Here is a 230686-nt window from a genome sequence, read left to right as displayed (position 1 = left end):
AAAATTATCAAAAAATACAAAACAGAGTAATACCAAATTCTGTAATTATTACTGCTATAGATGAGGAAGTAACCAATACCATAGATTTAGAGTATAGGAATATGGAGTTTAATAGAAGCCTTAATTTTCCATATAAAATACCAAAAGGTTTTGATGAGATTGTACTAAAGAATAATGGGAAATAATTTCTTTTTTAAACTAATTTTAGTTGTTATAATAACTGTTAGTTCAGTTACCATAACCTATGGGCAAACAAATGAGCAAAAATCTTTAGAAGCCAAAAGAGAAAAATTACAAAAAGAGATATTAGATATAAATAGATTGCTTTTTGCTGAAAAAAAAGAAAAAGGAAATGTGTTGGATCAGATGGAAGCTTTGGATAAGAAGATTAGCGTTCGTCAGCAATTAATACGAGTTACAAATCAGCAATCTAATTTACTAAATCGCAAGATTAATGCTAATATTAGAAGCATTTCTAAACTAAATAAAGAATTAAAAGAGGTTAAGGATGCTTATGCTTCCATGATTCAAAAATCCTATCAAAATAAATCCCAACAAAGTAGATTGCTATTTTTATTGTCTTCTACTAACTTTTATCAAGCTTTTAAGCGTTTACAGTATATGCAACAGTATACAGAATACCGTAAAGAACAAGGGTTACAAATAGCTGCTAAAACAGAAGAATTAGCATTACTTAATAAAGACCTAAATGAAGAGCGAAAGGTAAAGGAAGTTTTAATTGCCCAAAACAGAAAAGCTAAAAACAAACTTTTTGGAGAAATAAAAGCGCAGAAAGAGCTTCTTAGTAGTATTAGAAAAAATGAAAGCAAATATACTAGTGTCATAAATAAGAAGAAAAAGGAAGCTCGTAAAATAGATAAACAAATAGAAAATCTAATACGTAAAGCCATTGTTGCGTCTAATAAAAAAATAGGAAAAAAGGCAAAGAGCTCTTCTGCTAAGTTTATACTAACACCTGAAGCAACTACGGTTGCAAATAATTTTTCTGCAAATAAAGGAAAACTAATTTGGCCTGTAGAGAAAGGTATTAAAAGTCAAGGATTTGGAATTTATAAAGATGCAGTTTACCCTGGAATAAAACACCAGAGTAATGGTGTAATTATAGCTACAGATGAAGGCGCTAAAGCAAGGTCTATTTTTGAAGGAGAAGTTATTGCAATACTTGCAGTTCCTGGTGGTAATAAAGGGGTACAAATAAAACACGGTAATTTTATAAGTACGTATTATAATTTATCGGAATTATATGTAAAAAAGGGCGATAAGGTAACTGCAAAACAAGAGCTTGGCACCATTTATACCAATCGGTCTAACGGACAAACACGCCTTAAATTTTATCTATACCAAGATACAGCTAGGTTAAACCCAGAGGAATGGGTGTATCAGCTGTAGTTTTCCTGCTTTAGTAATTTTTATTTTCTTTTTACGACTACTTAATTCCTAAGCAAAGCATGGAAAATTATGAAAAGCATTAAACTAAAGATTATAAATAATAAAGGATTTAAACTTCAGGCACACTTAGAATTACCTGCCAATCAGAAGCCTAATGACTACGCAATTTTTGCACATTGTTTTTCTTGTAATAGTACATTAAGTGCGGTAAAGAATATTAGTAGGGCTTTAACCAATCATGGTTTTGGAGTTATTCGGTTCGATTTTACGGGCTTGGGTAGAAGCGAGGGGGAATTTGCAGATAGTCATTTTTCAGGAAATGTAGAAGACTTATTAGCGGTAAATACATTTATAACCAAAGAGTATAAAGCTCCGAGTTTATTGATTGGGCATTCTTTGGGAGGAGCGGCAGCTATTGTTGCTTCTTATAAACTAGATAATATTAAGGCTGTTGCCACTATTGGTGCGCCTGCAACTGTAGAACATGTAACCCATTTATTTTCTCATGATCCTGAAGAAATTAAAGAAAAGGGAGAGGTAAAAGTACATATAGGAGGAAGGCCTTTTAGAATAAATCAGGAGTTTGTAGATAACTTTAAAAAAACCAATTTACCAGAAATAACTAAAAAATTACGTAAGCCTATTTTAGTAATGCATTCGCCTATAGATACTATTGTAGGTGTTGATAATGCACAGCAAATTTATCATAATGCGCACCACCCTAAGAGTTTTGTTAGTTTAGATGATGCAGACCATTTATTAACTAATGCTAAAGATAGTTTGTATGTTGGTAGTTTAATTGGCTCTTGGGCACAACGTTATTTTCGGCAAGAAGAAAATGAAATGATTTCTACAGAAGGAGAACAGCTTGTTGGGCATTTAAATTTACTAGAAGATAATTTTGCAACATCTATCCAAACCAAAAAACACTCTTTTATTGCAGATGAACCAGAGAGTGTTGGCGGTGATGATTTTGGCCCTTCTCCTTATGATTTTTTAAGTGCAGGTTTAGCAGCATGTACCGTAATGACATTAAAAATGTATGCAGAGCGTAAAAAGTGGGATTTACAAGAAGTATTTGTATACATAACGTATTCTAAAAAACATAGTGATGATTTAGGTTTAGCTGTAGATAAGCCAACACGATTTGATTATTTAGAAAAGAAACTAAAGTTTGTTGGCAATTTAGACGATAAACAGATTATTAGACTAAAAGAAATTGCAAGCAAATGTCCCGTTCACAAAACATTACAAAGTGAAGTTATTATTAATACTACAGTTTTGTAATTACTAAAATTTATTTTGTTTGCTACTGCTCCATAAACAACGCACGTAGCTCTGTGGCGTCTTTAGGCTTCATTTTGCCCGCCAATACAAGACTAAGTTGTTTTCTTCGCAAAGCGCCGTTAAAACGCTCCTTTTCAAGTTCTGTTTCTGGTTTTAGTTCGGGTACTTTCGTTGGTTTTCCTGTTTCATCAACAGCAACAAAAGTGTAAATAGCCTCATTGGCTTTTGTGCGTTCGCCACTAAACCTATCTTCCATCCAAACATCTATATATACTTCCATTGAGCTATTAAACGCTCTAGATACGGCAGCATCTACAGTTACAACACTTCCAACAGGAACAGCTTGGTTAAACGCAACATGATTTACAGATGCAGTAACAGTAATTCTTCTACTGTGTCTCCTTGCAGCAATACTTGCAGCTCTATCCATACGTGCTAATAATTCTCCGCCAAAAAGATTGTTTAAAGGGTTGGTTTCACTTGGTAAAACCATATCTGTCATTTGTGTTCTAGAGTCACTAGGTTTTTTAGATTGCATGCAATGTATTTTTTACAAAGATACATTCTTATACTGAGCTTATATATAAAGTATTATAACCAAAATGCTTTATATAGAATAGTATTTGTTTAAAATAGGAAAGAATTAGTTACTATCTAGCAGAAAATAACCAAGCATCTTTAGAGTGGTTATGCTTTACTTGTTTTAATGTTTCTAAAGCTTTTTCTGTATCCGTAAAATGGTCATAAGATACCATGTGTAGACCATGTGCATTTGTACCAAAATAAGAAGCATTATACCCACGTCTTTTAAGCTGTCTAATTTTTTTCTCTGCATTAGTTTTGTATCTAAATGCACCAGCAACTATATAATGTACCGTTTGGTTTTTATCCAAATCATCATGTATAACATTCTTAATAGCAGTAGTTGCATCTAATGTGATAGAAGGTAGCTCTAGCGGAGAAGATTCAAAAAACGTAGCTTCTTGTATGTGTTTAGAAACTCTGTTTTGTGCTTCTTGTTGTACTAATTGTTTTGTAGTTTCAGATTGCTTATATCCTCTATAAACGGTTAAACCTGTAGATAAAGCAAGTAAAAATATTGCAGCATATTTTAAATATGGTCTAAAAGAAGTTGTTTCTCTTTTTTCAGGAGTAATAATAAAAGGAATGGTCTCTTCTAACTGCGCAACTTCTTCTTTTAAAACTTCTCTTGTTACAGCTGCAGAATTAAAAGATGTAAGACCAAAAGAACTAGTTAAATAATTTACTTTCTCTAATGGTTTAAATATAATTTTTTCTTCAGCGTTTAAAGTTAGTTCCCCAATATTTTCAAGGAAAAGTGTCTTGTTATTAGTAAGTTCTTCTGTCCAATCTGTAACTGCAGCTTCAATTTTAGTAAGAATAGCTTCGTAAGTAGATTTTTCTGCCTCAGCAATGTAAGAAACCAATAAACCATCATTAGTGGTTAACTGTCTGTTAAAAGAAATCTCTTTAGCTGGCGGATAAAAAGTATTACTTTCCTCTACCAATTTGGCATTTCTTTTTTGAGTTAAAAAAGCTCCAAAATTTGGAACTGCCACACAGTTATATCTGTATAGTAAATCGCTTATATAGTGTTCTAATACCATCCCTACAAAGATTGTAAAAAAATAGATTCTTGGAAACTCTTCTCATAACTTTTTATTAACATTATATTTTCGGTATTTTGTGAATAACTAACCATTAATTATAAATGACTACAACTGAATTAATTGCAATCTTAAGATTACAAAGTATACCCAATATTGGAGACATAACAGCCAAAAAATTAATTGCACATTGCGAGAGTCCAGAGGCTATTTTTGAAGAAAAACTGCAAAATTTATTAAAAATTGATGGTGTTGGCACACACACTTTAAGAGGTTTGTTTGATACAGAACATTTAGAAGCTGCAGAAGACGAAATGGCGTATATAAAACGTAATAATCTGGAATACAGCTATTTTATGAATGCCGAGTATCCATCGTATTTAAAACACTGTATAGATAGTCCAATTCTTTTGTTTAAAAGAGGAAAAATAGACCTTGAAAATAGAAAAATTATTAGTGTAGTTGGTACAAGAAACATTACGAGTTATGGTACCGCTTTCTGCGAAGAGTTTATTGAAAAAATAGCACCATTAGACCCTATAATTGTTAGCGGATTTGCTTATGGAGTAGATATTTGTGTACAAAAAGCAGCAGTAAAACATGGATTGCAGACTATTGGTTGTTTGGCACATGGACTAAATCAAATTTACCCAAAAAAGCACGCTAGTTTTGCTCCTGAGGTAGAAAAAAATGGCGGATTTTTAACTGAATTCTGGAGTAATAGCAATCCTGAAAGAGAAAATTTTTTAAAAAGAAATAGAATAATTGCCGGTATGACAGAGGCTACAGTTGTTATAGAATCTGCAGATAAAGGAGGTAGTTTAGTTACTGCAGATATTGCTCATAGTTATAGTAGAGATGTTTTTGCTGTTCCAGGAAGAGCAAAAGATAAATATAGTTTGGGTTGTAATAACCTTATAAAACAACAAAAGGCACATATGTTAACTTCTGCCGAAGATTTAATTTATTTATTAGATTGGGAGGTAGAGCAAAAACCTATCCCAATGGTGCAAAAACAGCTTTTTGTAGAATTAGAGGATAAAGAACAAGCTATTTATAACTACTTGCAAAAGGAAGGAAAACAACTTTTAGACACTATTGCATTACAATGTAATATTCCTGTATATAAAGTATCATCTACATTATTAAATATGGAAATGAAAGGGGTTATTAGGCCGCTTCCAGGAAAATTGTTTGAAGCTATTTAGTTTTTTTACAAACTAAGTGGTCTTTTATGTCTAAATCAATTGGTGTTCTAATGCTCATAGGTGCATTATATGGATAAAAAACAACAGAAAATCTAGTGTCTTTTTTAAAAGGGTATTCTAATCACTTTTTAAAACAAACTATTGGGTTTGTTTCTCTATTTTGTAAAATGTATGATATTAGTGTTTTCTCTTTTTTAATTTTAACTATTTTCGCATCAAAATATACTATAAAAATGAAGAATTTTATCCTTGTTGCTATATTACTACTTGTGGGTGGTAATAGTTATGCACAAAAGAAGAAAGATTTAATTGCTGAAGTTGCAAAATTAAAGTCAGAAGCAACTGAAATGAAAGCGCAATTACATAAAATTAAAAAATCTAAAACAGTAAACTTAGAAGATAGCCTGCAAAAATTTAGCTATGCTTTTGGAGTAGAAATAGGAACTAATTTAAAGGCATTAGGAATAGATTCTTTAGCGTATCCTATTTTTGCGGTTGCATTAGAAGATGCACTTAACGGAAATGAAAAATTATCTTCACAAGAAGCCCGTTCTGAAGTACAAAATACTATTCAGAAAATTCAAGAAAAGAAAGCAAAAGAGTTAAGTAAGGCAGGAGATCTTTTTTTAGCTGAAAACGCTAAAAGAAAAGGGATAGTTACTACAGAAAGTGGTTTACAATATGAAGTTATTAAAGAAGGCAATGGAGCAAAACCTGTAGCTACAGATAAGGTTAAGGTACATTACGAAGGAAAATTAATAGACGAAAAAGTTTTTGACAGCTCTATAGAAAGAGGGGAGCCTGTTGTTTTTGGAGTGTCGCAAGTTATTCCAGGTTGGACAGAGGCTTTACAATTAATGCCTGTTGGTTCTAAATGGAAAGTGTTTATACCACAAGATATTGCATACGGGCAAAGAGGAGCAGGAGGGTCTATACCTCCTTATTCTGCTTTAATTTTTGATATAGAGTTAATATCTATTGAAAAGTAAAAAACGTTTTAAGAGTAAGAACAAGTCTAATATCCTAGCTTTGTTCTTACTCTTTTTAATACATCATCTACAATTTTAACTGCTGTTATAAATTTTTAATTATTTATAACATTAAAGTTATAAGTACTATTAACAACTCTTCCATCAGTAGTTATACCTTCTACTTTTATTAAATATTCTCCCAAATTATCTCCCGTATAAAAATTAACAACAGAATTGTCTTTTCCTTTCAATTTTATATTAGGTTCCCAATGTAAGGTAGTCCTATAATCTTGTTTTTTGTGTTCTGGTTTAGGAGAGTTATAATTAGGAACATAAAACTCTCTGATTTTAGAGAATCCTTTAATTTCAAAATTAGTAACACCAGGGTAACGTTCTACATTTGTGTTAAAACCTAAAGCACCATTTGTACTTGTATATAGAGCAATTACACCATTAGAACCTCTTGAACCATACATTGCAGTAGCAGCACCTTTTAAAACATCTATAAACATAACTTCATTAGCAAGCATACCTTGTATAGCATTTCCTGGGACTTCATTCCCATCAATTAGAAAAAGAGGGTCTGTAGTTAGCGAAAGACTAGATGCTCCTCTAATTTGAATCGTTTGATTTGGAAAACTTCCTAAAATTCTTACACCAGACACACGCCTAAGCAGGTCAAATATAGAGGCAGATTCAGTTCCAGGAATGGAGTCAACAAACAATCTATTATCGGGAGAACCATATATAGTAAGAGAATTTATTTTTTCATTTATAATTTCTTTTTTTGTTTTTTTCTTGGCTTCAATTGTTACCTCCTCTAGCATTGTTACTTGCGGATCGTACTTAAAGTCATTTACTTTTTTACGGTATGTTTCTTTTAAATATTCTTGAGCATAACTAATTGGATATTGTTCAGGTTTTTTCCAAGGATAGTTAGTTGTAATTTTAGGAAGGTTGTTTTTTATGTAAATTGAAATCTCTTTTTCTTTTTCCTTATCTAAAGTCGATACTTGTATTACTCCTTTTACACTATCTTGAAAAATAAAAGGGCCAAAAGAAAATTTGCCTTGTAAATTTGTGGTCTTTTTTTCTTGGTATATTCCTTTTTCTAATATACTAATAGTTACATCTGTTTTTTTGGGCTGATGTCTATTTTTAAATGCGGTTGTTTGTCCGTTAATCATAATACCCTTTTCTGGTATAAATGGTTGTTTTTTGATAATAGAATCATTCAATAAATTTTTCCAAACAAACCTGCGCCAACCATGAGTTAGCATTAATGCATCTAATAAATATTTTGTAGCATTTGTATTGTCTTTAAAAAAATAATTTGCATTAGAAATAGTACCACCTATATCTGAATTTAATAATAACCAGCTTTTAATAGTTTTACTTTCTTTTTTTAAATTATTACTAGTTACAACACTCATAGAAAAATCGCCATCTAAAAAATTTCCTTTTGCGTCTGTAAGTTCCATTTCTATTGCCACTTTGTCTCTAGTGTTATACTCTTTTTTAGTAGTATTTATAGAAAGTTTTGTATCATTATCTGGATGGTCAATAAAAACAAGACGTTCGCAAACAGGTTCTCCATTTGATGTGAATAAGGTAAATTGTGCTACACCATCTTCAATATCTTTTGACATTAACTTTATTGAAAAAGATTTTTTCTGGTTAGATTTTTCAATATGTTTCAAAAAAGTAATTCCTCTAAGGTGTCCGAGTAACAAAGTACCATTTAAACCATTTGGTATATTTGTTTTGGCTTGTATATTAATATAATCTCCTTTGTTTTCTATAGTTAAAACATATCCTTTTGAAATAGGGTTTGGAAGAGGAAACCTTTTTTCTATATTATTTACTATAGTACTTGCATAATATTTTTTAGTTGCTTCTGGTGTAAAACTAGTACTCCCTAATCCAAAAGAATAGCTTCTAAAAGGTACAACCATATTATTATCTTGATCTACTATTTTTCCTTGTAATGCTATGCCAGACCCTATAGAATCGGTTACTTTTATCCCTATTACACTTTTAATTCCATAAACTAAATCGCCACCTTCAGGAAAAAATTGAAAATTAGGCTCTATAGTCTTTTGTTCTATTAATATATTTTCTTTTTGTGTAGGTATGTTTTTAGAAAGTTCATTTGAAAAAATGTTTTGTGTCCAAATTGGAATTTCTTTTTGAAAGAATACGGGCTCCTTTTTATTTAGCATATACTTTGTATAGGAGCGTAACAAATAAGTACCTTGTTTTATTTTATTATTTATTTTTATGTCTCCTGCTGCAAAATCATCAACATAAATTTTTTTGTGCGTAATTATACTATCTTTTTTATCTACAAGTTCTACATAAATAACTTTACTTTTAGAGCTTTTGTAATGTGTAATACCATCTAGTAAATATGCTTTAAACCAGATAGTTTCTCCATTTGTATAAAAATCTTTATCTGTTTGAAGGTAAACTTTTTCTGGACCACCATTAAAAATATAAGTGGCTAGTTTAGAAAAGATGTGTTCAAATGCTGAATTTTCTATACTAGATTTTTGAAAAGCACTGAATAAAAAAATGATAACTAAAGAGGATATATAAATAGAAGTTCTTTTCATCTAAAAAAATGTTGCTTAGTTGTACTAATTATACTACAATAACAACTATTTTTTTACTTTATAAGATATCTTTTATTCAATAAAGCATTACAGATGGTTATTAAAAGCTTTTTTATACATGGATATTATTATTCCTAATACCCTAGCTTTGTTCTTACTCTTTTTAATACACCATCTGCAACCTTGCCAGCTTTTTCTGCTCCAATTGCAAGTGCATCATCTATCTCATTAAGGTTGTTCATGTAGTAGTCGAACTTTTCACGAGCTGCCCCAAATTTATCTATTATAACTTCAAATAAGGCTTGCTTTGCATGTCCGTAGCCATAATTTCCGTTTAGGTAATTAGCGCGCATTTCAGCAATTTGTTCCTCATTTGCCAAGATTTTATAAAGTGCAAAAACATTATCGGTATCAGGATCCTTTGGGTCTTCCATAGGAGTACTATCTGTTTGGATGCCCATAATTTGTTTGCGTAACTTTTTATCTGTCTGGAATAAGTTAATTAAGTTGCCTTTACTTTTGCTCATTTTAGCACCATCTGTTCCAGGAATATACATGGTTTCTTCTTGTACTTTGGCATCGGGTAAAACAAAAGTTTCCCCAAATTTTGCATGGAATCTAGAAGCAACATCACGTGTCATTTCAATATGTTGTAACTGGTCTTTTCCTACGGGAACAATCTCAGCATCATACAAAAGAATATCTGCAGCCATTAGCATTGGGTATGTAAATAATCCTGCGTTTACATCATCTAAACGGTCTGCTTTGTCTTTAAAAGAATGTGCCAGAGTTAACCTTTGGTATGGAAAAAAACAACTTAAATACCAAGAAAGTTCTGAAACTTGAGGAACATCACTTTGTCTATAAAAAACCGTATTACTAACATCTAACCCAAATGCTAACCAAGTGGCAGCAACTGCATAAGTGTTGTTACGTAACTCTTCTCCATTTTTTATTTGCGTAAGAGAATGCATATCTGCAATAAAAAATAAAGACTCATTTTTAGAATCGTTTGCCATTTTAATTGCAGGCATAATAGCGCCTAAAATGTTTCCTAAATGTGGTGTTCCTGTACTTTGTATTCCTGTTAAAATTCTAGACATAGCATTATCTGCAAAAGCAGGGCATATTATTAATAAGTTAAACGAAAGACAAAGGTAATTTTTTTAATAGAATAGCTCATTACAATTATGTATTTTTGGTTTTATATGATTGTTTTTAAATATATATTCTGGCTTCTATATCGTATTTGGTTTTATGTTTTAGTAGCCATACCAATATTTTTATTTTTTCCTTTCTTACTTTTATTTTCTCTTAAAGAAAAGTGGTATCCTCAGTTTTTTTGGTTGGCAAGAAATTTATGGGCAACACCTATTTTGTATGGTATGGGTTGCCCTCCAAGAATAAAGAAAGAACAAAAGATAATAAAAGGAAAAAGTTATATGCTGGTTGCAAACCATACTAGTATGTTAGATATAATGCTTATGCTTTATGTTAGTAAAAACCCCTTTGTTTTTGTTGGAAAAAAGGAATTGGTTAAAATTCCTGTATTTGGTTTTTTCTATAAACGTGTGTGTATTTTGGTAGATCGTGAAAGCACAAAAAGTAGAACAGGAGTGTATAGAAGAGCGCAAAGAAGATTGGAGCAAGGACTAAGTATTTGTATTTTTCCTGAAGGTGGTGTACCAGAAGAACATATTGTATTAGATAGTTTTAAAGACGGAGCTTTTAAAATGGCAATTGCGCATAAAATTCCTATTATTCCTATGACGTTTTACGATAATAAAAAAAGATTCTCTTTTACTTTTTTTAGTGGTTTTCCAGGGATTACTAAGGCAAAGATTCATTCTTTCTTTGAAACCGGAATATTGGCCGAAGAAGATAAAATTACTTTACGAGAAGAGGTTAGAGATGTAATTTATAAAGAGTTGATAAATGCTGAAATTAGCTAAATAATACTGCTTTAGTTAAGAATAGTTGGGTTATGTTAAGTTAAGCCTTTGGATTAAAATGGATAAAACACATTTTTTACATAGCATTTTTAAAAAGGAGAATTATAGCTCGGAGGAGTTAGAGTTAATAGTGGCGCAATTTGAAGAAGTAGATTTTAATAAGAATGCTTATTTAATTGAAAAGGGGAAAGTAGCCAGTTATTATTATTTTTTAGAATCAGGGTTTTTACGTTCCTATACTATAGATACAGAGGGGAATGATATTACAACTAAATTCTTTTCTGTAAATGACATTGTAATAGATTGGCACTCTTATTTCTTAAAAAAGCTATGTAAAGAATCTATTAAAGCTATAACAGAAGGAAGATGTTGGAAAATTAGTTTTTCTAATTTTATGAAGTTGTTTCATATAGAATCTTTTAGAGAGGTGGGTAGAACAAGATTAATAAATAATTATTTTGAGTTAAAGAATCATTCTATATCTGTAATTGCAGATCAAGCAAAGGATAGGTATTTAAATTTATTAAAAGAAAAACCCTTAATAATTCAAAATGTTCCTTTAAAACATATTGCTACGTATTTAGGAATTACGGATACATCTTTAAGTAGAATCAGAAAAGAAATTACTTTATAATATAAGCCCATGCTATCTAACCAAGTTCCAATAATTTTCTCTATTATTTTTTTATTTGCTTTTTTGTTTCCTATAGTAATGGTGGCTCGTTTAGCAAAAAGGGTAATATAAAAAACGGATATTGGGCAGTACTTGTATTTTATTTTCTTTACTTAATTGTAGTTGCTATAGCTAGTATTAATGGCTTTTTTGATACTGTTATGTTGCCTCCTAAAATTGTATTAACTACAACACTTCCTTTAGCAATATTTGTTACAATACTATATAACACCAAAACATGTAAAAAGGCAAATGTAATTTTAAAATTAGAGGACTTAGTTAAGATTCACATATTTCGTTTAATAGGGGGTACTTTTATCATTCTATATCTTTATGATTTATTGCCACCAGCTTTTGCTTTATTTGCAGGTATAGGAGATTTAATTACTGCAATCTCAAGTATTTTTGTTGCAAATGCTATTAAGTACAATAAAAGGTATGCCAATACGCTTACTTTAATTTGGAATACGTTTGGTCTGGTAGATATTTTAATTACCTCTGCAATGGCTATTATTTTTACTAAAATTAGTATTGATAATAATGTCCAAGGGGTAGAGTTTTTGGTAGAATTTCCATTTTGTTTTATTCCAGCCTTTGCACCACCAACTATTATTTTTCTTCATCTTTTGGTTTTTCGCAAATTATCTTGGCTTAAAAAAGCCTAATTTTTATTTCTTGTCATAGGCAAAGTTTTTTGTCTTTTTCCTCTTCTACTTTTGGAGTGTTGTTTAACACTTAAAAATAAAAGACATGAAAGCAGAGAAAAAATTTATGATGTTATTTAGGTATACTCCTAATCCTGAATATAAGCCAACACTACAAGAAATGGAGCAAATGAGTCAAGATTGGGGTAGTTTCATTGGTAATATTGCAATGAAGGAAAAATTAGATAGTACCAATCAATTGGGCTTTGAAGGAAAACAAATAGCTGCTAATTCATCTGTCTTAGATGGAATTCTTATTTCCGAAAATAAAACAGTTAGTGGAAATATGATTGTTAAAGCAAATTCTTTAGAGGAAGCGGTAGAGATTGCTAAAGACAGTCCAATTTTAAAAATGGGAGGCTCTGTTGAGGTTCGTAATATTATACCAATGACAAATTAATATATACTATTATAAAAATGAAAAACATGATACTAGTAATCGTCGCTATAGTACTAATCCTATTTTTAGGGATTGGATTATATAATGCAAACAAACTACAGCATATTCATATTCAAAAAACCGTACATATTCAATCTGATTTACAAACCACTTTTGATAATGTAGTTTACTTGAAGAATTTTACAAAATGGTCGCCATTCTATGAAGCAGACCCAACACAAAAAGTAAGTATTAAAGGTACAGACGGACAAGTTGGTGCTCAGTTTCATTGGGAAGGAAATAATGGAAAAGATTTAGGCTTTCAGGAAACAAAGGAAATTAGACTTTTAAAGTATATAAAAATGGAATGTGATATTCAAAAACCATTTAAAGCAAAACCTACTTTTGAGTATTCTTTTTTAAAAACAGGAACTCTTATTAAGGTAACACAAGATTTTAAGTTAAAATCTGGCTTGGTAGATGCCTTTTTTATGTGGCTTTTTGGGGCAAAAAAAGATATGGAAAAAATGAATGCAAGAGGGATGGAGCTATTAAAAATAGCTTCAGAAAAGTAATAATATGTAACAACAAAGCGACTTTAGTATTACTATCAAAGTCGCTTTGTTTTAAAATTTAAAAATTAACCCACTATAAACACCAATAGAGTAAGGGTTAAATGTCCCTTGTGTATTAGAAAATGTATTTAATTGGTATTTAAACATCGGTTCTACGTTAATTTTTACTTTTGGAGAAAACTTATAATTTAGACCAACACCTATATTGGTGCTAAAGTTTACCGAGTTAATATTGTTTGCCTCTCCTAGCTCCGTAGTTATATCTTGAGAAGATAAAAGAATAGAATTATCTATTAAGAATAAAGAACTTAACCCTCCGATAAAGTTTACGCCAAACTTAGTGTCCAATATAGTATAATTAAGCTCCAAAGGTACTTCTATGTAGCCAAATTGTTGTGACATAGAACCTTCTTTAGCTGGGCTTTTGGCAGAAGCATCTAAAGCAAAATTTTCTTTAGGAGAACTTTTAGGAGTACTATTTGTGTCTGTACTTAATACCTCTAAACTTGACGAACTATTATTATAATTAATAGTATTAATTTTACTTATTGCACTGTTAAAGTTTGAAGAAAAAAGCACATTGTTTGTGTTATAAGAATAATCAACTTTATGAACCCCAGAACGTATACTTAGTTTTTTACTTACTTCATAAGCTACCGATAATCCATAACTTAAGTTAGTATTTCCAGATTTGGAGTTAGACACAAATATGGCATCTACAGGAGAACCGTCTCCAAGAGCATCAAAATAAACAGGAGCTATATTAGGTCCTGCAGACCACCTTTTAGTCGGAGTTTTATTTGCTAATGCTTCTTTTTCTTCTTCTTGTTCTTTAATTTCATCAAAAATAGATTTTTTGGTTTCCTTTTCTTCAGAAGCCAATTCTTCCTCTATAGTCTCTTCCGTTATAATAGCTTTTTGACGGTTATTTTTAGAAGTGTTCAAATCTTTTTTGGCAGTAGTAGCGTCTGTAAGATTGTTAATAGTCTTTGTTTCTATGGTAGATGAAGCTTCTTTTTGCTTCTTCTTTTCTGCAATTAAATTGTCTTTAGAGGTGTTTTTCTTTCTATTTACTAAAGCATTGGTAATATTCTTATTTCTACTTTTAGTACCATTGTTTTTAAGAATATTATTTTTTGAAACTGTAGTTATGCCGGTTTCTTCTTCAGAAGTAATATTACTAGGCGTTTCTGCAATTTTTGTTGAGGCATTAATTTCTTCTTTTAAGATTAAATTATTCTCCTCTTCTTGGACACTATTTTTGTTTTTATTAGAATTTGATTTTTCTGTCACAACAGAAGAAGGTATGGTTTGGCTGTTACTAAAAGGATTAATTAAGAATAAACCCAATGCAATTATTGCTGCTACACCACCTAATTTCCACCAAAGCGGAATTACTCTACGTTTCTTCTCCTTTTCATTTAAAGATGCCTCTATAGATTGCCAGACTTTTTCGTCTGGCAGCTCTTGGAAGCCTTTAAACTTTTCCTGGAAAAGTTTGTCTAATTTTATTTTACTCATCTTTATACTATCTTATGTCTTATTGTGTGCTGGTTTAGGCAAACAATAAACGTTTTATGCGTTTTCCAATCCAAATATTAAGATTCCTACTATTATAGATTGGACGGTTTTGGTTTCTATTTTTTCTTTTAAAATTAATCTTGCTCTAGCTAGGTTAGATTTTGAGGTACCTACAGTAGTACCTAAAAGCTCACTTATTTCTTTATGAGAATGCCCATCTAGAACATATAAATTAAAAGTTATTCTATATTTTGATGGTAGTTCTTGAATATAACCAAGTAGTGTTTGTAAACTAATTTCGTTTTCTTCCTGTTCTACCTCTATAATATCTTCCGTATTTTCTGTAACAGCATTTAGGAATTCTTTTTTTCTGTATTTCTGTAATACTGTATTAACTGTAATTCTTTTTAACCAACCTTCAAAAGAGCCTTTAGATTTATATTGCCCTATTTTTTCATAAATAGTCATAAAACTATCATGCAAGCTATCTTCTGCCTCCGTTTTATTGCGGGAGTATTTAAGGCAAATGCTAAAAAGTACAGGAGAAAACATACTATACAATTGAGCTTGGGCCTTTCTATCGTTTTTTTTGCATTTATGTATGAGTTCTTCTAGACTCAATTTAACGTTTGTTTAGTTGTTACTACTCGTTTACTGGCACATCAATTTCTAAATACTCATCTTCTCCAGATGCAGTTTCCCCGAGCCAGAACTTAAAGGTATAAGTTTCGTTGTAAAGTACAACAAAATTAAATTCTGCTGTTTGTTCAACCGCTTGTTCTGTACAATCATCAATATCTATACGTTCAGAGCCAACAACAACAACATTACGTGTAGTTTGGGCTTCTTTAGTAACATCAAAGCCTTCGTAAGAAGTACAACCGTTTGGTTTTATAAAGGAAACTTTAATTTGATAGGTTTCCTCTAAATTAAAAGATTCTGGTAATTCGGCACTTATAATTTGTAGAGGGACAAATTGAAAATTTGGACTATCATCTTCTACACTACAGCTACTTAGTATAGTTCCGAGAAAAAGTATAGCAATAAGGGGAACAAGCCTTTTCATAAGCAAACATTTTATTTTAAGATGTTTGCTTATGCTAAAGGTTGCGTTTTTGCTTTAATATATGGGGAAAAGACTTGTTTTTACTCGATAATCGAGATTTATATGCTCTAATCTATTTACTTTACAGCATTTATTGCTTCACGAATTTTAGATTCTAATTCTTCGAACAATTCTGGGTTATCTAGTATTAATGCTTTTACAGCATCTCTACCTTGGCCAAGTTTAGTATCGCCATAGCTAAACCAAGAACCACTTTTCTTTACTATTTCATACTCAACACCAAGGTCAATTAATTCTCCTACTTTAGAGATCCCTTCACCATACATAATATCAAACTCAGTAGTTCTAAACGGTGGGGCTACTTTGTTTTTAACCACTTTTACTCTAGTTTTATTTCCTAGAACATTACCATCGGTATTTTTAATTTGTGTAGACCTTCTAATGTCTAAACGTACAGAAGCATAGAATTTTAATGCATTACCACCTGTTGTAGTTTCTGGGTTTCCGAACATTACACCAATTTTTTCACGCAATTGGTTAATAAATATAACAGTACAATTAGTTTTACTAATAGATCCTGTTAGTTTACGTAATGCTTGAGACATAAGCCTAGCATGAAGTCCCATTTTAGAATCTCCCATTTCCCCTTCAATCTCACTTTTTGGAGTTAAGGCAGCAACAGAATCAATTACAACAATATCAATAGCACCAGAACGTATAAGATTATCCGCAATTTCTAAAGCTTGTTCTCCATTGTCTGGTTGCGAAATAATTAAGTTATCAATATCTATCCCTAGTTTTTCTGCATAAAAACGGTCAAAGGCATGTTCTGCATCAATAAAAGCCGCAATACCACCATTTTTTTGAGCACCAGCAATAGCATGTAGCGTTAAGGTTGTTTTACCAGAAGATTCTGGACCATATATTTCTACAATACGTCCTCTAGGGTAACCTCCAACGCCTAAAGCAATATCAAGACCAAGTGAACCAGACGGAATTACCTCAACATCTTCTATAACACTATCTCCTAATTTCATTACGGAACCTTTACCGTAAGTTTTGTCTAATTTATCTAGGGTTAGCTTAAGGGCTTTTAATTTCGCATCTTTTTCAGAACTCATTATCTATTTTTTTAGGCTAGCTAAATTACCAATTCTTTTATCAAAATAACAATCAGGAATTTAATTTTATTAACAGATTTTATGGTTTTAAATATATTTTTTTTGAAGGTTACGCAACCTTTTTAAAAAAAACACATCTTATAAAAAATTGTATATACTAACTCAATATATAATCTACTGTTTTTAGTGGCAGTGGGCAATGATGACCATCTCCTTTTAGCTCTACTCAAAGAATGCTATGAAAAAGAATAATCGGAATGGTCGATAAAGAGTCTTGAAAAATCAAGACTCTTTTTTGTTTCCCTTTATTTAATGTTTAGTTTTGTAGCTTCAAAAATCTTTTTAACTTAAAAATTAGTATAGCATGCAACTGTACAATACATTAAGTGCAAAAGAAAGAGCTGCTCTTATAGAGGAGGCAGGTAAAGAACGCCTTACCATTTCTTTCTACAAATATGCACACATAGAAAATACTTCTGTTTTTAGAAATCACTTATTTATTACTTGGAATGACCTTGATGTCCTAGGGCGCATTTATGTTGCTAATGAAGGAATAAATGCACAGTTATCTGTTCCTGCAGAAAATTTTGAAGCTTTTAAAAAACATTTAGATAGCATTTCTTTTTTAGAAAACGTGCGTTTAAATATAGCTGTGGAGCAAGACAACAAATCGTTCTTAAAGCTAAAAGTTAAAGTGCGTAATAAAATTGTAGCAGATGGTCTTGTAGACGAAACTTTTGATGTTACCAACAAAGGAGTTCATGTTGGGGCAGAGAAATTTAATGAACTTATAGATGACCCAGATACGGTTTTAGTAGATATGCGTAACCATTACGAAAGTGAGATTGGCCATTTTAAAAATGCAATAACACCAGACGTAGACACTTTTAGAGATTCTTTAGATATTATAGAGGAAGATTTAAAAGACCATAAGGAAGACAAAAAATTGGTTATGTATTGTACCGGAGGTATTCGTTGCGAAAAAGCAAGTGCATACTATAAGCACAAAGGTTTTAAAAATGTGTACCAGTTAGAAGGCGGAATAATAGAATATACTAGGCAAGTAAAGGACCAAGAGTTAGAAAATAAATTTGTTGGGAAAAATTTTGTTTTTGACCACCGCAGAGGAGAACGTATTTCGGAAGATGTAATTGCTAATTGCCACCAGTGCGGGGAGCCTTGTGATACACATGTAAACTGTGCAAATGAAGCTTGCCACTTATTATTTATTCAGTGCCCTAAATGTGCAGAAAAAATGAATAATTGCTGTTCAGATGATTGTAAAACAGTACATGAACTTCCGTTTGAAGAACAAAAAGAATTACGTAAAGGAAAAACGGTAAGCAACAAAATTTTTAAAAAAGGAAGGTCTCCAGTTTTAAAATTTAAAAAATAGTATCTTTACGTTTAAGATTAATATGAACCTTTTTTAAAAAGAGATTTCTTTCTTTTTAAATCTAGATATAAAATATGGGTTGCAGTAGTTGTTCAACCGGAAAGGACGGACAACCAGGCGGATGCAAGAACAATGGTACTTGCGGAACAGATGGTTGTAATAAATTAACGGTTTTTGATTGGCTTTCCAACATGTCACTCCCAAGTGGGGAAAAACCTTTTGACTTTGTTGAAGTACGTTTTAAAAATAGCCGAAAAGATTTTTATAAAAACACAGAAGGTTTAACGCTTTCTATAGGCGATATTGTTGCAACACAGGCGCAATCTGGCCATGATATTGGTATGGTAACTCTTACAGGAGAACTGGTAAGAGTACAAATGAAGAAAAAGAAAGCTCCTTTTTCTGGTGAAGAAGTTTGTAAAGTATACCGTAAAGCATCTCAAAAAGATATTGATATTTGGCAAAAATGTAGAGACCGCGAAGAAGAAATTAAAAAACGAGCTCGTGAGATTGCTATTGTTTTAAAACTACAAATGAAAATCTCTGATGTAGAATTTCAGGGAGATGGATCAAAAGCTACTTTTTATTATACCGCAGAAGAACGTGTAGATTTTCGTCAGCTTATAAAAGACATGGCAAAAGCTTTTGGTATTCGTATAGAAATGCGTCAAATAGGATATAGACAAGAAGCACAACGTTTAGGAGGTGTAGGTTCTTGTGGTAGAGAATTATGTTGCTCTACTTGGTTAACAGATTTTAGATCCGTAAGTACTTCCGCAGCACGTTACCAACAATTATCTTTAAACCCGCAAAAGCTAGCTGGGCAATGTGGCAAGCTTAAATGTTGTCTTAATTATGAATTAGACACGTATTTAGATGCTTTAAAAGGTTTTCCGGGACAAGACACAAAATTGTATACAGAAAAAGGTCTTGCATACTGTCAAAAAACTGATATTTTTAAAGGTTTATTATGGTTTACTTATAAAGATGAACCATCTAACTGGCATGTACTTTCTAAAGACCAAGTAAAAGAGGTTTTAGAAAAAAACAAGAAAAAAGAAAAAGTTGCTAGTTTAGAAGAATATGCAGCAGATAATATAATTGAAGAAAAAGTTGTTTTTGAAAATGTAGTTGGGCAAGATAGTCTTACACGTTTTGATCAACCAAAACGTAAAAACAACAAAAATAGAAACAGAAATAAGAAAAGAAGAAACAATAAAAATAGAAAACCCAAAAATGCTTAGGTCTTTTACCCTTTCCATTATATTACTTTTACTTCTTGTGTCTTGTAGTGGCACTACTATAAAATCTGAATACCAAAGCTTAAAAGGTGCTAGTTGGCATAAAAAGGATACTATCACTTTTAATTTTTCAGAGTTAGATACTATAGAAAAACATAACATTTTTATTAATGTAAGAAACGATCAAAACTATCCATATAGTAACCTTTTTTTAATAACAGAGTTAAATTATCCTAATGGTGATGTTGTAAAAGATACCCTAGAATATACTATGGCCTTACCAGATGGTACATGGTTAGGAAAAGGAAAAGGAAGTTTAAAAGAAAGCAAATTATGGTTTAGAGAAAACATCGTTTTTCCTTCTTCTGGCGTATATACTTTACAAATAGTACATGCAATGCGCAAAAACGGCTCTATTCCTGGCGTTGTAGATTTAGAGGGCATAACCGATGTTGGTTTTCAAATAGAAAAAAACAAACAGTAAACTAATGGCAAAAAAAGCTGTAAAGAAAAAGCAAACAACAAGTTTTTTTAAATTTATTAAGTGGTTTTGGATAGTATTTATAACAGGAATTCTTTCTGTTGCATTATTATTTGTTTTAGCTGCTAATGAGGTTTTTGGAGAAATGCCAACCTTTGAAATTTTAGAAAATCCGCAAACTAATTTAGCCACAGAGATACTTTCATCCGATAGTAAAACATTAGGTAAATTCTATTTAGACGATAATAGAACACCAGTAAAATTTGAAGACCTTCCTAAAAATTTGGTAGACGCATTAGTTGCAACAGAAGATGCTCGTTTTTATGAGCACTCTGGTATAGATGCTAGAGGAACGGTAAGAGCTTTTGCTTTTTTAGGTAAAAAAGGAGGAGCAAGTACTATTTCGCAGCAATTAGCAAAACAGTTATTTACAGGTTTAGCCGCCAGAGGCTGGAAAAGATATACTCAGAAAATAAAAGAATGGGTTATTGCAACACGTTTAGAACGTAATTACACCAAAGAAGAAATTATGACCATGTATTTTAATATATATGACTTTGGTAATAATGCAGATGGTATTCGTTCTGCTTCTAAAATTTACTTTGGCAAAGAACCTAAAAATTTAAAAATAGAAGAATCTGCCATGTTAGTAGGGATGTTTAAAAATTCATCTTTATACAATCCTAGACCACATAGGAACCCGGTGGGAACTAAAAATAGGCGAGATGTAGTATTGGCTCAAATGGCAAAGTATGACTATATAACAGAGCAAGAAAAAGATTCATTACAGGACTTAAAAATGAAACTTAATTATAGCCCAGAATCTCACAGAGAAGGCTTGGCTACTTATTTTAGAATGTATTTGCAAGGTTTTATGAATGATTGGATTAAGAAAAATCCAAAACCAGCCTTAGAAGGAGAGAGAGATAGGTATAATTTATATTTAGACGGACTTAAAATATATACTACCATAGATTCTCGTATGCAAGCTAATGCAGAGAATGCAGTTTCACAGCATATGACAAAATTACAAGCCGAATTTTTTCATCAAAATACGCCAGAACGTAATAAAACAGCACCATTTTTAGATTTAGAAAAAAGTGAAGTAAATGCTATTATGGAGCGTGCAATGAAAACTTCGGACCGTTGGAGAGAAATGAAAAAAGAAGGAAAATCGGAAAAAGTAATACGTGCTTCTTTTACTAAGAAAAAAGACATGACGGTTTTTGATTGGAAAAGTGAAACCAAAGAGAAAGATACAGTAATGACACCTCTAGATTCTATTAGGTATTACAAATCTTTCTTAAGAACAGCTATGATGTCTATGGAGCCACAAACAGGGCATGTAAAAGCTTGGGTAGGAGGTATAAACTACAAACATTTTCAGTATGATAATGTGATACAAGGAGCAAGACAAGCAGGCTCTACTTTTAAGCCTTTAGTTTATGCTGCAGCTATAGATCAACTACGTTATTCTCCATGTGATTCATTACCGGATACACAGTATTGTATAGAGGCAGAAAAACATGGAAACCCAGAACCTTGGTGTCCAAAAAACTCTAACGGTAAATATTCTGGAAAAAATTATACTCTTAAAAAAGCCTTAGCAAACTCAGTAAATACAGTTACAGCACAATTAATAGATAAAGTAGGACCAAAGTCTGTTGCTATAATTGGTAAAAATTTAGGAATAACTAGAGAAATAGCAGAAGTACCTTCTATTGCATTAGGAGTTTCTGAAATGAACGTGTATGAAATGGTGGGAGCTTATGGGACTTTTGCTAACCAAGGGGTATATGTTAAACCTGTTATGGTAACCCGCATAGAAGATAAAAATGGTACAGTGTTGTATGAGTATGTTCCAGAAACAAAAGATGTTCTTAGTAAAGATGTTGCTTATGCGATGTTAAATTTAATGGAAGGAGTAACGCAAGGAGGTTCAGGAACACGCTTACGTACCCAAGGAGTAAATAAATGGAAAAAAGAATATGATGAAGTAATCACTGGTTATCCTTACGGCTTTAAAAATCCTATTGCAGGTAAAACGGGTACCACGCAAAATAATAGTGATGGTTGGTTTATGGGCATGGTTCCTAATTTGGTTACTGGTGTTTGGGTAGGTGGTGAAGAACGTGCAACCCACTTTAAAAGTATTACTTACGGGCAAGGAGCAACTATGGCATTACCAATTTGGGGTCTTTATATGAAAGAAAATTATAAAAATGAAGATTTAGGTATTTCTGATAAAAGTTTTACTAAACCTAAAGATTTATCTATAAATGTAGACTGTACTAAAGTTGCGGAAGAAGCTCAGGAGAATAAGGATACAGAAGATGATTTAGATGATTTAGATTTCTAAGCCTTAAAAAAGTTATTTACTCGATAATCGAGATTTAAATGCTCCGAGGCTTGCCTCGTATTCAAAATTAGTTTCCAAATAAATGCCTCGTGGGCTTACCCCGAGGTAGTTTACTTTAAAAAGCACCTCTATTTTTTAATGGAGGTGCTTTTTTTATATTAATATTGTATTTTTAGTAAGAATTATTTAAAATGATAAGAAATATTTAATCTAAATATGAGAAATCAATAATGATAAAGAAAAAAGTTAATACTATTCAAGAAGCATTAAAAGGGGTACAAGATGGGATGACTTTTATGCTAGGAGGTTTTGGTCTTTGTGGAATTCCTGAAAATGCAATTGCTGAATTAGTTAAGTTAGAAGTAAAGGATATTACTTGTATTTCTAATAACGCAGGTGTAGATAATTTTGGATTGGGGCTATTGTTGCAAAAGCATCAAATAAAAAAAATGATATCTTCTTATGTAGGAGAAAACGATGAGTTTGAAAGACAAATGCTGAGTGGAGAGTTAGAGGTAGAACTTACACCACAAGGAACTCTTGCAGAAAAATGTAGAGCAGCACAATCTGGATTTCCAGCATTTTATACACCAGCTGGTTATGGAACAGAAGTAGCAGAAGGGAAAGAAACAAGAGAATTTAATGGCAAAATGTATGTATTGGAAGAAGCCTATAAAGCAGACTTTTCTTTTGTAAAAGCATGGAAAGGAGACGAAGCTGGAAATCTTATTTTTAAAGGTACTGCTCGTAATTTTAACCCAGCAATGTGTGGCGCAGCAAAAATCACAGTTGCTGAGGTAGAAAAATTAGTGCCTGCAGGAACATTAGACCCTAATGAAATTCATGTACCTGGAATTTTTGTAAAGCGAATTTTTCAAGGGAAAGATTATGAAAAACGTATAGAACAAAGAACGGTTAGAAAGAAATAATTAAGCGATTTGAAAATTATTTAATTTGGAAATGAGAAACGATAAAGAAAATCTAATTGTAAAGTTAACTTTTGAATTGGCTCTTGAAGTTGTTTCATTTTCCGAAAAGATTAGAGCTACAAATAGATTTGAAATGGCTTCTCAGATTTTTAGAAGTGGAACTTCAATTGGAGCTAATATTAGAGAAGCACAAAATGCAGAGAGTAAAAGAGATTTTATACATAAGTTTAAAATTTCTGCAAAAGAAGCGGATGAGTTAATGTATTGGTTAGAAATATGTAATTCCACAGAGTTCTATCCGAGCCCAGAAGAAGCTTTGCTTAAAAAATTAAAGTCGGTAATTTTAATTATATCTAAAATTATCTCTACAAGTAAAAAATCTTAATTAATCAATTTTCAAATCGACACATTTTCAAATTAAATAGTATGTTAGATAAAAACGGAATAGCAAAAAGAATAGCTAAAGAGGTACAAGATGGCTATTATGTAAATCTTGGAATAGGAATACCAACTTTAGTTGCTAATTTTGTACAAGAAGATATAAATGTAGAATTCCAGAGTGAGAATGGAGTTTTAGGAATGGGGCCTTTTCCTTTTGAAGGAGAAGAAGATGCCGATATTATTAACGCAGGGAAACAAACCATTACAACCATGCCTGGAGCCTCTTTTTTTGATTCTGTAACCAGTTTTGGAATGATTAGGGGGCAACATGTGGATCTTACTATTTTAGGAGCTATGGAGGTGTCTGAAACTGGAGATATAGCAAATTGGAAAATTCCAGGTAAAATGGTTAAGGGAATGGGAGGTGCCATGGACTTGGTAGCATCAGCAGAAAATATTATTGTTGCTATGATGCATACGAATAGAGCAGGAGCACCTAAATTATTAAAAAAATGTAGTTTACCATTAACAGGAGTAGCGTGTGTTAAAAAAATAGTTACAAATCTTGCTGTTTTAGAAGTTGTTAAAGAAGGTTTTAAACTACTAGAAAGAGCTCCAGGAATATCTGTAGATGAAATTATAAAAGCTACCGAAGGAAATCTTATAATTGATGGCGAAATACCAGAAATGGTATTATAAGCTTATAAAAGTGTGTAGTTTATCTAATAAATTGGAACTTCATTTTATTCACAACAAATAAAGTGTGTTTCACAACAATAATTACTTAAATACTTACGTTAGGAAGTACATTTGTATAAAACAGCAACAACCCAAATCTAAAAAAGTATATAATGGACGCCCAAATTAGTAACATGTCAGCACCAAAAGAAATTCAAGTTTATAGAAATGATTTTTTTAGTGGTGTTGTACATTTAATGCGAAAGCTATTCATGTTGTAGAAACAACAGGAAACTTAAAAAAGCAGCAATCTTATTAAAGGTTGCTGCTTTTTTATGGAATAGATTTTAGTTTTAGATATAACTATATTTATCAGAATTTAAAGTAGACGATGTTCCTAATTTTGTGAAATAGGAAGTATTATAATTTATTTAATATTTCAGAGGCTTTTAATAAAATGTCTTCTGTTTTAGCAAAACAAAAACGGAGCACTTTATCATCTCTATTATTTTCGTTAAAAACAGAAATAGGAATACTAGCTATTTTATGTTCTTTAATAAGTCGTTCAGCAAAAGAAACATCTTGTTCTTGTGTAATGTTAGAATAATCTAAAAGTTGAAAATAAGTGCCTTTACAGGGCAGAATTTTAAATTTAGAGCCTTCAAGTTCTTTTACAAAAAAGTCCCTTTTCTTTTGATAAAATGTAGGCAGACTATTGTATGTTTCCTCATTTTGTAAATAAGATGTCAAGGCTATTTGTGATGGGTGATGTGTAGAGAACACATTAAATTGATGTGTTTTTCTAAATTCGTTCATTAACTCTTTTGGGCCTACGCAATATCCAATTTTCCAGCCTGTAATATGAAAAGTTTTACCAAAAGAAGAACAGATAATACTACGATTTGCTAAGTTGTTGAATCTTGCAACACTTTGGTGAATTTCATTATCAAAAATAATATGCTCATAGACTTCATCACTTAGCACAATAATATTTGTATTGAAGAGAATTTTTTCTAAGGATTGCATGTCCTCTTTTGTTAGTATAGTTCCGGTTGGGTTATGCGGGGTATTTATAATTACCATTTTAGTTTTGCTGGTAATTTTACTTTTAAAAACATCCCAATCTATTTTATATGTTTTAGCAGATAAACTTACATGCACAGGGATTCCCCCATTGGCTATTATAGAAGGTTCATAAGAATCATACGCTGGCTTTATAACAATTACTTCGTCTCCCAGGGAAACAAAGGCTGTAATAGCAGTAAAAATTGCTTGGGTTGCTCCTGCGGTAATTGTTATCTCTGTTTCAGGATTATAATTTTGGTTATATAGCGTTTGTATTTTATGAGAAATAGTCTCTCTTAAATTTATATCACCAGCCATTGGAGCGTATTGGTTATATCCATTCTGCATTGCTTTAGTAACCTTATCTAATAGTACAAAATCTGGATTAAAGTTTGGAAATCCTTGAGAAAGGTTTATAGCATTATACTTTTTTGCTAATTGCCCAATAGAAGTAAAAATTGTTGTTTTTACACTTGGTAATTTAGAGGTAATAGAAAGTTTTTTTGAAGACATTTTTAAAGATACTAGAAACTCTCTTTAAAACTATTCTTTTTTTAATATAGACTTAAATTCATCTATTAAAACAACATTTATGAATAGTAAATTAAATGCATATACGGTATCCTCAATAGGAATTGTAAAAAGCCTAATTCCTAAATTTTCATTATTGTTATACCAAACAATGGGCTCTTCTATAAAGGAGCCAGTTAAAATACCATTTACTATAAAAAAAGGGATTAAAATAATAAGAAAAGAAATGTAGAATTTTTGAAGTTTTTTTATTCTTAAATAACCAATTATTAATAGTATAACTGCAATACTAAAGTTAACAGATGTATATACCTTTTCTAAATTATTTAAGATTGTTATGGATAAAATAATAATTATTAAAACGCTTATTATTTGAGTTACTCTTTTTGATAGTTTTATAGTAGGAAAGTAATAATCAAAAGCGTAATGTATAAAAACCGAAGCATATGGTATACATATAAAAAAAAGCCACTCTTCAAGTGGAAGACCTAGTAGTTTATAGGGTAAATGATATTTAGTGTTAAAACCCCATACACCATCTAATGTAAAAATAGCATCCCATAAAATAAATGCTAATCCTACCAATAAGATAGAACTAAAAATAGCTTTCCAATACTTTATAAAATTCATTTTCTTATGAAATGAATAGGCAAATGGAATGGAGATGGATACAATATTTAGTATTAAATATAAATACATTATACCATTTGGTTTTTAAAATATTTATAAGGAACGTATAGCATTCCAAAGCATTCTCCGTCTTCTTTATTTAAATGTTTATGATGAATTTTATGTGCTTTTCTAAGTCCAATTAAGTATTTATTTTTGGTTTTTTTAAACCACTTAAATCTTTGATGTATTAGAACATCATGAATTAAAAAATAAGTTAATCCATAACATAATATTCCAAACCCTATAAAAAATAAATAATTAATATTTGGTAAAACTCCATACCAAAACAATAATATACTTGGTATAGCAAATATTACAAAGAACCAATCGTTTTTTTCAAAAACACCCTGGTATTTTGGTTGGTGATGGTCTTCATGTAAATACCATAAAAACCCATGCATTATATATTTGTGAGTACACCAAGTTATAACTTCCATACTTAAAAAAGTAAGGATAGTAATTACAGGATATAGTAATAGTTGCATATTACAAGATATTAAGTTTATATCTAATAAAGGATTTAGCTAGTAAATTAAATTTCATTAAATCGGATACGCGTATTCTAGTATCCATAATTTGGCTAGAAGGTGTACTTTCTAACTTTCTTAAAAGTTTTAAGTAATATTTGTAAGCAGTATATACCCCAAACCTAGATTCTAAAGGTAATTTTACAATTCCTTTATAGGCTTCTTTAAAATCTTCTTTTATTTCCTCTATAATGTTTAATTTATCTTCTGGACTTAATTGTTTTAGATTAACATTTGGAAAATAGGATCGGTTAAGTACTTCATAATCTTCTTTAATATCTCTTAGAAAATTTACCTTTTGAAAAGCAGAACCTAAACGCATAGCAGGCGCTTTTAAAGCATCGTACTTATCTGTATCTCCATTGGTAAAAATTTTTAAGCACATAAGACCTACTACATCGGCAGAGCCATATATGTACTCTTCATAATCTTTTTTGTTATCATAGATTGTTTTATGCAAATCTGCACGCATACTCTTTAAAAATGCTTGTATTAAACTATCTTCTATATTGTATTTTTTTACAGTTCTTTGGAAAGAATGTAAAATAGGATTTAAACTTATATCGTTTTTATGTGCTTCATAATAGTTGTCTTCAAAGTCTTTAAGTAAATTATGTTGATTGTGTTCATGAAAACTATCTACAATTTCATCTGCAAAACGAACAAAACCATAGACACTATATATAGCATTTCTAATTTTAGGAGATAACATTCTAACAGCCGAAGAAAATGAAGTGCTGTATTTTTTAGTAACTAATTTGCTACAAGAAAAAGAAAGCTCTGTAAATAATTGTTTCATAATTAGTTGTTTTTTAATATTAAATCTGCAGCTATTTTTCCTGATATTAATGCAGGCGGTACACCAGGTCCTGGAACTGTAAGCTGGCCTGTAAAGAATAAATTCTTTACTTTTTTACTTTTAATTTTTGGTCTTAAGAATGCAGTTTGCATAAGAGTATTTGCAAGTCCGTATGCATTTCCTTGATAAGAGTTGTATTCCTCTTTAAAATCATTTACACAAAAGGACTCTTTAAATATTATATTTTCTTTAATAGTTTGATTGGTTACTTTTTCTAATCTTTCTATTATTTTTTTAAAATATGTTTCTCTAATTTCATTAGTGTCTTTTATACCTGGAGCAAGCGGAATTAAAAAAGTTGCAGCTTCTTTTCCTTCTGGAGCTACAGAAACATCTGTTTTACTAGGAAAACTAACATAGAATAAAGGATTTTCTGGCCATTTTGGAATATCGTAAATAGATTCGGCATGTACTTCAAAATCACAATCAAAAAATAATGTATGGTGCGATACATTTTTTACAGGTTTACTTAGGCCAACGTAAAACAATAGGGCAGAAGGAGCAAAAGTTTTGTTGGACCAATATTTTTCTGAATACTGTCTGTTTTTTTCGGGTAATAAAGTTTCTGTGTGATGATAATCTGCGCCACTTAGTATTATGTCAGATTTTTTAAACTCTCCGTTTACAATAAGCCCCTCTACTTTGTTGTTAGCTCTTACTTTTATCTGCTCAACATTAGCTTCGGTAATAAATTCTACACCTAGAGATTTGGCTAAGGTTACCATACCATTAACAACAGTATACATTCCTCCATCTGGATGCCAGGTTCCAAGTCCAAAATCTGCATAATTCATGAAATTATAAAAGGTAGGAGTATTACTAGGCTTTGCTCCAAGAAACAAAACTGGGAATTCTAATATTTTTATTAGTTTTTCATTTTTAATATTTTTCCGAATTGTTTTTCTAATAGTGGAAAAAAACTGATTTGCTCTTTTTATTGTTACTGGCGTAATAAGTTCTGTGATAGATTCTCCGGGCTTATAAACTAAATCTTTTATAGCTGTATTATAATTGTTTCTTGCAGAGGTTAAGAATTCTCTTAGGTGCTTAGAACTACCTTTTTCTTCCGCTTCAAACATAGAATGTATTTCTTCTAAATTACCAGAAACTATTTTTGAATCTTCTTTTGCAAAATATACTTGATATGCAGGATCTAATTTATTAAGATGGTAATACTCTGAAGGGTTTTTTTTAAAATCTGAAAAGAATTTTTCAAAAACATCAGGCATCCAATACCATGTAGGACCAATATCAAACGTAAAACCTTCTTTTTTTAATTGTCTTGCACGACCTCCAATAGTACTGTTTTTTTCCAGTACAATTACCCTATAACCTGCCTGAGCTAAGTAGCAAGAAGCAGATAAAGAAGAAAAACCTGAACCAATTATATGTATTGTTTTTTTCATATTGTTTAACAAATCTATTAAAAAGTTAAACAATATGAAAATATTTTTTTATAAACTCTCTAAAAGACTAAGTGTGGAGGTAAATGTTTTAATGTTATTATTTGTAATTTCTAAGTTTTGAGTTCTTTGTCCTACTGCCCAAAATGTGCTATTAGTATTTTTAATTATCGTATTAATTTCTTTAAAATATGGTACTAGTTTGTTTTCTTGAGGCTCAACGGTAAAATAAGAAATAAAACATATATCATTAAATACGTTTTGTACATCTATAAGGTTATCAATTGGTACACTTTGTCCAAGATATATTGTTTTATTACCTCTTAAAGTTAGTTCATAATTTAAGTATAGCAAACCAAGCTCATGTATTTCATTTTCAGGAAGATAAAGCACATATACTTTTGTGTTATTATTTTGTTTAAATGGAATACGTTCTGTATTAATCTGTATTTTTTGAGATATTAAGTTAGATATAAAATGTTCATGAGCAGGAGTTAAAGTCTTAGTTTGCCATAAAAGGCCTATAAAGTTTAAAAGGGGAATAAAGGTTTCTTTAAATATTTCTGGAAAAGATTTTTGAACCAAAAGTTTAGCATACACTTGATTAAAAAGATTTTGATCAAAATTATACATTGCTATCTTTAATGAGTTTATAGCATCATCTTTAATATCTGTCTTTAGAGCTAATTCTCTTGTGTTAAGAATTATTTCGTTATCAGACATAGCAGCTATTTTAGATATTTTATAGTTGTTATTATTTAATAAAACTACATTTAATAGCTTTTGTAGGCTATCTTGATCATAAAATCTAGAATTACCAGAGGTTCTTTCTGGACTAAATAGATTGTATCTTTTTTCCCAAATACGTATCGTATGTGCTTTTATACCAGAAATATTTTCTAGGTCTTTAATACTAAATCTTGTTTTTATATTGTTCAATTAAAAATGAATTTTAGTTAGACAAACTTAATAAAAAAATTGCACTTAATTAAAAACAAAAAAACCTTAAGCAATTAAGCTTAAGGTTTTTTATAGGTAAGTTATTTATTGTTTAGCTTTTAAATGTAGCTTTTAATAATTCTCTATTCATTCTAGCAATGTTTTCTAGAGATATTCCTTTAGGACATTCTATTTCACAAGCACCTGTATTACTACAGTTACCAAAACCTTCTAAATCCATTTGTGCAACCATGTTTTTAACACGATCTGTAGCTTCTACTTGTCCTTGTGGTAATAATGCATACTGAGACACTTTTGCACCAACAAATAGCATTGCAGAAGAGTTTTTACAAGTTGCTACACATGCGCCACAACCAATACATGTTGCAGCATCCATAGCTTCATCTGCGTCATGTTTAGATATAGGTGTTGCATTAGCATCTTGTGTGTTACCAGAGGTATTTACAGATATGTAACCACCAGCATGTTGTATACGATCAAAAGAACTGCGATCTACAACTAAATCTTTAAGAACAGGAAATGCTTTTGCTCTAAATGGTTCTATTGTAATAGTATCACCATCTTTAAACATACGCATGTGTAATTGGCATGTAGTTACCCCTCTATCTGGCCCGTGAGCTTCACCGTTAATATACATAGAGCACATACCACAAATACCTTCTCTACAATCATGATCAAAAGCTACTGGCTCTTCTCCAGAATTTACTAGTTGTTCGTTAAGAACATCCATCATTTCTAAGAAAGACATATGTTCTGAGATATCGGTAACCTTGTAGTCTACCATTTGACCCTTAGTTTTCGAGTCTTTTTGTCTCCAAATTTTAAGCGTTAAATTCATAGTCTTTTCTTATTTGTATGAACGTTGTTTAAGTTCAATATCGTTAAATTCTAACTCTTCTTTATGTAGTACTGCATCTGCAGGTTCTCCTTTATATTCCCAGGCAGAAACAAATGCAAAATCTTTATCATTACGTTTTGCTTCTCCTTTTTGTTCGCCATCTAATTCTACAGATTCTTCTCTAAAGTGACCACCACAAGATTCTTCTCTTACTAAAGCATCTTTAGCAAACAATTCTCCAAGTTCTAGGAAATCGGCTACTCTACCTGCTTTTTCTAACTCAGGATTCATTTCGTTAGCATCTCCTGGTACTTTTACGTCTTTCCAAAAATCTTCGCGTAATGCTTTAATTTCTGTCATAGCTTCTTTTAATCCTTCTGCATTACGTGACATTCCACATTTTTCCCACATGATTACCCCTAATTTTTTATGGTAATAATCTACAGAGTTCTTTCCTTTGTTATTAATAAAGAAATCTATTTTGTCTTTTACAGCTTTTTCCGCTTCATCAAATTCTGCAGTGTCTGTTGGTATTTTTCCAGTTCTAATATCATTAGATAAATAACTGCCTATGGTATATGGTAAAACAAAATAACCGTCGGCTAAACCTTGCATAAGTGCAGATGCCCCTAGTCTGTTAGCACCGTGGTCAGAGAAGTTTGCCTCTCCAATACAATATAAACCTTCTACGGTAGTCATTAAGTTGTAATCTACCCATACACCACCCATTGTATAGTGGGTTGCAGGATAGATCATCATTGGTGTTTTGTATGGATTTTCATCTACAATTTTCTCATACATTTGAAAAAGGTTACCGTATTTTGCTTCTACGATGTCTCTACCTAAATCATATATTTTTTGAGCAGATGCGTTTGTTATACCATGTATTTTAGCTTGTTCTTTACCATAACGCTCTATAGCAGATTTAAAATCTAAATACACAGCTTCCCCAGTTGCATTTACACCGTAACCAGCATCACAACGTTCTTTTGCTGCTCTAGAGGCAACATCACGAGGTACTAAGTTACCAAATGCAGGGTATCTACGCTCTAAGTAATAATCTCTTTCATCTTCAGACAAATCGGTTGGCTTTTTCTTGCCTTCACGAATTGCTAAAACATCTTCCATATTTTTTGGAACCCAAATACGACCATCGTTACGTAAAGACTCAGACATCAATGTTAGTTTAGATTGATAGTCTCCTGAACGAGGAATACAAGTAGGGTGTATTTGTGTATAACAAGGGTTTGCAAAGAACGCTCCTTTTTGGTGTATTTTCCAAGCAGCAGTTGCATTAGACCCCATTGCATTGGTAGATAAAAAATATACATTACCATAACCACCAGAGGCAATAACAACTGCATGAGCAGAGTGGCGTTCTATTTCTCCAGTAATAAGGTTACGTGCAATAATTCCACGTGCTTTCCCATCAACTTTAACAACATCAAGCATTTCATGACGGTTGTGCATTTCAATCTTACCACGAGCAATTTGTCTGTTCATTGCAGAATATGCTCCTAATAATAATTGCTGCCCTGTTTGTCCTTTAGCATAGAATGTTCTAGAAACTAATACACCTCCAAAAGAACGGTTATCTAATAATCCACCATAATCACGTGCAAAAGGAACCCCCTGTGCAACACATTGATCAATAATATTGGCAGATACTTCTGCTAAACGGTATACGTTTGCTTCTCTAGAACGGTAATCACCGCCCTTTACAGTATCATAAAATAATCTATAGGTAGAATCTCCATCTCCTTGATAGTTTTTGGCAGCGTTAATACCACCTTGTGCAGCAATAGAGTGTGCTCTTCTTGGAGAATCTTGGTAAGCAAATGCTTTTACGTTATATCCTAATTCTGCTAATGTAGCACAAGCAGAACCACCAGCTAAACCTGTACCAACAACAATAACATCTATGTTACGTTTGTTTGCAGGGTTAACTAAATCGATATGGTTTTTATAATCAGTCCACTTATTTTTAAGTGGTCCTTTAGGTACTTTAGAATCTAATACAGACATAGAATTGTATTATTAATGATTAAAATGATGAAAAAGAGCAATTAGTATAAAACCTAAAGGAATTATAATAGCATAAGCTTTTCCAAATGCTTGAAGTTTTTCTTTTCTCATAGAGCTAACTCCAGAAGATTGAAACGCAGAACTAAATCCGTGCATTAGGTGTAAGGATAGAAACACAAATGCTAAGATATAAGCACCAACTCTTAGTGGATTAACAAACTTATGTGTTAATTCTTCGTAATAACGGTATCCTTCACCATCTGCTAGTAATCCAGACATATCACCTTGAATGTATTTGGTATTAATTTCTGGCAACCAAAAATCAATAAAGTGAAGAACTAAGAAACCTAAAATAGCTAATCCGCTATAAATCATGTTTCTACTCATCCAACTAGAATTAGCCGAACCATTATTTTTTGCATACTTTACAACTCTAGCATTTCTATTTTTAATCTCTAGAATAAAACCCATTATAAAATGGTACATTACTCCAAAAATTAAAATTGGTTGCATTACATACTGTATAGCCCAAAAAGTTCCCATAAAATGAGAAGCTTCATTAAAAGCATTAGGACTAAAAACGGATAATATGTTTATTGCAAAATGTTGTAAAAGAAAAAACATTAAAAATAAAGCAGAAAGTGCCATTGCATATTTTCTGCCTATTGAAGATGTGAAAAATTTACTCATTGGTTAATTAATTTTAGACAAATTTAACGCACAAACGTTTGATTAACAAACTTTGTTTTCTTTGACTCAGTATTTATACTTAGTAAAAATAAGGGGCTTATGAGCCTGTAAAATACATAAACATAAGTTTTATAGTCTATTACAGAGAAAACGTTTTCGTAAGGAGTATAATTTTCACCGCTAAAAACTAATTTTTTTTCAATTTAATTTTGTTTTTTTACCTAATAAACTAAGAAGAGTTTAAATAATTAGTATGGATATTGGATTATTATCTGTAAGTGTAAATGTGTATTCTACAAGAAGAATTGTAGAAGAAGCCCAAAAATTAGGGCATTATATAGAACAAATTGATCATACAAAATGTGCTGTTAAACTAGGGAAAGGTAAGCCTCAAATTTTTTATCAAGGACAAAACATAACCAATGTTTTTCAGGCTATAATACCAAGAATAGGAACTACAGTTACTAAACATGGCGCTGCTATTGTAAAACAGTTTCAAATGAATGGGGTGTATAGTGTGGCAAAAGCACAAAGTATTACAACTGCGAGAAATAAAGTGCAAACCCTACAAATTATGGCAAGAAAAGGAATTGCTATTCCGGATACCCTTTTCTCTATAAATCCCGATAATATTGAAGAGCAAATAGATATTTTAGGTGGAATGCCAATTATTATAAAATTACAGGAAGGTACCCAAGGTTTGGGTGTAATATTGGCAGAGACCAAAAAATCGGCAAAATCTATAATAGACACTTTTTATAAAATGAATACCAGTATTCTTATTCAAAAATATATAGAAGAGTCTAAAGGAGAAGATATTAGATTATTTGTTATTGGTAATAGGGTTGTTGCAAGCATGAAAAGAACAAGCGCTCCAGGAGATTTTAGATCTAACGTACACCGTGGAGGAGCTACAGAAATAATAGAACCTACAAAAACTGAAAAGTTTATGGCCATTAATGCTACAAAACATGTAGGTTTAGATATTGCTGGGGTAGATTTGCTGCGTTCTGAAAATGGACCGCTGTTAATAGAAGTAAACGCATCGCCTGGACTTCAAGGAATAGAAGCATCTACAGGACTTAATATTGCAAGAGAAATTGTATTGTATGTTGAAAAAAATGGAGGGCTTAAAAAATAAAACTATTGTTATAGGAGGGGAAACAGTTTCTCCAGGTAAAAATAAGTTGGTAAGTATTAGTATAGGCAGGTTACCTACGGGTACTTTAATAGATATTCCTGTACATGTTTTTAATGCAAAAGAGCCAGGCCCAATACTTTTAGTGCAGGCAGGTTTACATGGAGATGAAATTAATGGCGTGGAAATTGTACGACGCATGTTATACGAAAAAAAGTTTGCCATAAAAAAAGGAGCAGTTATTGCGGTTCCAATATTAAATATTTTTGGTTTTATACATTATTCTAGAGATGTTCCAGATGGTAAAGATGTAAACAGAAGTTTTCCTGGTTCTAAAACTGGTTCTTTAGCAGGTAGAATGGCATACCGTTATGTTTCTGAAATATTACCACAAATAGATTTTGGTATAGATTTACATACTGGTGGAGCACAACGTAGTAATTATCCGCAAATACGATACACTGTTGGCGATGAACTAAGTAAAGACCTGGCTACTGCTTTTAATGCGCCATTTACTTTTTCTTCTAAATTAATAAAAGGCTCTTTTAGAAATATTTCTCACAAAATGGGAAAACCCACTGTAGTTTTTGAAGGAGGTGAAAGTATGCGTTTTGATACCCATTCCATATCTGAAGGAATACAAGGGGTGTTAAATGTTTTACAACATTTTAGTATGATAGAGAAAGGTGCTATAGGTTTAAATAAAAAGGCTTCTATTTTACTTACAGATAGAAGATGGTTAAGAGCACCAACTGCTGGTATGTTTATTCCAGAAGAAATAAATGGAGCATCTATTAAAAAAAATGCAGTTTTAGGCATTATAACAGATACTTTTACACTTAAAATAAAAACAATAAAAGCGCCTTATGATGGTTTTATTTGTGCTATTAATAACCAAGCGGTAGTTAACCAAGGAGACGCTCTTTTTCATGTTGGGAAGAGGGAATTTTAGTGTAGAAGCGTTCTTTTTTCAATGTTTTTATTTTGTATTAACAAACTAGTTAGTTTCTATGTTATATTTTATGGTTGTTATAAAACAGCCCTTTTGTAGTTTGTCGATAAAAAATAAAGAAAAATCTATAATTTAAAAGCTCTTTGAGGATATGTAAAAATCAAAAACCAACTAGCTAGTTGGTTTTTGATTTTTGTTGTAATTAATTTACTTTATGAAAAGGTCTACTACTTGTTTCGTCTTTTTTAGGAAAATCTTTAGGAATTTTTTGGGTAACTTTTCCTGTAGCGGCCCATTCTGCGCCACGTAAAAAAGTGGTAATAAAACCAACACATTGTATAGAGTAATCTACGTGCCCCATAATACTATGAAAAATACGTCCCTTGCCGTATTCTAATGTCATTAAAGCTGGCTCATGACGCCCAGACCCTTTGTTTTCTTTCTCGGAATAAGCAGTAGCTAAAACCGACATATTTTCTGCAGGACCTCTTAAACTATTATATAATTCGTCTTTTGTATGTAGCCATATTTTAGGCATTCCTTTAGTAATAGGATGTTTTTTATCTCGTATTTGAATTTGATATTCGCTCTGTGGTCCGTGAGCGCCAGCACTTCCTGGAGAGGTGTCTTTAATTAATTTCCCTTTTTCATTATAATATACATAAGGACCATCTTTTTCGTTACGGTTTCCCCAACCCCCTAAGCCAATCATTTTGTTGTATGCTAGCCATTCTGGAAAAGAGTTGTCTGCTGCATGAAAAACCACTAAACCACCACCATTTTCAATATATTTTTCAAATGCTTTTTGTGTTTTTTCTGGCCAAGAAGCAGCTCTCCAGCCAAAATTGCATATAACTAAATCATAATCAGAAAAATTAGGAGCATAGTTAGGGTCTGCTTTAGGGTCTTTTAGAGCCTCTGTGGTTTTTTTATTTAGAGCGTATTCTTGAATATATTTCTCTCCTTTCCATGTATATGCGGTTCTACTTAAATCTACAGAAAACAGTTTAGTGTCTACCATATATTTTTTTAGCATATAGCTTATTTTTGGCCATTGGTCATGGTTGTTTTGACCATCAATAATTAGGGTTTTTATTTTGGCCTGTTCTGTATTTTGGCCAATAACTGTTGCTGAAACTAAAAGAAGTAAGAAAAATATTTTTTTAAGAAAGTGCATTGGTGTTTTTTTTAGAAAGATACTATAAAATTTGTAACAATTTAATCTGTAGCTATTCCAAAGTAGTTCCAATGAACATCTACTTTAAAAGGATTGCTTTGCGCATGTAATTCTCCAGGTTCAATAGTAATACAATCTCCTTCTGATAAAATTATAGTTTTGTTATTTACTATAAATTGCGCTTTACCATTTACTATCTGAAAAACTTCAAACATGGTGTCGTGTTTATGAAGTTCTACTTTCTGTCCAGGTTTAAAAACAGCAGAGCCAAACATCATTAATTGCGGAATTTCTCCTCGTTCTATATAAACCTTTTTTTTAATTTCAGCATTATGAGAAACCCCTACTTCTGGCAATTCTTTAGTTTTTACAAGTTTCATAGTTAAGATACATTAGAGTTTTATTCAATTGTAAAAGTAGTTTCTTTTTTAACAGTTTCACTTTCTAATAAAACTGTGTAAATGCCTTTAGGAAGATATGTTTTTCCGTTTTTGGCGGTTTCTAATTTGTTAGTATTGTTTTTTTCGTAATTCAATTTTGCTTCCATAGAAAAAGCAACATCAAAAGAAAGTATATTAAACCCTTTATCCGATTCTATTTCGGTTTGGCTTACCATAGTTTTATCTTCAGAAAAAATCTTTGCAGCGTATAAGTTTGATCTGTTGGTATAAAATATAATATCTATACCCGGCGTTTCTGGTTTGCTCCATGAGCTCCATGCATTTCCCCAGTTTTTAGAATACCTAATGGGTTTAACCTTATAAATATGTAGGTCTTGTTCTAAAATATCTTCTGTAGTTTCTTGTAATGGTTTAATGTTTGCTTTATAAATACTTCTTCCATGTGTGCCAACTAACAAATGTTTGGCTTCTTCTTGTATAACTAAATCATGTACAGCTACATTAGGTAAACCGTTTTGCATAACTTCCCAGGTGTTTCCTTGGTTAAATGAGGTGTATAAACCATTGTCTGTCCCAACAAATAATAAATTCTCATTCTCAGGGTCTTCTAAAATTACATTTACTGGAGAATTAGGCATATTATTAACAATGCTTTTCCAAGTATTTCCGTAATCATTACTACAATACACATAAGATGTAAAATCATCATTTCTATACCCATTTAGAGTAAGGTAAACTCTTTCTTTTTTATGCCTAGACGCTAGAACTCTGCTTACCCATAAGTTTTTTGGTAAACTGTCTGATACTATTTTCCAGCTACTTCCGCCGTCTTTAGAGATTTGAACAAGGCCATCATCACTACCTGTATATAGTAAACCAAATTTAAAAGGAGATTCAGAAATTGTTGTAAGTGTGCCATAAGCTACATTCCCTTTTTTACTTCCTAAGGTTAAATCCTTAGAAATAGTTTCCCATGTGGAACCTTGATTTAAAGATCTATGTAATTTATTACTACCTAAATAAAGTATGTCTTGGTTATGTTTAGATAGTAAAATAGGGGTTTGCCAATTAAATCTATATGGTTTTTCTCCTAATTCATGTTTTGGTTGTATATATGTTTTTTTACCGGAACTTTTATTTATTCTATAGTAGTTTCCAAATTGATATCCAGTATAAACTATATTGTGGTTTCTAGAATCTATTTCTATTTGCATACCATCGCCTCCCATAATTGATTTCCAAGGGTATTCTCCTGTTTGATGCCATTTTGTATTTATAGGAGCATTATGTGGCCCGTGCCAAACACCATTATCTTGTAACCCACCATACACATGATAAGGTTCTTGGTTATCTACATTTATAGCATAAAATTGTCCTACATTGTTGGTATTTAACTTTATCCAGCTTTTACCATTATCATAAGACATATTTAAACCACCATCATTACCACTTATAATATGCCCTTTTAAGTTTGGGTTTATCCATAATGCTTGGTGGTCTGCATGCACATTTTTTCCTTGTATGTTAGAAAACGTTTCTCCATTATTTTCAGAAAATAGTAAAGGAACACCAGTAATATAAATTTGTTCTTTATTAGATGGGTTTACCCTAATTTCTCCAAAATAATACCCGTAACTATAGTATAAATCATCAATAAAATCTTCATTTTTTTTAACCCATGTTTTTCCTCCATTTTCAGTAAAATATACTTCCGCACCAATTACAGGAGTGTTAAAAAGTAAAGAATTAGCATTTTCTAAATAGGTTGTAATATCAGCAGGTTTTGTAAGACCGCTTCGGACCATTTGCTTTACGTTTTCTGCTCTATATTTTTCTTGAAACCCATTTGTTTTAAGAAAAGTGTTTAGTTTTTTATCATCAAGACTTAAAAACTCTTCATTAGTCATGTTTTTAAAAACCTCTTTGTCTAATTTGTTTGTTTTTTTAATGGTATTACTTTCTGTTTTTCTTCTATATTGATTATCAAGAACCGCATAAACAATACTGTCATTAAAAGCAGCAAGTCCTATTCTACCAACACCGTTCCCCGTTGGAAATCCATTTTCTAATGAAGTAATTTTTTCCCAAGTTTCTCCAGCGTTTATACTTTTGTAAATAGCAGAACCTTTGCCACTACTAGTAAAATTCCAACCTTTTCTATCTTTTTGCCATGCAGAAACATATAGTATATTAAAGTTATTTGGAGCGTAAGCCACATCAATAATTCCAGTATTAGCGTTTATGTAGAGTGTTTTTTTCCAAGTTTCTCCTCCGTCTATAGTTTTGTAAATTCCTCTTTCCTCATTAGAAGTATATAAATGACCAGTTGCTCCAACAAGTACTTCATTAGGGTTATTAGGGTTAATTAGTATTCTACCAATGTGGTGCGTATTATTTAAGCCAGTATTTATCCAGGTTTTTCCCTGATTTGTAGATTTTAATATGCCAATACCTGCATAAGAAGACCTAGAAGAGTTATTCTCTCCAGTACCAACCCAAATAGTACCGGTTTTCCAGTCTACAGCAATATCACCAATGTTTTGTGTATTAGAATTGTCCATTAATGGTGTAAAAGACGTGCCATTATTATTGGTATACCAAAGACCACCAGAGGCATATGCTACATAAAATTCTGTTGGATTTTTTTCATTAACTTCAATATCTACAACACGACCGCTCATTATAGAAGGGCCTATATTTTTAAGTGCTATATTTTTTACTAATGAGGTGTTTTTTAGCTCATTTTTCTTTAATAAATCTTTATTAATTTTTTCTGATGCGTTATTTGTGTTTTGAGCAAAAGAATAAAACGAAAAACTAAAGATTAAAATGTGAAGGTATATTTTCATTTAAGTATAAGCTGCTATGTTTTTAAAAAGGGAAGTTAGGAATATCTTTTGTAGTGGTAAAATTCAAGATTTCGTCATATATTTTCATATATAACTGTAAATCAGCATTTAATAGCTTATTTAATTGTTGTTTTGATAATTTTTTTGTTAATTTATTGCTATATAACAAACAAAATACATTATTATGGAAGAGTATTTACCATTAATTATTCAACTAGTAACAGGTGCTATTGGAGGCAATGTTGCAGGAAAATTGTTTAAAAATTTATCTTTAGGTACCGCAGGAAATAGCATTGCTGGTATTTTGGGAGGAGGTTTAGGAGGACAATTATTAGGAATGTTGGGATTAGGAGCTGGAGCTGCTTCTGGAGTAGATACATCTGCAGTAGCTGATGCAGCTGGAGGGATGGATTTATCTAGTATTTTAGGAAGTGTAGCTGGCGGAGGTGTTGGTGGAGGAGTAATCATGGCAATATTTGGAGTTATAAAAAATATGATGTCAAAATAATAAACACAACCAATATTTAAACTGGAAGGAGCTTATGTTTGTAAGCTCCTTTTTTTGTTTTGTATACATAGGTTACCAAATAGATTTGTTAATTTTACTCGATAATCGAGATGTAAATAATCCGAGGTTTACCTCTAATTTTGAAAGTTTAAAGCATGAAATACGAGCAAATATCTAATAAACTATTTATAAAAAACCGCAAAAAATTCATGGCAAAGATGAAACCTAAGAGTATTGCTGTTTTTAACTCTAATGACGTTTATCCTATAAGTGCAGATAGTACTTTACCGTTTGAACAACATAGAGATATTTTCTATTTATCTGGAGCAGATCAAGAAGAAACAATATTAGTGTTGTTTCCTGATGCTTTAAATAAATTGCATAGAGAAGTATTATTTGTTCGTGAAACCAACGCACATATTGCGGTTTGGGAAGGCGAGAAATTAACTAAAGAAAAAGCAACAGAAGTTTCAGGAATACAAACAGTTTATTGGCTTTCAGATTTTGACAAGGTGTTTTTCGATTTAATGACCGAAGCAGATATAATCTATTTTAATACCAACGAACATTATCGTCAAGCGGTAGAAACCCAAACTAGGGAAGATAGGTTCATCCAAAAATGTAAACAACAATTTCCAGCACACTTATATGCAAAAAGTAACCCTATATTACAAGAAATAAGAGGAGTAAAAGAGCCAGAGGAAATTGCTTTAATGCAAACGGCGTGCAATATAACAGAAAAAGGATTTCGTCGTTTATTAGATTTTATTAAGCCAGGTGTTTGGGAATATGAGATAGAAGCAGAGTTGCTACATGAGTTTGTTCGTAACCGTTCTAAAGGATTTGCATATACACCTATTATAGCTGGAGGTAATAATGCCAATGTTTTACATTATATAGAAAACAATCAGCAATGTAAAGATGGCGATTTAATCCTAATGGATGTTGCTGCGGAATACGCCAATTATTCATCAGATTTAACACGTACAATTCCTATAAATGGAAAATTTACTACAAGGCAAAAAGCAGTGTATGAAGCTGTTTTAAGAGTTAAAAATGAAGCAACTGCAATGTTGGTTCCTGGAACTATTTGGGCAGAATACCATAAAGAATGTGGTAAAATAATGACATCTGAGTTATTAGGATTAGGTTTGTTAGATAAGGCCGATGTTCAGAGTCAAGATGTAAACTGGCCAGCATATAAAAAGTATTTTATGCATGGAACCAGTCATCATATAGGGTTAAATACTCACGATTATGGGGCGTTAAAAACCCCTATGAAAGCTAATATGGTATTTACGGTAGAGCCAGGTATTTATATTCCGGAAGAAAAAATGGGTATTCGTATTGAGGATGATGTGGTTATTCAAGAAAAAGGAGCGCCTTTTAATCTTATGGCAAATATTCCTATAGAGGTTAATGAGATAGAGACTTTAATGAATAGTTAATTCGTTACAATAAACTCATTTAGATTAGAAAACAGTTTTAAAGTTATAATTATGCTTGGTTTAAAATTAGCAACAGACCCACGTTGGGCAAACTTAGTGGAAAGTAATATTGAAGAAATATTAACAGACCATGCGTGGTGCGAGCAAAAAGCAGCAACCAATGCAATTACTATTATTTCTTTAAATTCTGAACACGAAGATTTAGTAACAGACTTATTAGCGTTGGCGCAAGAAGAATTAGAGCATTTTCAGATGGTTCATGAAATTATAAAAAAGCGCGGTTATAAATTAGGAAGAGAAAGGAAAGATAGTTACGTAAATGAGCTTTTTAAAGTGCAAATGAAAGGAGGAAGCAGGCAACAAGCTCTTGTAAACAGATTATTGTTTTCTGCTATGATAGAAGCACGTAGTTGTGAACGTTTTAAAGTTCTTTCCGATAATATTAAAGATGAAGAATTATCTACCTTTTATCGTGAGTTAATGATTAGCGAAGCTGGTCATTACAAAACGTTTTTAGGATTTGCCCGCAAATATGGAGAAGGTATTGATGTGGATAAGCAATGGAAAAACCTTTTAGAAAAAGAAGGAGAAATAATTAAAAACTATGGCAAATCAGAATCTATTCATGGGTAGGTTTTGCTAACCAATTAGAAATAATAAAAACAACTAAAGCAGGCAGCACCCAGCCCATACTATATTTTTGTAAGGGTATCCAAGAAAAAATAGTTGGTTTGAGACTAATGAATGGAATGCTATTTATAAAATCTGGAATGCTAAAAAGAATAGTAGCTATAACTACACTTTTAAAAACTATGTTTGAAGCGTATTTTTCTGGAAGATTATTAAGTAAAATTAACACAATAGTAATAGGATAAATAAACATAAGAGCTGGCAAAGCTATTGCTATAATATACCCTACATTAAATTGCCCTATTACTATTCCTAAAAGACATCCTATAATTGCTGTAATAATATATGCTTGACTAGAATTATTGCATCTAGATTTTATAAAATCTGCCGTTCCAGTTACTATTCCTACTGCAGTAGTAAAGCAAGCTAAACTAACTAAAATACTTAAAAATAAGTTCCCAATATTCCCTAAGCTTAGGCTAGATAATCCTGTTAAAAGGGCTGTTCTGCTTATTTCAGAATCAAAAAAATTATGAACCAGCGCCCCAGAAACAGCTAATCCCGTATATATTAAAAATAGAGCTAGCCCTGCTACCCATCCAGCTTTTCTAATTAAAGTTTTTTTAGTTTCATAGCTATCCTCTTTATTTTTTATTTGGATAGAAACTATAATAACACCACCAACAACTACAGCACCAATAGCATCAAAAGTTTGGTAACCTTCTAATATACCATCGGTAAAAGGACTGGTAAAAAGTGTGTTGCCAAAAGAAAAATCAAAAGAAAAAGTTAGTATTCCTATAATTAAAAGTAAAATTAGGATAATAGCAGGAGTTAAAATTTTACCTATTACATTTAAAATTTTAGATCTATTTAGTACAAAAATAAATACCAAGGAAAAATAAATAATACTCGTAGTAAGTGATGTTGAATTAAAGAAAGGCGTAATTGCCATTTCGTGGGTTACCGATGCTGTTCTGGGAGAAGGTAAACTTATAGATATTGCATACACAATAAAAGAATATACTAAGCTAAAGGTAGGAGAAACTTTTTTGCCAAAATCAAAGATAGTGCCTTGTAGTTTTGCATGGGCAAGTATGCCTAATATTGGTATTACTACTGCGGAAATGCAAAAACCAATAGTAACTAAACCCCAAAGATTACCAGATTTAAAACCTAATAAAGGAGGTAAAATTAAATTACCAGCACCAAAGAATAGAGAAAACAGAGCAAAGGCTGTAATTAAAATATCTTTGGTTGTATTCATATAATTTGTAATCTAGGGTAAGATAGTAAAATATGGAGTAAAAAATAGAAAGCAGCTCAACACGTAATCCTTTTCTTTCAACTAGTTAGATATTTGTTTGTTTTTTAGTTAGTTATAATTTTGTGTCTTTTATCGATATAAAAATACAGTTTATCGAATTATTGGTTATTCATCGAAAAAACGAGAATTTTATTTGTTTTTGCCAATAAAAAACAGATATACGCCGTTATCTCTTCACAGTGTTTTAAAAAGTATTATTAACACCATAACCAAAATTAAGAACTTTGTATTTATAGGTCCCCAAATCGCATAAATACACCTAAAAAAAACCTACATTATGAAGAAATACATATGCAGTATTTTTGGACATCACTACGCTGTGTCTAAAAAAGTTACTTCGCACATTAAAGAATACAAATGCATTCATTGCGCTAGAGAGGTTACAACAGATGTTAGTGGAAACTTATCTGCTTTAACTCCAGAATTACAAGACATAAATAACACCTTAGAGGATATTTATCAGAAAAGACACAGAGCTGCTGCACAGCAAGTAGCTTAATCTATGCTTTGGCGAGCGAATTCCAGCCCTGAGCGGTTATTGGAATTTTAGAATTATTCCTGGAGATTAAGAAAGCACCTTCATTCTCTTCTGTCGTATGCCCCACAACAGAAAAGTTAGGATTGCCCTTAATTTTTGGGAATTCTTTTTGGTCTATAGTGAACAATAATTCATAATCTTCTCCACCACTTAAAGCAACCGTAGTACTATCTAAATTAAACTCTTCACAAGTAGAAATTACGGTTGGATCTAACGGAATTTTATCTTCATATAAATTAATACCAACCTTACTGTTTTCGCATAAATGCAAAATTTCAGAGGAAAGGCCGTCACTTATATCTATCATAGAAGTTGGGTGTACACCTAATTCTTTAAGTAATTCCGGAATATCTTTACGAGCTTCAGGTTTTAATTGCCTTTCAACAATATAAGAGTAAGGTTCTAAATCTGGTTGGTTATTAGGGTTTACTTTAAAAACTTCTTTTTCTCTTTCTAAAATTTGTAATCCCATGTAAGCACCACCTAAATCGCCAGTAACAACTAGTAAATCTTTTGGTTTAGCACCGGTACGGTATACTATATCTTCTTCATTAGCTTCGCCAATAGCAGTAATACTAATTAACATGCCTTTGGTAGACGAGGTGGTGTCTCCACCAATTAAATCTACTTTGTATTTATCCGTAGCAGTTTTTATTCCGGCGTATAATTCTTCTAATGCTTCTAAAGGAAATCTATTAGAAACAGCAATAGAAACAGTAATTTGAGTTGCTTTAGCATTCATGGCATAAATATCCGATAGATTTACCATCACAGCTTTGTACCCCAAATGTTTAAGAGGCATGTAACTAAGGTCAAAATGTACATTTTCTACCAATAAATCTGTAGATACAACCACTTTTTTATCTTTAAAATCTAATACAGCGGCATCGTCGCCAATACCTTTTATAGTTGAGGTTTTAGTTATCTTAAAGTTCTTTGTTAAATGGTTTATAAGTCCAAATTCTCCTAAACTTTCTAAAGATGTTCTTTCCTGATTTTTGTCTTCTAACATAATGCAAAAATAAGGATCCTAGAATTAAGAACCATAGTTTCTATGGGGTTAGATGTTGTTGTATAAAGAAAACTTATGTCTATTTGCGTTATATTAATGTAAGTTTATAGCAAAAAATCCTACTTATAACATATATTTGTAAACTATTTAGATTTAATCCAGTTAACTATGATTCAAGTATCGGAAACAGCAAAAAAGAGAGTTGTAGACTTAATGACCGAAGGAGGTTTTGATGCTACCACGGATTATGTACGTGTTGGTGTTAAAAGTGGTGGTTGTAGCGGGTTGTCCTATGAGTTAGATTTTGATAAAAATATAGGAGAATCTGATAAGGTTTTTGAAGACAATGCAGTGCGTATTGTTGTTGATAAAAAAAGTTTTTTATACCTAGTTGGCACCACTTTAGAATATTCTGGTGGTCTCAATGGTAAAGGATTTGTGTTTAACAATCCCAATGCCCAAAGAACATGTGGTTGCGGAGAGAGTTTTTCATTATAAAATAAGAAGATGGCATATACAGAAGAGGAATTAAAGAAAGAATTAGAAACCAAAGAATATGAATATGGTTTCTATACAGATATAGAATCAGATACTTTCCCTAAAGGGCTGAATGAAGATATTGTTCGTGCTATTTCTAAAAAGAAAAACGAACCACAATGGATGACCGATTGGCGTTTGGATGCTTTTCGTGTTTGGGAAAGCATGGAAGAGCCAGAATGGGCAAACGTAAATTATGAGAAACCAGATTTTCAGGCAATAAGTTATTATTCTGCTCCAAAAAAAGCAGACCCTAACAAGACGCTAGACGATGTGGATCCAGAGTTATTAGAAATGTATAAAAAACTGGGTATTTCTGTAGATGAACAAAAGAAATTGCAAAATGTTGCGGTAGATATTGTTGTAGATTCTGTTTCTGTAGCAACTACTTTTAAAAAGACATTAGCAGAAAAGGGTATAATTTTTATGCCAATTTCTGAAGCAATACAAGAACATCCAGAATTAGTTAAAAAATATATGGGAACTGTAGTTCCTAAAACAGATAATTTTTATGCAGCTTTAAATTCAGCGGTATTTACAGACGGTTCTTTCTGTTATATTCCAAAAGGTGTAAAATGCCCAATGGAATTATCTACTTATTTCAGAATTAATGAAGGTGGTACAGGGCAATTTGAAAGAACTTTGGTAATTGCCGATGAAAGTAGTTATGTAAGTTATTTAGAAGGTTGTACAGCGCCATCCAGAGATGAAAATCAATTACACGCAGCAGTGGTAGAGCTTATTGCTTTGGACGATGCGGAGATAAAATACTCAACGGTACAAAACTGGTTTCCTGGTAATGCAGAAGGTAAAGGTGGGGTTTATAATTTTGTAACTAAAAGAGCTATTTGCGAAAAGAATGCAAAAGTATCTTGGACACAAGTAGAAACTGGTTCTGCTGTAACATGGAAATATCCTTCTTGTATCTTAAAAGGAGACAATTCTATCGGAGAGTTTTATTCAATTGCTGTTACAAATAATTACCAGCAAGCCGATACTGGAACAAAAATGATTCACCTTGGAAAAAACACCAAGAGTACTATTATTTCTAAAGGTATTTCTGCAGGAAAATCTCAGAATAGTTACCGTGGATTAGTACAAGTAGGTTCTAGAGCAGAAAATGCTAGAAACTTCTCACAGTGCGATTCTTTACTAATGGGTAATGAGTGTGGCGCACATACTTTTCCTTACATAGAAGCAAAAAATAAGAGCGCTCAAATAGAACATGAGGCAACAACTAGTAAAATAGGAGAAGACCAAATTTTCTATTGTAACCAAAGAGGGATTGATACTGAGAAGGCTATTGCACTTATTGTTAATGGTTTTAGTAAAGAGGTGTTGAATAAATTACCAATGGAATTTGCAGTAGAAGCTCAAAAATTATTAGAGATTAGTTTAGAAGGTTCTGTAGGATAATTCTATAAGTAGGTTGAAAATGAAAAAGATACTAACAGTTGTATTTACTATTTCACTTTTTGTTGCTTGTAAAGAAGCCCCTAAAAAAGTAGAAGAAAGCGTAGCTGAAGAGGTAAAAAAACCTGAGGTTAAACTTTATACTTTTAATGGCGGAACAGTGCTGGTAAATAATTTAGAGATATTTTCCCAGGATACTACCTATCACGGACAATCTAAAGAATTTGCGGATGCTTTTTATGTAATACAACACCCTAAAGGAAATTTAATTTGGGATACAGGTTTACCAGAAGGTTTGGTAGGTTCAGCAGAACCATTTACTTCTCCAGATGGTAATTTTACAGTTTCTAGGAAAGATTCTATAGCTAACCAATTAAAAAGTATTGGATTAACCCCAGCTGATTTTAAATACATTGCTTTATCACATACACATTTTGATCATACTGGGAATGCCAATGTTTTTAAAGATGCAACATGGTTAGTACAAGAAGTAGAACATAGTTTTATTACAAGTGAGGAATCACAAAAAACAGATAATTTTAAAGCAATAAAAGAGCTAACAAACGTTAAAAAGTTGAATGGAGATTTTGATGTTTTTAATGATGGAAGCGTAGTTATAAAATCTATGCCAGGTCATACACCAGGACATCAAGTTTTGTTTATAGATTTAGCAGAACATGGGCCAGTATTATTATCTGGAGATTTATATCATTTATACGAAAATAGAATACATAAAAGAGTACCAAGTTTTAATTTTGATGTAGAGCAAACACTAGCAAGTATGGAAGCTTTTGAAGCTTTTGTAAAAGAAAAAAATGCAAAAGTTTATATTCAGCATCAAAAAGACGATTATAATAAAATGCCTAAGGCACCAGAATATTTAAAGTAGAAGACAATGTTAAAAATTAATAATCTACATGCACAAGTAGAAGACAAGGAGATTTTAAAAGGAATTAATTTGGAGATGAAAGCGGGTGAGGTTCATGCAATAATGGGCCCTAATGGTTCTGGAAAAAGCACCTTGGCATCTGTAATAGCTGGAAAAGAAAATTTTGAAGTTACCGATGGTTCTGTGGAATTAGAAGGAGAAGATTTAGAAGATATTTCTCCGGAAGAAAGAGCACACAAAGGAGTATTTTTGTCTTTTCAATATCCTGTAGAAATTCCTGGAGTTTCTGTAACTAACTTTATGAAAACGGCAATTAACGAGTCTAGAAAAGCAAAGGGATTAGAAGAAATGCCTGCAAAAGACATGTTAAAGCTAATTAGAGAAAAGTCGGAGCTTTTAGAAATAGACCGTAAATTCTTATCACGTTCTTTAAACGAAGGTTTTTCAGGTGGTGAGAAAAAGCGTAATGAGATTTTCCAGATGGCAATGTTAGAACCAAAACTTGCTATTTTAGATGAAACTGATTCTGGATTAGATATCGATGCTTTACGTATTGTAGCTAACGGAGTTAATAAACTTAAGAGTAAAGACAACGCTGTATTGGTAATTACACACTACCAACGTTTGTTAGATTATATAGTGCCAGATTTTGTACACGTTTTACATAATGGAAAAATAGTAAAATCTGGAGGAAAAGAACTCGCTCTAGAGTTAGAAGAAAAAGGATACGATTGGCTTAAAAATGAAGCTACAGTTTAATTAGTACAGAGTAAAAAGTAATTAGTATAAAGAGCTAATTACTTAATACTAATTACTTAATACTTAAAAAATGGAATTAAAAGATAAACTAGTTTCTTCCTTTATGGCATTTGAGAATAATGTGGATGTAGAGCATTCAGTTCACGATATTCGTACCGAAGCTATTAAGAATTTTGAAACCAAAGGTTTTCCAACTAAAAAAGAAGAAGCGTGGAAATACACTTCTTTAAATAGTTTACGTAAAATAGATTTTAGTCTTTTTCCAAAGACAGAAAATACGATAGAGTATAAAGATGTAAAAAAATACTTTTTACATGAGATAGATACGTATAAAATTGTTTTTGTTGATGGGGTTTATAGCTCTTATTTATCAGAGACTACGCATGATGGTGTAGATATTTGTTTAATGAGTGCAGCTTTAACTAAAGAAATGTATAAGCCAGTTATAGATGTTTACTTTAATAAAGTAGCATCTAAGGACGAGTCTTTAACTACATTAAACACAGCATTTAGTAGAGAAGGAGCATATATTTATATTCCTAAAAATAAAATGCCTAAAAAGCCTATTGAGATTTTACATTTTGCTACAGGCAATGAGGCTTCTTTAATGTTGCAACCAAGAAATTTAGTGGTTGTAGAGGAAAATGCTGAAGTACAAATTATAGAAAGGCACCAGAGTTTAACAAGCAATAATGTATTAACAAATGCAGTAACTGAAGTTTTTGCAGCAGATAATGCTATTGTAGATATATATAAAGTGCAAAATGATTCTGCTAGCGCATCATTAATAGATAATACATATATAGATCAAAAAAATAAGAGTGTTGTTAAGGTGCATACCTTTTCTTTTGGTGGTAAATTAACGCGTAATAACCTTAACTTTTATCAGAATGGAGAATATATAGACTCTATTATGAAAGGAGTAACAATTTTAGGGGAAAAGCAGCACGTAGATCACCATACTTTGGTACACCATATAGAGCCAAATTGTGAAAGTCACCAAGACTATAAGGGTATTTATGGAGAGAGTTCTACAGGAGTATTCAATGGAAAAATTATAGTAGATAAAATTGCACAGAAAACAAACGCTTTTCAGCAAAATAATAATATTCTTATTAGTGATAAAGCAACTATAAATACCAAGCCACAATTAGAGATTTTTGCAGATGATGTAAAATGTTCTCACGGATGTACTATTGGTCAGTTAGATGAAGATGCTTTGTTCTATTTACAATCTAGAGGTATTCCATTAAAAGAAGCTAGAGCTTTGTTAATGTATGCCTTTGCTAATAATGTTTTAGAAAGTGTACGCATACCTGAACTTAAAGTAAGGATTAATAAATTAATAGCCAATAAGTTAGGTGTTAATTTAGGGTTTGATTTGTAGAAGGCTAAAGATTTCTTTTTAACAAGAAATTATCTTAAAAGCATAAAAATATTTAACGACACTTTAATAGTGTCGTTTTTTATATAAAATTGCGTACAGAATCTTTATATATATTTTTAAATTATTAGCAGCGTATGCTATTTTTTAAGGTTTATATTAGAATGTACTTTTCTTTATAGACTAGTGATTATCTTTGCAACTTAGCAGAAGTATTATGATAGATATTACCAAAATTCGCAAAGACTTTCCAATACTAAACCGAGAGGTTAACGGAAAACCATTAGTATATTTTGATAATGCAGCAACATCCCAAACACCTCAACAGGTTATAGATGTTATTGTAGATTATTATAGCTCTTACAATGCTAATATTCATCGTGGTGTACATGCTCTATCGCAAGAAGCTACAGATAAGTATGAGCAAGCTCGTATAACTATTCAAAAACATTTTAATATAGCAAAATCACACGAAGTAATTTTTACTTCAGGTACTACGCATAGTATTAATATGGTGGCCAATGGTTTTGGTGCCTTTTTATCTGCTGGCGATGAAATTATTGTATCCGCCTTAGAGCATCATTCTAATATAGTTCCATGGCAAATGCTTTGTGAACGTACAGGAGCAGTTCTTAAAGTTATTCCAATGAACTTGGAGGGTGAGTTGGTAATTGACACCTATAAAGAGTTATTATCAAACAAAACAAAATTAGTTTTCTGTAACCATGTATCTAATGCATTAGGAACAGTAAACCCTGTTGAAATAATAATAAAAGAAGCGCATAAAGTAGGTGCTGCTGTTTTAATAGATGGCGCACAGGCTGCACCACATATAAAAGCAGATATGCAAGCTTTAGATGTAGATTTTTATACCGTTTCTGCGCATAAAGTTTGTGGCCCAACAGGAGCAGGTATGCTTTATGGTAAAGAGGAGTGGTTAAAAAAATTACCACCATACCAAGGAGGTGGAGAAATGATTGCAGAGGTTACTTTTGAAAAAACTACCTACGCAAATTTACCTCATAAGTTTGAGGCCGGTACACCTAATATTTGTGGCGGTATTGCTTTTGCTGCAGCATTAGACTATATGAATGCTATAGGCTTTAAAGATATTGCTACATACGAGGAAGAACTTCTGGAATATGCAACAGAAAAATTGTTAACTATAGACGGACTTAAAATTTACGGGACATCAACAAATAAAACGGCAGTAATTTCTTTTAATATAGAAGGCTTGCACCCGTATGATATTGGTTCTATTCTAGATAAATTAGGAATTGCTGTGCGTACAGGACACCATTGTGCACAACCAATCATGGATTTTTATAAAATTCCAGGAACCGTAAGAGCTAGCTTTAGTTTTTATAACACAAAAGAAGAAATAGATGTAATGGTTGCAGGTGTAGAAAGAGCACGTAATATGCTAATGTAAAAGAAGGAATAGTTATCATTTTCCTAAAGGTTTGAATCCCAAAGAATCCTATCGTACTTTTGTAAAAAATAGTAGGTATGACAATTGATAAAATCCAAGAAGAAATTATAGACGAGTTCTCCATGTTTGATGATTGGATGCAACGCTATGAATATATGATAGACTTGGGAAAATCTTTGCCTTTAATTGAAGAGGAATTTAAGACTAATGATTATATAATTAAAGGTTGTCAAAGTAAAGTATGGGTACATGCTAAGCTACAAGAAGATAAATTGGTTTTTACAGCAGATAGTGATGCCATTATTACCAAAGGAATAATTGCAATATTAATACGTGCATTTAGCAATCAAAAACCACAAGATATTATAGATGCAAACACCAATTTTATTGATGAAATTGGATTAAAAGAACATTTGTCTCCTACCAGAGCAAATGGATTAGTTAGTATGATTAAACAGATAAAACTATACGCTGTAGCATACCAAACACAACTAAAATAGAATATTATGAGCGAAACGGCAGACAATATAGAAACAAAGGACTTAGGAGAAAAAATAGTTAATGTATTAAAAACTATATATGACCCAGAAATTCCTGTAGACATTTATGAATTAGGGTTAATTTATGATGTTTTTGTAAATGAAGATAATGAGGTTAAAATTTTAATGACTTTAACATCACCAAATTGCCCTGTGGCAGAATCTTTACCAGTAGAAATAGAAGAAAAAGTGAAATCTATAGATGAAGTTAAAGGAGCTATTGTAGAAATTACTTTTGATCCACCTTGGACACAAGATCTAATGAGCGAAGAGGCAAAATTAGAAATCGGATTACTTTAATTTTCTGAAAATGGAAAATGAAATAGTAAATAGAGTATCTCAAAGTAAACTAATGACACTAGACCTAGAGGAGTATTATCCAGAAGGTAAAAGAGAAGTGTTAGATGTGAGTTCTTGGCTTTACAAAGGCTTAATCCTTAAAGAAAAAGAGTTTAGAGCAAGCTTAGACACTTATAATTGGGAAAACTATAAAGATGCTTATGTAGCTGTTACTTGTAGTACAGATGCAATAATACCCGGTTGGGCATATATGTTAATTGCAACAAAATTAGAACCATATGTTAAAATGGTTTTTAATGGAAATTTAAATGAGTTAGATACGGTTTTGTATAAAACAATTATCTCTAATTTAGATGTAACCCCTTATAAAGATGCACCTGTTATTATAAAGGGGTGCAGTAATAAACCTGTACCTACAAATGCCTATTTGTGGGCAACTTTAAAACTACAAAAAGTTGCTAAAAGTGTTATGTATGGCGAAGCTTGTTCTTCGGTTCCTCTTTTTAAGAAGAAATAATTTGTTATTAAATAAGTGACATTTGTTACTTTTGCGTTTCTAAATTAAAAAACACTAAACATTACAATTATGAAAAAACTAGTTTTTACTTTGGTAGCAGTATTTGCATTAACTGCAAGTTACGCCCAAACGATTGATGAGTTAAAGGCAGAACAAGCTTTAAAAAAAGATTCAGTTGCAGCTATCCAAGGTAGAGTAGATGCTTTACAAGGGAAAATAGATGCTTTTCCAGGTTGGAAAAAAGGAGCTTTTGGAACTATAGGAGCTAACTTATCTGGATTTAGTAACTGGTACTCACAAGCTTTACCAGATAACTCTTCTGGAAATATAGGTGTTACTGTTAATGGTTTTGCAAACTTAGATCGTGAAAAATTCTTCTGGAGAAATAATGGAAACATTAATCTAGGATGGGTAAAATTAGATGATCAAAATTTACCAGAAGACCAACAAGATGGTTTTAAAGAAGCAACTGATGTTTTTACAATTTCGTCATTATATGGTCGTAAATTAAGTGACAAATTTGCTATCTCTGCATTAGGAGAGTATAGAACAACAATTTTAAATAATTTTAATGACCCAGGATACTTAGATTTAGGTGTTGGTGCTACTTGGACTCCAATAGAGAATATGGTAGTAGTTATACACCCATTAAACTATAACTTTGTGTTTGCAAAGAACGATGCGGTTTTTGAATCTTCTTTAGGTGCTAAAATTGTAGTAGATTATACAAGACAATTAGGAGCAGTAAACTTTAAAACTAACTTTTCTACATTCCAAAGCTATAAGAGTAGTGACTTGTCTAACTGGACATGGATTAACTCTTTTGGTTACACATTATGGAAAGGTATTGGTTTAGGATTTGAATTTGGATTAAGAGGAAACAAACAAGAAGCTGTAAATTATGCTCTTGCTTCAACTCCAACTGCTAATTTTGACAATATAGATAACAAAACACAATCGTATTGGTTATTTGGTCTTAATTATGCTTTCTAAGACAAATAGTATTATATAATATATAGAAAAGCCCTCTTAAATGAGGGCTTTTTTTGTTAAGTAGGGTTGCTTAATTTTTAACACAGTCTACAATATAACATGTGTTTATAGTAATCGGCTTTATTTAAGTATCAAAAAAATAAAGCATTTATTTAGGACTTTTATTCTAATACAAAACCAATGTAAATAGTAAGGCTAGTTTTTTAAAAGTTTTGTTGTAAATAATTCGAATCTTGTTGTAAAACCTGTTAAAATGAATGTTTTAAGCTTAAGAAGCTTTTTGTAAAAATAAAAAGCCCTTTTGGTAAAGGGCCAGTTCTTTAGTTAAGTAGGTATTCTGTAAAATTTGGGTCCAATTTACATTGGTAATTTTTTTAGGTTAAGTATCATTTTTTGGGGAAAAGACACTTTAACATTTTTGGTTAAGCTCTGGTGTTTATTTGGGGTAAACACTATTTCTTACACTTCAAAGATACTACAGCTCTTAAGATTTAGAACAATTTATGTTGTGAAGTGGCTCTAAAATGTTGTGAAAAATATGAGTGGTATTCTTTCTTCGATGAACTGCATAATAGTTAGTAAAAAGTAAAATATCCCTTTTATAGATTATTGTAATTATAAGAAATAAAAAAAGCCCTTTTGGGAAAGGGCTTTGTTTTTTAGTAAGTAGGTATTCTGTAAAATTTGGGTCCGATTTGCATCGGTAATTTTTTTAGGTTAAGTATCATTTTTTGGGGAAAAGACACTTTAACATTTTTGGTTAAGCTCTGGTGTTTATTTGGGGTAAACACTATTTCTTACACTTCAAAGATACTACAGCTCTTAAGATTTAGAACAATTTATGTTGTGAAGGGGCTCTATATTGTTGTGAAAAATATGAGTGGTATTCTTTCTTCGATGAACTACATAATAGTGCCCAAAAACACATAAGCTAATGTGTATACTATTGTATTTATAGGGCATAAAAAAGACCTTTAGAAAAAGGTCTTTTTATTAATACTCATCTAAATGTTCTGGATATAAAAAGTTGTTATAAGGAAAACGAGTTACATGAATGTCTCTAACTTCATCATAAACACGTTTTCTAAACTCGTCCAGATTTTCCTTATTTAAGGCAGATATAAAAAGCGCTCTATCGCCTACTTTTTGCATCCAAGTTTGTTTCCACTCTGTAATGGTAAAGTGTTTAGAGGTCTTTTCTGTAATTAAATCATCTTCATCAATAGTTTCATGTTCATATTGGTCTATTTTATTAAAGACCATTATGGTTTTCTTGTCGGAACTTTTAATTTCAGATAGTATTTTCTGTACAGAGTCTATATGTTCTTCAAAGTTAGCATGGCTAATATCTACGACATGTAATAACAAATCGGCCTCACGAACTTCATCTAAAGTACTTTTAAAGCTTTCTACTAGTTGTGTTGGTAATTTTCTAATAAAACCAACAGTATCACTCAAAAGAAAGGGTAAGTTTCCTAAAACAACTTTACGTACCGTTGTATCTAGGGTTGCAAAAAGTTTATTCTCTGCAAAAACAGCACTCTTACTTATAACATTCATTAAGGTAGATTTACCCACATTGGTATACCCAACCAAAGCAACACGAACTAAAGCACCACGGTTACCACGTTGGGTTTCCATTTGCTTATCAATCTTTAATAGTTTCTTCTTAAGAAGTGTAATACGATCACGAACAATACGCCTATCCGTTTCAATTTCTGTTTCACCAGGACCACGCATACCAATTCCACCCTTTTGTCTTTCTAAGTGTGTCCAGAGACCTGTTAATCTAGGTAATAAATATTGGTATTGCGCTAACTCTACTTGGGTTCTTGCATAACTAGTTTGTGCGCGTTGAGCAAAAATGTCTAAGATTAAACTAGTACGGTCTATAATTTTACAACGCAATTGTTTTTCTATATTTCGTTGTTGTCCAGGGGTAAGTTCATCATCAAAAATAACAGAACCTATTTTATTTTCTTCTACATATGCTTCTACCTCTTCCATTTTACCACTACCAATAAGCGTTTTAGGATTAGGAACGTCTACTTTTTGCACAAAACGTTTATAAACTTCACCACCAGCAGTATAGGTAAGAAACTCTAGTTCATCTAGATATTCTTTTACCTTTTCTTCATTCTGTTCTTTATTAATTACGCCTATTAGAACAGCCTTTTCGTAGGCAGTAGTCTTCTTTTCTATCATAAATTCTATAAAGTGTAAAATTAAACAAATCTAAGGTAGCTATTTTGTAAATTTATCGTCCTTAATATTAAAACCACACATTTTTCCTTAAAATATGAAAGATAAAAACCAAGAACTGTATACAATTGCATTTTATAATGTAGAAAATTTATTTGATACAGTAGATGGAGAACATACGTTAGATGATGATTTTACCCCAAAAGGTTTTAAGAAATGGACAAACAAAAGGTATACTAAAAAACTATCTAAGTTAGCAACTGTAATTTCTAAAATAGGATATGATACTATAAATAAACCACCAGTATTAGTTGGTATTGCAGAAGTTGAAAATGAAGAGGTAGTTAAAGAGTTGCTACATACAGAACCTTTAAAAGATATAGGATATGATTTTGTACACTATGATTCTCCAGATGAACGTGGTATAGATACAGGCTTATTATTTTTAAAAGATAATTTTGAAGTATTACATTCAGAGGCTATTCCTTTACTTATAGATAGTTTAAAAGGCGTTAGAGACACCACTAGAGATATTCTTTATGTAAAAGGAAAATTAAATGGCGAAATAGTGCATATTTTTGTAAACCATTGGCCTTCTAGAAGAGACGGGAGTACATCAACCGATTATAAGAGAATAGAAGCTGCCAATACAATACGGAAATTTATGGGTACAATAGAAGAGGAAGAGCTGGACCCAAATTATATTATTATGGGCGATTTTAATGATAACCCAACCTCAGAAAGTATACAAACCTTAGTAAAAGATTCTACACTTTATAATCCTATGGAAAAATTACATGCTCCAAACCATAGAGGAAGCACTAGTTATAGGAAAAATTGGAGTTTGTTTGACCAAATTATAATCTCTCACAATTTCTTTAATTATAAAAAAGACACCCATAGTTTTGCAGATGCAGACATTTTTGATGATACTTTTTTAACCGAGTATAAAGGTAAGTTTAAAGGAAGTCCTTATAGAACTTACGCAGGCAAAAAGTATATTGGTGGGTATAGTGATCACTTTCCTGTTTACATCCAATTAAAATTCAACTCTTAATTTCGTATAAGATTATTCCTACGCATCATTTTTTTACACTTTCACAACATAAGCTTAAAAACATATAGGTAGTTCATCGAAAAGAGGTTGATTTTTAATTTTCTTTTTGTTTATAAAATATATTTGTAGTCCAAATCTTACAATATACTTATGAGCAATAAGCAACCTACTTGTCTATGGCTTTTTAAATTAGCCATGTTTTTTTCTTTTATTCTTTGTACAGTTACTTTATCGGCTCAGAATAAAACGCAAAAAAATAAGATTGCTAAGGCTAATAATAGTGCCCAATTAAGAAAAACTGTCTCAAAGTTAGAAAACCAATATGCTAAGAAGCAACAAAGAATAAAGACCTTAGCAAAACAGAATGGTTGGAAATTAAAGGAAGAGTTAACAGATGGTACGTTTACAGAATTGTTAGATTTAGGGGACGATGGCTCTCCAATATATTATACCACTTTTTCGGATCATGTAAGTGTTACATCTAGGGCAAACTCTCTATATGAAGATGGTTTATTGCAATTAGGAATAACTGGGAAAGGAATGCAAGTAGGAGTGTGGGATGCAGGTGTGGCTCGTAAAACACACACTGAATTTGATTCTAGAGTTACTATTGCCGATGCTGCAACAGAAATAGGGAAACACCCAACTATGGTAATGGGTACTTTATTAGCTTCTGGAAAAAAAACAAATGCAAAAGGAGTTGCCTATGAAGCAACAGGAATAACCAGTGATTGGAGTAGGGATAAAATAGAAGTTGCAGAGGCTGCTGCAAACGGACTTTTATTATCTAACCATTCCTACGGTATAAAAACAGACCGCGTACCCGATTGGTATTTTGGTTCTTACCTAAGAGTAACTAAAGATTGGGATAATATAATGTATAATGCCCCTTATTACTTAATGGTTACTGCAGCCGGTAACGCTCAAAAGTCTGGAAATAATAAACAACCAATTTCTGGTGCTGTAGGCGCAGGTTATGATATGCTTTTAGGTTTTGCTACTTGTAAAAATGGAATTACAGTTGCTGCTGCAGAGGCTAAAATTAAAAGTAATGGCGATTTAACAAAAGCATCAGTAGCATCGTATAGTAGTTTTGGGCCTATAGATGATGGCCGAGTAAAACCAGATATAGCAGGCAGTGGCACTAATGTTTTTGCAGCATATTCTACTAACGATACTAGCTATAATTCCTCTACAGGGACGTCTATGGCAACACCAGGAATAACTGGCTCTATGCTTTTATTACAGCAGTATCATGAAAAATTATATGGTTCTTTTATGAAAGCTGCAACTTTAAAAGGATTGGTTTTACATACTGCAGATGATGTAAATGAAGCTGGCCCAGATTACCAAATGGGTTGGGGAATAATGAATACAAAGAGAGCGGCAGAGGTATTAGCGAATAAAGAATTTAAAAGCCTTATAAAAGAGGAAAGTTTATCTCAAGGAGAAACGTATTCTATTACGGTTACTATACCTGAAGGAGAAGAACTAAAAGGAGAAGAACTAATAGCATCAGTTTCTTGGACAGACCCAGCTTCAAGTTTTATAAATAGAGATATTGTAAATAATAGCCAAGCTGCCTTGGTAAACGATTTAGATATTAGAATTTCTCAAAACTCCGGAGTTTACTACCCATGGAAACTTAGTGCTGCAAATGCAACACAAGCAGCAAAAAAAGGAGATAATAAAGTAGATACTTTTGAACGAATTAATATTGATAATGCTAGTGGAGAATATACCATAACAATTACACATAAAGGAGAATTAACCAATGCTTCACAAAATTTTTCTTTAATAGTTTCTGGTGTTGCAGTTACAGAATGTAGTGTTATAGCTCCTTCAAATTTAAAAATAGAGGCAAATGAAGATAAAGCATCTTTACATTGGGATGCTATTCCAGATGGGTTATATGAAATACAATATAAAGAGGTTAAAGAATCTAGTTGGAATACTAAATATACCAATGAGAATATTTTTGAGTTGTCTGATTTAGAGATAGGTGCCTCATATGAAATGCGTTTGCGCACTTTTTGTAATGAAAATATAGCATCAGACTATAGTTTGGTCTATTCCTTTACATTTAATGAAGAAACTACCGTTTTAGATGAAATATTAGAAACAAATAGTGTGCATGATTTACATATTTCTATTTACCCCAACCCGTCTACAGATATTATTCAGTTACATGGGGATAAGGAAATAGATAGTCACTTTCAAATTATATCTACAGCAGGCTTAGAGGTAGAACATGGGAATGTGCCAGAAGAGGGCATACCAGTTTCTAACTTATCTTCGGGAATGTATATTTTAGTGATTGATACTTCTAAAGGAATGTCTACTACTAAATTTTACAAGGATTAAATTCGCTTAATTTCAGAATCTACTAAAAGGTCATCGTTGCGTAAACGTAGAAAAACTTGCGCTGTGGTAATAACATCTAATTCGCAATAGGTACAAATACGGTCTATATCTTTGTCTTTATAAAATACCTCACGAACCATACTACCATCAATGTCTTCTTTGGGCGAAGGAATACCAAGAACGTTTGCCATAAGTTTAAGAGATGTAAAGTGTTTGTAGTCTCCAAATTTCCAAAGTTCCATGGTATCTAAATGCGGAATTTCCCAAGGTTTTTTGCCAAACATATTTAGTTTGTAAGGTAAATCTATACCATGTATTATCATTCTACGAGCTATATATGGAAAATCAAATTCCTTGCCATTATGGCCACAAAGCATATGTTTTGGCCCACTAAAATGAGAATTTAATAGATTTTTAAATTCTTTTAAAAGGGTATCTTCTTCTCCATGAAAAGTAGTAACTCTAAAGGTTCTTATATCGCCTTTAAAATTAAAATAGCCGACAGATATACAAACAATTTTACCAAATTCGGCCCAAATTCCGGCACGCTCATAAAACTCCTCTGCTGTAAACTCATCTTTACGTTGGTATCTGGATTTTTGCTCCCAAAGTTCTTTTTTATCATCGTCTAAATTACCAAAATGCTCTTGTTCTGGTACGGTTTCAATATCTAAGAAAAGTATATAGTCTAGGTTTAATTTTTGTAGCATAAGTTAATTTTCTTTTATAAAAATAAAGGCGCTAAAATTGTTAATAACAATACTTTTATCGTATTTAACCCTATAATTTAATTCAGATAAATGCATTTTTATATCTAACGTTTTGGTCTTTAATTCTATAGTAAAATTATCATCGTCTAAATTTCTTAAATCAGGGTCTCCAGCTGAAAGTGAAACTAATTTTTCACGTAATGGTATTTCTATTTTATTTGTTGCATCTTTTTTTGATGAAATACTCATTTGTATAGTATCCATGTCTAATGCTATCTCATATTCTCCAGCATCAATAGTTTTTGATGTGTTAAAATATTTTAGATATGTGAAATAATCATATGCGCTAACAGATTCAGAAAATTTATAGTTGTTATATTGATGACGACTATAATATACATCATTCTTTTGCTTATCTGTAATTGTAGTTGGGTCAACTTTTATATCTAACTTTTCCCAGATTTTATTCTTGTTTAAATACCCAGGTTGTAAACTATCAACAGGTTTCTCTCTATAGTCCTCTAAGTTTAATTGCGTAATTGTATTTAGGTTTGTAACTTTTTTATGTTCTTCTAGAAATTTTAAGATTGATTTTAATTGTGATAATTGGGAGCCAGTAGCAGTGTTATTTTTTTCTTTTACTGCAGTAAATATTTTTTCAAAACGTTTTGTTTGACTTCTATTAGAGACACTATACGCTCCCCAAAAACCAAAGGAAGATAAGATTGCAATTGCAAATAGTGATATTGGTATAACTTTTAGCGCTTTATTTTTGCTAAAAAGTAAGTAAATAATCATTGCTACATTCCATAGTGCAATTGCCAATACAAAATATCTATTTTCTGTAATGCCGTAATCATTTATTCTTCTGAAAATAGCAACAAATAAAAGTATATTTAATGGAATTAGTACGATATAGAACCAAGGGAAAAACCTATTAATTGTCCAAGATTTTATATTTTTTTGTACTGGGTTTATAATTATCTGAATTATATAGCCTAAAATAGAAAGTGCAATTACCAAATAAGATACCCAGCCTTTAGGTAATTTCCATTCTAAAACAATTTTACCGCTATATGCATAAAGAATTAGTAAGTATATAATAACTAATGGAATTAGAATGTACTTTACAAGAACTTCAATGGGCTTATTAAAATGGATTTCTGTGTTTTTTAAAATATTTTTAGGAAAATCGGCAAGGTAAATCCATGTATTAATTATACCTAGACAAAAAATAAATAACTGTCCATATCTTCTTCCTTTAATAGTTACATCAAAAAGAGCCTCAATAGCTACTAATGCTAAAACTAAACCTAAATAAAGAATCCCAGAAAAAAACAAACTCCTAGTAATAGCTGTTCCTGTAAGATTTAGGTAATTCCAATAGGCATTTTTATTCCATTTAACTATAAATGGAGCAAAAAACACAAATAAATGTCCGGCAATAATGTATAGAAAAAAGCGAGTTAAATAAATAGGGTTTTGGTCGTAATGATATGCACTAGGGTAATACCAATAAAACAGCCCTAATAAGGCAAGTACAAGTAATTTTAACCATTGCCACTTGTTCTTATTTTTAAATTGTTCTATTAAAAATTGAGTACCTATTAACCAACTTATACCTAAACTTAGAGTAAGTAGTACATTTTCTTTATCCTCAAATAATTCTCCTGTGTCTTCTAGTAAACCAATACAATATAAAGTTCCTAAAATGGACCATATAATTGTAATTGGAAAGCGTTTTGCTGCACTTTCGGCCTTAGCGGTAATTTCAACTAACGATGGTATTTTCATTGTTTTTTATTAGGATAGGTTTAGCACCAAATATAGCAAGTATTTTTATGGTTAAACACCCTGTTTATAGTGGTTTTTAAATCTGTGTTAGCTTTAATTTGTAATGGAATAAAAAGGACTAACTAGTTTGTTTTAGTTTTTAAGTTATGAAATACTATGTATCAAAACTTCTTTTTTAGGTGTTTTAGTATCGATAAAAAGCAAAAATGCATTTCTGTTGGGAAGAATACTGGTTTTAAACAAACTAATTGGTTTGTAAATTTTAAAATAAAGAAGTTTGTTTTGCAGGACTTTCTAATTCTAAAAGCCATTTTTTACGATGTAATCCTCCAGCATAACCGGTTAAAGAACCATCACTGCCAATTACTCTATGGCAAGGAATAACAATCCATAAAGGATTTTTACCATTTGCAGCTGCAACAGCACGTATTGCTTTTGGGTCTCCTAAGGTTTTAGATAAATCTATATAGGAAACTGTTTTTCCATACGGAATCTCTTCTAAGGCTTTCCAAACACGTTTTTGAAAACTAGTTCCTTCTGGATTAAGAGTTAATGTAAAGTCTTTGCGTTCTTCTTTAAAATATTCCTTTAGTTGGTAAACGGCATCTTCTAAAACTTCTGGGATAACCTCCGTAAGTGGTGCATCAGAATTAAGAACAACAATAGAGGAAAGACCGTTTGCATCACCAGTTATTTTAGCAATGCCAAGTGGAGTCTTAATAAACGCCTCTTCCATGTTTATTCTAGCTTTGTATTTTCTTCTATAATACCAATTTCTTTAGCTCTGGTTTCCCATTTTTTTCTGGCTAATAATTGTAAATCTGCTACATTATCACTCTCATCCATAATCTCTAGACCTAAGAGGGTTTCAATTAAATCTTCTAAGGTTACTAGTCCGCTAACAGAGCCATATTCATCTACCACTAAAGCAATATGTTCCCTTTTTGCAATAATAATATCAAAAAGCTGTGGTATTGGTGTATCCCTTTTTGTAATTAAAATATCTCTTTTTATTTCGGATAAGGGAACGTCATCATTCTCATGTATTATTTCTTCAAGAATAGTATCTTTAAGAACAAAACCTGTAATATTATCTACCTTTTCACTGTATACAGGAATACGAGAGAATCTTAATTTAGGATTTTCTTCAAAAAAAGACCGAATGGTTTTTTGTTCCGAAGCAATTTTCATTACTGCTCTTGGCGTCATTATATCTTTTACTAGAACTTCATCAAAACGTAATAAATTCTTTATAATGGTAGATTCTGATTTTTGAAAAACACCTTCTTCATGCGCAATATCAGTCATGGCTGTAAAATCTTCTCTACTCAACACACTTCCATGATGTCCTTTACCACCAACTAGTCTTGTAAACAGTTGTAAAATCCACAATAGGCCTGTCCATTTTAGAAATAGGACCATTATTTTAAGAGATTTTGCAGAAAAGTTAGAAAGTTGTCTCCAATACGTTGCTCCAATTGTTTTTGGGATAATTTCCGAAGCAATTAATATAAGCAAGGTCATTATTGTAGAAACTACACCTACCATGAGTTCCTCTGAGAATTGTACGCCAAAAAAGGAGCGTTGCGTAGTACCATACAATTCTTGATATGCAACTTTAGCCTGTACACCAACCAAAATTGCTCCAACAGTATGGGCAATTGTATTTATTGTAAGAATTGCAATAAGTGGTTTGTCTACATCTTTCTTTAGCTCTTCTAATGTAACTGCAAAAGCTTTGCCTTCTTTCTTTTTTACATTAATAAACGTTGGGGTAATACTTAATAATACGGCTTCTAGTATAGAGCATAAAAAAGAAAAGAAAATAGATATTAGAGCATAAAATAATAAAAGTGCCATGTATAGTGTTTAGGGTATAAAAATACGGATAAATTGATAGAGTTTGTTTTCTTATTTAAAGTTGGTTATAAAAAATTAACACTCAAGTTTTTCATAAATACAGTTTTACTGGATAATCGAAATGTAACTTCTCTGAAGCCTCCCTAGAAATTAAAATTAGTTTCCTATACGTGCTTTGTGGACTTACTTCTAGGGAATTTATTTTAATTTACAAATACCAAAAATCATATACGATTTTTGGTAAAACAGATGTTTTATTGCTATTTTGGCGATTTTTAATCGGTAATGTAGTTAAAACATCTTAGTAAATTATACCAAAGACTAAGTGGTATTAAATTCTTAATTTATCCCAATAATTTAACAGCATCTTTTGCAAAATAACTTGCTATTATATTTGCTCCAGCTCTTTTAATTGCAATTAACTGTTCTAGCATAACTGCATCATGATCTAACCATCCTTTTTCTGCAGCAGCTTTAAGCATTGCATATTCACCAGACACTTGATAAACTGCAACAGGAACATCTACTTCATTTTTAATTTCGCGAACAATATCTAAATAGCATAATCCTGGTTTTACCATTACAATATCTGCTCCTTCATCAATATCCATTTGAGTTTCTCTAATAGCTTCAAATCTATTAGCATAATCCATTTGGTATGTTTTCTTGTCTTTTGGAATTTCTTTAGAATCTACGGGGGCGGAATCTAAGGCATCTCTAAAGGGGCCGTAGAAGGCACTTGCATATTTGGCACTGTAGCTCATAATCCCAGTATTAGTATACCCTTCATCTTCCAAAGCTTCTCTAATAGTAAGTATTCTACCATCCATCATATCACTTGGAGCAACAAAATCTGCACCAGCTTGTGCATGAGAAACGCTCATTTCTGCAAGTATTTCTGCAGATTCGTCATTTAATACTTGTCCGTTTTCTACAATACCGTCATGCCCATAAATAGAAAATGGATCTAAAGCAACATCCGTCATAACCAACATTTCTGGACAAGCATCTTTTACAGCTTTTACTGCACGCTGCATTAATCCGTCTGGATTTAAGGCTTCTGTACCTTTGTTGTCTTTTAAATTATCTGGAACTTTGGCAAAAAGGAGAACAGCGCAAAGTCCGATTTTCCATAGTTCTTTTACTTCTTTTTGTAAATTTTCTAAGCTTAAATGGTATTGGCCAGGCATGGACGGAATTTCTTTTTTTATTCCTTTTCCTTCCACAACAAATAGTGGCACTAGAAAATCATTTGGAGTTATTATGGTTTCACTAACTAATCTACGAATAGCAGCATTGCTTCGTAGTCTTCTATTTCTTATAAGTGGATACATAATTTATTTTGATATTAGTATGTTTTGTTTATACTACAAAGAAAAGAAAAACGAAATTACAATTATTGTTTGCGCCAATATTATTAGTAAGTAAAACGTTGTTAGTCTACATTTACGATGTAAAATCCTTTTTTTTGATTCCTAGTTTACAATCTTTATCTTTTAAATACCCATGGAGAACATACCAGGGTGCGTTTTTAGCACATTTTAATGAGCATATAAAAGATAATCACTTGCATGTTATTGCGCCTCCAGGTTCTGGAAAAACCCTTTTAGGCTTAGAAATTGTTAGACAGTTAGGCAAAAAAACATTGATTTTAGCACCAACTTTAACTATTCGCAACCAGTGGGAAAACAGATTGCAAGAGTTTTTTACTTTAGAAAATAGTTTTAAAGCATTCTCTTTTGCTATTTCTAAGCCGTCTGATGTAACTTTTAGTACCTATCAGGGATTACACTCGTTTTTCAAAAAACAGCAGTCTCAAGAGGCTTTTTTAAACTTTTTTAAGGAACAAGGAATACAAACTTTAGTTTTAGATGAAGCACATCATTTAAAAAACGAATGGTGGAAATGTTTAAATACCATAAAACAAGAGTTAAACCTAACAGTTGTTGCATTAACAGCTACACCTCCTTATGATAGTGGCAGCGCAGAAGTACAACGGTATTTTGATTTATGTGGCCCAATTGATGATGAAATTGCAGTGCCAGATTTGGTAAAAGAAGGCGATTTATGTGCGCACCAAGATTTTGTTCATCTATCGTTGCCAGACGATAGTACTATAAATTACATTTATGAGTTTCGACAAAAAGTAGCACAATTACTGGAAGAATTACAGCTAGATGTTGCTTTTAGAGAGCTAATTAAGAACCATCGTTTTCTAAACCAAACCGAGACATATTTAGAGGATATTTATCAGAATCCTACCTATTTTTCTGCTTTACTAATTTATTTACAAAGTATAAATTTTCCTGTTGCTACAGATAAATTGGAGGTTTTAGGTTTTAATGAAAAAGAATTGGTAGATTTTCCTGCACTTACAACCCATTGGTTACGCATACTTTTAAATTATTTGTTTTTTCAGGATAGAGAAAACTTAGAAGCGTATGAAGTAGAATTAAAAAAATGGGAAAAAAAACTTCGTAAACTTGGGGTTTTAAAAACCAAAAGAATTGATTTAATAGGTTCTGAATTATTTTACCAAACACTTTCTACAAGTGCTAGTAAGTTAAATAGTATTGTCGCAATTACAGAGGCTTCAGAAAAAGACTTAAGAGTAGAATTACGTGCGGTTGTTTTAACAGATTATATACGTAAGGAATATTTAAACCCTAAAAAGGAAGATGTATCTAAGATTAATAAAATAGGTGTGTTGCCTATATTTCATAGGCTTAAAGTGTCTAATGTTAATAAAAAAACAATTGGTATATTAACTGGAAGCTTAGTAATTATAAGTACAACTGCTAAGGATAAATTAGAGGAAAGACATCTCCACATAAAATTTAATTTTCAAGAATTAGAATCCGATTCTGATTTTGTTATTCTACAAAGTGCCAATTCTGGAGAAACCACTGTTGTAGAAATAATAACTGATTTATTTCAGGACGGAATAATTAACATACTAATTGGAACAAAGTCTCTTTTAGGCGAAGGTTGGGATGCTCCCGCTATAAACACTTTAATTTTAGCGTCTTTTGTTGGTTCTTTTGTTTCTTCTAACCAAATGCGTGGTAGGGCAATTCGTTCCCAGCAAGGGAATCCAAATAAAACAGCAGTTATTTGGCATTTGGCTTGTATAGACCCCACCGATGAGAATAATGGCAAAGACTTTGAAACTTTAACCAGACGTTTTGATGCTTTTATGGGAATTTCTAAGGAGAATCCTGTTTATATTGAAAGTGGATTAGATAGGTTGTCTATTTCAAAAATATATACGGGAGAAGAAGTTTCTAAAGCAAATAAAGAGACTTTGTTCGCAGCTTCTAATAGAGAAAAAATTAAAAGTAAATGGCAACAAGCTGTTTTAAAAGGAACAGGTTTACAACGAGAATTAAAAAAATACCATACGAGTAAAAAGCCTTTTGTAGAACAAAAGAAACTACTTTATAAAGATATGGTTACTTATGGTTTTATAGAAATAGTTGCAATGCTTACTTTTTTCTTACCAGAGTTTTTGCTTAAGAATATGACCGTTCTTTTAACTAGGGGCTGGCTACAATTTATTTACGCTTTATTATCTGCCTTTGTTTTTGGGTTTGGAATAAAAACCTATAAAGCAATAAAACTTTATGTAACCTATGGTAAAATACATAAGCATGTTGCTAAAATGGGTTGGGCAGTGGTGCATACTATGCAAGAATTAGGATATACGAGCACAGCAAAAAGCAAGTTGCAAGTAGAAACTAATTTAGATGCTTATGGCACTGTTTCTTGTGTGCTTTTAGGAGCGTCTAATTATGAAAGTTCTATTTTTATAACCGCTTTAGAAGAAATTATTGCGCCTATAGAAAATCCTAGATATTTACTACTTAATAAACATTGGTTTAAAAAGCGTTTTGGAATAGAAAACTTTTTTGTGGTACCCACTATTTTTGGAGATAAAAAGGAAAGAGCATTACTCTTTTTAAAGCATTGGGAAGAAAATATTGGGAATGCCCAACTAATTTACACTAGACAAAAAAAGGGGAGAGGAATATTACTTAGAGCAAGAATTTTACATATTACCAATGCCCAGGAGAAAGTTACTAAAAAAGCAGTAATCTGGAACTAATATTTAGTTGTTTTTAAGCATTTCTTTTTTACAATGTATCTGTTTTTCTAGAGCAATATCTAATTTATGTTTTTTCCAGGTTTTTAAATCTTTTCTAATTTTTATTGGGTTTTGGTCTTTGTCTATAAATTTTTTGATAGAAGTAATAATGGAATCCTCTATCCCAGATATTTTTAAGATAGATTTATTTCCAGGAATTGTATAATCCTCTTCATAATCATAGCAAGTAACTAAAACAGCATCTCCAATTTTTAAGTCTAAACCATTAAAACAGTCCGATTTAAAATAATTCTGATTGGTATATTTATTAGTGCCTAGGTCTTTTATTTTATATACCTGTTCTATTCTAATAATACCGTTTTGTGAAGTATATAAAGGCCCTGCTTCCTCTGTAGGTTCATCTAATTCTGTAACTATGCCTCTAAAAACCAAAGAAAGTTCCGTGCTACATTCTCCAATAAATGGCCCAGACTCTGGCCACCAATAGGTATAGCCAACATTTAGTGTGTCTGGTGTAAATATAACTTCTATATCACTTTTTCCTTTTTTTCTGGAGTTACATGCATTCAGCATTATAATGGCTGTGATTCCAAAAAAAGATAGTAGTGTTTTTTTCATTCTATTTTATTAATCTGCTAATCCCAAATATACCCAATGCCCGTTTTCTTTTACAAAGGCAGATTTTTCGTTTAGAATATTTACTTTCCCATTTTCATAATAATGGGCATTAAAAGTTACGGTTCCTTCGGTGTCTTCTTTTTTTCCTTTTGTAGTTTCTAAAACTTCAAGCTTAATCCAAGTTACAGATTCTGCCCAAGCAATAATTTCCTTCTTATCTTCTAAAACTCTTGTTTTAGAATGATGACTTTTCATTAAATAATCTCCATTGCCAGATGCAAATGCAGAATACCGAGAACGCATAAGCTGTTCTGCAGTTTCTGTTTTTAAAATGTTGTTATGTAGTATTTTACAACAAATTGTATACGATTTTTTATTTCCACAAAAGCAATTTTCCTCCATCAGTTATCTTTTGTGTTAACTTTGCTTGCATTAACAATAGCTTTAAGGCGTTCTTTTCTTGTCTCTTGTTCCTTTTTAAGTTTATTCTTTTTTCGGTTCATGAGTTTGGTGTGCTTTGCTTTGTTTAGCGTATTCTTTTCTTTTCCTTTTTTTGCCATTGTTGAGAAATTAAACTAAAACGTTTTATAGTTTAGTGATTATACCCAATCCTTTGGATTTGCTAAAACCTTTAATAATCTGTCCTCTTCGCTTCCTTTCTCTGGATGATGATTATAATGCCATTGCACATGAGGAGGTAAACTCATTAAAATACTTTCTATACGGCCATTAGTACGTAAACCAAACAAAGTTCCTTTATCATGTACTAAATTAAATTCTACATAACGACCACGTCTTACTTCTTGCCAATCTCTTTGTTCTTTGGTATAGGGCAATTCTTTTCTTCTTATAACAATTGGTATATAAGCTTCTAAGAAGCTGTTTCCTACCTCGGTTACAAAGTTATACCAATCTTGCATTGACATTTCTTCCGTTGCTTTGCAATAGTCAAAAAATAAACCTCCTAAACCACGAGCTTCATTACGATGTGCGTTCCAGAAATACGTATCGCATCGTTCTTTATATTTTTTATGAAAATCAGAATTGTGTTTGTCACATGCCTTTTTACATATAGAATGAAAATGAATAGCATCTTCATTAAACAAATAATAAGGAGTAAGGTCTTGTCCACCACCAAACCACTGGTCAACAATATTCCCTTCTTTATCATACATTTCAAAATAACGCCAATTTGCGTGTACCGTTGGAACCATTGGGTTCTTAGGATGTAGTACCAAACTTAATCCGCAAGCAAAAAAATCGGCATCCTCCACACCAAAATACTTTTGCATACTTTCTGGTAAAGCGCCATGAACTGCAGAAATGTTTACACCACCTTTTTCAAAAACAGCTCCATTTTCTATAACACGGGTTCTACCACCACCGCCTTCTGGTCTTTTCCAAAGATCTTCCTTAAATGTAGCTTTACCATCTACTTCTTCTAATTTGGCTGTAATGGTGTCTTGTAAGGTTTGTATATAAGCGTAAAATGTATCTTTCATAAATCGAGAATATTTATCGGAGTTTTTTAATTTGTGGCTTATAAAGTAATAATACTTCAATTAGAACTAAAAAACAATAATAGATTAGTCCAAAACAAATTGCTATGTGTGGTGTATCTATAAATACACCACCAGAGGTTTTTGCAGCGTTGTACCCAGATACTTCTAAAAACTCAGTATTTAATCCCAGTTCAGGAATATAATTCATAGAAAATACCACTACAAAGATTAAAATAAAATAGATTATCGCTGCCAATACAGAAGTTAGTATTGCTCTATTTTTTAAGCCAGGGCTAACATCAGAAAACGCAAAACGCATCCTATTAAAAATAATTAATAAATATGCTATTAAGATGGTATTACTCTCTGTCATAGTATTAAAGGCCAACGCAAATAAACCGTATACAGGGAATAGAACATATAAGGATATTTTCCTTGGCATAACTGCCATAAAAACACCGGAATGGACCATGATAAATTCAAAGGCCATTAGTATTGCTAGAGTAGAAACTATCCCTGCGTCATTTATACTAGGGTTGCTCCAAACCGCATAGAATTGATATGCTATTAGCAAATTAATTAATATGCTTGCGTATTCAAATTGACGGTCATATTTTTCTATAATATTCATTTTGATGTTGAGTTATAACGTTCGTACAACTCCATGTCTAACGGATTTTCATTTGGTGGGGTATGTTCTTTAGGCAATGTTTTTTGCCATGTAAAGTTACATTTTTGAGCTACTTTAATACTTGCAACATTAGTTTTGTGTACAATTATTTGGAGGGTTTTTAAAGAATGTTCTTTAAATGTCCAATCCGTTATATTTTGAACGGCTTTACTGGCTATACCTTTGCCTTCTTCTGTATAACCTATGCAATACGCCAATTCCCCTTGTTTGGTTTCCCAGTTTAGTTCTTTTAGATATACCATTCCAAGTATATTTTTTTCGGAATTACTTCGGATAATGAACAAAAACTCTTCTTTTGTATGGAATTCTTTTACCTTTTTATGTGTAAAAATAGTTGCTAGTTCAGGAGTTAGGTTTGCCGCTAAAGTTAAAGGGAAATACCGTTTTAATCTATCAGCATTAGAAGTAACAAAATCGCATAAACCCCAAGCGTGTTTTTCATGTATAGGTTCTAGGTAGTATGCATCAAAATTTAAGACCACTAGATTTGTTGTTTATGGTTTTCTAAAATGTCAACAGTTTGTTTAGATGCTGCCGTTACCGATAGAGGTAAAACTAGTATAATGCCTATAACTGGAATTAGAAGAAAGAGCATAAAAACGATACCATTACCTATGGCATAACCTTTATATTTTTTTACAAACTGAATGCTTTCCTTGTATTTATAATGACGTTCTAGTGTATAATCCATATTACCAAAACCTGCATAATACGCCTGGACAAGGAATATTAAAATAGTAGAAACAATACCAATTATTGGAATAAAACCTAAGAGTAAAAGAGGAATGGTAAAAAGAATCTCTTTCCAAAGGTTTCTAACGTTTATACGAATACCTCTCCATAACTGTTCTTTAAAAGAAGTTGTTCTATGATTATGATTTATTTCTCCTGTAAAATGAGCTTCAATTTTTTCAGAAACAGGACTCATGAACGGAGCCGAAAGAGCCATTATAATATGCTTATATAAGACTAAGCCTAATACTACAATCGTAGCACCACCTATAAAATTACTGATAGTGGTAAAGGTCTCTTTTCCCCAGTCCCAAATCCATATTTTAGCAATGAACACGCCAATATTATCAGAGAGACTATAGCTTATGAACCCTATTATTATTGCAGTCGCAACACTTATACCAATAGGTATAAAAAAATATTTCCACAGTTTAAGCTGACCTATTAGTTTAAAAGAATTGGTGTAAGACGTAATGCCTCTTAATATATTTTTTAGCATATCTAAATATAATAATATAAAAAATAGGTAAAGGCAAAATGTTTATGCCTTGTACTCTTTTACAGCATCAATGAAAGCCTTAGCATTTTCTAAAGGAATATTTGGTAAAATTCCATGACCAAGATTTACAATGTATTTGTCTTTTCCAAATTCATTAATCATTTGGTGTACCATCTTTTTTATTTCCGCCGGAGGGGATAATAAACGAGAAGGGTCAAAATTTCCTTGTAAGGTAATATTTCCTCCTGTTAAATAACGAGCATTACGAGCAGAGCAAGTCCAATCTACACCTAAAGCAGAGGCCCCAGATTTTGCCATATCGCCTAGGGCAAACCAACACCCTTTTCCAAATGCAATTACAGGAGCTTCATCTTTAAGAGCGTCAATAATTTGTTGGATATATTGCCAAGAAAATTCTTGGTAATCTGTTGGTGAAAGCATACCTCCCCAAGAATCGAATACTTGAACAGCGTTAACGCCAGCAGCAACTTTTGCTTTTAAATATGCAATAGTAGTATCTGTAATCTTTTGTAATAAAGAATGAGCAACCACAGGTTGTGTAAAACATAACTCTTTGGCTTTATCAAAGTTTTTACTTCCTTGCCCTTGTACACAGTAACATAGAATAGTCCACGGAGAACCTGCAAATCCTATTAATGGTACTTCATCGTTTAATTTCTCTTTAGTCATTTTTATGGCATCCATAACATAACCAAGCGTATCTTGAATGTCTGGAACAATAACACTATCTAAATCTTTCTGAGAGCGAATAGGATTCGGTAAATATGGGCCAAAATTAGGCTTCATTTCTACCTCAATATTCATTGCTTGAGGAATCACTAAAATATCAGAAAATAAAATAGCAGCATCCATCCCGTATCTAAGGATAGGTTGAATTGTAATTTCTGATGCTAACTCAGGTGTTTGGCAGCGTGTAAAGAAATCATATTTAGCCTTAATTTCCATAAACTCTGGAAGATAACGACCTGCTTGTCTCATCATCCAAACTGGTGGTCTTTCTACCGTTTCTCCTTTTAATGCTTTTAAAAATAAATCGTTTTTCATATCCAGCAGTTTGCTGTTTGCCTTTAGCTTTTAGCTCAGGTTTTCAGCTATTTTTAATTTTACTAATTAGACTGTTATTTTATTGAGCTAATAAAATTTTCGTTAGCTAATGCAATCACACTCTCCACGGTGCGCATTTTAGCGACTTTAACTTCCGTAAAATGTTTTCTTGCCTCATTTGCAGTGGTTTCCCCTATACAATAGGCAATTTTATTATTGTTGTTAATCTTTATAAAGCTTTGTACGCCAGAAGGACTAAAGAATAATACCGCTTTAGTGTCTTCTTCTACAGTTCTTGGCGCAAGTCTTGTTTGGTATGCTTCTATCTCTGTAACTTCAATATTATTTTCAGTTAAAAGATTTGGCAATTCATCTAGGCGAATATCGCCACAGAAATAAGTAACTTCTTTATCTTCTAGGTTTTCTGCTAAATGTTCTGCTAGTTTTTTAGCATTTGGAGCACTATAAGTTACCTCGCCAATTCGTCTTTCTATTAAACGTTTGGTTTTACGACCAACACAATAAATATTATCAAACTGTAATTCACTAGCTGTTGCATTTTGAATTAATGCTTCAATACCATTTTTACTAGTAAAGATTACGTTTTTATGTTGTGCTTTTAAAATAGGTCTTGGAATTCTAGTAAGCTTAATTTTTATAAAATCTTCCGAATCTACAATTACAGAGGTGTCAAATAATTGAAGCTGATCTTGGGTTAATTTTTTAGTAGAATATACATGAGGAGCAGCTAGGCCTTCATTAAGTTGCCCCATTAAACGTTTGCCGCCTTTTTCTAATATTTTATTTGCAGAATCTTCTCCTAAGGTTAAGTGTTTACCAAGTTTTACAGATTTTGCTACTTCAATCTTTTGTTTCCCATCTTTAGATAGTAAAACTCCTTTAAAAACAATTTCTTCTTCTTTGTTTATGTATGCAAAAGCACCTATAGGAGCAGTACAACCACCTTCTAGGGTTCTAAGAAATTCTCTTTCAATAGTTACGCAAGTATCTGTTGCTTCATGATTTAGTTCTGCTAAGATTTCTCTTAGTTCTTCATTTTCTTCTTTGGCAACTATCATAATTGCTCCTTGGGCGGGAGCAGGAATCATCCAGGTAAGGCCAATAGTATTTTCTGGCTGTAAATTTATTCGGTCTAGTCCTGCAGCAGCAAAAATAGCCCCATTCCAATTATTGTCTTCTAGTTTTTGTAATCTGCTATTTACATTACCTCTTAAATCTACCACCGTATGCGTTGGGTAACGATTAAGCCATTGTGCTTTTCTTCTAAGGCTACCTGTTGCAATAATTCCTTCTGGCGCACCTAAAAACTCTTCATTGTCTTTAAAAGCAAGGATATCCATGTAATTAGCACGCTTTAAAACAGCTGCTTTTACAATACCTTTTGGTAATGCTGTTGGTACATCTTTCATGGAATGTACAGCAATGTCTATATCGCCATTAAGCATAGCAATATCTAATGTTTTTGTGAAAATGCCAGTTATACCTAGCTCATAAAGAGGTTTATCTAAAATTAGGTCTCCGGTAGATTTTACAGCAACAATTTTTGTGTTATGCCCTAAGGCGTCTAATTGTCTTTTAACATAATTTGCTTGCCATAGTGCTAGTTCACTATCACGAGTACCTATTCTAATGGTGTTACTCATTTTTTGCTTACTTGAAGTTGAAATACCTTCTGAATTAATTCTAGACTTTCGTCTGCATCATTGCCGGTTTCTTTTAAGTGATTGGCAAATTGCTTTGTTATTTTTTGAATTATGCGGTTAGAAATTGCATCTGCGTGCTTGGAATTAAAATCAGTCAATTTTTTAGAATGATAATCTAATTCTTCTTCCTTCATTGTTTTAAGCTTTCTATTTAAAGCTTTAATAACAGGAGCAAATTTTCTGCTCTCTAACCATTGAATAAAGTCTTCTTTTACCTCTTCAATAATTTCTTCTGCTTGCGGAATAAATTCTTTTCTACGTTCTAAAGTTTCATCAGTCATTTGCGATAAATGATCTAAATGAATAACAGTCACATTTTCTAAATTTGCAACAGAGTTATCTACGTTTTTGGGAATAGATAAATCTAAGATTAGTAATGGTTTTTTTGTGTGGATTAAATCTTTAGAAATAGTTGGTTGGTTAGCGCCAGTTGCAACTACAAGAACATCTGTAGTTCTTATTTCAGTTTGCAAATCCCCATAATCCTTTACCATTAAATTAAATTTACCTGCCACTTTTTCGGCTTTATCTTTGGTTCTATTAATTAAGGTTATACTTGGATTTTTGGTATGTTTTATAAGATTCTCGCAAGTATTTCTTCCTATTTTACCAGTTCCAAATAGTAAAATCTTTTTTTGAGAAACATCTGGAATAGTCTTTAATATATATTGTACAGATGCAAAAGCAACCGAAGTAGCTCCAGAAGAAATTTGTGTTTCGTTTTTTATACGCTTACTTGCTTGTATAACCGAGTTACATAAACGTTCAATAAACGGATTTGCAATGTCTAGTTTTTTAGAACGATTAAAACTTTGCCTTAATTGACTAATTATTTCAAAATCGCCAAGGATTTGACTATCTAAACCAGTACCTACTTTAAAAAGATGAGAAATAGCATCGTTGTTTTTATACACATATGCTACTTGTTGAAACTCTTCTACAGTACCTTGTGTATTATCGCAAAGCATTTTAATTAACTGGAAAGGATGTTGCGCAAAACCATGCAATTCTGTTCTATTACAAGTTGATGTTGCAAGTAAACCATCTATACCTGCAGTTTTTGCTTCGGATAGTATTTTTTGCATTGCATTTTCGTCTAGACTAAATTTTCCACGCATTTCTGCATCAGCCTTTTTATAATTAAGACCAATGGTATAGAAAGAGTTGTGCTTAGAAATGTTATAATCCTTCATCTAAAATTGTGAATGCACGCAAATGTAATTTCATTGTTTGGATAAAAATAACGCTAGAGGAACTATAAATATCGATTCAAGGGTTTTGGACCCTTAATCGATAGATTTTGGATAAAAACCTGTATTTTAGCAGTAAATATTAAGGTTTTTTCACTATTTTATTTAGAAATATTCTAAATAAAGATAATTATAAATTGCAAGGAGTATGGAAGAAAATGTCGCTTTAGGTTCCTTTAACGAGGTGTTACTAGAACAAGGGTTTTATGTACTAAAAATACAAAATGACTCTTCTGATATTCAGAAAGTTACGCGAGATATAAATAGTTCTTATATTCAGTTTCATTTTTGTTTAAAGGGTAGGGCAAAGTTTGTTTTTAATGATGGTAGGTACGCTTTAGATGTTTCTGAAGAAAATTCCTTGTTGCTTTATAATACACAGATAGATTTGCCTATGAATCTAGAACTACAACCAAACTCCTGGTTAGTGTCTATTGTAATGACTATTAGAAAGTTTCATTCTTTATTCTCTACAGAAGCAAGTTATATTCCTTTTTTAAGTCAAGAATTTAAAGAAAAAAAATACTATTCTCAAGAGCCAGTTTCTCCAGCTATTGCAGTAGTTCTTAGCCAAATTATGGGTTATAATTTGCATCCGTCTATAAAAGCTTTATACACAAAAGGGAAAGTGTATGAGTTAATCTCTTTATACTTTAATAAAAGTACCGATGCAGATATAGAGCAATGCCCTTTTTTGGTAGATGAAGATAATGTAAAACGTATAAGAAAAGCCAAAGAAATAATGATAAGTCATATGGCAGAACCACCAAGTTTACCAGACTTAGCAAAACAAGTAGGTATAAGTCTAAAACGATTAAAAGAAGGTTTTAAACAAATTTATGGAGATTCGGTCTACAGTTTTTTGTTTGATTATAAGATGGAACATGCTCGTGGATTATTAGAATCTGGACAACATAATGTTAATGAAATAGGGTTGCGAATAGGGTATAGTACCTCTAGTCATTTTATTGCCGCTTTTAAAAAGAAATATGGAACTACACCAAAAAAATATGTAATGTCTCTTTCTAATTCTTAAGTTTATTGGGCTATAGTTACATATAAAACTTTTTGTTGTAGTAATACAATATTTTGTTATGGTCTCATTTTATAAAAGTCATTACTTTTAAAGATGTAAAATCTTATAAACCTAATAGAGAATGAAAATTATTATTAAAACTACACTTACCTTATTTTGTGTATTGCTTTTGGCAAATTGTGGAGAATCTAAAAAAGTAGTTGCTACTAAAAAAGATACTACTATAGTACCATCTGTAGAAAAAGTATTAGTTTTTACTAAAACCGCAGGTTGGCGCCATAAATCAATAGAAAAAGGAGTAGAAACCTTAAAAGAACTTGGCGCAGAAAATTTATTTCAAGTAGCACAAACAGAAGATTCCTTAGATTTTAATTCTGCAAACCTTAAAAAATATAAGTTAGTGGTTTTTTTAAATACAACATTAAATATACTAGACGAGAAGCAGCAAGAGACTTTTGAGAAGTATATTCAATCTGGAGGAAGTTTTATGGGGATCCACGCTGCCTGTGATACGGAATACGAATGGCCTTGGTATGGAAAGTTAGTAGGTGCTTATTTTAATGGGCACCCTAATAACCCAAATGTCAGAGAGGCTGCTATTAATGTAGTGAATAAAAAACATGTAGCTACTAGCCATTTAAAAGATACTTGGATAAGAAAAGATGAATGGTATAATTATAAAGAAATTAACCCAGATGTTACAGTTATTATGCAGTTAGATGAAAGCACTTATGAAGGTGGAACTAATGGCGATAATCATCCTATAGCATGGTATCATGAGTTTGATGGTGGACGTTCTTTTTACACTGGTGGAGGGCATACGAAAGAGGCTTTTGATGAGCCCAATTTTAGAAAACATTTACTTGGAGGTATAGAATATTGCTTAGGTAGATAAAAACAAGATAAAGTTTAAAACAAACTGTTTGGTTTGTAATACGTTTAAAAATAAAACGCCTCCATTATATTTTTGGCGGTGTTTTTAATTTATAACCCGACCAAAGGTATTTTTTAAGTAAATATGTAGCCTTTACATATTACGAACAAACTAATGAGTTTGTAAATGCAATTAATGTTTTAAGTATTTGGAGTAGTTATAAGGGTCTACAAACCATAATTCCAGTGTTGTTTTTTATCTTTTTTAGATACTCTACTAGTGGTTCTTGAGATATTTTAACTTCCCCAGAAGAAGAAGCGTGTAAAAGATGAATTCTTCCATCTTTTTCTCTTACAGCGATTCCTGTATGTGTAATGTCTAATCCCTTTATAGAAGTGGTAAGTGCAATTATATCTCCAGACTTTATTAAGTATTCGTTAGCTTTAATTTGGCCTTGTTCCAGAATACAAATAGCTTCATTGTTTAAGAACTCTTCAGAAGCTTTTATTTTAGTATAATTAGCGTCGTTATTTTTTAGAAAAGGATATAGTTCTCTGTGAGTACTCATGAAATCTATTTTTTTATGAATCTCTATACCGCCAATTTCTGAAGTAATATTTTTTAGTAATCCTTTTTTCTCATTATTAGCAATCCATTCCGAAAAGTAATGTAACCTAGATGCGTAACTATTACGCTTACCATCTTTATATCTAATGTTTTCTAGGATTTTTGTAAAATCTGTAAAATCTGTTTTTTCATTTTTCAACAAAAGACTAAAAGCTAAAACATTTTCTACATATGTGGTGCAATCTAAGCCCTGAAAGTTTATTACAAGAGGCTCACTCTCATTTACTTCTAGTGTCCTAGCAACGTAAGGTGTTCCCAAAAAGGTTTTGCCAACAGAAGTTATTGTTTTACCAAATTCCTTTTCTAGGAGCCCATCAATCTCTATTATTTTTGTTTCAAAAGCTTCTTTGTCCTTTAAAGAACAAACAAGTTCTTGAGAGAAAATAGATGTATTTATAAAAAATATAAAGAAAAGAAAATATATAATTTTCATAACTGTTTAGAATTTTGTCTCTATAATTTAAAACCCATGATACCCGTATCCACCATAACCATTAGGTCTATATATAACTGCTCTTTTATGCTTTTTTAATAAGAATTCTTCAGTTGCATACCTAACGGTATCATCGTCTGTATCTGTGTCTTCTATACGCATGCCACGGTTTTTATATATTAGATTGGTTTGTATTCCTTTTCCTTTTTCAAAAACAAACATATGCAGGGTATAGTTTTTATCATAATCCTGAGAGTTTCTTTTCTTAAAAAAGTAGGCAGAAACTTGTTCGCTATTATAATCTAAAGTTTCATTGCATAAGTATTGCAGTTGTATTTTATCTTTTTCATATAAAATATTTTGAAAAAGTAATGCTTCTGCGATATGTTTTTGAGTTTTATAGGTAGAAGGAAATAGATGTAATTTATTTACATTTTTTAATTTGTTAAATAATAGAATCCTAGATTGTACGTCAATAGCAAGTTCATTTAAAAGATTATTAGGTGTAGTTTCAGTATTACTTGCAAGTAAAGTTACATAGGTAGTTTTTATATCTGCATCTTTTACCATTAGTAATTGTGTGTAAAATTGTGCCACAGATTTTTCTTTTCTAAAAGGGAAAAGAAGTGTAACATAATCTTCTAAAATACTACTAGTTTTATTTTGAAGTGTTGCGTATCTATTTTGATTATATGTGGCATTATCTGCTCCTAATTGTCTTTTAAGAAGTATTTTGGCATCATTTAAAATTTGCTTTTTATACTTTTTATATATTTTAGGTTTAACAAACTTATTTGTTTTAAGTTTAGCTAAAAGTGAAAAAATAGGTAGTTTGTACTCCTCTATTGCGCTGTATTCTAGAATTTCTGGGAATAGTTTTTTTGCTAGATTTAGGCTATCATTATAAGGTCTAAAAATAGAGTTAATTTGATATTGATTAGAAATTAACGGAAGGTCTGTAGACATTAAACTTAACATTAGTGCTGTTGCATCTTCCTCTTCTTTATTCGCTAATGCTTTTAGAATTTTGGCTTGTGCGTTAGAGTTGCTATAAGATTGGGTATAAAACTCTGTATAAAATTCCTTAAGATTTGTGTTTTCTATTTTAGATAACTCTTTAATTAAATAGGGTTGTATTTCTTTTTGGTTATCTGTAAATGTATGCCTAGAAATATAATGTTTTAGTTCGCTAAGATGTTTCTTATTAAATTTTACAAATTTGTAACCTTCTGTTACAAGGCTGTCATTATTTTTTAGCGCATTAAAAAAAGCTGGTGTTTTGTCTTTTAAAATGTCTTTTCCAATATTTGTATCTAGCGGTGTAAAGTTGGTGTAAAAATTAGTTACAAAGCTAGTCGTTTTCACTAGTGTGTCTATTGGGGTTTTTAGTTCCCAAAGTAATCCGCCTTTTATTACGTTTTTAATTAAAACACCCCTAGTACTTGCAGTATCTGTTAGGGTTAATTGCAGTTCATAGGTGTTTTTGTCTATAATTTTTTGCGTAGCATTTTTAATTGTAAATGTGTTTTTAGCATATAAACGCTTACGAAGCGCCCAAACAGAGTCAATGTTTTGGAACATTAGCAAATCATGCGATTTATTTACTTCTACCCAAATAGCTTCCTGGTTTTTATTACTATAGATAGTTTTTTTATTAAAAGCATCGTACTCTTTTGGTTTTTTATCATTGTAGTAATCTTTACTGCTCTCTACAAATTTTGGCGCAGTAACATTAGATTTTGTACTAAAAAAAAGAGCAGTATCTATTACCGTTGTAAATGGCTTCTTATATTCTGTTTCTTGTAGTTTTAATGAGTTAAAGTAGTCTAAGGCCTCATCTTTATCCTTAGTTAATATACCTAATAAGTAATAATTGTTATTGGCAAGTACTGTTTTAATATAAAGTGTTTTATTGTTTTTAAGAAATGGAGCGCTAGAGCTTAGCGTTCTGTCTTTTACAGGGCTGTATTCTGGAGTTAATTTTAAATCTTGATAAAAACGTTTTTGTATTTGTTTAAGCTCAAAAGAATCTTGTTCTATAAAATTAAAATCGTTTAAACTTGCTTTTTTAAGAAAATAGTAGGAGTCTTTTATACTATCATACCCTTCAATAAACCTATTGCCTGCTCTAGATGTATTTGTAAAATTATATAAAGAAGGTATTTTTACTTTAAAGTCTTTAAAGCCAGAGGTAATAGTTACCTTTTTAGATTTCCTATTTTTGAAAGCAATACTGTTAAATATGGTATCTGAGAATTGAGAAACAAAATTACCTTCGCCACCCATTTTAAAAATTATAATTTCTAACGGAGTTTTATAAATTTGATAGCGTTGTAAGTCTCCATTTTTTAATTTGTTTTTAATATCCAGACCATTATATCCGTTTCGGTATATTTTTGTTTTTTCAATGATTTTTCCTGGGATATTTTCAAAAAGCAAATGGTCTATATCTTCTAAAGAATAGGTGTACTCTTGTTTTAAAAAAGAGTGTAGCGGTATTCTATTAATTACTACAAAGCTTCCGTTTGCCAAGTCAGGAGAAACATAGGTTGTTTTATTTACAGAACTAATAGGGTAAATTTTATTAGGTAAAAGAAGGCTAAAAAAGTGGTCTTCTACTTCATGAGTGTTATACGAGTTAATCTTTATTTTATCTTCAATTTTTGTTTTTAGTTGCTTCCCTTTATTACTTGCTTTAGATGTTAGTGGTTTTACGGTATACCCCTTTTTTTGTAAAATATCTATAACGCCATTTTTTCCAGGTAAATGTGCTGCTCCTATACCTGCAAAGACCTTACCTAACTGCATAACAGAATCTAGGCTTTTTGCCATGTTATAGTTTCTTATATGAAGCATATTCTCAATGTAGTAAGGTGTATACATGGCTCTATCTATTGAATCTAGTAAGCTTATGTTACGTTCTCTATAGGCATCTTGCAACATGAACATAGGGTCTTGTTGTTGCATTCTTTTTAATAACCATTCGTCTGGTTTTTGTTTTATTGGATTTTTACTTGCTCTAGCAACTAGCGTAGCAGACTCTTCCATGTCTTCTAGAGCTACAATTTTTTTATCAAACTTTTTTCCTGCTTGATAAATAAACATATCTAAATAGGTTTCCTCTTCAAAATTCTGGGAAAAAGAGCTAGTTCTGTATAAAATATTATTAATTATGCGGTCTTCTGCAGCTAGGTAAGATGCAATATTTTCTTTTCTAGGATTATTTATTAAAAACGGATAGGTGTAAAAACCTTTGGTCATAAGTCCGTTTCCTATACTACGAATAGCACTACCATTAATGTCATCATTATCTAGCCAAGTATTAGGATCAGACTCTAATGCAATTATCTCACTTTTATCTAAAGCATCATAAAAAACATCATCTAAACGAAAAGCAATTTTTTTACTAACATGCATGGTACCATATAAGTAAGAGCTTTTTTGTAAGCCGTTACCAGATATTTCCCATAACAAACTGTTTTTTTCTTGTGCATTTATACCAAGGCATATAAACAGCGTTACTAGCGTAATTTTTAAATGCATATTAAATAAATATTTTTACAAAGTATTTTAAATATTTGTAATATAATACAACAAAATGCTAATTAACTTTTTCTTGTAGGTATTACTAAACCTTATACTACTATTAATAATCTCTTAGAATATCCTAACGTATATTCAATACAAGTAGTATTTTTGTTTTTGATAAAAAGAACATATGAAAGGAGTATTGTTAGTTAATCTTGGGTCTCCAGATAGTCCAACCCCGAAAGATGTAAAGCCCTATTTAGATGAGTTTTTAATGGATGAAAGGGTCATAGATGTTTCTAAGTGGCTGCGTAATATTATTGTTCGAGGTATTATTTTACAAACAAGACCTAAAAAATCTGCCGAAGCCTATAGTAAAATTTGGTGGGAAGAAGGTTCTCCGTTAGTGGTTATATCTGAAAGGTTTGCAGAGAAAGTTAAGCAATTTGTAGATATGCCTGTAGCATTAGGTATGCGTTATGGAAGCATGACAATTAAAAATGCATTACAAGAATTAAAAGATAAAGGTGTAGATGATGTTTTATTAGTTCCTTTATATCCGCAATACGCTATGTCTTCTTTTGAAACTGTTGTTGTAAAGGCAATAGAAGATAAAGATGCTTTTTTCCCAGAAATGAAACTAACTACGTTACCTGCTTTTTATAAAAACCAAGAATATATAAAGGTACTTTCAGAGAGTATAGCAGACGGACTTAAAGATTTTGACTACGACCATATATTATTCTCTTATCATGGTATTCCAGAAAGACATATAAAAAAGAGCGACCCAACTAAGTTTCATTGTAAAATAGATGGTAACTGTTGTTCTACAAACTCGGTAGCACACCATAGTTGTTACCGTCATCAATGTTTTGATGTTACAGAAAAAGTAAAAGCCTATTTAGGGTTGCCAGAAGATAAAGTGAGCTTATCATTTCAATCTAGACTACCAAATGACCCTTGGTTAAAACCATATACCGATTTTGAGTTTGAGCGTTTTCCAAAAGAAGGAAAAAAGAAGTTAGCAGTTATAACCCCAGCTTTTGTTTCTGATTGTTTAGAAACATTAGAAGAAATTGCAATGGAAGGTAAGCATCAATTTCAAGAAGCAGGTGGAGAAGATTATAAACACATTCCTTGTTTAAATGATAGGGATGATTGGGTGCAAGTTATGGTAAATTGGCTTAAAGACTGGCAAGAAAACGAACTACTCCCAGCATAATGGAAAAAGTATCTTCAGAGCAATTAGGTTCTGAGCCTATAGGAAAACTGTTGGTAAAACAAGCTGTGCCAGCTGCTATAGGGATATTAGTAATGTCTTTAAATGTTTTAGTAGATTCTATTTTTGTTGGTAATTGGATTGGTTCAATTGCCATAGCCGCAATAAATGTAGTACTTCCAGTTTCTTTTTTTATAGCTGCCTTAGGAATGGCAATTGGTATTGGGGGATCTAGTATTATTTCTCGTGCATTGGGGAGTAATAATCTAGAGAAAGCACTTAAAACCTTTGGAAACCAGATTACACTAACCCTTATTATTTCTTTAGTATTTGTAGGTTTTGGATTGTTTTTTGTAGATGATTTAATTCCTGCTTTTGGTGGAAAAGGAGACATTTTTAATCCCGCTAAAATTTATTACGTAATTGTATTATATGGAGTACCTCTCTTAGGTTTTTCTATGTTGGGCAGTTCTGTTATTAGAGCAGAAGGGAAGCCCAAATTTGCAATGGTTGCACTTATAATTCCGTCTATAGGCAATCTATTTATGGATTATATATTTATTTATGTTCTAGATTGGGGTATGCATGGAGCAGCTTGGGCAACTACTATAGCCTATTTTTTAAGTTGTAGTTATGTGTTTTACTTTTTTGTTTCTAAAAATTCAGAACTAAAAATAAGTTGGAAACACCTTAAATTAGATGTTGAGGTATTAAAGCAAATTGCTTCTCTTGGTTTTGTAACACTCTCTAGGCAAGCCGCAATAAGTATTATTTATCTTTTAATGAATAACATACTCTTTAATCTGGGAGGAGAGGCAATGGTAGCTGTATATGCTATTATAGGTAGAATGTTAATGTTTGCTTTATTTCCTGTTTTTGGGATAACACAAGGTTTTTTGCCTATTGCAGGGTTTAATTATGGAGCAAATAAACTTTCTAGAGTTAGAGAATCTATTAATACAGCAATTAAATATGCAGCAGTTTTAGCAACCGTTGTGTTTTTAGGATTAATGTTATTTCCTCAAGAAATTGCTTCTTTATTCTTAAGTAGTAACCCTAACCTAACGGCAAAAGAACTTGCTACAAATGCTTTTGTTTTAGAGCATACTCCTTCTGCAATGCGCTGGGTTTTTGCGGCAACACCTATTATTGCAATACAATTAATAGGCGCAGCGTATTTTCAAGCAATAGGAAAAGCAATTCCAGCTTTATTACTAACATTAACCAGACAAGGATTCTTTTTTATACCTTTAATTTTAATACTCCCAAGCTATTTAGGAGAATTTGGAGTTTGGATTTCCTTCCCAATTTCCGATTTTTTAGCTACACTAGTAACTGGATATTATTTAAGAAAAGAAGTAAAAAAAAATTTAATAGTAAAAACTTAATTATTTGTATGAAACAAAGAAACTTAGTACTGATTCTATGTAGCTTAGTTCTATTCATTTCTTGTAAAGAGGAAAGTAGTAAGTTATTTGTTGGAACTTTTTCTGAAAATGGAAGTGAGGGCTTATACAGTTATTCTTTTAATTCAAAAACAGGAGAGCTAAACAATAAAAAATTAGAAGCAGAGATAAAAGACCCATCTTTTTTAACACTATCGGATAATAAAAAGTACTTGTATGTTATTAAAAGAACAGAAGAGTTTAAAGATTCTAAGGGAGCTATAATTGCATATAAAATAAAGGAAGATGGTATAGAAGAAATTAATACTGTTGGTACGGGTGGCGGATATCCTTGCCATGTAGGAGTTTCAAAAGAAGGAAATTTTTTAGCAGCTTCTTGTTATTCAGATGGTAGCTTGTCTATTTATAAAGTTGCAGAAGACGGCTCTTTAAAATCTAACCCCCAATATATTAACCATAAAATACTGGACAGTATAAAAAAGGCAAAAGCCCATGCATCTATTTTTACACCAGATGGGCTTTTTACGGCAGATTTAGGTTTAGATGCTGTTAAAAGATATACTTATAATGGAAAAAAATTTGTTCCTGGAAAACAAGCCTCTTTAAATTTTCCGGATGGTGCAGGACCTAGACATTTTAAATTTAGTAAAGACAAAAAGTTTTTATATGTAATTAACGAGTTAAATTCTACCATCACTGTTTTAAACAAAAATGAAGACGCAGAATATACAGCTATAGAAACAAAATCTACTTTAGATAAAGCTTTTAAAGACAAAAATTCTTGTGCAGATATTCACCTATCTAAAGATGGTAATTATTTATACGGTTCTAATCGTGGAGAAAATACTATAGTAATTTTTAAGATAGATAAAGAAACAGGAAAATTAACTTTAGTGGGTAGAGAAAGTGTTCATGGAGATTGGCCAAGAAATTTTGTTATAGACCCTAGTAATACTTTTTTGCTAGTGGCTAACCAAAAAACAAATAATATATCTGTATTTAAGAGAAATATTAAAAATGGAACATTAAGTTTCCTTCAAGAAATTAAAAATCCAAGTCCTGTTTGTTTAGAATTTTTAGAGTAAGTAGTATTAAAAAAAGAACTTCTCTCTAGTTTTTTGTGTTTAATTGTAACAAATTGCTGTTAATTGCTACTTATTCAATGAAATACGACTTTTTTTAGTTGGATTTTGTTAAATTGAAAACACTAACTAAACAACCAAATTATGATGAGATTACTTTTTGTTTTTCTTTGTATAAGTTCATTTTCTTTTGGACAAACCATACCAAGTACAGGATTATTATTTGATGACGAATCTTATGAAGAAACACCAATTAAAGCAAGGAATGTTGCTTTTCAGGATGTAGTAACAGAAACTCCAGCAACTTCATTAAGAAAATACACTCCAGAAATTAGAAATCAAGGTGGTTATGGCACTTGTGTTGGTTGGGCTAGTGCGTATTATGGAAGAACTATTTTAGATTCTAGATTGCAAAATACTACAGATAAAAAGCAAATTACAAAAAAAGCATTTTCACCAGCATTTGTATATTTAAATTCAAATATTGAAAATGATTATAATTGCCAAGGCGGAGCTTATATACATAGAGCAATGAAAACCATTACCGAGATAGGGGTGCCTTATCTGGAGGATTTTAATGTAATGTGCGATACAAAAATCCCTGATGGTATACTTGAGAAAGCGGCCAAAAATAAAATTAAGGACTTTACTAGATTGTTTGGGGCAGATGAACCTGCTGAGAAAAAAATTGATGAGGTTAAAAGGTCTCTATTAAACGGTAATCCAGTTGTTTTCGGATTTAAAGTAGAAAACTCCTTTTTTAGTGCAAAAACTGTTTATGAACCAGATAATCTTGGTACAGATGGTGGCCATGCTATGTGTGTAGTAGGTTATGATGATGATAAATATGGTGGTGCTTTTGAAATTATTAATAGTTGGGGCTCTGATTGGGGTAATAATGGTTTTATGTGGATACGTTATAAAGATTTTCCAAAATATACTCGTTATGCTTTTGAAATGATACCAGAAACTGTAGTCCCAAAACAAAAAACAGTTTTAGCGGGCGAATTAGAACTTAGATTAAGAGATAATTCGGTTATGAAAGTAAGTCAAGGTGCAGGAGATTATAATGGTTCTGTGTTTGGTTTTCAAGATGTAGTTATAGAAGAGGAAGAACAAAGTATTGGGGATTATACAACAGAAGTTAGTTACCCTATAGATACAAAATACCGTATGATTACAAAGGTTAATAAACCAGCTTATGTATATGTTTTAGGTTCTGATTCGGACAATGAAAATTCTTTGTTATTTCCATATAAAGACTCTATAAGCCCTTATATAAATGCAGAAAAAGCAGATGTAATTATACCGTATGCAGGACCTAGACAAAAGGCATACTTTAGACTTAATAAAGAGGTGGAAACAGATTATACTATAGTAGTATTTTCTTTAGAAAAAATTGACCTAAAGGCTGTTAAAAAACAACTAGATGAAATGGAAGGAAAACTTCTTGATAAACTTTATTTAATTTTTGAGGGAAAATTAATAAATAAAGAAGAAGTAAAACTCATGGAAGATAAAATAGGTTTTAAAGCAGAGTTTGATAAAGGGACTATGGCAATGATGATTCTAAATATAAAAAGGTCCTAGAGAAATGCGTATACTTCTACTATCTTTTATAGGTATAGTCTTTATGTTTTCTTGTAATAGTCAACAAAAAAAAGAAACAATAAAAAAAGAGACTTTAAAAAAGAGTAATAAGATTGAAGTTTTTTTAAAAGAAAAGAACTTTAAAATACTTAATAATTCCAATCAAATTATTGAATATATAATACAAAATACACTTATAGAAGGAACAGTAGACGAATATTCAAATAAGTTGTTTTTAAAAGATACTTTAGAACAAGCAACTGTTCAAAAGTTAGTTTCATATCTAATTTTAGATAGCTCTTATTCCTGGGATGATAATAGAAAAGAAGCAACTTTTACACCTAGCAGGCAATTTTTAATTAAAGGAGAGTCTAGCAGGTTAACACTTTTAGTAAATAAGGATGCTACTAAATTAGGTTTTATTAATCTGGAAGGGCAAAAAATAGTAATGCTTTCAGAAGCTCTTACAAACTATCTTAATAGTTTATAGGTAAAACAAGAGTTTATTTTATACTGCTCATTTTATATGAAAAAAGTTTTTGTTAAGTTGAATAAGGTTTTATTTAAAGAGGCATTTTTTTGTATGCTCTTTTCTTTTTTAATATTGGGAGTTATTGCTTTAATTGGTTTAAACATAAGTTTTTTTAGTCCTTTTGAGGATGCCTTTAAAGACTTTAGTTATTTAGATCTTTATTATACAGAGAAATTAGAGGAAAAGGAAGAACATGTTAATGAGAATATATTCTTAGTTAATGTTGATAAAATAAATAGGAAAGAAATTTCTTTACTTTTAAAAGCTGTAGCAGAACAAAAACCAAAGGTAATTGGTGTAGATGTTATTTTTAAAGAATTAAAAGACCCTGTTTTAGATAATTTTTTATCAGAAAGTCTGCAAAAGAAGAATGTAGTTACAACCTATGCTTTTACTAATTCTGGTATTGATTTGTCTAATGAGTTTATTAGAAATGAAAACGCTACAGAGGGTTATACAAATTTTAGTTTTACTTCTAAATCCTCAGTAATTAGAAGTTTTCAAGGAATAAAAAAAGAAAATGATACTACATACTTATCTTTTGGGCTAGCTGTAGCTAAAAAATTTTATGGTAATAATTGGAACTCTAGTATAGAAAAACAACTTTATACAGAAAGGACTATTAATTATGAGGCAAATAGAGACGGTTTTTTTGTTCTGGAATATAAAGATTTAATGAATCAAGAATCAATTTCAATTTTAAAAGACAAAATAGTATTGTTAGGTTATTTAGGAGATGCTAAAACTCATTTTTTAGATTTAGAAGACAAGCATTTTACACCAATGAATAAGAAGTTTGTAGGTAAGAGCAGTCCAGATACTTTTGGTATTGTTATTCATGCAAATATTATTAATATGCTAATAACAAATAACTTTATTAATGAAGTGCCAAATTGGGTTGTTATGTTGGTAACATTACTTTTAAGTTACTTAGCATTAAGTTATTTTATTTGGCTTAATAAAAAACAACTGGCCAGTTATATTCTAAGGTTAAATATTTTAAGGATAATATTTGTTATATTTTTTATTTGGTTTTCTTTATTACTATTTAAAAATCAAATTCTTTTAAAAACGGCACCAATTATTGCGGTAGTAGTCTTTAGTGTTAGCCTAATAGGTTATTATAAAAAGTTAGTTCATTATTTAAATAAAAAGTTTAAATGGAAAGGATATTTTTATCAAGATTAATAATTACTATTTTTCTTTTTATAAGTAGTAATATAATTTTTGGGCAGCATAATTATTATGTTTTCAAGAAAGAAGGAAACCCTTATTTTAAAGAAAATAAGAAGGTAGAACGTGGAGAGCCTTTTTTAAAAACTGATATTTTAATTGTAAAGAAAAAGGATACTGTGATTTTAGTAAATGAGTTAGGAGAAATTTTTAAAATTTCTGAACCTATGTCCTATAGTTTTTCCGAAATAAAATTATACAAGCATAAACTAGAAGAAGATTCTTTTACAAGAAAGTATTTTAAGTATGTTTGGAAGCAGTTTACAAATCAAAATAAGCGCAAACTAGAATCTGGGGTAGTTTATAGAGAAAAAAGAGATATAAAATTAAAATACCCTATAGACAGTGCTAAAGTTTATTCTCCAGAAGTACAGTTTTCTTGGAATAATAAAACAGAAAGTAAGGAAGTGTATTTCTTTTTAAAAGACCTAGAAGCTAATCGTACAATTAAGCTTAGGTTAAATGGTAATTCTATAATGCTATATTTAGATAATTATCTTTTAAATTCAAATACAGAATATCAATGGTGGGTAGATACTACGCCTTTCCCAGATTTAACCCAAATAGAATTTCATAATTTGAATATTTTAGACAAAAAAGAATATCAAAAATTAGAAGAAGAAACAGCTGTGTTAATCAAAACCTTTAAAATTTTAGGATTTACCGAGGAAGAAATAAAAGAAGCAATATGTGTTGATTATAAATTTTGTAGATAGCTACTATAATGTTTAGAAGGATTTGAAAAATAAAAAGAAAAATAAAAATTGGTTATTGTTTAGAGATGCGTTATTTAGTACACTACTCTCATTATTTACTTGCTATGTACTCTCGTTATTATTTTTAAACCTTTCCTTTTTTAATCCCATAGCCAAAGCGTTAAAAGATTTTAGTTTTTTAGATGTTTATTATGCAGAGAAACTATCCGAAACAAAAAAAATAGACTCAAGCATTGTTCTTATAAATGTAGAACATAAAGATAGAATGGCTATAGCTTTAGCTCTTGAAGAAGTTTTAAAAGCAGATCCAAAAGTTGTTGGTTTTGATATAATACTTAAGGAACCTAAAGGCATAAAAGCAGACACTATTTTGGCGGATTTGTTAAATAAAGAAAATGTTGTTTTATCCCATACAACAGATAATGAAGAAAATATTATTGCTAATTATCCTTTTTTTGCTCCTTTAGAGCACTCTGGGTACGTGAATTTTAATTTTGAAGAAGATAATTCTGTTATAAGAGAGTTTAACGGCTTGTATTATAATAAAGGCTTAGAAATGGAATCTTTTGGTTATAAGATTGCAAAAAGATATATGCCTAAAAAACAATGGGAAGCCAATAATATAAAGGATAAACTAAGAAGCCCTAGAGTTATAAATTACAAGGGAGATTTACATAAATTCATAAATTTTACTATTGATGAATTTATGACTTTAAGTAATAAAAGTCTTTTAAAAGATAAAATTGTACTTATTGGATATTTAGGAACTCCAACAGCAAATATTAATGATGTAGAAGACAAGCATTTTACGCCATTAAACACAATAACTTCAGGTAAGAGTATACCAGATATGTATGGTGTGGCAATACATGCTAACATAATATCTATGATTATAGAAAATACATTTATGTATAGAATATCTACTTTTTGGATAGTAGTATTTACTTTTTTGTGCAGCCTTATTGTAAGTATTTATTTTATATGGTTAAGTAAGCGCTTAAAAATAAGTTATAGAACAGTGCGTAAATTAATGTTGCTTGTATTTACAATACTATTGGTTTGGCTTACTTTATGGTTGTTTAAGAAGGGCGTTGTTTTAAAATCTGCACCAATAATTTTTGTAACTGTTTTTAGCGCAGGGTTTATAAAATTTTATAAGCATTTAATTAGGTATATTAAAACAAAAAGAAAGTTCAAGACTTATATGAAATAGTTAACGGTTTCCTTTAGTTAAAAAACTTAACAATAATTAAAACTGGCTAAACTTAAGAATGCTGGATGCACTATTTTCCCCATCTTTTGCTATTACTAAAATATAATAATCTTTATTCGGATCAAAATTTGGAATACTAAACTTTGTATTTGGGCTAGTTAAATTAGTATTCCCACCGTCATTAATAGTTACACTTATGTCTGCTTTAGTACTCCAATATGCATCATACCTTAAACTTCCATCAAAATCTATATCGCCACCTTCCCACTCAAAGCTTACTTCCATAGAATTTCCTAATTGTTGATAAGTAGGTGCTTTAAACAATACAGCAAGGGGTACATTGTTATTATTATTGCCTTCAATTGGAGTTCTAAAACTTCTTAAATCACTTTTAACATTTTCACTAATAATTTGCCATTCATATTTTTTATTATATTCTAACGCCTGTTGAAAAGTTAAGACGCCATCATCGTCTTTATCGTAATTTTCAATTGGAAAAGGAGTGTTATTCAGTATTAGTGTGTATGTTGTTAAATCCCCTTGAATTTCCCATTTAAATGGAATAGTTATAGAGTTACCGTTATCAGTACCTTCCTCACAATTTGAATCTTGATCTGGATATTTAAGATTTATTGCAAATGTAGCTTCTTCAAATTCGCCTTTACAACTATAATGAAGTAAGCATAATAAACTAGAAAATATTAGAATATACTTTTTCATTTTTTTAATAATTTAAATTTTATTTCTTTATTCTCCTTTGAAATTATTTTTCCAATGTACATTCCTTTATGTAAATTGGATATGTCAAATTCTATATTATTATTAGGATTGTCATTTTCTTCATGATAAACTAAGCGTCCATGAATATCAAAGAGGTAAAATTCATATTTACCCAATAAAGAATTACTAAACACAGATACTAAATCTTTAGTTGGGTTAGGGTAAATAAAAACGTCATTTAACAGGATTTCTTTTTTTATGCTACCTAAACAAAGAGCTTCTCCAGAAACTATGATGGAATTTAAACCATTTTTAAGAGGAACAGTTATAACGTTTTTACCGGTGTTTTTAAACTGGTATTGATAAGTTTTTCCATTAGACTCTACAGTGTATTTTTCACTTCCAGATACTATAAAATTACCTGTCTTGGTTTTTAGATTTGTACTTTGCTCTTGAATGCTCATACCTTCTAATTCAGTAATTTTTATAATATAATTTGGGAGAATTACATTATCAGGAATGGTTTGGTTAATATCTAAATTAAATTCAAGTTTTACTTCGTAACTTCCAATAGGTAATTGATTAAAGAACTGTTTAAAATTATTGGAATTAATTTCATTTAGAACTTTAGTTTCTTGATAATTAATTCCATTTAACCCAGTAGTGGTAACATTATAGACAAAAGGTGAGGCATTTGCTATCTCAATACTTCCTTTTTGATTACTTCCAGGACATCTGGGATTTTTAGCTATAATGGTTAAGTTTCTAGGGTCGAAATTAGAAGTGTCTGATGTAGAGCTAATTAAAACAACTTGAGCATTATCAGTTTCTCTAATGTCATAATTTACTCCAGAATCTAATTGTAAATATAGGGTTTCAAGATTTTCGTTTATTCCATCATTTAAGGCTTTTATAAAGATACTTTTTGATTTATCCACGTTAGCATTAAATAAAACCTTTCCACTGTTAGAATTTATTAGTGTAGTTTTATCGTTTTGGTATATTAGATAATCTTGTCCTTCTATTACTTTCGTTACATCTGTTAGATTAGAGATTTTAAATTCTACTTCAATATCTGTTATTGGTATTTCATTTAGTTCAATTATTACTTCGGCAAAATCATCAATATCTTCTTCACGTGATTGGTTATCTATACCACTTTTAATTTCAGCGGTGTATTCTGCATCATCATCACTTAGAATAGTAATTTGTTTACTAGTTAAACTATTAATAGAATATCTACTACCTTCTATTAGTTGAATAACGACATTTTCAATGTTTTCAAATTTTAGATCGTTTATTGGTTTTACAACTATTCTAGCCGTAGTGCTACCATCTGGTATTAAAACAAATCCGGTTAAAGTATTTAAATCTAAATCATCTATTAAATAATCCTGTCCTGGTGTTGCGTTATTTACTCCGTTTACTAATATTTGGTAATTAATTCTTATATCTTCTCCAGAAGTATTTGCAGCTTCCATCTCAATAGTGAACTCAGCATTTTCTAAATTATCTTCTCTTGCTTCATTTTTATTGTCAGAGACTATAAATTCTTTAATTTTAATTACATCTATAATTCTTAGAGCAAAAGAGCTTCGTATAGATAGTTTATTAATATCTCCTTCATTTTGAAAATTATCTTGGTCAAAAAAACGATCAGCAATAGTAAATTGTGATGATATAGATGTAAATCCTATTCGTAATTTTTCCCCTATTAAATTATCACCACTAGAGGGGTCTATATGTTCATTAGGAATATCATCTTCGTTTACATTTACAATTAATCTATTATCAAATGGACCGTTTCCATTAGACACTGTTCCTCTAATTGTAGAACCTACATTTTCGTGTGTAAAGTCTTTATTAGTTCCTTCTTCAGCTTTACTATTTTGGAAATTAAATTCTACATCATAATTTGTGCCTGCGGGAACTCCTTTCTCAACATCTAAATAAATAATAAACTGTTCGCCTTCTTCAACAGAGAATTCTAAGCAACAACCAGGATCAAAGTTATTTTCATTATCTGTTGGTATTACCGACATATTTACTCCTGGGTAAATATTTATTAGAAATTGAGCTGTAATAGCATTATCTAATATAACTGCTTGTATTTTTTTGTTATCAAAACTAATGTTATTGTTTGTTGAAGATATCTCTACAGAATAATAATCACGTTTATCATCATTAGGCTCATTTTCTTGTGGATAAAAAACGGTAAACTCTCCACTAGATTCACCGGGATTAATGCTGATTTTAGGGTTAGTTATGTCTGTTTTATTAGAATCATTGTTTTTATAATCATCAGTTTCTGCTTTTTCTCCATTTATATCATTATTGTTTATTGCGTATTCAATATCAGTATCAAATATTTCATCTTTAAAATCTAAAGAAAACTCTAAACCATTATGGCTTGTCCATGGGTTTCCTTGACTATCAAAAAGTTCTACAATAAAGGTATCGGTACCTCCTTCTATACCGCCAGTATTATTAAACTTTACAGTAATTATATCTGATGTAGTAGGTGGAATATCATTTATAATAATTTCATAAGATAAACTGCCATCTGGATTTATATTATTGCCTTGCCAAGTATAAATATTATCGGGGTCATTTAGGAAGTTAATAATTAGCTTATCTTCATTGTCTATTATGTTATCTGTATTAATTGTAAAACTAAGTTCGCCATCTGGATTAACAGATTGTTGTGAAGTTAATTCTAATGGATTAGGGATAGCTAATGAATATTCATCTGCATTTGCAGTTGTTCCTTCAGTATTGTAAATAATTTTATACTTATAAAAATCTGTGGCAGGTGATAAAGCGTTTAGATTAATAGTAAAAGTTTCTCCTTCATTTACAGTATAGGAACCATTAGTATTTAAGCTTGCATTTTCACTTATAGAAGTTTGTACAATAAATGGTTGTGAAGTAACATCAGAAATATCTTCAATATTTATTCTAAATTCTAAAGTGCCATCACTTTTTTCATTACCCCACTTATATTTATTACTAGGATCTTTTTGTAAAATTATTACTATGTCTTCATTTTCATTTTTTTGAGAATCTATTAATACTTCTACTTCAATAAATTCTACTGCATCATGTTGATGCCGAGCGGTAAAAGACGCCGGACTATTTTCATGAGTAAAGTCTTCATTAAAAAGTGCGGAGCTATTATCTGAATTAAAAAAAACATCAAAAGATTGATTATCATAATATTGTGAAGTGCTTGCTTCAAAATAGATTCTAAATTTTTGCCCTTCTTCAATTGTATTGTTTGGTTGGCCTACAGGTAAACTTAAATAGGTATTTACGACAAAGGGTTCTACTGGCTCAACGTCTTTTACTGTTATAGTAAAAGATATTGGGTCAGCAATGGTATATTCTGTATTATTTCTAGAACTAATGTTTACGGTATAGACTTCATCATTTTCTAAAAAATTATCTGTTATTGCTTGGACAGTAATACTACCATCAGGATTATTACTACTAACAGTAAAAGGGTTATTAGGAATTGAAATAGAACCATTGAATAAAAAATCTTCAGAAGAAGATATTCCATTAAGAGAAAAAGTAATTTCTGGATTGTATGTAGTTCCATTTGCAGCAGTATTATCTGCATCAAAGTTTATTGTAAAAGTTTCTCCTTCATTGATTGTATAGTTTGGTGTATTCCCAGCCCCGACAATTGTTGTAGTTACATTAAATGGAGTGTTAGGTGAACAGTTTAAACTGTAGGATGTTGTAACATCTTTTTGCCAATTTGCTTGAGATTCGGCATTAGATGTACTACTTACTTGAATACAGCTTAAACTAGTATTTCCTGTAGATACAAAAACATCTAAATTAGAATCAATTAAAGAGATGTTTAAGTTGCTGAGGTTAACGTTGTTGGAAATTCTAAATCTATTAAAATTTGTATTGTTAGAAAAAATAATAGAGGTTAAATTATTATTATTAATATCTAATATTTGTAATGCATTATTCGTGGAAAAATCGATTGTGGTAAGGTTATTAAAGTCTAGGCCAACTATTTCTAAAAGAGTTAAATCTTCAATATTTAGAGTTTCCATATTATTTCGCCAAGCCCTTAGTTCCTTGAGATTAGTATTTTGTCTTAGGTCTACATTTGCAATGGTATTTCCTTCTATTCTTAATATTTCTAAATCTCTAAAAGCTTCAATACCACTAAGATTTGTTACTCCTAAACCTGGAGGATTGTTCTCCATATTAATTGTTCCTGATAAGTTTAAAGTTGTTAAAACTTCCACTTTTTCTTTACAAACTTTTTTATTCCCTAAAATTCCATCGCCTACATTTAGAACATTTTCTAAATAGTTTTCAAAATTACTGTCTTCTATGTCAATTGTATTTTGGCAATCATTTGGGTCATAAACATGTAGTTCCCTCCCAATTCCAGTTCCATCATCTCCTGTAATGTATAGTTTATCATTAAAGAAAGAACCATATACAGGTGTAAAACTTCCTGATCCACTATTATAATCTTCTGTGAATTTTATTTCATTGTTTTTTTCGTACATGTATAGTTCATTCCCGATAGTATTTGTATATCCTGTAAAAGCCATTAAATTATCACTAACTATAGGAAAGCTTCCACTTGGGTATTCTACACCATTTTCTATTGGAACTGGAACAAAAACTCCTAATTGCTCTGAGGAGTATAAGATATTATTAGATACATCAAAAAAATATAATTTATTATCAAAAACTGTTAACCCAAAAGCAAAACTTATCTCATCCCCAAAACCAGCTGTAGCAGTAGTATTAGAAGACCATAGATTATAAGGTTGATTAAAATCTCCGTTTCTATACAAAAAGTATAAATTATCATTTAAGGATCTTAGGTAAGAAACACTTGTATTTTGAAAAAAGGTAACAACATCTATTGTTGTTCCATCAGTTTTATATATAAAATTTACAGTAGCTGGTTGTCCATTTATTGTTGCTTCTTCATTGCCAACAAAGTGTAGTTCTCCTAAATGGATAACAAATTGCCCAGGGTTTAGGCTAATAGAAGATTCTTCTTTTACCAATCTTGTAGATGTACCATTATATGCCATTAACTCATAATTAGGATTTAATGGATCTATTTGGTTTAATTCTCCACCAAAAAATAATTCCCCATTATAAACAAACCCTCTACCCCAGATAGAAATATTATTGTCAACAATAGTACTACCTGTTCCGTATGGAAGATTAAGTTTGTGTAGTTTATTTGAAGCTTCAAAATATAACTCATTATTATAAACAACCATGGAATAAGGGTTACTCCCTGCTTCTTGCCATGCTATACTTATATTTTCCAAGGAGTCCATAATATATATAACATTATTATTGGTGGCTTCAGATCCGCCTATAAAGAAAAGTTGTCCATCATGTTCTAAAAATTCAAAAGGGTTAGAAGACTCAGCCCCAGGAGTAAGATCCTCTATTAAAGTTATTTGACTATTACTTTTTGTCCAAAAAGTTAAAAGTAATAATAGAAGTAATTTTTTTTTCATTTTTCTATGTTTTCAATAGTATATGCGATTATCTAAATACATCTTCTAATAATGGTAAATTTAATCCAAAGTATATATGGTTTAATTTCCCATTTGTAAAGAGACTATTTAATGCAGCAGAACCAATAGTAATAGGCCCGTAACGGAATCCTGCGCCAAAATAAACGCCGGTATTGTTTTCATAAGTTATAGGTAAATAAGCACTAAATTTTTGGGTTTCATAGCGGGGTGTTACAGTAATTAAATTTAGTCTAGTATTTGTATATTTATCATCTACGGTTGTTAAAGCTTTTACATAGTTAAGGTTTACATAATAATTTTTGTCGTTGAAAATTATATAGTCTAATCCAATATTTAAAGATCTTGGCAGTGCAAAAGTTGCTTTTCCTTGTTGGGGGGAAGAATTAATTTCTGTAGTATTTTTTAATGTAGCAATAAAACCTTCGTTATTTAAAGTGTTTTTAGAAAGAGAAGTGGGAGAAGTAATATTAAAATTTTCTAGCCTCACTTTACTATTATCAATTTCTTCATATTTAATAGCACCAATATCTAAAATAGAGGCGCTTATTTTAAGCTTATACGTGTTTACAGCACTGCTATTATTACGCACACCAACTCTGTTAGTTTCACGAGGTCTCCACTCATAAACAAAGCCAACATCACCTCCAAAACCAGAACCGTTTTTAGTAAAATCAAATGCAGACTTGATAAATGGAGAGGTTTCGTTTAAATTATTTGGGTTTGCAGAGAAAGTATTCAAATAAGAAACAGTTCCAGAATTAATAATTAAATCATCACTTACGCCATCATTGTAGCTGCCATTAATATCTCCTCTAAGCTCTACAGCTCCATTACCTATAAGGTATTTTGCTGTACCTCCAACTTTAATAAAATGATAGTTACTGTTTACTAACACAATACCATAATTCAACCCAATTTCTTTCCAGGATTGTGAGGTATTATTAAATTTTGGAATATTAAAAGTGTTTTCTAATGTTTCATCTTCAAAACCTTGGCTTAGGTTTTTCCATAGGCGACCATTAAAATTACTGTAATCTGAAAATGCTCTGGAACGTAATAATAACCCAATAGTATGTTTTTCATTAATTTGATAAAGGACTGAGGGTAAGAGAACATCACTATTAGAAACTAAAAAGTTATTGTTATTAGAGGTTTCTACATTTGTAGAAAAATCACTACTATTAAACCCGTTGGGGGTATCTGGAGAATCTATAAAATTTATAGTTCCGTAATCTGAAGTGCCTAATAAATTATAGGACAAACCATTAATATGCCATCTATGTTTAGATTGGGCACTGTTTGCTGGGTTTGCTGTAGAGCCATAAATACCATTATAATTATCAAAACTAAAGCCATGATTTGTTTGGCTAAACACGAAGAAAGGAACTCCTATAAAAAAAACAAGGAGTTTTTTAGGGTAGTTAAAATTCATTTTAGTTGGTGGTGGTTGGCTGTTCTTAAATAACTAATATTAAGGGGGTTATAAATATTAAAAAAAATATATAAAAGAGCGTATTTTTTATCGACTATTTAAGTATTTCGTCGATAATTAAGAGTAATTATTACCTTTTGTTAAGAAATAGAGTTTTCTTTTTAGTTTTTTTAAAAAATTAGTAATGATTTATAGCTCTTGTTTCTTAGCATTTAGAATTAAATTGGTTATAATTCTTTTCTGATATCTTGTTTTTCCTCTTGGCAAATCATTAAACAATTCTGTTTCTGTGGTACTTATTTGTGAAGGAAACAAAATGTCTTTAGTAGGTTTATAGGAAATGAATATTTTTTGTGTTTTAATATTTTTTTGACTTTTAATTTTTCCTCTAACAAAGTTTGAGGTTTTCTCTCTTGTTTCTATTCCATATAAAAGACCATCTAGAGTATTAAAAAAGTATTTTTTTGCAACACTAATTCTTTTCCCTTTTTTCTTAAGGTTTCCTATTTCGGTATTTTCTGTAGGTAGTTCTAAAACAAAACATTCTTCATCAGCAATTCTTTTTCTACCTCGATATAGTGCTAGTTCTGGATTGGATACTAAAACAAAATCATCAAAGAAGTTTTTAATAGTAGGAACCTTATCTTTTTTAAAAGAATAAAAATCTTGTTTAACACTTGTGCCTATTCTAGGAACTTCATTTTTCCACTTTTTTTGATCGGTATATTTCCACAGTAAAGAATCGTTATTAATTATTAAATACTGCTCGTTATATTTTTTATTTGTTATTAGTATTTTATTTGGTGTTTGTTCGTAAGAATAGCCATATTCAAGTGGTTTTTGGTTTAAATTTTCACCAATGGTTTCCGAAATTTTTTCGGTATAATTTAATTGTTTAATTTGGCTTAGAGTTTTTAATCCTCCTAAAGATTTATAATATCTATTTACAATTAATTCTGGATTTATTTCTCTTTCAGGAGTATTTTCGTTTAGGATTATTTTCTTTTGAGCGGGATTATTAAATTTCATCCACCCAATTTTAATAGCATTCATTCTTTCTGCTCTTCCTGGATGCGTAGAGCTTCCTTTTTCAGGAATATTTTTAAACATACTTTGTGCTTCTTCGAGAGTACTTCCCATACGTGCTAGTGTGGTGCCAGCAAAGCGGTCTGCACTTAGTTCCCATCTTGGGTTACTTCCTCGTTTATTTAATGAATGATAAAGTAAAAAATGGCCAACTTCATGCGCAAGAACCCCAATAGAAGCCCAGTCTGTATTAGATTTTTTAGACATTTGAGCTAACCATTCTGGGTCATAAAGAATGTAAGGGGTCAGTTTTTTATTTTCATCTTCTTCAATATGTGCTAAAGCATTTTTAATATTAGAACATTTTCTAATTTTAAAGTTTCTGTTAAGTCCCATTTGACCCATAATCTCATCTACAATGGATTCTGCTTCAACATCTGCAGATTGACTTTGGTGACCAAAACAGAGATCATCTACAGATTCTATAACTACATTTTGAAAACCAGGTGACTGAGAATGTAAAGTAAAACAACTAAAACAAAGTGTCAGATATATATAGTAAATTCTCATAAAATGGTTTGTTAGTTAGTGGTTTCTAGAAAATTAGAGTTTCTAAATATAGAAAAATCATAGGCAAGCACAAAAAGAGTATAATTAGTTAAAACTATTTGTCTTAGTATTTCTAATTTTAAGGAACAATAAAATAAATCTTATAAAAATAAAAAAGGAGCTTAAATTTGTAATTTTAAATGGAATCATGTTATGCAAGAATACTACAACTATATAAAATCGCTACATCTTATTTTTGTAATTACATGGTTTGCTGGTTTGTTCTACATTCCAAGACTATTTATTTACCATATTGAAGCTTGGCAAAAACCGTCCCCTGAAAAAGAAATTTTAAGTAAACAATTAAAATTAATGACTAAGCGCTTATGGTATATTATTACCTGGCCTTCTGCGGTTTTATGTGTTTTGTTTGCCATTTGGTTATTAATTTTAATACCAAGCTGGTTGCAACAACCATGGATGCATATTAAGTTAGCATTTGTAGTGTTACTAATTCTATATCATTTAAAAAACCATCAAATCTTTAAGCAACTGCAGAGAGATGAGGTTAAGTATACCTCAAAATTTATGCGCATTTGGAATGAGGGCGCAACCCTAATTCTCTTTGCAATAGTATTTTTAGTTATCTTAAAGAGCACTTTTAATTGGATTTTTGGAGTTGTTGGTATTGTGGTTTTAGGAATTTTATTAATGTTAGGCATTAAACTATATAAAAGCATACGTTCTAAAAACCCTAATGCTTAAAATAGAGTGTTGGCTTAATTTTTGATAAGTCTTTATAAGAAAAAGGCAAATAAAATCTAGTTTTAAGCCTTGTGTATATTCCTTATCTTTAACATTAAATAAGTTACATTGCTTAAAAAATTCTCTCTTAGGTCTCGTATTTTTATTTCTATGATATTGCTGGTGCTAATAGCATCTGTATTAATTGCAGGAATTACTATTTACCAGTATAGAGAGCAATCTAAAGATTACCACGAAGTACGCTTAGAACGTAAAGAACAGCAAATAAAGCAAAGTATTAATTACACGTTACAACGAACAACATATCCAGTAAACACCGAGAATTTAGCTAATATATTTAAAGAAGAAATTTATCAGATTGCAGATGTGCAAAATGTAAATTTTAATATTTATGATTTAGAAGGAGAATTAATTAAAAGTTCAAGACCTAAATTTGAACAAGACTCTATCTCTAATTGCTTAGATGCGTTGGTTCTTAATACATTAGGTGCATCTGTAGATAAAAGATTTGTAGAAGAAAACTCTGCTGCGGGAGATAAATATCAGGCATCTTACACCTATATAACAGATTATCAATTTAAACCAATAGGTATATTAAATTTGCCTTATTTTGAGGATAATAGCCTTAATGACATGGAACTTAGAGAGTTTTTAATGCGTTTAGGAGGGGTTTATTTTGTAATGTTTTTAATGGCAATTAGCCTGGCGTATTTTATTTCTAAATACATTACTCGTTCTTTAGAAACTATTTCTAATATGATGAGTAAAACCGATTTAACAAAACGGAATGAAAAGATTTTTATAGAAAGTCCTGGTGAAGAAATGGATAATTTAATTTCTTCTTATAATGCAATGATTGATGAGTTGGAGATTAGTGCTGTAAAATTAGCAAAAAGTGAAAGAGAACAAGCTTGGAGAGAAATGGCAAAACAAGTAGCTCATGAAATTAAAAACCCTTTAACTCCAATGCGCTTAACGGTACAAAGTTTTGAGCGTAAATTTAAGCCCGATGACCCAGATATAAAGGCTAAATTAGAAGAGTATTCTAAAACTTTAATTCAGCAGATAGATACCATGAGTAGTATTGCATCTGCCTTTTCTAATTTTGCCGAAATGCCTGCACAGCAAAATGAAACCTTGAATGTGGTTAAAATTGTAAAGCTGGCACTTGATATTTTTAATAAAGATTATATTCATTTTATATCCGAAGAAAAAGAAATTATAGCAAAATTAGACCGTACCCAATTAATAAGAGTAATTACTAATTTGGTTAAAAATGCAATACAGGCGGTTCCAGAAGTAGCATCACCCAGAATTTTAGTCTCTATGGCATCCGAAGAGACTTATGTTAAAATTATGGTAGCAGACAATGGTGTAGGAATATTAGATGAAAATAAAGATAAAATTTTTGAACCTAAGTTTACTACAAAAACTAGCGGAATGGGACTAGGTTTGGGAATGGTAAAAAATATTGTAGAATCTTATAAAGGAACTATAAATTACACATCACAACCAGGAAAAGGAACCGTTTTTACAGTAAAATTCCCAAAAGAAATTTAATAAACTAATACTATGGCATACAATACAATTTTAATTGAACAAGACCAATTTATTGCAGAAATTACAATTAACAGACCAAGTAAATTAAATGCATTAAATAAAGAAACTATAAAAGAGTTGTCTAAAGCTTTAAAAGACCTAGATAAAGATAAAAGTATAAAAAGTATTATCTTAACTGGTACTGGCGAAAAAGCATTTGTTGCTGGTGCAGATATTTCTGAATTTGCAAATTTTTCAGTTAAAAAAGGTGCTGCTTTAGCTAAAGAAGGGCAAGAAACTCTTTTTAGTTTTATTGAAGATATGAAAACACCTGTTATAGCAGCCGTTAATGGTTTTGCTTTAGGTGGCGGATTAGAACTTGCTATGGCATGCCATTTTAGAGTAGCTAGTGATAATGCCAAAATGGGATTACCAGAAGTTTCTTTAGGAGTAATACCAGGGTATGGTGGTACACAAAGATTGCCACAACTTATAGGTAAAGGTAGAGCGCTAGAATTAATAATGACAGCAGCTATGATAGATGCTCCTAGAGCATTGTCAATTGGTTTAGTTAATTATGTGGTTACACCAGAAGAGTTATTACCGTTATGTAAAAAAATTGCCAATAAAATTGCCAATAATTCTCCAGTAGCTATTGGGCATGCAATAAAAGCAGTAAATGCTGGTTTTAATACTACTTTAGATGGGTATAAAACGGAAATTAAAGCCTTTGGCGAATGTTTTGGTACTGCCGATTTTAAAGAAGGGACTACTGCTTTCTTAGAAAAAAGAAAGGCAGATTTTCCTGGTAAATAAAACACTCTAAAATCAGTTTTCTTATGTATAAAAAAACCATTTTTGTACTGTTATTAATTTGTAGCTTTAGTTTCGTTAAGGCACAAGAAATACCTGTAAATTATAGTCTTGGAAAAAATTATAACGATAGGTATAAGTATTCTACAGTGTTGTCTTTTAATAATGATGCCAAAGATCAAAGTATTATTGTAAGAAAGTATTACGGAGGCGTTTTGTTAAAGGCAAAAGGTCATTTTATAGAAATTTATGATGCCGATTTAAACCTAGTACAAGATTATAATTATAAATATTCTGCCATGCACATGGTAGATGGTTTTGTACGTAATGGGCAATTATATTTATTAGAATTAAAATATGATTACAGGAAAGAGGCCTATGATTATATTATTCACCAAAGCCCTTTAGACGATTTTAATTTTACAGAAAGAGTTCTTTTATCTATCCCATCAAAAGAAGTTTCTAACCCACTTGCGGTAAATAAATACAACAGAAACTTTAGTAACGGTTTTTCAACGGCAGTTCATTTTAATGATAAAAAAACAGCTTTTGCAATTACAGTACAGCATAGAGATAGAAAAAAAGTAATTTATGATATGCACCTTTTTGGAACCGATTTAAAAAAGCATATTACCTACGATTTTACTACTGCTACAGAAGAAAAAAATTATGCTTTTGAGAATATAGAAATTGCACCAGACTATAAAACAGTATATTTTTCTGGAAAAGCATATTTTAAGAAAAGAAGGTTTGATGTTAAGGAACGTAGATTTCAATATGAAGTAGTACGTGTTACTAATGAAGCACATAAAATACAAGAGTTTAATGATGCTGGAAAATATCCAGAATCTTTAAAACCTATACGAATAGGAGAAAATTTAATAGTAGTTGGTTTTTATGCAGACCGTAAAGACAATAGATATAATGGTTTATGTTATTATAAGTTGCATGGTTCATCTTTAGATATACAATCCAAAAAATACAATGCTTTCTCAGAACAATTTATGGTAGATAAATTTGGTAGAGAGGTTGATGCCGAAATAAAAAACTTAATATTTAAAAATATTCATATAACACCACAGAACGATTTACTTTTTAGTGCAGAAGAATATTTTGTTACCAAAGGCATGGATGCAAATTCTACTGGTACACGATTAGAGGTAGAACGTTTTCATTATAACGACATTGTTTGCGCAAAGTTAAATGCAGAAGGTACAATGGTTTGGGCTCGTAATATAAACAAGGCAGAAGTTACTCAAGGAGACGCCGCTTATGCTTCTTACACAGCCTATGGTAAGGAGGATACTATGTTCTTTTTTATTAATTCTGGTGAGAACCCTCAAAAAATGAGTAATAATAGAATATTGTTCAAGCAAGGGTTTAGTAGAAATCCTAACTTATTTGTTATTCAAGTAACTCCATCAGGAGATTTATCCTATAAAAAATTGGTCGATGATAAAGATGTTCGTTTACCAATTATGGTTTCTAGACCATTAATTAATAGTGCAGATAATGAGTTATTGTTTTATGCTAAAAGAGGAAATAGAAAGCAATTGGTTAAAGTTGTAGTAGAATAATATTTACTCAAACTTATAAGTGGCTGATTTTTAAACAATTTGATTCAAAATTATCCTTTTTTAACCATTTGTAATACACAACTCTTTTTTTTATCCAGAAATTTAAATCTTACTTAAAATTTAAATTTCATGGTAAAATCTTACTTATATAATTTATCGGCATTAAGAGGTATTGCTGCTATTATGGTAGTTACACTTCATTTTCATTTTTTCTTAGGAGGTCTAGTCCCATACAAGAATGCAGGTCTTGTAGATAAGTTATACTTAATGGTAGATTTGTTTTTTATCCTTAGTGGGTTTATCATGTGCTATGTTTACGAAACAAGTTTTACAACAAGAGTTACTAGAAAAAAATACAAATCCTTTTTAATTGCTCGTTTAGCCAGAATTTATCCACTTCATATAATTACCTTATTTGCTAAAGTAATTATGTTTATTACTGTAGTTTTAATAGGCAAATTTCATTTACTATCAGATTTAGGAAAACATATTTATAGGCTAGACGCTATTCCTGTGCAACTAGTATTTTTACAAACTATTGGCATTTATAATTTTGATACTTGGAACGCTCCAGCTTGGAGTTTAAGTGCAGAGTGGTGGGCTTATGTTATATTTCCGTTTTTATTTATAATGTTTCGTAAGCTTGGTTTTAAAAATTGGTGGGTAGGGGGTATTTTAGTAATTCTAGGTTGGTTAAGCATTGAGTTTTTATTGGCTCCATTAGAGCCCTTTTTTAATTTTCCATTAAACCCAAATCATAAAACTCTAGATGTAAATTGGCATTATGGAACTATAAGAGGTATTGTTGGTTTTATGGCAGGAATGATAGTTTGGCAACTATTTAAAACTTCAAAAGGAAAAAAATGGATTAGAAATGGATGGTTTTTATCTGGAGTTCTTGTTTTATGTCTTATTTCTATGCAGTTTAAATGGTATGATACTATTACAGTGTTTTTATTTACGCCTTTAATATTATCATTAGCCTATGGGAGTAAAAATGCAAACTATTTTTTGGGCTTAAGGCTATTTCAGAAATTAGGTAAATGGTCTTTTTCTATTTATATATGGCATATGATTTTTATGGATATAATACTCTTATACTTTAGATTCCAAAGTTCAGAAAAATTAGGAGGCCTAATTAGGCCTATAAAGGGAACTTATGTTGAGAAATGGACTTACTTTATTTTATGTGTTGCTTTTATTTGCTTTATGGCTAATCTCTCTTACCGCTATATAGAAACCCCAACCAGAAATTGGATTAAAAATAAATTTAATACTGTTAATTAAAGTCACAATAATGGATTTTTTACATATTTTTGGATTAAATCCAAAATTTAATGTCCAAAAACTATCTAAAAGGGAGAGGCGCACAGCTGAATAAAACGAATAAATTTTCGGAGCTTATTTATGAAACCAGAAATGATTTTCTAGAATTTTGTAGAGTGGAAGGGGAAGAAGCCAATAAAAATAAGACCCAATACATTCCTATTTTTCCTAAAACCATTGTAAATAAAGTAACCAGTCCAGATATTGGAATGGCCTTTTCTATGAACCCCTATCAAGGCTGCGAGCATGGCTGTATTTATTGTTATGCAAGAAATACGCATGAGTTTTGGGGTTATAGCCCGGGTTTAGATTTTGAAAGAAAAATTTTAATAAAAGAGAATGCCCCAAAACTTTTAGAGGCCAAGTTAAAAAGTAAACGATGGGAGGCTAAAACTATAGTACTTTCTGGAAATACAGACTGTTACCAACCTGCAGAGAAAGAATTTAAAATAACTAGAGCTTGCCTAAAGGTGTTTTTAAAATATAAACACCCTGTTGGTATTATTACTAAAAATGCATTAATACTCCGAGACCTAGATGTTTTAAAAGAACTTGCAAAAGATAATTTAATTGGTGTAAACATGTCCGTTACTTCTTTATCTGAAGAAACAAGAAGGGTGTTGGAGCCAAGAACTACTACTACTAAAAAACGTTTAGAAGCTATTCGATTATTATCAGAAAATAATATCCCAGTAAATGCGATGTTAGCTCCAATAATCCCTGGAATTAATAGTCATGAAATTTTAAATCTTGCTAAAGCCGTTTCACAAAATGGAGCAATTTCTTTTGCATTTACAGTGGTTAGACTTAATGGTGCTATTGGAGAAATTTTTTCAGATTGGATTTATAAAACAATGCCCAATAAAGCTCAGAAAGTACTAAATCAAATTAAAGAATGTCATGGTGGTACTTTAAATGATAGTAGGTATGGAATAAGGTCTAAAGGAGAAGGGAAAATAGCAACGCAAATACATGATATGGTACGTATTGCAAGGCAAACTTATTTTAAGGATAAAAGTTTTCCTAAGTTAAATAGTAAATTACATAAACAGTATAAAGATGGGCAAATGCGTTTGTTTTAATTGGTTCTAAAAGCTGAATGAAAGGTTAGTGTTCTATTTTCGTCTATTATACTGGAAAATAAATTTTATTAGAAATGAAAGTAAGTATTTGGTCAGATATTAGATGCCCATTTTGTTATATAGGAAAAAGAAAATTTGAAGCCGCTTTAGAAAATTTTCCTCATAAAGAAGAGATAATTGTAGAGTGGAAAAGTTTTGAGTTAGACCCTCATTTAGAAACGCAACCAAATGTAGATTATACAGAATTTTTTATGGAAGTAAAAAATGTAGATAAGGATACTGCATTAAGTATGTTTGATCGTGTAAACGCCATGGCAAAAGATGTTGGTCTTAATTTTAATGTAGAAAAAGCAATTACTGCAAACTCCTTAAATGCTCATAGATTAATACATTTTGCAAAAAAATATAATGCTGCAGATATTGTAAAAGAAACCTTGCTAAAAGCACATTTAGAAGATGCTAAAAATATTGATGCTATAGATGTATTAGTACAAATCGCAAATGAAGTTGGTTTAGATTCTGATAAGGTTAAAAATATGTTGGTATCTGAAGATTTTACTTATGAAGTAAGGCAAGACGAATTAGAAGCTCGAAATTTAGGAATTAATGGAGTTCCTTTTTTTGTGTTAGATGGTAAATATGGTATTTCTGGAGCACAACCAGAGTCGATTTTTACTGAAGCTTTAGAAAATGCTTGGAAAAAGCATAAGCAAGAAAAACTAACTATACTAAATACAGGAGAGGGAAGCGCTTGTGATGTAGATGGTAATTGTGATTAAGATTCTCCTTGCCATTCGGCATTAAATTGAGATAAAAATTGAAGCATAAATGAATGCCTTTGTTCCGCAATTTTTTTGCCACTAAGGGTGTTCATTTTGTCTTTTAATAGAAGTAATTTCTCGTAAAAATGATTAATTGTTGGGGCGGTAGATTTTTTATATTCCTCTTTGGTCATTTTTAAATTTGGTGGTATATCTGGATCATAAAGAGCCCTATTTTTAAAACCACCATAATTAAATGTCCTTGCAATTCCAATAGCCCCAATGGCATCTAAACGGTCTGCATCTTGTACTACTTGTAGTTCTAAAGAGTTAAACCTCTTTTCCCTTGTTTCTAAAGAAGATTTAAAAGAAATGTTCTCTATTATTTTAACCACATGCTCTATGGTAGAAGAAGAAACATTTTTAGATTTTAGAAAATCGGAAGCAATTTTAGGGCCAATAGTTTCATCGCCATTATGAAATTTAGCATCTGCAATATCATGTAGCAAAGCACCAAGAGAAATAATAAGCATATCTACCTCTTCTTCTTTCGCGATTAATAAGCTGTTTTTATAAACACGTTCTATATGAAACCAATCATGTCCACCTTCGGCACCTTCTAAAGTTGTTTTTACAAAGGCAATGGTTTCTTGTATCAATTTTTCATCTTCCAAAATAAAGTATTTTAGGATTTAAAAGAATGCACCCCTTCTGCAACTGTCTTTTCTACTGAGGCAATTAAAGCATCAATATCACCTTCTATTTCTAAAGGTTCGTGTACATCTATAGTAATATGACTGCCAAGTCCGTTAGGAAATTTACCATAGCGTAGCATTTTCCATGAATCGTTTACACTAATAGGTACTATTAATGCCGATGGTGCTTTTTTAATTAAAATTTTGAGTCCCATAGTTTGGAACTTTTTTGGGTGCCCGGTTCTACTACGTGTACCTTCGGGGAATATTACAGCACTTCGGTTATGTTCTTCTATATAAGAGCCTAGTTTTGCAATTTCTTTAATTGCCTGTTTCCCATCGTTACGATCTATAAGAACAGATCCACCATGATTTAAATTGTAAGAAACGCTAGGAATACCTTTCCCTAATTCTTTTTTGCTAACAAACTTTGGATGATGTTTACGCATCCACCAACTTATTGGAGAAATCTCATACATACTCTGGTGGTTAGAGACTATTATTAAAGGTCTGTTTGTTGGTAAGTTGTGAGGGTTGTTAAACTTATAAGTTGTGCCTATAATATGGGTGCATCTTATTAAAAATAAATTAAAGTAGTTTACACTAATACTATGAGCCTTATAACCAAATACATTTAAACAAACCCACTGAATTGGTTGAAAAACCAATAAAACAAGCATAAAAAAGAATGCAAATATTGGAGTTAGTATGTAGGCAAAAAATTTTCCCATAGTGTAAAAATAAAAAAACCGCTCTTTACAAAAGAGCGGTTTTAAAAATAATGTTTTTATTATTTTTTAGCAAAACTCATTATAAGCTTGCGCAAGGTTCTCAGCTATCATTTGTGCTGGTCTTCCTTCAATATGGTGACGTTCTATCATATGAACCAATTCTCCGTCTTTAAAAAGAGCCATAGATGGTGAAGATGGAGGAAAAGGGATCATTAAATTTCTAGCAGCATCAACAGCTTCTGTGTCTACTCCAGCAAAAACAGTTACTGTATGGTCCGGCTTTTTGTCATTTTGCAAACTCATTTTTGCAGCTGGCCTAGCATTTGCAGCAGCACATCCACATACCGAATTTACAACTACTAAAGTTGTACCTTCTTTTGCTATTGCGCCCTCTACTTCTTGGGCTGTATATAATTCTTGAAAACCAGCAGATGCTAAGTCTTCTCTCATTGGTTTAACTAATTCCGCAGGATACATAATATCTTAATTTTATTTATTACTACAAAGATAACTAATTTGTCGTACTTGGTTAATTTTCATTACGGTTCGTTTATTTAAATTTTTTACGCTAATACCATATCTTTGAAAAAAATAATATATTATGATTAAGTGGTTTGCTGCCATTTTAGGATATTTCTTCTTAAGATACCCAGGAGCAATTTTAGGTTTTTTTGTTGGTAGTTTCATAGATAATGTAAGCTCTAATAAAGGGGGAGGTAATACCGTTTTTAGTGACATCACAAGACAAAAAGTTTCTCCAGCAGATTTTGAACTTAATTTACTCTCTTTATGTTCTATCGTAATTAAGGCCGATGGTAAAATCTCGCAAACAGAAATGGATTATGTGAGACAATACTTTGTGAGCACTTACGGTAAAGAAAAGGCCAATGCAATTTTTAGAACTTTTAATGATGTTAATAAGAAACATGAAATATCTGCACAACGTATTTGTAATTTTTTAAACCAAAGAACTAGGTATGAAGTTCGTCTACAATTAATACACTTCTTATTTGGTATTGCAAAGGCAGATGGGCATGTTAGTAACCCTGAAGTAGCTAAAATTAAAGAAATAGCAGGGTATTTAAGAATAAGTGCTACAGATTTTGAGAGTATTAAAGCAATGTTTATCTCTTCTTCGGATAACGCTTATAAAATTTTAGAAATTTCTAAATCTGCTAGTGATGATGCCGTAAAAAAAGCATACCGGGCTATGGCAAAAAAATACCACCCAGATAAAGTAATTACGGAAAATGAAGCTATTAAAAAGGGTGCCGAAGAGAAATTTAAAAGGGTACAAAAAGCCTATGAAGACATTCAAAAAGAAAGAGGAATTAACTAAAGTAAACTTATGCAAGAATTTTTGTTTTACACAAAGTTGGGTTTAGAGCATGTATTAGATTTTTCTGCTTACGATCACATTCTTTTTTTAGCAGCATTAGCGCTTCCTTTTACTTTTAAAAATTGGAAAAATGTTTTATTATTAGCTACAATTTTTACTGTTGGACATTGTACTTCACTAGTTCTTTCTGTATATGAAGTTGTTGTTTTTGATGTTAGTTTTATAGAGTTCCTAATACCTGTTACTATTTTTTTAACAGCAGTTTTTAATTTATTCTATAGCTATACTATTAAAAAGGAAAAGAGTATTCTGTTACACATAATTGCAACTGCATTTTTTGGTTTAATACACGGGTTTGGTTTTTCTAATTATTTTAAAATGTTGCTTTCTGGAGAAGAAGAAAAAGTTTCTCCTTTATTTGGCTTTGCATTAGGAATAGAGTTATCGCAATTACTAATTGTACTAACAATTTTAATACTAGCATTAATTTTACAGGCTAAGTTAAAAATAAAGCAAAACTATTTTGTAGTAGTAGGTTCTATAGCAATAGTATTAATTACGATACCAATGTTAATAAACACTTTTCCTTGGTAAGGTTTGTTAAATTTAACCATAATAGGGTGTTGTTCTTTTATAAAGCAGGTATCTTAGTGCTTTGCCTGTATAAGATTAAGAGGTTTTTAAATGATTAAGACGAAACAGAAAAAGTATGATAAGGCCTATTTGCGTATGGCAAAAGAATGGGGGTTATTATCTAATTGTGAGCGTAAAAAAGTAGGAGCAATAATTGTAAAAGACAGAATGATAATTTCTGATGGGTACAATGGAACACCTACAGGGTTTAATAATATTTGTGAAGACGAAGAAGGTTTTACAAAATGGTACGTTTTACATGCAGAAGCAAATGCAATATCTAAAGTAGCCTCTTCTACTCAGTCTTGTAATGGAGCTACTTTATATATAACCTTATCTCCGTGTAGAGAATGTAGTAAATTAATACATCAATCTGGTATAAAACGTGTTGTATATCAAAATGCATATAAAGATGATTCTGGTCTTAAATTTTTAGAAAAAGCAGGTGTAGAATTAGTACATATACCAGAAATTTCTAACTAAGAAAAAAGTAATGAAACGTATAAATACCTATTTATGGCCAACTATTATTGCAGCTGCCTTAGCAATAGGAATTTTTCTTGGCGGTAAACTTAATTTTAACGATTCTCCAGAACGCCTTTTTACTACAAACTCTAAAAAAGACAAATTAAATAGGTTAATAGACTATATAGATTATGAATATGTAGACGATATTAACACAGATAGTATAGTAGATATTACTGTAAATAATATTTTAGAAAAGCTAGACCCGCATTCAGTATACATTCCTAAAAAAGAAATGAGTCGTGTTGCAGATAACATGAAGGGAGATTTTGTAGGTATTGGCATTAATTTTTATGCCTATAAAGACACAATTTCTGTAATACGAACTATAGATAATGGGCCTAGTTTTAAAAAAGGTATAAAAGCGGGAGATAGAATATTAATGGCAGATTTGGATACACTTTATGGAAAAAACCTTGGAAGTGGAACCATTGTAAAAAAACTTAAAGGGAAAAAAGGGACTATCGTAAATTTAAAAGTTTACAGAAAAGAAGAGGATAAAATTTTTGATGTTAAAATTAAAAGAGATTTAGTGCCTATTAAAAGTGTAGAGGCGTATTATATGCTTACAGAGGACATGGGTTACATAAAAGTTAATCGTTTTGCAGAAACCACATATAGAGAATTTGATGCTGCTTTAAAGGAGTTAACAAAACAAGGAGCTAAAAAACTTACATTAGATTTAAGAGATAACCCAGGAGGTTATTTAGGTGTTGCCGAAGAAATGGCAGATGAATTTTTAAAAGACGGTAAACTTATTTTATTTACAAAAAATAAGAAAGGAAAAATAGATAAGATTTTCGCTTCGGAAAAAGGAAAGTTTGAAGATAAACCGGTCTATGTTCTAATAAACGAACGCTCGGCATCTGCAAGTGAAATTATTGCTGGAGCATTACAAGATAATGATATTGGAACTATAGTAGGAAGAAGGTCTTTTGGAAAAGGATTAGTACAAAGAGAAATGGAACTAGGAGATGGTTCTGCTGTTAGGTTAACCGTTTCTAGATATTACACACCAACAGGCAGAAGTATTCAAAAAACGTATGAAAACGGGAATAAAGATTACTATAAAAAGTTTACAGAACGTTATAGTAATGGCGAATTAATGTCTGCAGATAGTATAAAAGTAGCCGATTCTTTAAAATTTAAAACTCCAAAAGGCAAAATAGTGTACGGTGGTGGTGGTATAATTCCAGATATTTTTGTGCCAATAGGAACTAATGAGGAGGAAGCTATAAAAAGTATGGATAGTTACGGCATACTATCCTACTTTGTTTTTGAGCATTTAGATGAAGACCGTAAAAGGTATGAAGACTATACGCAACAGGAATTTATTAGTGACTACAAAGTAGATGATATACTTTTTGAAAATTTTGTAGAATACGCAATGGCTAGAAATCTAAAAATGAATTTTTATGATTTTGAGGATAGTGTAAAACTGTATTTAAAAGCTGCATTAGCAGAACAACTATACGGAGCTAATATTTACGCAAAAATTAAAAGTACAAAAGATGCTATGTTACTTAAAGTATTATATTTAGATACTCCTACCTTATCACAAGAAACAGAAGGTGAGATAAACGATGCAGAGAGTAATTAACCTTCGTTTATTTTCTTTTGTATTTTTTTACTAGTATTAAAAACTAAAATTAATAGTATGGCAATTAAAGCAGCCATAATACCTATTAAGGCAATAATACTATTCCCTTCAAATACATTATTAAAATCTATTAAAGTTACATTATATGCAATAAGTGCAATTGCTAAAACAATTAAAACTATAGATAACGTCTTGTTCATTTTTATTTTTTTAAAATAACTGGTTAATATTAGCTGCAAATAACTTAACCGCAATAGCTAGTAAAATTACACCAAATACTTTTCTAATCACATTAATACCATTACTGCCTAAAATATATTCTATACGTTTAGAAGATTTTAAAACAATATATACAAATATAATATTTATGAAAATGGCTATAATAATATTTTCTACATGAAACTCTGCTCTTAAAGAAAGTAAAGACGTCATAGTACCTGCGCCTGCAATTAATGGGAATGCAATAGGAACAATAGAAGCACTTTCTGGCTCATCATCTTTATAAAGACTTATGCCCAATATCATCTCTATAGCTAAGAAAAATAAAATAAACGCTCCAGCTACAGCAAAAGAGTTTACATCTATTCCAATTAAGTTTAGTATTTCTTCTCCAATAAAAAGAAAAGAAATCATTATTAAAGTGGCTACAATAGATGCTTTTTCAGATTGTATATGTCCTACCTTATTGCGTAATCCAATTATAATAGGAATACTTCCAATAATATCTATTACTGCAAAAAGAATCATACCAGAAGTAACAATTTCTCTAAAATCAAAATTAAAAGTCATATCAAAACATTTGGTCAAATGTACGTTTATTATCAAATTTTAGATGTTAAGTAATAAAATAAACTAGAAGAATATAGAAGAAAACGTATCTTGGCACTTTATAAAATTATATGTTTCAAATAGGTAAAACCATAGTTTCCGAAGAGATAATAGAGAACGATTTTGTTTGTAATCTTAACGCTTGTAAAGGACAATGTTGTATAGATGGTGAAGCTGGCGCACCAGTTGCAGAAGATGAAACCGATATTATGGTGGATATTTACAGCAAAGTAAAGCCATATTTAAGTGCAGAAGGAATTGTAGAAATAGAAAAACAAGGGGCTTTTATTAAAGGGGAAGATGGCGAATGGGAAACTCCTTTGGTAAATGGTAGTGCTTGTGCGTATGTTATTTTTGACGATAAACAGATTGCCAAATGTGGTATTGAAGAGGCGTATAATGATGGGGTAATAGATTGGAAAAAACCTGTGTCATGTCATTTATATCCAGTTAGAGTAAAAGAATATACTGAGCTAACAGCAGTAAACTACCATAAATGGGAAATTTGTGATCCTGCTTGTGCCTTTGGAGACGAATTAAAAGTGCCAATTTATAAATTTGTAAAAGAATCTTTAGTTCGTAAGTTTGGAGAAGAATGGTATGCAGAGCTAGAACAGGTTGCAAGAGAACTTACTAGAAAGTAGGTATGTGTAATAGTACCTGAGTTCCTGAAGAATTTTTATTTTCATCATATAAATCTATAATTTCAAGACTAAATGAGTTTTGATAATCTCTAGAAAAATTTGTTAACCTTTCTTTGGTTATATCTATTCCTATAGATTTTCTTTTAAGAACTTTGTTTTTTTTAATTTTTTCGGCAGCTGCTCTTCCAACTCCGTTGTCTGTTATTTCTATATGTATAAACCCATCTTTACATTTACGAACGTTTAACTTTATATTTTTTTCTCCTTCCTTAGAAGAAAGCCCATGCCAAAGTGCATTTTCTAAGAAAGGTTGTAAAATTAACGATGGTATTTTTATAGTATGTGTATCAATATCCTCAGCAATAGAAATGTTGAAATTAATTTCATTAGAAAACCTAATATTTTCAATATTCATATACAAGTCTACTGTTTCTAACTCTTCTGCTAAAGGAATTTCTTTTAAAGAAGACGCTTCTAATATTTTACGTACCAGTTTAGAGAACTTGTTTAAATAGTGTACCGCATTCTTTTTTTCATTATTTATTATGTATAACTTAATGGAATTTAAGGAGTTAAAAAGAAAATGAGGGTTCATTTGGCTACGTAGCATAGTTTGTTCTAGGGTAAGTAGCTTTTTCTCGTTTTTTAATTGGTATTGTCTGTAAAGTATAAAGAAAATACCAGCAAGTAGTGTTAGTGCAAAAGCACTAATAAGTAAGGTGGTTTTGTTTTTTCTTAATTTTAGTTTTACAATTTCATTTTCTTTGGCTAGTACTTCAATTTGGCTGCTTTTCTTTTCGGTATCATACCTAATAATCATATCATTTACATAACGTAAATTTCTAACGTTTGTTATTCCTTCATCAAAAGCTTGTGCTACTTTATAATACTCTAAAGCCTTTTTGTATTTTCCCTGTTCGTTATATAAATCGGACAAGTTTAAATTTGCCTTAATTATACCGCTAGGCAGGTTATGTTTTTTTGCCAATTGCAAACCTGTTAACATGTTCTTTTCGGCATCTTTATAATTTTTAATATGCATTAATGCAGTTCCTAAATTTATATGCACAGCAGATGTAACATATTGGTCTCCTAAGGATTTAGAATCAATTAAAGTGGGTTCTAAAATAGCAATAGCTTCTTTTATTTTTTCTTGTTTTATATTTATTTGAGCTATGCTATTCTTGCAAATAATTATGCCCATTGCGTTATTTATTTTTTTGTTATAATAAAGCGATGTTTTAAAATTTTCTAGGGCTGCATTTAAATTTAATTGCGACTCTTGGCATTCTCCAATGTTTTGATGGTTTATTGCTATACCTAGTTCATTACCTAATTCTTTTTCTAAAAACATAGATTTTTCGAATTGCTTAATGGCTAAATCATACTGCTCTAGAGTTTGGTATATATTACCTATCCCGTTTAAAGAAACATTAATACTCCTTTTTAACCCATCTGATGGGTTTTTTACAGTTTCGGCTAATTCTAGAGCTTCTTGGCTATAGTCTAAGGCTGTTTTAATAGCATCTGTTCTGCGGTATACAACGCTAAGCATATTTAGGCTAAATACTTTAAATTCTAAATTTTCATCTTTATTAGCAGCTTCTAATGCTTTAGTGTGTAACGCAATTGCATTAGAAAATTGAGAATATGCTCTATACCTTCTCCCTAACTGATTTAGAGCATAAGATTGCCCTGCAAAATAGCCTTTACTTTCTGCGGTATTTGAAAAATAGCGCATGTGTATAGTGTCTTTTCTTTTAGGCCTTAATATTTTATCTATCTCTCTATACGTTTTTGGCTCTGCCTTTATAAGACTATCACTTAGAGAAATAAATTCTGAAGATACTTCTTGTGTATAACAGCTAACAGAATAAAATAGAAGAAAAAAAAGTACAAAAATTTGTTTAGTCTGTAGCAAGGTTATTAGTTTTTTGGGTTTATAACAAATCTAGAAAATCAGATTTTTTTTGTCTAGACACAGGTATTTTATGATTAGAATTTAAGATTACATACCCATCGGTTTTTAAAAATTCTTTTATCTTATTTAGGTTAATAATATAGGAGTTATGAATTCTAAAAAATGTATCTGGAGGCAGTAACTCATTTACTTCTTTTAATTTTTTTGTAAGGACTATTTTTTGACCGTCAGTTAAAAAAATGGTGCTATAATTCCCGTCAGATTCTGCATATAAAATTTCATTACTTTCTAAAAACAGTAGTTTGCCATCTGTGTTAAAGGTAATTTTTTTAGTGTTTGTTGAGGAGTTAAAATTTAGAAGAATTTTTTCTAATTTATCTACTGTTAAATTTTTGGCATTAAATTTTTTTATTTTAACAATTGTTTCTTCTAAATCGTCCGTATCTATAGGTTTTAGCAAATAATCTAAAGCCTCATTTTTTAAAGCTTTTATTGCGTATTGATTATAAGCGGTTGTAATTACAACAGGAAAATTTTTATTCTGTAATTTTTGAATAAATTGAAAACCGTCCATGGTTGGCATTTCTATATCTAAAAATAAACAATCAGGTGTGTTTATTTCTAAATAACTTAATGCTTCAAATGGATCTGTAAAAGAAGCCACTACATTAATTTCTTTACTAAAGTTTGTTAGCTCCCAAGATAAGCTTTGCAAGGCTTTAATTTCATCGTCTACAATTACAGCTTTTAGCATAGTTAAATATTGCGTTTAAATAAGGTAACCAAAAATATAATTATTATGTAATTTATTATATAAATATGTATTAATGGTTTGTAATTAAGTGTAAATGGTAAGGGAGAATTTTTTATACAAAAACGATTACATTGGTAAGTAATAAACTACAAATGTCAAATGTTTGTTTTTTATATTATTTCCATATATACAAAATTAATTACCATTTATACATTTTAAGAGTTGTAATATATCTATTAAAGTATATTTGAGAGAATTTTTTAGGTTCCCTTAGTATATATTTTAATTAATTTTTTTAAAATGAAAAGGTGTCTTTTAATGTTTATTTTTTTGCTTTCATTATTGTTTTTTGCCGCTTTAGTGGATGATGAGGACAAGAAATTACCTTTGCAAAATAATGTAGTAGGGGTAATTGAATTTAAAAAATAATTATGTAGTTGTAGTACTATTGAATGAAATGTGGTTTTGCATTATCTAAAATTGTTTAATTATACTGATAATATAGAAATTTAGTACAGAAATTCTTAAAAATAGAAGGAAAAACCGTCTAAAAAGATAATTTAAATGTTATAATTTTGTAATTATTATTAAATAAAAAAATAATATTTTTTATCTAGACATTACCAATTTAAAAGTTACGGTTCCTAAGCAAATTTTAAAATTTTGCTGTACAATGTATTATTACAATTAAAACCAACAACCAACCAGTTGGAAATTGGAATCTTGTTGAGAATAGGTTTCGGGGGAACTACCTAAATCAGCTAAATTGTAATAATTATCTTTCATTAGGTGCATTGGGGAACCGTATTTTGGTAGTAACTGGGTGTTAGGGCTTTACGTTAATCAGGAGTCCAATTTTAATAAACCAAAAAGTATAAATTTTTATACTTTTTGGTTTATTTTTTTTACTCTATTTTTATTTCAAAAATCAATTCTTTGTAAAGGCTAATAAACATTACTGGTCAACATACATTTCAACATTGTGTGTTAAAAACTTTGTGACCATATTACTTAATTAGCCCTTAAAATTTGGCGTTAATTTTACATCTTTGTTAGTCCGTAGAGGGAGGTTTTTTTTCTAGTAAAATAAAATATAAAAAGCACAAATTATTATGTCTATATCCATTGAGCCCATTTTAGCCGAAAACAAAGATCGGTTTGTAATATTTCCAATTCAACATAATGATTTATGGGATTGGTATAAAAAGCAAGAGGCATGTATATGGACGGCAGAAGAAATAGATTTGCATGAAGACTTAACCGACTGGAATAATAAGTTAAGTGACGATGAACGATATTTTATAAAACATATTCTTGCATTTTTTGCTGCATCAGACGGTATAGTAAATGAAAATTTAGCAGAAAATTTTGTGAATGAAGTACAATATTCAGAAGCAAAATTTTTCTATGGTTTTCAAATAATGATGGAAAACATACATTCAGAAACCTATTCTCTATTAATAGATACGTATGTTAAGGATGATAAGGAAAAAACAAAACTTTTCCAGGCAATAGAAAATTTTCCTGCAATTAAGAAAAAAGCAGATTGGGCTCTTAAATGGATAGAGTCTCCAAGTTTTGCAGAACGTTTAATAGCGTTTGCAGCAGTAGAAGGTATTTTCTTCTCAGGTTCTTTTTGCTCTATATATTGGTTAAAAAAGAGAGGTCTTATGCCTGGTTTAACCTTCTCTAATGAGTTAATTTCAAGAGATGAAGGTATGCATTGTGATTTTGCTGTGCATTTACACAACCATCATATTGTAAATAAAGTTCCAAAAGAAAGAATAAAAGAAATTTTAGTAGATGCTCTTAATATAGAAAGAGAGTTTATAACAGAATCACTTCCTGTTAGCTTAATAGGAATGAATGCTAAATTAATGACCCAGTATCTTGAATTTGTTACGGATCGTTTATTAGTAGAATTAGGATGCGATAAAGTGTATAATTCTACCAATCCGTTCGATTTTATGGATATGATTTCCTTACAAGGAAAAACTAATTTCTTTGAAAAACGCGTTTCAGAATATCAAAAAGCCGGCGTGTTAAATACAGAGGATGATGAAGATTCTCAGAAAATAAGTTTCGACGCTGATTTCTGATGCCTAAAACAACATTAGTTTGTTGTTTTATACCCCAATTAATTATAAAAACCTGCAGTAAAACTAGTTAGGACGGTTGATTATTAACCGACCCTAATATTAACACACCATTAAAACCCTTGTAGCAATATGTATGTAGTAAAAAGAGACGGAAGAAAAGAACTAATAATGTTCGACAAAATTACAGCAAGAGTTCGTAAACTTTGTTATGGACTAAATGCTTTAGTAGATCCACTTAAAGTGGCAATGAGAGTAATTGAAGGTTTGTATGATGGTGTTACAACTTCGGAGTTAGACAATCTTGCAGCTGAGATTGCAGCAACAATGACCACAACGCATCCAGATTACGCAAAATTAGCAGCTCGTATTTCTGTTTCTAACTTGCATAAAAACACAAAAAAATCTTTCTCCGAAACAATGAAAGATTTGTATTTGTATGTAAACCCTAGAACTGGTAAAGAAGCTCCGTTGCTTTCTGATGAGGTTTTTAATGTTATATCTGAAAACGCTGAAAAATTAGACTCTACAATTATATATAACCGAGATTTTGGCTACGACTATTTTGGTTTTAAAACACTAGAGCGTTCTTATCTGTTAAAAATAAATGGTCAAATTGCAGAAAGACCGCAACATATGCTTATGCGTGTTTCTATAGGAATACATTTAAATGATTTAGATGCTGCTATAGAGACGTATGAGTTAATGTCTAAAAAATATTTTACTCACGCTACACCAACTCTTTTTAATTCTGGTACTCCAAAACCACAAATGTCTTCTTGTTTTCTTTTAGCAATGAAAGATGATAGTATAGATGGTATTTACGATACTTTAAAGCAAACAGCTAAAATATCTCAGTCTGCTGGTGGTATAGGGTTATCTATACATAATGTAAGAGCTACAGGGTCCTATATTGCAGGTACCAATGGTACGTCTAATGGTATAGTTCCAATGTTACAAGTTTTTAATGATACAGCAAGATATGTAGATCAAGGAGGAGGAAAACGTAAAGGTAGTTTTGCTATTTATATGGAACCATGGCACGCCGATATTTTTGAATTCTTAGATTTAAAAAAGAACCACGGTAAAGAAGAAATGCGTGCTCGTGATTTGTTTTATGCTATGTGGATTTCTGATTTATTCATGAAAAGAGTAGAAGGAAATGAGGATTGGACTTTAATGTGTCCTAACGAATGTCCTGGTTTATTTACAAAACATAGTGAAGAGTTTGAAACCTTGTACCTAAAGTATGAAGCAGAAGGAAAAGGAAGAAAAACAGTTAAGGCTCGTGAACTTTGGGAGAAAATATTAGAATCTCAGATAGAAACAGGAACCCCTTATATGTTGTATAAAGATGCAGCTAACCGTAAGAGTAACCAAAAGAATTTAGGTACAATTCGTTCTTCTAATTTATGTACAGAAATAATGGAGTATACTTCTCCAGACGAGGTAGCTGTATGTAATTTAGCTTCTATTGCGTTACCAATGTTTGTTAAAAACGGAGCGTTTGATCATAAAGAATTATTTAAAGTAACAAAAAGGGTTACAAAGAATTTAAATAAAGTAATAGATAGAAATTATTACCCAGTAAAAGAGGCAGAAAATTCTAATATGCGCCATAGACCTATTGGTTTAGGCGTGCAAGGTCTTGCAGATGCATTTATTATGTTACGCATGCCTTTTACAAGTGATGATGCAAAAAAATTAAACCAAGAGATTTTTGAAACGCTTTATTTTGCAGCGGTAACAGCTTCAATGGAAATGGCAAAAGAAGAAGGGGCATATTCTTCTTATGAGGGCTCTCCAATGTCACAGGGAGAATTCCAATACAATCTTTGGGGAATTAAAGATGAGGAACTTTCTGGAAGATGGAATTGGGAAAAATTAAGAAAAGATGTATTAAAGAATGGTGTTCGTAATTCTTTATTAGTTGCTCCTATGCCAACAGCATCTACTTCTCAAATATTAGGTAATAATGAGTGTTTTGAGCCGTATACTTCTAATATTTATACAAGAAGGGTACTTTCAGGAGAATTTATTGTTGTAAATAAGCATTTATTAGAGGATTTAGTTGATTTGGGGATGTGGAATGAAAACATGAAGCAAGAACTAATGCGTGCAAACGGATCTATACAACATATAGAGACTATTCCTCAAGATATTAGAGATTTATATAAAACAGTTTGGGAATTAAGTATGAAGGATATTATTGATATGAGTCGCCATAGAGGTTACTTTATTGATCAAAGTCAGTCTTTAAACTTATTCATGGAGAATGCTAATTATTCTAAATTAACATCTATGCACTTTTATGCATGGAAGAGTGGTTTAAAAACAGGAATGTATTATTTACGTACTAAAGCAGCTGTAGATGCAATTAAGTTTACGTTAGACAATACAAAGAAAAAAGAAGTGCCTGTAAGTATAGCAGCAGAAGCAGAGGTAACAGCTGCTACGCCTGCGCCAACAGCGGCAGAAGCAGTGTCTATGGAGGTAAAAGCAGCAACTACGGTTGTACAACCAGAACTAGATGTGCAGCCATTAACCCCAGAAGAAATGAAGGAAATGATTGCAAGAGCTAAAGAAGGACAAGCGGATGATGATTGTTTAATGTGTGGTTCTTAAAACTACTCTATATAGTACAAGAAAAGCCCTAGTAAACAATTTTACTAGGGCTTTTTTATATGATTTTTTTATAAATAGTATAAGATATACTAAATACAAAAATTGTTATTTTTTGAAGTATGGCTTAAATACTAAAGAGAATATATATGCCATCACGTACAAAGCCAGTATAATAATATAGTTGTCCATGATTATAAATTTTTAATGTATATATATTAGAACGGCATAGTTATTAAAAAATTACAAACCACACTATTAAAAATTTGTTAATGTGTTAATTTTTAATAGAATATAGTGAAATTAGTTTATTGGTAATGTCTTTCTATAATATCAAATATAGGAAAAATCCTACAATTATAAAAATATTCCCCATTAGTTTTAAAGTGAATGAGATTTTCACTGAATAATTTATATGTTCCAAAGCTTGATTCGAATTTTATAAGTTGTTTTCTTATGAATAGCTCGTGAGTTTGCCTCAATCTTATTTGCGAGTTTAAATTAAAAAGCGGCTTATCTAAGCCACTTTTTAATTTAAAACTAAGTGTTATAATTTATAAAGACCAGGCTTTGTTTTGTGTTAGTTCTTCCACATCACCACAAGCTATATATTCTCCAGGTATAGGTAGGTATGCTAAAACCTTTTCTCCAACATATTCAGAGGTTTTATACCCCCAAATAGTCAGTCCTCTTAACTTGCTAGCAAAAGCATAACATGCAACATCATCAGCAAGAACTACCGAACTATTTTGAGCAGCAATAGCATTGTTATATACCATAATAGCTTTATCATTTTCTTTTTGTTGCCCTTTACTTATTTTTAATGCTTTAGATAAAGACATATCTAAATTAGCTGAAGTTAGCTCTTTAGGGGACTCTTTTCCAGAATCTTTTAAAGCTGTGTTAGTAAATGCATTAAATGTAGTTTTAAAAACATCTTGCTGTTCTTTAGGCATTACTTCTTTAGAAAATTTATCTATAAATAAATGCACTTGTAATTCCGAAGCAGAAGGAGTATCTGTGGCTGGTAGAATTAAATCTACTAAGGAGATTAAAGTTTCCCCTTGCTCTTTAGTAAAGAAATCTGGAACCCATTCAAGTGTTTTTTCTGTTTTACAACTTTGAACAATGCTTAGTAGGGTAGGAGTGGCTACTACGTAACCAAGAGACAACCCCATATTTTTTAGTGCTTTTCTTCTATCCATTATAGTTTTCCTTTTTTAAATTGTTCAGCAGCATGATTAGCAGCTCTGGCTGTAAATGCCATATAAGTTAATGATGGGTTTACACAACTAGACGATGTCATAAAAGAGCCATCAGTTACATAAACATTTGAGACATCATGTAATTGGTTATTTCCGTTTAGAACAGATGTTTTACGATTTCTTCCCATACGAGCAGTCCCCATTTCATGAATACCTAGTCCAAGTGCAGCAGAAGTATCATCATAACCTTCTACATCTTTAAACCCGGCTTTAGTTAACATTTCTATAGCAGATTCTTGCATGTCTTTACGCATATTACGCTCATTCTCTTTTAATTCTGCATCAAAAGTAACAGTTGGTAAGCCCCATTGGTCTTTTTTATCGTAATCTAAAGTAAACCTATTATCTTCATAAGGAAGAACCTCTCCAAACCCTCCAATACCAATAGTCCATCCTCCTGGTTTTAAAATGGCATCTTTTAAATTTTTACCATGAGACAGTTCGGCAATAGAATCTTCCCAATTACCTCTAGAAGCACTTCCTTGGTAACCAAATCCTCTTTTGTAAGATTTAGTATTACTATCTCTTCCTAAATTTTTAAATCTAGGAATATATATTCCATTTGGTCTTCTTCCTTTATAATATTTATCTGTAAAACCATCCACTTTTGCTCTGGCGCCAACTTTTAAATGATGGTCCATAATATTACGCCCTAACTGGTCAGATGTATTTCCCATTCCATTAGGAAAAGTTTCGGACTTAGATTGCATTAGTATAGAGGTAGATGCAATTGCTGAGGCACATAAGAATATTACTTTGGCCTTAAATTCAAACTTTTCTTTAGTTAATCTATCAATTACTCTAACGCCAGTAGCTCGTTTTGTTTTTGGGTCATATATAACTTCATGAACAATAGAGTCTGGTCTTAATGTCATGTTACCTGTACGTTCTGCTGCTGGTAAAGTAGAAGATAAACTACTAAAGTATGCTCCAAAAGGACACCCTCTTATACATCTATTTCTAAATTGACATTTAGTTCTGCCATCAAATTCTTTATTCCCAGTTATATGAGCAACTCTACCAGCAGTTACCACCCTTCCATCAAAATTTTCGGCAACTTTTTCTTTTAGGTGTTCTTCAACACAATTAAGATCCATTTTTGGAAGAAATTTACCATCAGGTAATTGTTCTAAGCCTAAATTTTCTCCACTAACTCCTATGTATTCTTCTACTTTATCATACCAAGGAGCTATATCTTTATAACGTATAGGCCAGTCAACGGCAATGCCTTCTCTTTTATTTGCAGTAAAATCAATATCACTTAAACGATAACTTTGTCTACCCCATTGTAAAGAACGCCCACCAACGTGGTAACCACGCATCCAATCAAAACGTTTTGTTTCGTTATATGGGTGCTCTAAATCATTAACAAACCACATAGAACTAGCAGATTTAGTAGTGTAACCGGTTCTACTTTGCTTTGGTTGTTTGGCAAGTTCTTCTTGTGTAGGTTGTCCACCATTTGGAAAGTCCCAAGGGTCTTTATGAGCAGTTTCATAGTCTTTTATATGGGTAACCATTTTACCTCGTTCTAAAACTAAGGTTTTTAGACCGTTTTCACACAGTTCTTTAGCAGCCCATCCACCACTTATTCCAGTCCCAACAACAATTGCATCGTAAAAATCTTGTTCTTCGTTATAATAAAATTTGCTCATGTATTAATTGTTTAATCCCTAAATTTATTAAATATAAAATTAATTTTCTACATTTATTTCCCTTAATAATTAGGAAAGATTTACTATAACGTTGTAGTATTTTACAATTGTGCAATACGATAAATACCACTATTTTTGACATATAACGAAAAAATAGAACCAAAAAAGATATGAGAAAGAATAGTATTGTAAATACAAAAATTAGATTATTGGTAGTCATTTTATTTGCTACTGCATATTCCTGTAAAGAAGTAAAAAAGGAAACTTCAGAAAAAGAAACTACTAAAGAAGAGGTAGTAGTTAGTGCGGATCCTTTTTTTAAATTATCATTAGCGCAATGGTCTATACATACCATGATAAAAGAAAAAGGTGTAGATCCTTATACATTTGCTGAAAAAGCAAAAAAGTTGGGTTTTAGTGGTTTAGAATATGTAAGTCAATTATACAACCCAGAATTATCTAAAGCAAATTACTCCAAAGAAGCAATGGCTTCTTTTGTAGAAAAATGTAATGCGGAAGCAAAAAAGCATGGGATGCAAAATTTGATTATTATGATAGATGGTCAAGGAAAATTAGCGGTAACCAATGCTAAAGAAAGAAAAAATGCAATAGAAAAACATTATAAATGGGTAGATGCTGCAGCTGCAATGGGTTGCCATTCTATACGAGTTAATTTAGCGGGTAGCGACATTCCTGAAGAATGGAAAAAAAATGCTGTTGATGGTTTAACACAATTAGCTACTTATGCACAAACAAAGAATATAAATATAATAGTAGAAAACCACGGAGGTCTTTCCTCTAATGGAGCTTTAGTAGCGGAAGTTATGGAGCTTGTAAATATGGACAATTGTGGAACATTGCCAGATTTTGGTAATTTTTGCATCAAGAGAAATGATAAAAAAGATAGATCTAAGGGCTGTGCAAATGAATATGACAAATACCAAGGGGTAAAAGAATTAATGCCAAGGGCAAAAGCCGTTAGTGCTAAAACGCATGATTTTGATGTTAATGGAAACGAAACTGAAATAAACTACGTAAAAATGCTTCAAATTGTAAAAGATGCAGGGTATACTGGTTTTATAGGAGTAGAATACGAAGGTAAAATACTAGGGGAAGAAGAAGGTATATTAGCAACAAAAAAATTGTTAGTAAGTGCTTCTAAAAAAGTTAAATAATTAATACATATTATGAAGGGTTTTTTTAATCAGATGTTTGATTATAATTTTTATTGCAACAAAAAAATAATAGAGCAGTGTATTGCAATGGAAACTATACCTGATAAAACAATTAGATTATTTAGCCATATTTTAAATGCGCATCATATTTGGAATTCTAGGATAATAAATATTCCTTCTAAATACACTATATGGCAATTACATGATATAAAAGAGTGGGAGGATATTCATTATGAAAATCAAAGAAATTCTTTTGAAATAACAAGTAATGCAGATGATTTTGAGGATAGAATAGATTATGAGAGTTCTGAAGGACGGCTTTTTACAAATACACTACAAGATATGCTATTTCATATCATAAACCACTCAACCCAGCATAGAGGGCAAATAGCAAAAGACTTTAGAAAAAAGGGACTAGACCCCCTAATTCTAGATTATGCTATTTATAAAAGATAGCTTTAGAACTTAATAACAACACCAACTAATTAAATATATAAGGAAATGAAAGAAGTAAATAAAAACCAAATATTTTTAGCAGCCTGTATTTCTCTAATTGTAACGTCTATGACATTTGCAATAAGAGCAGGTATTTTAAATCAATTAGGAGTAGATTTTGAAATTTCTAATAAAGAATTAGGTTGGATAAATAGTATGGCTTTTCTAGGGTTTCCGCTAGCAATGATTCTTGGAGGGTTACTTTATAATACTGTGGGCGCTAAAAAATTAATGATTGTTGCCTTCATATGTCATATGCTAGGGCTGTTATTAACCATTTTTGCAGGTGGTTTCTGGACATTAATCATATCTACCTTCTTTATTGGTTTTGCAAATGGTTCTGTAGAAGCAGCATGTAATCCAATGATAGCAGAAATGTATACTAACAACAGAACAGCAATGTTAAATAAATTTCATGTTTGGTTTCCTGGGGGTCTTGTTATAGGGGCTTTAGTAACTAAATTTTTAACAGATGCCGGAATGGGGTGGCAAACCTTAATAGCAACAATGCTAATTCCTACATTAATTTATGGGTATTTAATATTTACTCAAAAATTTCCTGAAAGTAAGAATATGGAATCTAACACATCTAATAATATAAAAGCCTTAGCAAGTCCATTATTTATTTTTATGGCACTTTGCATGACATTAACAGCGGTTTCTGAGTTTATACCACAACAATGGATAGAAACTATTTTAGGTAGCTCTGGTGCTAGCCCTATGTTAGTATTGGCTTTAGTAACTGGTATTATGGCTTTAGGCAGGTTTTTTGCAGGACCAATTGTACATAAATTAAACCCTGCAGGGGTTCTTTGGATGTCTGCAATAATTACTAGTGTAGCTATTTATCTTATGAGTATAGTAGATGGCTCTATGATATATGTTGCGGCTGCATTATTTGCTTTAGGAGTTTGTTACTTTTGGCCAACTATGATTGGTTTTGTATCAGAATACTTGCCAAAAACAGGTGCATTAGGAATGTCGTTAGTTGGTGGAGCTGGAATGTTTGCTACCTCTATGTGGAATCCAGTAATTGGTTCTTGGTTAGATGAAGAAAAAAATAATGCTTTAGCATCTGGTTTATCAGGAGTTTTGGCAGAAATTGCAGCAGGAAAAGCCGTTTTAGGAATAGTAGTGTTTTTTCCATTAGCTCTAGTTGTATTGTTTGGAATTTTATTCTTTATGCGTAATAAGATTGAAAAAAATAGAATTGGACACGGAGAAGATGCTATTGCATAAATAGTATTAAAAATAAGTAGTAAAGAAATTAAATATTTAAGTTGATGAGTAAAAAAATTAGGTTAGGAATTCTTGGCGGAGGCGGAGATTCTCTTATTGGAGTATTACATAGAGTTGCATCACATATAAATGATAATTATCAAATAACAGGAGCAGTATTTAATCCAGATTTTGATGCAAACATGGCTTTTGCGAAAGAGATAGATGTTCCAACAAATAGAATATATAAAGATTTTGACACTTTTGTGGAAGAAGAAATGAAACTTCCAAAAGAAGAAAGAATAGAAGTTTGTTCTATACTTACTCCTAATTTTTTGCATTTTCCAATGGCAAAAAAGTTGTTAGATAATGGTTTTCATGTTATTTGTGAAAAGCCAATGACAACAAGTCTAGAAGAAGCAAAAATATTACAAGAGGCACATAAAAAATCAGGAGCAGTTTTTGCGTTAACGCATACATATACAGGATACCCAATGGTACGCCAAATGCGAGAAATGATCAAATCTGGTGCTTTAGGAAAAATTCATAAAGTAGATGCTTCTTATTATCAAGGATGGATAAATACAATAATCCATGATCAAGAAAAACGTTCTTCTGTTTGGAGATTAGATCCTAAAAAGGCAGGTATTAGTTCTTGTATTGGTGATATTGGTGTGCATGCTTTTAATTTAATTGAATATACTACAGGATTACGTATAGATTCTATTTTGTCTGATTTTAATTATTTGTATGAAGACAACCAGATGGATGTTGATGGTACTGTTCTAGTACGTATGGATAATCATGTAAAAGGATTAATACGTTCTAGTCAAGTTGCTACAGGAGAAGAAAATGGATTGTCTATTGCAATATATGGGGAAAAAGCTGCTTTTAAGTGGGAGCAAGAGAATCCTAATTTCTTATATAAATTGAGCGACACAGAACCAATGCAAGTGTATAAACCTGGGCATGCGTATAACTCCGATTTATCTTTAGGGGGAACAAAATTACCTCCAGGACACCCAGAAGGTATTTTTGATTCTATGGCTAATATTTATTTAGGAGCTGCAAAAGCAATTAGAGGAGAAAAGTATAATGACGGAGAGTTTCCTACTATGTTAGATGGCGTTCGTGGAATGAATTTTATTGAAGCTACAGTTGAATCTCATAAAGCAGGTAATATTTGGGTTAAATTAGAATCCTAAATTAGGTACTAATAATTTATAAAAATGCAGCCTTATATAGGGCTGCATTTTTTTATGTTTTAAGTTAAAATACTACCTTTTAAAAACAACATTAAATTCATGGCAAACTACAATCATGCTCTCACTAGGTTTGCGATTAAAAGCACCTAATTCTCTAGTGTAATAATCCCAATGTACTTTTTTCCAATGCGCTAAAGACTTATCTCCCTCCCCTTCTTTATTTGCATAAGCTTCGTCAATACTAAAATAAGGTTTTAGGATAACTTTAGTAGTTTCTACAATACATTGAGCTTCTCCTTCCCAATTGGTAATAACAGTAAAGTCTCCTATTTTAGGAAGTCTTTCTTTTCTGTTTTGAATACCAATAAGAGAATCTGTAGTAGCTTTTTTTATGCCAGATTTTACAAGATTAGCACATTCATTAGCATCATTCTCATTATCACAAAAATGGATTGTTTTTGGAGCCTCATGAAAAGCATCTTCTAAATGCTTATCTAAATAATCTCCCCACATATTTCTTGCTGATGAATTTTCCATTACTAATGAACGCGTTTATAGTTTTTAATATTGTTAGTGTTGTGCAATATAGTCATTTTAAGAAAATGCACCTGCTTTAAATTCCTTTGCAGCATGGTTTGCAGCTCTTGCTGTAAAAGCCATATAAGTTAATGAAGGGTTTACACAACTAGAAGAACTCATAAAAGCACCATCTGTTACATAAACATTTGGTACGCTATGTATTTGGTTGTATTTATTTACGATAGATGTTTTAGCAGAATGCCCCATTCTTGCACCACCCATTTCATGTATTCCAAGGCCTGGGCCAGTGGAATTGTCATAGGTAGAAACATCTTTAAAACCTGCCGCTTTAAATGTTTCTTCTATGGTTATAAGAATGTCTTTTCTCATGTTTAGTTCATTTTCTTTAAACTCTACATCAAAAGCAAGTTGCGGTAATCCCCATTTATCTTTTTTAGTTTTACTTAGCATAACCCTATTATCATCATGGGGCAACATTTCTCCAAAACCAGTGGCGCCAATTTGCCATTGTCCAGGTTTTAAAATGTGTTCTTTTAATTCTGCGCCGTAACCCATTTCGGCGATTGCTTCAGACCAATTACCTCTACTTGCTCCGCCCTGGAATCCAAAGCCTCTTAGATATTCTTTTCGACTAGTTTTTTTATCTAAGTTTACAAATCTTGGAATATAAAATCCATTGGGTCTTCTTCCTTTGTAATATTTATCTAAAAAGCCATCTACTTTTGCAGAAGCTCCTAACTGGTAATGGTGGTCCATAATACCTCTTCCTAATACATTAGAATCATTCCCAAGGCCATTAGGGAAACGTTCAGACTTAGATTGTAATAATATCCCAACAGATGCCATTGCAGATGCGCATAAGAAAATAACTTTAGCTTTATATTCTATTTTTTCATTCGTTAGTGCATCAATAATTTTTACTCCAGTTGCTTTTTTTGTTTTAGCATCATAAACTACTTCATGAACAATAGAGTTTGGCCTTAATGTCATGTTTCCAGTTCGTTCGGCAGCAGGAAGGGTAGAAGAATTACTACTAAAATAACCTCCAAAAGGACAGCCTCGGCTACATCTATTTCTATATTGGCAAGGATTTCTCCCTTCAAATTTTGCATTTTTATCTGTAAGGTGAGCTGCCCTACCAATAGTTAATAATCTACCATCATCAAATGAAGATGCCATGGACTCTTTTAGGGCTTCTTCTACACAGTTTAAACCCATAGGGGGTTGAAATATTCCATCTGGAAGCTGTTTTAACCCTAAATTTTGACCACTTACACCAATGTATTCTTCCACCTTATCATACCAAGGAGAAATATCTTTATAGCGCACTGGCCAATCTACCCCATTTCCATCTTTTTTGTTTGCTTTAAAATCAATATCACTCCATCTATAACTTTGTTTTCCCCAAGTTAAAGAACGCCCACCAACATGATAACCACGTATCCAGTCAAAACGTTTAATTTCTTCATAGGGATGCTCCAAATCATTTACAAAAAAATGTTTGTTGTCTTCTTTTGGTGCCCAACCAACCCTATTTTGAATATGTTGTTTCTTTTTATCTTCTTTAGAAAGTTCGCCTTTAAGGGGGTAATTCCAAGGGTCGTCATTCATGGTTTTGTAATCTTCTATATGTTTAACTATAGGACCACGTTCAAGCACTAAAGTTTTTAAACCATTTTCACATAATTCTTTAGCTGCCCAACCTCCAGTTATTCCAGTTCCTACTACTATGGCATCGTAAATTTCTTCGTTATTCATTGCACTTTTTTAAAAATAATAATGATGTTATGCCTATATTTATAACGTATCTGGTGAGATATTAATAATATGGCAGAATAACACTAAATATACTGCATATTCATAAAAATTTCTTGCAGAAAAGCAAAATAATTCACAAAAAAACGCGAAATATTACGAAAAATATACTAAAAACATTAAAATGAAAACGATAAAAGGACCTGCTGTTTTTTTAGCACAATTTGTAGATAGTAAAGCTCCATTTAATACCTTAGATGGTATGTGTAAATGGGCAGCAGATTTAGGATATAAGGGAATACAAATACCTACATGGGAATCTTTTTTAATAGATTTAGACAAAGCTGCAGAAAGCCAAACCTATTGTGATGAATTAAAAGGAAAGGTTAATTCTTACGGATTAGAAATAACAGAGCTTTCTACGCATTTACAAGGCCAATTAGTGGCAGTTAACCCTGCCTATGACTCTATGTTTGATGGTTTTGCACCAGATGCTGTAAAAAATAACCCAAAAGCAAGAACAGAATGGGCAATAGAAACTGTTAAAAAGGCAGGTACTGCAAGTAACCGTTTGGGGTTAAAGTCCCATGCAACTTTTTCTGGCGCATTACTTTGGCATACTATGTACCCGTGGCCACAAAGACCTCCAGGATTAGTAGAACTAGGTTTTGAAGAACTTGCAAATAGATGGATGCCTATTCTTAATCATTTTGATGAAAAAGGGGTAGATGTTTGTTATGAAATTCACCCAGGGGAAGATTTACATGATGGTGTTTCTTTTGAGCGTTTTTTAGCAGCAACAAATAATCATAAGCGTGTAAATATGTTATATGACCCAAGTCATTTTGTGTTACAAAACTTAGATTATTTAACGTATATAGACCATTACCATTCTTTTATAAAGGCTTTTCATGTAAAAGATGCTGAATTTAACCCAACTGGTAAGCAAGGTGTTTATGGCGGATATTCGGATTGGATAGATAGAGCCGGTAGGTTTAGATCTCCAGGAGATGGTCAAGTAGATTTTAGCGGAATATTCTCTAAACTTACGCAATACGGCTGCGACGTTTGGGCAGTTATGGAATGGGAATGTTGTATGAAGAGTCCTGAACAAGGTGCTCGCGAAGGTGCCCCGTTTATTAAAAAACACATAATAGAAGCTACTCAAAAAACATTTGATGATTTTGCGGGGAGAGATACAGATAAAGATGCCTTAAAAGGAATTTTAGGGATTTAAAACATACTTTGTTATTCAGTGAATAAAATGGTGTTTTACAGAAATATCAAAATAAAAGAATTATAAAATGAAAAAATTACGCCTAGCTTTTGTACTTGTTGCTTTTGTAGCTAATAGTTGCTATAGTCAAAAAGAAATAGTTACAGAAAATAAAGAGCCAACAAAACCAGAGGAAACAGAATTTTATGAGCCAGTAGTTCCTGTTGTAAAAAAGAATATTAATGGAGTTCCTAGTGATGCTATTGTATTGTTTGACGGGAAAAATTTAGATGGTTGGGAGCATACTAAAACTAAAGAAAAAGCTACTTGGCTTATTAATGAAGATGGGAGTGTAACGGTTAAAAATAAATCGGGAGATATACAAACCAAGCAAAAATTTGGCGATATACAATTACATATAGAATGGCAGTCCCCAGCAGATATTAAAGGGAAAGGGCAAAATAGAGCAAATAGTGGTGTTTTTATTCAAGGTAAGTATGAAGTGCAAGTTTTGGATAATAACGATAATGATACCTATGTTAATGGTCAAGTTGGGTCTGTTTACAAACAACACACCCCTTTAGCAATGGCATCTGTTCCTAGTGGAGAGTGGAATGTTTATGATATAGTGTATCATGCTCCTGAGTTTAATGAAAAAGGGGTAAAAATAAAATCAGGTACTTTAACAGTACTACATAATGGTATACTTATTCAGGATCATGTAGAAATTAAAGGAACTACTCCATATATAGGGTGGCCTAAAAATCCTCCACATGGTAAAGGCCCTATAAAATTACAAGACCATAGAGATAATAGTAGAGTAAGTTATAGGAATATCTGGGTAAGGGAGTTATAGATAAATAATTTAGATAAAAAAAGCTGTTTAATTATACAGCTTTTTTTATGCGCTAACTTTTAAAAATAAGGCATATGCTTTTAAATAGTATGCTTTAATTATCTTTGCAGGCAAATAATCTATATATGATTCAATCCATGACCGGGTTTGGGAAACATGTAATACAACTTCCCTCAAAAAAAATTACAGTAGAATTAAAGTCCTTAAATAGCAAAAACTTAGATTTAAATGCAAGAATGCCTTCGGCATACAGAGAAAAGGAATTAGAATTGCGAAAGGTAATTGCAAGCTCTTTAGTTCGTGGTAAGGTAGATTTTGGTTTATATATAGAAAACACAGGAGATAGTACTTCTGCTCAGGTAAATGAAGTTACTGTAAAGCAATATATGAAGCAATTACAGTCTATTGCAGAAGGAGAATCTATACAACTTCTTGAAATGGCATTGCGTATGCCAGATGCTATGAAAACGGAAAAAGAAGATATAGATGAGGCAGAATATAGTTCTATAAAAGAAGCATTAGTCAAAGCCTTGCAGGAAATTAATACATTTAGATCCGAAGAGGGGAGTGTTTTAGAATCCGATTTTAAATTAAGAGTAAGTAAGTTAACTTCATTGTTAGAAGAAGTTAAGACTATAGATCCAGATAGGCAAGCTACTATTAGAGAAAAATTAGAAAAAGCAGTTGCAGATTTAACTGCAGATGTAGATGCTAATAGGTTTGAACAAGAACTTATTTACTACCTAGAAAAATATGATATAACAGAAGAAAAAGTACGTTTAAAGAATCATTTAGAATATTTTACAAAAACATTAAGCTCATCAGACAGTAATGGAAAAAAACTTGGATTTATATGCCAAGAAATAGGAAGAGAAATTAATACTATAGGCTCTAAAGCAAATTATGCTCCTATGCAGCAAATAGTGGTACAGATGAAAGATGAGTTAGAAAAAATTAAAGAACAAATGTTGAATGTTTTATAATGGCAGGCGGTAAATTAATAATTTTTTCGGCACCATCAGGTAGTGGTAAAACTACTATAGTTAGGCACTTATTAGAGCAACCAGATTTAAATTTGGCATTTTCTGTTTCTGCTGCATCTAGACCTAGACGAGGAAAAGAAAAAAATGGAGAACATTATTATTTTATGACTGTTTCTGAGTTTAAGAAGCACATTAAGAATGATGATTTTTTAGAGTGGGAAGAAGTATATAGAGATAATTTTTATGGTACTTTAAAAACAGAAGTAGAACGCCTTTGGGCAGAAGGGAAAAATGTAATTTTTGATATAGATGTTGTAGGAGGATTGCGTATTAAAAAGAAATTCCCGAAAGAGACATTAGCAGTTTTTGTAAAACCTCCAAGTATAGATGAACTCAAGATTAGGCTTAAAAAAAGAAGCACTGAGAGTGATGACAAAATAAATATGCGAATTGCAAAAGCTGGAGTAGAACTTGCCACTGCACCACAGTTTGATAAAATTATTAAAAATTACGATTTAGATGTTGCTTTAAAAGAGGCACATGACCTTGTAGAAAGTTTTGTAAATCCAAAAGAATAGTAAGCTAGTAAATGAAAAAAGTAGGGCTTTATTTTGGCACTTTTAATCCTATACATTTAGGGCATTTAGTAATTGCTAACCACATGGTAGAGTTCTCAGATTTAGACGAGGTTTGGTTTGTGGTAACTCCGCAAAGCCCTTTTAAAACAAAGAAAACTTTACTAGATAACAATCATAGATACCAAATGGTATATGAGGCCGTAAAAGAGTATGATGGTTTAAAACCAAGTACTATTGAATTTGATTTACCACAGCCAAATTATACCATAAACACCTTGGCAGTCCTTTCGGAAAAGTACCCAAAAGATTATGAATTTTCATTAATTATGGGAGAAGATAATTTAAAGGGCTTTCATAAATGGAAAAATTTCGATATTATTTTAGAAGAGTATTCTATTTATGTATATCCTAGAGTTTCTAGTGGCGTTGTAGAACATCAGTTTAAAAATCACCCTAAAATACATAGGGTAGATGCTCCAATAATGGAAATTTCATCCACATTTATTCGCAAAAACCATAAATTAGGTAAAAACATAAAACCTTTGTTGCCAAAAGTGGTTTGGAAATATATAGATGAGATGAATTTTTATAGATAGTCCTCTAAGGTCTTTTCCGACTTGTGAAAATCAGATGTATTGTAAGGGTTAATTTTATCGAAGAAATTTAGATCTTCATTTTATAGCCTTTACCACGAATATTAAGAATCTCTATAGAGCTGTTTTTCCTTAATTTTTTTCTGAGTTTAGAAATATATGTATCTAAACTTCTGCCTACAATAACACCTTTGTCTTCCCAAATTTCTTTTTGTAGTTTTTCTCTTGATATAATTTGATTTGGTTTGTTTAGAAATAATGTTAATATTTCTGTTTCTTTTTCACTTAAATCTATTTCAATACCGTTGAGAATTAATTTTCTTTCCTCAGTATTTAAGATGTCTTTTATATTATAAGAAGCCTTTGTAATATTTTTTTTCTTTTGCTCTTTTTTTTTAAGTAAAAAATAGAAAATTATTATAACCCCAATACTTATTAAACTATAAGGAATGAAGTTCCATGGTTTTTTAGAGGAAGAAAGGAACTTTATGTTTAATTTATAGCAAGATTTTGGCAAATCTCTGCCAATACATGGGATAATAACCCCCTCTTCTTTCAGAGACATTTTGTAACTATAAACTATTTCGTTTAACTCACAACTTTTTACTTCGACAATATAATTTGCAGGTAATTTTAGTCTCTTAAAAGTAGTACTAACAGTTTTGGTTAAAAAACTAGGAGAGATTGAGATTTTTGAATCAAATGAAATTTCGAACCAATTGTTGGATTTTTTTTTAATGGGTAAGACTAAAGAGGATGTATCGTTATTTTTTAGTAATAACTTGTGGCCTATATTACGAAGAGACACATTTATAATTTCGGTTTTAGGAAAGGTAGTATTTACAAAGATAGAATAGATTAATACAAGAATTAAAATCCCCAAGATATAAAAGACACTTTTTTTAGGTTTAACCATTAAGCAAATTTAAGTATTGAAAATTAGGTCTAGTATTCGATTACATACTTTTTACAAATCTTTGACAAACCTTTTACATTTAAAAGCTTTGCTCAAATATATCTTAGATATAAATTTAAAAACTTAGAATTATGAAGAATGTATTAAAAACAATGTTAATGTTACTATTAATAAATTTTACATGCCTATCAGCCCAAGAAAAGAAACCAATTGATATTGTTGATAGTAAAATTTCATGGTTAGGTTCAAAATCATTTGATATAGTAGAGCACTCTGGCTCAATTAAATTTAAAAGAGGGGAATTACTTTTTAAAAATAGTTTATTAGTGGGTGGCGAATTTATAGTAGATATGAACTCAATTATTGATAGCAAATATAATTCACTACTTACAAACCATTTAAAAGGAGGAGATTTTTTTAATACAGAAAAATTTCCTTTTGCTTATTTAGTAATAACAGAAGTGAACTATAAATCCAAGTCAAAAATTTCATTAAAAGCAGATTTAATCATTAAAGGAATTACAAACTCAATAGATTTTGATATAGAAGAGCAACCAGTTTCTGAAACTGATTATAGAGCTGTTTTTAGTATTGATAGAACAAAATGGGGTATAAGATATGGTTCTAAAAGTTTTTTTGAAATCCTTGAGGATCGTGTTATATCAGATATTATAAAGCTTAATGTGTTACTTAGTTTAGCAAAGGATAAATGTTAATTAGATGCTTAAATTAATAAAGCTATTCATCATATATTTTTTGATACTATTTCATTAAAACGAAAGCCCTGTATAGTCATTTTTTTGGAATAAAAAAGGTAGAATAAAAATTGTTTCTGGTTATAATGATGGTAGCGTTAGAATCTGAAATATCAATATAAAATTACAAAGTATAATTGAAGTTGTATTAAACGATTTTTAGTATTAAAAAACATAGGAAAAGGCAATCCTTATACAAGAATTGCCTTTTGGTAAACATCAAAACGCAATTTATTAGAATTACGTTTTAATGCTTTTTCATAAAAAATTACTTTCTATTCTAATTCCTCTAAAAATTTAAGGTCACGAGTATTCTTTTGTACAGCAATGGCAGAGAATAAACTTAAGGTAAAAGACATGCCATAAAAGCCCTTTTCACTTAACAGTAAATCTGCATTCCAAAGACCAATAACTAATAACACAATAGAGGTTATAGTTGTAAACCAACTAATACCATAATAGGCTTCGGTAACGGGGAGTCCTTCTTTTTTATCACGTACACTCTTTTGTACCGATACTACAGAGAATAGCCCAAATAAAAGAACGGTAAAATAGTACCCTTTTTCATTCAATAGCATATCTGCATTCCATAGACCAATACAAAAAGAGACCATTCCTAAAAGCAAGGCGCTCCAAGATGCAGATATAAAAGCTGGTGTGGGTTTTAAATCATAATCTTGCTCTTTTTTTTCTTTTTCTAATCGCGTATTCTTTTTTGTTTCTGTAAACATTTGATTTTCCATACTATTTTTTTTGATGTTTAGTATGGTACAAAGATGCAACGGTGAAAGAGTTTTTAATAATCAAAAAATATAATTTACTTATGATTAAATATATAATATTTTATTATAAAATTCATATATTTATGATTTATGCAATTAAATTACTTACGATTAAATGAATAAAATAATTTTAATTATTAACTCTTTATCTATAGAAAATAGGCAGCATTTTGTCTTATGGTTAAAAAATAAGAATCGTAGAGGAGATGTTAAAAATATTATTTTATTTAATTATCTATTAAAAGGAGAGACAAACGCCTTAGATGTTAAACTCTATGGTAAACCAAATAAAAATGCTTTTCATGCTTTATGCAAAAGATTACAAGATAGTTTACTTGATTTTATTGCTACTAAAAGTTTTGAAGGAGAAACCTCTGAAGAGATAGAGGTTATAAAATTACTTGTAGTAAGCCGTTTATTCTTAGAACAAAAAGAATACAAGCTTGGTTATAACACCCTTGCTAAAGCAGAAAAGTTAGCCAGTTTTATAGATCATTACTCTTTGCTAAATGAAATTTACCATACCAAAATACAATATGCTCACTGTAATTCCTCTTTAAATTTAGAAGAAGTTTTTAAGGCATCCATATTTAATATGGAGGCTTTTCAAAAAGATTTTAAATTAAATATGGCGTATGCAGAAATTAAAGAAAAAATGCTTATTACAGATTCATTACCTGTTTTAGATGGTATTGTAGAAAAGGCATTTACAAAATTTAATGTATCTATAAATGCCTCCTTATCTTATAAATCCTTGTATCAGTTAATGAATTTAACTTCTATAACAGCAAAATTGCAGCGTAATTATTATAGAGTCACGCCATTTATAGAAAAAGCATATGCTGTAGTGAGCACCAAAGAAACCTTGGCACATAAACATTTGTACTATCATATTGGTATTTTACAAGTTATGGCAATGGTACATTTTAGGAATAAAAACTTTAAGAGCTCTATGTTTTTTGTAGAAAAAATGGAAGCACAAATGAAGAGGAATAATAAGGTTTACTATCGTCGTTTTTTAGGGGATTTAAATACGCTTAAAGGATTAAATTATAATTATACTGGAAAACATGATAAAGCCTTGGAGATTTTAGAAAAAGACTCCTCAGGAGCATTAGATATACAGTTAATAAAGATGATGTGTCTTTTTCAACAAAAAAGATATAAAGCAGCGTATCAAATTATAAAAAGATTAAATCATAGTGATGTTTGGTATGAAAAAAAAGCGGGCTGGTTATGGGTATTAAAAAAGAGTATGCTAGAAATTTTATTAGTAATAGAATTAGATGAACTAGATTTAGTTTTATTGCGAGTAAAGAGTTTTAAAATTAAATTTAAAGAAAGGCTAATAGCAATAAAAGAAGAAAGGGTATTAACTTTTATACAGTTAGCGCTAGCATATTATGAATCTCCTAAAAATGTGAATACATCATCTTTTAAAGAAAAAGTAGAACGTTCTTTTGATTGGAAAGATAACCGCGAAGAAGATATTTATGTAATGAGTTTTTACGCTTGGCTAAAAGCAAAAATGGAAAACAGAGAATTGTACACCACCACTTTAGAGCTAGTTTCTTTACAATAAAAATCTTTTATTAAAAATCTTTATCTATAGTTGCAGGTTTTACAGAGCTATCATGTTCTTTATAATAAGATTCTAATAGGTTCATTGTTGCAGTTATTAAATCTTTAGTTTCTAGTAGTAGTGTAAAATATAAAGTAGTGTTTTTAGGACTAGATTCTTCTGTCCTTGTTCTTGCTACTTGTTTTTCTATTTTCTCTGAAACTAAATTAAAAAGATTGTTTTTGTGTTTAACAATACTTTCAATTTCTTCAAAAGACCTATTCTCAAATACTATCTGTGTATCCGTAAATAATTTTATTAACTCAATCTCTATTTCTTTTAGCTCTTTAATTTGGTTATATTTTAATTTTTTGTGATTGTTGCTAATGTGTTTGTGTGTAACTTTAGCAATATATTCTAAAGATTGTGTCATGGCTTGTAAATAGCCTAGTATATTGATGTAGAAATTACTAGCGCCAACACTTGCTTCATCTAAATTTTTTATAAAATAAAAAATATGGTCTCTTAAATCGTCTATTTCTTCAGAAAGCCGTACAACACCTTTTTTATTCTTTTTAAGCGTTTCTAAATCTTGTTTTGCAAGGCTATTAAAGCTTGTTGTAAATATTTTATTTGCCCTTTTAACTACTCTTGCAACATTATGTGCACTTTCTTCTATAACACCTTGTATAGAGCTACTTTCCGCTTTACTTAAACTATCTTCTTCTTTAAGAATTTTGTTTTTTCTGTTATAGGAAATGTAGCTTCTTAACAATAAGAAAAATACGGCAAAAAGTAAGATCGTAATAGCTACCCCTTTTCCAAAATAGATTATGGTTAAAATACCTCCAGATGCTATAAAGGCAATTAAAGCAGTACCAAACCAACCGCCAATAACATTTAATACTCCAGCTACTCTATATACAGCGCTTTCTGCTCCCCATGCTCTATCTGCTAATGATGTTCCCATACCTACCATAAATGTAACGTATGTAGTAGATAAGGGTAGTTTAAAAGAAGTTGCTATAGAAATTAATATACCTGCAACCATTAAGTTTACAGCTGCACGTACCATGTCAAAAGCTGGTAAATCTTGCGGTTTGTCTTTAGATATAATTGGGGCTGTTTTTGTAAATTGAATTTCTATTTTGTCTTGCATATTTTTTGACAAAATACTGGTGAAAATTTCAGAAGTATTAACTGCAAACCTAACTAATGAGCGAGAAATAAAATTAGGTTGAAAACGTTCTTTTATTCTTTCTTGGCTAGATAAATCTATGGATGTTTTAACAACAGCCTTTGCTTTACTAGAAAACCAAAGAGTAACAACCATAATAATGCCAGCAATAAAAAGTAATATGTTTGGTGTAGGAACTTTTTGGGACAGTATTTCCATACTAAACTTTGTTGCTAAAACCCCTGAAGCTTCCCAAGCTTCATAAGATTGCCAAGCAGCAATAGGAACACCTATAAAATTCATTAAATCATTACCTGCAAAAGCAAGCGCTAAGGCAAAAGTACCTACTGTAATTATTAGCTTGTAAATATTAATTTTAGTAAAAGATATTAATAAGAACGATAAAGCAATAAGAACAGAAAATGTAGAAAAAATAATTAAAAAAGGTTTTTGTTCTATAAATGATTCAAGAGTAATGTTTCCTATTATTTTAAAGCTATGCTGTACCAGTGTAGTTCCCTTAATACCCTCAATAAGTATAAAATAAGAAATTGCAGTTAAAGCAATACCTCCAAAAACTGCACCTACCCATTTAGGTTTTTTCTTAAAATCAAAAGAAATTAATAGCCTAGTTAGCCATTGTACAAGAGCACCTATTGTAAAAGCAATTAATATAGATAGTACAATACCAGCTATAATTATAACAGCTTTTTCAGTATTTATATATTGTACTACTTCAGAAAAGGCGCCATTATTATTTGCAATTTTAATTAAAGCCATTGCAACTGCAGCACCTAGTAATTCAAAAACTATGGAAACGGTTGTAGAGGTAGGCATTCCTAAGGTGTTAAAGAAATCTAACAACAAAATGTCTGTAATCATAACAGCCATGAATATGAACATGATTTCATTAAAATAAAACTCACCAGGATTAAAGATGTCTTTACGAGCAACCTCCATCATACCACTAGAAAAAATGGCACCACAGGCAATACCAATACTAGCTACAATCATTATGGTTTTAAATGAAATAGCTTTAGAGCCAATAGCAGAATTTAAAAAATTTACAGCATCATTACTAACTCCGACCACTAAATCTGCAATTGCTAAAAAAGCAAGTGCCACAATCATTATTAAGTAAACATTATCCATAAATTTTGTAAAGAAATAAATCGGCAAATATCTAAAAGAAGTTAGATTGCAGTGTTATCTAAAGGTTATATTTTTCAATAAATTTGATAGTTATTAATATATATAAATGTATCATTTTTTAAGAAAAAGAAGTCTCGTTTTTGCAAAAAAATGAGTTGGTATTTTTATCAATTAAGTTAATACTGTTTTTTATTAGCATTACTATTTTGTAAAATGTAACTTGCATATTATAAAATTTTACAATGCACTGGGAGCAATTATTATCATTAAAAAGACAAGGAGATACTTTTAAAAGGTTACGTAAAGAGCAAGATGAAACTAGACTTGGTTTTGAAGTAGATTATGATCGTATAATATTTTCTAAGGCCTTTAGGAGTTTACAAGATAAAACACAAGTTATTCCTTTGTCTAAAACCGATTTTGTGCATACAAGACTTACGCATAGTTTAGAAGTTTCTGTTGTGGGACGTAGTTTAGGTAGAATTGCTGGAAAAAAAATAGTAGAAAAGCATCCGTATTTAAGTGAAATACATGGGTATAAATTCAATGATTTTGGAGCTATTGTTGCTGCAGCTGCCTTATCTCATGATATTGGGAACCCACCTTTTGGACACAGTGGAGAAAAATCTATTGGGGAATTTTTTAAAACTGGAGCTGGAAAAAAATACCAGTCGGTTTTATCTAAAAAAGAATATCAAGATATTATAGATTTTGAAGGTAATGCTAATGGTTTTAAACTCCTAACAGAATCTAAAGAAGGTGTTTCCGGAGGATTACGCCTTAGTTATGCTACTTTGGGTGCTTTTATGAAATATCCAAAAGAATCGCTTCCTAAAAAGCCTACAAAACATATTGCAGATAAAAAATTTGGTTTTTTTCAAAGTGAAAAAGAAGCATTTATTAATGTTGCAAATGAGTTAGGCCTTAAGCAAACAAGAAATGGTGATAAGGTTTCTTATGCAAGGCACCCATTAACTTTCTTAGTAGAAGCTGCGGATGATATTTGTTATACCATTATAGATTTTGAAGACGGTATTAATCTTGGATTAATTTCTGAGGATTATGCTTTAGAGTATTTAATTAAGCTAGTAAAAGATAGTATTAATACTAAGAAGTATAATTCTTTAGTCTATAGAGAAGATCGTTTAAGTTATTTACGTGCTTTGGCAATAAATACATTAATTACAGATGCAATAGATATATTTATTACTAATGAAGATGCCATTCTTAAAGGGGATTTTCATGTGTCATTATTAGATAAAAGTACTTATGCTGCACAAATTAAAGATATAATTACATTAAGTGTAAATAAGGTATATAAGGCACAGGAAGTTATAGAAAAGGAGATAGCGGGGTATAAAATAATCTCAGATATATTAGACGTGTATTCTTCTGCTCTTATAAATGAAAAAGAAAACAAGGCATCTAACTACGACAGGTTAATGATAAGTACTTTGCCTAAGTTTTACCAGCGTACAGAAATTTCTCTTTATAATATTTTATTAAATACATGTTGTTATGTAGCTAGCCTTTCTGATAGTGCTGCGGTACATATTCATAATAAAATAATGGGGAAGCAACTAAACTAAAAATCATAAGAAACACCCACACCTAATAATTGTTTAAACTGTATTCTAGGGATACCAGCATCTACGACAACACCATTTTCTTTAACTTCATCAAAAAGAATATCGTCATCATAAATAATATGAGTTCCAATATTAGCTTTTATGTATTTATTTACTTTTAAGTCAATATTTAATTCCCAGTCTACATCTACATTACCAAAACTAGTTAGGTAATCTGTATATAGAGAAAGCCTATGCTTCATTTTTACATTTTTAGCAATGTTGGTTTGCCAAGTATTGGTTAATAAAAAACCAAGTTCTACAAAAACGGTTTCCCCTGGTGTTATTATATTTCCATTAGTATCTAAAGTAGCTTTTTTAACCCCAAAAGCACCTTTGTCTGCAAGTCTTTGGTCTAAAACATAGGTAGACTTTAATGTTAGTGGAGATATGTATAAATTAAATTTTTGATCTGGAGTAATATACGATGTCCCGGCACCAAAGAAGAAATAACCTGGAGCCATAAACCTAGAAATAGGAGTAGTTCTATCAGGATATTTATACCCATTAGAAAATTGTGTTCTAAGATTTGCTTTTACAGAATAGTACCAATTACTTATAGTATCTCTTCTATACCCAAATGTAGAACTCATTCTTATGTTATCATCCGTTTTTCTTAATTTCTGGTCTTCCTGTGCGTTTAGACCGTATCTTAACTCTAACTCATTATCCCATTGTACATACCTAAATTTATAATTTCTTTCAAATTTAAGACTGCCAAGACCACTAATAGAGTTGTTACCACCTGCATTCCAGTTTACAAAAGCAACTTCACTTACTCTGATTCCTAATTGGTTTTTCTTAATCCAGAAAGATGGAATTCTAAATCTTTTAAATTTTTTAGCTAAAGGTTTTGTTTTTTTAAAAGAAATATAAGGGTTTGTTAAGTGCGCTCCCCTTGGAATATGCTTAATTTTTTCTTGATTTTTTCTAATAACAATAGTATTAATTATTGTAGTATCTATTTCTGAAGTTGTGGCAAGAGAATCTTGAGAAAAAGAGGGTAGGGAAAATGTTATTAAAAATAAAGCTAGAACTATTTTTTGGACTAGTTTTTTAAGATAAGCGTAATTCATTTATGCTCTTTTTAATGGTTGTATAGTCAATTTTAGCTATTTTATGTAATTCTTCTAGGCTGCCGTGCTCAATAAAAACATCAGGAACTCCAAGTATTTTAATCGTGTTTTTATACGTATTATCTAAAACAAATTCAGAAATGGCACTACCAAATCCGCCGCTTATACAACCATCTTCTATACTAATAATAGCCTCATAATTTGTACAGATACTTTTTAGCCTATTAGTGTCTAAAGGTTTTATAAATGGCATAGAATAGTGACCAATTTCTGTATTAGAATCTAAATCATTTATAACTTTTGAAACTAAATTTCCGATTGTTCCAGTGGAGATTACAGCAATTTTTGTGCCTTTTTTTAATTCTTGGGAACTTCCTATGTTAATTTTTTTAAATTTCTTTTTCCAATCAACATTTTCACCTCTTCCTCTAGGGTATCTAATTGCAATTGGATGTTTTAGTCCTAATTGAGCAGTGTACATTATATTTCGTAATTCTATTTCATTTAAAGGAGCAAAAATAATAAGATTTGGAATGCATCTTAAAAATGCTATATCATAAATTCCATGATGTGTTGCACCATCTTGGCCAACCAAACCAGCACGGTCTAAACAAAAAATAACAGGTAGGTTCTGTAGAGCAACATCATGTATAACTTGGTCATAGGCTCTTTGTAAAAAGGTAGAATAAATATTACAAAAGGGTATAAGTCCTTCTTTTACCATACCTGCAGCTAAGGTTACAGCATGTTGTTCTGCAATACCAACATCAAAAGCACGGTCAGGAATTTTTTCCATCATATATTTTAAAGAACTTCCTGTTGGCATTGCAGGTGTAATACCTACAATATTTTTATTATTAAGAGCTAGTTCTACAATAGTATGTCCAAAAACATCTTGGTATTTTGGAGCTTGTACTAAATTGTTTTTAGGAATTAAATCTCCAGTAGTTTTGTTAAACTTTCCTGGAGCATGGTAGGTAACTTGGTTTTCTTCAGCTTGTTTTAATCCTTTGCCTTTAGTGGTAATAACATGTAATAATTTGGGGCCTTTTATATTTTGTAAGCGTTTTAACTCTTTTATTAAATCATTTATATTATGACCATCTATAGGGCCCGTATAATTAAAGTTTAAGCATTCAAAAATATTTTCGTCCTTTGCTGTTCCTTTTTTAACATTAGTAAGGTATTTTTTTAAAGCACCTACGCTAGGGTCAATACCAATAGCATTATCATTTAAAATAATTAGAACATTAGCATTGGTAACTCCACCATGGTTAAGCCCTTCAAAAGCCATTCCACTAGCAATAGAAGCATCACCAATTACTGCAATATGATTTTTAGTTATATCTCCTTTAATATTTGCTGCAATTGCCATACCTAATATGGCCGAAATAGAAGTAGAACTATGCCCTGTTCCAAAAGCATCATAAATACTTTCGTCAATTTTAGGAAAACCACTTATGCCATTTAGTTGCCTGTTGGTTTCAAAAACATCTTTTCTGCCGGTAAGTATTTTATGCCCGTAGGCTTGATGCCCCACATCCCAAATAAGATTATCTATAGGGGTGTTAAAAACATAATGTAATGCAATAGTGAGCTCTACCACTCCTAAACTTGCCCCTAAATGTCCTTCTTTAGTAGCAACAATTGTAATGATAAAACTACGTATTTCTTGCGCTAATTGTGGTAATTGCTCTTGTGCTAATCTTTTAAGATCGTTTGGAGAATTTATAGTTGATAATAAAGTTTTAGGCATGCCCACATTAGTTAAGGTAACAAAATTACGGTTTTTATGACGGTATATTAAATATAGAGTTTACCTTATGCTCTTCATTATTTTATAAAGCCTACTTTTTTTATTATTCTTGAATTAAATTTACAATATGATCCAACCTTTTGATGATACCTATTACATGAAAAAGGCTTTGCAAGAAGCAGAAGAAGCGTATGATAAAGGAGAAGTTCCTGTAGGTGCAATTATTGTAGTTAAAGATAAAATTATAGCTAGAGCACATAATCTTACAGAACAATTGAATGATGTTACTGCACATGCAGAAATGCAAGCCATTACTTCTGCAGCTAATTTTTTAGGCGGTAAATATTTAAAAGAATGTACCTTGTATGTTACTTTAGAGCCATGCCAAATGTGTGCAGGAGCATTATATTGGAGCCAAATTTCTAGAATTGTGTTTGCTGCAACAGATTTGGAGAGGGGTTGCAGAGCTTTAGGCACTAAATTACATCCTAAAACAAAAATAGAAGGAGGATTATTGGCAGAAGAAGCTTCTGAACTATTAAAACGTTTTTTTAGTAAAAAGAGAAATTAAAATTATATGCAAAAGCATTAAATAACTTGGACTTGTCCTGCAACAATTCCTTTTCTGCCTTCCTCTTCTTCATACTCTACTTTATCCCCTTCATTTAATTGTACTCCGTTTAATGCAGTAGCATGAACAAAAATGTCTTTTCCTGTATCATCATTGGTTATGAACCCATATCCTTTAGATCCATTAAAAAATTTTACTGTACCAGTCATTAGAATAAAAATTAAAAATTAATACACTAATTTATAATTTTTTGGGCAAAAATAGTTTAGAATAGAAATAAAATGTATTGGAAATTACTGGTTTTCAGTCTTTTTGGGTGGCTTTCCTTGCATTTTTCTTACATTTTCTTCGGTAAGCATATAATCATTCATTTTTTTTCCTTTACTCTCTTTATAAAGAAAAAGTGGCATAGCTACTAAAAATAAAGCTGCAGTACCAGCCCCTATGTATTTGTGAGAAAGTTGTGTTTCACTTTCCTCTAAAGTAAATCCATAAGCAATAGAACCAAATGCGACTATTGTAATTATTGTTATAATGTATTTCAAAATAATTTAATTTAAGGCAATAATAAACCCAAGAGTAGCTATAATTGCACACAAGGGAATAAAGTATTTTGTATCGTTAATTGCAAAAGTTGTTTTTTTTATTTTTTTAAATAGCCCAACATATTTAAAATCACCAAGAACTCTTAAAAGAAAAACACTAGGAACAATCCATATTCCATATTTTATAATCCATGTTGGGAGTATATTTATATAGATGTTAAATATAAGTAGTAAATAAATATATGCAATGAAAAGCAATGCAATTGCAACTAGTATAGTAGCTATTGGTTTTGGGCTAATAGCTTTTTCTATATTTGTTTTTGTTGGTATTACATATTCTAAACCCCATTTACCTCCAAAGGCCCAATACCAATGTAAACAAGAAAGGTTTAAAAAAATTAGCACTAATATTCCTTTTGCAATGACTAACATAGTTTTATTCGGTAAAATTAATTAGTTTACGTCTATACGCAGTTAATAATTTAGATTTAGAAACAAAGCCCATATACTTTCCTTTTTTAATAACAGGTAAATTCCAAGCGCCACTATTTTGAAATTTTTGCATTACTATTTGCATACTATCATCTCCATAAAAAATATAATCTGGAGCTTGGTGCATAAAAGTTTCTACTTTTGTGGTTTTATACAAAGCTCTATCAAACATAAACTCCCTTATATCATCTAACAAAACAATACCAACTAGAGCTTTACTATCATCTACCACTGGGTAAATATTTCTTGTAGATTTTGACACAGATTTAAGTAACATGTCTCCAAGTGTCATTTCAGGGTGTATTACCTTAAAATTATCTTCTATAACATCATCTAACTCCATTAAAGTTAATACCGTTTTATCTTTATTATGGGTTAATAGGTTACCACTTTCTGCAAGTTCTCTAGTATAAATAGAGTGATCTACTGCATTCTTAGTTATTAAGTAAGATATAGATGCAGTTATCATTAATGGAACAAATAATTCATATCCACCAGTTATTTCTGCTATTAAGAAAATTGCAGTTAAAGGCGCATGCAATACCCCTGCAATTAAGCCTGCCATTCCTATTAGTGTAAAGTTACTTTCAGATACAGAAAAGCCTAAACCAAGGTTATTAATTACTTTAGCTACAACATTCCCTAAAGCACTTCCCATAACCATAGTTGGTATAAAAATACCACCAGAACCACCAGCGGCAAACGTGGTGGTCATTGCTACTGCCTTAAAAATGGTAAGTCCAAATAGTAGCGAAATTACCACCCATATATTATTTCTATACGCATCAAAAGGAGTGGTTCCTATAGCTTTTAAATGATTGCCTTCTAAAAGATTATTAATAAAACCAAAACCTTCACCATATAGTGGGGGAATAAAATAGAGCATAATACCAATGGCTAACCCACCAACTAAGAGCCTGTATTTTGGGCTTTTTAGGGGTTTAAAAAGGGTAAGAATTCCAAAATACATTTTGGTAAAATAGATAGAAGCTATGGCAGTACCTACACCTAGTAAAATATAAAATAGGGTGTCTTTAATTTCAAAATTATCGGTTAAAGAGAATTTAAATAACACCTCATTTCCCAAAAAGAAATAAGAAGTTAGTACTCCAGAGATAGATGCTAAAAGTAACGGAAGTACAGAAAGCATAGTAAAATCTAAGCTAAAAACTTCTACGGCAAAAATAATAGCTGCAATAGGGGATTGAAATATAGAGGCTATTGCCCCTGCAGATGCACATGCAATTAACAAAGAGCGTGTTTTAGCATTTACGTGTAGTATACGACCAAGGTTAGAACTTATGGCTGCTCCAGATGCTACTGCTGGTCCTAGCAACCCTACAGAACCTCCAAAGCCAACTGTAAGTGGTGCGGTAATTAAAGGACTATATATTTTTTTAAGTTTGATGAGGCTTTTTTTTCTAGATAGCGCAAATAAAATAGAAGATACAGCATGTTCTATTTTTTCTTTGTGGATGTATTTTACATATAGATATACCAATGTTAAACCTAGGATAGGTAATATAAAGTATAACTGATTACTTGAAAAAACAATCCCTGTTTCTAGAGAAGAACTAATGAAAAAGGTAAGATTTTTTAGAGTAACCGATGCTAAACCCGCAAGTAAACCTACTAGAATACTTAATATATGTGTAAAATTCTTATCAGAGATATGTTTATATCTCCATTTAAGAAGTTTTGTGAATAGATTTTTTTGTTGGGTTGGCATTTATTTAAATCCTTTCTTAAAAGTATTAAAAAAATCCTGCTAATTAGCAGGATTTTATAATATTAAGACTCTAAGTTTAGTTGTAACCGCAGTTCTTTTAATTGTTCCTTATCAATAGGAGCAGGGGCGTCTATCATAACATCTCGTCCGCTATTGTTTTTAGGGAAAGCAATAAAGTCTCTTATGGTTTCTTGTCCGCCTAAAATAGAAACTAATCTATCTAAACCAAAAGCAATACCACCATGAGGAGGAGCGCCATATTGAAAAGCATCCATTAAAAAACCAAATTGTGCTTTTGCCTCTTCAGGAGAAAACCCTAAATGCTTAAACATAGTTGCTTGCGTTTCTTTATCATGAATACGAATAGAACCTCCGCCAATTTCATTACCATTAAGTACCAAATCATACGCATTTGCTTTTACAGCTCCTGGGTTGGTATCTAATAATTCTAATTGTCCAGGTTTTGGAGATGTAAATGGGTGGTGCATGGCATGGTAGTTTCCTGTTTCCTCGTCTAACTCTAATAAAGGAAAATCTATTACCCATAATGGAGCAAACTCTTCTGGATTACGTAGGTTTAGACGTTCTGCCATTTCCATTCGTAAAGCACTTAATTGTGCTCTTGTTGCATTGGTATCTCCAGAAAGCATGCATATTAAATCGCCAGCTTTAGCTCCAGTAACTTTTGCCCAGTTTGCTAAATCTTCTTGGTCATAGAATTTATCTACTGAAGATTTAAAAGTACCATCTTCATTACATTTTACATAAACCATTCCTTTGGCACCTACTTGTGGTCTACGTACCCAATCTATAAGTTTATCTATTTCTTTTCTGGTATAGGTTGCTGCTCCTGGTATTGCAATACCTACCACTAGCTCTGCAGAATTAAAGACATTAAATTCTTTGTGTTTTGCAACAGCGTTTAGTTCTCCAAACTCCATTCCAAAACGAATATCTGGTTTGTCATTACCATATTTGGCCATAGCAGCATCATATGTCATTCTTGGGAAAGAACTAATGTCTATACCTTTAATTTCTTTTAAAAGGTGTTTTGTTAAACCTTCAAAAGCATTTAAAATATCTTCTTGTTCTACAAATGCCATTTCGCAATCTATCTGTGTAAATTCTGGCTGGCGATCTGCACGCAAATCTTCATCTCTAAAGCATTTTACAATTTGAAAGTACTTATCCATGCCACCTACCATAAGTAATTGCTTAAAGGTTTGTGGCGATTGTGGTAAGGCATAAAATTGCCCTTCGTTCATACGGCTAGGAACCACAAAATCTCTGGCACCTTCTGGAGTAGATTTAATTAAATACGGAGTTTCTACTTCTATAAAACCACCGTCGGAAAGGTACTTGCGTACTTCCATAGAAACCTTACTCCTAAATATAAGGTTGTTCTTTACTATATTTCTTCTAATATCTAGGTAACGATATTTCATACGAATATCTTCCCCACCATCGGTGTCATCTTCAATGGTAAAAGGAGGTGTTTTAGACTCGTTGAGAATAGTTAGCTCTTGTACCAATACTTCTATATTCCCAGTTGGGATATTTGCATTTTTAGAGGCTCTTTCTAAAACGGTACCTTTTATTTGAATTACAAACTCTCTTCCAAGACTACGAGCTTGTTCTAAAAGCTCTTTAGAAGTTCTTTCCTCATCAAAAATAAGTTGGGTTATTCCAAAACGGTCACGTAAATCTATCCAAACAACAAAACCTTTATCTCTTGTCTTATGTACCCAACCAGATAGGGTAATGTTATTTTCTATATGTTCCTCTCTTAATTCACCACAAGTATGACTCCTATACATGATATTTTACTTTTGAGGGCAAATTTAAGAAGTATCAGCAATTTAGTAGGTTATATTACAACGGATTTTTATTTAATTATGCCGACCAATGTAAATAAGAGTCAAATAGTTAATTAGCTAATAATTAGATACTTGTGTGTTCAATGTTAATTTAATGTAAATTAAATGTTACGTATTTGTTGATTTTGTGTAAAATATTTCTATATTTGTAACGTTAATGTTAGTATAACGTATATAAAAAATATAAAATTATGAAAAAAGCAATATTCTTTTTAGCACTTATAGCGACTGTCAGTATATATGCACAAGATAAAAGTCCTTCTTATGAAATAGAAGGAGAAATAGTAAAAGCAACTTTTTACCACGATAATGGAGAAGTTTCTCAAACTGGTTATTTTGTAGATAAAGAGTTACACGGGGAGTGGAAAATGTATAATGAAAATGGTAAAAAAATTGCCATGGGACAATATGAAAATGGTGTAAAAACTGGAAAATGGTTTTTTTGGAAAGGTGAAGGACTTAGTGAAGTAGATTATTCTAATAACCAAATTGCAAATGTTATTCAATGGAATAATGCAGAAGCAGTAGTTTTAAATAAATAAAAGTTTTTAACTATATAAAAGCTCTTATTACCTTGGTAATAAGAGCTTTTTTTATGGTGTAATGTTTATATGCAACTTATAAAAAGGGTTTGGGCTTCTTATAAAATTTCCCTAAGACTTTTTTAGGTATTTTAAACATTAAAAAGCCCCTAAAAGATAATATGTTAGAGGCTTTTTTAATATATATTAAACAGCTATATCTATTTCTTTTGTAGCTGTTTTTGGCTTTCTTTTCACTGCAATTTTTATACGGTATATAATATTAAATAATACCGGAACAATTATAAGGGTTAGGAAGGTTGCTACTATTAATCCAAATATAACAGTCCATGCTAAAGGTCCCCAAAAAATTACATTATCACCACCCATATATATTTTTGGGTTAAATTCAGAGAATAGTGAGAAAAAATCTATGTTTAAACCAATTGCAAGCGGAATTAAACCAAGTACTGTTGTAATTGCGGTTAAAATTACTGGGCGTAACCTTGCTTTACCACCTTTGGTTAGAATATCTGTTACCTGTTCCATATTAAGCAACTCTTTTTCATCTATATTTAATGTTACCTTTTTTCTGTCTATTAAAATTTGGGTATAATCTAAAAGTACTACGCCATTATTTACTACAATACCAGCTAAGGAAATAATACCCATCATGGTCATCATTATAACAAAAGACCAACCAGTTATCATTAAACCACCAAATACTCCAATGAAACTTAGGAAAATGGCAATCATTATTATTAAAGGTTTAGAAATACCACCAAACTGAAATATTAATATTAACATAATTAAACCAAGGCCAGAAAAGAAAGCACCTACCAAGAATGCCATTTGCTTGTTTTGTTCTTCTATTTGTCCTGTAAAATCTATTTTAACATCTTGTGGTAATTTTTTGTAGCTCTCCATTTCTTTCTGAATCTGAGCAACAATAACTGTAGCATCTGTAAATCCCGGTTTTAATCCAGAATAAATAGTTACTATTCGTTTTTTATTTTTGTGTTTAATAGCACTAAACCCAGAAGTGTTTCTTTGTTTTGCAACAGCAGAAACAGGAACTTCTTTTATTTGCCCATTAGAAGGATCTCTAAAAATAATTTTTTGATTAAATAGAGCACTTTTATTGTAACGTATGTCTTCGTTAAAGCGAACGTTAATGTCATAATCATCTCCATTAATTTTATAAACACCAGCTTTTTCACCAAATAAAGAACGCCTTAATTGCTGTCCTACTTGGCCAACGGTTACACCTAGTTCACCTGCTTTTTCTCTATCTACAGATACTTCCATAGATGGTTTACTCTTATTAACATCAATCTTAAGTTCTTCTATACCAGCTATGTTTTTAGTATTTATAAAATTACGAACATCTTCTGCTGCATTTATAAGTTCTTCATAGTCTTTACCTTCAATTTCTATGTTTATAGGGTATCCGGCTGGTGGGCCAGCGGCATCTTTCTCTACTGATATAGCAACTCCTGGATAAATACCTCTTAAAGCTGTTTGTATTTTTCCACGTAGCTCTTCGGTATCTCTTCCGCCTCTATATTTATACTCTCGCATAGAAATGGTAACTTTTCCTCTATGTGGCATTTCCGCAGAGGAACCGCCATCTGTTTGTGGGTTACCTGCTCCTTCGCCAACTTTAGAAACAGCAGATTCTACTAAATAGTTACTGTCTCCGTTTATATATGGTTCACTATTAATAACATCATAAACCCTTTTTTCTATAGCCTTTGTAATTTTATTTGTTTTTTCGATAGAGGTTCCTTGTGGGTATTCTATATAGGCATAAATCTCATTAGGCGTATTGTCTGGAAAAAATTCTATTTTGGTTCTTCCAGAACCTACAGACATACCAAAAAGCATAAAAACGGCAATTAAAGAAAGAAAAGTAATTCCAAAATACCAGTATACATTTTTCCCTCTTAAAGCGTGTTGTATTCTTCTTTCATACCAGTTTTCAAATTTAACCATTGTGTTTTTCTGAAAGCTAATGGCCCATTTTTTAAGCGCATATTTATATACCCAAAACATAATGGCTGTAACTATCATTACTGAACCAAGTCCGCGCATTGCACCGCCAAAGACTAGTATAAATAGTCCAAAACCACCAAGAATAGCACTAATTTTTATTAATTGCTTTACTTTAAGTACTTTTTCTCCAAGTTCCATAAATTGAGAAACAAGCATGGAATTCATGAAAATAGCAACAAATAAAGAGGAGCCTAAAACTACAGATAATGTAATTGGAAAGTACTTCATAAATTGCCCCATAATTCCCGGCCATAAACCTAATGGAACAAAGGCAGCAACAGTTGTTAGTGTAGAGATAATAATAGGGAAAGCTATTTCACCAATACCTTTTTTAGCGGCTTCGGTTCTGGACATTCCCTCGTCCATTAATCTATATACATTTTCTACTACTACAATACCATTATCTACTAACATACCTAGTCCCATAATCATTCCAAAAAGAATCATGGTGTTTAAGGTGTAGCCTAACAGAGATAGAATCATGAAAGACATGAACATAGACATAGGAATAGCAAAACCAACAAATAAGGCATTACGGAAACCTAAGAAAAACATTAAAACCGTTACTACTAAAATAATTCCAAATATAATATTGTTTACAAGATCGTCTACTTGGTTTAGTGTTCTTCCAGAGGAATCATTTACAATAGAAATATTAAGATCTTTAGGATAGTAATTTTCTTTAGCTTCTTTTACAATTTCTCTAATTTTAGAAGAAGCTTCGATCATGTTTTTACCGGATCGTTTTTTAATGTCTAGCATTACTACGCTTTCTCCAAATTCACGTGCAAAAGTGGTTTTCTCTTCTTCGCCAAAAGAAACTTTTGCAATGTCTTTTAAGTAGGTAGCACCGTTTTCAGATTTTACAACAAAGTTATTTAGTTCTTGTGGATCTACAACTTCACCCATTATCCTAATGGTTCTACGTTGCTCTCCGGTTTTAATGTTACCTGCAGACATGGTCATATTACCACCGCTAATAGCTGTTAAAACATCTTGAAAACTAATTTTAGCTGCCATCATTTTATAAACATCTACAGCAACTTCTACTTCTCTTTTTTGAGCACCAAGAATATCTACTTCTTTAATTTCTTCTAGGTCTTCAATCTCATCTTCTAAATACTCCGCAAAATCTTTTAGTTTATCTACAGGGTAATCTCCTGTAAAATTAACATTCATAATAGGAAAAGATTCCGAGAGATTTAGATCAAAAATATTAGGTTCTACTTTAGCATTGTTAAAAGTAGGCCAGTCTTCCCCTGCTTTTTCACCATCTACTTCGTCTTTTATTTTTTGTTTGGCTTGCTCTACAGTTAATTCCTCATCAAACTCTACTGTAATTATAGAATAATCTTCTTGGGAGGTAGAGGTAACTTTTACAACGTTACTTACATTGTTAATTCTATCCTCAAGAGGATCTGTAATTAAACGTTCTACATCCTCGGCAGTATTACCAGGATAAGGTGTGCTAATGTATATTTTGGTTTCTACAATTTCAGGAAAGTCTTCTCTAGGCATAGCAAAGTATGCTTTAAGGCCAATCCATAAAAATAACCCAATCATTACATAAATTACAGATGGATTATTAATAGACCAGGAGGATAATCCAAATTCTTTATTGACGTTTTTTTTCTGCTTGCTCATAAACTTATTCGTTTAAGATTTGTACGTTTTGACCATCATTAACATTCCTTGCACCTTCTTTAATTAAGTGCTCTCCTTTAGTGATGCCGCTAACAATTTCTACTAGTCCTTCTTGTGTTTTTCCTGTATTTATAATACGTTTTGTTGCTTTTGCTTTATTTTCTCCATTTTGTTCTGCAACATATACATATTGTTGCCCTTCTGCATTTTCAGAAATAATACTTTGTGGTATTAAAATGGCATTATCTTTAGAGTAATCATTAAGGTTAACTTTTGCTGTTAAGTTAGGTTTAATGTTTCCGGTTTTATTTTCAACAGGAATTTCTACACTAAAAGAGCGGTTACTAGGGTTTATAAAATTACCTGTTTGTCTAACTTTTGTTAATACTGTATCTCCTAATACTGGAAAATATACAATAGCTTCTTTTCCTTTTTTTATGTTATTTAGGTGTGTTTCTGGAACATCTACCTCTATATACATATTAGATAAATTTACAATACGAAACACTTCTGATCCAGGGCCTGGAGCTACAACAGTACCTTGGTCTTTTATTACATTATCTATAACTCCAGAAAACGGAGCTCTAATAGTAGATTTGCTAAACATACTTTGTGCTTGTTTAACAGCACTTTCCGAAGATTCATAATTAGTCTTTGCTTGTAAGTACTGAATCTCTGAGCCTATTTTTTGTTCCCATAATCTTTTTTGGCGATCAAAGGTCGTTTTAGCAAGTTCTGCTTGTGTCTTTAATTGTTGTAATTGGCTTGCCATACCACCATCATCTATAGATGCTAATATTTGTCCTTTTTTTACTTTTTGGCCTTCTTTTACATAAACACGTTGTAATGTGCCAGAAGTTTCTGGGTAAATTAAAACATTCTGTTTTGTTTTAACATTACCTTGTAACTCTAAGAAGTGATTAAAAACACTTTCTTTAGCAACAACGGTTGTTACTAATGGCAATTTTTCATTACTGTCTAAAATAGCAATTACAGAATCTAGCTGTTTCATATCTAAATCTAATGCTATTTGCTTCTCAGAAAGCGAGCTTTTTAGATTTCTTATGGCGTTAATATCTTGTGATGCAATAGTACTTTCTACAGATTGCTCTTGTTTGCCTCCACAAGAATACAATACTATTGTAATGGCTGTTAGGTAGATTATTTTTTTCATTTTTAATGTCTTTATTGATTGTTGTTTTTTGATTATGATTGTGTATTTAGAATAATTTCTAATTCTGTTTTCTTTTTGATAACTTCTATCATAGATTGTAAATATTCTTGTTGTGTACTGTAAAGTTGGGTTTGTGCTTGTCTTAACTCAAAACTAGTAGCAAGTCCTTCAAAATATTTTATTTGATTTTTTTTCTCAATTCTTTCTGCTAAACTTAAATTATCTTTTGTGGTCTGATAATTTTCAATGGCAAGAATATAATTGCTCTTAGCACTTTCTAACTGTAAGCGTATCTGTTGTTCTGCTTCTTGTAGTTGCGTTTTCGCTTTTTCTAATTCTATTTTTGCACGTTGCGTACTTGCACTTCTTTTTAGTGAACTAAAAATTGGAATATTAAGGTCTACTCCTAAGATAGAGGAGTTAAACCATTTTTGTTCACTATTAAAAAAGTTAAAATCATCTGCAAAAGCAGAAGTGCCATAATTAACAAAAGCATTTAAACTAGGTAAAGCTCTACTTTTTGCAAGTTTATGTTCGTAAAAACGTTGCTGCTTTAAATTTGTAGCAAGTTTATAATCTATATTGTTATCTATATTTAAGTTGGTTTCTAATAAATTAGGCTTAACCTGCTTTTCTGTAAGAGCGTCTAAATTATCTTCTAATTGTGTTGGTGCATCTATAGCAATACCCATAACTAAATTTAGCATTTGTAACGTAATACCTTTAAGACGAACTGCATTTTTTAATTGGTTATCTATAGAAGATAAGGTAATTTGTAATTGGTCTACACTTTCTTCATCACCTAAACCATTTTCAAATATTTTGGTTGTTTCAAATAATGTTTTAGAAAGTGTTTCTTTATTTTTTTCTAAAATAGCAATGCTTTCTTGCGCCAACAAAACATTACCATAAGCTTCTGTTACTGCTTTACGAATTTCTAATTCTGTTTTTTCTTTGTTATTAGCGCTATAATTTAAAAATACTTTAGAGGCCTGTACGCCTACTATATAGGAGCCATCAAAAATTTGTTGCGATAAGGTTGCTGTTGCAGAAGCAGATTGTGCTTGCCCAAAAACAATAGGAACAAATGTACCAGGTGCACCACCAGCAAATTCTCCAGGAATTAAAGAAACTGGCTGTTTTAACTGGTTTTGGTAACTTATTGAGCCATTAATTTGTGGTAAACCGCCAGCAATGGTTTCCCATTTTTGTTTTTGCGCAGCAATAATATCTCTATTTGCATTTATGGCGCTGTAGTTGTTTTCTAGAGCAAAAGATACAGCTTCGTCTAACGTAAAGCTATATGTTTTCTCTTGTGCTAGCCCTAAATTACAAAGGACTATGGTTAATAATAATACTAATTTAGTTTGCATTTAATCTTGATTTGAATTGATGATTGTATTTAATATTTTTCTTCCTTTAGGGGTTACAATACCTCTTAAGTGGTATTCTAAATATTCATTCATAAGTTTAGCTGGACTAAAGGTCTTTGATGGAAAAAGATTTAAGTCCTTAATGCTTGTTACACCAGAGAAGTATATTCTTGAAATAAAATCTATATTCAGGTTTTCTCTGTAAATTCCCATTTCTAGGCCTCTTTTTATATTAACAATTACGCACTCATTCATGACTTCAAAATGTTTTTGTTTTATGGAGTCATGTATTTTAGGATAATACTTTTGTAATTGATATTGGGGAGAAGTTTTATCTCCTTTTAAGTGCAGTAAAACAAATTTCTTTATTTCATAAAGCTCTTCAATAGGATTTTTTTCTAATGCACATATAGCATCAATCCCTTCGGATACAGAACAAAATAGGGATGAAGTAATTTCATTTACTAACTCTGTTTTATTTTTAAAATGAGAATAAATAGTTTTTTTAGAAATAGCCATTTCCTGCGCTAAATCGTCCATCGTAACGCTTTTAAACCCATAGTTTAAAAACATATCAGCCGCCTTTTCTAGAATTTTTTCTTTCATATAGGTGGCAAATATAAGTCAAGGAAACTTTAAAAACATTAAAAGTTTCCAAAGTTTTACTTTTTTTTAACATATACTATTTTTCTGACTGCTCTTTATCTACAGAATCTTTATTTAAATACGAGTTAAAAGCACTTTCTCCTTCTTCTTTCCAGAATTTGTCATATTGTTTCCATTTAGAAAAATCATTACAATTCATATCATCCTTGTTAGAAGAAGGCTTATTTTTTTTACTCCTAGATGAGCCAGAGCTGCTACCACAACCAATACTTCCTATAAGAATTTTAGAGAGTGCAAATAGCCCAATAGCTTGCCAATACCCAATAGTGGCAAGACCAAATAGTTCTGGCATTAGCCAGTTCCAGAGCCACATAATTCCGTAGCCTAAAAGAATAGCAAGGGCTATTGCGGCAAATATTCCAAAAATAACCCAACCAATTATTGTCCCTATATTTTTACTTCTAATTTTATGTTTTATATACTGTTCCATAATTTTATTTTTTAATTTATATGTCTTTTAGTTTCTAATTTTTTTGCTAATATGGATAATGCTCTATGTCTTCTAGACATTAGCGTTCCTATAGGTATTCCTGTTTCATTTGCTATTTCTTTATAATTATATCCTTCAAAATCTACCGCAATTAGAATGCTTTGATATTCGGGTTTTAGATTACTAATTGCTTTTTTTAATTCTATTTTAATAGTATCCGAATATATATCAGAGGAATTTTCATAGAAAAGCTCCGAAAATTCTAGTAGTTTTAATTCTGTTTGCTCCTCAAAAGACATTCTTTTAGTTTTGGTACGCATAGTATCTATAATTTTATTTTTTATAGCGCGGTAAACAAAACTTGTAATGTTAGTAATAGGAGAAGAATTATCGGTTCTGGAAAAAAGTTTTAAAGCTACTTCTTGTATAATATCTTCTGCATCACGATCTGTTGTGTCTTTAATTTTAGAGTGTACATATGCCTTTAACGAAACATATTCGTTATTAAAAAACAACTTTAAATTTTTGTTATTCTCAGTGTTTGGCATTACTTATTTGGTAAATTACCTAGGTTGGTTGTCTATAAAGACGAAGTTTTTTAAAACTATTGCATTTATTTTTATAAATCATATAAAAGAGAAAAGATATTTCTTTTTAGAGGTTGTAATTTATCTTGAAGAAGATTTGATAAAATGGACGTATTTTTGAAAAAAAATTGCAAGCATGCATTCTGTAGATTATTTCCGTACTGAATTTATTTCTTATCTAGAAAAAAAGATTATTACCAAAGAACCTGTAAATCTTTATGAACCTATATCCTATATTTTAGAATTGGGAGGTAAGCGTTTAAGACCAGTTTTAACCTTAATGACTGCAGAAATTTTTGGAGTAGATTATAAAAAAGCTTTAGATGCAGCATTAGCAATAGAAGTTTTTCATAATTTTTCTTTAGTACATGATGATATTATGGATGATGCTCCTTTACGAAGAGGAAAAGCATCTGTCCATGAAAAGTGGGATATAAACACTGGAATACTTTCTGGAGATGCAATGCTTATAAATGCATACCAACTTTTTGAAAATTATGAAAATGATACCTTTAGGGCTCTAGCACAATTATTTACAAAGACAGCCATAGAAGTTTGTGAAGGCCAACAATATGATATGGATTTTGAAACCAGAGATAATGTAACTATCTCTGAGTATTTAAAAATGATAGATTATAAGACAGCAGTTTTAGTTGGTGCAGCAATGAAAATGGGAGGCATAATTGCACAAGCAAGTACAGAAGACCAAAATAGAATTTACGATTTTGGTAGAAACCTAGGCATAGCTTTTCAATTACAGGATGATTATTTAGATGCTTTTGGAAATCCTGAAACTTTTGGAAAACAAGTTGGTGGCGATATTATTGAGAATAAAAAAACCTATTTATATTTAAAAGCCTTAGAGTTAGGAACAAAAGAGCAAATAAGAGAGTTAACAGATTTGTATTCTATACATCCAAATGATACAAAACATAAAATAGATACCGTTAAAGAGGTTTTTGTGGAAACTGGTGTTGTAGAAAATGCTAAAGAAAAAATATCGGAGTATACGCAAAAGGCATTTGAAGTTTTAGAAGAACTACAAATTACTAAAGAAAATAAAGAAGTTCTTAGAGAATTTGGAGAAAGCCTAATGCAAAGAGAGGTTTAGTTTTTTAAGTTATAGATGCTAATTTGATTATATTTTCCATGGTCTGTATAACGGTTTTGTTAATTTTTCTTTTAGCAATTAAAAAAATTATAATTTTTTTAATTGGAGATGTCACAAACCAGTAAGTTTCTATTTTTAAATTAGATTTTTCTTTAGAAAGTGGTGTAATAGTGTAAAATTGATAGAAAGTATCTACTATTGGAGGGCTTTTAGTGAATTCTCCATAAATTAATTGTCCCTTTTTTACTTCTTTTACTACAGTGGTAAAATCTAAGTGTTTTTCTTTTATAACACAAATATGCTCTGTACCTTTTCTATTAATTTCATTTTCATTGTATTCAAATTTATCTACTCCATTTACCCATAAGTAGCGGTATTTAAAATTAGAAATATATTCATATAATTTTTCAGCAGACAATTCAATATTTTTAGAATAGGTTAAATTTGGAGGGTTAGGCAAAATAACCTTTTCTATAGATCTTAAAGGCTTAAGTTGTAAAAGTTCAGAATTAATAACAGCATAGATATAAGTAAGTTCTTTAGAATCGTAAATATTTACACCTTCTCTAAATTTAAATAATTTGCTATAATAATAAATAGGCAATCCTATTTCAGAAGCTAAAGATTTACTTATTAAAACGTAGTTATCACTATCTACAGAGTTTTTAAGCATTCTATGTGCTTCAATTACTTCTTTACCAAAAGGTTTTCGGTTTCTTTGTACTTCAATAAATTGTATTTCTCCACAATGTGCTATAATTTTTAATTGCAAATTGGGAGCTGTTGCACAAGCATTACAAGGGCAAATCCTATTTTCTTTTAATAATTTTAAATGGCTGTAGAATGCTATAAACATAGATTCTATTTGCGCAAGTAATCTTTCTTGCGAAGGCACTTCTCCTTCCTTATAAAAAAACAAAGCGTCTCCTTCAACTTCGGCAAGTTGCAATTCTTCGGTATTAGATTGTATTAAAACTTCTAATAGCTCGGCAATAACATGTTGGCTATGTTCTACTTCTGTTGTTTGTATAAATTCTGTAAATCCAGAAATATCAGGTATAAAAAGCAGAGAATTAGCCATTTTATATGGTTTAGTTATTTATAAAAGTATATAAATTTTGTCGGACTAATAAAACAACCTTACTACTAATTTTACTCGATAATCGAGATTTAAAGGCTCCGAGGCTTGCCTCGAAATCAAAATCAGTTTCCTATAAATGCCTTGTGGGCTTGCCCCGAGGTAGTTTACTTTAATCTAAACGATAACGTATCCCAAAAAATCCTCTAATACCTTGGTTGGGTCCATAAACATAGGTTGGGTCAAAAGTTAAGGCGTTAGGGTTATTTGCTGTGGCAACAGCATCTCCGTTGGTATCAAAAGTTACCTCTTTATCAAATGGGTCATTAGCTCTAGCAATAATAAAAGGATTTCCACGGTTGGGTGTCCAGTCTAAAAGGTTTTTAACACCCGCGTAAAGCTCTACGTTTTTTATTCCGTTATATGTAAACTGTATGTTTTGTATGCTCCAAACAGGGGAGTATTCACTTCTTGGGTCTAGTTCTCCTAATAATGGTAATCGCATTGGGCCATAAAAGTTGCCCGTATAATCTATTGTTAAATTCCAAGGCGCAATTGTATAAGTTACTCCCCATGTTCCAGAATAGCCTTCGGTTAGTATTTGTCTTTCTGTTATTCCATCTTCTGTATTACTAACATCCATTATTGTAGCTCCTAAAGAAACTTTTAATTGGTTGGGAAATGAAATATCTAAATTAAGACTAGCTCCTTTAGATACCGATTTTCCGTCTAAATTATCATATATAATTTGATTAGGGTTTGTGTCATAATCTGGTAGAATTACATTGCTAAAATGAGTAAAAAAAAGTGATGCATCTAGTGTGGCAAAAGTACCATTGGTCCCATAGAATTTTTGCAAGTAATTAAGGTTGGCATTGTAAGACTGTTCTGGTTTTAATTCATTAGCAATTATTACTTCTCTTGATCCAGTTAATGCAGCATGGTCTTCTGTAAATAAATTTACAACTCTAAATCCTGTGCCGGCATTTAATCTTATAATACCATTGGTAGTAACTTTATATTTATAGGCTGCTCTAGGTGTAAAAATAGAACCATGTCTACTATCATAATCATACCTAGCACCTAATAATAAAGAGTGTTTTTTATTAAACTTTATTTCGTCTTGAATAAAAAGACTAGGAATAACTATTTCATCTGGATTATTGCCGGTAGTTGTTTCGGTAGCAGAAGTATTATCATCATAGTAATTATAGCGTAATGCTGTTCCAAAAAGTAAATCGTGTTTCCCTTTAGTTTTATCCCAAGTAAGTTGTGTAAAACCAATACGCTGGTCTGCTAAATAAGGTGTGTCTCCATAAAAAGAGTCTTGGTGGTGATCGTTATAAGAAAATGAAAATAGGACCTTTTCTTTAATTGGTAATTGGTATTTTCCTAATATTTCCCATCTTTTTGTTTTAATGCTTTCGCCATAGATATCAGTACCGCCCCTAAATTCGGGTGTCCATTGCATTTCTCCGCCCCAACGATTTTCGTAAAAAAATCTCCCAGCAAAGGAGAGTATTCTGTTTTCTTTACGTTTAAAATTCCATTTTTGAAAAACGGAGATTCGCTCTTGTATGGTTAAATCGGTAAAATTATCATTGTTATTATCTATTGGATTATCATAATTAAAGTAGTTAATTCCTATTAGTGCATCTGTCTTTTTACCAACACTTAGTTTTGCACCTAAATCTAAACTATATTCTTCCCAACCTGTAGCAAATGCATCGGCAAAAAATATAGGGGCTTCATCGGTACTTTTTGTAATAACGTTAATTAGTCCGCCAACGGCTTCACTACCATATAAACTAGAAGCAGGGCCTTTTACAATTTCTATTTGTTCTATAAGGGAATTAGGAATTCCAGAAAGTCCATATACAGTTCCTAATCCACTTACAATTGGCATTCCGTCTATTAAAACCAGAGTATAAGGGCCTTCTAAACCATTAATATGTATGTCTCCAGTATTACAAACACTACAATTTATTTGCGGGCGTACTCCGTTTACATTTTGTAGTGCTTCAAAGATATTAGCGGTAGGGTTCTTTTTTAAGAAAGTAGGGCTATATACTTCAACAGGAACTGGGCTATCTAATCTATTTACAGCTTTTAAGGTTCCTGTTACTACAGTTTCTTCTAATTCTTCAGAAGAAGCTATTAACTCTATAAGAACTGTTTTACTTTCTTTTTCTTTAAGTGCTATTTTCTTAATATAAGGTTGGTAGCCAAGCACTGAAACCGATAATGTATAATCTCCAGCACTTAAATTTTGTAATCCAAAAGCACCTTTTTCATTTGTTGATGTTCCTTTAATAGTTCCTTTTAAAAGAACATTAGCAAAGGGTATAGCTATGTTGTTTTCAGAAACCACACCATTTATTTGTCCTTCTTGAGCTGTTAATGTAATACAGCTGCATAAAACTAGAAAGCTTATTAGTAGAGATTTGTATAGTATATTCATTACTATTTTTTGTGGAAGTAAAATAAAATTTAGGCAAATCTAAAAATTTGTTTTTAGTAATAAAAATGTATTTTTGTTAAAAATGAAAATATAATGACCCTCTCAGAAGAAGACTATATTAAAATTATATATCATTTAGGTAAAGGAGATCAAGGAACGGTTTCTACAAATGCTATTGCAGAAAAAATGGAAACCAAACCATCTTCTGTTAGTGATATGATTAAAAAATTGTCTGAAAAAGGCCTTGTAAATTATAAAAAATACCAAGGTGTTACACTTTCTGAATATGGTTTAAAAGTAGCTTTGTCTATTGTTAGAAAGCACAGGCTTTGGGAAGTTTTTTTAGTTGAAAAATTAGAGTTTTCTTGGGATGAGGTTCATGAAGTTGCAGAGCAACTAGAGCATATAAAGAGTGAAAAGTTAATAGATATGCTAGATAAGCATTTAGGATTTCCTCAAATTGACCCACATGGTGATCCAATACCATCTAAAAGTGGCGAGTTTAAAAAATCTATTAAAAGACTATTAAATGAAGTGCCAATTGGAAAAGAAGGAATTTGTGTTGGAGTAAAAGACTCTTCACCCCCTTTTTTAAAGTTTTTAGATAAAAATAAAATAGCTTTAGGAGATTCTATTTTTGTTGTAGATAAAGAAGAGTTTGATGGCTCATTGCATATAAAAATTAGAGATGTAGATATACGAATATCAGACCAAATAGCATCTAACCTATATTTAAGAATAATAGAATAACCATGGAACAAGTAATTGCATATTTAGAATCTATAGATCCAATTTTAGCAGCATTTTATGCTACAATTTTTACATGGGGATTAACAGCTGCAGGAGCTGCATTAGTTTTTTTGTTTAAAACCATGAATAGAGCCGTCTTAGATGGCATGTTAGGTTTTACTGGAGGAGTAATGGTAGCAGCAAGTTTTTGGAGTTTATTAGCTCCAGGAATAGAAATGAGTCCTGGAGAAGGGTTTGTAAAAGTAATTCCGGCAGCAGTTGGTTTTTTGCTTGGAGCATTATTTTTATTTGGCTTAGATAAGGTTTTACCACATTTGCATATTAATTTTAAGGAAAGCGAAACAGAAGGGATAAAAACACCTTGGCACAGGTCTGTATTATTAACACTAGCAATAACCTTGCATAATATTCCAGAAGGTTTGGCAGTTGGGGTTTTATTTGGAGGTGTTGCTGCAGGGTTTGATGGTGCTTCCATTGGGGGTGCAGTAGCTTTAGCTTTAGGTATAGGGCTTCAAAATTTTCCAGAAGGCTTTGCAGTTGCTATGCCTTTAAGAAGGCAAGGTTTAAGCAGAACCAAAAGTTTTATGTTTGGACAAGCATCTGCATTAGTAGAACCAATTGCAGCTGTAATAGGAGCTTGGGCAGTACTTACTTTTCAGCCAATATTACCTTACGCACTTTCTTTTGCTGCAGGAGCAATGATTTTTGTAGTGGTAGAGGAAGTTATTCCAGAAACCCAACAAGATAAACATACAGATATTGCAGTAATGGGCTTTATTGGTGGTTTTATTGTAATGATGACTTTAGATGTAGGTTTGGGGTAACTAATTGATTGTAAATATATATTACATTTGTAGCACTATACAAACTATGAGAACTATGAGTTTTATAAAGCTAGTTTTGTTTTTATTTTTTTTAAATACAGGTTGTGAAAAAAGTAATAACAATATTCCAGAGGTAGAAAAAAAAACTATTCCGTCAATAGGGGATAGAGATTTTAGAGAAGATATGCGTTCTTTTGTTATTGGTTTAAGTGCACATGCAAAAGCACAGAATTCTGATTTTTCTATTATACCACAAAATGGAATTGAATTAGTGACAAAGTCAGGTTCTGCTGAGGGTTCTCCTAGTAAAAAGTATTTAGAAGCTATAGATGGTAACGGACAAGAAAATTTATTTTATGGGTATAAGAGAGATAATGTTGCTACAGAGAAAGAAGTGACAGACTATAATGTTGGCTTATTAAAAGTTTCTCAAGAGTATGGAAATTCAATTTTTGTTATTGATTATTGTTCATCTGAGGACAAAATAGAGGATGCATATACACAAAATTATAACTTAGGTTTTATCCCTTTTGTTGCTACAGAAAGAGACTTAACGTTAATCCCAACAGTACCTACCAAACTTAATAAATTAACTAGCAGAGATGTATCTTCTCTTGATGATGCAGAGAATTTTTTATTTATTCTTAATTATGAAGACTATGACACTAAAAATGAGTTACTTAATGAAATAGGAAACTCTAATTATGATGTAGTTTTTTTAGATATGTTCTTTAATGATGGTACTCCATTTTCAAAATTAAATATTGAAAAGTTAAAAACGAAACCAGATGGAGGGCAAAGATTGGTTATGTGTTACATGTCAATTGGAGAGGCAGAAGACTACAGGTATTACTGGGATAGTGATTGGGATAAAAACGAACCTGTTTGGTTAGATAAAGAAAATAAAAACTGGAAAGGAAATTTTAAAGTACGCTATTGGGAAGAAGAATGGCAGAATATTATTTATGGAAATGAAGATGCCTACTTAGATAAAATACTATCTACAGGGTTTGATGGAGTATATCTTGATATTATTGATGCCTTTGAGTATTTTGAGAACTATGATGAGTAGTGTTTTTTATCGATGAAGGTAATGAATATGACCCTTTATAGATTAAATGCATAGCTTCAACCAAAATAAAATAACATATCTTAGTTATGTGTTTTCTTTGAATTTGTTTTAACAAATATAGAAATAGGAAAACCTACATGACACTAACCAATAACCCTATTAATGTACTTCTTATTACCGAAGGAACTTACCCCTATAATGGAGGAGGAGTTTCTACTTGGGCGCACGATTTATGCTCTAAAACTAAAGGGATAGATTTTACACTATATTCTATAAACGCAGGAGTAGAAGTAACCCCTAGATATCCATTATCAAAAAATGTAAAAAAAATTATTCAGGTTCCAATGTGGTCTCCAGAAGAACCTTTTGATTGTGTAGATTATAACATAAAATATTCTACCATATTAAAGGCAAGGGAATATACATCAGAAGATATTATTATAAACTCTTTTGTTCCTAATTTTAAATCTTTCATTGAAGAAATATATTCTGAAAATCAATCTTTAAAAACAGTAAATGCTTGTTTTTATAAAATGTGGCGCTTTTTTCAGAAATATGATTACAAAACAACAATGACTAGTGAGCCAGTTTGGAATACATTCTGTAATGTAATTTCTAATGTGCTCCCTAAGGATGAGTTAAATAGAATACCATTAGAAGACATGACTACAGCAATGCGCTGGATATATCGTTTTCTTATTCCTATGGCAATAGAAGTTCCTAAAATGGATATATCACATATAACTATTTCTGGAATTGCAGTTATACCCGCATTAGCATTAAAATATAAGTATAATACCCCTATTTTGGTAACAGAACATGGTGTTTTTATTCGGGAACGTTTAATTGCAATAAGTACTGCAGATTATTCTTATTTCTTAAAAAAGATGCTAATCAATTTTTCGGAGTGTATTACCAAATTGGTATATTCTCATGCTTCAAAAATTACAACAGTAAGTAAATTTAACGTGTCTTGGGAAAATTTTTATGGTGCAGAATTATCTAAAATTGACGTAATATATAATGGTGTTGATGAAAACTTATTTACTCCAAGACCTAAACCAGAGCATTTAAAAGACATTCCTACAGTAGTAGCCGCAGCAAGAATTTTTGATTTAAAAGATATTCTTACAATGATTAAAACTTGTGCAGAGGTTATAAAAACAATACCAGAGGTACAGTTTTTAATTTATGGTAATAAAGATGCTGTGCCGGAGTATACCGAAGAATGTGAAAATTTGATAAAAGAGCTTAAATTAGAGAGTAATTTTTTCTTGAAAGGTTTTCATAATAAACCAGAGTTAATTTATTCGGAAGGAGATATATCTATATTAACCTCAATTTCGGAAGGTTTTCCATACACTGTAATAGAGTCTATGAGTTGTGGTGTTCCAGTTGTTTCTACAGATGTTGGTGGTGTTACAGAAGCTATAGATGATACTTGCGGACTTGTTTGTAAGCCTAAAGATTATGTGGAAATAGCAGAGAACGTTGTTAAATTATTAGAAAATCAACAACTAAGAAGTTGGATGGGAGAAAATGCAAGAAATAAAGTAACCAACCGTTTTACTATAGAAAAATTTATTAAGTCTTTTGAAGAAACCTATCAAAATTTAGGTGAAACACATACCCATTTGGTAGAAAATTAAAAAAATAATAACCCCTTTTTTTCTTCATGAAAAGTCTACATAATAATATAGAAACTGTAACTACATCTGTAATACAAAAAATAGGAAATCCTGTTAGTGTTATGGTTGTTTTGGCTACTTTAGAATCTTTTGGAATACGCGATAAAGATGTATTTTCAGATTATGGATTTGTATCTATTTCAGATTTAGCAAAGCATATTTATGAAGATTTAAAAAGTAGAGATATAGAGTCTCTTAAAAATGTAAATGAGCTTAAAAAGGCAAAAGACAAAAAATCAGTTATACCAGTCTCTAGTTATTTATGGATGAAAACAAAATTGTTAGTGCAATTTTATCCACTAGGAATATTTCATTTACTACCAATTTTTTTACAAATAGCATCTATAATTGTTTTTGGCTATTCTTTATGGGCTTTTATTGGTTTTAATATTGTACAGTCTACCTCTGTAGTATTTGGTGTAATTATAGGCCTAATAGCATCTGGAGGATACGTTCAGGTACTTGGAAGGCAAGCATCTTTTTATTGGCATCATCAAGAGTATAAACAAGCAAAGATGGTGGTTAATAAATTAATAGAATCTGGAATAAAAGGGCTATTGGTAACATTTTTAGTTATTTCTGCTATAAATTTTCTGTTTAATCTTTATCCTTTTTCATTCATTTTAATTACTTGTGTTTATGCCTTTTTAATAGGATTGCTTCTTTTGGTATCGGCCCCTTTTCATACTATAAGGCAAAGATGGGTAATATCCTTAGCAATATTAATGGCAACGGGTATAGCTTTAGGTTTAAAACTTTATACTACGTTACATGTATATGTAACACATTGGGTAGGTATTGCAGTAGCTATATTCATATCAAAATTATTCTTAGAGTATTTTTTTAATAAGAAAAAGGGGTCTTATACAGAAGAAACTCTTAGACCAAAAAAGCTAATGGTAATCTATAAAAACTATAGATACTTTTTTTACGGAACCCTTATTTATGTTTTTATTTTTATTGATAGAATATTAGCATGGTCTGCAGATATAGATTTAACACATCAGTTTATTTTTCTTTATGAAAAGAACTATGAAATTGGGATGGATTTAGCAATTGTTATTTTCTTTATGTTGGCAGGTGTTTTAGAATATTCCATTGCTTCTTTTAGTAAATTTTTAGATGTTAAGCAACGTAATATTTTATTAGTAAATAAAGATACATTTAACCGTAGCTTGTTTAAAATGTATTTAGGGCATATTTCTTTGTTGCTACTTACGGCACTTTTAACTACAACTTTTATCTATTTATTAATTACTCAACCATGGGGGTACCAAGCTAATTTTGGAGAAGCTTTAGATTTTATAAGTGTTAAAGTATGTATTATAGGAGGCATAGGGTATTTGTTTTTAACATGGGGTATGCTTAACTCTTTATATCTATTTACACTAGATGCTCCAAAAGGACCATTACGTTCTATACTAATTGCTTGTTTGGCTAATTTAATAGTAGGCTTTATTTTATGTAGGGTAATAAGTTATGAATATAGCGTTGTAGGTATGCTAGTAGGAGCAGGGCTTTTTATGCTATTAACTTTGAGAGAAACTATTATCTTTTTTAAAAAACTAGATTATCATTATTATGCAGCTTATTAGTATGTTTTACTTTTTATTACCTTTTTTAGGTGTGTCACAGATGCATACTAAGGATAATTCTATACAAGAGAAATTGTTTGTTTGTTATGGTAAAGTAAATCCAGAATTAGTAAAAGGCTATGCTTTAGTAATTATAGAATCGGGACATTATTCTTCATCAGAAATTGCTGTATTTAATAAAAATAATAAAAAGGTTGTAGCTTATTTAAGCTTATCCGAAGTAAATGAATATGCTTCTTTTTATAAAGAGATTAAACCATATACCTTAGGGAAAAATGATACTTGGAATAGTCATTTCATTGATATAAAGAATAAGAACGCACAACAGGTATTATTAAATGAAATTAATAGAATGCAAAAAAAAGGCGTTCAAGGTTTGTTTTTAGATAATTTAGATAATGTTTCTAAGTGGGGAAACTTATATAATCAAAAAGAAGAATTTATAAGTTTTTTAAAGAATCTTAAAAGTAAAAACAAAGACATTTATTTGGTTCAAAATGGAGGTCTTTTTTTAGCTAAAGATTTTAAAAACATAACTAATGCTATCCTTATAGAATCTGTTATTAGCTCTTATAATTTTGAAAAAAAAGAATATAAGTTAAGAGATAAGGTTACTAAAAAACAAATTGTAGAAAATTTAAGAGCAACAAAAAAACAAGTAAAAAAACCAATATATATAATAGAATATGCCGAAACTTTGGAGATGAAAACGATTATTAATAAGGAGTTAAAAAAAATGGGGTTTTCATCATTTGTAGGACAAATAGATTTACAAACTATTCCAAAATTTAAAAGTAATTAAAAAATGGTAATTCTAGATAATGTTCTATTAGGCCCTTTTAGGGTTTTACTACTTTTCTTAGGAGTACTTTTTGTACATCAAATAGTTACAAAGCAACCAATAAAAACCTATAATTTAGATTATGTAGTAAAGCGTTCTATATTCTTTGGGAGTGCAATATTATTATTAATTTTTGCACTAGTACATTTTAAGATGTATGATGTTTTTACATTAATCTCTTTGTTCATAGGATTACTTCTTTATTTATATTTAGATTTAGGAAGCTTTCATAATTCTGCTAGTCAAATTCAAAAAAAGAGAAAAGCTTTTCTTCTTTCTTTTTTTAAGTTTATGGAAGAAAGACCAAATATTTCTAAGCAAGTAAAAAAGAGTAAAAACTTTTTTATTCCTAAGAGGATTAATTTTAAAGTTTTAACAGCTTTTTTAGTTTCTTTTGCTTGTTTTGTTTCAAGATATTTATTTCTAAAAAATGATTTATATACATTATCTGGATTGTGGATTCAGAATTTAGAATTTGTAAAACAGTTTAATGAAAATAAATGGTTTACTCCTGGCTTTATTATGCTAGGAGAAAATGCTTTAATAAATTTTTATAGCAAAATAACAGGCATTAGTGAAGAAATGGCAGTACATTCTTTTGGATTGTTAGAAACTTTTGCAGTAAGTTTAATTCTATATTGGGTAGTAGCTAAAATCACTAAATCTAATTTTTTAGCGCCCATGATAGGGGTTCTATTCTTTGGCTTCTTTTACAAATATTTACCAATAAACATAAACTTATTACTAGAGCATAATGCCTTATATATGGCTATTTGTTTTGCGTTACCGCTTATGTTATTTACTGTAAAACCAGAATTGCTTACAAACGAAAAGCGCAAGTTTTTTACACTGTTCTTTATTGTTTATACTGCTTTAGGGTTAATAAATTTATTTGTGGCTTTAATAATTATGCCAATTTTTTTAGTAATAGCAATACTTTTATTTACTAAGAAAAATTTGCCATATATTCTAAGGAGTATATTAAGCTATGTTTCAGCAATTAGTTTAATTTCTATTGTACATGTAATAGCATGTTGGTATACAGGAACTTCTTTTTTCTCTTTTTTAAGAGAAAATATAATATTAGTGGATGTATACACTTATTTTCCCCAATTAATAATTAGTATAGATGAGTTGGTTCTTGTATATTCTTTATTAGGAGGCATTACAATTTTAGTTCTTTTACCATTATTTATAAAAAATAGAGAAAAATGGAATCCAGCTATGGTATTTCTACTTTTCTTTAATGCCATAATTGCTTTGAAATGGTTAAAATTGTCATGGATAGACATAGATTTATACTATCAATCTATGTCCGTATTAATTGTTATTCTTATAGGAATAGTATGTGGTGTATTGGTATATTATTTTAAACTTTCTGTTCCTAAAAAAAGAAATTTAAGAATTATTAGTATAGCAAGTATTTTTATCGTTTTTATTTCTGTATCCTATTTTACAAATAGTTTTTTTAAATATGATTTTAAAAAAACAGATGAACTTAAAACAGACATTTTATTAGTTTATAATGACTTGTCTAGTAATTACTTGCCGTTTTCTTATGCCGTTGTAAATCAAGATTACGGGCGTAGTATTAGTAAAAGTGAGCATCACTTTATCAATTATAATATTTTTACAAAATTATATTCTAAGAGAGATTCTATCTATCAAACTATAAAGGATGATGAAGAATTAATGAAGAAGAATTCTAGTAATATTTTACCCAATAGTGTTTTTGTTTTTATTCCAAAAAACAATTCTAATTCTATCGATGAAAATTTTATAATTAAAAAAGAAACCGCTTTAGAAACAGATGCGCAAATAAATATTCTTAAAAATAGGGGACGTAAGGTAAAGGTATATTTTGAAGATGATTTTTTAACCGTTTATGAAATAATAAACAAAGAAAATGCTTCAAAATTGAACGATTTAATTTTTGATTTATGATTCAAAATATAAAATTTGGTTTAGTAATCTTATTATTAGGATTAACAATAGGTTGCCAAAGAGATATATACAGATTTACACACGAGTTTAGTATTCCAGAAAAGAGTAAAGAACTTCCATTAGTGCAGTTTTTAGTTAGTAAAAATGAATATAGCAATGCTATAGAAAGTAAAAATTTATATAAAGCATTAGATTATACTAAAATACCTTATAAAAATTTATATGTTAAAGACTTTAATGAGGTTCCTAAAATTGCGCCAACTACTAGAGTATTATGTATATATGAAACCACTCCTTTAAATGATAAAGCTATTAAATCACTAATTAATTTTGTTGCTAAAGGAGGAACATTATATGTAACAAAAGCAATTAAAGATAATCGTATTGCTTTTTTATTAGGACTTAATCCAGATGCAAATTGGGAAACTAATTTAACGGCACAAGGATACAATCTTTTATCTCCTATTTTTCCAGGTAAGCAGGGGCTAAAGTATAATGATGATGGATTACATTTAGGCTTCTCTGGACGTAATTTTTCGGATAATGCGCAGGTTTTAGTAAGTGCTACTAATAATAATGATTATCCTGTTTTATTAGAAAATAAGATTGGTAAAGGAAGAGTTATACTCTTTAATTCTGCCACATTATTAAATAAAAGTATGCGTGGTTTCATGTTTTCTAGTATCCTTAAAGGTTTAGAAGGCATTCCTTACCCAATAGCAAATGTGGCAACAATATTTTTAGATGATTTTCCAGCTCCTACCTATAATATTTATAAAGAACCTATTAAATCAGAACTTAATATAACGGTAACAGATTACGTAAAAGATGTTTGGTGGCCCGATATGAAAAAATTTGCATCAGAACAAAACATGGAGTATACTGCTTATGTTACATTTGATTATAATGCACATGTTATACCACCTTTTACTTTTAAAGAATGGGATAGAAATACTGTTGTAAAAAATGGGGCTACACAAAAACTTAGTGCTTGGATTGCCAGAGATGTACTTAAAAGTGGACATGAACTAGGTTTTCATGGGTATAACCATGTCTCCTTATTAAAATCGGATTGGAAAAATCCAAAATATATAGTTACAGGATTAGATGCTGCCGAAAAAAAATGGAAAGTATTAGACTTTAAAAATTTGCCAACTTCTTATGTGCCGCCATCAAACTATATAGATAGTGTTGGGTTAGCAAAGTTACATGAAGGAATGCCAAGTCTTAAATACATGCAAAGTATTTATTTAGGAACAAAAGAAGAGGGCGGTAATAGAGAGTTTGATCCAGAACCTTATAATGATAAGTTTTTTGATTTTCCTAGAATAAGTAGTGGTTATGTATTAGAAAAAACAAATACTTGGGCTATAGAATCTATGTATATATGTACAGGTATATGGACACATTTTGTGCATCCAGATGATGTTTATCAAATTCCTGATGCATCAAATGCTGCAACTAGTGGTCATTTTAGTTACAGAAATAAACACAAGTTAAACTGGTATTCTAAAAATGGTAAAAAAGGTATGTTAGATACTTTTAAGGATCATATTTATGAATATAAGAGAGATCATCCATTTTCAAGGTTTATAAATGCAACCAAAGCATCTGAAAAAACCATGGATTGGCGTTATGCGTATTATAGACATTCTAATTTTGATGGTTTCTATGAAGTTGAGAGTAATAATGCAAGAAACAAGGATAAGAGTAATTTTTGGTTAATGTATGTAGACAATGCAAACATTAAGTTAGTAGAGGAACTTTTAGCTGGTGAGGAAGTTGAAGTTAAAAAAACCGCAATGTTAGATGGCTTTTTATTCTCTATAAAAACAAGAAACCCATCTATCTCTGTGCCAGATTTATTTGGTAAATCTGGAGGTGTAAACAAACCAGATAATCTTGTGGTTTCAGAGGTAAATAAGGCTTACGAATTGTATTTGCATAACAAAAAATTAATGGCTCCAATGGCAGATTTGGTTAATAGATTTGTTGCGGATGGAGAATTAAAAAAAGCTACAGATTTAATAGAAGAAAATTTTAAAACAAACCCAAATGCAAGTTCAGATTTATGGAAAGAGTATGCAACATACATGGTTTGGCAAAAAAGAGAAAAAGAAATTTGGGTTAATTTAAACAAGTATTACCTAAGATTCAAATCTAAAAATACTGCAGATATATCTAGAAAAGTACATACAATAGCAGGTTATCCTAATAACATAGTTCGTAAACAATGGCTTACAAGACAAATAGAATGGAAAACTAAAGATGCTAATGTTTTAACGGAATATGTAGATTATTTTAATGAACCTCAAGATTATAAACAAATAAAAAAAGTATTAAAGCGGTTAGTAACTATACAGCCAAATTCTAAAAACGCATCACTTTATATAAATCATTTAATAGATACTAAGGATAAAGATTTAATAGATGAATTATTACAATTAAAGTCTTGTGAAAAGGAATACGAAGAATTAGCAAGTACTATTGCTTGGACTTTTGCAGATAATCTTAGGTTTGATAAGGCTTTAGAATGGGAAAAATGTGCAAAAGGAATAGATAAAGAAACAAAAGACTTTTGGGTATTAAGTTCTTCTGATTTTGAAAGAATGAAAGAAAAAGACTTTCCATATTACATAGCTTTATTATTAGCAAATGATACAAGAAAGGCTGTTCAAGAACTTAAAAATGAAGAAAGTTGTTCTAAAGAATTAAAACACTTATCTAATAAAATAGCAGCGTCTTTTGCAGATTATGGAAATTATAAAAAAGCATTAAAATGGGCAGAATGTGCAGATAATATTGCTATTAAAGATAAAATGTCTTGGCTATATGAAACAAATAATATAAGCATGTTAAAAGAGGTTTTTAACACATATATAGCAGCTAATACAAAAGATTATGAGGTTCGTTCTTTTATGGCTACTATAATGTTGTATGAAGGAAAAATAGAGGAATCTGCTAGAATAGCATTTAGTATACCAAGTGATAAAATTGATGAAAAATATAAAAGAGCTCTTAATAAAGAAGTAAAAGACTTAGAGCTTAAAGAACAATTAGTGATTTTTAGAAAATATGGCGATTTATTAGACCCTGAAATTGGCAAACAAGTTGCAAAGAAAATGAGACAAGAAAGAGGCTCTTCTATAAGTTTTGGTTCTTTTAGTATTAATGATAAGTTAAGACTTAATGCTTTAACAAATAACCTAACCTATAGTACTCATAGCACTAAAGGCGATATGCATAGCTTTTCTTTTGTACAAAGTACTATGTATAAATTAGATGGTTTTCGTAGAAGAAGATCTAATGTAGGTCATGATTTAATAGGGGCAGAATATAGATTTACAAAAAAGTCTAGTAAAAAATATAAATATGCTTTAAAAGGAAGAGCAGAGAGAGACAATTTTGGAGAGTTCTTTTTTCAAGCAGGAGCAGAATTAAACTATTCTAAGAAAGATAATTTCACGGCTTTTCAATTAGACGCTTTTCCAGTAAGATCCGGGCCAGGTTATTCTTTAGATATTTACAGGGTACAGTTTAATGGTTATAAAGAAATGGTAATAGGCAAGAAGTTTGTGCCTATAATTTCATTAGAGTCTAATTATTATACAGATAAAGAAAATGACCACATGCTAATGGGTAGGTTAGAGTACAAATTTATTAAATTTAATAAATTTAAGCTTAACCCAATGATAGAAGGGGCAGGGGGTATTGGTAGTACAGACCGTAGGTCTGGTTACCCATATTGGATGGCTAAAGAAAGAATTTATGGAGGTGCAGGAGCTTTAGTAGTGTTAGGTTCAGATAAAAGTAAATTTAACTTCTCTGCAGACTTTGGTTTCTTTTTAGAAAAAAATGAGCCTACTTTTCAAAGATATATAGGAGATATGTCTTATAGAATAACAGACTTTACAAAGATTAACCTTGGATATGAATTTTACACTATTAAAAATTTCTATTCTAATGTTATTCAGTTTGGGTTAATTTATAATTTTAAATAAAAGAAACTATCTTGTAGCTTCTATTGTTTTAATTAACAAGGTATAGACTAAAACCCTTTTTATGGCAACAAAAAAAAGACACTGGTTATGGAATTTAATATTAATACTAACATTAGCTGTGTGTTTGTTAGCCTTTGTTGTTCACTATAAAAACTGGACAAAAATAGAGCCAGATGGTATTAAAATGGTCTCTGGAATATATTATAAAGAGATAAAATTTAATGAAGTAGATAGTGTGTCTTTAGTAGATAGAATACCCCCTATGGAACGTTTAAATGGTTTTTCTGCTTTATCTAAAGGTAATGGCTTATATAGGGAGTTTAAAGATTCTCTTACCAATAAAGAAGTACATGTTTTTGTTGATAATTTTGAACAGCAGAAAATTAAAATAGTATACCAAGATTCTTCAAAGCTATTTTTTAATTATAAAGATAGTTTAGAGACATTAAGCTTAGTGTCTCTTCTTAAAAGTAAAATAAAAACTAAGGACTAGTTTTTTTAACACAAAAAGTTAAAATTCAGATAATTAGAAATATTTCGGGTGATTTTCCGTTAGAACATAAATAGCAAAAGACACAAGTTCCCTCCTTTAAAGGTCATTTAGCTAAACCAAATCTAACATTCTAAAACCACCTACAATGAGAAAGCATCTATCTGTATTTTTTGTTTTTATTCTTAGTGTTACTTCCTATTTACAAGCACAAAAAAGTGTAGATATAGATGGTCGTTTACAGCCTATTTTAAATGATTTTTTTGAAGAATGTAAAAAGTATGGAATAGAGTATCATTCCAAATTATTTGAATTAAAAAATATTGATATAGTTAATAATTTACCGCTTGAAGAAGGAAATACGGTACTTGGGAAAGTATCTCGTAATGAAGCTGGTATGGTAGATGAAATATTAATTAATTGGGCTGCAATGTTAGACCCAGAAATTCTTAAAGTAGTAGCTTTTCATGAATTTGCGCATCATTTTTTAGACTATAAACACACCTGCCAAGACTGTAATGAAATTATGGCGGTAACCAATACTAGTTATTTTAATATTGCTAACGATTGGGAAAACCAGGTAGAAAACCTTTTTATTACCTCCCCTATATATTTAGCAAACAAAGAAGCGCATACTGTCGCTGTGAATACTTATAATTAGATAAAGAAGATATTTAAGATATAGCTATATTCGTTTCTTAAAATGAATTTATGGTTGGTGTAGCACAAATTTTTGGCGCTTTATTTGGAATGTTGGCAATTATCTTTGGCGCTTTTGGAGCGCATGCATTAAAGAAAATATGTAACGAGGACCAGCTAAAGAGTTTTGAGACAGGTGTAAAATACCAAATGTACCATGCCTTGTTATTATTACTTTTAGGATTTAATCTAAGGCTGGAAACAGTTTTAGAACGTACTTTAGTGTATTTTATAATTGTTGGGGTTATTCTATTCTCATTTAGTATTTATGGCCTTGTTTTAAGTGCTGCAAGAGGCAAAAAACTAAAGTTCTTAGGGCCTATTACTCCACTTGGAGGGCTACTTTTAGTTATAGGTTGGGGAATGTTACTATATACTTTTATTCTATAATTTCTGTATCCGAAATAAAATCGCGAATAGCTTGGTTAGGTTCTATTATATCATAACCTTTCCAAAAATCGGGATTATAGTTGGGCATATATGTAGGTAATATAGTGTTGTTTTCTTTAAAGGAATTATATTGGGAGTTGCTTATGGTAGTTTCATCAAAAACAACAAGTTCATATCTATTTATATTCCCAAAATCAAAATCTACTTTTAAGGACAGTTCATTTTGTTTTCTACGGCCTTTTACGTTTTTATTCTTTTCAATGATTTTCAGTGGTCTGCGAAAACCAGCTTTAATTCCTTTAGATATATCATAGTAACTTAAGTGATACTTTTTATCTTTTCCTTTGCTAAAAATAATTTTACCAGCGGCTAAATATTCTTTCATAGATACTCCAAGTAATCCAAAGTCACGCAAAGGTTTTACATTCTCAAAATCCATTCTAATTAATGCAAAATCATCAGAATTTATATAAAGCTTTCCTTGGTAATCTTCAGACCTTTTTGGTTTAAACGTAATAACATATACGGCAGCATCTCCTAAATAAGTAAAATCTTCAAGAGCTAAATTATATCTTCCAGGTTTAAAAAGTACATTATAATCAGAGCTTTCATAAACAGGAAGATTCTCGTAGAGTTTACCCATTGTTTCTCTTTTATATTTTGCAAAAAACTTTTTTCGTTCTTCTTTGTTCTTTTTTTCGTCTGCTAATTTTTTATTTAATGCAGCAACATCTGTTGAGTCTACTTCAGATTCAAACATTTCATCAGCATCTACTTTAGTTCCAAAAAGCCCAGATTTAATTTTAAAGTAAGAGTCCGTTTTTACATTTTCTTGCATAATTTTATTGAACTTTTCCTCTAGAATCTCAAAATCTAGCTCCATACTTTTATCATATAGTTCAGATGCTTTAATAAGATTTAGCTTTTGTTCTTCACTATCTCCCGCGCCATATAAATCTCCTAGAGCTTCATTGTAAACTGTATTGTTTTTTGGTATTTGACTAATAAGGTCATCTATAAATTTTTTGTTAAAGGCTTTTATGGTAGATTTCTTTAATGTATAATCTGTCTTTAAGATTCTATTATTATAGGTTTCTCTTAAAAAAACTCTTTTTTTGGCAAACCCTAGATTGTAATTTTTTAAAATACTGTCTTCTACAATTTCAAGTATTTCTTCTGGAGTATAGTTTTTATTTGTTACAATAACCGGGTTAAGCTCTATTGCCATAGGAGTTAAAGAAATAGTAGTCTCGGTAAATTCTTTTATGGGTTTTCCTAATGTTGCATACCCAATACAGGATATAAATAGAGAATCGGTCTCTTTAATTTCTTTGTTTAATAGAAAGCTAAAACGCCCTTCTTCATTCGTAATTACACCTTTGTTAATTAATTTTACAGTAACATAAGGTATTGGTTTTTGTGTGGCAGAGTCTACAATTGTTGCGGTTAAAGATTGTGCTTGGCTATTAGAACAAATAGCAGAAATAACTATAGAAATAACCCAAAAAGTAATTTTTTCCATACAAAGTTGTGTTGATTGTATTACAAACTAAAGGAAAGAGAAACAAATCAGCAGCCTTTTTTTAATTTCTTTAGTACAGTTTTATCTTTTTTTTAAGAAGCGTGACTGTCTTGTAGACGAATACGACAAAGTTTTGTTACTCGATAATCGAGATTTAAATGCTCCGAGGCTTGCCTCGAAATCAAAATTAGTTTCCAAATAAATGCCTCGCGGCTTGCCCCGAGTTAGTTTACTAATCTGGAGAGAATAAATTAAGCAGTATAAGGCTAACTACAACCACAGCCACCTTCTTGACCACAAGATTTAGTAAATTTGTTTTTGGTAACCTTTATTGGTTTAGGAAGAAAGAATTTTTTAACCAAAAAACCAATAGCAAGAAATAATGTTGCAAAAACTAAGATATCTTGGATAATTGTATTCATAATTAATTTAATATTTGGTATGCTGCTAAAGCTACAATATAAGCAAAAATGCTCATAAAAACTAGTTGTCCTGCAGGCCATTTCCAGGAGTTTGTTTCTCTTTTTACAATAGCTAAAGTACTCATACATTGCATTGCAAAAGCATAGAATAAAAGTAGAGAAACCCCAGAGGCAAGATTAAATAAAGGCTTTTTAGTTACAGGATTAATTTCTGCTGCCATTCGGTTTTTTATAGTATTTTCTTCATCACTACCAACACTATAAATGGTTGCTAAAGTACCTACAAATACTTCTCTGGCAGCAAAGGAGGTTAGTACAGCTATTCCTATTTTCCAGTCATAACCTAATGGTTCTACAACAGGTGTTATGGCTTTCCCAAGATACCCCATATAGGAGTTTTCTAATTTATAACTTGCTATTTCTTGGTTTTTAGCTTGCTTGTAAAGTTCTATACCTTTTAGTTTTAGGGAATCTTTTAATAATGCTGGGTTTGTTTTATAAAGTGTTTTGTCTTTACTTTCTAGTAAAACTTTTTTGTAGATTGCTAAATTTTCTACAATACTTTCTTGATTAAAAGAAGATAATCCTTCTTTTTCTATTTTATTTTCTATAATTGTGTCTGCATTTTTATAATTTTCAGAAAAGCCATTAGACCCTAAAAACCAAATAATTATAGAAATAGCTAAAATAATTTTACCTGCTCCAAATACAAAACTTTTGGTTTTTTCCCAAACAGTAAGTGCTACGTTTTTAAATAAGGGAAGTTTGTAATTTGGCATTTCTACTACAAAGAAAGACCTACTTTTAATTTTTAATATTTTGTTTAATATCATTGCAGATACTATAGATGCTGCAAACCCTAATAAGTAAAGTAGCATTAGCGTTAAGGCTTGGTAACTTAGGCCTAAAAACCTTCCTTCAGGAATTACAAGAGAGATAATTATTAAATATACTGGTAAACGCGCAGAACAAGTTGTAAAAGGAGTTACTAAGATGGTTATTAAACGTTCTTTCCAGTTTTCTATAGTTCTTGTGGCCATTACAGCAGGAATTGCACATGCAGTCCCGGAAATTAGTGGTACTATACTCTTACCACTTAATCCAAAAGGACGCATTATACGGTCTGTTAAAAAAACAACTCTACTCATATAACCTGTTTCTTCTAATAGGGCAATGAATAAAAATAAAAAGGCAATTTGGGGTATGAAAATTACAATACCACCAATACCAGCTAATATACCTTCGGCAATTAAATTTGTAAATGCTCCTTGTGGTAATGTGTTTTTAACCCATTCACTAGCTGTTGCAAAAAATTCGTCTATAAAATCCATTGGGTAACTACTCCAATCATAAATTGCTTGGAAAATAAGAAGAAGGATAAGAAAGAAAATTACATACCCAAATATTTTATGAGTAAGCACTTTATCTAAGCTAGCTCTCACTCCAGTAGCAGCATTAACATCTACATGATAGGCTTCTTTTAAGGTTTCATTTATAAATTTATACCTTAAAATAGTTTCTTTTTGTTGGAGCCTTTTAAGTTCTGATTTAGATTTTGTAGAAAAAGAAGATGTATCTGGTATTACCTTTTTTTCAATAGGCATAAAGTTTACATCTTGCGTAATAACTAACCAAAGTTTGTATAAATCTTCTTTAGGAAAAGCTTGTTGTAAGTTGTTAAAATACTGAGCATCAATTTTGGTAGTATCTAGGCAAGGTGTTGTAGACAAATTTTTATAATCTGTTATAAGCTCTTTTAATTTGTCTATTCCTGTTCCTTTTCTAGAACTTACTAGTGCAATTTTAGTGTCTAATTTTTTTTCTAGAAGTTCTATAGCAATAACAATCCCTTTTTTGGCCATTTGGTCTGCCATGTTAATGACTAAAAGGGTCGGAATTTTAAGGTCTTTTATTTGCGTAAAAAGTAAAAGATTTCGTTTAAGGTTTTCTACATCAGAAACAACAATGGCTAAATCTGGGTGGTTTTTATCGTTCTTGTTTAACAATAACTCTACCGCTACACTTTCATCTAAAGAAGTAGTGTTTAAACTGTAGGTGCCAGGTAAATCTATTATATGTGCTTTTACTCCTCTTGGTAGTTTGCAAACTCCCTCTTTTTTTTCTACCGTTATGCCCGGATAATTACCAACTTTTTGGTTTAATCCTGTTAGTTGGTTAAAAACTGAGGTTTTTCCTGTATTAGGGTTGCCTATGAGGGCTACATTTATTTGTTTACTCATAGGTTATTCTTCTATAAGATCTAACTTAATCTTTAAAGCCATAGCGCGTCTTATAGCAATATGAGAACCATTTACATTTATATAAATAGGGTCTTTTAGTGGGGCTACTTGTACAAGCTCTACCATATTACCTGGTAAACAACCAAGTTCTAGTAATTTTATAGGAAGAGAATCATAAGCAAAATCTTTGATAATACCTTTTTCTCCTCTTTTTAAGTTTGCAACTGTAGTCACTAATGTTTATTTAGATTCATTTTAATTAAGAGCAAAAGTAAGTCAAAAACCCGAATTCTAATAAGGCAATATGTAAAATTTCTTGAGAAGCTTTTATTCTATGTAGGTTTTTTTAAGAATCTTTAAATCGGATACTAATTTCTCTATGTCTTCAGTTTTTGTACCATCATAAAAACCTCTTATACGCTTTTCTTTATCTACAAGTATAAAATTCTCTGTATGTATCATATCAAAAGGGCCGCCATCTCCATCTGTTTTAACGGCTAAATAAGACTTTCTTGCCAAATCGTAGATTTCTTTTTTACTGCCAGTAACTAAATTCCATTTAGTATCTATTACTCCTTTTTCTAGTGCATATTTTTTTAATTGTGCAACAGAATCTATATCTGGAGTTACGGAGTGGGATAGTAGTAAAACATCGGTGTCCTTTACTATTTTAGATTGTATTACGCCCATGTTTTTGGTCATTATAGGGCAAATAGTGGGGCAAGTGGTAAAAAAGAAATCGGCTATATAAATTTTGTTCTTATAATTTTCTTGCGTAATTGTTTCCCCATTTTGGTTAGTTAACGAGAAGTTAGCTATGCTGTGGTATTTTTTTACATACTGTAGTGTACTATCTACTAATTCTGAGTTAACCATAGCTGGTTGATAAATTGGAAGTGTTTTTTTAGGAGTTAGCGCCGTATAAAACAAGTAAATTATTATACCAGAAAGTGCTAGCATAACTAATCCAAATAACTTGTATTTACTAAAAAAAGAAAGCATAATTTTTTATACAAAGGTACATTAGCGTGGTTTAGTAATCCAAATAAAGAAAGTTATATTGTTGCTAATAATATCATAAAAACGCTGCCCTAAAGGTAGTTTCTTTTTTTAAGACTTTGTAAAGATGTATTTTTGAGCCGATTTTAACGATACAAAACAAAAATGAATCCAATTTTAATTAAAACTATCCAATTCTTTTTAAGTCTATCTCTATTGATTGTATTGCATGAATTGGGGCATTTTATACCAGCTAAATTATTTAAAACTAGAGTAGAGAAATTTTATCTGTTTTTTGATGTTAAGTTCTCTTTGTTTAAGAAGAAGATAGGAGAAACCGTATATGGGATAGGTTGGTTGCCTTTAGGTGGGTATGTTAAAATATCTGGGATGATTGATGAAAGTATGGACACAGAGGCCATGGCCGAAGAACCAAAAGAATGGGAATTTAGAAGCAAACCAGCTTGGCAACGCTTAATTATTATGTTAGGTGGGGTAACAGTTAATTTTATATTGGCGGTAATAATATATATAGGAATGGCATGGTCTTATGGCGATGAGTATATTTCTGCTACCAGTTTAAAAGATGGTTTTTGGGTAACAGAACAAGCTATAGGAGATAAATTAGGAGTTAAAACAGGAGATTTAATAGTAGCAATAGATGGTGTTAAGATAGAAAGGTTTAGTAGTATGGTTGGTGGTATTGCTTATGGTAATACTATTACTATTAAAAGAGACGGTAAAACTTTTGAGCAAGAAATCCCAGAAGATTTTATTGCTAAATTAATAGAAGACGAAGATAAAATGCGTTTTCTAAGCTTAAGGCAACCATTTATAGTAAATGAAATTTCAGAGGGGTCTGTAAATAAAGACACAGATTTTCGTAAAAATGATGTTGTTTTAAAAATAAACGATACAGATGTTACTTATTTAGATCAAGTAAAACCATTATTAGAAGAAAATAAAGGAAAAGACATACAAGTAACTTTAAAAAGAGAAGGTGGCGATGTAGAGACTATTGCTGCAAAAGTAAGTTCAGAAGCAACTTTAGGTGTTGCATTAGGAGCAATGACAATGCAACAATACCAGGACAAAGGATATTTTAAGATAGAGAAAGTAAAGTATTCTTTTGTAGAATCTATACCAGCAGGTATAGATAAAGGAATAAAAACCTTGTCGGATTATATAAAGGGGATGAAAAAAATATTTAACCCTTCAACAGGAGCTTATAAAGGAGTAGGTGGTTTTGCTGCAATTGCAGGTATTTTTCCAGATGCTTGGAACTGGCCAGCTTTTTGGAGCGCAACAGCGTTTATTTCTATTATTTTGGCATTTATGAACATATTACCTATACCAGCTTTAGACGGCGGACACGTAATGTTTTTATTATATGAGATGATTACTGGAAGAAAGCCTAGTGATAAATTTATGGAGTATGCACAAATGACAGGCTTCTTTATTTTAATAGCTTTATTATTGTTTGCCAATGGTAATGATTTATATAAATGGCTTGTAAAATAAAAACAATAAAAAATTGTTTGGTGAATTTGAAAAAACATTTATATTTGCACCCGCTTTGGGTTACTAAAGCAAAAATAACACTCCTCCTTAGCTCAGTTGGTTAGAGCATCTGACTGTTAATCAGAGGGTCCTTGGTTCGAGCCCAAGAGGGGGAGCAAAAAGCGAAATCCAATCTATTTATTTAGATTGGATTTTTTTGTTTTTAGTAAGTTTTGAATAAATTGACTTATATATTTCAGGATTTAGAAAACATATACCATATTGATATTTAAGTTTAATTTATAAATTTTAATTATAAAATAATAATCTTACTCAAAACCAATATTACTAAGTGCTTTATGACTTATTTTTATGGCTTCTATGGGTTTTAAATTATCATATGTAGCATCTTGTTCTACCATATAATATTTCATGCCAGAAGCTTCTTTTTGAGTTAAAATACGTGCAAAATCTATAGACCCTTTACCCACTGGAGCAAATCTTCCTTGTGCATCCATATCTTTAACGTGCCATATTATGAACCTTCCAGGATATTTATTAAAATACACTATAGGGTCTGCTCCAGCTTTTGTAACCCAAAAAAGGTCCATTTGAAAATTAACATACTCAGGGTTACAGTTCTTTAATAAATAGTCTATAATAACAACGCCATTACTATTTTTTTTAAATTCAAAATCATGGTTATGATATAATAACTCTAAACCAGCTGCATTAGCTTTTTTTCCTAAAGTATCCAAAATGTTTGCCAATTCTGCAGCGGTTCCTTTCATACTCATAGTATTATTCGAATTGTTGTATTGGAACATTCCCATAGGAGGTATAGGCACTACAAAATACTTAAAGCCTGCAGCTTTAACATTTGCCATCATTTTATCTGCGTTTTCAAGAGTAACACTACTATGATGACTACTAATTGGGTTTAATTGTATTTCTTCTAAAAATGTTTTAAAATATTTAGGAGTCATATTATAAAACTTTCCATCATTGTATCCTGCAGCTTCTATATTTTTATAACCGGTTTTTGCAATTTCTTTTAAGGTGTTTTTAGCATTTACTCCCATAGCATCTCTAACAGTATAGAGTGCTAAACCGCCAACTTTTTTTTGGGAGTTGCAAGAAGAAATTATGATGGATAATAATATAAAGAGGATAAATTTATTTTTAGAAGTCATAAGTATATTAGTTTTAAATTTTATGTTTTGTAATTGTAGGGAATATAATAAACAAAAAACCTCTACAAAATTGTAAAGGCTTTTATAATATTTTTTGTTTTTACTACTGTAATGCTACTAGTATTAATCCCATGCAGATAAACCAATGATTTCTCCATTTGGACCTACAAAAAAGGTGTATTTATCTTTAGCATAATTTTCATTTTCTAACTCGTAACCTTCTTCTTTTAACATATCTCCAATAGGCACAATATCATTTACTTTAAGCATAAAGTGATTGTGGTTCGTGTTTCCTATAGGGCCAATGGTATCTATAAATTCTGGAGAAGTAAGTGATAATCCAATAGTTAAATCATCGGCTTTTAACTTCATCGCTAACATACCTTCAAGACCAGGTCCGTGAAAAACTTCTGCATCAACCATTTTAAAACCAAGAATTTCGCGGTAAAGTTTTAGAGTTTTTTCTAGTTGAAGTACGTGTACACAAATATTTTTTAAACCAATAACTCTTGCCTTTGTTTTCTCTTCTTTAGTTGTAATTTTTGCATCCTTACTCTGAGCAAAAATATTATTTGTTCCTAAAAAAATAAACATTGTTAGAAAACAACATTTTAAAATAGTGTTTGCCCAACCTTTTTCTTTTTTACTCTTACTACTATAAATTTTCATATTAAATATTGTTTTCTTAAAAATAAAACAAATTATTAAAGTTGGCAGCTAAACATACATAGATAAAAACTGAATATATTAAATTTTAAAATTGCTGTTTTTGCTGTTGTTAGTTTTTTCCATGAATAAAAACTAGACAACACACTTAAACTACTGTATTATAGTAAGCTTTGCTAGGTTTTTTTGTAATATTACTAGAGTATATTTTATTAAAATATGTATTGTAGTAATACATTTTATAGTTCGCAGAATAACATATTTATTTTTCTTCAATAGAATTTAACTTTAAATAATTAACTAATTAATAGTATGAAACTTTGTAAAAACGTTTTGCCTATACTTTTACTTTTAATTTCTTGTAATCAAGAAAAAAAAGAAAAACAAAATCTTGATGAGGTTTATGAGTGGGAAGAATTAATAGATAAAGAATTAACACAGTGGGATACTTATTTAAGTTACCAACACCAAGTTGGTTATGATGGTTCGGTGCCAAAAGATAAGAATGGTGAAGAAATTATGCCTATAGGTATAAACAATAAAGGTTATAGTGTTTTTACAACTTTACAAGAAGGGGAAGATACTATTATAAAAAATACAGGGGAATATTATGGCTGTTTAATAACAAAAAAAGAATATAAGAATTACCATTTTCAGTTAAAATATAAATGGGGAAATCAAAAATGGGCTTATCGTAAAGATTTGCTCAAAGATTCTGGTATTTTATATCATTCTATAGGCCCAATGGCTGTAGAGTATTGGCGCTCATGGATGTTATCTCAAGAGTTTCAAATTATGGAAGGGCATACTGGAGATTTTTGGAGTCAAGCAAATTCTGCTATAGATATTAGAGCATATAAACCCGAGTCTGTTTTAGATCCGTCTGCAAATAAGAATCAAGACTTTTTACCAATTGGTATGGGTAGCCCTTATAAAAATTACTGTTTACGTAGTGGTGACTTTGAAAAAAAACATGATGAATGGAATACAATCGATTTAATTTGTTTTGAAGGTAAAAGTTTGCACGTAGTTAATGGAGAAGTTGTAATGATATTAAAAAACTCTAGATATATAGATGAAAATGGGAAAGCAATACCATTGACTAAAGGTAAAATACAATTACAAAGTGAAGCTGCCGAAGTGTTTTTTAAAGATATTAAGATAAGAGAGATAGATTCACTAACACAACAACAAAAAGAACTTTTTTAAAATTAATAAGCATGAAAATATATTTAATTGCATTTTTTGCTATTACAGGTCTTTTTTTTTCTTGTTCCTCTAGTTCAGAAAATGGAGAGGAAGAGAAAAAAGAGGTTAAAGATCCTGTAAAAGATGACGATAAGGATACTATTGAACCATTTGAACTTTCAGATTTAGACCCTAATTTACCGTCATTTGTTTCTGTTATAGATAAAACCCCAGAAGGTAAAAAATGGGAAAAGGTAGAAGAAATGTCAGATGAATTTGATGCTTGGGATGAGGATAAGTGGTTTAATTCTTTTTGGAATTACGGTAATACGCCGGTATGGATGCGCGAGGAAAATTCTTTTGTAGAAGACGGTAAACTTTGTATTAAGGCTACACTTCGAGATGATCCTTCTAACTGGTTTCAAACTGCCCGTGTACATTCAAAAACTCAAATTAGTTACCCAATGTACACAGAATGTAGTATGAAAACTTCTAGTATTTCTGCTTTTAATACTTTTTGGTTAAATAATGGAGATATAGATAATAGGGATGAGATTGATGTTGTTGAGAATAATGCGAACCCAACGCCAGAATGTAGCGATCAAACAACAAAACCAAGTAATTTTCCATGGACACCTTGGGATTTCCCTACACAGATGAATTCACAATACTTTATTGCTAAATCAGGTGTAACGGAAAGGCATGAAGATAATTTTGATACTAGGATGTTATCTGATGCCAATCCTAATAAAGACAAAACTTGGGATGAAACATACCATATTGTAGGCGCCTGGTGGAAAGATGCTAGAACTGTGCAATTTTATTTAAATGGGGAAGAAGCTGGTACTGTTACAACTAATCAAGATTTTACAAGAGATTTAGAGTTAATATTTGATATGTGGACTTCTACAGAATGTTATTTGGGAGGTCTACCGCAAAAAGAAGAATTAAACAATGATTCTAAAAATACTATGCGTGTAGATTGGGTACGTACATGGAAGTTAAATGATAAGTAGAATATATTAAGAATTTGAGTTAAGTTTAGTTTTGAGTATAGGGCATAGCATAATGTTATGCCCTTTTTAATTTTTATGGTTTAGTTTTAATTTGTAGTCTTTAATCGAGAGTCATATTTATAGTCGATACTATTTTTATAATCCTTAATCATATTATGCTTTTCTCTAACTTTATTGCCATTTTCTAAAGATAAATTACACTCAAAACGTACAAAATGATAGTAAGGAAATAACTTATGGCTAATTCCCCAGGTTATACCTTGTCCTGGTTCTACATTAACATCTGTAAATTTTCCGGGTCTATATGTTCCACCACCTTTAGGAATGGTAAGCCCCTGAATAACAGGATAAAAATTTATTCCATCTTCAGCAAATAGGATACTATTTCTTTCTGGCCCCTCGGGTAATGTTGCACAAACACCATTACGATATGGCCATACCATACTACCATGACCACCCATTAAGACTGGGTTATATTTAGATTTAACATACGGACCTTCTGGATTATTTGCTATGGCAACGCCAGTGGAAAGTGGTATGTCTGCATGTTCTTTATTATATTCTCCTGGAGAAATATTAGTAGTCCACGGTAGTCGCCCATGACTTTTGTAATATAGAAAGTATTGTCCTCCTTTAACAAAAAAAGTAGGTTCATGTATAACTTCTGCATCCCATTCCTTTTGTGAGCCTGGTTGTAGAATGGGTTCATCTAAGGCTTTCCAAGGACCATTCGGGGAATCTGCTACGGACATCCCAATAACATTTGGGGTAAAATCTCCTGATGTAATAAATAATTTGGACCATCGAGCATCTTTTATACTTTTAGCCGCCTGATAAGCTAAGTAGTACTTGCCATTAGCAAACAATATTTCTGGATTAAATACACTACGATGATCATAGTTGCCCACTTTGCCACGAGAAACAGCTGCACCTTGTTCTTCCCATTTAAATCCGTCGGAAGATGTTGCATACCAAATATCACATAAATCCCAATGAAAAGCTCTTAAACTGTCATTTGCGTTGTTTGGTCCAACTACTTTAGTATTTAATTTAGGTTTTGAATACCACATGAAGTATGTACTATCTTTTTTTATAATACTTGAGGGGTAATAGCGCTCCACTCCTTTTTCAAAATCAAAACCTTCAATTTTTTTAAATGTAAATTGGGTGTTAAACTCATTATATTTTTCATAGACTACCTTGTTTTCACGAAATCGTTTATAGGATGCACTTTCGTATTTTTCTGATTTTTTGTTTTGACATGAAAACAGACCTAGTATAATAAGGACTAAGACAAAATTCATTTCTTTCTTTCTATTTGTTTTTCTTATCATAATACAAGTTGCGTTTACTTTTATACTGAAATTATATATCTATAGTATTGCTTATTTAGTAGTTGTTTTTTTTATATAGTTTATCTTTAAGGTTAGTTATGTAATAAAAAAAGGGTAGTAACTATTTTTAGAAACTACCCTTTTTGCTCATTATTTTTTGTAGTTACTCTCCTTTAGCTCTATGCTGTTTTTTTGTTTTTGATGTAAAACTCATAATACTTTGATAGTCCCAGCTATTATACATATGAGATAAGCCCCATCTTAATATTTCTGTTGGCTCTTTTTCATTATCACTTGCTCTGTTAAGGCCAATTGCATGAGCTTTTACTCCTGGTATTACAGACATTATTTCAAAATTTATACCATCTAGAGACCATTGAATAGTATTTTTTTCTGGACCGTCTGTAGTTATTAATGCCGCAATACCTCCATTATATGGCCAAACACAAATTTCATGTCCACTATTACTTATTGGGTTGTAAGGAGATTTTATATAAGGGCCTTCTGGCTTATCTGCTATGGCAAGACCATGACGTATTTGCCTACCTCCAAAAGTAATTTCTTCTCCCATTTGCTCCCCTTTATAATAAAGATAAAATTTACCTTTATAAGGTATTATACAAGGGTCATGTACTTTATGACTATCAAAATCACCTTTTTGTTCTACAGCAAATCTATCTTGTTTTTCTCCTTTCCATATTCCATTATCTGCGGGGCTAAGTATAGGTTCTTTACTTTTTGTCCATGGACCATTTGGAGAATTAGACCAAGCTAATCCTATTTGGTTTTTTACTCGAACTGTATATGGAGATTTTACGGTTTGATAAGATAAATAGTATTTGTTTTCATGTTTCATTATCTCAACTGTAAACACAGACCTGTCATCATATTCTCCTTTTTTTCCTCTAGCAACAGCTAGGCCTTCTTCTTTCCATGTTTCTCCATCTTCAGAAGTTGCATACCAAATGTCGCAACGATCCCAAGGAAAAACTTTTTTGTTTTCAACATCGCCTCCAAACCCTTGTGTTGGCCCGGTACTTTTAGAATACCATACATAATATTTGCCATTCTCTTTTATCATGGCACTAGGATCTCTACGTACTACCCCTTCTTCATAGGCTAAATCTCCTTTTAAGGGACTTAGGTTAGAAAACTCTACAAACCATTCGTTGCCAAGGTCTGTAGGCCACTTTAAAGCTCTTTTAGATGCTGCGCTTAAATGGTTTACATCTGTTATGCCTAAATGATCTATTTGTTCTTTGCTTATTTTAGAGATTTCTAATTTTTGGGAATTTGTAGAGGATGTATTTTGTGCAGTAGAATAAGTCGTAATTAGTAACGTTGAAAGGGACAGAAAAGTGAGTATTCTTTTTTTTAATTTCATTTTGATTTATTTAAATTATTTCTAATAGGATTTTAATAGTCATTGCTATATTGATATTTTTTTAACTTCTTTTTATACAAAAATGAATTTAATAAGGTGAAAAACCCTTATTTTTTGATGAATTAAAACTGAACATTCCTAAAAAGGAGTGTAATTATAATGGATTATAACTAATCAAATATTATATTGAGTTAGACATTAACAGCATTGAATTTGTTCAGTATTAAATTTGGATAGTACTGTCATATAAATAGATATGAAGTAAAATTTTAGAAAATGAAAAATGGTATGGGGTTACAAAAAGTGTTCATCATTATTTTATGCATATTATGTACATATGCAAATGGGCAAGAACCTTATGTAACAAATAAGTATATTGAAAAGGCAAGGCAGTTAACAGAAAAAAATATAGATAGTGCTGTTTATTATTTAAATAGGGGTATTGATAATTATAGTAAAGAAAAAGACACATTAAACTTGATTAATAGTTTATGTCAACTATCTGCACTTTACAGTAATATATTAGATTATGGAAAATCCTATGACGGTTATTGGGATGCTTTAATTCTTGCCGATTTGTCTAGTGATACTATTTCTAAGTCTATGATTTATCAGGAATTAGGCTGGTTATATAATTCCTATAGAAGGGAACAAGAGTCTTTAGATTATTTTAATAGATCTTTAAAGCTTAAAAAAAAATTGGTTAAGCAAAAAAAAATTGGAAATGATTATTTAGTTAGTAACTATTTTGCAATAGTTAATTGTTACCGAGTAAATAATAACTTAAAAATGGCTAAAGTTTATTTAGACAGCTGCAAGGTAACCTTAAAAGAAATAGGGCCTAATGAAAAATCCATTTATGTAGAGTCCGAAGTTGCTTATTATAATGCAATTGTAAAAAAAGATTACAAAGAATCTCTTAGTAAATTAAATAAAGCTAAAGATTATTTTGCAAAAAAAGACCCTTCATATCTATCCATTATTCATTTTCTTTTTGGCAAAATATATACGCATAAAGGGGATTATAGTAAAGGAATAAATTCATTTAAAAACTCTCTTGCTTTCTCTGAAAAGTATAATAAGCATTTAGGATATAAATTATTTAATTATGATATTTTATCAGAACTATATTATAATAGTGGTAATTATAAAGAAGCGTTTATGTATAAAGATAAAGCTGAAAAATTAAATGAAAAAATATTTGGAAGAAGTAGTAAAAACAATAAGCATTTAATAGAAATAAAGGATAAATATAGGCTTCAAAAAGAAAAGGAAATAGAAATGCTTAATGAGGCAAAAATTCAAAAACTTGAAACCCAAAAAAGAATTAGTTTTTTACGAAATATTTTAATGACAGCGGTCATTGTTTTTTTGTTACTGTATGGTTTTCTTTTTTTTAGAAATCTAAGAAGAAAAAATAATTTGGAAAAGGAAAAAATTAATGAGGTTATGAAGTTAAAGAATAGAGAACTTACAACTTCTGTACTGCAATTAATAGAAAAGGAAGAGTTTATAGTTAAATTAAAAAATAGTATTGCCAAAGGGGAAGATATTGATGTTAGGGCAATACATAGTATGGTTAATAGTTTTCAAAACTCTATTGGAGATAGCTGGAAAGAGTTTGAAACTAGGTTTATTTCTGTAAATCAAAATTTTTACAAGAATATTCAAAATAAATACCCAACCTTAAGTCAAACAGATTTAAAGCTATGCGCCTTACTTAAACTTGGTTTTTCTAGTAAAGAAATGTCTTCTTTATTGGGAATTACAATAGAAAGTGCCCATACATCTAGGTATAGACTAAGAAAAAAATTAAACTTAAAAAAAGGAACTAACCTTGTTAAGTTTATGACAAAATTTTAAGGATTATAAATGACATTTAGTTAGCCTAGACTTTTATTAAAAGAGAAAGTTACTCCCATTTTTCTTCCTAAAAGAAAGCGTCCTTTTTTTGCCCAAGATATATATGCTTAATCCAAAATATTTGAGTCGTAATGTATAATGTATATATTAAATACAAAAAGTCCTTTAAAAGCTTTAGAAAGGGTTATTTGTGGCATAATTAGAAATTAAAATCTATATATAAATACTGTGAGAGGATTGTATAGGCCTAATGTTAAGACCAATAAGAATTAATAGATTATACTATTTAAATTCAAGTTTAAAATATGTGTCATTAGTAATAATACGATAATTTACAATATAAGAATACCTCTTTGATCTAATTCTATGTATTGTCATAGTAAATCCTTAACTAAAATTGGAATTGCAGAAATAAGGGATAAATAAAAGGGGTAGTAATTTAAAATTACTACCCCTTTTTTATATACTAAACTTTATAACGCTATTTTAATAAGTCATCTAATATTTCTAATTAGTGCTTTACTAATTTCGCGTTCAAAATTATGGTCTAACAGGAACCTCAGCTAAGAAAAAGTCATCTAAATAGAAGACAAGAGCATTATCATGAAATTCGTTAAATCCTCTAATTAACCAAGTTATGTCACGACCAGCTCCTGCATCGAATATTTGACTTTGGTAAAACCACTCCCCTGTAGGCATGTCAGAAGTAAATGTAGTTGGCACCAGATTTGGTCCACTCCAGTCATGCGCATAAAGTTGAATATCTGCAGATTCACTACCAGTTGGAAGTGCAGTTAAATCACTTTCGATGTATATCCAGTAGCCAAATTCATATCTTTTACCAGTTTCTATTGGAAAAGTAATAGGGTTTCCTCCAGACTCAGGTCTAACAATCATACCACCATTAGGTCTTAAGTTAACCTTAAGACTTTTCTCTCCTGTGCGAGGAGTCTCTAAGTCCATACTTATATCAAATCCATCCCAAGGAGCTCCCCAATTTTGATAAGGATAATTGCTAACATCTGTTGATTCAAAACTGTGATCATATGCGGTATTAGGGTAGATATTAATAAGAGGGTCAAAATCTGTTAATAGTACATCTGTAAAACCTTCAGATGCAACTTCATCAGTTGTTCTTAGGGCTCCGGGAGTATAACTTACATAAACTTGGTCATCGTTATAAAGTTGTGTTCCATCTAGTTCTAAAATAACAATAGTAGCTTCATCTTTGTCAACACTTACAGATGCAACTGTAGGAGTAAGCACAATAGGATTCATTTCGTCTGTGTTATTTTCTATACGAACCGCGAAATCATTAGCGTTTACCGTTGCAGCATCTATTTCTCTACTAAATTCTAAAGTAATTAGATCCTCTCTTTCAGCAACTCTATCCAGAGTAACGGGAGCAGTAGAAGGAATCACCTTTATTAACTTTTCAAAGAAAAGGGTATCGGCGTCGGTAGGGCGAAATCTATCAGCTATGTATTGTAAATCCCAAGAACCTAACTTGCTAAATTTCATATCTACAAAATCATCTGTAAGCTCATGACTAATTTTATTGGGCTTTCCACCATCAGAAGACCAATTTATATTCTGAGGTTCTCCAATTGCTGTATAACTTAATCGAATGAAATTACTCGCTTCTAATTCATGTTCGGCATTATCTGCTAAATTTAGCTCCGTACCAGTACTACCATCTGGATTAACACGGTGTGCCTTTAATACTGAAGAGATGGAGTCTAGTACGGTTACTACAATTGTAGTATCTAACTCTCTAGTATCGCTAGGTTCACTACTATCTTCATTGCGAAAAACATTTCCTTTGAATTTTTGATTAAGTACAACATCATAAACACCTGCTTTATTAAATTTTGCTTTAATAACATTTTCGGATGATGTCTGTCCACTTCCTCCATCGACAATGTTTCCATTTGCAGGTAAAGTCCATGTTCTAGATTCAACACCACGGGATATATCCCCAAAATCAATATCTCCACCAACAATTACTTTGTTTTCAAAGTTCATTTCGGAGGTTACAATAACTCGATGGCTCACATCAGTTATATTCAAATCTTCTTGCTCTTCACAACCTACAAACAGTAGCGTTAGAATAAAAAGCATACTTAAAAATTTATTTTGTTTCATGTCTAGCAATTTTAATTATTAAAATTTGGATTATTTAACGCTTCTCCTGTAGGGATTGGGAAATAGTCGTGTTGATCCGATTGGTAGTTGTCAGAAGAAAGCAGAAAATCTTGTCGAACAAATCCTGGTATATATAAAGGAGCTACACCATCACCAGAAATATCTAAATTCTCATTTCTCCAAACTTCATCTGCACGTAATTCATCAAAAACCTCTTTAACGATGCCCCATCGAACTAAATCTTTGTAACGGTGCCCTTCAAAACAAAGCTCTATTTTTCGCTCTACTTTTTGAATATGTTCCATCACTGTTTGTGCATTAGGAGCAACAAAAGTTAGATTCCCATCATTAACTTGTGGACTCACATGAAACGCTGGAAACATTCCGCCATTCATATCCATATACTGTTGTAAGGTATACACACCTGCACGACTTCTTACCATATCGATATATTGAATGGCAGTCATATGATCACCACTATCATTGATTATAGCTTCAGCATACATTAATAGAACATCTGCATAACGAATATGTCTAAAGTTTATTCCACTACGTCCCATTAAAGGCTCTGATTCCATATGATACCAGTTAGAATGTTTTTTTACGTATGCACTTATTCCACCACCCCAGCTAGCTTTAGATTCAGCAAATGGTTCTAAATAATAATCACCTTCCCCATTTTTTGGAGCAATGGTATAATTCATTCTACGAGATTCTACATTACCGTCGTTAATAGGGTTGTTTGGATCTACCTCATCATGCACTAACAATTCATGCAAACTATATGAAGTAAGAACCGTGTTAAAAGCACCATGTGCAAGGGTACCTATTTCATTAGACATAGCAGTTGCCTCAGCTGCTGGACCGCCTTGTGTAGTATTATCTTTAGTGGCACCACCAGCTCCTGGGGCTAAATCGAATGAGAAGTTTACTTCAAAAATAGATTCTTCATTATATTCGTTAAAGTGCGTAAAATTATCTTCAATATTACGTGTTAAACCATATATGCCAGAATCTATTACTTCTTTGAATAAAGTTGCTGCTTCACCCCATTGTTGGTCATATAAATACACTTTGCCTAATAGTGATGTTGCCGCACCCCATGTAGCTCTACCTACTTGATCTGCTTCCCATGATTCAGGTAAGTTATTCATGGCAAATTCAAGATCTGGAATAATTACCTGCGTATTTACATCAGCCATACTTGATAGGGGTTGGTCCAATTCTGCCAAAGTTTCCGCAACTCCATCATGAATCATTGCACCTCCATAGGTGTGTACAATTTGAAAATAAAAGAACGCTCTCAAAAATCTAGCTTCCGCTTCAATTTTTGCTTTAGCCTCATCATTTAAAATATCTTCCTCAACTATTTCTAACTGAGAAAGTATGCTGTTTGCTCTAAAAACACCAACATATAGCTCTTCCCACTTGTTCGTAACGTGATTTTGAGCGTTATTATACGTTAAATTTCTAAATGGAGAAGGACGATACCAAGGTTGCGTACCAGCTATATCTCCTAGTACAAACTCCTGTACCAATTCTGATCCACTCACTCCTCGGTACTGTAAAGCACCATACACTGTAGTAAGTGCAGAATTAAAATCAGTCTCTGTTTTCCAAAAGTTAGCTTCTGTAAGCGCATTTGGATTTTGTTCGTCTAAAAATGTACTTTCGTTACAACTAGTAATAACTAGCGCAAGAAGTGCAAGACTTTTAATTATTATTTTATTCATTGATTTCATAGTTATTTTTTTTAGAAACTTAATTGAACTCCCATCAAAAATTGACGAGCGATTGGATAATTTCCATTATCTACTCCTCTATTAAATAGGCTATCACCACCTACCTCAGGATCATAACCCGTATAATTGGTAAACGTAAAAGGATTTACAGAAGATAAGTATAATCTAATTTTATCTAATCCATAATCTTGTGTGTTTGGAACAGTAAACCCTAAAGACATGGCTCTAATACGCAAATACGTACCATCTTCTAAAAACCAATCTGAAAATGGTTGCACGTTAAAGTGTTGGTTACCTCTATAGGTAGGAATATCAGAATTTGCATTCTGAGGGGTCCATTGAAATACTTGATCTTGATGACGCCCGCCCTGATAAGCTAGCACCTTATTACCATTATATATTTCTGTACCGTATGCCATATAACCTTGTACGGCGAAATCCCAACTTTTATAGCTAAAATCAAGATTTAAACCAGCTTCCCATTGTGGAATACCAGAGCCAGAGAATCTACGATCTTGATCATCAATTTTATTATCACCATTAAGATCTTTAAACCTTATATCTCCCAATTCAGGAGAACCAATAGAAGATGTATTTAATTGTTGATACTCAGCTAGTTGTTCTGGTGTTTTTATTACGCCATCATGTTGGTATAAATAGAAAGACCCAGCTGGATCATTTAATTTTAAAATAGTTGTTGCAAGATTACTAGTACTACCATCAAAATTCCTAATTCTACCTCCATTAGGACCAAGTTCTTTACCATTTAAATTGGTAATCTTGTTATCATTAAGAGTCCAAGTTCCAGAAATTCCAAATTTAAAATCTTCGCCTATTGTACCTTTATAGTTAACAGCAACTTCCACACCCTTATTCACCATATTACCGGCATTGACAGGTATAGACCCATATTCATTTGCATGACCTGGTTGCCACAAACCAGCAGAAGGACCAGTTAGTTGATTAAGTAGCATATCTTCCTTGTCATTTTTATAAATATCTGCTGTAATGTTTAACTTATTTTTATATAAGCCCAACTCAAAGCCAATATTTGAAGAAACTTGAGTTTCCCATTGTACATCAGGATTTGCAAATCTACGTTGCACTAAACCGTTCTGTAAATTTTCATCAACACCAAAAGGATAATTTACCCCAGATTCAATTACGGGTATAAATGCATAATCTGGAATACCGTTAAATCCTACTTGTGCCCAACTACCACGAATTTTTAAATTGCTAATAGCATCTACATTAAACCATTCTTCATCGCTTACATTCCATCCTGCAGAAAAACCATAAAAGTTTTCGTATCTATTCTTTGCAGGAAATTTAGATGAACCATCACGTCTAATACTGGCACTGAAAAGATACTTGCCATCATAATTATATTGTATTCTACCTAATTTACCTGCCAAAGTATTCGCCTCTCTATTTTCACTTGGAGTCTGTGGGCTGGATCCGGCATTTAACACCTGTACATCATTGGATGCATCCCTAGAAAAAACCGTACCTGTATTTAAGGTTCTATATTGATACTTTTCGTAAGAAGCTACTGCTAATAAATCTAAATTATGCTTTCCAAAAGATTTTTTATAATTTAAAATATGTTCAATAGTCTCTCTCTTAGAAAACCATTGATTGTATTGCAAACTAGCCTGTGGTGTGGAACCAGATATAACCTCATCTCCGTTGCGGTCTAAAGCTATATACTGCGGTTGAAAGAATTTTCTAAAATACTGACCCTCATTACGGCCAATATTTAATTTGTAACTCAATCCATCTAAAATTTCGTACTCCGCATTTAAAGAAATACTACTGCTTTTATTTTCTCTATCATCAGTATTATCTAACTGACGTGCTAAAAAGCCATAAAATATAGCGTTATCCACATTATCTAATTGAACTGTATTTTGGCCATCAGTCTCAAATGCACTAAAAGGAGCTGTGTGGGGAGGATTACCTATAGCAAATCCAAAGATATTCCATGGTTCTTGCTTACGGTTTTCTGTTGTTAAACTAGCAGATGCAAAAGCTTTAAATTTTCCTTTAGTAAACTGCCCAGTAATACGGTTTGTTAAACGATCAAAATCTGAATTGATGATAGTACCTTCTTGCTTGTAATAGGTAGTATTATAATTATAGGTTAGGTTTTCAGAACCTCCAGATAAGTTTACATTAAAATTTTGTACAACAGCATTGTCATTTTGTACTTCATCCACAAAGTTTGTGTCAAAATCTAAGGCGTTAGAATTTATTCTAAATGTTTGTGGCTCAACACCATTTACTTCATCAGAAGTCTCTCTAACGTAGAGATAATCGGCTGTGCTTGATAATGGAGTTCCCGAAGTAATGTTTTGGATACCTGTAAACATATTTACATCTACCTTCATTTTACCTTTTTTACCACGTTTTGTTGTAATCAAAATTACACCCCCTGCACCACGCACTCCATAAATAGAAGCTGATGCACCATCTTTAAGAATATCGATAGATTCAATTTGTTCAGGAGCGAGGTTCGGGTTTCCTTCTTGAGGTATGTTATCCACAACATACAGCGGCTCTCCTCCATTTAAGGAAACTAATCCACGAATTTGTACGTTAGCAGCCTCACCTGGACGCCCACTGGCTGCTTGGACGTTTACCCCAGCAACTTTACCTTGTATAGCAGCTCCTATATCCGATACGGCAACTTTTACTAGTTCCTCAGATGCTACTTTGGCGACAGCCCCGGTAACCTCTTTCTTCTTCTGTGTACCATAACCTACAACAACAACCTCCTCTAGCTGTTGAGAGTCTTCTCTCATGTAGAGACTTATTGTGTTGTTGTTTACAGAAACAGTACGTTTTTCATCTTTGAAGCCTAGATAGGAGAATACCAGGGTTTCTCCAATAGTTGCATTGATGGAATATTTACCATCAAAATCTGTTACGGCACCCTTTTTGGTACCTTGAACAATAATAGATACTCCGGGTAAAGGAGTCTTTTGTTCATCTGTAATAATACCAGAAATTGTTTCTTGCGCATGTACCCAACTTATTCCTTGAGTAAGGAATAGTAGCAGAGCGCATACTTTAATAAATTTTAGTTTTTGTCCTTTCATAATGACGAGTTAGGAAGTTAGTTTTTTTAATACCGCATTGTTAAATTGATATTAAAAATGTTAATTATTAAGTTATTTATAATTATATGTCGATAAAATTATATAATTATCATTTTTAGAATGTAAAATGTACCCTGAATAAAAAATAGACATGTATTTTAGGAATGCCTTTGTTTGATTTTTTTGTCAAAAAAATATTTTTCTTTAAGAGGTTGAAAAAAAACTTTTTTACCTGCCTTTTTTATTCAATTGTAGAGTTTTTATAGTAATAAGAAACTGTCTTAATTATGGGTTTTATATTATTTTAAAGTACTTTATGTAGAAAAGGATTATGAGAAGAAATGACTAAGTCTATTTTTAAATAATATGTGTTCAGTTTTTGATCAGAATTTTATTTTACAAGAATATTTGTGTTTAATAGGATAGTTTATTCAATTTAAATCAATATTTTTTTTGTGCTTAAGCATGTCAAATCTTTATTCTAGACAACGACTTTGCATGTTTAAGCTCATATAATTGAAGTTTTTTAGTTTTTTTTCTATTTATAAAACATTAAATCAATATGGTTAGAGTGAATTCGAATTTGATATTTTAACTATAAAGGATGGTTGGATTAAAGTTAATTTTAATAAAGTGTAGGAAGAAGTTTTTCGATAATGCTACTTTTTCTTTTAAATATGATTCTATTTATCTTGATTATGAATATATGTCATACTTCTTCAGTATATATTTTGGTATATTTAGTTAAATATCTTTTTTATTTATGAAGAATGTTTTTTATGATAATAAGTCAATTAGACTAGTCTGCATACTGGTTTTAATTTTTTTATATAGTAATACATGTTTAGCTCAAGAAGCAATTAAATTTGAGCACATTACAACTCAAAATGGGCTTTCTCAAAACGATGTAAATGCCATATACCAAGACAGTAAAGGATTTTTATGGTTTGCCACCCATGATGGTCTTAATAAATATGATGGTTACGGGTTTACACTATACTTGCCAAATGCCAAGGATTCTCTTAGTATAAGTAGTAATCTTGTTTATAACATTGTTGGAGAAAAGAAAGGAAATCTATGGGTTGGAACTACCGGTAGCGGTCTTAACTATTTTGATCAAGAAACAGAAACATTTACCCAATACAAGCATAATGATGATGATAGTTTTAGCCTGATTAATGATTATGTAACTACCATGTTATTAGATAGTAAAAATAGATTATGGGTAGGTACTTCGGAAGGATTAAATATGGTGGACTTAGAGAAATCTAACAGTATTCTGAAATTTAATCATTTTTATCCTGAACAGAGTGTAAATAAGAGATTTCCCAAGTCTACTACTATTAGTTCTATTTATGAAGATAGGAATGGAAAAATTTGGATAGGAACCTTAAACGGTTTATTCGTAATGTCTCGCAATAAAGATGGAGATTATTATATGAATCAATTAGAATGGAGTTTTGGTTTGCCTAGAACAGTTATTGGCGGTCTAGGAGAAGATAAATTTGGAAGACTTATTATAGGCAGTGGTGATGGGATATATATTAGTAAAGATGCTACTAAATCTAAAGTTGAATTAGTATATAGAGTATTTTGTAATGATGTATTGATAGATAACACAAATGGTATATGGGTAGGTACTAATGATGGGTTACTATCTTTTGAAAATCATGATAAAGATGCATTGCCAAAATTAAATGGACATTATACCTATGATTCTAGAAATACCTATAGCTTAAGTAAGAATGTTGTAAAGTCTTTATTTATGGATAAAACCGGCATTATCTGGGTAGGGACTAACGGTGGTGGTGTTAATAAGTATGATGCGGAGCGGAAACAATTTCAACATTTTAAGAAAAATTTAAATCCTAATAGCTTAAGTTATGATAAAATTAGGTCTATTTATGAAGATAGTAATGGTTCTTTATGGATAGGAACAGAGGGTGGAGGTTTAAATATGCTTCTAAAAAAAGATGATAATGGGCAGTATGATAAATTTCAAATTTTTCCGAATATAAAAAAACCTTTTGCAATAAATGAGACTATAAAAGATGGTAAAAAAACTCTTTTTGTAGGAGTAGAAGGATACCCTGGTCTTCTTCAATTTGATATTACGAATCCAAAAAATGTTAAGCAAAAAGACATAAATGAAGTTATAAATATAGATAGAAGTGTTTTTTCTCTTCTAACAGATAAAAAACAAAATATTTGGATAGGCACTTATGGAGAAGGAGTTTTTAGATGGACAATAAATGAAGAAACAAATGCATATATAAATGAAAATTTTAAAAATATAAAATATAAGACTAATACTATTTCTGATGATATAATTCGTAGTATTTATGAAGATAGTAAAGGTAATATTTGGCTTGGCACCGCTAGCGGATTAAATAAGTTAACTCCTGAGGAAAAATATAAAAAAGAGCCAAAATTTATAGTATATAAGAATGAATCTAGTGAGATAAATTCCATTAGTCATAATTATATTTTAGCATTACATGAAAGTAAAGCAGGGGATTTTTGGGTAGGTACTTTTGGAGGAGGACTTAATAAGTTAGTTCCAGGAAAGGATGGAGAAAAGGAGAAATTCGTATCCTACACGCAAGCAGACGGATTGCCAAATAATGTTATAAAAGGAATATTAGAAGATGATGAAGGTAATTTATGGTTATCTACAAATAAAGGATTGTCTAGGTTTAACCCCTTAGATAAAACATTTAAGAATTATGATGTAAATGATGGATTACAAAATAATGAGTTTCAAGAATTAGCGGCTTTACGCCGAAAGGATGGCGAAATGCTTTTTGGTGGTGTAAATGGATTTAATGCTTTTTACCCTGAAAATATAAAAGAAAACAGGATAGCTGCGGAGACTGTAATTACGGATTTTTTCATTTCTAATGAACAAGTTGAAATAGGGGAAAAGATTAATGGGCGAGTAATTTTAGATAAAAATATAGACCAGTTAAAAGAAATTGAGTTAAAATATAGTGAGAATAGTTTTTCATTTGAGTTTTCTGCCTTGCATTTTGCTGCTCCAGAGAAAAATAGTTTTGCTTATATGCTAGAAAATTTTGATTCGGATTGGATTAAAACTACGTCAGATAAACGTTTTGCGACTTATACTAATTTAGAACCGGGAGATTATACTTTAAAAGTAAAAGCATTTAACAACGATGGTTATTCTGATGTAACGCCTTCGGAAATAAAAATTAAAGTAATACCACCTTGGTGGAGAAATACAATAGCTTATGTAGTTTATGGTCTTTTAATAATGGGGCTTTTGTGGCTATTTTGGAGATATACTTTTATTAGGACAACAAAAAAATTACAATTAGAATACGAATTTCTGGAAAGAGAAAAGTCTGAGGAATTAAACAGAATTAAACTCGATTTTTTTACAAATGTCTCTCATGAATTTAGAACGCCTTTATCTTTAATAAAAGGCCCTTTAGAATATTTGCAAAAAAACTATGAAGAGCTAGAATCTGATAAAGTGCAGAAGCAGTTTAAGGTTATAAAAAAGAATAGCGATTATTTACACAGACTTGTAAACCAACTCTTAGATTTTAGGAAAATTAATCAAGGAAAAATGAGGTTGGTTGTTCGTCCTACGAACACAGTAGCTTTTATAAAAGAAATAGCAGAGCCTTTTCAATTCCAGGCATCTAGAAGATTAATTAATTTTAAAATAAAGGTTCTTAAAGACCCGATTAAATCTTGGTTAGATCATGATGCTTTAGAGAAAATAATGAATAATCTTCTTTCCAATGCTTTTAAATTTACGAATAAAAATGGTACTATAGAGATTGAAGTTTCTCAAGACAAAAAAAATAACATAGAGTATATAGTAGTTAAAATTAAAGATAACGGCATAGGAATAGCAAAGGAAAAATTACAAAGTATATTTGAAAAATTCCACTCCGAAAAAGGGAAAGGAAAAATGAATTCAGAAGGCATAGGTATAGGTCTAGCGTTCACCAAAAATTTAATAGAACTACACAAGGGATCTATTGAAGTTATTACAGAACCGGATAAAGGTTCTGAATTTGCTTTTATGCTTCCTAAAAATAAAGAAGCATATCTTAATAGTGAAGAAATTACGTGTAAAGAAGAAACCGATAATGATTTTTTAATTAGATCATCGGAAGCCGAATCTTTTGCAAAAGATTTAAACGATGAAATTGATGATGATATTTTATCTCAAAAAAGCACAGAAAAACCAACATTATTAGTCGTAGATGACAATGCGCAGATAAGAGATTTTATTAGAGACGTTTTAGAGGATAGTTATACTATTTATGAGGCCGAAAACGGGGAGAGAGGGTTAGAAGTGTCTCATGAAGTAATGCCTAATATTGTTATAAGTGATGTTCTTATGCCTATAATGGATGGTTTGGAGTTTTGTAAGCGGATGAAAAATGGACGCGAAACAAGCCATATTCCTATTATAATATTAACCGCAAAATCATCGCAAGAAAATGAGCTGAAAGGATTACAAATAGGAGCGGATGATTATTTAAAGAAGCCTTTTGATGTTGAACTCTTATTACTTAAAATTAATAATATAATAAAACGTAGAGAGAAGCTTAGAGAGCGCTTTAATAAAGAAATTATTTTACAACCAAAAGAAGTTGCAGTCACCTCTTTAGATGAAAAATTTTTACAACAAGCTATGGACATTATAGAAAAACATATGATGAATACAGAGTTTAATGTAGAAATGTTAGTAAAAGAAATGGGGCATAGCCGCACCAATCTTTATATGAAGTTTAAAGAACTTACAGGCTTGTCTTCAGGAGAGTTTATTCGTAATGTACGTCTTAAAAGAGCTGTGCAGTTATTAGAAAATAGTGATTTGCCTGTTAAAGATATTATGTACAAAACTGGTTTTAATACATCCTCATATTTTTCTAAATGTTTTAGAAAACAATTTGGAGTTACCCCGAGCCAATATGTTAGAAAAAAACCTACTAATACATCAATAGAAGAATAACTTAACTTGCTTTAAGGTAATAAAACAAGACCCAAATATTTTTTTGTTAGCAGATTAATTAACTACATGCAGTTTTAAAGTACTATTGTTTATGGCAGTGAGTACTCCTTTTTTGTTATTGCCAATATCTATTTTCTGAATATCCTTTACATTAACCGGCAAGCAATAACCACTATCTAGATAATTAACAGGGTTAAAAACACCATTTTTGCTACCAAGTAATAATAAGCCTATGGAGGCATCTGCCCGTGTGGTTTCTATTTCTGCTTCAAATTTATTGCCAGCAACTAGTATGTCTGGAATGCTATCTTTATTAAAGTCATCTACAATAATGCCATTTATTACAGAAAATTGAGCCTCTGTAGGGAGTTTTTTAAGGGTTAGTTTTCCATTATTGTTTTCTAAAATAACGCTAGCAAATTCTTTTACTTGGTATGCATTTCCTGATTTTAAATTATCACCTACTATTTCTTTTATATCGGCTTTTGCGAATTCGGAATAACTTTTAAATTTTTTTCCAATTGTTGGCATTTGTTCCGATGTGCATTGCAGCCCTCTAATAGGAACCTCTCTGTCTTTGTATTTTTTAGCAAGAAAAATGTCTTTGGTTCCGTTGTGATCAAAATCATTAGCGTAAACTAAAAAAGGATTTTCTTGACTAGCTTTAAACTTATAATTTAAACCTAAGTTACCCACTATAAAATCCATATCGCCATCGTTATCATAATCGTTGGCAACAATTTTATTCCACCAACCATTTGTACTTTCTAAATGGTAAGATTTAGTGCTATTAATAAAAGCGCCATTACTTATTTTGAATATAGAAATAGGCATCCATTCTCCAACTACGATAAGCTCATTACTGTTGTCGCCATCAATATCACTCCAAACGGCTGAGGTTACCATGCCAATAGTACTAAGCTCTGGAGCAATAGTAGTAGTTACATCTATAAATTTTCCGTTTTCATTTTTTAGAATATAGCTTTTAGGAGCAGAAGGGTAATTTTTAGGAACTAACCTACCACCAATAAATAAATCTAAATCACCATCTGCATCATAGTCTAGAGGTACGGCAATAGAGCCACTTTCGTAAATATTTGGAAGCGTATTGGTTTTTGTATAATTACCTTTCCCATCATTTAAGTACAGTCTATCTTTTAAAAGGGGAGAATTAGGGGTAAATTCATAACCACCACTAACAACATATAAGTCTTTATCATTATCCCCATCTGCATCAAAGAAAACAGCTCCTACATCTTCTTTTTCTTTATCTAGAGTAAAGGGGTCTTGGTTTAGTTTTTTGAATGTTCCTTTTTTATTTTGTGTATATAATGCTCCAGTTTGCCCAGAGGCTCCACCAACGTAAAAATCTTCCAGACCGTCATTATTAATATCGGCTACAGTTATACAAGGGCCGTTATTAGATAGTTTATGAGGAAGTAATATTTGGTCTTTAAAATCATTATACTCATTTTCTTTGTGTACAAAAGTAGGAGTAATTAGTTTTTTTGTTTTTTCTGTAAATAGGGTAGTGGCAGTTTTTTGTGTTACTATAGAATTTGTAGCTTCCTTATAATTAATATGGAGTAGCTGATTAGATTTTACATTCTTAATTTTATCTGTTTTTCCATCATTCCATACTATTTTAATACTATCTATTACTTTATTTTTTCCAAGTCCAAAGTGAATTAATGGTTCAACAGAGGACAAATAGCCTCTTACGGTTTTAAACTCATGAAATTGTTTTTTGGAGTTGTAGTTTATGGTAACTTTAGCACCTAAGCCAGTAGTGTTTTGTGTTGGTCCATTTAGTTTAATTTTCAGAAAATTATTGTCATTTTTTTCAGCATTGTTTTTATATATAAATGCGGGCTGATTAATGTTATTTACTACAATATCTAAGTCGCCATCATTATCTAAATCTGCTACAGCAGCACCATTAGAAAAACTATTTTGATGTACGCCCCATTCGTTTGTTTTTTTGGAAAAAGTTAAATCTCCATTATTCTTATATATATAATTAGGGATTTTATTTTCTTTAAATAAGCTAATTATATGCTGGGCATTTTGTTCGTTGGTATTTTGTCTGGAGACTGGGCTTCTCATAAACGCATTAAATGCAGCATTGGCATCTTTGTCCCATACATCTCTTTTAAATCCGTTGGTTATATATAAATCTCTATAGCCATCATTATCAAAATCACTACCTAAGCAAGACCAGCTCCAATCTGTTTTAGCTATTCCTGATAACTGGGAAATATCACTAAAAATACCGTTCCCTCTATTGAGGTGTAAATGGTTATGCATGAATTGGTAGTGAAAGCCATTTGTTGTCATGTCATTAAATAGCTTTGTATTCATGGAAGCCATAGTAGTTTTAGATCTTTCATAATCTTCAGGGGACATTTCTAATTGTATTATATCTTCAAAACCGTCATTATTAAAATCAACAACATCTACACCCATGGCATAAAACGGAATATGATTAAAACGAGAGGTTAACTCCTCTTTAAACTTTTTATTTCCTTGATTTAGATACAAATAATCTCTTTCTAAATAATCGTTAGAAACAAAAATATCTGTATTTCCATCGCTATTAATATCGGTAGTTGCTATACCTAAGCCATAACCAAAATTATTTTTAATACCAGCATTAAGACTTACTTCTATAAATTTTCCGTTTACATTTTCATATAATTTATCACGGAATAAATCTTCTTCCTTTTGTTTTCCTTGCAGTACCTGTTGGTACCCCATGAAAAATTTATTTGGCCGGTTGGTAATATATACATCTAAATCATTGTCTTTATCATAATCAAAAAAAGAAGCCATTATGGAATATCCTTTATCATTAAGTCCATATGATGCAGCCTCTTCTTTAAAAGTTAAATCTCCTTGATTAATAAAAAGTAAGTTTTCTCGATTGTTATCAGTATCATTATAACCACCGCGGCAAACATATATGTCTTGTAAGTTATCTCCATTAACATCGGCCATTACAACGCCATTATGCCAGCCTTTATGGGCACTTACTTTTGCTTGTGTAGATATATCCTCGAATTTAAAATCTCCTTTGTTTAAATACAGTTTGTTGGGAACTTCATTACCTACAAAATAAATATCAGAAAGGCCATCATTATTAATATCACCAATAGCAACGCCTGCACCATTATATACATAATTAAATATGGCAAAAAAGTTTTTAAAATTTTCTTCTATATGGTTATTAAATGTTATACCACTTATATCATTATTAACTAAATCAAATAAAACAGAATCTTGATTTTTTTTTTCTGAATCTTGCTTTATTGTAGCTTCATTACAGCATAAGAAAAGTAAAGAAAATATTAATATTAAATACTTGTATTTCATTATTTAGAATGGTATATACTTTAGATGTAAGATAAATAAAAAAACTGTCTGAAAATTACTTTTCAGACAGTTTATATCTATTTGAATATAAAATTTTTGCTATGGTCTTGCTTCATCAGATTCTATTACTATATCGTCAATATAGAAATCTGCATAGGCAGCCCAAGCTGATGCTATGTTAAAATTCCCAGCGTGTGTTGCTAGTGCTGTAAATTTAAGTTCTGATTCAATCCATCTGTCCACATTATTTGGGTCTCCTGCCTCAGGATTAAAGGCAAGTTGATTTGCCCCTCCTTGGTTATTAAAACGGAATAAAATATTAGGAGTACCTGCTGTCATATAACGTTTAAATTTTATAACATAATTTCTACCTGCTACTAAATTAACTTCAGCAGTAGCCGTTTGATTAATAACATTACCTAGTGTGGCACCTCCATTTCTATTTAAAGCTAAATTAATTACTTTGCCAGAAGGAGTTACACCCGTTGGTACACCACCTGTTGGAGGATCAACTATAAGAACTTCTGTAATCCCATCAATAGTAGCATTTTGAAGTAATTTAATCCAATCAGTATCTAATGCTTCTTCAAATTGTCCTTCAGAAAGCAAAAATTGTTCTACGAACGATTCTACAGGTAAGTCTGTAAAGGTCTCTGGAGCTCTTGAATCTATCGCTACAATACTACTTCCTGGTAATAAAGATACAGTAATATCATCGTCTTGATAAATTGGTTCTTGTAGCTTAATGTTAAGCATGCCCGTGTCCGTTTCATCAACAGATAAGCTTTCCACAGCAAAATCAACACCATTAACTTTAACTTCAATAAAAGATTCTTGATCTGTAATAGGTTCAAAATCACCATTAAAAGAAATGCTTATTGTTTCATCTTCTAATTCTGCAGCAAAATCTGGCACTAAAGGAGTAGGCTCTACAACTGTAATGTACCCTTCAACTGTTTTAGTTGCTTCACTTAATGGAGATTGTCTGTGTGCCGATAATGTTACTCTATAAGTACCTAAAGTATTATAAGTAACAACAGGATTTGGATCTGAAGATGTTGCAGGTACACCACCTTCAAATGTCCACTCTAAAGTATCCATATCTCTAGCATCTTCGAAAAGAGATTTCAAATTTTCTACCTGACTTTCAAAAGTAGTTCTTCCTCCCATAAAAACTTCTGTTTCTTCAGCAGTAAAATCAACAATTACCTTTTCATAAACTCCAACTAAAAACTCACCTTTCTTTACGGATCCATCATCATAAGTTACTTCTAGTTTTGTAAGATAACTTGGAAGAGCATTTTCAGCATTTAAGGATTGTCCAACAGGATAATTAACTTCAACTGTTTCTAAATCGGATGTTTCAATATCTCCATTTGAAAAGGTCCATAATCTACTTGCTACATTAAGAGACGAATCTATGTAAACTATGGATTCTCCTGCAGTAATTGTTCTTGTGTCAGCTGTTGCCTTAAATTCTACTTCTCTAATACCATCCCTTACACCTAAGTCATCTTCACAAGCTGTAAAAAAACTTGTTAGGCATAAGCATATTATCCCAACTATATAATAAATTTTATTTTTCATTTTAATAGGTTTTTAATTATTAGTATCCAGGATTTTGGACAAGGTTCTCATTTGTCTGAAGTTGTAATTCAGGAATTGGCCATCTAATTTCATAATCTTGAAATTCTGTAATTGGATCACCTGCATTTGGTCCTCCCTGAGTAATTCCAGAGATAGCTTCTTCATATTTACCAAAACGGAGTAAATCATTACGTCTCCATCCTTCTAAACATAGTTCCTTTCTTCTTTCGTCTAATAAAGCAATACTATTATCTTCTTGAGACCCAAGAACCATAGGAGCTACTGCAGTAGCTTCTAATCTTGCTCTACTTCTTAATCTATTTACGGTATTATCAAGGTCATTTTGAGTTAATTTATTTTGACCATTTAATGCCTCTGCATACATTAATAAAACATCTGCATATCTTAAATAAATATAATCAAAAGGAGTATCGTTTGGATAGGAGTTAGGTTTAGCTGCATGCCATTTCCAACCTCTCCATGTATTTTTTCCAACGGTCCATGATGCAGGGTCTGTCGCTCCTTCTTCTGGAGTAAAGTTATTTGCATTATGTCTTGCAACATTATTCAAAAAACGAGCATCATCATCTTCATAGGCATCTGCTAACCCATGATTAATAAAGCAAGTTCCCCATCCTCCGCCTTGATTAACACTACCATTAGGGCCGTAAAATGTACTTAATAATCCGCCTTCATTTAAAGTAGGACCATCAAAACCAACAGAAAAAATTATCTCTTTACTTTGTTCAAAATCTAGTTTAAAAACATCGCCATATGTAGGTAATAAATCGTAAGTTCCACTATCCATAACTTCTTTTAGAATGTTTTCTGCTAGAGCAAACTTATCGGTCTGGTTTAAAGGAAAACCAGTCATTTGAAGATATATTCTGCCTAATAATGCTTTAGCTGCACCTGCCGTAGCACGCCCACCACCTTGCTCTTCTGGTAATAAAGGTATTGCTGCTTTTAAATCTGCGATCATATATTCGTAGACCTCTTCTGTAGTGGCTTGTGAAACATTTAAATCATCTACAGATATAACTTCGTTTTTAATAAGAGGAACATTTTCCCATGCAGATACTAATGCAAAATTTATGGTAGTTCTTAAAAATTTAGCTTCTGCTATAAATTTATTCTTAACATCTGTATCAATTTGATCCTCTGTCATAGCCCCAATTCTATCTACAACACTATTAGTTCTATTCAAGGCTTCGTATAGATTCACCCATAATGTATTAATTGATGTTGTTGATGGTGTTACTTGTTGTAAATAAACCAATTTACGCTCTCCACCCCAATTTGGCACAACAACTTCATCAGTCCCAAGTGTTCCCCAATATATAGACATATCTGGTGACCCCCCAGGTGCAATTGTACGTTGTAATGATCCGTATGATCCTGTTAAATATATTTCTGCTCCTTGCTCACTAACCAAAAGTGTTGATGGTGATGCAAAAGTTGTAGGATTTTCTTTCAAGAAATCATCACTACATGATGTTACTGCTGTTGCCATTGTCAATACTGAAAATAGCTTTATGTATTTTTTCATCTTTTTTTTCATCTTTTTATTTTTTAAAAACCAACATTAAGTCCTATTCTAAATGTTCTAGCTCTCGGGTATGAATCGGTATCCAAACCTGGTGTTAATTGATTTGTTCCAACATTAACATCTGGATCATAACCAGTATATTTTGTCCAAACAAAAATATTATCTGCAGCGGCATATAGTCTAAATGATTTTATTCCAATGTTTTTAATAAGTTCTTGAGGTAATTTATATCCTAAAGTTATATTACTTAGTCTAAAAAATGACCCATCTTCGATATAAGAAGAATATGAATTACCGCTAATACCAGCATTAGCATAACCCAAAATGCTTGCTACATCTGTATTAGGGTTATCAGGAGTCCATCTATCTCTAATACTTCCATATTTATTAAAAAATGGGATGTTTTGACCATTACCTCTAACTCTGTTTTTATTATAAACATCATTGCCGTAAGACCAAGAAGTTAAAACAGATAAGTCAAAATTTTTGTATGTAAAGTTATTTGTAAATCCTCCAAAATGTTTAGGAACAGTACGCCCAATAATTGTTCTATCATCAGAATTAACAATGCCATCTCCACTATCTGGAATACCATCACCATCTGTGTCTACAGTAATTTGATCTTTAAACTTAGGCAATCCTGGTCTATACGTTGAGCTGTCTGGTTTACCAGAAGAAACAACAACACCATCTTTTAATTGGTACTCTAATTCATAGTATGGTGTATCTTGATCTGCTGCATCTGACGTAATTTTTTCATAAGATTCTTGAGCAGATAGCCCATCAAAATCAACAAAATCAGAATATTGGTATAAACCATCTTCTTGGATTCCAAATACAGTTCCTAATGGTTCTCCTACTCGAACCACATAATCACTTCCTATTTGGTTGTCTCCAATTGCTGTTCTAAAAAACTCATCAGCACCACCTAAATCTGTAATTTCATTTTCATTAAAACTAATATTAAAACTGCTTGACCAAGTAAATTTTTCAGAATCTATATTAGTAGTATTAATTGCAAATTCATATCCTTTATTAACAAGACTTCCTACGTTTGTAAAAACTACATCAAAGCCAGAAGTTGCTGGGATAGGTTGTTCTAACAATAAATCTGTAGTTTCTTTATTATAGTAATCTGCTTCAATTGATATTCTATTATTAAATAACCCTAAAGAAATTCCTGCATCTATTTGTGTTGTAGTTTCCCATGTTAATCCAGGAGCAATAATATTATCTACAGAAAGACCTATACCTAATTCATTTCCATTAAAAATGGTATTAGTGCCTGTAGTTCGTGGTAAGGATCTAAATGATGGTATTGCAGTATTTCCTGTTTCTCCATAACTAGTTTTTAACTTTAAATTACTTATTATTTTATTATTTTTTAAAAACTGTTCATTAGAAACTTTCCATGCTAAACCTGCAGAAGGGAAGAATCCCCATTTACTACCTTCTTCAAATTTTGAAGAACCATCATAACGTGCACTTAAATTTAAAACAAAACGATTATCAAAATCATATTGTATACGTCCTAGATAAGATTTTAAAGTACTTGGAGAAAATGTTGTAGTGTTTATTATAGTTTCTTTAGCAGACCCTAAATTATCCAAATTTACATTTGGAATGTCAAAACCAGTAGCTCCAGATCTAACAGTTTCAAATGAGGTTTGTTGTTGCTCATATACTGCAGTTGCACCTAATCTATGCTTTCCATATGTTTTATTAAAATTTAAGTTTTGTTCTGTAGTTATACCAGAACCTTGGGAAGTGTTAATAAAGGCTCTACCACCAACAATTTTTCCCCATCCAAATTTCTCTGTAAAATAGGCTTTTCCTTTAGTAGTATTAAAATTCCCTCTAATGGAAGACTTAAATGTTAAACCATCTGCAATTTGGTATTGTACATAAACATTACCAAAAGTATTAAACCTAACGCTTTCATTTTTATCATCTTGAAGCCTTCTGATAGGGTTAACTATATCCCCATCACGTAAACTAAGAATTAAACCATTCTCATCATACTCTGCATCTTCATATTGAGTAATTCCTTGTACAGGGCTAAAGAGTAATGTATTTGTTATAATACCATTTCTACCATTTGCATTAGAGGTAGCAGCAGATACTATTCCATTATTATTAACAATACCTAAATTAACATTTACTCCTGCTTTTATTTTGTCAGAAATATTTTGATCCAGTCTTAAACTTGCATTATATCTTTCAAAATTGGTATTAAGAACAATACCTTCTTGATCTAAATAGGAAAATGAAGCGGAATAAGAATTATTTTCACTACCTCCGGTTAAAGATAAACTATAGTTCTTGGTTACTGCGGTTCTTGTAGCTTCATCTTGCCAATCTGTTAAAATTACACGAGGATCATTTAGACTTAAATCATTACCAAATTGATCTCTATAAGCTGAATTTACTGGTTCATTACTTGTTGGGTCCCAAGGATTATATTCATTTCTCCAGTCAACAAATTCTTGTCCATTCAGTAAATCTATTTTTCTTGCTAGAGTAGACATAGATGTATACGTATCAAAGGTCAATGTTGATCTTCCTTTTTTACCACCTTTTGTTGTAATTATAATTACACCATTAGCTCCACGAGAACCATAAATTGCAGTAGCAGAAGCATCTTTTAAAACCTCTATAGATTTTATAGTACTTGGGTCTAAAGATGCTAAAGGACTAGTAGTACTATTTCCAAGACCTACCCCAGTACCCTGTGGAGAACCTTGTAATGCAAAACCATCTATTACATATAATGGGTCTGTACCAGCAGTTAAAGAAGTACCACCACGAACACGTACTTTAAAACCAGCTCCAGGGCCACCTTCAGAAGTAACAATTTGTACACCTGATGCTCTTGCTGCTAAACCAGCTTCAAAAGATACAGGTTTAATCTTGTTAAGTTCTTCTGCTTTAACAGAAACAATAGAACCTGTTAAATCCTTTCTTTTAGAAGTACCATAACCAATAACAACAACTTCGTCTAAAGCAGAAACATCTTCTGCTAGAGTAACATTTAATATTGCATTGTTACCTACTTTTAATTGTTTTGTTGCGTATCCAATGTAACTAAAGACTAGTACATCAGAAGAATTTGCTTCAATGGAATAATTTCCATCGAAATCTGCTACAGCACCATTTTGTGTGCCTTTTACCACAACACTTACACCCGGTAATGGTGTGCCATCAGCAGAGATTGTCCCCGAAATGGTCTTTGTTTGAGCGTGTGAAATACCAAAGCTTAAAAACCCTATTAGAGTCATAAGGCAAACCTTGGATTTCCAACTAAATACTAATTGAAATTTCATAATTTTTATTGAATTTAAGTTAGTTAAACAAACACTAAAGTTTTGTTAAACAAATATCAAAGCATTAAGATTATTTTAAGGTTTCAGATGTACCGAATCACAGAACAAATGTTCCGTTTTGTTTTTTTATTAAATTCAGAAATAATGAGGTAATTTGTTTTAATTAGCTTGTTTATAGCGTTTTAATAGGTTTTTATGTAATGGTGGTATTTGGTTAAATAGGATGTTCTAATGGTCTTTTTCTAAATTTTTTATCAAATAAAAATTAGTGTAAATACAGATTGTAATTTTAAATTTGGATAATCCCTTTTTTCTAAAAAGATTTTTAAAATCGTTTAATTTTCATATCATTACACAGTTATATTCTTTTCATTATGTCCCTAATTGCAAAAATTAAAAGCTTACAAGGAATTAATAGTTTGTCTAAACATGAACAATTAGTAAATGGTATTATAGAATCTATAGATTCTGGAATAATAGGTATTGGCGATAAATTGCCATCTATTAATGTAATGGTAAAAGAATTAGGGTATGCGCGTAAAACTATTGTAAAAGCATATGAAGAACTAAAAGAAAGAGGGTTAGTAGAGTCTAAAAAGCTTAAAGGGTATTTTATTATAAGTCAAGAAACAAAAGTTACTTTAAAAATTGCATTACTATTGTTTTCTTTACAGCGCTTTCAGGAAGAGTTTTATAATGCTTTTAGAAAAGAGTTAGGAAAAAGATACCAGATAGATGTGTTTTTTCACCACAATAACAGATCTGTTTTTGAGGGCGTACTAAATACAATTCGTGGAAAATATGGTATGTATGTTATTGCACCAATACCTAATACCACTTTAATTCCTCTTATTAAAACTATAGACCCAAAAAAATTATTAATAATAGATAGGTATATAAACTTAGGAAATGGATACTCTTATATTTCTCAAGAGTTTGAAGAGTCTACTTATAATAAGTTGGTAGATTTGCTCCCACAAATATCGGCCTATAAAAAATTTATTTTATTTTATAGAGATGATGCAGATTACCCAATAGGTATTTTAAATGCATTTAATAGGTTTTGTAAAGACTATACTATTTCTGGTAAAGTAGAAGCAAAATATAAGGCAAGTTCTATAAAAAAAGGAAACCTTTACTTTTTTATAAGTGATACTTTTTTATGGGAAGTTTTAAGGGATGCTAAAAATAATGAATACATGGTTGGGAAAGATGTTGGTGTACTTTCGCATAACGATCATGTTGTAAAAGAAATAGTTTTTGGCGGCATTACTACAATATCTACAGATTTTAAAGAAATGGCCAGAGAAGCAGCCAATCATATTAAATTGCAAAAAACCACAAAAATAATTATGCCTTCTAATTTAATAAAGAGAAATTCTTTGTAAAGTAAGCCTTATTATACCTGCAATTGCAATAAACGTTAAATTTACATTTTTAACACCAAAATTTTAACATATAATTAATTTTTATGTATAAATATTTTTATATGTGCAATTTTAATATATATTTGCAAAGTAGCATAGACTATCATAGTATAATATAAAAAATGTTTTTTGCTACAGAACTAAACTAACTTTTTAAATAATCTATTAACAATTAATTCTTATGAACAGAAAAACACGCAAACAAATTATGGGTTTGGCAATGATGTTTCTCAGTTACATCACAATTGCGCAGACTACACAGGTTTCGGGTACAGTATCAGACGTAGATGGTCCTTTGCCAGGTGTTAACATTGTAGTGCAAGGAACTACAAATGGTGTTACTACAGATTTTGATGGTAATTACACTATTGCTAACGTAGCCGAAGACGGTGTTCTTGTTTTTAGTTATATTGGGTATGCTACTCAAGAAATAGCTGTAAACGGACAAACGACCTTAAGTGTAACTTTACAGGCAGATGCACAGGCGTTAAATGAAGTAGTAATCGTAGGTTACGGTACTTCAAACAAAAGAGAACTAACGGGTTCTGTTTCTACAATTAAGAAAGATGCTATTGTAAATGTAGTAGCAAGTAACCCAACTACGGCATTACAAGGTAAGTTATCTGGTATACAAGTAGAAAGTTTTGGTGGGCAACCAGGTGGTAAAGCAAATGTTTTTATTAGAGGGGTAAACTCTTTAAGTAATGCTTCTCCTTTATTTGTTGTAGATGGCCTTTTTGTAGATAACATGGATTACGTTAATGCAAACGATATTCAAGATATTTCTATATTAAAGGATGCAGCTGCATCTGCTATTTATGGTGCTAGAGCAGCCAATGGTGTAGTTCTTATTAAAACAACTCATGGTCAAAAAAATAGAGCTACAGAGGTTACTTTAAATACTAGAATTGGTTTTGATACCCCTAGTAAGAAACTAGATTATATTAATGGTTCACAATATGCAGATTATCTAAACCAACGTTTCATAAATGATGGCGAAGCAAATTCTGTTACATGGAATGGTGTAGATACGGATTGGCAAAATGAATCTTTAAAATCTGGAATTGTAGAAGAGATTGGTGTTTCTGTATCTGGAGGAGGAGAAAATTCTTCATTCTATGCTTCTGGAAATTATTTTAACCAAGACGGTATTTTGGTTGGTTCAGGTTTTAAGAGAATTAACTTTAGATTAAACAGTAGGTTCGATTTTGGAAAATTTACTTTAACAGAATCTTTAGGTATTACAGAAGGAAAGCTTCAAGAAAATAACTGGTATGGTTGGGATGGAGCATCTGCACCAACTTTAGCTTTTAGAAATAGTGCTAATGATGGTGGTTTTGAAGGACCTTCTTCTGCAATACATGGTCCAGGTGGTGTTAATCAATTTGCTTTAGCAAGTTTAGAAGATAACCAAGTTACTACAAGGACTATTTTTGGAAGCGCAAAATTAGATTATGAAATTATAGAAGGTTTAAAAGCATCTGTAAATTTTGGTATTGATTATACAAGTAGAAATTCGTATCAATTTACACCAACATATTTTATGAGTACTGTAGATGCTGTATTAAATGTTAATACAGAGAATGATCTTACAGATCATAGGCAAGAAGATGTTAATGTTCAAGTAGAGCCAACGTTGTCTTACGAAAAAGAATTTAATGCGCACAAGGTAGCTGCTGTATTAGGATATACATACTTTAAGGAGACTCAGAAAAGTAATGGTGTTTTTGGCCAAGGAACTCCATCTAACGTAATAAGAAATGTAGGTGCATTACCATCTAGTGATCAATTGGTGTTATTAGGAGAAAACAACAATGCAGCATTACAGTCTTATTTTGGTAGACTTAATTATGGGTATGATGGTAAATATTTATTCTCTGCTACGCTTAGGAGAGATGCTTCTTCTCGTTTTGCAGAAGAAAATAGAGTGGGTTATTTTCCTTCTTTCTCTGCAGGTTGGAATATAAGTGATGAAAACTTTTGGAAATCTGAAACCGTAAATTATTTTAAACTTCGTGCTTCTTACGGGGAATTAGGTTCTTATCCAGATACTTTTTACCCTACACAAGCAGTTTTTGCAGCTAATGCATCAAATACTTCTTTTGGTGGAGGTTTAGCAAATGGTCTTGCACAAACTACTTTGGCAGATCCAAGCTTAGTTTGGGAAACAACAAAAACTTTTGATATCGGTGTAGATTTAGGATTCTTAGATAATAGAATGACTTTTTCTATGGATTATTATACTAAGGATATAGAAGATGTATTGGTAGCAATTAATGTTCCCTCTACTAGTGGTGTTAGTTTACCTGTAACAAGAAATGCAGGTACATTAATTAATAAAGGTTTAGAATGGGATTTAGCTTACCGTAAAACAGATGGAGACTTTACTTTTACTGCAGGTACTAATTTCTCTTTTAATTTAAAAAGTGAAGCAGGAGATATTCCTAACACAATTTTAGGTCCAGCAATTGATGAAGATTTACGTGTAGTAAATGCAACAAGAGCTAACCAACCAATAGGTGCATTTTATGGATACAGAGTAGAAAATAAAGTAGATCCAGCTACAGGAGATTTTGTTAGAATAGATACAGATGGTGTTGCAGGAATTACTGCAGATGATATTACAAATATTGGAGATCCAACACCAGATTTTACATATGGTATTAACTTTAATGGAGAGTATAAAAACTTTGATTTTGGTTTAAGCTTTAATGGGGTTCAAGGTAATGAAATTTACAACTTAAGTAGATACTATAGTGTTTTATGGCAAGATGGTGGTAAACTTTCAGAAGTTTTAAATTCATGGACACCTTCTAATACAGATACAAATATTCCTAGAGCATCTATTTCTGATGCAGCAGGGAACAAAGCACCTTCTTCATTTTTCGTAGAAGACGGTTCTTACTTTAGACTTAAGAATATAGACATAGGCTATAACTTTAAAGAAGGTACATTAGGTTTAGACTGGGTAAAAAGTCTACGTGTATCACTTAATATTCAGAATGTATTTGTACTTACAGATTATAGTGGTTACGATCCAGATGTTTCTTCAACAAATGGTGGTCGTGCTAACAGAAATACAGGCGTTCCTGGTTTAAGAGCTCAAGTTAACCCTCTTTTAGGTAGAGGTCTAGATGCTAGAGCATATCCAAATGCTAGAACATTCATGTTTGGAGTACAGGCTAAATTCTAATTCATAAAACAAAAAAATGAAAAATATATTCAAATTTAATCCAATGGTTATTACCCTTGCCGCAGCAGTTATGTTGGGAGGGTGTTCCGAAGAGTTGTTAGATCAATCTAATAACAATGCTACTTCTACTGCCAATTTTGGTAGCTCAGTAGCAGAAGTAGAGTCTGCTGTAAATGGCGCTTTTCACCCAATAACAGATACATTCTTCTGGGGGAGAATTATACATACAGGAGCAATTCAAAGATCCGATGAGTTTAATGTTTTTCCTTTTGGAAGTAATACCGCAATGGCTACTCTTTTAGGAAATCCAGGAGATAGATGGGCAACAGAACCTTGGCAACAACTATATAAATCTATTGCACGTTGTAATAATGTTATTATAAACATTGGCGAAGAGCAAATTGCAGATGAGGCTGTTCGTAATGGTCTTGTTGGTCAGGCTTATTTTTTAAGAGCTTTTGATTATTGGTATTTAACGAACCTTTATGGTAGTGTACCTTTAATTACAGAGTTACCAGATTTAGATAATCTTTTGGTAGATCAAGCAGAATCTTCAGTAATCTGGGCGCAAATAATTTCAGATTTAGAAATGGCAGAAGCTATGTTGCCAGAAACCTGGGAAGGCGATAATGCTGGTAGACCAACTTCTGGTGCTGCAACAGCTTTAAAAGGTAAAAGCTATTTGTACATGAAAGATTGGACTAATGCAAGAACAACATTAGCATCTTTAATAGGTAAATACAGCTTATTACCTGCGGAAGCTTATGGAGATAACTTTTCTGATGTAAATGAAAATAACCAAGAGTCAGTTTTTGAATTACAATTCTTAGGGCAAACAACTTTTATTTGGGGAACAGATATTCCTGGTACAGGTACAATGGGTAACTATCATATAGATTACGCAACACCATCTAAATCTCCAGATAAAGGACACGTAATTAACCCTTGGTTAAAAGATTTATTTGAAGCTAATAATGATACGGTTCGTAGAAACGAAACTTTAGTTTATGATTACCCTGGAGCTACAGGATATGGAGGACTTCCTTTTGCTCAAGATTTAGGAGATACTACAGATGAGGATAATGCTACAGTTGCAGGAGATATTACAATTGCTACAGCAGCAGGAGTAGAGCCAATTTTTGGTAAAAAATATTCTGGAATGGATTTAGGAACAAGAGATCAAGTAGATTTCTTAGGAACTAATGTAGGTAACAACTGGAGAATTATTAGATATGCAGATGTTTTACTAATGTTAGCAGAGGCTTTAAATGAAGATAATATGACTGGTGATGCTGCTACGTATTTAGATATGGTAAGATTAAGAGCAAACTTAGATGGTGTTGCTTCTTTAAACTTAAGCCCAGAAGATATGCGAACTGCTATTATAGAAGAACGCGCCATGGAATTAGCAGGAGAGGGCCACCGTTTCTTTGATTTAGTTCGTTGGGGATTAGCAGATGATTACCTAGGAGCTAATTCTTTACATGGTAGTAATCCAAAGTCTTTAAGTGGCGGTGTATTCCAAGCTAATAAGCATGAGCTAGTTTGGATACCAAGTTCAGAGTTGGATGCTAACCCTAATTTGGTTCAGAATCCTGGGTATTAATTTATTAAAGAGTTTTGGTTTGTTGAGTTGATAAAGCCAAGTAGGATATAAAAGAACTACTTGGCTTTTATTACCAATAAACTTCCTAAATATAACTCCTCATAAAAGAGGAGACTTTTAGTCTTTTAAAAGTTTAAAAAATAGCTACATAATAATAGAAGAGCATGAATATAACTACTAGTCCTATAGAAGATTTGCGTATTAAAGGGTTACAAAAATCTATGAATGGAACCTTAACTAAGGTGCAAGATGAAGAAGGCGTACTTATATACGATTTAGAAGTAACCTGTGATAACCAAATTATTCCTAAACCAATAACTGTAGAATGGAAAATTCCAGGAGTTAATGTAAAAGGGGTTTGGAAACCAACAACAGATTTTAATAAAAGAATTCAAGCAGATTGGGAACTAGACCATATGGAATCTAGAATTTCTATAGATGCTCCAATTATTAATTTGTTTGGCAATGAGGATAGTAATGTACTAACATTTGCATGTTCTAACGCAATTAATAAGTTAGAAATGAACGCACGATTAAGGGAGGAAGACAATTGTTTTTATTGTCATATTTCTTTTTTTATGGAACAGCATTATGCATTAAAAAACTTTAAAACTCAAATAAGATTAGATACAAGGCCAATCCATTTTTCGGAAAGTTTAAAAGAGGTTTCTAAATGGTGGGAAAGTTTTGAGAATTTAAAGCCAACACATGTGCCTGCAATAGCAAAAATGCCATTGTACTCTACATGGTATCAGTTTCATCAAGATTTAGATTGCAATTTATTATTAGAAGAATGCAAGTTAGCCTATGATTTAGGATATAAAGCCGTAATTATAGATGATGGCTGGCAAACAAACGATAACAATAGAGGGTACGATTATACTGGTGATTGGAAACCAGACCGTATTCCTAATATGAAAGAATATATAAGCGATATTCATAAAACAGGAATGAAAGCAGCTTTATGGTATTCGGTTCCTTTTTGCGGAAAAAAATCGGAAGCTTATAAAAAATTTAAAGGCAAATTTTTAACTGAAGATCACCGTTGGGCACCAGTTTTTGACCCAAGATATCCAGAGGTAAGAGAATATCTTATAAATATTTATACAAATGCTCTAAAAGATTGGAATTTAGATGGTTTTAAGTTAGATTTTATTGACGATTTTAGATTATATAAAGACACACCAATACATAAAGAAAACGGTAGAGATTATGCTTCTATTAATGCAGCAGTAGACCGTTTGTTAACCGATGTTGCAACTGCATTACAAGCAATAAATCCAGATGTGTTTATAGAATTTCGTCAAAAATATACAGGACCGGCAATGCGTAAATACGGCAATATGTTTAGGGCTTTTGATTGTCCAGGAGATGCTACAATGAATAGAATAAGAATAGCAGATATTAAAATGCTATGTGGAAACACAGCTGTACATTCAGATATGGTTACTTGGCATAAGAATGAGCCTTTAGAGATTGCCTCTTTACAGTTAATAAATACTTTTTTTGGTGTCCCGCAACTTTCCATATTTTTATCTAAAGCAACAGCCGAAGAGAAAAAAATGATTGCTTTTTACACGAATTATTGGAATGAAAATGCAGATATTTTTATGAATGGTAATTTTACACCATCAAAACCATTAGCTAATTATTCAACCAAAAGAATATCAAAAGGAAACCAAACTATTATTGGTATTTACGATCCTGTTGTGGCTACTATTGAAAAGGGAGATGAAACTATCCATATATTAAATGCAAAACTAGAAAATCAATTAATAATTAATAGCAGTAGTAACTTTGGAAGCTATAATTGTACTATTTTTAATTGCCAAGGAGAAATTACATCAACCCAAAAAATAGATTTAAAAAAAGGTGTTTTGGCATTACATGTGCCTTCTTGTGGTATTATTAAACTTAATAAAATAACCTCTTAAATTTTTAAAATATGGGAATGTTGTCCATTGTTTCTTTTTTAGGATTTACAATACTAGTAGCTTTTATAGCATGGTATGCAACAAGGCGCACCGATGAAAAAACTGCAGATGGTTATTATCTAGGAGGGAGAAGTTTAGGGGCTATAACAATAGCGGGCTCTTTGTTGTTAACAAATCTTTCTGCAGAACAAATAGTTGGCTTAAATGGACAATCCTTTACAGAAGGGGTTCTTGTAATGGCATGGGAAACATTAGCGGCAATCGCTATGATTTTTACCGCCATTTTCCTATTACCTAAATATATGAGATCTGGGATAACTACTATTCCAGAGTTTATTCAAGATAGATTTGACCATCAAACTAAAGCAATTTTATCTATTTTATTTTTGGTCGCTTATGGTATCGTATTGTTGCCAACCATATTATATTCTGGCTCTTTAGCGTTTAGTACCATGTTCGATTTACCTGAATTATTGGGTGTTTCACAAAATTCTGTTATTTGGATATCTGTATGGACCATTGGTATTATTGGGGGTATCTATGCAATTTTTGGAGGACTAAAAGCGGTAGCTGTTTCCGATTTAATAAACGCTATTGGTTTATTAATTGGGGGTTTGTTAATACCTGTTTTTGGACTTATGGCAATTGGAGAAGGTTCTATTGGAGAAGGTCTTAGCACTTTATGGGAAAGTAACCCAGAAAAGTTTAATGCAAAAGGAGATGTTACGGCATCTATTCCTTTTGGAACCATATTTACTGGAATGATGATTGCTCAAATGTATTATTGGGGAACAAATCAATCTATTTTACAGCGTGTTTTTGGTGCTAAAAGTTTAAAAGAAGGTCAAAAAGGAATGATTCTCGCTGGTTTTGTAAAATTCTTAATTCCAATTATTGTAGTATTACCTGGGATAATTGCTTTTCATTTATTTCAAGGGAATTTAGAGAATGCTGATCAAGCATATCCGGCTTTGGTTAGAAAAGTATTACCAAGTGCTTTTTTAGGCTTTTTTGCAGCGGTATTATTTGGGGCGGTATTAAGCTCTTTTAATAGTCTATTAAATAGTAGCGCTACTTTATTTGGTTTCGATTTGTATAAGCAATACTTTAAAAAAGATGCTTCTGATATGCAATCTGTTAAAGCAGGAAAATCCTTTGGTATGGTGCTAGCCATTTTATCTATGTCTATAGCTCCATTTATCGCTAATGCTCCAGATGGCTTATTTGCTTATATACAACAATCATTAGGTAGTTTAAGTGTTCCTATTTTGGCAGTTGTAGCAGTAGGTATGCTTTCTAAAAAAGTACCGGCTATAGCAGCAAAAATTGTACTTACTTTAGGTGTAGCAATGTATTTATTTAGTTTGTTAGTGCTTAATCCATATTTTGTTGAAATAGCGCTAACAGAAGCTGCATCTAATGGTATAACTGATCCAGAGAAGTTACGTGTAATTAAGGCAGAAGCCTATCCTCATTTTCTGCATATTATGGGAATTTTGTTTGCTGTTAACATAATTATTATGCTAATTATAGGTAAAGTAAATCCTAAAAAGGACCTTTATATACCAAAAATTACAGAGGAAATTGATATTACACCTTGGAAATATGCCATGATTGTTGGGATAGTAGTTTCTATATTAGTTTTAAGTACATATTTCATTTTTTAAAACCGATAATAGTTTCATTATGGAAAATTCTTACATCATTTCCTTAGACCAAGGAACTACAAGTTCCAGAGCCTTATTGGTAGATAAGAATGGGCAAATTATACAAATAGAACAAGAAGAATTTGAACAAATTTATCCTAAATCTGGATGGGTAGAACATAACCCTAAGCAAATTTTAGAGTCACAATTACGTGTTTGTCATAAATTAATAGAGAGCACTAAAGTCGATGTAAAAAACATTTCTGCAATAGGTATTACAAACCAAAGAGAAACTACTATAGTTTGGGATGCAGATACAGGGGAACCAATTTATAATGCTATAGTTTGGCAAGATAAAAGAACAAGTGAGTATTGTGAGGTTTTAAAAGAAAAGGGATTTACAAAATATATAAGAGAAAATACAGGCTTAGTTGTAGATTCTTATTTTTCTGGAACAAAAATTAAATGGATTCTAGATAATGTAGAGGGATCCAAAGAAAAAGCTCAACAAGGTAAATTACGTTTTGGCACGGTAGATTCTTGGCTAATTTGGAATTTAACTAACGGGGAGCAGCATGTAACAGATTATACAAATGCTTCTAGAACCTTACTATATAATATAAATACACTTTCTTGGGATGCTAAACTTTTAGAAGAGTTACAAATTCCAAGAAATATGCTTCCAGAAGTAAAACCGTCTTCTAGTATTTTTGGAGAGTATGAAATTAAAGGAGTAAAAATTCCAATTGCAAGTGTATTAGGAGACCAGCAAGCAGCATTATTTGGGCAAGCTTGCTTAAAAAAAGGGGAAGCTAAAAATACGTATGGTACAGGTTGTTTTTTACTAATGAATACAGGTAAAAAACCACAGTATTCTAATAATGGTTTGCTTACTACAATTGCATGGGGACTAGAAGGAAAAGTAACCTATGCTTTAGAAGGTAGTATTTTTATTGCTGGTGCAGCAGTACAATGGCTAAGAGATGAGATGAGGTTAATAGAGTCGGCAAAAGAAACACAACAAATAGCAGAAGACTTAGAAGGAGAAAACCCAGTGTATGTTGTTCCTGCATTTGCAGGTTTAGGAGCTCCTTATTGGGATATGTATTCTAAAGGAGCCATTTTTGGGTTAACGAGAGATACAGGTTCTAGGCATATTATAAAAGCAACTCTAGATAGCTTAGCTTACCAAACCAGAGATATTTTGGATGCCATGCAGGCCGATGCTGGTTTTAATTTAAAAAGACTAAAAGTAGATGGTGGTGCTGCAGCAAATAATTATTTAATGCAGTTTCAATCTAACTTATTAAATAAAGAGGTTGTAAGACCAAAGTCTATAGAATCTACAGCTTTAGGAGCAGCTTATATGGCAGGAATAACAGTAGGAATATGGACGCAAGAAGATGTTTTAGAAAGTAAAAATGTAGACCAAGTTTTTGAACCTACCTTTACTAAAAAACAAAGAAAAAAAATGTACAAGGGCTGGAAAAAAGCTGTAAAACGTACAATGAACTGGGATAATAACAAAAAATAAATAGCTTGTCTAACTATATATTAGATAAGTTTCATAGGTATGAAAAATATAAAATTTACAAATCTTAATAGAGATAAAATTGTATCCGAACTAAAAGAAGAGGAATACGATTTGGTAGTTATTGGTGGCGGAATTACTGGTGCGGGAATACTTTTAGATGCCTCTTCTAGAGGAATGAAGGTAGCATTAGTAGAAAAAGGAGATTTTGCTTCAGGAACAAGTAGTAAATCATCAAAATTAATTCATGGCGGACTGCGATATTTAAAACAGTTTGAGCTTTCTTTGGTTAAAGAAGTAGGTACAGAACGAGCTATTGTTCATAAACTAGCGCCACATTTAGTTATACCAGAAAAAATGCTCTTACCATTAATAGAAAATGGTTCTTACGGAGAGTGGATGACTTCTATTGGATTAAAAGTTTACGACATTCTAGCCAATGTAGAAGGTGATGATAAGCGTAAGATGATGAATAAGGAGGAAACCTTAGAATTAGAGCCATTATTACCAGAGAAAATTTTAAAAGGTTCTGGATATTATGCAGAATATAGGACAGATGATGCAAGGTTAACCTTAGAAAATATTAAAACAGCAATAAACTACGGAAGCACACCTTTAAACTATACTCAAGTACAAGATTTTATATATGCTAAGAAGCAAATTAAAGGAGTAAAAGTTAAAGACCAATTAAGTGGAGAAGAGTATAGCATAAAAACTAAATTTGTTATAAATGCTGCTGGCCCATGGGTAGATGAACTTAGAGAAGTTAATCATTCTAAAAAAGGAAAACAATTACACCTTACCAAAGGAGTGCATTTAGTATTTCCAAAAGATAAATTGCCATTAAAACAATCTGTTTATTTTGATATTCCAGATGGCCGTATGATGTTTGCTATTCCAAGAGGTAAAATCACTTACGCGGGTACTACAGATACAAATTATACTTTAGATAAGAATGAAGTAATGGCAACTGTAGAAGATGCCGATTATTTATTAAGTGCTATAAATAATATGTTTCCTGCAGTTAATTTGGAGCGTAAAGATATTGCTTCTTCTTGGGCAGGATTACGACCATTAATTCATGAAGAGGGTAAATCTCCTTCAGAACTTTCTAGAAAAGATGAGATATTTATTTCGGATACGGGTCTTATTAGTATGGCAGGCGGTAAGCTTACTGGTTATAGAAAAATG

Annotated in this window: 187 protein-coding genes and 1 tRNA gene (2 of these 188 running past the window's edge); 99 read left to right on the top strand and 89 right to left on the bottom strand. The window is 31.2% G+C overall.

Annotation, left to right across the window (positions count from 1 at the left end; translation table 11 throughout):
• The 3 genes from CLV91_RS04010 to CLV91_RS04000 form a co-directional block, all read left to right on the top strand.
• A protein-coding gene (locus tag CLV91_RS04010) for a DUF4292 domain-containing protein (protein WP_121065701.1) crosses the window boundary here: on the top strand, positions 1-185 show its 3' end. It extends 610 nt beyond the left edge of the window; the window shows 185 of its 795 coding nt (coding positions 611-795); its start codon lies off the left edge, out of view; the stop codon is at positions 183-185.
• Complete coding sequence (locus tag CLV91_RS04005; RefSeq protein ID WP_121064213.1) at positions 175-1410, top strand: murein hydrolase activator EnvC family protein; 1236 nt, start codon at positions 175-177, stop codon at positions 1408-1410. The genes CLV91_RS04010 and CLV91_RS04005 overlap by 11 nt, the downstream gene beginning before the upstream one ends.
• Positions 1411-1479: 69 nt before the next feature.
• The gene (locus tag CLV91_RS04000) at positions 1480-2697 is read left to right on the top strand and encodes a bifunctional alpha/beta hydrolase/OsmC family protein (RefSeq protein ID WP_121064211.1); all 1218 of its coding nucleotides are present in this window, start codon (positions 1480-1482) and stop codon (positions 2695-2697) included.
• 22 nt (positions 2698-2719) lie between these two features.
• On the opposite strand, the gene CLV91_RS03995 is transcribed toward CLV91_RS04000, so the two are convergent.
• Both CLV91_RS03995 and CLV91_RS03990 read right to left on the bottom strand, forming a co-directional pair.
• Positions 2720-3235, bottom strand: a complete 516-nt coding sequence (locus CLV91_RS03995; protein ID WP_121064209.1) for an acyl-CoA thioesterase — start codon at positions 3233-3235, stop codon at positions 2720-2722.
• A 112-nt stretch (positions 3236-3347) separates the two neighbouring features.
• Positions 3348-4325, bottom strand: a complete 978-nt coding sequence (locus tag CLV91_RS03990) for an HU domain-containing protein (RefSeq protein WP_121064207.1) — start codon at positions 4323-4325, stop codon at positions 3348-3350.
• A gap of 104 nt (positions 4326-4429) precedes the next feature.
• Here CLV91_RS03990 and dprA point away from each other — a divergent pair, with 104 nt between their 5' ends.
• Both dprA and CLV91_RS03980 read left to right on the top strand, forming a co-directional pair.
• Positions 4430-5533, top strand: coding sequence for a DNA-processing protein DprA (dprA, locus tag CLV91_RS03985; protein WP_121064205.1), 1104 nt, complete (start codon positions 4430-4432; stop codon positions 5531-5533).
• 233 nt (positions 5534-5766) lie between these two features.
• The gene (locus tag CLV91_RS03980) at positions 5767-6522 is read left to right on the top strand and encodes an FKBP-type peptidyl-prolyl cis-trans isomerase (RefSeq protein WP_121065698.1); all 756 of its coding nucleotides are present in this window, start codon (positions 5767-5769) and stop codon (positions 6520-6522) included.
• Positions 6523-6617: 95 nt separating this feature from the next.
• Here CLV91_RS03980 and CLV91_RS03975 read toward each other — a convergent pair whose 3' ends face one another.
• On the bottom strand, positions 6618-9119 hold the full coding sequence (locus CLV91_RS03975) for a TonB-dependent receptor plug domain-containing protein (protein WP_121064203.1): 2502 nt from the start codon (positions 9117-9119) through the stop codon (positions 6618-6620).
• Positions 9120-9253: 134 nt separating this feature from the next.
• Complete coding sequence (gene trpS, locus CLV91_RS03970) at positions 9254-10222, bottom strand: tryptophan--tRNA ligase (protein ID WP_121064201.1); 969 nt, start codon at positions 10220-10222, stop codon at positions 9254-9256.
• 105 nt (positions 10223-10327) lie between these two features.
• Between trpS and CLV91_RS03965 the strand changes: the two genes are divergently transcribed.
• The 5 genes from CLV91_RS03965 to CLV91_RS03945 all read left to right on the top strand — a co-directional run bounded on the left by CLV91_RS03965 (position 10328) and on the right by CLV91_RS03945 (position 13402).
• Positions 10328-11071: a lysophospholipid acyltransferase family protein gene (locus tag CLV91_RS03965; RefSeq protein ID WP_121065695.1), complete on the top strand. Its 744-nt coding sequence runs from the start codon at positions 10328-10330 to the stop codon at positions 11069-11071.
• A 58-nt stretch (positions 11072-11129) separates the two neighbouring features.
• On the top strand, positions 11130-11705 hold the full coding sequence (locus CLV91_RS03960; RefSeq protein WP_121064199.1) for a Crp/Fnr family transcriptional regulator: 576 nt from the start codon (positions 11130-11132) through the stop codon (positions 11703-11705).
• A gap of 200 nt (positions 11706-11905) precedes the next feature.
• Entirely contained in the window at positions 11906-12409 is a 504-nt protein-coding gene (locus CLV91_RS03955; protein WP_121064197.1) for a hypothetical protein, read from the top strand.
• Between the two features lie 85 nt (positions 12410-12494).
• Positions 12495-12848, top strand: coding sequence for a YciI family protein (locus CLV91_RS03950; RefSeq protein WP_121064195.1), 354 nt, complete (start codon positions 12495-12497; stop codon positions 12846-12848).
• A 26-nt stretch (positions 12849-12874) separates the two neighbouring features.
• Positions 12875-13402, top strand: a complete 528-nt coding sequence (locus tag CLV91_RS03945; RefSeq protein WP_121065692.1) for an SRPBCC family protein — start codon at positions 12875-12877, stop codon at positions 13400-13402.
• Between the two features lie 51 nt (positions 13403-13453).
• Here CLV91_RS03945 and CLV91_RS03940 read toward each other — a convergent pair whose 3' ends face one another.
• The 4 genes from CLV91_RS03940 to recA form a co-directional block, all read right to left on the bottom strand.
• Positions 13454-14923, bottom strand: coding sequence for a hypothetical protein (locus tag CLV91_RS03940; protein WP_121064193.1), 1470 nt, complete (start codon positions 14921-14923; stop codon positions 13454-13456).
• Between the two features lie 54 nt (positions 14924-14977).
• Complete coding sequence (locus CLV91_RS03935) at positions 14978-15544, bottom strand: RNA polymerase sigma factor (RefSeq protein ID WP_121064191.1); 567 nt, start codon at positions 15542-15544, stop codon at positions 14978-14980.
• 22 nt (positions 15545-15566) lie between these two features.
• Entirely contained in the window at positions 15567-15989 is a 423-nt protein-coding gene (locus CLV91_RS03930) for a hypothetical protein (protein ID WP_121064189.1), read from the bottom strand.
• Positions 15990-16105: 116 nt separating this feature from the next.
• Positions 16106-17110 carry a recombinase RecA gene (recA, locus tag CLV91_RS03925; RefSeq protein WP_121064187.1) on the bottom strand — a complete coding sequence of 335 codons (1005 nt, stop codon included), beginning with the start codon at positions 17108-17110 and terminating at the stop codon, positions 16106-16108.
• A 364-nt stretch (positions 17111-17474) separates the two neighbouring features.
• Between recA and trhO the strand changes: the two genes are divergently transcribed.
• The 7 genes from trhO (at position 17475) to CLV91_RS03890 (ending at position 24596) form a co-directional block, all read left to right on the top strand.
• Positions 17475-18506, top strand: coding sequence for an oxygen-dependent tRNA uridine(34) hydroxylase TrhO (trhO, locus tag CLV91_RS03920; RefSeq protein ID WP_121064181.1), 1032 nt, complete (start codon positions 17475-17477; stop codon positions 18504-18506).
• 74 nt (positions 18507-18580) lie between these two features.
• On the top strand, positions 18581-19750 hold the full coding sequence (locus tag CLV91_RS03915) for a PSP1 domain-containing protein (protein ID WP_121064179.1): 1170 nt from the start codon (positions 18581-18583) through the stop codon (positions 19748-19750).
• Entirely contained in the window at positions 19743-20231 is a 489-nt protein-coding gene (locus tag CLV91_RS03910; RefSeq protein WP_121065689.1) for a gliding motility lipoprotein GldH, read from the top strand. The genes CLV91_RS03915 and CLV91_RS03910 overlap by 8 nt, the downstream gene beginning before the upstream one ends.
• 4 nt (positions 20232-20235) lie before the next feature.
• Positions 20236-22587 carry a penicillin-binding protein 1A gene (locus CLV91_RS03905; protein ID WP_121064177.1) on the top strand — a complete coding sequence of 784 codons (2352 nt, stop codon included), beginning with the start codon at positions 20236-20238 and terminating at the stop codon, positions 22585-22587.
• A 230-nt stretch (positions 22588-22817) separates the two neighbouring features.
• Positions 22818-23516 (top strand): CoA transferase subunit A, encoded by a 699-nt coding sequence (locus CLV91_RS03900; RefSeq protein WP_121064175.1) that lies wholly within the window; start codon positions 22818-22820, stop codon positions 23514-23516.
• A gap of 31 nt (positions 23517-23547) precedes the next feature.
• Positions 23548-23901, top strand: coding sequence for a four helix bundle protein (locus tag CLV91_RS03895; RefSeq protein WP_121064173.1), 354 nt, complete (start codon positions 23548-23550; stop codon positions 23899-23901).
• Positions 23902-23942: 41 nt separating this feature from the next.
• A complete protein-coding gene (locus CLV91_RS03890) occupies positions 23943-24596 on the top strand; it encodes a 3-oxoacid CoA-transferase subunit B (protein ID WP_121064171.1) in 654 nt (217 codons plus the stop codon).
• Between the two features lie 399 nt (positions 24597-24995).
• On the opposite strand, the gene CLV91_RS03885 is transcribed toward CLV91_RS03890, so the two are convergent.
• From CLV91_RS03885 to CLV91_RS03845, 9 genes are all read right to left on the bottom strand, one after another.
• Positions 24996-26153, bottom strand: a complete 1158-nt coding sequence (locus CLV91_RS03885) for a methionine aminotransferase (protein ID WP_121064169.1) — start codon at positions 26151-26153, stop codon at positions 24996-24998.
• Between the two features lie 30 nt (positions 26154-26183).
• Positions 26184-26870, bottom strand: a complete 687-nt coding sequence (locus tag CLV91_RS03880; RefSeq protein ID WP_121064167.1) for a lycopene cyclase domain-containing protein — start codon at positions 26868-26870, stop codon at positions 26184-26186.
• Positions 26870-27328: a sterol desaturase family protein gene (locus tag CLV91_RS03875; protein WP_121064165.1), complete on the bottom strand. Its 459-nt coding sequence runs from the start codon at positions 27326-27328 to the stop codon at positions 26870-26872. Before CLV91_RS03875 ends, CLV91_RS03880 begins: the two co-directional genes overlap by 1 nt.
• Before the next feature lies 1 nt (position 27329).
• Positions 27330-28169, bottom strand: a complete 840-nt coding sequence (locus CLV91_RS03870; protein WP_121064163.1) for a phytoene/squalene synthase family protein — start codon at positions 28167-28169, stop codon at positions 27330-27332.
• A gap of 2 nt (positions 28170-28171) precedes the next feature.
• Positions 28172-29635 carry a phytoene desaturase family protein gene (locus CLV91_RS03865; RefSeq protein WP_121064161.1) on the bottom strand — a complete coding sequence of 488 codons (1464 nt, stop codon included), beginning with the start codon at positions 29633-29635 and terminating at the stop codon, positions 28172-28174.
• Positions 29636-29683: 48 nt separating this feature from the next.
• Complete coding sequence (locus CLV91_RS03860; RefSeq protein ID WP_121064159.1) at positions 29684-30571, bottom strand: MerR family transcriptional regulator; 888 nt, start codon at positions 30569-30571, stop codon at positions 29684-29686.
• 112 nt (positions 30572-30683) lie between these two features.
• Entirely contained in the window at positions 30684-31430 is a 747-nt protein-coding gene (locus CLV91_RS03855; protein ID WP_121064157.1) for a succinate dehydrogenase/fumarate reductase iron-sulfur subunit, read from the bottom strand.
• Positions 31431-31439: 9 nt separating this feature from the next.
• Entirely contained in the window at positions 31440-33455 is a 2016-nt protein-coding gene (locus CLV91_RS03850) for a fumarate reductase/succinate dehydrogenase flavoprotein subunit (RefSeq protein ID WP_121064155.1), read from the bottom strand.
• A 12-nt stretch (positions 33456-33467) separates the two neighbouring features.
• A complete protein-coding gene (locus CLV91_RS03845) occupies positions 33468-34145 on the bottom strand; it encodes a succinate dehydrogenase cytochrome b subunit (protein WP_121064153.1) in 678 nt (225 codons plus the stop codon).
• Positions 34146-34398: 253 nt separating this feature from the next.
• On the opposite strand from CLV91_RS03845, the gene CLV91_RS03840 reads away from it, so the two are divergent.
• On the top strand, positions 34399-35286 hold the full coding sequence (locus tag CLV91_RS03840) for a RimK family alpha-L-glutamate ligase (RefSeq protein ID WP_121064151.1): 888 nt from the start codon (positions 34399-34401) through the stop codon (positions 35284-35286).
• Positions 35267-36235, top strand: a complete 969-nt coding sequence (locus tag CLV91_RS03835; protein ID WP_245987133.1) for a succinylglutamate desuccinylase/aspartoacylase family protein — start codon at positions 35267-35269, stop codon at positions 36233-36235. The genes CLV91_RS03840 and CLV91_RS03835 overlap by 20 nt, the downstream gene beginning before the upstream one ends.
• A 202-nt stretch (positions 36236-36437) precedes the next feature.
• Here the strand turns inward: CLV91_RS03835 and CLV91_RS03830 are convergent, their stop codons facing one another.
• The 3 genes from CLV91_RS03830 to CLV91_RS03820 are packed head-to-tail and all read right to left on the bottom strand — an operon-like array spanning position 36438 to position 40662.
• The gene (locus CLV91_RS03830; RefSeq protein ID WP_121064147.1) at positions 36438-37412 is read right to left on the bottom strand and encodes a ThuA domain-containing protein; all 975 of its coding nucleotides are present in this window, start codon (positions 37410-37412) and stop codon (positions 36438-36440) included.
• 41 nt (positions 37413-37453) lie between these two features.
• Positions 37454-37792 (bottom strand): cupin domain-containing protein, encoded by a 339-nt coding sequence (locus CLV91_RS03825; protein WP_121064145.1) that lies wholly within the window; start codon positions 37790-37792, stop codon positions 37454-37456.
• Positions 37793-37812: 20 nt separating this feature from the next.
• Positions 37813-40662, bottom strand: a complete 2850-nt coding sequence (locus CLV91_RS03820; protein ID WP_121064143.1) for a sialidase family protein — start codon at positions 40660-40662, stop codon at positions 37813-37815.
• A 184-nt stretch (positions 40663-40846) separates the two neighbouring features.
• Here CLV91_RS03820 and CLV91_RS03815 point away from each other — a divergent pair, with 184 nt between their 5' ends.
• The 3 genes from CLV91_RS03815 (at position 40847) to miaE (ending at position 43251) form a co-directional block, all read left to right on the top strand.
• Positions 40847-41170: a hypothetical protein gene (locus CLV91_RS03815; protein WP_121064141.1), complete on the top strand. Its 324-nt coding sequence runs from the start codon at positions 40847-40849 to the stop codon at positions 41168-41170.
• 155 nt (positions 41171-41325) lie between these two features.
• Positions 41326-42618, top strand: coding sequence for an aminopeptidase P N-terminal domain-containing protein (locus tag CLV91_RS03810; protein WP_121064139.1), 1293 nt, complete (start codon positions 41326-41328; stop codon positions 42616-42618).
• Between the two features lie 51 nt (positions 42619-42669).
• Positions 42670-43251, top strand: coding sequence for a tRNA-(ms[2]io[6]A)-hydroxylase (gene miaE / locus CLV91_RS03805; RefSeq protein WP_121064137.1), 582 nt, complete (start codon positions 42670-42672; stop codon positions 43249-43251).
• Here the strand turns inward: miaE and brnQ are convergent.
• Positions 43238-44515, bottom strand: coding sequence for a branched-chain amino acid transport system II carrier protein (gene brnQ, locus CLV91_RS03800; RefSeq protein ID WP_121064135.1), 1278 nt, complete (start codon positions 44513-44515; stop codon positions 43238-43240). The genes miaE and brnQ overlap by 14 nt on opposite strands.
• Before the next feature lie 337 nt (positions 44516-44852).
• On the opposite strand from brnQ, the gene CLV91_RS03795 reads away from it, so the two are divergent.
• The gene (locus tag CLV91_RS03795; RefSeq protein WP_121064133.1) at positions 44853-45074 is read left to right on the top strand and encodes a hypothetical protein; all 222 of its coding nucleotides are present in this window, start codon (positions 44853-44855) and stop codon (positions 45072-45074) included.
• Position 45075: 1 nt separating this feature from the next.
• On the opposite strand, the gene thiL is transcribed toward CLV91_RS03795, so the two are convergent.
• Positions 45076-46125: a thiamine-phosphate kinase gene (gene thiL / locus CLV91_RS03790; protein WP_121064131.1), complete on the bottom strand. Its 1050-nt coding sequence runs from the start codon at positions 46123-46125 to the stop codon at positions 45076-45078.
• A 168-nt stretch (positions 46126-46293) separates the two neighbouring features.
• Here thiL and CLV91_RS03785 point away from each other — a divergent pair, with 168 nt between their 5' ends.
• The 10 genes from CLV91_RS03785 to CLV91_RS03740 all read left to right on the top strand — a co-directional run bounded on the left by CLV91_RS03785 (position 46294) and on the right by CLV91_RS03740 (position 54888).
• On the top strand, positions 46294-46623 hold the full coding sequence (locus CLV91_RS03785) for a HesB/IscA family protein (RefSeq protein ID WP_121064129.1): 330 nt from the start codon (positions 46294-46296) through the stop codon (positions 46621-46623).
• Between the two features lie 9 nt (positions 46624-46632).
• Positions 46633-48078 (top strand): Fe-S cluster assembly protein SufB, encoded by a 1446-nt coding sequence (gene sufB / locus CLV91_RS03780; protein WP_121064128.1) that lies wholly within the window; start codon positions 46633-46635, stop codon positions 48076-48078.
• A gap of 19 nt (positions 48079-48097) precedes the next feature.
• On the top strand, positions 48098-48964 hold the full coding sequence (locus tag CLV91_RS03775; RefSeq protein WP_121064127.1) for an N-acyl homoserine lactonase family protein: 867 nt from the start codon (positions 48098-48100) through the stop codon (positions 48962-48964).
• A gap of 6 nt (positions 48965-48970) precedes the next feature.
• Positions 48971-49723: a Fe-S cluster assembly ATPase SufC gene (sufC, locus tag CLV91_RS03770; RefSeq protein WP_121064125.1), complete on the top strand. Its 753-nt coding sequence runs from the start codon at positions 48971-48973 to the stop codon at positions 49721-49723.
• A 70-nt stretch (positions 49724-49793) separates the two neighbouring features.
• On the top strand, positions 49794-51110 hold the full coding sequence (gene sufD / locus CLV91_RS03765; protein WP_121064123.1) for a Fe-S cluster assembly protein SufD: 1317 nt from the start codon (positions 49794-49796) through the stop codon (positions 51108-51110).
• 214 nt (positions 51111-51324) lie between these two features.
• Positions 51325-52539: an aminotransferase class V-fold PLP-dependent enzyme gene (locus tag CLV91_RS03760; RefSeq protein ID WP_121064121.1), complete on the top strand. Its 1215-nt coding sequence runs from the start codon at positions 51325-51327 to the stop codon at positions 52537-52539.
• A 77-nt stretch (positions 52540-52616) separates the two neighbouring features.
• Positions 52617-53039: a SufE family protein gene (locus tag CLV91_RS03755; RefSeq protein WP_121064119.1), complete on the top strand. Its 423-nt coding sequence runs from the start codon at positions 52617-52619 to the stop codon at positions 53037-53039.
• Between the two features lie 6 nt (positions 53040-53045).
• The gene (locus CLV91_RS03750) at positions 53046-53378 is read left to right on the top strand and encodes an iron-sulfur cluster assembly protein (protein WP_121064117.1); all 333 of its coding nucleotides are present in this window, start codon (positions 53046-53048) and stop codon (positions 53376-53378) included.
• Positions 53379-53388: 10 nt separating this feature from the next.
• Positions 53389-53895, top strand: coding sequence for a DUF2480 family protein (locus CLV91_RS03745; protein ID WP_121064115.1), 507 nt, complete (start codon positions 53389-53391; stop codon positions 53893-53895).
• A 69-nt stretch (positions 53896-53964) separates the two neighbouring features.
• Entirely contained in the window at positions 53965-54888 is a 924-nt protein-coding gene (locus tag CLV91_RS03740) for a DUF3078 domain-containing protein (RefSeq protein WP_121064113.1), read from the top strand.
• A 993-nt stretch (positions 54889-55881) separates the two neighbouring features.
• Here CLV91_RS03740 and hflX read toward each other — a convergent pair.
• A complete protein-coding gene (gene hflX, locus CLV91_RS03735) occupies positions 55882-57093 on the bottom strand; it encodes a GTPase HflX (protein WP_121064111.1) in 1212 nt (403 codons plus the stop codon).
• 94 nt (positions 57094-57187) lie between these two features.
• Here hflX and CLV91_RS03730 point away from each other — a divergent pair, with 94 nt between their 5' ends.
• Both CLV91_RS03730 and CLV91_RS03725 read left to right on the top strand, forming a co-directional pair.
• Positions 57188-58147, top strand: coding sequence for an endonuclease/exonuclease/phosphatase family protein (locus CLV91_RS03730; protein ID WP_121064108.1), 960 nt, complete (start codon positions 57188-57190; stop codon positions 58145-58147).
• 150 nt (positions 58148-58297) lie between these two features.
• Complete coding sequence (locus CLV91_RS03725) at positions 58298-60511, top strand: S8 family serine peptidase (RefSeq protein WP_121064106.1); 2214 nt, start codon at positions 58298-58300, stop codon at positions 60509-60511.
• On the opposite strand, the gene CLV91_RS03720 is transcribed toward CLV91_RS03725, so the two are convergent.
• From CLV91_RS03720 to hemB, 5 genes are all read right to left on the bottom strand, one after another.
• On the bottom strand, positions 60508-61221 hold the full coding sequence (locus tag CLV91_RS03720) for a 3'-5' exonuclease (RefSeq protein WP_121064104.1): 714 nt from the start codon (positions 61219-61221) through the stop codon (positions 60508-60510). The genes CLV91_RS03725 and CLV91_RS03720 overlap by 4 nt on opposite strands.
• A gap of 3 nt (positions 61222-61224) precedes the next feature.
• Complete coding sequence (locus CLV91_RS03715; RefSeq protein ID WP_121064102.1) at positions 61225-63015, bottom strand: DUF4153 domain-containing protein; 1791 nt, start codon at positions 63013-63015, stop codon at positions 61225-61227.
• Between the two features lie 262 nt (positions 63016-63277).
• Entirely contained in the window at positions 63278-63751 is a 474-nt protein-coding gene (locus CLV91_RS03710) for a methylated-DNA--[protein]-cysteine S-methyltransferase (RefSeq protein ID WP_121064100.1), read from the bottom strand.
• Positions 63752-63753: 2 nt separating this feature from the next.
• On the bottom strand, positions 63754-64875 hold the full coding sequence (locus CLV91_RS03705) for a CNNM domain-containing protein (protein WP_121064098.1): 1122 nt from the start codon (positions 64873-64875) through the stop codon (positions 63754-63756).
• 344 nt (positions 64876-65219) lie between these two features.
• Complete coding sequence (hemB, locus tag CLV91_RS03700) at positions 65220-66209, bottom strand: porphobilinogen synthase (RefSeq protein ID WP_121064096.1); 990 nt, start codon at positions 66207-66209, stop codon at positions 65220-65222.
• 134 nt (positions 66210-66343) lie between these two features.
• Between hemB and CLV91_RS03695 the strand changes: the two genes are divergently transcribed.
• On the top strand, positions 66344-68980 hold the full coding sequence (locus CLV91_RS03695) for a DEAD/DEAH box helicase family protein (RefSeq protein WP_121065686.1): 2637 nt from the start codon (positions 66344-66346) through the stop codon (positions 68978-68980).
• A gap of 3 nt (positions 68981-68983) precedes the next feature.
• On the opposite strand, the gene CLV91_RS03690 is transcribed toward CLV91_RS03695, so the two are convergent.
• The 10 genes from CLV91_RS03690 to hemA all read right to left on the bottom strand — a co-directional run bounded on the left by CLV91_RS03690 (position 68984) and on the right by hemA (position 77004).
• Entirely contained in the window at positions 68984-69598 is a 615-nt protein-coding gene (locus CLV91_RS03690) for a hypothetical protein (RefSeq protein ID WP_121064094.1), read from the bottom strand.
• Between the two features lie 9 nt (positions 69599-69607).
• Positions 69608-70000, bottom strand: a complete 393-nt coding sequence (locus CLV91_RS03685) for a YchJ family protein (RefSeq protein ID WP_121064092.1) — start codon at positions 69998-70000, stop codon at positions 69608-69610.
• Complete coding sequence (locus CLV91_RS16785) at positions 70000-70158, bottom strand: hypothetical protein (protein WP_170146693.1); 159 nt, start codon at positions 70156-70158, stop codon at positions 70000-70002. The genes CLV91_RS03685 and CLV91_RS16785 overlap by 1 nt, the downstream gene beginning before the upstream one ends.
• A gap of 39 nt (positions 70159-70197) precedes the next feature.
• Positions 70198-71100, bottom strand: coding sequence for an oxygen-dependent coproporphyrinogen oxidase (gene hemF / locus CLV91_RS03680; RefSeq protein ID WP_121065683.1), 903 nt, complete (start codon positions 71098-71100; stop codon positions 70198-70200).
• 13 nt (positions 71101-71113) lie between these two features.
• Positions 71114-71731, bottom strand: a complete 618-nt coding sequence (locus CLV91_RS03675; protein ID WP_121064090.1) for a hypothetical protein — start codon at positions 71729-71731, stop codon at positions 71114-71116.
• Complete coding sequence (locus tag CLV91_RS03670) at positions 71728-72273, bottom strand: GNAT family N-acetyltransferase (RefSeq protein ID WP_121064088.1); 546 nt, start codon at positions 72271-72273, stop codon at positions 71728-71730. The genes CLV91_RS03675 and CLV91_RS03670 overlap by 4 nt, the downstream gene beginning before the upstream one ends.
• A complete protein-coding gene (locus CLV91_RS03665) occupies positions 72273-73022 on the bottom strand; it encodes an EI24 domain-containing protein (protein WP_121064086.1) in 750 nt (249 codons plus the stop codon). Before CLV91_RS03665 ends, CLV91_RS03670 begins: the two co-directional genes overlap by 1 nt.
• A 42-nt stretch (positions 73023-73064) precedes the next feature.
• Positions 73065-74087, bottom strand: coding sequence for a uroporphyrinogen decarboxylase (gene hemE, locus CLV91_RS03660; RefSeq protein ID WP_121064084.1), 1023 nt, complete (start codon positions 74085-74087; stop codon positions 73065-73067).
• 74 nt (positions 74088-74161) lie between these two features.
• Positions 74162-75751: a hydroxymethylbilane synthase gene (gene hemC, locus CLV91_RS03655; protein WP_121064082.1), complete on the bottom strand. Its 1590-nt coding sequence runs from the start codon at positions 75749-75751 to the stop codon at positions 74162-74164.
• A complete protein-coding gene (hemA, locus tag CLV91_RS03650) occupies positions 75748-77004 on the bottom strand; it encodes a glutamyl-tRNA reductase (protein WP_121064080.1) in 1257 nt (418 codons plus the stop codon). The genes hemC and hemA overlap by 4 nt, the downstream gene beginning before the upstream one ends.
• Before the next feature lie 205 nt (positions 77005-77209).
• On the opposite strand from hemA, the gene CLV91_RS03645 reads away from it, so the two are divergent.
• Together CLV91_RS03645 and CLV91_RS03640 are read left to right on the top strand one after the other, a co-directional pair.
• The gene (locus tag CLV91_RS03645; RefSeq protein ID WP_121064078.1) at positions 77210-78097 is read left to right on the top strand and encodes a helix-turn-helix transcriptional regulator; all 888 of its coding nucleotides are present in this window, start codon (positions 77210-77212) and stop codon (positions 78095-78097) included.
• 121 nt (positions 78098-78218) lie between these two features.
• Positions 78219-78992 carry a ThuA domain-containing protein gene (locus CLV91_RS03640; RefSeq protein WP_121064076.1) on the top strand — a complete coding sequence of 258 codons (774 nt, stop codon included), beginning with the start codon at positions 78219-78221 and terminating at the stop codon, positions 78990-78992.
• Between the two features lie 196 nt (positions 78993-79188).
• Here the strand turns inward: CLV91_RS03640 and CLV91_RS03635 are convergent, their stop codons facing one another.
• Both CLV91_RS03635 and CLV91_RS03630 read right to left on the bottom strand, forming a co-directional pair.
• Positions 79189-80031, bottom strand: a complete 843-nt coding sequence (locus tag CLV91_RS03635) for an N-acetylmuramoyl-L-alanine amidase-like domain-containing protein (protein WP_121064073.1) — start codon at positions 80029-80031, stop codon at positions 79189-79191.
• Positions 80032-80058: 27 nt separating this feature from the next.
• On the bottom strand, positions 80059-83574 hold the full coding sequence (locus CLV91_RS03630; RefSeq protein ID WP_121064071.1) for a TraB/GumN family protein: 3516 nt from the start codon (positions 83572-83574) through the stop codon (positions 80059-80061).
• 175 nt (positions 83575-83749) lie between these two features.
• Between CLV91_RS03630 and hemH the strand changes: the two genes are divergently transcribed.
• The 8 genes from hemH to CLV91_RS03590 all read left to right on the top strand — a co-directional run bounded on the left by hemH (position 83750) and on the right by CLV91_RS03590 (position 92550).
• Positions 83750-84781, top strand: a complete 1032-nt coding sequence (gene hemH, locus CLV91_RS03625) for a ferrochelatase (RefSeq protein ID WP_121064069.1) — start codon at positions 83750-83752, stop codon at positions 84779-84781.
• Complete coding sequence (locus tag CLV91_RS03620) at positions 84781-86166, top strand: MATE family efflux transporter (protein WP_121064067.1); 1386 nt, start codon at positions 84781-84783, stop codon at positions 86164-86166. The genes hemH and CLV91_RS03620 overlap by 1 nt, the downstream gene beginning before the upstream one ends.
• 8 nt (positions 86167-86174) lie before the next feature.
• Positions 86175-87269, top strand: a complete 1095-nt coding sequence (locus tag CLV91_RS03615) for a lactonase family protein (RefSeq protein WP_121064065.1) — start codon at positions 86175-86177, stop codon at positions 87267-87269.
• Positions 87270-87410: 141 nt separating this feature from the next.
• Positions 87411-88856, top strand: a complete 1446-nt coding sequence (locus CLV91_RS03610; protein WP_121064063.1) for a C1 family peptidase — start codon at positions 87411-87413, stop codon at positions 88854-88856.
• A 4-nt stretch (positions 88857-88860) separates the two neighbouring features.
• Complete coding sequence (locus CLV91_RS03605; RefSeq protein WP_147406400.1) at positions 88861-89346, top strand: hypothetical protein; 486 nt, start codon at positions 88861-88863, stop codon at positions 89344-89346.
• Between the two features lie 36 nt (positions 89347-89382).
• On the top strand, positions 89383-90576 hold the full coding sequence (locus tag CLV91_RS03600; RefSeq protein WP_121064059.1) for a CHASE2 domain-containing protein: 1194 nt from the start codon (positions 89383-89385) through the stop codon (positions 90574-90576).
• Positions 90549-91337 carry a hypothetical protein gene (locus CLV91_RS03595; protein ID WP_121064057.1) on the top strand — a complete coding sequence of 263 codons (789 nt, stop codon included), beginning with the start codon at positions 90549-90551 and terminating at the stop codon, positions 91335-91337. Before CLV91_RS03600 ends, CLV91_RS03595 begins: the two co-directional genes overlap by 28 nt.
• A gap of 22 nt (positions 91338-91359) precedes the next feature.
• Positions 91360-92550, top strand: coding sequence for a CHASE2 domain-containing protein (locus CLV91_RS03590; RefSeq protein ID WP_121064055.1), 1191 nt, complete (start codon positions 91360-91362; stop codon positions 92548-92550).
• Between the two features lie 36 nt (positions 92551-92586).
• On the opposite strand, the gene CLV91_RS03585 is transcribed toward CLV91_RS03590, so the two are convergent.
• From CLV91_RS03585 to CLV91_RS03570, 4 genes are all read right to left on the bottom strand, one after another.
• Positions 92587-93270 carry a hypothetical protein gene (locus CLV91_RS03585; RefSeq protein ID WP_121064053.1) on the bottom strand — a complete coding sequence of 228 codons (684 nt, stop codon included), beginning with the start codon at positions 93268-93270 and terminating at the stop codon, positions 92587-92589.
• Positions 93267-98792, bottom strand: coding sequence for a T9SS type A sorting domain-containing protein (locus CLV91_RS03580; protein ID WP_121064052.1), 5526 nt, complete (start codon positions 98790-98792; stop codon positions 93267-93269). The genes CLV91_RS03585 and CLV91_RS03580 overlap by 4 nt, the downstream gene beginning before the upstream one ends.
• A 28-nt stretch (positions 98793-98820) precedes the next feature.
• Positions 98821-100245 carry a DUF5723 family protein gene (locus CLV91_RS03575; protein ID WP_121064050.1) on the bottom strand — a complete coding sequence of 475 codons (1425 nt, stop codon included), beginning with the start codon at positions 100243-100245 and terminating at the stop codon, positions 98821-98823.
• Positions 100246-100434: 189 nt separating this feature from the next.
• A complete protein-coding gene (locus tag CLV91_RS03570; protein ID WP_121064048.1) occupies positions 100435-101841 on the bottom strand; it encodes a DUF2201 family putative metallopeptidase in 1407 nt (468 codons plus the stop codon).
• Between the two features lie 192 nt (positions 101842-102033).
• Between CLV91_RS03570 and CLV91_RS03565 the strand changes: the two genes are divergently transcribed.
• The 7 genes from CLV91_RS03565 to CLV91_RS03535 all read left to right on the top strand — a co-directional run bounded on the left by CLV91_RS03565 (position 102034) and on the right by CLV91_RS03535 (position 109701).
• Positions 102034-102585: a CopD family protein gene (locus tag CLV91_RS03565; RefSeq protein WP_121064046.1), complete on the top strand. Its 552-nt coding sequence runs from the start codon at positions 102034-102036 to the stop codon at positions 102583-102585.
• Between the two features lie 150 nt (positions 102586-102735).
• Positions 102736-104145, top strand: a complete 1410-nt coding sequence (locus CLV91_RS03560; protein ID WP_121064044.1) for a sensor histidine kinase — start codon at positions 102736-102738, stop codon at positions 104143-104145.
• A 12-nt stretch (positions 104146-104157) separates the two neighbouring features.
• Positions 104158-104940 (top strand): enoyl-CoA hydratase/isomerase family protein, encoded by a 783-nt coding sequence (locus CLV91_RS03555; RefSeq protein WP_121064042.1) that lies wholly within the window; start codon positions 104158-104160, stop codon positions 104938-104940.
• Positions 104941-104963: 23 nt separating this feature from the next.
• A complete protein-coding gene (locus CLV91_RS03550; RefSeq protein WP_121064040.1) occupies positions 104964-106514 on the top strand; it encodes a hypothetical protein in 1551 nt (516 codons plus the stop codon).
• 129 nt (positions 106515-106643) lie between these two features.
• Entirely contained in the window at positions 106644-107801 is a 1158-nt protein-coding gene (locus CLV91_RS03545) for an acyltransferase family protein (protein WP_121064038.1), read from the top strand.
• A 50-nt stretch (positions 107802-107851) separates the two neighbouring features.
• Positions 107852-108922 (top strand): PA0069 family radical SAM protein, encoded by a 1071-nt coding sequence (locus CLV91_RS03540; RefSeq protein WP_121064036.1) that lies wholly within the window; start codon positions 107852-107854, stop codon positions 108920-108922.
• 74 nt (positions 108923-108996) lie between these two features.
• On the top strand, positions 108997-109701 hold the full coding sequence (locus CLV91_RS03535) for a DsbA family oxidoreductase (RefSeq protein ID WP_121064034.1): 705 nt from the start codon (positions 108997-108999) through the stop codon (positions 109699-109701).
• Here the strand turns inward: CLV91_RS03535 and CLV91_RS03530 are convergent.
• The 3 genes from CLV91_RS03530 to CLV91_RS03520 form a co-directional block, all read right to left on the bottom strand.
• Positions 109698-110357 (bottom strand): HD domain-containing protein, encoded by a 660-nt coding sequence (locus tag CLV91_RS03530; protein ID WP_121064032.1) that lies wholly within the window; start codon positions 110355-110357, stop codon positions 109698-109700. The two genes, CLV91_RS03535 and CLV91_RS03530, sit on opposite strands and share 4 nt — an antisense overlap.
• 11 nt (positions 110358-110368) lie before the next feature.
• Positions 110369-111109 carry a lysophospholipid acyltransferase family protein gene (locus tag CLV91_RS03525; protein WP_121064030.1) on the bottom strand — a complete coding sequence of 247 codons (741 nt, stop codon included), beginning with the start codon at positions 111107-111109 and terminating at the stop codon, positions 110369-110371.
• A gap of 66 nt (positions 111110-111175) precedes the next feature.
• On the bottom strand, positions 111176-111586 hold the full coding sequence (locus CLV91_RS03520; protein ID WP_121064028.1) for a BrxA/BrxB family bacilliredoxin: 411 nt from the start codon (positions 111584-111586) through the stop codon (positions 111176-111178).
• 124 nt (positions 111587-111710) lie between these two features.
• On the opposite strand from CLV91_RS03520, the gene CLV91_RS03515 reads away from it, so the two are divergent.
• The 4 genes from CLV91_RS03515 (at position 111711) to CLV91_RS03500 (ending at position 115206) form a co-directional block, all read left to right on the top strand.
• A complete protein-coding gene (locus CLV91_RS03515; protein WP_121064026.1) occupies positions 111711-112448 on the top strand; it encodes a TerB family tellurite resistance protein in 738 nt (245 codons plus the stop codon).
• A gap of 9 nt (positions 112449-112457) precedes the next feature.
• Positions 112458-113042, top strand: coding sequence for a HupE/UreJ family protein (locus CLV91_RS03510; protein WP_121064024.1), 585 nt, complete (start codon positions 112458-112460; stop codon positions 113040-113042).
• Positions 113043-113132: 90 nt separating this feature from the next.
• Positions 113133-113564 (top strand): deoxycytidylate deaminase, encoded by a 432-nt coding sequence (locus CLV91_RS03505; RefSeq protein ID WP_121064022.1) that lies wholly within the window; start codon positions 113133-113135, stop codon positions 113562-113564.
• 10 nt (positions 113565-113574) lie between these two features.
• Complete coding sequence (locus CLV91_RS03500; protein WP_121064020.1) at positions 113575-115206, top strand: S41 family peptidase; 1632 nt, start codon at positions 113575-113577, stop codon at positions 115204-115206.
• Here CLV91_RS03500 and CLV91_RS03495 read toward each other — a convergent pair.
• Together CLV91_RS03495 and CLV91_RS03490 are read right to left on the bottom strand one after the other, a co-directional pair.
• Positions 115203-115406 (bottom strand): hypothetical protein, encoded by a 204-nt coding sequence (locus CLV91_RS03495; protein WP_121064018.1) that lies wholly within the window; start codon positions 115404-115406, stop codon positions 115203-115205. The two genes, CLV91_RS03500 and CLV91_RS03495, sit on opposite strands and share 4 nt — an antisense overlap.
• A 10-nt stretch (positions 115407-115416) precedes the next feature.
• Complete coding sequence (locus tag CLV91_RS03490; RefSeq protein WP_121064016.1) at positions 115417-115995, bottom strand: MarC family protein; 579 nt, start codon at positions 115993-115995, stop codon at positions 115417-115419.
• Between the two features lie 110 nt (positions 115996-116105).
• Here CLV91_RS03490 and CLV91_RS03485 point away from each other — a divergent pair, with 110 nt between their 5' ends.
• The gene (locus CLV91_RS03485) at positions 116106-116678 is read left to right on the top strand and encodes a DUF3109 family protein (protein ID WP_121064014.1); all 573 of its coding nucleotides are present in this window, start codon (positions 116106-116108) and stop codon (positions 116676-116678) included.
• Here the strand turns inward: CLV91_RS03485 and CLV91_RS03480 are convergent.
• Positions 116668-118599, bottom strand: coding sequence for a tetratricopeptide repeat-containing sensor histidine kinase (locus CLV91_RS03480; protein WP_170146692.1), 1932 nt, complete (start codon positions 118597-118599; stop codon positions 116668-116670). The genes CLV91_RS03485 and CLV91_RS03480 overlap by 11 nt on opposite strands.
• Before the next feature lie 19 nt (positions 118600-118618).
• Complete coding sequence (locus CLV91_RS03475) at positions 118619-119353, bottom strand: LytR/AlgR family response regulator transcription factor (RefSeq protein ID WP_121064012.1); 735 nt, start codon at positions 119351-119353, stop codon at positions 118619-118621.
• A gap of 1112 nt (positions 119354-120465) precedes the next feature.
• Between CLV91_RS03475 and CLV91_RS03470 the strand changes: the two genes are divergently transcribed.
• Together CLV91_RS03470 and CLV91_RS03465 are read left to right on the top strand one after the other, a co-directional pair.
• Positions 120466-121452, top strand: coding sequence for a ribonucleotide-diphosphate reductase subunit beta (locus tag CLV91_RS03470; RefSeq protein ID WP_121064010.1), 987 nt, complete (start codon positions 120466-120468; stop codon positions 121450-121452).
• A gap of 129 nt (positions 121453-121581) precedes the next feature.
• Positions 121582-124074, top strand: coding sequence for a ribonucleoside-diphosphate reductase subunit alpha (locus tag CLV91_RS03465; protein ID WP_121064008.1), 2493 nt, complete (start codon positions 121582-121584; stop codon positions 124072-124074).
• 551 nt (positions 124075-124625) lie between these two features.
• On the opposite strand, the gene CLV91_RS03460 is transcribed toward CLV91_RS03465, so the two are convergent.
• The gene (locus CLV91_RS03460) at positions 124626-125276 is read right to left on the bottom strand and encodes a gluconate 2-dehydrogenase subunit 3 family protein (RefSeq protein ID WP_121064006.1); all 651 of its coding nucleotides are present in this window, start codon (positions 125274-125276) and stop codon (positions 124626-124628) included.
• Positions 125276-126991 (bottom strand): GMC oxidoreductase, encoded by a 1716-nt coding sequence (locus CLV91_RS03455; protein WP_121064004.1) that lies wholly within the window; start codon positions 126989-126991, stop codon positions 125276-125278. Before CLV91_RS03455 ends, CLV91_RS03460 begins: the two co-directional genes overlap by 1 nt.
• Positions 126992-127161: 170 nt before the next feature.
• Between CLV91_RS03455 and CLV91_RS03450 the strand changes: the two genes are divergently transcribed.
• From CLV91_RS03450 to CLV91_RS03435, 4 genes are read left to right on the top strand one after another with little or no spacing between them, the layout of a single operon-like run.
• On the top strand, positions 127162-128166 hold the full coding sequence (locus CLV91_RS03450) for a sugar phosphate isomerase/epimerase family protein (protein WP_121064002.1): 1005 nt from the start codon (positions 127162-127164) through the stop codon (positions 128164-128166).
• Between the two features lie 12 nt (positions 128167-128178).
• On the top strand, positions 128179-128622 hold the full coding sequence (locus CLV91_RS03445; RefSeq protein WP_121064000.1) for a DinB family protein: 444 nt from the start codon (positions 128179-128181) through the stop codon (positions 128620-128622).
• Between the two features lie 45 nt (positions 128623-128667).
• On the top strand, positions 128668-129900 hold the full coding sequence (locus CLV91_RS03440; RefSeq protein ID WP_121063997.1) for an MFS transporter: 1233 nt from the start codon (positions 128668-128670) through the stop codon (positions 129898-129900).
• A 44-nt stretch (positions 129901-129944) separates the two neighbouring features.
• Positions 129945-131084 carry a Gfo/Idh/MocA family protein gene (locus CLV91_RS03435; RefSeq protein ID WP_121063995.1) on the top strand — a complete coding sequence of 380 codons (1140 nt, stop codon included), beginning with the start codon at positions 129945-129947 and terminating at the stop codon, positions 131082-131084.
• Positions 131085-131156: 72 nt separating this feature from the next.
• On the opposite strand, the gene CLV91_RS03430 is transcribed toward CLV91_RS03435, so the two are convergent.
• Positions 131157-131621 carry an ASCH domain-containing protein gene (locus CLV91_RS03430; protein WP_121063993.1) on the bottom strand — a complete coding sequence of 155 codons (465 nt, stop codon included), beginning with the start codon at positions 131619-131621 and terminating at the stop codon, positions 131157-131159.
• A gap of 57 nt (positions 131622-131678) precedes the next feature.
• Positions 131679-133382, bottom strand: a complete 1704-nt coding sequence (locus tag CLV91_RS03425; protein WP_121063991.1) for a GMC oxidoreductase — start codon at positions 133380-133382, stop codon at positions 131679-131681.
• Between the two features lie 181 nt (positions 133383-133563).
• Between CLV91_RS03425 and CLV91_RS03420 the strand changes: the two genes are divergently transcribed.
• From CLV91_RS03420 to nadD, 5 genes are all read left to right on the top strand, one after another.
• A complete protein-coding gene (locus tag CLV91_RS03420; RefSeq protein ID WP_121063989.1) occupies positions 133564-134616 on the top strand; it encodes a sugar phosphate isomerase/epimerase family protein in 1053 nt (350 codons plus the stop codon).
• Between the two features lie 67 nt (positions 134617-134683).
• Entirely contained in the window at positions 134684-135451 is a 768-nt protein-coding gene (locus CLV91_RS03415) for a 3-keto-disaccharide hydrolase (RefSeq protein ID WP_121063987.1), read from the top strand.
• A 125-nt stretch (positions 135452-135576) separates the two neighbouring features.
• Positions 135577-136434: a YicC/YloC family endoribonuclease gene (locus CLV91_RS03410; protein ID WP_121063985.1), complete on the top strand. Its 858-nt coding sequence runs from the start codon at positions 135577-135579 to the stop codon at positions 136432-136434.
• Positions 136434-137012, top strand: a complete 579-nt coding sequence (gene gmk / locus CLV91_RS03405) for a guanylate kinase (protein WP_121063983.1) — start codon at positions 136434-136436, stop codon at positions 137010-137012. The genes CLV91_RS03410 and gmk overlap by 1 nt, the downstream gene beginning before the upstream one ends.
• Before the next feature lie 11 nt (positions 137013-137023).
• Positions 137024-137608, top strand: coding sequence for a nicotinate (nicotinamide) nucleotide adenylyltransferase (gene nadD, locus CLV91_RS03400; protein ID WP_121063981.1), 585 nt, complete (start codon positions 137024-137026; stop codon positions 137606-137608).
• 67 nt (positions 137609-137675) lie between these two features.
• Here the strand turns inward: nadD and CLV91_RS03395 are convergent, their stop codons facing one another.
• Positions 137676-138521: a winged helix-turn-helix domain-containing protein gene (locus CLV91_RS03395; RefSeq protein ID WP_121063979.1), complete on the bottom strand. Its 846-nt coding sequence runs from the start codon at positions 138519-138521 to the stop codon at positions 137676-137678.
• Between the two features lie 131 nt (positions 138522-138652).
• Between CLV91_RS03395 and CLV91_RS03390 the strand changes: the two genes are divergently transcribed.
• Positions 138653-139237: a YceI family protein gene (locus CLV91_RS03390; RefSeq protein ID WP_121063977.1), complete on the top strand. Its 585-nt coding sequence runs from the start codon at positions 138653-138655 to the stop codon at positions 139235-139237.
• 314 nt (positions 139238-139551) lie between these two features.
• On the opposite strand, the gene yiaA is transcribed toward CLV91_RS03390, so the two are convergent.
• A complete protein-coding gene (gene yiaA, locus CLV91_RS03385; RefSeq protein ID WP_121063975.1) occupies positions 139552-140019 on the bottom strand; it encodes an inner membrane protein YiaA in 468 nt (155 codons plus the stop codon).
• Between the two features lie 154 nt (positions 140020-140173).
• Here yiaA and CLV91_RS03380 point away from each other — a divergent pair, with 154 nt between their 5' ends.
• Positions 140174-141640, top strand: coding sequence for a hypothetical protein (locus CLV91_RS03380; protein WP_121063973.1), 1467 nt, complete (start codon positions 140174-140176; stop codon positions 141638-141640).
• A 10-nt stretch (positions 141641-141650) separates the two neighbouring features.
• Here CLV91_RS03380 and CLV91_RS03375 read toward each other — a convergent pair whose 3' ends face one another.
• Positions 141651-143948: an inorganic phosphate transporter gene (locus tag CLV91_RS03375; protein ID WP_121063971.1), complete on the bottom strand. Its 2298-nt coding sequence runs from the start codon at positions 143946-143948 to the stop codon at positions 141651-141653.
• Positions 143949-144190: 242 nt separating this feature from the next.
• Between CLV91_RS03375 and dgt the strand changes: the two genes are divergently transcribed.
• Positions 144191-145537, top strand: a complete 1347-nt coding sequence (gene dgt, locus CLV91_RS03370) for a dGTP triphosphohydrolase (RefSeq protein WP_121063969.1) — start codon at positions 144191-144193, stop codon at positions 145535-145537.
• Here dgt and CLV91_RS03365 read toward each other — a convergent pair.
• A complete protein-coding gene (locus tag CLV91_RS03365; RefSeq protein ID WP_121063967.1) occupies positions 145534-146652 on the bottom strand; it encodes a DUF3078 domain-containing protein in 1119 nt (372 codons plus the stop codon). The genes dgt and CLV91_RS03365 overlap by 4 nt on opposite strands.
• Positions 146633-148408 (bottom strand): 1-deoxy-D-xylulose-5-phosphate synthase, encoded by a 1776-nt coding sequence (locus CLV91_RS03360; RefSeq protein WP_121063965.1) that lies wholly within the window; start codon positions 148406-148408, stop codon positions 146633-146635. The genes CLV91_RS03365 and CLV91_RS03360 overlap by 20 nt, the downstream gene beginning before the upstream one ends.
• Before the next feature lie 127 nt (positions 148409-148535).
• Here CLV91_RS03360 and CLV91_RS03355 point away from each other — a divergent pair, with 127 nt between their 5' ends.
• Positions 148536-148979, top strand: a complete 444-nt coding sequence (locus CLV91_RS03355) for a nucleoside deaminase (RefSeq protein ID WP_121063963.1) — start codon at positions 148536-148538, stop codon at positions 148977-148979.
• A gap of 17 nt (positions 148980-148996) precedes the next feature.
• Here CLV91_RS03355 and CLV91_RS03350 read toward each other — a convergent pair whose 3' ends face one another.
• The 5 genes from CLV91_RS03350 to aspS form a co-directional block, all read right to left on the bottom strand.
• Positions 148997-149188, bottom strand: a complete 192-nt coding sequence (locus tag CLV91_RS03350) for a cold-shock protein (protein WP_121063961.1) — start codon at positions 149186-149188, stop codon at positions 148997-148999.
• An 84-nt stretch (positions 149189-149272) separates the two neighbouring features.
• Positions 149273-149524 carry a hypothetical protein gene (locus tag CLV91_RS03345; protein ID WP_121063959.1) on the bottom strand — a complete coding sequence of 84 codons (252 nt, stop codon included), beginning with the start codon at positions 149522-149524 and terminating at the stop codon, positions 149273-149275.
• Positions 149525-149530: 6 nt separating this feature from the next.
• Entirely contained in the window at positions 149531-149956 is a 426-nt protein-coding gene (locus tag CLV91_RS03340; RefSeq protein ID WP_121063957.1) for a DUF3995 domain-containing protein, read from the bottom strand.
• Between the two features lie 4 nt (positions 149957-149960).
• Entirely contained in the window at positions 149961-151745 is a 1785-nt protein-coding gene (locus CLV91_RS03335) for a chloride channel protein (RefSeq protein ID WP_121063955.1), read from the bottom strand.
• A gap of 62 nt (positions 151746-151807) precedes the next feature.
• On the bottom strand, positions 151808-153562 hold the full coding sequence (aspS, locus tag CLV91_RS03330) for an aspartate--tRNA ligase (protein ID WP_121063953.1): 1755 nt from the start codon (positions 153560-153562) through the stop codon (positions 151808-151810).
• 251 nt (positions 153563-153813) lie between these two features.
• On the opposite strand from aspS, the gene CLV91_RS03325 reads away from it, so the two are divergent.
• Positions 153814-154164: a toxin-antitoxin system YwqK family antitoxin gene (locus CLV91_RS03325; protein WP_121063951.1), complete on the top strand. Its 351-nt coding sequence runs from the start codon at positions 153814-153816 to the stop codon at positions 154162-154164.
• Between the two features lie 186 nt (positions 154165-154350).
• Here CLV91_RS03325 and CLV91_RS03320 read toward each other — a convergent pair whose 3' ends face one another.
• From CLV91_RS03320 to CLV91_RS03295, 6 genes are all read right to left on the bottom strand, one after another.
• Entirely contained in the window at positions 154351-157842 is a 3492-nt protein-coding gene (locus CLV91_RS03320) for an efflux RND transporter permease subunit (RefSeq protein ID WP_121063949.1), read from the bottom strand.
• A gap of 4 nt (positions 157843-157846) precedes the next feature.
• Positions 157847-159016, bottom strand: a complete 1170-nt coding sequence (locus tag CLV91_RS03315; protein WP_121063947.1) for an efflux RND transporter periplasmic adaptor subunit — start codon at positions 159014-159016, stop codon at positions 157847-157849.
• Positions 159017-159048: 32 nt separating this feature from the next.
• The gene (locus tag CLV91_RS03310) at positions 159049-160389 is read right to left on the bottom strand and encodes a TolC family protein (RefSeq protein ID WP_121063945.1); all 1341 of its coding nucleotides are present in this window, start codon (positions 160387-160389) and stop codon (positions 159049-159051) included.
• Positions 160390-160995, bottom strand: coding sequence for a TetR/AcrR family transcriptional regulator (locus tag CLV91_RS03305; RefSeq protein WP_121063943.1), 606 nt, complete (start codon positions 160993-160995; stop codon positions 160390-160392). It lies immediately after the preceding gene.
• Between the two features lie 76 nt (positions 160996-161071).
• Complete coding sequence (locus CLV91_RS03300; protein ID WP_121063941.1) at positions 161072-161485, bottom strand: hypothetical protein; 414 nt, start codon at positions 161483-161485, stop codon at positions 161072-161074.
• An 11-nt stretch (positions 161486-161496) separates the two neighbouring features.
• Positions 161497-162033, bottom strand: a complete 537-nt coding sequence (locus CLV91_RS03295) for an RNA polymerase sigma factor (protein WP_121063939.1) — start codon at positions 162031-162033, stop codon at positions 161497-161499.
• A 175-nt stretch (positions 162034-162208) separates the two neighbouring features.
• On the opposite strand from CLV91_RS03295, the gene CLV91_RS03290 reads away from it, so the two are divergent.
• Positions 162209-163183: a polyprenyl synthetase family protein gene (locus CLV91_RS03290; RefSeq protein ID WP_121063938.1), complete on the top strand. Its 975-nt coding sequence runs from the start codon at positions 162209-162211 to the stop codon at positions 163181-163183.
• A 4-nt stretch (positions 163184-163187) separates the two neighbouring features.
• Here the strand turns inward: CLV91_RS03290 and CLV91_RS03285 are convergent, their stop codons facing one another.
• Both CLV91_RS03285 and CLV91_RS03280 read right to left on the bottom strand, forming a co-directional pair.
• Positions 163188-164264 carry a DUF2652 domain-containing protein gene (locus tag CLV91_RS03285; protein ID WP_121063936.1) on the bottom strand — a complete coding sequence of 359 codons (1077 nt, stop codon included), beginning with the start codon at positions 164262-164264 and terminating at the stop codon, positions 163188-163190.
• Positions 164265-164433: 169 nt separating this feature from the next.
• Complete coding sequence (locus CLV91_RS03280; protein ID WP_121063934.1) at positions 164434-166722, bottom strand: TonB-dependent receptor; 2289 nt, start codon at positions 166720-166722, stop codon at positions 164434-164436.
• A gap of 93 nt (positions 166723-166815) precedes the next feature.
• Between CLV91_RS03280 and CLV91_RS03275 the strand changes: the two genes are divergently transcribed.
• The 11 genes from CLV91_RS03275 to CLV91_RS03225 all read left to right on the top strand — a co-directional run bounded on the left by CLV91_RS03275 (position 166816) and on the right by CLV91_RS03225 (position 181016).
• Positions 166816-167472, top strand: a complete 657-nt coding sequence (locus CLV91_RS03275; protein ID WP_121063933.1) for a metal-dependent transcriptional regulator — start codon at positions 166816-166818, stop codon at positions 167470-167472.
• Positions 167473-167474: 2 nt separating this feature from the next.
• Positions 167475-168296: a ZIP family metal transporter gene (locus CLV91_RS03270; RefSeq protein ID WP_121063931.1), complete on the top strand. Its 822-nt coding sequence runs from the start codon at positions 167475-167477 to the stop codon at positions 168294-168296.
• 55 nt (positions 168297-168351) lie between these two features.
• On the top strand, positions 168352-169368 hold the full coding sequence (locus tag CLV91_RS03265; RefSeq protein WP_121063929.1) for an endo alpha-1,4 polygalactosaminidase: 1017 nt from the start codon (positions 168352-168354) through the stop codon (positions 169366-169368).
• Between the two features lie 137 nt (positions 169369-169505).
• Positions 169506-171017 (top strand): GT4 family glycosyltransferase PelF, encoded by a 1512-nt coding sequence (pelF, locus tag CLV91_RS03260; RefSeq protein ID WP_121063927.1) that lies wholly within the window; start codon positions 169506-169508, stop codon positions 171015-171017.
• 26 nt (positions 171018-171043) lie between these two features.
• The gene (locus CLV91_RS03255; RefSeq protein WP_121063925.1) at positions 171044-172651 is read left to right on the top strand and encodes a hypothetical protein; all 1608 of its coding nucleotides are present in this window, start codon (positions 171044-171046) and stop codon (positions 172649-172651) included.
• Positions 172652-172691: 40 nt separating this feature from the next.
• The gene (locus CLV91_RS03250) at positions 172692-173453 is read left to right on the top strand and encodes an endo alpha-1,4 polygalactosaminidase (RefSeq protein ID WP_170146691.1); all 762 of its coding nucleotides are present in this window, start codon (positions 172692-172694) and stop codon (positions 173451-173453) included.
• 3 nt (positions 173454-173456) lie between these two features.
• Positions 173457-175436 (top strand): hypothetical protein, encoded by a 1980-nt coding sequence (locus CLV91_RS03245; RefSeq protein ID WP_121063921.1) that lies wholly within the window; start codon positions 173457-173459, stop codon positions 175434-175436.
• Positions 175433-179437: a DUF2194 domain-containing protein gene (locus CLV91_RS03240; protein ID WP_121063919.1), complete on the top strand. Its 4005-nt coding sequence runs from the start codon at positions 175433-175435 to the stop codon at positions 179435-179437. Before CLV91_RS03245 ends, CLV91_RS03240 begins: the two co-directional genes overlap by 4 nt.
• Before the next feature lie 61 nt (positions 179438-179498).
• The gene (locus CLV91_RS03235; RefSeq protein WP_121063917.1) at positions 179499-179930 is read left to right on the top strand and encodes a hypothetical protein; all 432 of its coding nucleotides are present in this window, start codon (positions 179499-179501) and stop codon (positions 179928-179930) included.
• A 145-nt stretch (positions 179931-180075) separates the two neighbouring features.
• Positions 180076-180588, top strand: coding sequence for a hypothetical protein (locus CLV91_RS03230; RefSeq protein ID WP_121063915.1), 513 nt, complete (start codon positions 180076-180078; stop codon positions 180586-180588).
• Positions 180589-180638: 50 nt separating this feature from the next.
• The gene (locus CLV91_RS03225; RefSeq protein WP_121063913.1) at positions 180639-181016 is read left to right on the top strand and encodes a DUF423 domain-containing protein; all 378 of its coding nucleotides are present in this window, start codon (positions 180639-180641) and stop codon (positions 181014-181016) included.
• Here the strand turns inward: CLV91_RS03225 and CLV91_RS03220 are convergent.
• The 5 genes from CLV91_RS03220 to CLV91_RS03200 form a co-directional block, all read right to left on the bottom strand.
• Positions 181006-182538, bottom strand: coding sequence for a carboxypeptidase-like regulatory domain-containing protein (locus CLV91_RS03220; RefSeq protein WP_121063911.1), 1533 nt, complete (start codon positions 182536-182538; stop codon positions 181006-181008). The two genes, CLV91_RS03225 and CLV91_RS03220, sit on opposite strands and share 11 nt — an antisense overlap.
• A 266-nt stretch (positions 182539-182804) precedes the next feature.
• On the bottom strand, positions 182805-182960 hold the full coding sequence (locus CLV91_RS03215; protein WP_121063909.1) for a FeoB-associated Cys-rich membrane protein: 156 nt from the start codon (positions 182958-182960) through the stop codon (positions 182805-182807).
• Between the two features lie 2 nt (positions 182961-182962).
• The gene (gene feoB / locus CLV91_RS03210) at positions 182963-185200 is read right to left on the bottom strand and encodes a ferrous iron transport protein B (RefSeq protein ID WP_121063907.1); all 2238 of its coding nucleotides are present in this window, start codon (positions 185198-185200) and stop codon (positions 182963-182965) included.
• A gap of 3 nt (positions 185201-185203) precedes the next feature.
• A complete protein-coding gene (locus CLV91_RS03205) occupies positions 185204-185434 on the bottom strand; it encodes a FeoA family protein (RefSeq protein ID WP_121063905.1) in 231 nt (76 codons plus the stop codon).
• A 93-nt stretch (positions 185435-185527) separates the two neighbouring features.
• Positions 185528-186202 (bottom strand): SCO family protein, encoded by a 675-nt coding sequence (locus CLV91_RS03200; protein ID WP_121063902.1) that lies wholly within the window; start codon positions 186200-186202, stop codon positions 185528-185530.
• Positions 186203-186364: 162 nt separating this feature from the next.
• Between CLV91_RS03200 and rseP the strand changes: the two genes are divergently transcribed.
• Both rseP and CLV91_RS03190 read left to right on the top strand, forming a co-directional pair.
• Positions 186365-187720 carry an RIP metalloprotease RseP gene (gene rseP, locus CLV91_RS03195; protein WP_121063900.1) on the top strand — a complete coding sequence of 452 codons (1356 nt, stop codon included), beginning with the start codon at positions 186365-186367 and terminating at the stop codon, positions 187718-187720.
• 81 nt (positions 187721-187801) lie between these two features.
• Positions 187802-187875 (top strand) — tRNA-Asn (locus CLV91_RS03190).
• 153 nt (positions 187876-188028) lie between these two features.
• Here the strand turns inward: CLV91_RS03190 and CLV91_RS03185 are convergent.
• Positions 188029-188892: a sugar phosphate isomerase/epimerase family protein gene (locus CLV91_RS03185; RefSeq protein ID WP_121063898.1), complete on the bottom strand. Its 864-nt coding sequence runs from the start codon at positions 188890-188892 to the stop codon at positions 188029-188031.
• Between the two features lie 123 nt (positions 188893-189015).
• Positions 189016-189561 carry a VOC family protein gene (locus tag CLV91_RS03180; protein WP_121063896.1) on the bottom strand — a complete coding sequence of 182 codons (546 nt, stop codon included), beginning with the start codon at positions 189559-189561 and terminating at the stop codon, positions 189016-189018.
• A gap of 309 nt (positions 189562-189870) precedes the next feature.
• Between CLV91_RS03180 and CLV91_RS03175 the strand changes: the two genes are divergently transcribed.
• Positions 189871-190767, top strand: a complete 897-nt coding sequence (locus CLV91_RS03175) for a 3-keto-disaccharide hydrolase (protein WP_121063894.1) — start codon at positions 189871-189873, stop codon at positions 190765-190767.
• An 11-nt stretch (positions 190768-190778) separates the two neighbouring features.
• Entirely contained in the window at positions 190779-191762 is a 984-nt protein-coding gene (locus CLV91_RS03170; RefSeq protein WP_121063892.1) for a LamG domain-containing protein, read from the top strand.
• Between the two features lie 86 nt (positions 191763-191848).
• Here the strand turns inward: CLV91_RS03170 and CLV91_RS03165 are convergent, their stop codons facing one another.
• Together CLV91_RS03165 and CLV91_RS03160 are read right to left on the bottom strand one after the other, a co-directional pair.
• The gene (locus tag CLV91_RS03165) at positions 191849-193096 is read right to left on the bottom strand and encodes a glycoside hydrolase family 117 protein (protein WP_121063890.1); all 1248 of its coding nucleotides are present in this window, start codon (positions 193094-193096) and stop codon (positions 191849-191851) included.
• 163 nt (positions 193097-193259) lie between these two features.
• Positions 193260-194480, bottom strand: coding sequence for a glycoside hydrolase family 117 protein (locus tag CLV91_RS03160; RefSeq protein ID WP_121063888.1), 1221 nt, complete (start codon positions 194478-194480; stop codon positions 193260-193262).
• Positions 194481-194756: 276 nt separating this feature from the next.
• Here CLV91_RS03160 and CLV91_RS03155 point away from each other — a divergent pair, with 276 nt between their 5' ends.
• The gene (locus tag CLV91_RS03155; protein WP_121063886.1) at positions 194757-196343 is read left to right on the top strand and encodes a hypothetical protein; all 1587 of its coding nucleotides are present in this window, start codon (positions 194757-194759) and stop codon (positions 196341-196343) included.
• A gap of 540 nt (positions 196344-196883) precedes the next feature.
• Here the strand turns inward: CLV91_RS03155 and CLV91_RS03150 are convergent.
• The 3 genes from CLV91_RS03150 to CLV91_RS03140 are packed head-to-tail and all read right to left on the bottom strand — an operon-like array spanning position 196884 to position 203331.
• The gene (locus tag CLV91_RS03150) at positions 196884-198488 is read right to left on the bottom strand and encodes a carbohydrate binding domain-containing protein (protein ID WP_121063884.1); all 1605 of its coding nucleotides are present in this window, start codon (positions 198486-198488) and stop codon (positions 196884-196886) included.
• Between the two features lie 11 nt (positions 198489-198499).
• Positions 198500-200230, bottom strand: coding sequence for a RagB/SusD family nutrient uptake outer membrane protein (locus tag CLV91_RS03145; RefSeq protein ID WP_121063882.1), 1731 nt, complete (start codon positions 200228-200230; stop codon positions 198500-198502).
• An 11-nt stretch (positions 200231-200241) separates the two neighbouring features.
• Entirely contained in the window at positions 200242-203331 is a 3090-nt protein-coding gene (locus CLV91_RS03140; protein WP_245987132.1) for a SusC/RagA family TonB-linked outer membrane protein, read from the bottom strand.
• Positions 203332-204094: 763 nt separating this feature from the next.
• Here CLV91_RS03140 and CLV91_RS03135 point away from each other — a divergent pair.
• Entirely contained in the window at positions 204095-208327 is a 4233-nt protein-coding gene (locus CLV91_RS03135) for a hybrid sensor histidine kinase/response regulator transcription factor (protein ID WP_121063878.1), read from the top strand.
• A 54-nt stretch (positions 208328-208381) separates the two neighbouring features.
• Here the strand turns inward: CLV91_RS03135 and CLV91_RS03130 are convergent, their stop codons facing one another.
• From CLV91_RS03130 to CLV91_RS03115, 4 genes are all read right to left on the bottom strand, one after another.
• A complete protein-coding gene (locus CLV91_RS03130; protein WP_121063876.1) occupies positions 208382-211699 on the bottom strand; it encodes a VCBS repeat-containing protein in 3318 nt (1105 codons plus the stop codon).
• A 99-nt stretch (positions 211700-211798) separates the two neighbouring features.
• On the bottom strand, positions 211799-213286 hold the full coding sequence (locus CLV91_RS03125; protein ID WP_121063874.1) for a PKD domain-containing protein: 1488 nt from the start codon (positions 213284-213286) through the stop codon (positions 211799-211801).
• A gap of 19 nt (positions 213287-213305) precedes the next feature.
• Positions 213306-214835, bottom strand: coding sequence for a RagB/SusD family nutrient uptake outer membrane protein (locus tag CLV91_RS03120; RefSeq protein ID WP_121063872.1), 1530 nt, complete (start codon positions 214833-214835; stop codon positions 213306-213308).
• Positions 214836-214858: 23 nt separating this feature from the next.
• Entirely contained in the window at positions 214859-218158 is a 3300-nt protein-coding gene (locus CLV91_RS03115; RefSeq protein ID WP_245987131.1) for a SusC/RagA family TonB-linked outer membrane protein, read from the bottom strand.
• Between the two features lie 374 nt (positions 218159-218532).
• On the opposite strand from CLV91_RS03115, the gene CLV91_RS03110 reads away from it, so the two are divergent.
• From CLV91_RS03110 to CLV91_RS03080, 7 genes are all read left to right on the top strand, one after another.
• The gene (locus CLV91_RS03110) at positions 218533-219546 is read left to right on the top strand and encodes a GntR family transcriptional regulator (protein WP_211333186.1); all 1014 of its coding nucleotides are present in this window, start codon (positions 218533-218535) and stop codon (positions 219544-219546) included.
• Between the two features lie 220 nt (positions 219547-219766).
• Positions 219767-222778 carry a SusC/RagA family TonB-linked outer membrane protein gene (locus CLV91_RS03105; protein WP_121063869.1) on the top strand — a complete coding sequence of 1004 codons (3012 nt, stop codon included), beginning with the start codon at positions 219767-219769 and terminating at the stop codon, positions 222776-222778.
• Positions 222779-222794: 16 nt separating this feature from the next.
• Positions 222795-224384, top strand: coding sequence for a RagB/SusD family nutrient uptake outer membrane protein (locus CLV91_RS03100; RefSeq protein ID WP_121063867.1), 1590 nt, complete (start codon positions 222795-222797; stop codon positions 224382-224384).
• Between the two features lie 164 nt (positions 224385-224548).
• Positions 224549-226318, top strand: a complete 1770-nt coding sequence (locus tag CLV91_RS03095) for a glycoside hydrolase family 36 protein (RefSeq protein ID WP_121063865.1) — start codon at positions 224549-224551, stop codon at positions 226316-226318.
• A gap of 17 nt (positions 226319-226335) precedes the next feature.
• Entirely contained in the window at positions 226336-227985 is a 1650-nt protein-coding gene (locus tag CLV91_RS03090) for a solute:sodium symporter family transporter (RefSeq protein WP_121065675.1), read from the top strand.
• Positions 227986-228004: 19 nt separating this feature from the next.
• A complete protein-coding gene (glpK, locus tag CLV91_RS03085) occupies positions 228005-229498 on the top strand; it encodes a glycerol kinase GlpK (RefSeq protein WP_121063863.1) in 1494 nt (497 codons plus the stop codon).
• A gap of 39 nt (positions 229499-229537) precedes the next feature.
• On the top strand, positions 229538-230686 hold the 5' portion of the coding sequence (locus CLV91_RS03080) for a glycerol-3-phosphate dehydrogenase/oxidase (protein ID WP_121063861.1). It continues 501 nt past the right edge of the window; the window shows 1149 of its 1650 coding nt (coding positions 1-1149); the start codon lies at positions 229538-229540; its stop codon lies off the right edge, out of view.

The sequence above is a fragment of the Maribacter vaceletii genome (assembly GCF_003634105.1).
In the GTDB taxonomy this organism is placed as follows: Bacteria; Bacteroidota; Bacteroidia; order Flavobacteriales; family Flavobacteriaceae; genus Maribacter_B; species Maribacter_B vaceletii.
The sequence above is the reverse complement of the archived record's forward strand: the minus strand, read 5'-3'. Positions and strand labels throughout refer to the sequence as shown.

Coding starts and splice junctions, on each gene's coding strand:
- CLV91_RS03795 (WP_121064133.1), top strand. CDS start 44,853: ATGAAGAAATACATATGCAGTATTTTTGGACATCACTACGCTGTGTCT.
- trpS (WP_121064201.1), bottom strand. CDS start 10,222: ATGTCTAGAATTTTAACAGGAATACAAAGTACAGGAACACCACATTTA.
- CLV91_RS03610 (WP_121064063.1), top strand. CDS start 87,411: ATGATGAGATTACTTTTTGTTTTTCTTTGTATAAGTTCATTTTCTTTT.
- CLV91_RS03275 (WP_121063933.1), top strand. CDS start 166,816: ATGACCCTCTCAGAAGAAGACTATATTAAAATTATATATCATTTAGGT.
- CLV91_RS03420 (WP_121063989.1), top strand. CDS start 133,564: ATGAAAACGATAAAAGGACCTGCTGTTTTTTTAGCACAATTTGTAGAT.
- brnQ (WP_121064135.1), bottom strand. CDS start 44,515: ATGAATACAACCAAAGATATTTTAATTACAGCCTTTGCTCTGTTTTCT.
- CLV91_RS03300 (WP_121063941.1), bottom strand. CDS start 161,485: ATGGAACAGTATATAAAACATAAAATTAGAAGTAAAAATATAGGGACA.
- hemC (WP_121064082.1), bottom strand. CDS start 75,751: ATGAGTAACACCATTAGAATAGGTACTCGTGATAGTGAACTAGCACTA.
- CLV91_RS03955 (WP_121064197.1), top strand. CDS start 11,906: ATGTTGCCTCCTAAAATTGTATTAACTACAACACTTCCTTTAGCAATA.
- CLV91_RS03750 (WP_121064117.1), top strand. CDS start 53,046: ATGAGCGAAACGGCAGACAATATAGAAACAAAGGACTTAGGAGAAAAA.
- CLV91_RS03340 (WP_121063957.1), bottom strand. CDS start 149,956: ATGTTAGTCATTGCAAAAGGAATATTAGTGCTAATTTTTTTAAACCTT.
- CLV91_RS03965 (WP_121065695.1), top strand. CDS start 10,328: ATGATTGTTTTTAAATATATATTCTGGCTTCTATATCGTATTTGGTTT.
- trhO (WP_121064181.1), top strand. CDS start 17,475: ATGCAACTGTACAATACATTAAGTGCAAAAGAAAGAGCTGCTCTTATA.
- feoB (WP_121063907.1), bottom strand. CDS start 185,200: ATGAGTAAACAAATAAATGTAGCCCTCATAGGCAACCCTAATACAGGA.
- CLV91_RS03605 (WP_147406400.1), top strand. CDS start 88,861: ATGCGTATACTTCTACTATCTTTTATAGGTATAGTCTTTATGTTTTCT.
- CLV91_RS03990 (WP_121064207.1), bottom strand. CDS start 4,325: ATGGTATTAGAACACTATATAAGCGATTTACTATACAGATATAACTGT.
- CLV91_RS03430 (WP_121063993.1), bottom strand. CDS start 131,621: ATGGAAAATTCATCAGCAAGAAATATGTGGGGAGATTATTTAGATAAG.
- CLV91_RS03220 (WP_121063911.1), bottom strand. CDS start 182,538: ATGGAAAAAATTACTTTTTGGGTTATTTCTATAGTTATTTCTGCTATT.
- CLV91_RS03130 (WP_121063876.1), bottom strand. CDS start 211,699: ATGAAATACAAGTATTTAATATTAATATTTTCTTTACTTTTCTTATGC.
- CLV91_RS03265 (WP_121063929.1), top strand. CDS start 168,352: ATGAGTTTTATAAAGCTAGTTTTGTTTTTATTTTTTTTAAATACAGGT.
- CLV91_RS03475 (WP_121064012.1), bottom strand. CDS start 119,353: ATGCTAAAAGCTGTAATTGTAGACGATGAAATTAAAGCCTTGCAAAGC.
- CLV91_RS03775 (WP_121064127.1), top strand. CDS start 48,098: ATGAAAAAGATACTAACAGTTGTATTTACTATTTCACTTTTTGTTGCT.
- CLV91_RS03880 (WP_121064167.1), bottom strand. CDS start 26,870: ATGTATTTATATTTAATACTAAATATTGTATCCATCTCCATTCCATTT.
- CLV91_RS03125 (WP_121063874.1), bottom strand. CDS start 213,286: ATGAAAAATAAAATTTATTATATAGTTGGGATAATATGCTTATGCCTA.
- CLV91_RS03135 (WP_121063878.1), top strand. CDS start 204,095: ATGAAGAATGTTTTTTATGATAATAAGTCAATTAGACTAGTCTGCATA.
- CLV91_RS03945 (WP_121065692.1), top strand. CDS start 12,875: ATGATACTAGTAATCGTCGCTATAGTACTAATCCTATTTTTAGGGATT.
- CLV91_RS03230 (WP_121063915.1), top strand. CDS start 180,076: ATGAGAAAGCATCTATCTGTATTTTTTGTTTTTATTCTTAGTGTTACT.
- CLV91_RS03315 (WP_121063947.1), bottom strand. CDS start 159,016: ATGAAAAAAATAATCTACCTAACAGCCATTACAATAGTATTGTATTCT.
- CLV91_RS03490 (WP_121064016.1), bottom strand. CDS start 115,995: ATGACTTTTAATTTTGATTTTAGAGAAATTGTTACTTCTGGTATGATT.
- CLV91_RS03095 (WP_121063865.1), top strand. CDS start 224,549: ATGAATATAACTACTAGTCCTATAGAAGATTTGCGTATTAAAGGGTTA.
- CLV91_RS03620 (WP_121064067.1), top strand. CDS start 84,781: ATGGAAAAAGTATCTTCAGAGCAATTAGGTTCTGAGCCTATAGGAAAA.
- CLV91_RS03615 (WP_121064065.1), top strand. CDS start 86,175: ATGAAACAAAGAAACTTAGTACTGATTCTATGTAGCTTAGTTCTATTC.
- CLV91_RS03115 (WP_245987131.1), bottom strand. CDS start 218,158: ATGAAATTTCAATTAGTATTTAGTTGGAAATCCAAGGTTTGCCTTATG.
- CLV91_RS03815 (WP_121064141.1), top strand. CDS start 40,847: ATGGAAGAGTATTTACCATTAATTATTCAACTAGTAACAGGTGCTATT.
- CLV91_RS03565 (WP_121064046.1), top strand. CDS start 102,034: ATGCAAGAATACTACAACTATATAAAATCGCTACATCTTATTTTTGTA.
- CLV91_RS03245 (WP_121063921.1), top strand. CDS start 173,457: ATGGTAATTCTAGATAATGTTCTATTAGGCCCTTTTAGGGTTTTACTA.
- yiaA (WP_121063975.1), bottom strand. CDS start 140,019: ATGGAAAATCAAATGTTTACAGAAACAAAAAAGAATACGCGATTAGAA.
- CLV91_RS03840 (WP_121064151.1), top strand. CDS start 34,399: ATGGATATTGGATTATTATCTGTAAGTGTAAATGTGTATTCTACAAGA.
- CLV91_RS03320 (WP_121063949.1), bottom strand. CDS start 157,842: ATGAGCAAGCAGAAAAAAAACGTCAATAAAGAATTTGGATTATCCTCC.
- CLV91_RS03495 (WP_121064018.1), bottom strand. CDS start 115,406: ATGAACAAGACGTTATCTATAGTTTTAATTGTTTTAGCAATTGCACTT.
- CLV91_RS03665 (WP_121064086.1), bottom strand. CDS start 73,022: ATGCTAAAAAATATATTAAGAGGCATTACGTCTTACACCAATTCTTTT.
- CLV91_RS03540 (WP_121064036.1), top strand. CDS start 107,852: ATGTCCAAAAACTATCTAAAAGGGAGAGGCGCACAGCTGAATAAAACG.
- CLV91_RS03720 (WP_121064104.1), bottom strand. CDS start 61,221: ATGCTACAAAAATTAAACCTAGACTATATACTTTTCTTAGATATTGAA.
- CLV91_RS03295 (WP_121063939.1), bottom strand. CDS start 162,033: ATGCCAAACACTGAGAATAACAAAAATTTAAAGTTGTTTTTTAATAAC.
- CLV91_RS16785 (WP_170146693.1), bottom strand. CDS start 70,158: ATGGCAAAAAAAGGAAAAGAAAAGAATACGCTAAACAAAGCAAAGCAC.
- CLV91_RS03575 (WP_121064050.1), bottom strand. CDS start 100,245: ATGAATTTTAACTACCCTAAAAAACTCCTTGTTTTTTTTATAGGAGTT.
- CLV91_RS03235 (WP_121063917.1), top strand. CDS start 179,499: ATGGCAACAAAAAAAAGACACTGGTTATGGAATTTAATATTAATACTA.
- CLV91_RS03150 (WP_121063884.1), bottom strand. CDS start 198,488: ATGAAACAAAATAAATTTTTAAGTATGCTTTTTATTCTAACGCTACTG.
- CLV91_RS03290 (WP_121063938.1), top strand. CDS start 162,209: ATGCATTCTGTAGATTATTTCCGTACTGAATTTATTTCTTATCTAGAA.
- hemE (WP_121064084.1), bottom strand. CDS start 74,087: ATGAAAAACGATTTATTTTTAAAAGCATTAAAAGGAGAAACGGTAGAA.
- hemH (WP_121064069.1), top strand. CDS start 83,750: ATGAAAGGAGTATTGTTAGTTAATCTTGGGTCTCCAGATAGTCCAACC.
- CLV91_RS03885 (WP_121064169.1), bottom strand. CDS start 26,153: ATGTCTTCAAAAAAACTTTCTATTACCTCTAAATTACCAAGTGTAAAA.
- CLV91_RS03600 (WP_121064059.1), top strand. CDS start 89,383: ATGAAAAAAGTTTTTGTTAAGTTGAATAAGGTTTTATTTAAAGAGGCA.
- CLV91_RS03745 (WP_121064115.1), top strand. CDS start 53,389: ATGGAAAATGAAATAGTAAATAGAGTATCTCAAAGTAAACTAATGACA.
- nadD (WP_121063981.1), top strand. CDS start 137,024: ATGAAAAAAGTAGGGCTTTATTTTGGCACTTTTAATCCTATACATTTA.
- CLV91_RS03730 (WP_121064108.1), top strand. CDS start 57,188: ATGAAAGATAAAAACCAAGAACTGTATACAATTGCATTTTATAATGTA.
- CLV91_RS03980 (WP_121065698.1), top strand. CDS start 5,767: ATGAAGAATTTTATCCTTGTTGCTATATTACTACTTGTGGGTGGTAAT.
- CLV91_RS03215 (WP_121063909.1), bottom strand. CDS start 182,960: ATGAATACAATTATCCAAGATATCTTAGTTTTTGCAACATTATTTCTT.
- CLV91_RS03185 (WP_121063898.1), bottom strand. CDS start 188,892: ATGACTTCTAAAAATAAATTTATCCTCTTTATATTATTATCCATCATA.
- CLV91_RS03355 (WP_121063963.1), top strand. CDS start 148,536: ATGATCCAACCTTTTGATGATACCTATTACATGAAAAAGGCTTTGCAA.
- CLV91_RS03810 (WP_121064139.1), top strand. CDS start 41,326: ATGAAATACGAGCAAATATCTAATAAACTATTTATAAAAAACCGCAAA.
- CLV91_RS03365 (WP_121063967.1), bottom strand. CDS start 146,652: ATGAATTACGCTTATCTTAAAAAACTAGTCCAAAAAATAGTTCTAGCT.
- CLV91_RS03875 (WP_121064165.1), bottom strand. CDS start 27,328: ATGCAACTATTACTATATCCTGTAATTACTATCCTTACTTTTTTAAGT.
- CLV91_RS03225 (WP_121063913.1), top strand. CDS start 180,639: ATGGTTGGTGTAGCACAAATTTTTGGCGCTTTATTTGGAATGTTGGCA.
- CLV91_RS03915 (WP_121064179.1), top strand. CDS start 18,581: ATGGGTTGCAGTAGTTGTTCAACCGGAAAGGACGGACAACCAGGCGGA.
- CLV91_RS03180 (WP_121063896.1), bottom strand. CDS start 189,561: ATGAAAATTTATAGTAGTAAGAGTAAAAAAGAAAAAGGTTGGGCAAAC.
- CLV91_RS04005 (WP_121064213.1), top strand. CDS start 175: ATGGGAAATAATTTCTTTTTTAAACTAATTTTAGTTGTTATAATAACT.
- CLV91_RS03450 (WP_121064002.1), top strand. CDS start 127,162: ATGAGAAAGAATAGTATTGTAAATACAAAAATTAGATTATTGGTAGTC.
- CLV91_RS03460 (WP_121064006.1), bottom strand. CDS start 125,276: ATGGATAGAAGAAAAGCACTAAAAAATATGGGGTTGTCTCTTGGTTAC.
- CLV91_RS03890 (WP_121064171.1), top strand. CDS start 23,943: ATGTTAGATAAAAACGGAATAGCAAAAAGAATAGCTAAAGAGGTACAA.
- CLV91_RS03240 (WP_121063919.1), top strand. CDS start 175,433: ATGATTCAAAATATAAAATTTGGTTTAGTAATCTTATTATTAGGATTA.
- hemB (WP_121064096.1), bottom strand. CDS start 66,209: ATGTATCCACTTATAAGAAATAGAAGACTACGAAGCAATGCTGCTATT.
- miaE (WP_121064137.1), top strand. CDS start 42,670: ATGCTTGGTTTAAAATTAGCAACAGACCCACGTTGGGCAAACTTAGTG.
- CLV91_RS03350 (WP_121063961.1), bottom strand. CDS start 149,188: ATGACTGGTACAGTAAAATTTTTTAATGGATCTAAAGGATATGGGTTC.
- CLV91_RS03580 (WP_121064052.1), bottom strand. CDS start 98,792: ATGAAAAAAAAATTACTTCTATTATTACTTTTAACTTTTTGGACAAAA.
- CLV91_RS03515 (WP_121064026.1), top strand. CDS start 111,711: ATGATTAAGTGGTTTGCTGCCATTTTAGGATATTTCTTCTTAAGATAC.
- CLV91_RS03090 (WP_121065675.1), top strand. CDS start 226,336: ATGTTGTCCATTGTTTCTTTTTTAGGATTTACAATACTAGTAGCTTTT.
- CLV91_RS03175 (WP_121063894.1), top strand. CDS start 189,871: ATGAAACTTTGTAAAAACGTTTTGCCTATACTTTTACTTTTAATTTCT.
- CLV91_RS03710 (WP_121064100.1), bottom strand. CDS start 63,751: ATGGAAGAGGCGTTTATTAAGACTCCACTTGGCATTGCTAAAATAACT.
- CLV91_RS03635 (WP_121064073.1), bottom strand. CDS start 80,031: ATGAAAATTATATATTTTCTTTTCTTTATATTTTTTATAAATACATCT.
- dgt (WP_121063969.1), top strand. CDS start 144,191: ATGCACTGGGAGCAATTATTATCATTAAAAAGACAAGGAGATACTTTT.
- CLV91_RS03900 (WP_121064175.1), top strand. CDS start 22,818: ATGATAAAGAAAAAAGTTAATACTATTCAAGAAGCATTAAAAGGGGTA.
- sufB (WP_121064128.1), top strand. CDS start 46,633: ATGGCATATACAGAAGAGGAATTAAAGAAAGAATTAGAAACCAAAGAA.
- CLV91_RS03440 (WP_121063997.1), top strand. CDS start 128,668: ATGAAAGAAGTAAATAAAAACCAAATATTTTTAGCAGCCTGTATTTCT.
- CLV91_RS03595 (WP_121064057.1), top strand. CDS start 90,549: ATGGAAAGGATATTTTTATCAAGATTAATAATTACTATTTTTCTTTTT.
- CLV91_RS03570 (WP_121064048.1), bottom strand. CDS start 101,841: ATGAGAATTTACTATATATATCTGACACTTTGTTTTAGTTGTTTTACT.
- CLV91_RS03155 (WP_121063886.1), top strand. CDS start 194,757: ATGAAAAATGGTATGGGGTTACAAAAAGTGTTCATCATTATTTTATGC.
- CLV91_RS03550 (WP_121064040.1), top strand. CDS start 104,964: ATGTATAAAAAAACCATTTTTGTACTGTTATTAATTTGTAGCTTTAGT.
- CLV91_RS03170 (WP_121063892.1), top strand. CDS start 190,779: ATGAAAATATATTTAATTGCATTTTTTGCTATTACAGGTCTTTTTTTT.
- CLV91_RS03145 (WP_121063882.1), bottom strand. CDS start 200,230: ATGAAATCAATGAATAAAATAATAATTAAAAGTCTTGCACTTCTTGCG.
- CLV91_RS03395 (WP_121063979.1), bottom strand. CDS start 138,521: ATGGTTAAACCTAAAAAAAGTGTCTTTTATATCTTGGGGATTTTAATT.
- CLV91_RS03640 (WP_121064076.1), top strand. CDS start 78,219: ATGAAAATTATTATTAAAACTACACTTACCTTATTTTGTGTATTGCTT.
- CLV91_RS03725 (WP_121064106.1), top strand. CDS start 58,298: ATGAGCAATAAGCAACCTACTTGTCTATGGCTTTTTAAATTAGCCATG.
- CLV91_RS03470 (WP_121064010.1), top strand. CDS start 120,466: ATGTCTATATCCATTGAGCCCATTTTAGCCGAAAACAAAGATCGGTTT.
- CLV91_RS03410 (WP_121063985.1), top strand. CDS start 135,577: ATGATTCAATCCATGACCGGGTTTGGGAAACATGTAATACAACTTCCC.
- CLV91_RS03785 (WP_121064129.1), top strand. CDS start 46,294: ATGATTCAAGTATCGGAAACAGCAAAAAAGAGAGTTGTAGACTTAATG.
- aspS (WP_121063953.1), bottom strand. CDS start 153,562: ATGTATAGGAGTCATACTTGTGGTGAATTAAGAGAGGAACATATAGAA.
- CLV91_RS03120 (WP_121063872.1), bottom strand. CDS start 214,835: ATGAAAAAATACATAAAGCTATTTTCAGTATTGACAATGGCAACAGCA.
- CLV91_RS03835 (WP_245987133.1), top strand. CDS start 35,267: ATGGAGGGCTTAAAAAATAAAACTATTGTTATAGGAGGGGAAACAGTT.
- gmk (WP_121063983.1), top strand. CDS start 136,434: ATGGCAGGCGGTAAATTAATAATTTTTTCGGCACCATCAGGTAGTGGT.
- thiL (WP_121064131.1), bottom strand. CDS start 46,125: ATGTTAGAAGACAAAAATCAGGAAAGAACATCTTTAGAAAGTTTAGGA.
- CLV91_RS03630 (WP_121064071.1), bottom strand. CDS start 83,574: ATGCATTTAAAAATTACGCTAGTAACGCTGTTTATATGCCTTGGTATA.
- hemF (WP_121065683.1), bottom strand. CDS start 71,100: ATGAAAGATACATTTTACGCTTATATACAAACCTTACAAGACACCATT.
- CLV91_RS03510 (WP_121064024.1), top strand. CDS start 112,458: ATGCAAGAATTTTTGTTTTACACAAAGTTGGGTTTAGAGCATGTATTA.
- CLV91_RS03525 (WP_121064030.1), bottom strand. CDS start 111,109: ATGGGAAAATTTTTTGCCTACATACTAACTCCAATATTTGCATTCTTT.
- CLV91_RS03285 (WP_121063936.1), bottom strand. CDS start 164,264: ATGGCTAATTCTCTGCTTTTTATACCTGATATTTCTGGATTTACAGAA.
- CLV91_RS03160 (WP_121063888.1), bottom strand. CDS start 194,480: ATGAAATTAAAAAAAAGAATACTCACTTTTCTGTCCCTTTCAACGTTA.
- CLV91_RS03435 (WP_121063995.1), top strand. CDS start 129,945: ATGAGTAAAAAAATTAGGTTAGGAATTCTTGGCGGAGGCGGAGATTCT.
- CLV91_RS03375 (WP_121063971.1), bottom strand. CDS start 143,948: ATGGATAATGTTTACTTAATAATGATTGTGGCACTTGCTTTTTTAGCA.
- hflX (WP_121064111.1), bottom strand. CDS start 57,093: ATGATAGAAAAGAAGACTACTGCCTACGAAAAGGCTGTTCTAATAGGC.
- CLV91_RS03760 (WP_121064121.1), top strand. CDS start 51,325: ATGATAGATATTACCAAAATTCGCAAAGACTTTCCAATACTAAACCGA.
- CLV91_RS03960 (WP_121064199.1), top strand. CDS start 11,130: ATGGATAAAACACATTTTTTACATAGCATTTTTAAAAAGGAGAATTAT.
- CLV91_RS04000 (WP_121064211.1), top strand. CDS start 1,480: ATGAAAAGCATTAAACTAAAGATTATAAATAATAAAGGATTTAAACTT.
- CLV91_RS03250 (WP_170146691.1), top strand. CDS start 172,692: ATGCATACTAAGGATAATTCTATACAAGAGAAATTGTTTGTTTGTTAT.
- CLV91_RS03280 (WP_121063934.1), bottom strand. CDS start 166,722: ATGAATATACTATACAAATCTCTACTAATAAGCTTTCTAGTTTTATGC.
- CLV91_RS03950 (WP_121064195.1), top strand. CDS start 12,495: ATGAAAGCAGAGAAAAAATTTATGATGTTATTTAGGTATACTCCTAAT.
- CLV91_RS03825 (WP_121064145.1), bottom strand. CDS start 37,792: ATGAAACTTGTAAAAACTAAAGAATTGCCAGAAGTAGGGGTTTCTCAT.
- CLV91_RS03690 (WP_121064094.1), bottom strand. CDS start 69,598: ATGAAAAAAACACTACTATCTTTTTTTGGAATCACAGCCATTATAATG.
- CLV91_RS03585 (WP_121064053.1), bottom strand. CDS start 93,270: ATGAAAAAGTATATTCTAATATTTTCTAGTTTATTATGCTTACTTCAT.
- CLV91_RS03465 (WP_121064008.1), top strand. CDS start 121,582: ATGTATGTAGTAAAAAGAGACGGAAGAAAAGAACTAATAATGTTCGAC.
- CLV91_RS03485 (WP_121064014.1), top strand. CDS start 116,106: ATGTTTCAAATAGGTAAAACCATAGTTTCCGAAGAGATAATAGAGAAC.
- sufD (WP_121064123.1), top strand. CDS start 49,794: ATGGAATTAAAAGATAAACTAGTTTCTTCCTTTATGGCATTTGAGAAT.
- CLV91_RS03520 (WP_121064028.1), bottom strand. CDS start 111,586: ATGTATCCTGCGGAATTAGTTAAACCAATGAGAGAAGACTTAGCATCT.
- CLV91_RS03165 (WP_121063890.1), bottom strand. CDS start 193,096: ATGATAAGAAAAACAAATAGAAAGAAAGAAATGAATTTTGTCTTAGTC.
- CLV91_RS03645 (WP_121064078.1), top strand. CDS start 77,210: ATGGAAGAAAATGTCGCTTTAGGTTCCTTTAACGAGGTGTTACTAGAA.
- glpK (WP_121063863.1), top strand. CDS start 228,005: ATGGAAAATTCTTACATCATTTCCTTAGACCAAGGAACTACAAGTTCC.
- CLV91_RS03940 (WP_121064193.1), bottom strand. CDS start 14,923: ATGAGTAAAATAAAATTAGACAAACTTTTCCAGGAAAAGTTTAAAGGC.
- CLV91_RS03325 (WP_121063951.1), top strand. CDS start 153,814: ATGAAAAAAGCAATATTCTTTTTAGCACTTATAGCGACTGTCAGTATA.
- CLV91_RS03865 (WP_121064161.1), bottom strand. CDS start 29,635: ATGAAAAAAACAATACATATAATTGGTTCAGGTTTTTCTTCTTTATCT.
- CLV91_RS03555 (WP_121064042.1), top strand. CDS start 104,158: ATGGCATACAATACAATTTTAATTGAACAAGACCAATTTATTGCAGAA.
- CLV91_RS03425 (WP_121063991.1), bottom strand. CDS start 133,382: ATGAATAACGAAGAAATTTACGATGCCATAGTAGTAGGAACTGGAATA.
- CLV91_RS03455 (WP_121064004.1), bottom strand. CDS start 126,991: ATGAGCAAATTTTATTATAACGAAGAACAAGATTTTTACGATGCAATT.
- CLV91_RS03675 (WP_121064090.1), bottom strand. CDS start 71,731: ATGAATATTATAGAAAAATATGACCGTCAATTTGAATACGCAAGCATA.
- CLV91_RS03310 (WP_121063945.1), bottom strand. CDS start 160,389: ATGCAAACTAAATTAGTATTATTATTAACCATAGTCCTTTGTAATTTA.
- CLV91_RS03140 (WP_245987132.1), bottom strand. CDS start 203,331: ATGAAAGGACAAAAACTAAAATTTATTAAAGTATGCGCTCTGCTACTA.
- CLV91_RS03895 (WP_121064173.1), top strand. CDS start 23,548: ATGAGAAACGATAAAGAAAATCTAATTGTAAAGTTAACTTTTGAATTG.
- CLV91_RS03740 (WP_121064113.1), top strand. CDS start 53,965: ATGAAAAAACTAGTTTTTACTTTGGTAGCAGTATTTGCATTAACTGCA.
- CLV91_RS03445 (WP_121064000.1), top strand. CDS start 128,179: ATGAAGGGTTTTTTTAATCAGATGTTTGATTATAATTTTTATTGCAAC.
- CLV91_RS03200 (WP_121063902.1), bottom strand. CDS start 186,202: ATGCTTTCTTTTTTTAGTAAATACAAGTTATTTGGATTAGTTATGCTA.
- CLV91_RS03930 (WP_121064189.1), bottom strand. CDS start 15,989: ATGAAAAGGCTTGTTCCCCTTATTGCTATACTTTTTCTCGGAACTATA.
- CLV91_RS03870 (WP_121064163.1), bottom strand. CDS start 28,169: ATGAAACAATTATTTACAGAGCTTTCTTTTTCTTGTAGCAAATTAGTT.
- CLV91_RS03560 (WP_121064044.1), top strand. CDS start 102,736: ATGATATTGCTGGTGCTAATAGCATCTGTATTAATTGCAGGAATTACT.
- CLV91_RS03105 (WP_121063869.1), top strand. CDS start 219,767: ATGAACAGAAAAACACGCAAACAAATTATGGGTTTGGCAATGATGTTT.
- CLV91_RS03910 (WP_121065689.1), top strand. CDS start 19,743: ATGCTTAGGTCTTTTACCCTTTCCATTATATTACTTTTACTTCTTGTG.
- CLV91_RS03305 (WP_121063943.1), bottom strand. CDS start 160,995: ATGAAAGAAAAAATTCTAGAAAAGGCGGCTGATATGTTTTTAAACTAT.
- CLV91_RS03390 (WP_121063977.1), top strand. CDS start 138,653: ATGAAGAATGTATTAAAAACAATGTTAATGTTACTATTAATAAATTTT.
- CLV91_RS03755 (WP_121064119.1), top strand. CDS start 52,617: ATGACAATTGATAAAATCCAAGAAGAAATTATAGACGAGTTCTCCATG.
- recA (WP_121064187.1), bottom strand. CDS start 17,110: ATGAGTTCTGAAAAAGATGCGAAATTAAAAGCCCTTAAGCTAACCCTA.
- CLV91_RS03335 (WP_121063955.1), bottom strand. CDS start 151,745: ATGCCAACCCAACAAAAAAATCTATTCACAAAACTTCTTAAATGGAGA.
- CLV91_RS03110 (WP_211333186.1), top strand. CDS start 218,533: ATGTCCCTAATTGCAAAAATTAAAAGCTTACAAGGAATTAATAGTTTG.
- CLV91_RS03705 (WP_121064098.1), bottom strand. CDS start 64,875: ATGGCACTTTTATTATTTTATGCTCTAATATCTATTTTCTTTTCTTTT.
- CLV91_RS03995 (WP_121064209.1), bottom strand. CDS start 3,235: ATGCAATCTAAAAAACCTAGTGACTCTAGAACACAAATGACAGATATG.
- pelF (WP_121063927.1), top strand. CDS start 169,506: ATGACACTAACCAATAACCCTATTAATGTACTTCTTATTACCGAAGGA.
- CLV91_RS03505 (WP_121064022.1), top strand. CDS start 113,133: ATGATTAAGACGAAACAGAAAAAGTATGATAAGGCCTATTTGCGTATG.
- CLV91_RS03820 (WP_121064143.1), bottom strand. CDS start 40,662: ATGAAAATATACCTTCACATTTTAATCTTTAGTTTTTCGTTTTATTCT.
- CLV91_RS03975 (WP_121064203.1), bottom strand. CDS start 9,119: ATGAAAAGAACTTCTATTTATATATCCTCTTTAGTTATCATTTTTTTA.
- CLV91_RS03685 (WP_121064092.1), bottom strand. CDS start 70,000: ATGGAGGAAAATTGCTTTTGTGGAAATAAAAAATCGTATACAATTTGT.
- CLV91_RS03855 (WP_121064157.1), bottom strand. CDS start 31,430: ATGAATTTAACGCTTAAAATTTGGAGACAAAAAGACTCGAAAACTAAG.
- rseP (WP_121063900.1), top strand. CDS start 186,365: ATGAATCCAATTTTAATTAAAACTATCCAATTCTTTTTAAGTCTATCT.
- CLV91_RS03845 (WP_121064153.1), bottom strand. CDS start 34,145: ATGAGTAAATTTTTCACATCTTCAATAGGCAGAAAATATGCAATGGCA.
- CLV91_RS03255 (WP_121063925.1), top strand. CDS start 171,044: ATGAAAAGTCTACATAATAATATAGAAACTGTAACTACATCTGTAATA.
- CLV91_RS03270 (WP_121063931.1), top strand. CDS start 167,475: ATGGAACAAGTAATTGCATATTTAGAATCTATAGATCCAATTTTAGCA.
- CLV91_RS03380 (WP_121063973.1), top strand. CDS start 140,174: ATGAATAAAATAATTTTAATTATTAACTCTTTATCTATAGAAAATAGG.
- sufC (WP_121064125.1), top strand. CDS start 48,971: ATGTTAAAAATTAATAATCTACATGCACAAGTAGAAGACAAGGAGATT.
- CLV91_RS03715 (WP_121064102.1), bottom strand. CDS start 63,015: ATGAAAATACCATCGTTAGTTGAAATTACCGCTAAGGCCGAAAGTGCA.
- CLV91_RS03850 (WP_121064155.1), bottom strand. CDS start 33,455: ATGTCTGTATTAGATTCTAAAGTACCTAAAGGACCACTTAAAAATAAG.
- CLV91_RS03360 (WP_121063965.1), bottom strand. CDS start 148,408: ATGCCTAAAACTTTATTATCAACTATAAATTCTCCAAACGATCTTAAA.
- CLV91_RS03100 (WP_121063867.1), top strand. CDS start 222,795: ATGAAAAATATATTCAAATTTAATCCAATGGTTATTACCCTTGCCGCA.
- dprA (WP_121064205.1), top strand. CDS start 4,430: ATGACTACAACTGAATTAATTGCAATCTTAAGATTACAAAGTATACCC.
- CLV91_RS03545 (WP_121064038.1), top strand. CDS start 106,644: ATGGTAAAATCTTACTTATATAATTTATCGGCATTAAGAGGTATTGCT.
- CLV91_RS03830 (WP_121064147.1), bottom strand. CDS start 37,412: ATGCACTTTCTTAAAAAAATATTTTTCTTACTTCTTTTAGTTTCAGCA.
- CLV91_RS03415 (WP_121063987.1), top strand. CDS start 134,684: ATGAAAAAATTACGCCTAGCTTTTGTACTTGTTGCTTTTGTAGCTAAT.
- hemA (WP_121064080.1), bottom strand. CDS start 77,004: ATGAAGGATTATAACATTTCTAAGCACAACTCTTTCTATACCATTGGT.
- CLV91_RS03905 (WP_121064177.1), top strand. CDS start 20,236: ATGGCAAAAAAAGCTGTAAAGAAAAAGCAAACAACAAGTTTTTTTAAA.
- CLV91_RS03500 (WP_121064020.1), top strand. CDS start 113,575: ATGAAACGTATAAATACCTATTTATGGCCAACTATTATTGCAGCTGCC.
- CLV91_RS03535 (WP_121064034.1), top strand. CDS start 108,997: ATGAAAGTAAGTATTTGGTCAGATATTAGATGCCCATTTTGTTATATA.